The organism is Paenibacillus sp. J22FR83 (assembly GCF_059691955.1).
The window spans coordinates 1-230,686 of the sequence record NZ_JCAUAM010000002.1 but is presented as its reverse complement, the minus strand read 5'-3'; the positions used below and the strand labels follow the sequence as shown (position 1 = coordinate 230,686).

Genomic DNA, 230,686 nt, shown 5'->3' with positions numbered 1-230,686 from the left:
TACCGTGACAGGAGATCGCATTAACGGCTACTCGATTCAGCGATGGTGCGATAGTCGAAACAATTGAAACAGTGTGCTTAACTTTGAGGTTTAACGCTGGCAACTGGAGGAGGACCCTATGGAAATAACCGCATATACCAAACGCATGGGTGAACAAAAAAGTGTTAAACCAACTAGGAAACCCGTCAGGAAGATCATTGTCCGGGACCGATGGCTGTATTTCATGCTTTTGCCAGGCATTATTTATTTCTTATTATTCAAATACCTACCAATGTGGGGCGTGTTGATCGCCTTTCAGAATTACCAGCCCTTTCTTGGTTTTTGGCATAGCGACTGGGTGGGGATGAAGCATTTCATCCGGTTTTTCAATGAACCGACGTTCTGGATGTTGTTTCGTAATACGGTCATACTGGCGCTGTACAACCTGATCTTTTTCTTTCCGTTGCCGATTGTTATCGCTTTGATGCTCAATGAGGTCCGCAAGGATTTTCTGAAACGATTCGTGCAGACGATGATCTATATCCCCCATTTTTTCTCATGGGTCGTGGTAGTCGGTATTTTCTATCTGCTCTTTACGGTGGAAGGCGGTGTGGTGAATGAGGCTATCGTCAGACTGGGCGGAGAGAAAGCGAATTTCCTGATCAGCGCAGATTGGTTTCGAACTCTAATCATGACCGAGGTCATCTGGAAGGAGACGGGCTGGGGTACGATCATCTTCCTTGCCGCCTTGGCGGGCGTGGACCCTGGATTGTATGAAGCGGCCAAAATCGACGGGGCCGGACGCTGGCGTCAGTTATGGCACATTACGCTGCCGGCGATTCGCAGCACGATTGTGATCTTATTGATATTGAGGCTCGGTCATTTCATGGATACGGGATTCGAGCAGATCATCCTGATGCTCAATGCTATGAATCGGGAGGTCGGCGAGGTTTTCGATACGTATGTGTATTCCGTTGGGATCAATCAGGCCCAATTCAGCTATAGTACCGCAGTGGGGCTGTTCAAGTCGTTGGTTGGTTTGATTCTGGTACTGACGACAAACGCGCTGGCCAAGAAGGCCGGAGATGAAGGAATTTATTAACAGGAGGAGGGAGAGCCGATGAAAGACCGCACATGGGGTGGACGGTTGTTCGACATTACCAATATTACGCTATTACTTCTGTTTGCTGCACTGGCAGTGCTTCCGTTTCTATATATGGTGCTGGGTTCCTTCGCGTCACCGGAGGAATTCGCCAAGCGAGGCATGATGCTGATCCCAACCAAGTTTTCACTGGATGCGTACACGTATATTTTTTCAACAAATACGATTGTCCGTAGTTTGTTTAATACAATTTTCATAACCGTGGCTGGGACATTTATCAATCTGCTCTTTACAGTGCTGATGGCGTATCCGCTGGCCCGTAAGGAACTGCTCTGGCGCAAGCCGGTTATGTTGATGGTCATATTCTCCATGCTGTTCAGCGGGGGAATGATTCCGACTTTTCTTGTGGTCAAAATGCTGGGCTTAATGAATTCTTTGTGGTCTCTGCTGATTCCGGGGGCAATTAGCGCCTTCAATCTGATTATCTTGAAGAATTTCTTTCAGCAGATGCCCGAAGGCATCGAGGAATCTGCCAAAATCGACGGTTGCAATGATGTAGGCATTTTGTTCAGAATCGTGCTTCCTTTATCGCTGCCGGCAATTGCCACCTTCTCGCTATTCTATGCGGTGGGGCACTGGAATTCTTTTTTCTCAGCGATTTTATATATCAACGATACGACCAAGTGGCCGATTCAAGTTATCTTGCGTCAGGTCGTCATTATGGCCGAAGGGGGAATTGGCGATTCCAGCCAAGTGAACGAGGCGTTCGTTATCCCTCCGCAATCGATTAAGATGGCGGTCATTACGGTATCGACATTGCCGATTCTCATTGTGTATCCATTTTTGCAAAGGCACTTCGCCAAAGGGGTTTTGTTGGGTTCGGTTAAGGGATGACGCAGGATAGGTTATCTTTTAATATAAAATAAGGGAAGTAAAGGGAGGCTTACAGAAATGACAGGATGGAATGGACGAAAAGGAAAAGGTTGGAGGGTTACTGGAGCTATTATACTGTCGGCAGGGTTGATTGCGGGATGCAGCCAAGGTACAGAGAAAGCAGCAAATTCTTCCGCATCCCCTCAAGGGACACAGGGATCGGAGAAGCCGAAGGAACCGCTTAAATTGTCCATGATGAACATGTATTACTCAGCTGAGCCGCCGAAATCGGATAACGAAGCGGTCAAAATCATTGAGGAGCATACAGGGGCCAAGCTCGATATCACCTGGGTGCCGAATTCGGCTTACAATGACAAAATCAATGCAACTATAGCGGCGGGAGAGCTTCCCCAGATTATGATGATTGCCAGCAACAAGAGCCAAAGTATCGTTAACGCGGTAAGGTCCGGCATGTTCTGGGAGGTGGGTTCTTATCTGAAGGATTATCCGAATCTTAGCAAGTTGAATCCGCTCGTTCTGAACAATATTGCCGTTGACGGCAAGACGTATGGCATCTTCCGCAGCCGTCCGGTCGCACGTGAAGGAATTATTTTGCGTAAGGATTGGTTAGAGGCAGTAGGATTGAGTGAGCCTAAGACAATTGATGAATTCTATAATGTCATTAAAGCATTCAGCACGAAGGACCCGGACAAGAATGGTAAGAATGACACGTTCGGCATGTATGAAGGAAGAGGCATGAATGGTTTCCAGACGATTCTCGGCTGGTATGGCGGTCCTAACCTATACGGGCTACAAAACGACAAGATCGTTCCTGACTTTATGACCAAAGAATACGTCGATGCGCTTAAGTTCTATAAGCGTCTGTATGACGAAAAGCTGATCAACCAGGACTTTGCCGTTGTGCCGGGCACGAAGCGTCAGGAATCGATGAATCAAGGCAATGCTGGACTTATTATCAGTACGTTGGATGATGTGAACGCAGGATTCAATGATCTTGCCAAAGCGAATCCGAAGGCCGTTCTTGATGTAGTCAGCAGAATCAATGGGCCGAAAGGTGAGAGGCTCATGCTGTTTAACGGTGGATATGTGGGTGTGTACATGTTCCCCAAAACAAGCGTGAAAACCGAGAATGATCTCAAAAATATACTAGGCTTTATGAATAAACTTGCCGATGACAAGATGCAAAATCTGTTTGAATGGGGTTTAGAAGGTAAGCATTATAAGGTAGAGAACGGTAAACCGACTCGCACGGATGGCAAAGCGTACGAAACAGACATCAACGCGATTTACCAGCTGCGATTCGATGATGGCGCTCTGGCCAAAGCAGGAGAGGATGCGCCGATCGTCAAGAAGTATAAGCAAATGTTCAAGGATAATGCGGCTATCGCTGTTGCCAATCCGGCTGAGTCGTTCCAATCTGTCACACTCGCCGAGAAAGGTTCCGAGCTGACCAAAATCATTCAGGATGCCAGAATCAAATTCATTATGGGCAACATGGACGAGGCGGGGTGGAATCAGGCTGTGGAGCAATGGCGCAAAGGCGGCGGAGACAAAGTTATTGAAGAATACACAGCGCAATACATGGCGATTAAGAAATAACGAGAGTTCGGCTAGCTGTATGCGGATGGCTGGACTACAATAAGGAAAGGATTTCACCCTGTTTGTGATTTACGGCAGTGAATTCCATCGTATTTCGAAACCATGGAGGTTTGACACATCATGAGGATCCGTCCACCCAAATTTTTGCTTCGTTTGTTTCTGTTCAGCATGCTGCTGGGAACCCTCCCGGTGCTTGTACTCGGGGTGTTGTCCTATCAGAAATCCTCCGAGATCGTCCAGGATAAAGTGGCTAAGGGAAACATGCTAAATCTGGAGCAAACCCAGCAAAGGGTGGAGCAGATTCTGAAGACAGCTGACAAATCAGCGGTGCAATTTATTAGCTCCTCTTTGGTAGGTTCAGCCATGAATATGCAGCTAACCCCGGACCAGTTCGAGACAGTCAATGGCTTGCTGCTTGGGCTGCATCAGCTTCAGAGCTTCGAGTTAGGCATCTATGATGTGCTGCTGGTCAGCTTGAACGCGGGTTGGGCGATTAACAACAGCACCGAAGTGTTCAGACTGGATAGCTTCGGAGAGACAGAGATGGTGAGAAATTACGCCAAGTATGGCAAGACCAGCTTCTGGACGATTGCAGAAGCAGGGAAACAGGTACATCTGGTGAAGAAGCTGCCACTGCATTCGCTTGCCCCTTCGGGTTTGATGATTATGAAATTTCAAAGCAAAGAGATGAACAAGCTGTTGGCTAACAATAGCGATCTTGGGGAAGTGATGATCCTCAATGAGGAGGGGATCGTGCTTGCGCACAGCAATTCGGACCTTATTGGGAAGGACCTCAGCCATGCTGCTGAGCTGCAGCCTCTTTTGCAGGGAACGGATGCGATAGGTACTTATCATTCGAATGAGAATGCTGATGTCGGTGTAACCTTCCGCAAGTCCCCTTACAATGGCTGGACCTATGTGTCTATATCAGCAGTGGATCTTATAACGAAGGATTCCAAAGTAATCGAATGGTATACGTATACGGCGTGCTTGTTGATTTTTGCCGTCACATTGCTGCTTTCTTGGCTGGGGTCAAGGAAAATGTACAGCCCTATCAACCGTTTGTACCGCTCGCTTCAAGCGGAACCGGGGCAGATGCAATCGGTAGATCGCAATCGCGACGAGCTTCAATATATCGGTAGTCAGGTTCATGAGATGCTGCATACCAAACACCGTTTAACTGGCATTATCGAAGGACAGCAGCGGCAGGTGGAGGAGCTGTTCATGATCAAGCTTTATCAAGGGGAGATGAAGTCCCTAGAGATTAAGGAAAGGCTGGGTGCGTTTACCGATAAGGAGGCTTGGAAGCATGTATGCGTCATGGCAGTCCAGATCGATTCACTGAAAGACACCCGATATGAGGAGATGGATAAAGACCTGCTGCTGTTTGCCATCAATAATATAGTTGGTGAAATCGTACCATCGTCCGCAAGGTTGAAGCCGGCGGTCATTCATCATACGCAGGTTACGCTCATTGGCAGTGCGGGGTTGTCCGAGGATTCGTATAAGAAGCGGATTAATGATTGGGCTGCCGAGATCAGGCAGAAGGTGGAGCAATTTCTGGAATTAGGAGTCAGCGTGGGCATCAGCCGATTCTACCCTTCGGTCGTGTCCGCCCAGATGGCCTATCAGGATGCGACGGAAGCGTTGAAGTATACAATTCGTACAGGGCCTGGTTCTGTCATTCATATCGTCGATGTAGAGCCGGAGGGGACGATTCTGTCCTGGTTCCCTGACCGAATTGAGCAGGAGCTGCTGGATGCAGTGAAACTGGCGGATTTCGCGCAAGCGGAGATACTGTTGGATGGATATCTGAAAGAGATCTTTCAAGAAAAGGTGGGGCATCGGGAATATTTCGTACCGCTGACAGCATTTCTGTTGGATTTGACTCGAATGGCGCAGAATTTAGGCGAACCCATAGAGTCATTGTATGACGGGGAGAAGTCGCTGATTGATCAGTTATACCGATTAAAGACGATCAAGGAGATCGGGCAATGGTTCCGGGAGACACTCATTTATCCGATGATGGAGTTATTCGAGAAGAAACGTAAATACCAGTATGCCAAAATCTCTGATCAGATGCTGACGATGATTCATCAGGAGGCGGAGACGGATTTATCGCTCGATCTATGCGCAACCAGGCTGGGCTACCATCCGGATTATATCCGGGGGGTATTCCGCAAAGAGGTAGGGGTCAATTTCAGCGATTATGTATCGAGCTTCCGCTTGCAGCAGGCAAAGTCGATGCTGGTGGATACCGATTTGAAGATTGCTGAGATTGCCGAAAGATTGCATTATAACAATTCACAGAATTTTATACGTTATTTTCGCAAGCAAGAAGGAATTACACCCGGACAATACCGGGAAAAATACCTTTCCAGGGAGTGATCATAGTGATCCTGTTAAAAAAATGGACAGCTGCCGCAATGGCGGCTCTGCTTCTCTTGCCTTATGCAGTCATTGGCAAACCACAGATGGCCGTTGCTAGCGCTAATCATGCGGTGATCCGTGAAGGATCCACCTATTTGCTTGATTTTGAATCCGGAACGATGCAAAACGGCACGTACCATAACGGGAGCAGCAATGCCTTCAAATTTTCTGGGGATACAGCGAATGTATCTTTGAATGGCGGACAAATGGTGCTGGGACCGTTCAATGGTTCAACCGTTGGTGTGTTCGACTACGGATTCACGAGTAATCCTATGAATAAATTCGAAGATTTCGAGCTGTCGTTTGATATGACGATGACACATCGGGAAATGAATAAGCAAGTTGGGATACAGTTTCAGAAGAACGCCTGGAACGACGGTTGGGATGCCCAGTTCAAGACGCATGTCACATATGATGGAAAAATGAATTTTTTTGAAGGAGCAACGTCGATTGCGAATATGGATGGAGGGAAATATCGGGCGATTAAGGACTACGGTGTACCCGGATTGAACAGGGATGTCATGCCTTGGGAAACATTTCGGGTGAAACAGGTTGTTGACGGCAATCACGTTCGTACATATGTGAACGGATCGGCGACTCCGATTGTGGATGTGCTGAGGGCTTCTGAGGTTGGAGCGGGCTTTGTAGGGATATTTGCCAATGCTAATGCTGGCTTCAAGATGGATAATTTCTTGTTAAACAAGCTGAAGCCGGAGAACGAACGCGATGATTTTGGCTTAGCGGGAGATACGGACGGTTTCTACATGTATATTCCACCCTTAAATGAAAGCGTTACCAATTTCCGTATCCGCTATCGCAACATAACGGATAATACCAGCGAGCAGATCATTAACTACTCGGGTCCGAGGGATAAGTATGTACGTATCAATGGTTTAACGGCAAACAAGGATTACATGGTGGAGTTATATCCGGTTTATAAGAGTGACAGAACCCAGATTGATACGGAAATGACCATGTACCGTAGCAAAACGGTTCATGTTGGGCAGCCTTTGCAAACCCAGTTGACGGTAACCAAAGGAGAGACCTTCTATGGCGGCTCCAAGCAAATCGACATCTCCGTCATAGGGGCAGAGCAAGTCAGGTACACACTGGATGGCTCTGAACCTACCTTATCTCATGGGCAGCTGCTTAGCGGGGATTTCATATTCGGTGATTCTCTTCTCGTTGACAAGACTACGAACTTCAAGGCAATTGCGATTTTAAACGGAGAGATCAAAGCCCAGAGGGAGGAAACCTACATAGCAGGGGTCAATCCCGTCTCTCTAACGAACTCAGCAATCTTTAACGTGAGCCAGCCTGTTGTGATGCAATCGGTCTATGCGGACTCGCTCCTGTTTACGACAGATGGGACGAATCCGATCTATAATGCAATTACGGATTCGGCAACGAACGGAACGATTGTGCATGCCAATTCAGTATCCTTGACCGTAACGGAAACGACTTATTTGAAAGCAATGGCGGTACGAGACGGGCTTGTTGGGGCACCTGTTTCGGCTATCTATACCAAGGTTCCGCTTGGCAGTACGTTGGTTACGGATTGGAATTTTACAAGCAGTACGCAAATCTTCGCTCAGGAGCAAGACGAATTGTATGGTAAAACGTCAGCCCCATGGTCGAATTTGTTGGGTTGGGATGTTAATTCGGACAAAGGCGTCTGGGCCAATCATATTGAAACTGATAACGTTTACAGAGACCCAGAAGGCGTTCATATGTTCACGTCTTCCGCACCTATCGAGGCATCCACATCCAATCCGAATTTCTATCTGGACCTGCATGATGCGGGCCTTCCTAACATCCCTGCCGAGTACCGTTATTTGAGCATTTGGATGAAGGTGAATCATACGGCGAATGCGGCCATCTATTTTGGAACTGATGCGGGCACGGATACGAATAAGCTAAGCGAATCAAGAAAGGTGGCATTCCGCAATACGGCGGTTGAAGTGCCAGAATTTCAACGTTACATCATCGATATGGGGGAGCATGTCGGTTGGACAGGGAATATTACGAAGCTGCGAATCGACCCAATGGCGACCTATCCCAGCATGAAGGATGGGATTGAGATTAACGTCAAGGATATCAGCCTGCTTAGGAAGCAAGATCTTCCTGCCGAGATTCGTCTGACCCGATTCGAAACCTCTTCCCAGGAGATCGTATCGCCTGGAGACAGTTTTGTTATCAAAGCCGTTATGGAAAATATAGGAGCCGACACGACAGGGTTGTCTGTTCAACTGGATGCGCCCGATTTCCTTGAGATCACGCCTGTCGGAAGCACATCAGTCACACAATTGGATTCTGGTCAAAGCGTAACCTTAACCTACAATGCCGTTGTGCAGGGAACCGGAGCAGGGGCACTCGTATTCACTGTAAAAGGCATGGGTATCCCGACGACGAGGGGAGTATCGCGTATCTTCAGCGTGAACGCTGTGCTCCCAGCTAGTGGTCAGCCCGATGATGTGGTGATCGGGAATGAGGAGGAGCGGCTGGTATATCCTTCACCTGAGGCTACAGGGCTTGAAGGTTACGGTTTCGCTTGGGTTGAGGCTATGCGAGACGGTACATGGGGCCGAATCGCCGTTATGCCATCCCTAGGAAGCGTACAGGAAATAGTCGGTCAGGACCAATTGATTGTTAAGGAACTGTATGCGCAGGCGCCGTCATCACAGACTCCTGGGAATTTCGTGATTTCTTTCCAGGCGCCGGATGGCGCCAATTGGTCGGGAACCGTCAGTGTCATTGACAGTGTATACGGGAACCTGGAGCTGAAGCATTCGCTGCAGGCCGACAGAATAAGAAATCTTGCCGCCATTGCAGGTCCGACGATGCTATTGGGGGAAGCGGGTATCCCTGCTCTTGATCCACAGTACAAAGTAATCCGTTCCACCACGGATCTGCAGGGGGGATATGTCAATGAAGCGTTGTTCCCCGGGTTGGAATGGCTCGATGCGATGGAGAAAAATAATCGATCCTCGGACACGAATGCGGTAATGGACTCTGTTGATGCCTACCGCTATATCCCTCATCCGCGGAAAATTACCGTGCCCTTGATGGCCTTAAGGAAAGGGGACTTGCTCTTTGGACTGATGTGGGATGCTCGTCAGAAATGGGACGACGAGCATGACCAGCCTTCCGCTTTTTTTGGTCTGCCGAACCGTCTCGAACGTGGGGATAACACCGTATCTACGAAGCTCAGCTTGTTTATTCCTTCGATCATGAATGGGGTAAATGAAAATGCCACTTTCGCGACCGAAATTCCTGCATTTTACGATACGACCTTCGCCAATGCCAATAATGAGAATCCGATTCGTCAGCCGTATAACTTGGCGGCTGAGCAGGTGCTGACGCTCAAGTCACAATTATTCGTGAAGCAAAGCACGGAGATCGCAAATGTAGTCCAGACATGGATGGACAAATATGGGCTTCCAGAGCCGCTTGATTATGCGCACGGAACGATGCAGCAGGAAAGCGAAGCGATTTTGACCAGTTTTGAGAATTTGTGGAACGCTGGAGAAAATAAGTGGATGAACCGCATCGGTCCGGCAGCGACGCCAACGATAACCTCAGCATTTGTCATGCCGTATGCTGTATTGGGTAAGTATGGAGACTTTGACGAGATTGCAAAGCAGCGCATAACGACAGCTATGACGGGGATAGGGACCAATTATTCTACTTATGGGTACCTTCTACCTTACTATTTGGAGGGGATCGCGGCAAGGACGATGGAATCCTTACAAGCCACGAACGTTGACTCTTTGGTTGCTACAGCCAAACTGGTGAATCCGTCCAGTGTAACCGAGGGTGTTTATTGGGACTATCAGACATTCATCGTCCGCAAGGGATTCCAGATTAGTCCCTATATGGGGCAGTTAACTGATGTGACTGCAGGCTCGAATGCCGAATTTCTATTTAAAATGCTGCGACAAGCCCGATTGACGGGAAATACTACCGCAACGACCTATGGTCTTGCCGGTCTGAACTACATGAACGAGAGCTTTAAAATGCCCAGGGGTTCGCAGTCATGGGAGCTCCGAAACATGATTCCCGAGCTGGAGACGGCAGCTGTAGCTGTAAGAGCTAACGTGGAAGCTTATGGCGTGACAGGATCTACGACCTATTTGGAATACGCAAGATTATGGGCTAACAGAGGGTTGCCGTTTATCTACCTGTGGGACGATGGCAGCTATGGAACGAACAAAGCGGATGGGCATGGTGGGTACTTCGGCAGCCATACATTCATGCGTTACGGAGCTTTAGCGGCCTTCGGACAGTCCATTTATCGGACCGATGGCAAACCGCTGCCGGGAACCTGGTTCGGCCGCCCCGTCCAATGGTCAGGTCATGACTACGGTATCGCCCTTATGGAACTCTACGAAGCTATGGACGGAGCAGGGATGTGGGATGACTATCTGCATGGCGGAGGGGTTAATTACCGCACGATCAGCGAGGGACTATCTGTAAGCGGCTCGCGACAAACAACCGCGGCGGATAATCGTTATCCGACGCACCTCTATGATGCGGCAAGCCTGCTCAAGTGGGAGACGTCCGATTACTTGTATCCAAATTATCAGGGGGCTGAGCTGCTCGGCTTGTTGCTCGGTGAACGGGGAAATCCAATTATGCAACGGATCACGATCGGTACGAAGGAGCTCCGTGTTAGCGCACCGGCACCCTTTGAGGTGTTGAATGCGCAGACGAATCAGCTCAATCTGAGATTGAGCTTCTCGGGACCGGGCGAATATACGGTCTTCCTTCAAGGGATCGCGGCGATTGGTCAGGCGCAGCTTGCAGGCATGAATTCAGGATCAGGTGCGGAGCTCACATCGTTCGCTGTCCGCTCAGTCAGCGGTTTCGCTGAGGTACATCTTAAGATCACAGCGGAAGGAGAGTCGCAAGCGGAGATAGCATTAACCGGGGTTGTTCTGAAGTAATGGAGAAGTGCCCTGCCCTACGAGAACCCGCATTGTACAGTTGTATGAGAGGTCTAGCCGTCCTCTCTTTCTCCATTCACTTCGTAGGCGTATCACTCCCGTTGCCATTTCCATTCCCATTCGTCCCATTGGTATTCTTCCCATTAAAGAATGTCGAAGTTAGGTCACGCAGCTTCTCCATGAACTTCCCGTACCCATAGCCCGTCAGGAAGGCGATGCTGATACGCGCTGACATCGAGTCATCCACTTGCAGCAGCATAATGCCACTTTCGAATAGAATAATCGTGATAATGGCAGAGCCGAAGCAAAGCACAGGCCGCATGAGATACCAGTAGATCCACTGCGTGGTCAACTCTTGGTAATGCTCGTGGAACATGCGCAAACCATATAAAGCACCGCCTAGGGACCCTGCGAAGCCAAAGATGGCATATTCATGATAGATGGCGAAGTCAATGCCCATGATCTTGCGTTCAAAAGTTGCGCTGCCAAGCACGGCCATCATCCATAGGCTGCCGACAAACCAGATCACTAAGTAAGCAAAGATCGCCTGCTTGCCGAATCGGTGAATGGGATTCATAGCAAAACACCGCCCTTACAATGGATATTACCATTGTATGAGCGGTGTTTTTGATGATGCCTGAATATAGGAACGCTTATCCGACTGTTCTAGGTATTCAATGATTGCTGTTGCACAGCTTCGTTCTTCCTCATTGTAGCCCTCACGGATGTCTGTTCTCCGCTTAGCTAGCTCGGGATATTGCTCGAGCAGCAGCTTAAACCAATGGTCAATCATGGCGAGCGATGTGATGCGTTGCCCGTATCCATTTTCTTGAAAATAAGTGCAGTTTTTCTCTTCCTGTCCGGGAATCGGACTGTAGAACAGCATGGGAATACCCTTGGCCATCGCCTCTGTGCAGGTCATTCCGCCTGGCTTCGTAACCAGCAAATCAGAGATATCCATCAGCTTGCTGATCTCAGTGGTATAGCCAATGAGATGAATATTGGGCTGACGGAAGATCTCTTCCTCCAGCAACTGGAGGCGTGCTTTTTCATTGGTGCCGAGACAGATCAGCAGCTGTATATCCTTGCTCCAACTTGCTAAATAAGTCAGCATTTCTTCTTTTTCTTCTTTTTTAAAAACACCCCAGCCGCCGCCCATGACCATGACGGTAGGCATAGCTTTGAGACCAAATTCTTGACGGATATGTTCTTTGCTATGCGCTTTGCGGAAATTAGGGTGAACTGGAATGCCCGTCACCTCGATACGCTTGTCCTGAACGCCGCAGTCCATCAGGCGCTCCCTAACAAGGGGAGTGGATACCAAATATTTATCTACGGCAGAGTCTATCCACGTCCCATGAACATCGTAATCGGTGATAACGGTGAAGAGAGGGATATCCAGTCCCGCGCGTTTTAACCTAGAGACAATAATACTTGGGAATGGATGTGTACAGACGATCAAATCAGGTTTCAACTGCTTGATAACGGTTTTTGTTCGTGAATAAAAGAACCGATGCAGCACGAGACTGGCTACGCGACTCGGCCTTTTGTCATAATGATGGCGATAGAGCATACCGTACAGTCTAGGTTGTGATGTTACCGTGCGGCGGTATGCCGAGAAGACCCAAGGAGCTAAGGTAGGATGCAAAAAAGCGCCAAGCTCAATCACGCGCGTAATCATTTCTGGCGAGGATTGGCGCAGCTCCCCAGACAGCGCATGAGCAGCTTGTGTATGACCTTTCCCGAAGCCCTCGGATAATAGCAAAATCCGTTTTTTACGCAAGGAACTCACCTTTCTTTGTACATACCATATCAATCTTTAAGCATGCGTCGCTTTCTTCTTGGAGGCATAGCATTTACGGCATACAGGAACGTAACTTTCATTCCCGCCGATCTGGATCTGCTCACCATGGAAGATAGGAACACCGTCTTTGCAGCGCATGTTCATAATGGCCTTTTTATCACAATACCAACAAATGGTTTTAATTTCCTCAATCGTATCAGCTACAGCCAGAAGCGCATTGCTGCCTTCAAATAATTGTCCCATGAAATCAGCGCGAAGCCCGTAAGCGATAACAGGAATGTCCAATTCATCGACGACTTCAATCAACTGAGAGACTTGGGCTTTGTTCAAGAATTGAGCTTCGTCGACCAGAATGCAATTCGGACGCTCGGTCTGCGCTAAAGCGACCATATCCAAATGTTCGTCAACAACGATGGCTCCTTTTTGCATGCCGATGCGCGAAGCGACCTTGCCGACACCGAAGCGATCATCCATAACGGAAGTGAGGAGAAGCACCTTTTTGCCTTGTTCCTCATAATTATGAGCTACGCGTAATACTTCAATCGATTTACCGCTATTCATCGTGCCATAACGAAAGTACAATTTTGCCAAGCGGGGACAGTCCCTTCTGCGGATGTTTATATGGTGAAGAAATAAGTTGCAGCCATGCTTTCCAACTCAGCCAGCTTAACAGCGGCTTGAAAGCTCACTTCTGAGGCGAGTTTGTCGCCTATTAGCGGTTGTTTCTGGTGAACCTTCCCGATCTTGACTTCGATGCTGCCGGGTACGGGCTCTTGCGTAATTTGAATTCGGTGAGGCTCATACATCAGGACATGAATCGTTTCTCGGGCCGTCACATTGTTGCTCTGCAGCAGCTCTTGAATGAGTTCGTGATCCATCAGTCCCGGAATTCGTTCCTTCATGCCAGGATTTGCTTCGCAATGATGAACCGTTGCTTTCGCAAGCATCGCGTCCATAGCTAGAAACTGCGGGTGCAGGATGAGTCGGTGTTCTTCAACAATCGCATCAATAAGTGCTAGTGCTGAGGTTTCATTCGCTTCTATGTAGGGACCTCGTAAACGCAGTCCTTGTACTAATTCTGAAGGTGGCAGCGTCTGACGACCCGCATAGTAGGTATCCCTCAGGAAGCTATCCAAGTGATCGAGTCCAAGAACCGTTGAGGGGTTCGTTAGCGGTGTTTCTTGTTTCAGAAGATCAATAATAGCTCGCGGCGAAATGCCGTGTCTGATCAAAATATCCGCAATGACACCTTGCCCAATTAATTGTTCGGTTTGACGATGATGATTATACCCAAGTGTCCGTTCAACCGCATGGGAGAAAGGCAGGTGTCCGATATCATGAAGCAGTGCCGCAATGCGCAGATGAGGTTCATCTGGGCAGAAGTGAGCCATGAGTGACCAAACGCCAACCGTATGTTCGAATCGTGAATGTGTAAGTGGTGTGAATAGAGCCGATGCTCCGAAATGATGTAAAAACTTCAGGCGGCGTACCGGCTTTGAGCGAAAGAGCTCAATCTCGACCGGATGAGCTTCTAGCTGCCATTGATAAAGAGGCTCCGTAATCATGCCGTCCTCAAAAGTATGCTGTATACTCAAACAGAGGTCCTCCTAAGATGTGGAATCTCGATGTATGTTCTTGCAGCGGTATTAGTTATCATAGCATGAAACATAGAAAGTTTGCTATCACATGCCATGCCCGTCCTACTTATATAGGAAATGAGACTATTTGACGTGCCTATACAATATGATTTTACTAGCGATTCTATTAAAATGAAAACCTTTTCAAATTAAATATTTTTAAATTGAACTATAGGAAATCAAGTGTTAATATAATATAAAAAATATTGAGAATATTTCATCTACTTATTGCGGACGTAGTTGAAATAGGGAGCAGCAACTCATTTCTTTTTAGCACTTTAAAGCATATGATTCACAAAGTCCAAAGAAATAACGAGGGAAGAAAGGTTGCTCAACATGACAATTAATGGATTACCTCCCAAACAGGGATTGTACGATCCGAGGAATGAGCATGATGCTTGTGGTATAGGCTTTGTAGCCAATATCAAGGGTGTCAAATCTCATGCCATCGTCAAGCAAGCGCTTCGTGTACTTTGCAATTTGGATCATCGCGGTGGGCAAGGTTGTGAACAGAATACGGGAGATGGCGCAGGCATTTTAATGCAAATACCAGATGCTTATTTCCAATATGCTTGTGAAAAAGAGAACATGAAGCTGCCGATTTCTGGTACTTATGGGGTAGGTATGGTTTATTTGCCTCAGGAATTAGAGGCTCGCCAAGCTTGCGAAAGCACAATTGAGAGAATAGTCAGACAAGAAGGTCAACAGTTTATTGGATGGAGAACCGTTCCAACGAATAACAGTTCCTTGGGGGATTCTGCCATATCTGCTGAACCGTATGTTCGTCAGGTGTTTATCGGCCAAAGCGCGGATATTGCGACGAATCTCGATTTTGAACGCAAGCTGTATATCATTCGCAAGTTATCTGAAAACGCTATCAAAATATCCAACCCGGGATCGCAATTTTACTATTCTAGCTTGTCTAGCAGAACGATCGTATATAAAGGGATGCTAACACCTGAGCAAGTTGATGCATATTACGTGGAATTGCAAGATGAGAGGGTCCAATCTGCCTTAGCGCTTGTTCACTCCCGGTTCAGTACAAATACGTTCCCAAGCTGGGAACGTGCGCATCCGTACCGTTATTTGATTCATAATGGTGAAATCAATACGCTTCGCGGTAACGTCAACTGGATGCACGCACGTCAAGCGATGTGTGATTCCGATTTATTTGGTGAAGATTTTGAGCGCATTCTTCCTGTCATTGATACGGATGGATCCGATTCTCAAATGTTTGATAATACACTAGAGTTCCTGATGCTCTCAGGTCGTTCGTTGCCGCATGCGGCTATGATGATGGTACCAGAGCCTTGGTCTAAGCACGAAGGGATGGATGATGAGAAGAAAGCGTTCTACGAGTATCACAGCACCTTGATGGAGCCGTGGGATGGGCCAGCAGCAATTGCGTTCACGGATGGCAGTCAAATCGGAGCGATTCTTGATCGCAATGGCTTGCGCCCTTCGCGTTACTATGTGACAACGGACGATTTGATCGTTCTTGCTTCTGAAGTAGGCGTGCTTGATATTGAGCCTGAGCGTATTTTGTACAAAGACCGTTTGAGACCAGGGCGAATGCTACTTGTAGATACTGTTGAAGGTCGCATCGTGACAGACGAAGAGATTAAGAGCGGCATCGCCAGCGAGCAGCCGTATCGGGATTGGTTGAATGAACATCTCATTTCCTTGGAGGATCTTGAAGATGCGCCAATGGTACTTGGCTCTGACCATGATACGATTCTGCAGCGTCAGCAAGCATTTGGCTATACTTTTGAACAACTGCGCAAGACCCTTGAGCCTATGGGCAAAACAGGTGTGGATCCGATCGGTTCCATGGGTACGGATGCGCCACTAGCGGTGCTTTCAGATCGTCCGCAGCTGATGTATAACTATTTCAAACAATTATTCGCGCAAGTAACGAATCCGCCAATTGATGCGAACTTTGAAGAAATTATTACGGCGCAGGGCACCACGATTGGGCCAGAGCGCAACCTGATTAAGCCGGAGCCAGAGAGCTGCCGCCAAATTCGCTTGAAGTCGCCGTTCCTCTCCAACGATGAGTTGGCGAAACTCCGTTATATTAATCGTGATGGGTTCAAAACGGTGACGTTGCCGACGCTTTTCGAAGCAGCGGCAGGCACAGCTGGGCTCGAGAATGCCATGCAAGCCTTGTATGCAGCTGCCGATCAAGCCATTGTTGATGGCGCAACGTTACTTATTCTATCTGACCGTGGCGTTGATAGCGTCAGCGCACCGATTCCAGCCCTTTTGGCAACATCGGGCCTGCATCATCATCTGATTCGTCAGGGTACACGTACGAAAGTCAGCTTGCTTGTCGAGTCTGGTGAGCCGCGTGAAGTGCACCATTTTGCCTTATTGCTAGGCTATGGCGCAGGTGCGATCAACCCTTATTTAGCGTTAGAAACGTTAGACGACATGATTCAGCGTAAGCAGCTCGTTGGCGTTGATCATGAGAAGGCGATTTATAACTACATCAAAGCTGTCACGAAGGGTGTAGTCAAAGTGTTGGCCAAAATGGGGATTTCCACCATTCAAAGCTATCGCGGGGCGCAAATTTTCGAAGCGATCGGCTTGAGCCAAGAGCTGGTAGACAGCTACTTCACTTGGACGTACACACCAGTGGGTGGTATCGGTATCGACATGGTTGCGAAGGAAGCCTTGATGCGTCACAGCCGTGCGTTCTCTGAGCAAGAGGGACGCGATCGCGTGCTGGATACAGGCGGGGACTTGCAATGGCGCCGAGACGGGGAGGATCACATTTATACCCCGGAAACTGTGCATGCTTTGCAATCGGCAGTACGAAGCAATAACTATGCGATGTACAAAAATTTCTCTAAGCTCGTCAAACGGGAAGACGAGAAATATATGGCTTTGCGCGGACTGCTAAGCTTCAAAGGAGGACGCACACCGATTCCGATCGAAGAGGTGGAGCCGATCGAATCGATCTTTAAGCGCTTCAAGACGGGAGCCATGTCCTACGGCTCCATCTCCAAGGAAGCGCACGAAACGATCGCGATTGCGATGAACCGCATCGGCGGCAAGAGCAACACCGGCGAAGGCGGCGAGCATCCGGAACGCTTCACGCCGGATGCGAACGGCGATCTTCGCCGTAGTGCCATTAAGCAGGTGGCGTCCGGCCGCTTCGGCGTCACGAGCCATTATCTCGTCAATGCTGACGAGATTCAGATCAAGATGGCGCAGGGGGCGAAGCCCGGCGAGGGCGGTCAGCTCCCGGGAACCAAGGTGTACCCTTGGGTAGCCGAGGTTCGCGGTGTTACGCCAGGCGTGGGCTTGATTTCGCCACCGCCGCATCATGATATTTATTCGATCGAGGATCTCGCAGAGCTGATCCACGATCTCAAGAATGCCAACCCGCGGGCACGGATCAGCGTTAAGCTGGTGTCCGAGGTGGGTGTTGGCACGATCGCTGCCGGCGTAGCCAAAGGGAAGGCGGATGTTGTCCTCATCTCCGGCTACGACGGAGGCACAGGCGCGTCACCGCAGACGAGTATTCGTCACGCGGGACTGCCTTGGGAGCTCGGTCTGGCGGAGACGCATCAGACGCTCGTGCTGAACAACCTGCGCAGCCGGATCGTCGTCGAGACGGACGGCAAGCTGATGACAGGGCGCGACGTTGTCGTAGCTGCCCTGCTCGGTGCCGAGGAGTTCGGCTTCGCAACGACACCATTAATTACAATCGGCTGCGTGATGATGCGCGTCTGCCATTTGGATACCTGTCCGGTTGGGGTTGCTACGCAAAATCCGGAGCTTCGCAAGAAATTTGCTGGAGACCCGCAGCATGTTGTGAATTTCATGACCTTCATCGCGAACGATGTGCGCGAGATGATGGCAGAGCTTGGCTTCCGCACCATTGAAGAGATGGTTGGACGTACCGATATCCTGGAGTCCAAGCCAGCGGTCGAACATTGGAAGGCCAAAGGTGTCGATCTTACGCCTCTATTGCACCAACCTGATATGGGCGAAGAAGTTGGTCGCTTCTGCTCTATGCAGCAGGATCACGGCTTAGATCGCTCCTTGGATATGACGAAGCTGCTCGATATTTGTGAGCCAGCGATTGAGCGCAAAGAGTACGTACACGCGGTTCTGCCAATTACGAACGTGAACCGTGTTGTCGGAACAATCGTGGGCAGCGAAGTGACACGCCGTCACGGCGTGGAAGGCTTGCCACACGATACGATTCGTCTACATTTTGAAGGATCAGCAGGTCAAAGCTTTGGTGCCTTCGTACCGAAAGGGATCACACTCTCCCTTGAAGGAGATGCCAATGACTATGTTGGGAAAGGATTGTCTGGCGGTAAGCTGGCGATTTTCCCATCGAGTAAGTCGACTTTTGTACCTGAAGAGAACGTCATTATCGGCAATACGGCATTCTATGGAGCAACAGACGGGGATGCATACATCCGAGGTATCGCGGGCGAGCGCTTCTGTGTGAGAAACAGTGGCGTACGTGCTGTCGTCGAGGGTGTCGGTGATCATGGCTGTGAGTATATGACAGGTGGTCGCGTCGTCGTTCTGGGTCCAACAGGGCGTAACTTCGCAGCGGGTATGTCAGGCGGTATTGCCTACGTTCTGGACGTGAATGGTGAGTTCCAAAGCAAAGTGAATAAAGAGATGGTGTATCTCGAGCAGTTGGAAGAAACGTATGAGATGAATGAATTAAAAACGATGATTCAACATCATGCCACATTTACGGATAGCAGCGTTGCCCACCAAGTTATTCAGCACTGGGATGAGTACGTTTGGAAGTTCGTGAAGGTTATACCGAAGGACTACAAACGGATGTTTGATGCTATCGAGAAAGTGAAACGTTCCGGTCTAAGCCAGCAGGAAGCGGTTATGGTTGCTTTCGAGGCGAATATGCGAGATGTTTCCCGTGTCGGTGGAAATTAACGAAACTCAGGAGGGATAAACGGAAATGGGTAAACCAACCGGTTTTATAGAACATGCTCGTGAAGTGGCATCCGAAGCTGCTCCCCTGGTCCGAATCGGCCATTGGAAAGAGTTTGCGACACCGCTTACGCAAGATAAATTACAAATACAAGGCTCTCGCTGTATGGATTGCGGGATTCCTTTCTGCCACACAGGATCACTAATCAGCGGCATGGCTGCCGGTTGCCCAGTGAACAACCTCATTCCAGAGTGGAATGATCTTGTGTATCGAGGTCAATGGCGCGAAGCCTTGGATCGTCTGCACAAGACGAATAATTTCCCGGAATTCACAGGCCGTGTATGCCCAGCACCATGTGAAGGCTCTTGTACAGTAGGCTTGAAAGATACACCGGTTACGATCAAAAGCATTGAGAAAGCGATCATCGACAAAGGCTTCGATGAAGGCTGGATCAAGCCTGAACCGCCAGAAACCCGCACGGGGAAGAAGGTTGCGGTTGTGGGTTCAGGTCCTTCCGGGCTTGCAGCAGCAGCGCAGCTGAACAAAGCAGGACATTGGGTTACCGTATTCGAACGGGCAGACCGCGTTGGCGGCTTGCTGATGTACGGTATCCCGAACATGAAGCTGGACAAAAAGTACGTCCAGCGCCGTGTAGATCTGCTTGAAGCCGAGGGCGTAGCCTTCATAACGGGTGCTCACGTGGGTGTGAACTATCCGATTGAGAAGCTGCAAGAGGAATTCGATGCGATCGTCCTATGCGGCGGAGCTACGAAAGGCCGCGATCTTCCGATCGAGGGCCGTGAGCTCGGCGGCGTGCATCTGGCGATGGAATTCCTGAGCAAGAACACGAAGAGCTTGCTCGATTCCGAGCATGCGGATCGTGAATTCATTTCCGCCGAAGGCAAAGACGTTATTGTCATCGGTGGTGGTGATACCGGAACGGACTGCGTGGGAACTTCCATTCGTCACAAGTGTAAGAGCGTGACGCAGTTCGAAATTATGCCAAAGTCACCGGAAACACGTCCAGCGAACAACCCTTGGCCGGAGTGGCCAAAAGTACTTAAGGTGGACTACGGTCAACAAGAGGCGGCTGCGCTTCAAGGCGAAGATCCTCGGACGTATTTGATCAACACGAAGAAATTCGTGGGGGATGAGAACGGCAACTTGAAGGAGTTGCACACGGTTCTAATCGAGTGGCAGAAGAACGATAAAGGCGCGTTCGTGCCTGTGGAAGTGCCTGGCAGCGAGAAAGTTTACCCAGCGCAACTGGTGTTAATCGCGATGGGCTTCACAGGTCCTGAGAACACAGTGCTGGATCAGCTTGGCGTTGCCAAAGACGAGCGCTCCAATGCCAAAGCCGATTACGGGAAGTTCGCTACGAACGTAGACGGGGTTTTCGCGGCTGGCGATATGCGTCGTGGGCAAAGCCTGGTTGTGTGGGCGATCAACGAAGGTCGTGCTGTCGCGCGTGAAGTGGATCGATTCTTGATGGGATCATCAAATTTACCATAAGATCATCAGTGAGGGCTGCTTGCAGGTAGAAAGTTACCTGCAAGCAGTTTTGTTGTTGTTCGCCCGAAATAACGTTATGGAAGCATCTTATTTGCTCATCTGGTACAGAAATCGGAAGAATAGCGTTACGGCACAGTGTTATTCAGGCTGAATGACCCAATTTCACTCATTTATATCGAAATAACGTTATTGCGTAACGCTAATTTTCTGACAAACACCTATATGGCGTAAATAACGTTATGGCAGACCCTTATTTGGAAATGGATGTGAGCGCATTTTTGTGGGGGGAGAAATGGTCTCTGAAATCGGTCATCGGAATAGTGAGGCGATGACACCCGCAGCTCTTTTCTCAAGACCATATCCCATATGGGATATGGTCAATTCTTAAAGTAGTATTTTACAATGAAATGAATGTTAATTATTTCAGAGTGAGAGGAAGAGAGCTATCCAATTCAAGTGGAAGTATCAGACGTTTCTCGTTATAGCAAGCCTATCTTTAACCCTGTCAATCGCTCCATCTACGTTGAAAGCGGCAGGAGCGAACGATGACAGTACTTCCGGTATCCCCGCTAAAGTTAGTAAGTCTCAAGCAGCCTATCGTTTCGATGAGGTGTTGAGTTTACTCAGTTCCTTGCATATCAGTGGTACGACACAGGATGAACTATTGGATGCTGCGCTACAAGGTATGATCGATTCACTGGATGATCCTTATACGGAGTATTACAAACCTAACAAAGCAAGTTCATTCCAGAATGCGGTCAATGGCCAAGCAGTAGGATTAGGATTTCGTATTGCAACAAATGACAAGGGCATTTATATAAATCAAGTGTACCCTGGAACACCAGCTGAGCAGTCGGGACTCCAAGCCGGCGACTACTTGGTAGCCCTTGGAGAGAAACAGGAGATTGCGCTGACGATAGGTGAGCTAACGAAAGCTTTTGTAGGCAAAAAAGAGGGTGATACTATTACACTTAAGATTTTACGCGGTGAAGCAAATAAAGTGATTACAATTACTTTTAAACAGATGCAATTTCCAATTAGTGCCCACCATATGCTTGAAGGAAAAGTTGGTTACATCGCTTTGTATACATTTGCATGGAATACCGAAATAGAGTTTGCTAAAGCATTGACTGAGTTGCAAGCAAAAGGAATGACTTCTTTAATTATTGACTTACGCAATAATGGCGGTGGTTACATAGAGATTGCGAAGAAGTTGGCAGGGCATTTTATACAGAATGGGACCTTCATGTATGAAAAGAAGCAAGGGGCAGCGGAACTTCAACCACTGGAAATTAAGGATGGGCAGCGGTTTGATCTACCGACGACTGTTCTAATCAATGAGGATAGTGCAAGCGCTTCTGAGATGTTCGTAGGTTTTATGCAGGATCACAAGCTTGCAACGATTATGGGTACCCGTTCCTACGGTAAGGGAGTAGCACAACAGGTATTCCCGCTGATTAGCGGCGGAACGCTAAAGGTCACCAGTATGGAATGGCTGACACCAGGGAAGCACGAGGTCAATGATGTAGGAATTAAGCCAGACATACAAGTTAGCGGTGAGCTTGAACCTCTGATACGGGCGATGCTTGGGTTGGGAACTCCCCAATTGGATTTAAAGCTTACCGATACGCTGACCCAAGTCAACGGAGTCGATTGGCCTGTGAACATTCCATTCAAAAAAATACAAGAAAGTTACTACGTGCCTGCACGTCTATTAGCAGCTTTAGCCGAGGGGGATATTCACTGGGACGCCGTTAACCGCGATGTATCAATTAAATCTCAAATCTCAACGATTAACTATCCCGTTTCCGTTTCCTCCACAATGACAGGTGATGCCTTCCTAAGCGGTGGGATAAGTTGGATTCGACTCGAGGCATTTCAGAAGCAACTAGCTGGATTGACGTGGGTGGAAGATGAGTACGGTTTGCAGTTACATTTTAGAAAAGAAGAGGAGTAGTGTGAATGAAAAAGTGGATCGTTTCTGGGATGCTTGCTGCATCATTACTTACAGGAGTTGCTGGGGTGAGCGCAGCAGAAGATCAAGGTATCAAGGTTCTTGTGGATGATAAGGCATTAGCTTTTGAAGTTCAACCATTTATTACGGAAGGGAATACGTTGGTACAGTTCCGTACAGCTTTTGAAGCGTTAGGTTTGAAAGTGGAGTGGGACGCGAATAAACAGGAAGTGACAGGCTCTAGCGATAAGCTTAGCGTGAAGTTGGTAATTGGAAGTAAGACTGTTTATATTAACGGAAAGGCACAAGACCTAGAGGTAGCGCCTGTCATTAAGGACAATGTGACCTTCATTCCGCTTCGTTTCGTTGGAGAAGCATCTGGGCGTGAAGTAAGTTGGGATGGATTAAGCAGAACTGTATACATTGCAGATACTGTGCAACAAATTAAGCATGTATTGCAGAGGCAGCTCGATGCTAGTGTGCGTGAAGATGCGAATGCGATAGTAGCAACGGTGGATCCCGCAACGCCTGGTTATGAGAATACTAAAGCCATCTATGAGCAAACCTTTGCCCTATATGACTTGGCCTATGATTTTAAAGTTAGCGATACGGTTGAAGTGGACAAAGATAAAGCCAGTGTTGCTTTTACACAAAAAACGACGAAGGTAAAAGGGCCTGCATTTGAAAATAACCAGATTGAAGCGGTGACTCTGCTTAGACGTGTCGATGGCGAATGGAAAACCAGTCAATCCATCATTAACACAATTGATTACTTGAAAGCAGATCAATACAAAGAAGAAGTGATTACATTATCCGCCGAGGAGCAAGCTAAAATTTTGGCAGTGATTGAGAAAGATCGTGTGCTATCTGAGAAGGAAGATTTCGAAACTCTTCTGGCTCAATACGACAGTTCGTACCCCAATCTCTCTCAAAAAACGGTGCAATGGAAACAACTCGCCGCTGTATTTGACTTCAAATCGACCTTCACCAGTGTGAAGCTTATAAAAGCAAGCGAAAAAGAGGCGTATGTTCGAATTCAAAGCAAGAATGAGAAAGTAAGCGGCCCGGAATTTAGAAACTTCAATGCGGACAGCATTACTGTTCTGAAGAAGCAAGCGGATGGTACGTGGAAAATATCGGACAGTATTCAATTGTCGATGACATTTATTCAATAACGGAAAAGTACAGATTAGAGATCAAATTCCTCTTATGGAGGATTTGATCTTTTTTTTATGCAAATTTAGGAATCCGTTGGGATTGATTCGACATTATTCTACATTATTTTTGTTGGAAATTAGGTATAATTCGGTATTGCACACTAATTGTATATCGTTATTTTACTCTCTATGAACTTTACGTCCAATGTTAAGTTGTATGGATAATACTTCGATGTGTAAACGGATGGCTCATTTGCGTTCGGAACTATATCTTATTTCGGAGGATGTTAAGAGTATACAAACGGTGAGAGGAGTTTGAGCTGTGAGTGTCTTTGCTGAGGAGGTAACAAGGAGTCGAAAAACTTGGATTCACTATAATGACTTATCGGCACGAGAGAAAAATGATTTGCATCGACTTGTGGATGACTATGGCGTGGTAACGAGAACTACATCATTACCTACCCATTTATGGATTGACGGGAAGCGTTGTAATAAACAATGGACTGAGCTTGCCAAGATAGAAATAGAAGAAATTTCATCCATGATACCGTGTACACACTTTTATATACTTACGGATGAGCAAGGGACAGCGGTCCATATTGAAGGTGCAGATTCGCTATTGCATGCATTGAAGCAGTACAATGTTGTACCTGAGTGCTCGTTTTCCTTACAGGCTGCGGGAATCAACGGGATATCTTTAGCTATGCATACAGGGCTTGCAGCGGTTGTAGAAGGCGGGGATCATAGCTTAGAGATGTTTGCCGATTGGACGTGCATCTGTCACCCAATTAGGGTTAGTGGTGAAGTTATTGGGTATCTAGATTTATCTATGAAGGAAGGGCTCGATGTTAGTTTTGCATGCGTTTTAGTTGAGAGAATAGTGAATGATATCGTGAATAAATATAGAAATTCTAATCCTGCGATGAAAAGGGAAATCATATACAAACAGTTCCAAACGTATCAATTGACTTCGAGAGAAACTGAGGTTGCTTATGCCTGGTTGTCGAATCAAAGTGCTTTGCAAATTGCCACTAACATGGGAATTACCGAGGGGACTGTCCGCAATATGTTGAAAAAAGTATATGCGAAGACAAAGGTTGGAGATAAGGGGCAATACTTTAGGAAGTTCATGACTATAGTGAACTCATTAGACTAATAAACGTGAACATTTCCTTATTCTCATGTACAATAAGAGAAAGTGTATGTACGGGATGGAGGAAAGCGCATGAAGAAAGAAGATTTCCTTTCAACTGCTGAATTGCAGGCGTTACTAGCAGGGAATGAGGAATTCGCGGATGAAAGTGAGCTGGACGAGCCACTTAAGGCGAAAGATCTGCATACGTTGCAAAAGACCGTTTTGCTTCTTTCTAAGCAGGTAGAAGAGCTCCAAGCGCAACTTCATGAGCAGTTTGAACTCCAGAATAGACAACAAGAGCAATTTCTGCGACTATGCAGGCACCAACTTGAGAACAAGCTGCATGAGCAACTGGTCAACACGATTGTTGTTCATCAGCATGGGGCGAATCAAGAAGATAAGATGGAGCTTGAACATGCGCCAGTTGCATCGGAGGAAGTAAAGTTCAGCGGGGAGCCAATCCTTGATTCATCAACGGAGGATACGTCCCTACCGTTCTCTAGGGTGAAGAGCTATACGAAGATTCGCAAAAGAAAAAAGGGTTTTTTCGAGAAGCTCTTTGAATAGCATCACGATAAGAAAGACCGCTTCTTCTAAAAAGGAAGAGCGGTCTTTCTTGCATGCCAGAATGAATGCTTTTTAAACAATAACTGGAAAATATACAGCTATTTACGACGGAATTGCTCGAAAATGCGATTTAACTGTAAAACATGTAGGTAAATTAACCTCTATTTCTCAAATCGGGTGAAATGGCCCCAATTACCTGTACTTTTTCCATCTATTCTACGATTGATCAAGAAATTCCACACATTAACTACATAAAATCCATCTATTCAGCAAGAGCAGAGGGTGGGGCGGAACTTCAATCCTACCAACGCATGATCGGACTCTACAATCGTTGCTCTTGAAACTTCCCTCGCTTACAGAATCCCTTCATCGTGCGCTTTTTTGGAAGCTTGAACACGGTCTCGGACGTCCATTTTCGAGTATATATTGGAAATGTAATTTTTCACGGTACCCTCGGACAAGAATAGCTTCTCGGCGATTTCACGATTGTTGAGCCCGTCGGCGATGCTGTGAAGCACCTGCAGCTCTCGATCACTGAGGCCATACGTCTCTGTGCGAACGCTGCTCTCTTCTTTCTCCTCGGAAGAACCACCACTACCGCCATCGCGAGCCTGCTGAACGAGCATTTTGGCGATATCATGCGGAATTAAGGTGCCGCCTTGATGAACCCATTTGATTCCCGTGGCCAGCTCTTTGGGATGAATAGCTTTAAGCAAGTAGCCTTCTGCTCCTGCACTAAGTGCATCGACGACATAGCCAATTTCTTGGAATGTGGTCAAAATGATAACACGAATATGCGGCCAGGTAGACTTAATCCGACGGGTAGCTTCAACGCCATCCATAGTCGGCATGTGAATGTCCATGAGAACGACATCGGGTTGCGTATCTTGGGTCAACTGAACAGCCACTTGCCCGTTTTCGGCTAAGCCGACAACTTCGATCTCGGGGTCCATGCCCAGTACAATGTGCAAGCTTTCACGAATTAGATCTTGATCGTCGACTAGGAGTAGTTTGAGTGGAGCTTGATTAATAGTCATTGAAAATCCTCCTCACAGCTATTTAGGTGGTTAGTGGGGCTTGCAGGGTTTAAATGTTTATTTAAAGTCTAAAACGTCGGAAAACGTTTAACAGGAATGAAACAATGGACAACGGTCCCCTTCTCAGGTGAGGAGCGTACCTGCAATGTGCCTTGCAGCGCTGTTATCCGTTCTTGCATGGCGGTAATCCCGAAGCCCATTTTCAATTGGTCGGCACCAATACCATCATCCTCAATCCGTAGGGAGATTTGGTCATCGGCATAGGTGAGTACGATTTCAATCGAAGCTGCTTTGCCATGGCGCTTAGCATTCGTCAGTGATTCCTGGAGACAGCGAATTAACGAGAGCTTCGTTTGTTTGGGAATTTCGAACTCGTCACTGACCGTTGTGAAGTGAATCTGTGTTCCTGTGTGCAAAGCGAATTCATTGGCAAGTCGCAACAGTTGCTGGGACAACAGCATATCTCCCTCTTGGGGGACCATTTGATGAATGCTGCGGCGTACTTCTTCTAGGCCACCTCGGGTCACATTGCGCAGGACGTCGAGCTTTTGCTTGGCTTTCTCTGGCGAAACCTCGATGAGATACGAGACAGCATCCATACCCATAATGACGGAAGTAAATGTATGTCCAACGGTATCATGCAGCTCACGAGCCATCCGATTGCGCTCTTCAACTAAAGTAAGCTGCTCAATCTGATTCGCGTACTGTTCAAGGACGTTATTTTGCTCATGAATCAAATGGTATTGACGTTGGTTCTCACCTAACAGCTTCTCAGTCTTCTCGTTGGAAGTAACAGCACGTTGCAAGCTGAGCCCGATTGCGAAGAAGAGAACGGCATTCAGAATAAAGCTAAATAGTTGTCCGACGCCCATACCGCTGTGCAGAAGGAAGAAATAGGTCATTGGCATGCCTAACATGAAGGTGGGGGCGGTCCACCACGCATTTTTTCGGTCGGTGAGGAATCCAATGACCATAATTGGGCAATTAATGGTAAGTAAGGCATCCTGCTCCATCCAAGCTAAGTAAATTTGCAGGGGAATGCCGGTTAGTAGAACAGCAATTGGATAGCAGGTCGGATTAATATAGTGGGGTCGCCAGAATATAAAAGGAACCCCGTATGAGAGTAAAATAGCCAATATGGTTAATAGGATGTGTGAAAATGGTTGTTCATAGATGTGCAGGCAGCTATATAGTAAACCAAGCAGTGCAGCGCCGGTCAAGACGATGAACAGTGACCATTCCACACCGTGCCACGGTCTTCGTTGGATCATAGAGGAACTCCTTTACTGACAGATCTTATCTTTCCATTGTACATAAAATTAGGGGAAAGCCATAGTGAGCGCAGTCATATGATTGCGTATGACCATCACGCCGTCGCGATGACTTGTATGCTTTGTGCTAAGGTTGCTTGAACGCATTGGGCATGACATTGGAAGTCAGATAGGGTAGGATTGGATTATATTGGTTAAAAATGAGAGGAGATGTCGAATGTCAACATCACAAGCAGTTGCTGCGCCTATCGTACAGGTGGATCATATATCCAAACGCATTGGTTCTAAGACCATTATTGATAAGTTGAGTTTCGATGTGCCGCGCGGCGAGGTGTTCGGTTTTCTCGGGCCCAATGGTGCGGGTAAAACGACGACCATCCGTATGATCGTTGGATTGATGTCGATTTCCGAGGGAGATATTCGGATTGGTGGTTATTCGGTTCGCACGCATTTTGAAGAGGCTATTCGCCATGTTGGCGCGATTGTAGAGAATCCGGAAATGTATAAATTTTTAAGCGGTTATAACAATTTGGTGCATTATGCCAGGATGATTCCAGGTATTGGCGACGAGCGAATTGAGGAGGTCATCGATCTAGTTGGGATGACGAATCGTATTCATGACAAGGTCAAGACGTACTCATTGGGGATGCGGCAACGATTAGGTATTGCGCAAGCGCTTCTACATAAGCCTTCAGTCCTGATTCTGGATGAGCCTACCAACGGATTGGATCCAGCAGGGATCCGTGAGCTTCGTGATCATTTGCGTAAACTTACCCGAGAAGAAGGTATTTCCGTAATCGTTTCTTCGCATCTATTAGCAGAGATGGAACTGATGTGTGACCGTGTGGCGATTATTCAAAATGGGAAACTAGTCGATGTCAGACTTATCAAGGAATTTGCCAGGGAAGATGGCAAACATCGGGTCGTTTACGAAATCGATGCTGTACAGCAAGCGCTGAAGATAGCCTCTGAGCATGGTATCCAGGCTGAAGTTATTGATAACGAACTTGTTATGCAATTGGATAAAGAAGAAACGGCCCACTGGAATAAGCGATTTGTTGAAGCGGGCATTGCCATTTACGGCATTCGCAAATCGGCGAAGTCGCTGGAAGATCAATTTTTAGAAATGACGGGAAGTGATCCTATTGCTTAATCTCATCAGGAATGAGCATATGAAAATTTATCATCGACTCCGGACATGGATTTTAGCGATTCTGCTAGTTGTTATTGTTGTACTGACAGGTGTGTTATCCCATTCGGATTATCAGAAAGATGATAGCTGGAAGGTACGTGCCGCAGAAACGATTCAACATAATAAGACGGAGCTGGCTAACGCCGATATTCCAGAGAAGTTTAAGAAGCAAATGCGTGAAGATAGTGCGCTTCAGCAATACATGCTGGATCATAATTATCCGCCTATGGAGAATACGCTGTGGGGAGGAATGATGACTGCAGCAGGTTTAATTGTGCTGGTTGTGACCTTATTCGCCGTTATTATTGCCGGTGATATGGTGGCAGGGGAGTTTACTTGGGGGACCATCAAGCTGCTGCTCATACGTCCGGCTAGCAGGGCCAAGATACTGTTATCGAAGTATCTGACAACCTTGATATTTGCTGCTACCTTACTGATTCTCTTATTTATTACAGCCTTGATTGTTAACGGCTTCGTTTATGGCTTTGGGCGATTAAATCTTCCGCATTTAACAGTCAACGATGCTGGACAAGTACTGGAGAAGAACATGCTCCTCTATGTGTTCGCAACATATGGATTCAAACTGATTGAGCTCGTCATGATCGTCACGCTGGCCTTTATGATCTCGACAGTATTTCGCAGCGCCTCTCTAGCGATAGGTCTTAGTATTTTCATCATGTTCGCTGGTCAAATCATCACGATCGTATTGATGCGATACACATGGGGCAAATACTACTTATTTGCGAATACGGATCTCACGCAGTATCTAGAGGGACAGCCGTTGGCTGAGGGAATGACCTTGGGATTCTCCATCACTGTGCTCATTCTCTATTTCTTATTATTCAACGTGCTTTCCTGGGAAATATTTCGCAGACGCGATGTGGCAGCATAAGAGAACTTCTGCTATGTCGCCCATGCTAAACAAAGAACGATCCTTCCGGTTCAGCTTTCACCGGGGGATCGTTCTTTGTTATTTCTTCGTATACGATTGGATAGCCTCTGGTACTTCCAGCAGGGAAGGCAGCTGATAGAACGCGCCCTTCGGCGTGACGTCGATCGTCCCATTGTTAAATACCCAATCATCAACAACGGGAATATGAATCGCGTGGATACCGGCATGGAGAGCGGGCAGGACATCTGTTGTGATCGAGTTGCCGATCATCCATGTGTGCGCTCGGTCGAATTGTTTTTCGTGCATCAATGCATTCATATACTCACGTGTCTTATGGACGGTTACGAAGATGCGATCCTGGAAAAATTCGTCAAGACCGACATCCTTGATCTTCTTCATTTGAATCGAAACATCTCCGCCAGTATATAGAAACAAGTTGTGGCCAGCTTGCCCAAGTTTGTGAAGGGTTTCGTTCATCAGCGGATAAGGCTCCACGGTGTAACTATACACGGTATGCCCGAGCTGCATAAGCCAGTCCACTTCTTTGCTGCTGACAGGACGGTTATAGTGTTGCGCGAACCATTGGTACGTTTCAACAAACGATTGCGGAAACCGTTCCGGCATAAAGCCGTGAATTTGGATACCAGCAAGGTCGATTTGCAACTGTTTTTGCCGAATGTCCTGTTTCGTTAGACCATGTCCTGAATACCAAGTCAGCATGAGATCAACGAACTGATCGATTACAAAGTCAAAATATTTATTGCAATGCACTAACGTGTCATCTAGATCAAATAGGATGGATTGTTCTCTCATAAGCTCCCGTGTCTCCTACATCAGTTAGAAATGAATTTCCAACTAGTATATCATGCGGAAAGCATCAATCCTAGTGCTCGATCGTTACATGGCTACGGTGTTGCCTCTATACATATTGTCAGGAGCAGCGACTGGTCGGTTCCCAGTTTCAGACTCATTGTTTGGCGTAGGTGCAGGTGCTTCAGATTTCGTTTCCATTTTGCTGCTGCCTTGGAAGACGCCGCCTTCCTCAATGATGAAAGAAGCTGCGCTAATATTGCCGTGTAAAGAACCTGTAGACGTAATCGTTAATTTGCCTTTGGTCGTAATATTGCCGTGAACGCTCCCAGCTAGAACCACATCTCGTGCGGAGATATTGGATTTCACGACCCCGTGCTCGCCGATAATGACGTCACCCGCACAATCGATATCTCCAGTTATTCCACCTTCAATACGAATACTCGCCTCTGATTTAATGCGGCCTTCAAAGCTCGTCCCCTCACCGATCAATGTATCGGTTGTATTTGGATTCATGAGGTTTTTTGTTTTTTTGAACATGTTAGTTGTCATCCTTTCGAATCGATTTCAGATAAGGCTTGGGATCGACGCTTTCGCCGTTTTTGAGTACTTCATAGTGGAGATGTGCCCCTGTGCTTCGGCCTGTAGATCCGACTAAGCCGATCGTACCGCCTTTTTCAACAGAATCACCTTTGTTAACTAGGATTTTATTTAAATGCATATACCAGGTGCGCAAGCCCTTGGAATGCTCAATCACAATGTTATTACCGTGGTAAATGTCCTTGCCTGTACTGACCACTTTACCAGCTGCAGTTGCATACACCGGATCATTCTCATGAGCACCGAAATCAATGCCAGAATGATAACTCGGTATTTTGGTAAATGGATCTGAGCGGTAGCCAAAAGGGGAAGTCACTACCTTCGTGCTAGTTGGCCATAGCGTCGGAGTAATACGAAGCTGCTCCTGTTTGTCGGCCACTTTCTGTTTCGTGGCGGTAAGATTCGTTTGCAACGCTTGCACCTCGCCATTCAGTGCCGTGAAAGAAGCGAGCGTATCCTGACCTAGTTTAAGAATAATATCCTGTGAAACGGGATTAGGACTTCCACCTACACCAGTTGAAGGAGGCGATTCGCCGATTATCGGCTGGTTGGCATCTTTCTTAGCCTTGTCTGCGGATGAATTGCTTGCAACGGCTACGTTGCTAGGTTCGTGATCAATTCCAGCGATAGTCTTGAGATCACTCTCAAGCTTCTTCACTTCTTCGACCTGCGTTTTCATCTGTTCAGCTTGCTGGGACAGTTGAATCACTTCATTTTGCAAGAGCTCGATAGCTTCATTCTTAGAAGAAAGGGTTGCGCTCCATTGCTGGTTGACTCCGCTTAGTTTCGATTGCAGGTCGCTTGCCTGTTTGACCGTATGTGCGTGTACAAAGTAAATCGATATGGAAATCAGCATGAGCACGGAAAAGCATGCTGCCGCGATATAGGCTGCTAAATGGGGAATGCGAAACCTGACGACTGATTGATTAGTAGCGTCTGGTATGATAACCAGTGTCAGTTTTTTTGGTTTCCACTTAAGCTTCATAAGGGCTAAATTAACTCCTGTCATGGTTGAATTTGGTAAAGTGAAGTTCTGTACATGATTCGTCATATTTTGCTAAAAACCTGCCTTCTTGCCTACTAGTCCTAGTAAAATGAGTCTAAAGTAGGAAGGAATCCTGTCGTATATGATCGAAATTAACAAGACAATTACAGAAGCTGTAGATTTGGAGTGGAGGCACATATGATTAAGCTTGCAGGTATTGACATAGGGAACGATAGTATTAAGTTGGTGCTAGATGGGTCTAGAGAACCACTAGTCATTCCGAATATTATAGCTCCGGGCTACGAAAGACACATTTTGCAAGAAGAAGATTCACCTTGGAAAGCATTGGATGTTGTTATCTACAGTCCAAGCCTTTCACAAAGGAATCAACGGTATTTCGTAGGGCAGCTCGCCTTAGAGCACGAGGATAACCTAGAGCTAGAAGATACGGACAATAAAGCGCTATCGGATCAATCCCTTATTGTAGCATTGACTGCACTTGCTTATCAGGGTCTCACTAATCAAGGGGTTAACCCTGGCTATGGCAACGTTGACGAAGTTGAATACACATTGGGTACGGGTTTGCCAGTTCGATCTTTCCCGAAATATAATCAGACATTTGAACATCGACTTCTAGGTGAGCACGAAGTGACATTCCTTTCCACACCACAGTTCCATAATCGTAAAATTAAAGTTTCGATCCGCAAAGTAGCTGTCTCTATTGAGGGTGCTGCGGCCATGTTCCATATGGCAACACACGATAGCTTGCAGGTCAAAGACGAAGAAATATACAACGGATGCATCGGCGTCTGCGAAATCGGTGCGTTGACGACGGATTTCCCTGTCATCAAACGCATGGCGATTGATAACCATTTTAGCCATGGCGAGCAGATCGGTATTGCAACGTATTTGGATGCCATTATCCGTGACGTAGAAGATGCCTACGGCCACTTGTTCCCAAGCCGAGCAAAGCTAGCGCAACGTGTGAAGAATCGTCAATTCACGATTCAGCTTCCAGGAGAAGGCCAAGTAGATATTCGGCCCATCGTAGATCTCCACTTTCGCCGAGCTGCTGTACGCATGGTTGAGATGATCAAGAAGCGCTGGCGCAAATGCCCAGACATTCAATGCTTTTACGTGATTGGCGGCGGTGCAAGTGCTCTGAAGCCGTACATTCAAGACGCGGCAGGAGCAATGAAATTGCGGTTCACGAACGATAGTGAATTCTTAAATGTGAACGGCTACTTGAAGGTCGCAAAAAGCCGTTTAAATCAATCAGTTCCTGTTTAAGTTATAAGGCACCTGCTGAGGCGGGTGCTTTTTCATTTCGTTATAAGCATTCCTCCAAATCGAATTTCACGGTAGCAGTTCGGTTCACCCTAGTTGTTGCTCTCGGCTTGTTTCAGCTTGGTGAGTTCCATATAAGTGGTCAAGTTTGCCAGAAGTAAGCAACTGCTGAAGCCTACCGCGCAAGTTATGCCAATCATCGTAGATTTCTCGCCAAGCATAAGACCGATTAGAACAAAAGCTATGCATATAGCCAAAAAGACATTGCCTCCCCAAAGCCATTGCGTGTAGGTCAGGCGTTGGCTCAGTTTACCTGAATTTTGTATCGGATCCTTCTGAACATGAGTCCCTCCCGAAGAATCAGGAAAAGCATTCGGATCCTTCTTTTGCTTCCAATACCCGAGTGCAAAAAGGATGATCATAATGAAGGGCTGATAAGCCAGAACAATAACTGGTGAGCTGAAGTTGGAGAAGGAGAGCAGCTCGGTGGTGCTTTTGAAAGAGAGACATGTGCTTAGTGCAATTAGCAATGCGATAGGTTTGTTAATCATCGGATAATTTCGCTCATTGAAAAGGGAACTGATGCCGATCAGGAGCGCCAAATAAATCGCTATTATTTTAGAAAAAACCGTTGGATACCAGATCATGAGCATGACAAGATCAAGGCGATCTAGGAAATCTGTGACATGAATCGTTTGCACCAGATTATAGCTAGGGTATGAGAAGTTGGCAGGCATCTTGGGACCGAGAACAGCAATAATTACGAAGAGCAGAAGGGTAAGCAGGAAAAAACCAAGCAAGGAGCCATGTCGAATTGCTGAACGAACATGATTGGCGTTGGACAGCATGTGAAGAAAGGCGCCTAGAATGAAAATATCGCCAGCACTCCCGATGGTTAGAATGGAACTTGCCGTCCAGTTCTGAAGAGGCATCGTGAGTAAGGGTGTCGTGAGCCGCAGAAAAAATTCGTTTGATAAGAGCAATGGCATGATGATCATTGTTACGACAAAAAGAGGGTAGAACAGATCATTTACACGTGCTATGACCTCTACACTTGTTTTTCCGAAATAAATAAGCAGCAAACAGTTGAGCAAGATGAGAATTTCTAGCGGTGTTACATGCAGTAAAAGTGTGGAGCTAAATCGAGATACAGAAGAAATATCCCGAACGACAATCTGCCAGAAATGAAACAAAATGAGTAGGTTGACACAGGTGCCGCCCCACCGGCCTAATAGGCATTTGGAAATTTCAAAAATGTTCTTACTCGGGTATAGCTTGGCCATGTAACTAAAGAAGCCGGCAATCAGGAAGACATAAAGAATAGAAATCAAATAGCTAAACCAAGCATCCATTTGATTAATGCGAATTAACTCATTTTGCAAGGTGAGGATACCTCCGCTCGTGACGATCGAGGAAGCTAGCCATGAGAGCTGACGTTCATTGATGACTTGGTTAGTATCGATAATAAACACCACCTTTCTAGTTAACGCCAAGTACGCGGATGAGCCATGGCGAAACTTTTTTCACAAAAAAGTAGGAAGGCATCGGTATACTGATGTGGAAAATTTTCATGGTGAGAAAAAGGAGGATGAATCCTACCGTTATGCCGTAAGTCATTTTGATCCCTTTTTTTTCCTTACGCAGCATTTTGCGATCCATGAATATCGACCCAATTAGTAAAAAGAGAAAACTGATGATGAAAATCCCATCCATCGCTTAGATTCCTCCTTTGGTTACATTGTGGTTGATCACGCCGGTGTCAGGAATGGAGGCGTTCACGACAATATTGAATTCGGCTTCTTTGAAGTAGTGCTCCCAATCCTTACTGAATTGATCGTTCCACTGCTGAGGATGGGTTCGCCAGATCATGAGGCCAAGCTGTGCGGAATCCGTACTTTCCTTCTGCATCTGTTTAATCGTTGCGAGTATGGATAGCTTGATTTGCTCGGCAAACTTGGTTTCAAGCCTATGAAGGCCATCAGAATTGAACAGGTCCTCATCGGACAAGTCCTCTCGCACAGCTCCACGTGCATCCACGATGATATCGAATTTCACTTTGTCTTCCAGAAGTTTAGGCGTGATCGCTGTTTGGCCGCCGACAATTGAAATGGAAATATTTTTACCTTCCTCGATTGGAAAAGTAAGTTGCTGTTCTTTCACCTGATTGCGAAGCCATAGAAGGCCAGAAGCTTCTTTCTTCTTATATATGCCAACCATCTTATCCCCTTTGAACTGCCCATAACCAACGAATTGAATTTCATGGGAAGGTTCTTTGGCGATTTGACTATTCCGAGGTTCCAAGTAACTCATGACGGGATCACTATGAAAGCTTAAAGACATCCCGACGTCCTTCATCGTTGTCGGCATGGCACTGCGAGATTTGCTTAACTCACGGATGACTTCTGCGGGAAAACGTTCGAGCTTAGGATCAGCGTTCAACAGGTCATAACCCTTGCCTTTGGTTACGATTAGATAGCTCGTCATCCGATTCTCTGGTGAACGCGGAAGCACATCGAATAAGGAATTAATGCCGGCTTCCGCTAGCTTTTCCCCAATGACGATTGTTCTGCGGTGAGAGAGGAAGATGCGTCTAGACATCCGCAATTGAAGCTTACTGACGGCATCTCGGAAGGTCGTCCCGACTTCAGAATCGATGTAATAACTTTTGCCGCCAGCCGTGCCGCCGCCTCCCCCGCTAGCTCCACCCATGGAACCAGGAAGAGGGAACATATACGTAACGCGATACCTGCCGTCATCTTCTAAATCTGCGGATGAAGTAAGCACGAATGCGACGTCATTGGTCTCTGTACGATCCCAACAACCGGTGAGCAGCGTGGCGGAAAGCAGTAAGGTTACCATCACCCTAATGCGCTGTTTAGGAAGTATCATTCGATTGTTCCTCCTTACTGGCTTTGTGTACATGGCTGATGTTGCTGCCGTCTAAGCCGCCTGCTTTCTTGATTTGCATCGGCAGTTCGTTGCTCTGGCTAGTGTTATCTTGCACAGCCATAAACTGGGGACGTTTCTGTATTTGCCACCAAGGTGCCCGAATCAGGACATCCTTCAAATCTGGCGTGGACAGGGGACCGACAGGTGATAAATAGGGAACTCCGAAGGAACGGAGATTTGCCATATGCCCAATCAGAATCATCAAGGAGAAAAAGATGCCATAGAATCCGAAAATGGCCGCAGCAATCAGAATAGGGAAGCGTAGCATTCGAATGGCAATCGCACCATTAAATCGCGGAATGGTGAAGGATGCAATACCTGTAATCGATACGACGATGACCATAGGTGCCGATACAATTCCCGCTTGAACGGCTGCTTGTCCCACGACGAGCGCACCTAAGATGGAGACGGCAGAGCCAACCGCCTTAGGAAGTCGGATACCAGCTTCCCGCAAGGCTTCGAAGGTAATTTCCATGATGAAGGCCTCAACAACGGATGGAAAAGGAATTGCCTCCCGAGAGGCAGCTATGCTAAGCATCAAGGCAGTTGGTAGTAGTGCTTGATGGTACGTCGTTATTGCTACATACAGTGCCGGCGTCGTTAAGGACAGGAACATGAACACATATCGAAGCAGTCGCAAGAGTGTGCTAATCTGGAACCGTTCATAGTAGTCTTCGCTCGTTTGCATAATTTGAGTGAAGACGAACGGTACGATGAGCGCAAACGGGGTACCGTCTGTTAGGATAACAACTCGACCTTGAAGGATAGCGGCAGCAACGACGTCAGGGCGCTCCGTATATTGCATTTGCGGAAATGGTGAATAGGCATTGTCTTGAATCAGTTCTTCAATCATGCCTGATTCGAGAATGGCATCAATCTTGATCTGTTCTAGACGCTTGACGACTTCTTCAACTAAGGAAGGCATAGCTAAGTCATCCATATAACAAATGACCAGATTCGTATTGCTTTCTTTGCCAACACACATGGATTTCATCTTGAGTTTAGGCGTTTTTAATTTGCGGCGAATCATCGAGGTATTCGTTCGAATGCTCTCTATGAAACCTTCTCTCGGCCCGCGCACGACAGTTTCTGTCTCGGGTTCACCGACAGAACGCTTCTCTGTGCCTCGGATGCCGAGCAGAATGGCTTTGGCGTTCCCTTCAACGAGCAGAGCAGCGTCACCGCCAAGCACAGAAGTCAGCAAGTCTCCGTAATTATCAGAAATCTGCGTTTGGGACACGGGCAGTATCACATTCGCAATACGTTCAATAGAGGTTTCGCCGCCTCCAATCAGCATGAGCGATTTCATCGTATCGTTTAGAAGCTGTGTATTAGTTAGGCCATCTACGAAAAGAAGCAGAGCAGGGATATGGGGATCAATCTCAAATTCCCTGACAACGACATCGGAGCATTCCTGGAACATGTCTTTAATAAAGGTATGATTCTCGTCTAGCAGCAGCGAAAGTTTCGTCTGCTTAAGATCTTCGATGAACGGAACGTTGAGAGCTTGTTTCAAATTAGGGGGAGGTGGAGTGTCCTCGCCGGATGGTCCAGATTTGCGTCTTTGCAGGATGCTTTTCATCAAATAGTTAGGTGTTTTGGCCAAGCGAGAGGCACCTCCTGCCGTGTTCAAGTTGAAGAAACAAGAATGCGTAGATTATGTTCTGCGAAATGAAAGGATTTTATTACGAAAGTTGGAAAATTTTATTTGTACAGATTTTGTTGGAAAGAAAAGGTATAGCGCCTTGAGCCTTGGCAAAAGCTATCTCCGCATGCAGATTTACGGATAGGGGCTGGAGTTATTGATATGGATTATCCTTATACTTTTGTTATTTATATTTCAGGCAGCTACGATTTTACTTTGTGAATATAAAAGGCCATCAAAGTCGATAGCGTGGCTGAGTATTTTGTTTATTTTTCCAATAATTGGATTCTTTATGTATTACTTCATTGCAAGGGAATACGTGCAGCGTAAGAAAATTCATGGACACAGCGGCGAGATCACGCTGGAACACAAACTTCAAAGCGCTCCGTACCAAGTCATGCTAGACGCGAAGAAAGACGAAGAGAGTTTTTTGTCGGAGGAACAGCGTTTGCGGGATTGGCTGCGTCAAGTGCCTCGTGCTCCCATTACAAGAAGGAACCGAGTTGATGTCCTGACGAATGCAGATGTTACGTACGAAACGATGCTTGAAGAAATCGGTAAAGCGCAAGATCATATTCATTTCGAATTCTATACCATACGCGATGATGCAATCGGCAGGAAATTTCAAGAGGCATTGATTGCAAAAGCGAAGGCAGGAGTGACTGTACGCGTTATTTACGATGGGGTTGGCAGTCATACGCTTTCTAAGGCTTATATTACTTCGCTGAAGCGGGCAGGTATTGTTGTAGAGCCTTTCCTAAAGCCGTTGATCGCTTTCTTTGATAAACGGTTGAATTACAGGAATCATCGTAAAATTGTGGTCGTTGATGGCTTGGTTGGTTTCGTTGGAGGCATTAATATCGGGAATGAATACGTGGGTGGGGATCCGAAGCTTGGTTTCTGGCGAGATACGCACATCATGCTGCATGGGGACGCGGTCTATGATTTACAGCGCACGTTTTTGACAGACTGGTTTTTCGTTAGTGGGGAAAGCTTGGGGGAGAAGCGATATTATCCAGCGCATTCCGAAGGGGAGTCTTCGTTCGTTCAGGTTATTTCTAGTGGTCCTGATGCCAGGTGGGACGCGATTCAGGAAATGTATTTTGCTGGGTTGATTGCCGCGAAGAAACGGATATGGATTACAACGCCTTATTTTATTCCTGACCCCAGCATCACGATGGCCCTCAAATCAGCCGCAATCAGTGGTGTGGATGTGCGCGTTATTCTGCCCTATAAAGCGGATTCTGTCATTGTTCACTATGCCTCAAAATCGTATCTCCAGGAATTATTACAGGTAGGCGTTCGAGTCTATTTGTATCGGAAAGGGTTTATTCATGCCAAAGTAATTATCGTAGATGACATCATGGCGACAGTGGGTACGGCCAACATGGATATGCGCAGCTTCTACAGCAACTTCGAATTGAATGCAGTGATGTTTGATCAGCGTGTCATTTCACGATTGGAGAGCGATTATGAGATGGATTTGGCGGAATGCACGGAAGTTGTGCTATCCGAATTTGAGATGAGGTCGTTAGGTGAAAAAAGAAAAGAGAGGATTGCGCGATTATTGTCGCCTTTATTCTAATGGAAAAAGAGTAGTTCTAATTAGAACTACTCTTTTAATTTGGCTAATATGGCGGTCAAATTTTGCGGTGGAACACGATCGATCAGATCCCCGTAGGTTCGTAGGCGATTCATAATCGTCAGTTGATTGAACTCGCCAATGCTTGGGCGCAGCTCGACCTCTTTCCAGAATAGGGGTGTTGAAATCGTTGCGTCCTTTTTGGCCCGCGGCGTGTAGGGAGCAGATAACGTTTTTCCGTACCAGTGCTGGAGGTAATCGATATAAATCTTATCGCCGCGATTTTTCTTGAAGCGCTCGATCGTGAACAGTTTGGGATTCATTTTAACCGCGTAGGTCGCGATGAAATGTCCAATACGCCGGAGGTCCTCGAACGTGTAACCAGGTTGAATAGGAATGTAGATTTGTATGCCTGTGGCACCCGAGGTTTTGGGAACCGACTGAATCCGCAGCGAATCCAGCACTTCACCAATGATCAGAGCAGCCTCCATGATGCGAGGTTCTTCCTCCAAGGTTGGATCGATATCAATCAGCCACTCTGCAGGATTCGTCTCTCCAATGTAATGAAAGGAAGGATGGAATTCCAAGCAAGTCAGGTTTCCAAGCCACATGAGCGTAGATAAGGAGTCCAAATTGACATAGTTAATGCCATCTAGCGGTGCTAGCTTAACGAAGCTGGGCACGGGTTCTGGGGCGTTTTTCTGATAAAAAGATTTGTCATCATACCCATGCGGGAAGCGAATCGTCGTTAGATGGCGATTGCGGCAGTACCGTAGGAGGTAGGGTGAAAGTGCGCTCAATGTCGTCAAATAATCAGCTTTCGTAATGCCTAGGTCAGGCCATAGCGGCTTATTTGGATTCGTGATTGTTATTTCGTTGCCCTCTACGAGAAGTTTCGCTTTCTCTGCTTTGAACGCCATAGGCTTGGAATCGCTCCTTCTGAGCTTTTATTCACAATTATTTCCTAGGGGAGTGATTCTCAAACAGAGTTGCGCAAAGCTGGGCCGCCGATTAGGATATGACCTGTAACCACAGATACAAGCCGATTAACGTGATAAGCAAGGTGGGGATCGTTAAGATGACACCTGCTTTCATGTAACCGCCCCATGTGATTTTAACCCCTTTCTTGGCAAGCACGTGAAGCCAGATTAGGGTGGCCAGCGAGCCAATTGGCGTCATTTTGGGCCCTAGATCGGTTCCGATGACATTAGCATAAATAAGGGCTTCTCGGAGAATTCCCTCCGTTTGTGTTCCCTGAATCGCCAGGGCGTTAATCAACACAGTCGGCAAATTGTTCATGATCGAGGAAAGGATCGCGGCAAGGAAACCCATGCCAATCGTGGCTACAAACAGACCTTCACCAGAGATGATGTCGATCAGATCCCCAAGCGCATCCGTGAGACCGACATTTTTCAGCCCATAGACCACCACATACATCCCGATGGAGAAAATGACAACAGCCCACGGTGCTTCCTTCACAATTTTCTTGGTATCCATCACGGCACTCGTTCTAGCAATGAGAAGGAAGCTAATTGCGGCAGCGCCAACGAGGAAGGAGACAGGAACATGAATAAATCCGCTGCCAATATAGGCGATTAATAGAATACCGAGAATCCACCAGGATAAACGGAATAGTCGCAGATCTTTAATCGCTTCCGAAGGGGGTCTCAGCTCTGCGATATCATAGGTTTCAGGAATTTGCTTGCGATAATAAAGGTAGAGAACCAGCAAGCTTGCGCCTAATGCGAATAGACTCGTTACGAACATCCGGCTTGCATAGGTGACGAAATCGATCCCGAAGAAATCTGCAGAAAGAATGTTTACTAAATTACTTATGACAAAAGGCAGTGATGTGGTGTCCGCAATAAAGCCACTTGCCATAATGAATGGAAGAATGGCCGCATCCGGCAATTTCATGGCTCTGACCATAGCTAGCACGATTGGCGTAAGGATTAAGGCTGCACCATCGTTGGCGAAAAAGGCCGACACCGCTGCGCCGAGCAGGATCACGTAGACGAACATGAGCTTGCCGTTGCCTTTGGCCAAGCGTGCCATATGGAGAGCAGACCATTCGAAGAATCCGATCCCGTCTAGGATAATCGAGATCACAATAATACCCACGAATGCGAGCGTCGCATTCCACACGATGCCTGTAACTGTGGCGACATCTTGCAGCGAAACAACTTGGCAAGCGAGGGCAAGCAGGGCTCCTGCGGATGCTGTCCAACCAATGCTCAAGCCTTTCGGCTGCCAAATGACGAAGGTAATCGTTAGTAAGAAGATGATAATAGCTAAATAAATCATGAGAGCCTCCAAATCGACGATTAAATAAACGACGATGTAAATATCTCAAATTTATGGAGGTCTGTATATAATTAATTTTTGTTAAACTTCGAATTTAGACAATGTTTCATTTAACGATTTGGACAATTGGTCAAGCTGTTCCGATAACCTGACCAAGCCATTGCTGATGTTAAGTTGCTCTGTGCTTAAGGAAGCGACCTCTTGGGAAGTTGCGAGCGACTCCTCGGCTACTGCGCTGACATTCATCATCGCATCAGATAATACTTCTTGGGACTGTTCCAGCGTACTGATTGAATCGCTAACCGTGCTGAGCCGGACGACAAAGCCACCCATGTGACTCGTCACTTGTTTGAAAATGGTGTCAGCTTCATTCACAGCTTGAATTTGTTGTTTGAAAATCGGTGTCGCCGTGGATAGTACTTTCACCGTTTCATTGATCTCGACTTGAATTTTTTCTGTGATTTGGCCAACGACATGAATGGACTGTTTCGATTGATCCGCTAATTTGCGAATTTCATCAGCTACCACCATGAAACCTTTGCCAGCTGCACCAGCGCGCGCAGCTTCAATGGTTGCGTTCAACGACAAGATGTTCGTCTGCTTCGTCATATTGTTCAACACATCCAGAATTTGGCGGATCGACCTTGTGCTGTCTTTTAAGTTAGCTACCTTATCCACCATCGAGCGGATCATTGTTTCTGTTAGCTTCGTTTTATCAATAAGCTCAGCCATGTACTTCGTGCCTAGTTCACTAGAGCTTTGCACATCAGTTGCTGCTGTGCCCATTTCAAGGTTCGCCTCAATCACGTTCTTCATTTGCATGCCAATATGATGCGTCAGCTCATTGCCGCGTTCAGACTCTGTCGCCAAACCTGCAGCGCCGCCTGAGATTTCTTCAGTAGCTATTGCAATTTCTCGGGCAGCGCTTGCCGTTGTTTTCGAAGAGTTCGACAGCTCCGTCGCTGTTTCATAGACTTGCTGAGCCGAAGTGCTCGTTTGTTGAACTAAGGTTGTGATTTGCTCCATCATGCTATCGAAGCTATTGCCTAACTGACCGATTTCATCCTTCGTCGTGTAGTTCGCGCGAACGGTCAGCTTACCCTTTTCCCCTTGCTGCATCAGATTGCGTAAGTTGACTAAAGGTCTGCCGATCATTCGAACAACGAACAAGCCGATCAAGACCGCCGCAATAGCTGCAAACAGGGCAACGATTAGCGTATAGTTGAAGATCCTCTTAGCGTCCTTAACCATGGAGCTTACAGGAACGTCGCCAATCAAATTCCATCCAGATATCGGAGATCGATAATAGGCAACTAAATGATCATCTTTTGTCGTGAAAGAATCTTGGTTCTTTTCAAATTGTTCTTTCGTTAGTTGGATAGTAGCCGTTTGTTCCAACTCTGTCTTGTCGAACGTCGCGAGGTTCTTGTTGCTGCTATTCGTTATAACGACGGAACTGTTCTCACCAAGCGTAATTCTATCTAACTCGTTGTTCAAGATATCTGTGCTAAATTCCACGATCATTAGGTTCGATGTTGCGTTGCTAATGATGCGGCCAATCCCGAATGTACTACCTGAATCATTCGAATACCCTTTCGATTTGCTATCGAGCCAAGCGGCTTTACCTCCTGCTTCGACAATTTGCTTGAACCAATCTGTATCACTGACGCTGGCTTCGGATTCGTAGCCTGTGCTGCCTGTTGCGACAATGAGCTTACCATCGGGTCTATAAATGCGTAATGTTTTAATTGCTTTGTTGGAAAAAGCGACAAAATTCAATTTCTCCGTCAATTGATGACTAGGATCAGCAGCGTCGTACGATAGAGGATCGATCTTGGAGAGTGTCTCCAATAATTTCTGTACATCATTGTTATACATAACTTGCAGTGTCACATCTTCAAAAGTTTGATATAAGAAATCTAGCTTTTGACCAGCTTGTGTTACCGTCTGCAGGCTGGAATCGGCCATTTTGTTCTTAATCACGTCTTTTGAAACGGAGTAAGAAAGTGCACCCACAATGATTACGAAAGATAAAATACTTGTGAAGAACATCAAGAATAGTTTCATCCCTACTGATTTCGCCGGGTTTTCAAGCAGTTTGAATGAAGGAATAACAATCTTTAGGACATCTTTCAATTTCGCTCACCTACCAATAGTTTCTTATTTGCACGCTCCACTTGTTATTGGAAAAAAAAGACATGCATAATTTATTGGTTAATGATTCGACTTTATTCGACGTATTCCTGCGTTATTATAAATTTTATTTTAAAATAATATTTTTTACTGAAATATTATTTCAGCTAAATGAATCCGATTGAATTGCGTGTAACTAATTTTGATTAAAGTTACAGGCTTTACTATCCATTTGGATGAAAGATTGAATGCTCGGATGCCTTAACGTTTGGTTGCGTGTCCATTCCATATAGCTCACTTTCACAACGAGTCGCGGGGCTATCCAAACTGCTTCTTTCGACCTTTCAGGTTCGTTGACAAAAGGACGTTCCTGCACTGTCATACTTTGAACGATTTCGGTGACATGTTGCCAATCTTTCACGGTAAGTTTGCCGGTGCCAGCGTAGCCGATACACCAGAACTGACCCTGATCATCATATAAGCCTAATAGAAGGGAATTCACAATCTTGTCTCTATAAGTAACGCCACCTACGACGGCATAGAGGTCTTTAAAGATTTTTTTCTTCAGCCATCGCTTATCCTTGCCGCCAATGACATAGGAGCTGGTCAGGTCTTTGATTACAATGCCTTCTAATTCATGCTGCTTCACAATCGTAAATAGGGCTTCCATATCATCATGATTCGTGACGAGTTGAACAAGGTGGTTCGGCTTTACTGTGGATGCTAGAATAGCTTGTCTTTCTTTTAGGCTCAAATGTACTAACCAGTCTCCGTTTAAATAAAGAATATCAAAGACCATATAAGTAATCGGGACTTGCCCCACGACGCGAGTCACTGTGCTAGACTTCCTAGCGCTGTCACGTCTCATAATTTCGTAAAATGAAGGCTTGCCATCGGAGAGGGCGATAATCTCTCCATCCAATATGACCGAATCTGCCGAGCAGAACGCTTGTGGATTCGTTAACTCCGGGTATTGCAAGGTCCGATCATTGGCTCTGCGATTAATTAGTTTGGTCGTGCTTCCATCGAAGTAGAGAAGCATTCGTACCCCATCCCATTTAATTTGACTCGTGAAATGAGTGCCAACTGGCCATTCATCTGTGCTAACTGGTTCAAATGGGAGGACTGGTTTAAAATCCACGATCATAACCTCTTTCCATAGTTGTTCTCCTACCATTCTTCACCAATTTAGGCTCTTTCAAGCAAGATGGCTTGGATCGCATGTTAAAATGCTCCTGCTTTGGTAACAACTGAATAGCCGTATGATTTTGAGAGCATAACAATACGTAAATGAATGTGAGTATTAAAGGGGAGTTGTGCATGTATCAACCTTTTCCTGAGGATCCGAGTATAGACAAGGAAGTATTCCATACCCTGGTGTCGGCTGACCTTTCCTCGAATATCCTTCATTTGCAAACCGCATTGACAGCTTGTGATGATGTCATTTTTGCTTCGATCCATCTGGCAAATGGCATGCAGGCATCCATGCTCTATTTACGGGGAATGGTGAATGTAGAGCTGCTTGATAGTCAAGTCCATGAACCTCTTAAGAATGCTGGAACAGAAACTGTAGCATCCATGGATGAGGTTATAAGCCGCATTTCGGTATCCCAGTATAAAGAACTGCGTACGATTGGTGAAGTAATCGAGGGAGTGCTTGGAGGTAAGGCGGTTCTTCTGTTGGACACGATCGAAGGGGCATTATCCATTGAATTATCACATATTGAAGGCAGGGCAGTGGAAGAGCCGCTAGCAGAGTCTGTTGTTCGGGGGCCACGTGAGGGCTTTGTAGAATCTTTAATAGTAAATACTACGTTAATCCGCAAAAGGTTAAAGACCCCCGCATTGAAATTCGTTTCCTTTACGCTGGGCAATTATTCGAAAACCAATGTCACAATGGCTTATGTACAGGGAATTGCCAAACCAGACATTATAAGTAAGGTTTCGGAGCGACTCTCTCAAATTAAGCTTGATGGGGTGCTGGAGAGCGGCTACATCGAGGAAATGATTGAGAATAATATATATTCGCCCTTCCCTCAAGTACAAACAACGGAACGCCCTGATGTGGCTGTAGCGAGCTTGCTAGAAGGCCGCGTTGTTATTATTACGGATAATACGCCGATTGCTCTCATTGCTCCAACTACTTTTTGGTCCCTCATGCAATCGCCTGAAGATTATTATGAGCGTTTCCTGATTGGGACTCTCATTCGTTGGCTGCGATATGCTTTTTTCCTCATTGCCATGTTAGCTCCGGCGATCTATGTGGCTGTATTAACGTTTCATCATGAAATGGTACCTACAACGCTGTTGCTTCGTGTTGCTAAATCTCGGGAAGAAATTCCATTCCCTGCGTTGGTTGAAGCATTGATTATGGAAGTTACATTCGAAGCTTTGCGGGAAGCAGGCGTTCGTTTGCCTAGGCAAGTGGGTTCTGCCGTCAGTATCGTTGGCGCGCTCGTCATTGGACAAGCGGCTATCCAGGCAGGTTTAGTTTCGGCACCTATGGTTATGGTTGTGGCGATTACGGGTATTTCCTCGTTCATGATGCCACAATATTCCGCAGGGATCTCCTTACGTATGCTGCGATTTCCCATTATGATTTTATCCGGTATTTTAGGCTTATTCGGCCTTATTCTGGGGTTGCTGTTAATCATTAGTCATCTGTGTATTCTTCGCTCTTTCGGCGTCCCTTATCTGGCTCCATATGCACCCATTTATCTCAAAGGAATCAAAGATGTTTTGTTTCGTGCTCCCATTAGCAAAATGAATACACGTCCTGCCTTTTATGCTGATAACCGTAATTTGAAAAGGCAGCGCGAACGTCCAGATAAACGGAATGAGAAATAAGCGTAGGAGGTGCCTGCTATGAGGAGATTCGTGTCCGTTCCTATTCTGTCATTGTGCGTCTTTCTCTTAGCAGGTTGTTGGGATCGTGTCGAGGTGAACGATATGGCGTTTATCATTGCCGCTGGAATCGATAAGATCTCGAAGGAAGAGATTGAAGTGACCGTTCAAGTCTTCATACCGAATCCTGCTGCTTCTGCGGGTGAAGGGGGGACTGGGCAGGGGAATGTGTACACCGTATCGACCAAAGGAACCTCCATGCCAGATGCCCTATCGGAATTGCAAAAGAAGTTTCCGCGCTATTTCTCCTGGGGGCATGCCAAGGCCTACTTCTTTGGCGAAGAACTTGCTCGCAGTGGAATGTTTGATGATTTCGATTTCTTATTCAGGGATATTCAACCGCGGGAACAGGCTAATTTCTTCGTATGTAGAGGAACGGCTAGGGAATTGTTAGAAGCGCAGAATGATCCGAATACCTATGAAACTTTAATTAAACTTTCGCAGAAGCCATTGATTCAGTCCGCTACCATGCATGATATAGAAGAAGTGTTGAGTGGCGAATCTGGTGCTTTTCTCTTACCGGTTGCGAGTAGGAGTAAATTGATCTCGAATCAAACTAAAAAAACGATACTGACTGTCGAAGGTATGTCGGTGATTAAAGAGGGGAAACTGGCTTGTTTTCTATCTGACGATCAACAAATGGGGATTCGGTTGTTTATTCATGAGGATCTGGGCCGTAATATTACGCTGACTGAACATGAGGCTGGTGGGAAAGTTGTGATTAAAATCATTACCACAGATCTTCATCTGCATCCTTTGATTGAGAATGGCATTTGGAAAATGAATGTGCAATTGGATTTAGAAGCGGATGTTGTTCAAAATTCGACTGATCTTATGCTCGCTAATGGTTCTGACAATATGAGAAAGTTAGAAGAACCGTTCGATAAGAAGATTAAGGAGATTTTGCGGGAAACATTGCAACAATTACAACACAATCAGAGGGCGGACGTGCTAGGATTTGCACGAGCTTTCCATAAAAAATATCCAAGGGAATGGAAACAAGCCAAAGCAAATTGGAATGCCATCTTTCCGACGATGGATGTTCAGTTGGATGTGAAAAGCAAAATTCAGAGACCAGGTATATCGAATTTTCCTTTCATGACCGGTCAGTAAAGATAGATAGGTGGGTTCATCAATGAGTGATATGGCCTTATCGAGCCGGCAAATATTTTGGATGATGGTTAGTATGCAAATCATTATGACTATTCTTCTCACCATTGCTCCTGCAGCTCAAATCGCCAAACAGGATGCATGGATTTCCATTCTAATCGCGACAATAGCAGGGATGCTCATTGCCTGTGTATGCGGCAAGCTCAGTACGATGTTCCCGGGATTGACCGTAGTCGAATATAATCGCATTTTGCTGGGCAAATGGTTGGGGGGCGTCATTTCGGCTCTCTTCATCCTTGTATGGCTTGTCATACTTACCGTGATTTTGAGGCAATTCAGCTTATTCATCACGGGAACCATTATGCCCAAAACCCCGCTCTATGTTATTCAGGTACCCATGCTTCTAGTCGTCTTGTACCCTACCTTGCATGGGGTTGGTGTGTTGGCGCGGATTTGTGAAGTTACAGGACCGATTATCTTGCTCTGCGTACTCGGCCCTATGTTTCTAAGCATTAATCAATTGAAATGGGATCGACTACTTCCAATTTACTTAGATAATGACATGATGCTCCTATTAAAAGGTGCACTGCCGACAGCCGCATTCTTAGGTGATTGCATCATGATTATGATGCTGATCGCTTTTGTCGATAAGCAGCAGAAAACTGTACGATATGCCGTAACAGGTGTCATGCTTACCGGATTACTTACCGTATTATCGATAATCGTCAGCATCTTGATGTTCGGACCGCACGTTGCAGCGGGTTATCCATATCCCATGCTCATGATCGTCCGTTCCATCTCCATTGGCGGCATTATTGAGAATTTGGATGCGATCGTCGTTACCATCTGGATTATGAGTATATTCACCAAATTAGCCCTGTACTTATTTGTAGCAAGTTATGGAACGACACAACTGCTCGGTATGCGTAATTGGAAAGTCGTCACATGGATTACCGCTGCTGTTGTGATGCTCCTAACTTTCATACCTGTGAATTATGAGGAGATTACAATTATTTTCCCTCTAAAAGTGGCTGTTCCGTACATTTTCCCCATTTTTATGGTTGTATTTCCTGTGCTTCTGCTCATGCTGGCGCTGTTGCGGAATAGGAGGCTGAAATTGGCATCGCGGGGCAGGCAACACTAGTTCGATCGATTTAACTGGATTTTCTGATGTTAATTTGACCCGAAATGCTGAATATTTGAACATAACTGGATTTTCTACAGCTAATTTGGAGGGTTTGCCTGGAATCTTGCCAAACAGCCAAATTTAACATCAGGAAATCCATCTAACTTGAAAATTCGGCGGATTTGAGGGGGGATTAACTGTAGTTTTTACAGTTAGTTAATCCTACAAAACCCCGCATTTCCTCGAGACCCCACCAATCTGAGCTAAATAGCAGTCACTTGAACAAATTTTCAGCAAAACTACTCACCACAACCCAACTCGACCCACGCGGGCCGATCACACTAGATAAGAAATGCCCTACCTTGGAATCCAAGATAGGGCATTTCTTTAGCAATCAAGTAACTGGCTCTTTCGTTTTCCTTGCGCGGGGTTTCGCCGCGGGCTTCTTCTCCACCGTTTTATCTTCGGTTACGGAAGCATCCGCGCCGAGCGTTATTTTGCTATCGGACGATGGTTTGGTCGCGTTCAAGCTGGCTTGTAAGGCAGCCATGAGGTCGATGACGCTTGTTTTATTTTGCACCTCAGGAGCGGTTTGGATTTCTTCACCTGCCACTTTATGCTCAATTGCATCAAGCAGGCGAGCGCGGTACTCATCTTTATATTTCTCGGGTTCGAAAGGGGTGGAGAGCTGATTGATCAGCATTTTCGCCATCTCCATCTCCCGCTCGTTCACGGTAACCTTCTCCGGAAGATTAGGCACTTGTGAGATCGGACGAATTTCATCCGGATAGAAGATGGTTTCCATGGCAAGACAATTGTCAATGACACGTATCGCGGCTAGCGAACTTTTGGAGCGGATCGACACCTTGGCGATACCGATTTTGCCTGTTTGGCGCATCGAATCAAGGAGCAGCATGTAGGCGCCAGCGCCCGTATCGCCAGGGCCGAGGTAGTACGTTTTTTGAAAATAAACAGGGTCAATATCCGTTAAATTTACGAAGTCCAAAATCTTAATTTCCTTATTCGCCTCGCCAGAGATTTCCTCTAGTTCATCCTTCTCAAAAAGAATAAAACGACCGGGCTCAAACTCGTACCCTTTCGAGATTTCTTCCCACTCTACTTCCTTCTCGCAAGTCTGGCATTTTCGCACATAGGATAGCGGGGTAATACACGTCTTGTGAATATAGCGCATAGAGATATCTTTATCCTCTGTGGCTGAGAACATTTTGACAGGAACATGAACAAGTCCGAAACTAATGGCGCCTTTCCACACGGTATGCATAGATAGCACTCCTCCCCAACATACGTAATTGTACTAGTATTCTCTTGATGCATTCCCTTTATACGGCAGTCATTCAGAAGAATGGTTAGAGGGGAGATTGGAAAGGTTATTAATGCACCATGATAGCCCAAATAGCGAACCTAAGGAGGGATTACGGATGGCATCAGAGTCGAATTTGTCGCAAGATACGAACAATGAAGATAGAGACGATTGTTATATGGACATTGATCGTATGATTAATGAGGGGCTTGGCGGCGGTAACGTTACCATGCAGGGTGGGTTAATTGAACACTCCACCACGGATACGATGGAATATCCGGAATCCGTACTGGATGAACCATGAACGTTCACCGCGCTCAGGAGATTTTAGCTGCTCACGAGAAAATTGAGGTTGATTTGAATGGACTAGCTGTCTGGATTGACAGTGTAGACTCCGGTAAAGGTCTCGTCAAAGTACATGCGGAAGGTAATCCCGCAGATGCTCGTGTCGTCCCAGCTAAGGAGCTTGAAGAGGTACACTAAAGGTCCGCAAGGGCAAAATAAGCCTTCTCCGATTGTTGAATCGGGGAGGGCTTTTCCAGTTTCGTCTAATCGGGATCCGAACCCATCTGGAGAATAGTGGCCGCTTATTTTTGTTTTCTGAGCGACAGGTTGATGTCATGGGCTGGCGAGGACTATAATAGAAGCAGTATGCGCACGCGGAAAGAAAGGGACGAAATCATTGACGCCATCCACATTTAAGTTTCCTTCTCAGCATGAAGGGGATACAGATAGACTGGGAATCCTATTATCTACGTATTTACAGCCAGGAACGGTTTTGACCTTAGACGGAGATTTGGGTGCTGGCAAAACGAGATTCTCACAAGGCTTCGCTAAAGCGATGGGAATTTCGGAGCACGTAAACTCGCCTACATTTACCATTATCAAAGAATATGAGGGAGCAGGACTCCCTTTCTACCATATGGATATGTATCGCATTTCACAAGAGGAAGCAGATGAGTTGGGATTAGAGGATTACTTCTATGGGGCAGGCGTTACGCTGATCGAATGGTCGAGCTTAATAGAGGATCTGCTGCCACCTGACAGATTAAGCATAACGATCACCCAAGAGGCTGATCAAACCCGCGTATTTCACTTGACTCCACACGGTTCGCCGTATAAGAGCTGGTGTTTACAGATGAAGGAGAACGGACATTTACATGACGGAACGGATAACTAATACGGGGCGATGCTTAGCGATCGATACCTCAACATCAGCAATGACAGTTGCTATATTAGAAAATGGACACTTGCTCGGGGAGATTAGCTCCCATGCGGAGCGGAATCATTCTTTGGGATTGCTTCCCCATATTCAAGATTTATTAGCTCGCTTAGGCATGAAGCCGAGAGATCTACGCTCCGTTGCTGCCGGCCAAGGACCGGGTTCGTATACAGGTGTACGGATTGCTGTTTCTGTAGCCAAAACCTTTGCATGGTCACTGGGACTAGACTTAATTGGTGTATCTAGTTTGGAGGCTATGGCAATTGGTGGTTCTGTGAAGAACTACTATGAGGGAAGCGGTGTGACATGGGTGGTTCCGCTTATGGATGGAAGGCGTAAACAGGCTTTTACAGCTGTGTATGCTTATGAAGGGGCAACCGCTATTACGGCTGCACGAGAACCTGATGCCACTTGGCATGAAGTGTTGCCTGATGGCATTCGAGTTATTGGAGCGTGGACGGAGGAGATTCTCTCGCAAGCCAGTCGTTTAGCACCTGATCACATCCTGTTCGTCGGTGAGACAGCAGGCTTTGCAGCTGAGCTGGCGCAGTTTGCGGAAGATTTTGCAGGTCGTGTGAGCGTTGTTCCCTATGGTATTGAAGCGGAATACATTGGTCTGTTGGCTAATCCAAGATTAGCGCAAGGCGAGAAGGCAGATGTTCATTCGTTTGTGCCGAATTATACAAGGCTTCCGGAAGCTGAAGCCAATCTACTGGCAGGTCTGCAGCCGAAGAAAGGGGAACGGTAGTCATGGAACAGAGACAGCCGCATGCCATAGAAAATTCGTTGGTATTCCGCTCAATGACCATGGAAGATATTCCGTTTATTGTTGAGATCGAGCAGGAAGCCTTCACAACACCTTGGACACGAGGTGCATTCGAGAATGAACTAACGAACAACCAGTTTGCGCATTATATGATCATGGACATTGATGGGGAAGTCGCCGGTTATGGGGGCATGTGGCTCATTATGGAGGAAGCTCATGTCACGAACATTGCGGTAAAAGATACCTTTCGTGGACGCAAGCTTGGGGAAAGACTTCTTCGCGAATTGATGAAAACGTCCGCTTTCCTAGGGGCTATTCGCATCACGCTTGAAGTGAGAACTTCGAATTATGTGGCGCAAAATCTATACGAGAAACTAGGCTTCCGCTCCGTTGGTGTGCGCAGAGGCTATTATACAGATAATCGCGAGGACGCTGTCGTCATGTGGGCAGATCTGCCCAATCGTAGAAAGGATAGCCTCAGCGACTGAGGCTTTCAAATAGGTGAATAGTGTGAGTAGTGAACAAATACAACAAGATCAAGTCAACACTTCTGCAACAAAGCCCGTGTATATTCTTGCGATTGAAACGAGTTGCGACGAGACATCTGTGGCGATCGTTGAAAATGGTAAAATCATTCGCTCGAATGTGATTTCGAGCCAAATCGAAACACACCAACGCTATGGCGGCGTTGTGCCTGAGGTAGCTTCCAGGAAGCATGTGGAGTCGATCACATGGATGCTGGAGGAAGCTGTAACAGAAGCGGGGGTCTCGCTCCATGAGCTCTCCGCCATCGCCGTAACCGAAGGCCCCGGACTGATCGGGGCCCTGCTCGTTGGCGTCGTCGCGGGCAAAGCGCTCGCTTGCGCCTTGGATCTCCCGCTGATTGGTGTACACCATATCGCGGGACATATTTACGCCAACCAGCTCGTTCATGAGCTGGTGTATCCTTCGATTTCGCTCGTTGTGTCAGGCGGACACACCGAGCTCATTCTGCTCGAAGGCCCCGGCCAGTTCCGTATCATCGGGCGTACGCGCGATGATGCAGCAGGCGAGGCCTACGATAAAATTGCCCGGGCAATGGGATTGCCTTACCCGGGCGGCCCCCACGTGGATCGGCTTGCGCAGGAAGCCGATTCCGAGATCAAAATGCCTCGCTCCTGGCTCGAGGCAGATTCCTACGACTTCAGCTTTAGCGGATTGAAATCCGCGGTGCTGAACGTCGTCAACCAAAGCAAGATGCGCGGCGAAACCGTTCAGGTCGCGCAGATTGCCAAGGGCTTCCAAGCATCCGTCATCGACGTGCTTGTGGAGAAGGCAAGCCGCGCCGTGAAGGAATACGGCGCGAAACAGCTCTTGCTCGCGGGCGGCGTCGCCGCGAACAAGGGGCTGCGCAGCAGGCTCGCCGAGCGCTGCGAGCAGCTTGGGGTGCCGCTGCTGGTGCCGCCGCACCGGCTCTGCACGGACAATGCGGCGATGATAGGCGCCGCCGCGTTCTTGAAGTGGGACAAGCAGGAATTCGACTCCATGGAGTTGAAAGCGGAGCCGCAGCTCAAGCTGGAAGAGTGGTAGATTTGCCCATGCGAGCGGGGTCTGCCACACATCCCATGCGACTTGAATAAAGCTCTGTCGTAACGCTATTTGCTCCATATGCATGTTCAATAGCCAAATTAAGTTACGAAATAACGCTATATTGTTCAAAAAGGTTAGAAATCGTTGATTTAAGGCGGATAGCGTTATATCATAACGCTATTCGCCCGAATTCCATGCCATAAGGGCAAATAAGATGGTTTCATAACGTTATTTTCCTTATCCTGCCTTTTCTCGTTACTTTTAGCACAGTTCTGGTGGGTAAGACAGAAAATAAATTTTCAAACAGGTGTATTGACTTTGAAAAAAGTGCATATTATAATCACAATCAATACTTTCAAACGCAACGAACGGGAATAGTAAGGCATGATCAGTTTCGCTCAGAGAGCTGTGCATTTGGTGAAAGCACAGACGAAACGTCACCTGAACTCGCCCGGGAGCGGTAGGACTGATAAGGATGCCAAGGATCCAGCACCCAAGTAGGTCTTGACGGTTGACCCCCGTGATCAGGTACATGAGTGGTTTCGAGCCTAGCAGCTCGGATCAATTAGAGTGGTACCGCGGAAGGTTCAAGCCTGTCGTCTCTTTTATAGAGATGGCAGGCTTTTTTGGTTGTTCTGAAACAAACACATATAAATAACGCGATGAACAAGAGTAGTATGGGCTTAAGTCTCTGGTACAGAAAGCTGCGGGTTGATGCGACGCAGACCGAGGACGCCTTGAACTCGCTTGGAAGCGGTCATTCTGATCGGCTGGCAGCCAGCCCTTAGGGATGAACGGATAACCTCCGTGATCGGGTGATGTAGCGAGCAACTTGCTTGCTATATCTGAGGTGGGCTCCTTCACGGAGCCAACAAGAGTGGTACCGCGCTGGGTAAAGACCCGTCGTCTCTTATGTGGAGATGACGGGTCTTTTTGTCGTCTGTGAAAAGTGCGCTGCAGCCACAATTCACAGCTGGATCACCACGTCGCATCCACCACTCGCAGCTCGAGGTAACTCTTCGACTTCGCCGCTTGCATCCGCTGTAACGTTGAAAAACGCGCTTACAGCACCGAAATCACATCCCTTAACACATAAAGCTAGCCCTGCACGGGCATACCTTAGGAGGAAATCAACCATGGAAAACAATACAAATACTAATCGTCGCATTCGCATTTTTGATACAACACTTCGTGATGGTGAGCAAGCACCGGGTGCGTCCCTGTACCCGGAGGAGAAGATACGCATCGCAAGACAGCTTGCGATTATGGGCATCGACACGATAGAGCCGGGGTTCCCGATCTCGAGTCCTGGTGATTTCCAAGCGGTGCAACAGATTTCTCGCGAGCTGCAAGGCATTGAGATCTGCGGCTTCGCCCGCGCGGTCAAAGCCGACATCGATGCAGCGGTCAAAGCTACGCAAGACGCAGCATCCAGACGTATCCACATGTTCCTGTCCTCGTCGGACATCCATCTGGATTTCCAGCTGCGCAAATCGCGCCAGCAGGTGGTGGAGATGGCTCGCGCGATGGTCGGCTATGCGAAGCAGTTCGTCGATCGGATCGAGTTTTCGCCGATGGATGCGACGCGGACAGGTGATGAGTTTCTGTTCGAGGTGCTTGAAGCCGTCATCGCGGAGGGTGCAACAATTCTTAACATCCCCGACACAGTGGGATATGCGCTTCCTGAAGAGTATGGTGCCATGTTCCGCAGAGTGCGCCAAAGTGTCAGAGGCGGCGAAACGGTAGAGTATAGCGCCCACTGCCATAACGATCTGGGTCTTGCTGTTGCGAACAGCCTTGCGGCTATTGCGGCAGGTGTCACGCATGTGGAGGTAACCGTGAACGGTGTCGGCGAGCGTGCCGGCAACTGTTCCCTTGAAGAGCTAGTCATGGCGATTGAGACGCGGAAGCATTCGATGGGCGTTGAAACGGGCATCGTGACGAGTGAGATTTTCAACACATCCAAAATGGTTAGTCGCATTATGGGCTTCCCGATTGCTTACAACAAACCGATTGTCGGTCGCAATGCTTTCCAACACGAGGCGGGCATCCATCAGGATGGACTTCTGAAAAACCGCAACACCTACGAGATTATGGACCCAGAAAAACTAGGTATCCCACGCTCCATGATTATCCTTGGCAAGCACTCGGGCCGCCATGCGCTGAAGCATCGCGCTCAACAATTTGGCATCGAGCTTACTGGCGAGGAGCTAGATACGCTGTATACACGTTTCAAAGAAGTAGCGGATGAGCAGAAAATGGTCACAGACGATCAACTGATGGAGCTTGTAGGCAGCACGGTTGACGGGCAAATGGAGCCATTCACACTTTCGCATATGCAGGTGATTTCGAGCAGTGATCGCAATCGCGTTGCTTCCGTTTCGGTCAGAAATAATCAGACGGGCACAGAGGGTGTCTATTCCGGCACTGGAGAAGGACCGATCGAGGCTATCGTGCATTGCCTACAGCAAGCTATTCCGATGGACGTAGAATTCTCGGATCTTGAACTGCACTCGCTGTCCACAGGCGAGAAAGCGACTGGGGAAGCAGAGGTCACGATCTCCGTCGGCGGTCAGACTTACAAGAACACAGGGATTGATCAAGATGTCCTTGTTGCGGTAGCCAAAGCGTTCATATCGGCCTGTAATCAAGCAATTCGGATGCAAAATACCGCAACGGCAGGTGGAGCAGAGACTGTGACATCAGCTTCGTAATCACCAACTTTCATCACATCTAGCTAAATTGTAAGAAAACTTAGATATATACACACCTTGTGAGCAAGGTTATGCACACCCCCTGTGTGTAATGTGTATAACTCAAAGAAAACCCGATAGATCAACCTTTTTTGAGGGGGAGTAAGAGGGATAACTTTTTCACGAAAAAATGTGGGTAATGTGGATAACCTTGTGGAAAAACACTGAAAAGGGGGATGGATGGCGGAAAATTCCCCCTTTTTTCTGTGGATAACGTTGTGTATAACAAAACGGGCTTCCACAAAGATCGGTTTAAATTATCGGAACAATTCGTCATTATTTTTTGGGGATTTGGAGTCGCTAGGAAGGAAGGATCGCAGGTTTCCGAGATGACTTTGTGGAAAAATCCAGTCAAAGTAGAGGATAAGCAACTGCGACTGTGGGTAACTTTGAACATTGTGTGAACTTGTCCACAGGACAGCAGCTTGCCCCAAATCCTCTTTACGCTATCAACAGCCCAAAAAAAGTCCACGTCATCAGACGTGGACTACTTCTATTTTTAAGCCAATAAAACTTCCCATTCTTCATAACAAGCCGCAAGTGACGTCTTACGCTTATCAACCTCAGCCGTCTTCTCCTGGACAAGCAGGTAATCGTTATACACAGCTGGATCTGCAAGCTCAGCTTCGAGCGCTGTCACTTCATCTTCGAGTCGAGCAATATCCAGCTCAAGCTGTTCGAGCTTCCGCTGACGACTGCGTTCTTCACGCTTCGCTAGCTTGTCCGCCTCATAACTGCCACCACTGGCAGGCTCAGCTTTCACCGCAGCAGAAGAGGAACTTCCGGCAGATTTCTTCTCCGCCTCTTTGGCCAGACGCTGTGCTTCCATTTCTGCAAGCTCCGCTTTTTTCTCCACATAGTCATCATAGTTGCCGAGATAGCTCGTTAAGCCATCCTTTTGCAGATCGAGCATGCTCTCCGCCATTTTATTGAGGAAATACCGGTCATGGGAGATGAATAACAAGGTGCCTTCGTAGTCCATCAACGCTGATTCCAACACTTCTTTACTATATAAATCCAAATGGTTGGTAGGCTCATCGAGAATTAATACGTTAGCTTTCTGAAGCATGAGCTTGGCAAGGGAAACACGGGCTTTTTCGCCACCGCTGAGTGCTGCAACTTTCTTGAATACGTCCTCGCCGCTGAAAAGAAAACTGCCAAGCACCGTACGAATACGGGCTTCTTCCAAATGAGGGTACGTGTTCCACACTTCCTCCAACACGCTGTTGGACGGATTCAAACCTTTCTGCTCTTGATCGTAATAACCGATCGTGACGCCAGCGCCCCATTTGAATGTGCCTGCGTCTTGCTGGTGTTGACCTATTAACGTCTTGAGCAGGGTGGATTTACCGACCCCATTAGGCCCGATAAGTGCAGCGGTTTCGGAACGGCGAAGCTGAAAGGAGACACCGTCGAGTAGACGTTTTCGGCCATCGTATGAAAGTGATAACCGGTCAACCTGTAGGACTTCCTTCCCAGAAGTCTGTTCGATTTCAAAGGAGAACGAGGCGCGTTTCAAATCGCCCATCGGTTTATCCAAACGGTCCATTTTCTCGAGTTGCTTACGGCGGGACTGAGCTCTCTTCGTCGTCGAAGCACGCACAATATTACGCTGCACGAAATCCTCTAATTTCGAGATTTCTTCCTGTTGCTTTTCGAACTGTTTCAATTCAATTTCATAATTCGCTTCTTTAATCTCGATAAAACGGGAATAATTGCCCGTATACCGTTTGGATGCATGGCGTTCAATTTCATAAATAGCCGTCACGAGTGCATCGAGGAAATAACGGTCATGGGAAACGACGAGAATCGCACCAGGGTAGCCGCGCAAATAGCCTTCAAGCCACGTCAAAGTGGCGATGTCCAGATGGTTGGTAGGCTCATCGAGCATGAGCAGATCGGGTTCTTCCAGCAACATTTTAGCTAGCGCCAATCTCGTCTTCTGCCCCCCGCTGAGGGTGTTGACCAAGGTGTCTGGAGCGAACTGACCGAAGCCCATCCCGTGCAAAATACCGCGAATCTTGGCCTCAATTTCATAGCCGCCATGCTCTCGAAACCATTCAGAGCGCAGCGCATACCGATTCATGGTGGATTCATACTTTTTCTCATCGGAGATGAGGTCAGAATCTGCCATTAGGGCTTCAAGCTCACGCAACTCGCGTTCTGTGTCCAATAGTGAACTGAACACGCTTAGAAGCTCGTTCCAGATGGATTTATCCGTGTTGAGACCGCTGTTTTGCTTCAAATAACCAATCTTGGTTTCCTTTGCTTTGAACAGATCACCGCTGTCATACGACATTTCACCCGCGATGATTTGAAGAAGGGTAGACTTGCCGGCACCATTCACACCCACGAGTCCGATACGTTCCCTATTTTCAATTTGAAGCGTTATATTAGAGAGTACGGAGCGTACCCCATAGCTTTTGGAAATGTTAGAAACTTGTAATAGCATGTTGCTGCTACCTCCTGCGTTTTGGATACATATTAATGTAAGAACCTAATTAAGTTGACCTGCGGTCGCTGTTTCAATCCCATCAAATCATTAGTATACACGAAGAATGGGGGCAACGCCTGCTTAATTTAGACGGGAAATATAGGCCATTCGGCGGGGTCTCTGGTACGAGTATAGTTTTTTACTATATTTATGTTAAAATGGGGGAAACCACTCCTCGCTAGGAAGGGCTGTAGCTTATGATGAACATCCGAGAGCGGAAAATAGAATTACGCAAGGAAATGGAAATACGACGTGCGTCGATTGTTGCTGAGATACGCGATGAGAAACAAGAACTTATCAACCAAAGAATGGTGAAGCTATGTGTAGATAAGCTGTTTGAACAGGGGCAAATACCGCCTAATTCACAGCCTACGCTGATGAGCTATATGCCTTTTCGTTCGGAGCCTGACGTTGCGCCATTAATGGAATGGTGTTGGCAGCAGGGAATTCGTGTGCTGATACCGAAAGTAGTGGCAGACACGAAAACAATGAATTTGCACATCATAAGCCGTTATGAGGATCTCGAAAGTGGTGCTTATGGGATTAGAGAGCCGCGCAGTGATGTTCCAATCGAACAGGATTTGGGCACGATATCCATGATTGTTGTACCAGGACTTGCCTTTGATCTGGATTTCGGTCGCTTAGGTTACGGCGGGGGCTTCTACGATCGGTTTATGCAGTTATTCGCTGCGCGCGGTTTGAAGAGACCTTTTGCCGTTGCAGCTGCTTTCGATAATCAATTGATTCCTGCTGTTCCTTCTTCTTGGCATGATTTCCGAGTGGATGGGATTGTAACCGAAAGCAAGATGGTATTCAAAACAGAAACCTAATATAGAGGTGATTGCCGTGCCCGATTCTTCACCATTGACGCATTTTAATGAGCAGGGACGAGCGCGAATGGTCGACATATCGGATAAAGATGAGACGAAGCGCACGGCCACAGCTCGCTCTACCTTATTAATGAAGCCAGACACGCTTGACTTAATCATTCAGGGTAAAATGAAAAAAGGCGACGTCCTCGCCGTGGCTCAAGTGGCTGGTATCATGGCGGCCAAGAAAACGTCAGACTGGATCCCAATGTGTCATCCCATCGCTTTAACTGGGGTTGATATACAGTTTTCCAATAATGGCATCAATGAACTATACATAGAAGCAACTGTACGTACAACAGGTCCTACAGGGGTAGAAATGGAAGCTCTAACGGCAGTTTCTGCCGCGGCATTAACCGTGTATGACATGTGCAAAGCTGTGGAGAAAGATATGATCATCAACTCGACGCTGCTTGTTATGAAAACAGGTGGTAAGAACGGGGATTTTCACAGGCAAGACAATAAAGCGTGATGGGACGAAGATCCAGTGCTAACAGACTGATAATCGGACGAGGTCGTGCTGGATCAAGAACCAGTGCCAACGGACTGATAAGTCTGGTGAGGTACTGCGTGTCACGCAGGTTAGTGGGATGATCTCATTCAGTGAACAAGGGAGAGGTGACGAAGGATGCACTGGAAAGTTGCGATTTTGACAGCCAGTGACCGCGGTTACCGAGGAGAACGAGAAGACACTAGCGCTCAGGTAATCCGCGAGCTGATTGAAGAAGAAATTCAAGGTGAGATCATTGAGTATCGGGTTGTACCGGACGAGATGGATGAAATTATGGCTTCGTTAATTGAAATGACGGATTATTATCAAGCTGATTTAATACTCACAACAGGTGGAACTGGTTTGGCTCCACGGGATGTCACACCGGAAGCAACGCTCAATGTGATTGATCGGGTTGCACCTGGTTTTGCAGAAGCGATGCGCATGATCTCGATGCAAAAGACGAAGAAAGCGATGCTCTCCAGAGCCGTCTCTGGTATTCGCGGACGCACGCTGATCATTAATTTGCCAGGTAGCCCCAAAGGTGTTCAAGAGAACTTGATGGCAATTATTGATCAACTTCCACATGCGCTTGGGATCCTGACAGGCAAAGAAGGCGATCACGGGTGAAATTCAAAGAAACTTCCATGCTGCGCGAAGTGAAAGTGGAAGATGCGATCGGCATGGTTCTGCCGCATGATCTGACGCAGATCTTGCCAGGCGAGTTCAAGGGCAGACTCTTCCGCAAAGGTCACCAAGTGACCGAGGCCGATATCCCTGCCCTGCTGAGCATTGGCAAGGAACATATTTATGTGATGGAGCTGCAGCCCGGTTATCTCCATGAGGATGAGGCTGCTTTGCGCATGGCGCGGGCGCTTATTGGGATAGAAAAGTGCACGGATCTAAGAATGACCGATCCGCATGAGGGCAAAGTGAACGTGAAATCGGAGATTCACGGTTTAGTGAAGATCGATAAGGCGTTCGTCGATAGCGTGAACGCCATCGATGAGGTCGTGTTGTCGACGATTCGCAGCAACACGGTCGTTCAGGCCGGCGCTTCGCTGGTCGGTACGCGGGTGATCCCGTTGATCGTCGACGAAGCGAAGGTTGTTGAGGTCGAGCGGCTAGCCGCGGCTCGACGTGAGGAGGGCTTCACCTTGCTCGACGTGAAGCCATTTCGGGCGCTGCGCGTCGGCGTGATCACGACGGGCAGCGAGGTCTTCAAGGGCCGAATCAAGGATAAATTCGGCCCGGTTGTGAAAGAGAAGGTCGCGCAGCTCGGCTCCCAGGTTGTAGACCAACGCTTCGTGTCGGACGACAGCGAAGCGATTGTGGGTGAGATCCACGCGCTAGCTGCGCTAGGCGTGGATTTGGTGTTGGTCACGGGCGGCATGTCCGTGGACCCGGATGATCGCACGCCGGGTGCGATCAAGGCGGCCGGCGCCCGCGTGGTCAGCTACGGCACGCCGATGCTGCCGGGTTCGATGCTGATGATCGCCTATCTAGGCGATCTGCCGATCATGGGCTTGCCGGGTTGTGTGATGCACGACCCGTACACGTCCTTTGACGTGCTGCTGCCGCGCATATGCGCAGGCGAAGAGATCGTTCGTAGTGACATCACGGAGATGGGCTACGGCGGATTTTATCAATGTTAGAAGAGCTTTAGATTGCTTTCTTTGATTCATAATGCATTACATAATGGAGATGAAGTCCATGTTTCAAAATATCGGATTTACCGAGCTCTTGTTGATTGCGGTCGTTGCGCTTGTTATCTTCGGTCCACAAAAGTTGCCGGAGATCGGCCGAATGCTGGGTAAGACGTTAAGAGATTTCAAGCAAGCGACGAATGAACTGATGAGCGACGAGCCGAAAGCACCGTTAGCTTCCAAAACACCAATTGTACCTGACCCAGTTACGCCTGTGGAGGTAGCTAACGTGGTAACAACCGTTGATGTTCCAGAGACTACGCTTGCATCATCACCGTCAGAACAAGGCACGATGGACACTGTAGCTGAGAATAAAGTGGAGGCCCAATCAACTAGCTCACCTACAGTGAAGCCTGCTGTGACTTTCGTCTCTAACAAGTCTTCAGAAGTTGTCCATGTTACTGGGACGGCCGTCCCTGCGGTAGCTTCACAAGCAGCAAACGATGTGTTGAACTCCACTCCTGCACGAGCATCGGCCCCTACCCCGGCGCCAGCGCAGCAGTCAGGCAATACAGGTAACACCCGGCGGTTGCCCGATTAATTTTTCCTCATGCAGATTAACAGTGGTTCAGTCTTATAGGCTGCACCCTAGATTAGGTAGGTGAAAACGGTTGAAAAATGAAGAAATGTCTCTTGTAGAGCACCTTGGTGAGTTACGCAAGCGAATCATGTGGATATTAGTTGTTCTGGTCATTGGCATGGTCGGTGGGCTCGTTGCTGCTAGACCTATTATTCGCTATCTCAAAAGTATCCCCCCAGCTGATGGTATTGGTTGGAATGTATTCTCCCCTTGGGACGCCTTACGTTTGTATATGAATTTTGGGTTAGCTGTAGGCCTTCTTATCACATTACCCGTGATTCTATACCATATATGGGCTTTCGTTAAGCCAGGCTTGCGGGAGACGGAGCAGAAGGCTTCGCTCCTCTACGTACCGTACGCTTTTTTACTCTTTTTAATGGGGTTATCCTTCGGGTATTGGGTTGTTTTTCCAATGGCATTTTATTTTACTTCATCGATTAGTAAGAGCTTAGAAATAACAGAGATGTATGGGGCTGCGCAGTACTTTACCTTCATGTTTAACATCATTCTTCCGCTGGCCTGTGTTTTTGAGATGCCAATCGTGGTGATGTTCCTTACGAAGATTAAGCTGCTGAATCCGAAGCGTCTGCATAAGTTTAGAAGATATGCTTATATGCTGATGGTCATTCTAGCGACCGTTATTACGCCGCCAGATGCGATCTCAGCGATTTTAGTTGCGGTTCCGCTCATTATTTTATATGAATTCAGTGTCTTCATGTCGGGTTTCATTTACCGTAAACAGCTTGCGAGCGATGCCGCTTGGGAACTCGAGTTTGGTCCTAAATGAGGAAATCGTTGAACATAGTCTGCCTTCGTGGTGGGCTATTTTTTTTCATTCGCAGAGGGAATATTTGGTTATCATTTGGGTAGAATGAGGGGGGTGTCCACAAGAATGAAAAATGTGTAAAAGGACTTGCAAATTACTCCCAGAATGAGTATCATAAGAGGTGTTGTTAGCACTAAACACATTCGAGTGCTAATAACAAAGAAATATAACCAGACAATTTTCTAAAGGAGGCTATTTTTCCATGATCAGACCGTTAGGTGATCGAGTTATCATTGAAGCCGTTGCGAAAGAGGAGACTACAGCAAGTGGCATCGTGCTGCCAGATACAGCTAAAGAAAAACCACAAGAAGGTAAAGTTGTAGCCGTTGGCGCTGGCGCGTTGAAAGATGGCGTACGTGTTCCGCTTGAAGTAAGCGAAGGCGACCGCATCATTTTCTCCAAATACGCTGGAACTGAAGTGAAATACGAAGGCCGCGAACTGTTGATCTTGCGCGAAAGCGACATCCTCGCTGTATTAGCCTAAGTTAGAGCAGCATATAGATCGGCTTACGTTATTAAAGATTTTTATACTTAGCATACATGTTTTTTAATTAGAGGAGGTTACCTATCGTGGCAAAAGATATTAAGTTCAGTGAAGACGCACGCCGCGCGATGCTTCGCGGGGTAGATGCTTTGGCAAATGCCGTTAAAGTAACACTAGGTCCTAAAGGCCGTAACGTTGTCCTAGAGAAAAAATTTGGCAGCCCGTTGATCACTAATGACGGTGTTACTATCGCGAAAGAAATCGAGCTAGAAGATGCTTTCGAAAACATGGGAGCACAACTTGTTAAAGAAGTTGCTACCAAAACAAACGATGTTGCTGGTGACGGTACAACAACTGCAACGGTTCTTGCTCAAGCGATGATCCGTGAAGGTCTGAAAAACGTTACTGCAGGCGCTAACCCAATGGTTATCCGCAAAGGTATCGAGAAAGCTGTTAAAGCGGCTGTAGAAGAGCTTCAAGCGATCGCAAAGCCAATCGAAGGCAAACAATCCATCGCACAAGTTGCGGCAATCTCTGCTGCTGACGAAGAAGTAGGCGAATTGATCGCTGAAGCTATGGAAAAAGTAGGTAAAGACGGTGTTATCACAGTTGAAGAATCCAAAGGCTTCTTGACAGAGCTTGAGGTTGTAGAAGGTATGCAATTCGACCGTGGATACACTTCCCCATACATGATCACTGATACGGATAAAATGGAAGCAGTTCTAGACAACCCGTACATCTTGATCACTGACAAAAAAATCTCGAACATTCAAGAAATCTTGCCTGTTCTTGAAAAAGTGGTTCAATCCGGTAAACAACTTCTGATCATTGCTGAAGATGTTGAAGGTGAAGCACAAGCAACACTTGTTGTGAACAGACTTCGTGGCACATTCACTTGCGTAGCTGTTAAAGCTCCTGGTTTCGGTGACCGTCGTAAAGCGATGTTGGGTGATATCGCTGCTCTAACAGGTGGCCAAGTGATTACTGAAGAGCTTGGATTAGATTTGAAATCCACAACTCCTGATCAATTGGGTAGCGCTCGTCAAATCCGTGTTACCAAAGAAAACACAATCATCGTTGATGGTGCTGGTAACCCGAAAGACATCGCAGCTCGCGTTACACAAATTCGTTCCCAATTGGAAGAAACAACTTCCGAGTTCGATAAAGAAAAACTTCAAGAGCGTTTGGCTAAACTTTCTGGCGGCGTAGCTGTTATCAAAGTTGGCGCAGCGACTGAAACTGAATTGAAAGAGCGCAAACTTCGCATCGAAGATGCTTTGAACGCGACTCGTGCAGCAGTTGAAGAAGGTATCGTTTCTGGTGGTGGTACAGCCCTAGTTAACGTATACAACGCAGTAGCGAAAGTTGTAGCTTCTGGCGATGAGCAAACGGGTGTTAACATCATCCTTCGTTCCCTTGAAGAACCAGTTCGCACAATCGCAGCTAACGCTGGTCAAGAAGGCTCTGTTATCGTTGAGCGCTTGAAAAACGAGCAAGTAGGCATCGGCTACAATGCAGCTTCCGGACAATGGGTAAACATGTTCGAAGCAGGTATCGTTGACCCTGCGAAAGTAACACGTTCCGCACTTCAAAACGCAGCTTCCGTAGCAGCTATGTTCTTGACTACAGAAGCGGTTATCGCTGATAAACCAGAAGCTAACAAACCAGGTATGCCTGATATGGGCGGCATGGGTGGTATGGGTGGCATGATGTAAGAAGCTCTTAGAGCTTCTGCGGATGCAGAGAGAAAGACTCCTTCGGGGGTCTTTTTTTGTTTTTTATAGCACAACTTCTGGCACTTATTTATAAAATGGAACGTATGTTCCATTTTGAGTGAAAATAAAAAGCCCATAGGGGCAGCAAATATTATCTGTTTTTTAACTTGTCGATTTCAATTGCGTGATCAACGAGTTGTTTATCGATGACATTAAAATGATGGGCGAATGTATGATGTTCAGAAATTAAATTTCTTTGAACAACTTCTAGTTGTTTTACATCTTCTCGTGTTTCTAGGACTGCTTGTCTAATTAGAGGTATGTCAGATACGTAAGCTTCTATTGAATTTAAACGCTCATTCATTTGATTTTGTTCAGTTTTTATTTCTTTCTGTTCCATTTTAATTTCTTTTATTTCTTCTAGAATTTGTATTAATAATTGCTCACTCATGCGCTTATCACTCTTTTCTAATGTTTTTGTTTTAGTAAATATAAATCTTCTTCGGTCTTGGATATCTTACGCCTTTGAAAGTCTAAGCGGTCATTGGTTGTGTGAATTGCTTCAAGGAGTCGGTTATTGGATTCAATATTTTCAATATGGTGTGAGTCTAATGTATGCTGAATAAGTTGGATCTTTGATTCCACGATTCCAGCCTTGTGTCTATAACTTCAAGCTGCAGCATTATTTTTTGTAGTAGTTCTTCGATGTACGGCACCTCACTTTTTAAAGTTTTAATGTAATGAGGTGACAAGCAACTAGAGCTAATTATACAGCGTAATTTCTATACTGTGAATTGATAACATAAATTCACTTTTGTTTACTTCTAGGTACTCACCACATAGCCTGGCACTCTGCCGTTTGCTTGGACACCATGCGTGCTTGGCCCATGATCATTAGCCCATTTATCGAAAAGATAGGCATTGGTACACTCCCTGGACTAGGTGAAGACGTATACTATCTCATACTAACAGAGGAGTTGACGCATTCATGGCTTTACAACCTAATCAAGGAAAACAATTTCAGTGTCCACCTGCTGACCCGATAATGACAGATCCGGAAAGAGTAGTTAGAGACTTTTACCACCCACAAAAGGTTCAAGTTATTCATCCGATTCAAATTGTGAATCGCCATCACTGCGTACCGGTATATGAGCACGTTTATACGTGTACGGAAACTGATGAATATTGCGGAACTCACCCGCACCCACATCAAGGTATGCTCAGGAAGTAACGGATAAGCACTTCTCGCTAAGAATCATTCGATGATTCTGGCGGGGGGTGTTTTTTTGTGAGGATAATTGATTATATAATGGTGGAAGGAAATTGTGGGGTAACGGAGGATAGGCACATGAAAGAGTTAGAAATTGACTGGCCGTACTGGATACAACGGATTCGTCCTAAATTTGATAAAGTGATCATTGCGAGAGGTTGGTCCTATTTCAATAAGGGTGTAGTAAGGGATATTCAAGTTGAGGGTACCACGATCATAAAAGCTAGAGTGGACGGAACCAAAAGGTATAAGGTCACCTTGGATCTCAAGAGCTTCACAAGGAGTGGCTGTACGTGTCCGTACGGTTATTACTGTAAGCATATGGCTGCGGTGCTGTTTGAAGTGGCGAAGCAAGCGGGATATGATCCGGAGGAATTTCGGTTTGGTAAAATGAAGATAGTTTTGGCGGAGCCTGAGCTACTGCAGAAACCTAAGCTTAAGACTAGGCTGCCAGAGCCGACGGGTAGCTGCGGTATGTGGTTGGCTTATTTTCATAAACAATATGGCAATGCCAGGATTTATAATGCTTTCAGTCTAGAGGAAGTCTGTATGCGTACGTGGCGTGAGCTCAATAAGTTGGCGGACAGGTGGGAGCCGACTATTCGAGGTGTGTATGATATTCAAGTAGCACTTTATGTCATACAGCTATGCGATACAATGGCGAGATCTAAGGCGACCACCTATGATTATTATCAGAATACGAGCTACTATGTGAAACGTATCTTGAAGCATGCCCAGGAGCAGTTGGAAGCGACGCTTCACGTATTAGATGTGAGTAAGGCATTTAAGCAGTACGGTGAACATATGAAGGATATATCGGCGTATCTGGCAGACATATGCAAGAATGGATCAGACTTGTATCTGTATGATTGGCTAGATTTGTATAAGCTGTTATGGACGCAGTTATTCCAGAATGAGGACTTGCTGGAGGCAGAAAAAGCTAGGCTTAGGCAGGTGCTTGCGGATCCGCGAGCGAGTCAACAAGCACACCAAGTCGCTACTCTCGGTTCTATTCATTTGGACATTAACCGAAATGAGGATGAAAATGCCTGGGATCGAGCAGACAGTGGCATGTTTGATATTGAGCCAGACTATTGGTTCGATTATTTAAATGGGTTTGTTTTTGAAAGTCAGTGGGATCGGTTGTTGACCTGGTTGCGGTGGTTAAAACCAAGGATCTCGCTGAGCAAGCAATTGTATGTGAATGAGTTTTTACATTACTGGGAGTTGGGCGCGGATCAGCGAGAGGTTGCGAAAGAGCAGCGGGACGTCATGATTTCACTTTTACCTGCAAGTTACGATCACTATGCGAAATTCCTATTGTCAAAAGGTGAGTACCAGGAATGGGCAGATCTCTGTCTTCTTTTGGATCTTACTACAGAGCACATCGATGCAACGCAGCTAAAACTCGTCGAGAAGGCGAATGTTCGCTTCCTTCTACCCATTTATCATCATGCGATTGAAGCATATATTCAGGGGAAAAATCGTCCCGATTACATACAAGCTGTCAAGCTGTTGAAGAAATTAGCGGCTGCTTATAAAAAGCTGAAGCTAACTCTTCGTTTCGAAGTGTACTTGGAGCAAATCGTCAAACGATACGCGAAGTATCGCGCCTTCATAGAGGAATTGCAGAAAGGCGGTTTCTTAGTATGATAACCTTGTCATCGATCTATGTGAAAATCCAAATGCAGCCTTCAGGTGACTTTGCTATTTATGGGGAAACAGAGGATGCGAACGCGGTTCCTGGATCTATGCTGCGTAAGCTGCTATTTGCCTGGCATGAACGCTCTTACTATGGGACGCAGTTGGAAGTGATGCGGATTTCACATGGAGACGCCGTTGTGGTTTCGCCTGCGATGGCTATGGAATATTTGTGTTCTCCAGGTGTGCTGCTTCATGGCAGAGTATCTTGGGAAGATGGATTTGTAGAATTGCAAAAAGGTGCTCACTTTCTAAATGAGGCAATTGATGCAGGCTGGTATTTGCCTTCCTACGAGCTTTGGCGAGAAGGGCGGAACGGATGGAAGCTTAGGGTGCCAGCAGAGCATGTTGAGAGGTTTGGGGAGCTTTGCAATGGGGCATTTCCGGAAAGCTTTTGGAAGCGGTGGTTTAGCCAAATCGTTGAAGAGTTGCTTGAGACAGTTGCGGATTTTGAGCTTGTGAGCGTGTGGAAGGGTGTCCTTCAAGCGAATCGATTGCTCCAAGTTAACGATATAGGATTCGAGGCATTGCTTTCGGAATCTTCTTGGATGAAGGAAGAGGACTGGCTCCTAGCGATTGGATGGACTGACGACGATATGCCTTATCGAATCTGTGTGCAGCTCGTGGAACCCTATGCCGAGACATATGTCGACGGGACGACGACGGCTAAGGATAATGCTGCGGATTGGCGATTGCGATTCATTGCACAGGATCGCCGGGATGCGAACCGATTCGTTGAGTTTAGCTCAACGGGCAATGTGTTAATAGGTGAGATCCCCGTTGCTTGGCAGTCAGATATTGCGGATAAGCTTCAAGAGCAAGTGAATCGCATTTTGCGAATGCTGCCAGAGCTCGAGAGTGCGTATCAAACAGGTAAAATTATCGAGCAATTGTCGGATGATGAGGCGTGGACATTCCTAACCGAATCCAGTCTACAGCTTGTGGCGGCGGGGATTTCCGTCTTTTTGCCATCCTGGTGGGAAGAGATTCAGAAGATGAGTCGTCCTCAGTTGAAGGCGAAAATCAAAAGCTCCGTGGGATCTACACGTAAAGCAATGTTTGGCATGGATCAGATCATGCAGTTTGATTGGCGGGTGGCGCTTGGCGGCATAGACTTGTCTGAGGAAGAATTTGGGCAATTGGCTTTGGAAAAGAAGCGCTTGATCTATATTCGAGGTAAATGGGTGCAATTGGATCCAGCCTACTTGGAGCAAATTCGCCATGCTATGAAGCAAATTGAGAGGAAGAAGGGGCTGTCTTTCCGGGATGTATTGGAAATGCATCTGGGGGAAGGATTCGCGGCGGATGGTGATGGTCAGAGCAGAACTATAGATGTCAAGGTAGAGCTAAATAGCCATTTGCGCGCCTTGATGAAACAACTGGGTCAGACCCGGTCTATTCCGCTCGTTGAGCGGATTGATGGCTTACACGCTGAACTTAGGCCTTATCAGGTGCATGGGGTGTCGTGGATCCTATTCCTGCGTAATTTGGGGCTGGGTGGATGTCTAGCTGATGATATGGGGCTGGGGAAGACCATACAGTTTATTGGTTATTTGTTGAAGGTGAAGGAGCTGGGCAAAAAAACAAAACCTTCATTGCTCATATGTCCGACTTCTGTACTTGGCAACTGGCAGAAAGAGCTCGCGCGATTCGCACCGACACTTCAGATTCAACTTCATTATGGTGCACAGCGGGAAAAAGGGGAAGCTTTTGAAGCATCGCTTGGAAATGCTGATCTCGTAATTACTTCTTATAATCTCGCGCAGCTCGATGAAGAAGAGTTGTCTAGCGTTTCGTGGGATATGCTATGCTTGGATGAGGCGCAAAATATTAAGAATGCTTATACGAAGCAGTCGCAGGCGATTCGTAAACTAGAAGCAGGGCAGCGTATTGCTTTGACTGGAACACCGATTGAGAATCGATTGACTGAGCTGTGGTCGATTTTTGACTTTGTAAACCCGGGGTACCTGGGGACTTTGAATCATTTTAACCGACAGTATGTAGGTCCGATTGAGAAAAATGGTGATGGCTCTAAGGAGCTGACGGCTCGTGTTCAGCGTTTGATAAGGCCGTTCCTGCTAAGACGGCTTAAGAAGGATCCGGCGATTCAGCTGGATTTGCCGGATAAGTATGAGGGGAAGGCGTATGTGCGCCTCACCACGGAGCAAGGGGCGCTGTATGAGAATGTCGTACAGAGCTTGATGGAGAAGATTGAGGACTCGAGTGGGATCGAGAAGAAGGGACTCATTCTTACCTCGCTGATGAAGTTGAAGCAGATTTGTGATCATCCGGGTTTGTTTTTGAAGGAAATTGGTGGGGCGGGCGTGAGAGTAGGTACGAAAGCAGGTGCAGGAGTAGGTGCGAGAGCAAAAGAAGGGCGCGGCGTACTCGCCGCCGCGGTTGATGTGAGAGCACGCTCAGCGAAGCTGGAGCGGTTGGTGGAAATGATCGACGAACTCAGGAGCGAAGGAGGCAGCTGCCTCATCTTCACCCAGTTCGTCGAGATGGGCCACCTGCTGCAGGCTACGCTTGCGCAGGCGCTGGGAGAGCCCGTGCAGTTCTTGCACGGGGGTATCAGTGCAGTGAAGCGCGATGCGATGATCGCGCGCTTCCAGGACGCGGCGCTCCCTGCGGAGGAGCGCTGCCATATCTTCATCCTCTCGCTGAAAGCAGGAGGAACGGGATTGAACCTGACAGCGGCGAATCACGTGTTCCACTACGACCGCTGGTGGAATCCGGCCGTGGAGAACCAGGCCACGGATCGGGCTTTCCGCATCGGGCAAACGCGCAACGTGCAAGTGCACAAGTTTGTTACGCTCGGCACGCTCGAAGAGCGAATCGACGAGATGATCGAGCGTAAGCAAGGTCTCAGTGACCAAATCGTCGGCACCGGCGAGAACTGGGTCACTGAGATGTCGACAAGCGAGCTGCGCGAGCTTTTTGCTTTAAGGCGTGAGTGGATTGAGAAGTGAATCAAGTTGAGCAAGAGAGGCTATTCCATGCATGATGGTTTTAGCCTCTTTTGCATTTTAGGGAGAAAAAAAGGCGCCACATCTCTGTGGCACCCTCTCTATTTAGCTGGAAAAACAGCTGCAACAATCGCATCAACACTTTGCTTCTCATTCGGATCCTTAGCAATTAACTTATTCATTAATGCTTGATCTGGCGTACCTTGTTTTTGTAATACAGCCAGGTACCAACGGACCAATAAGCGGTTCACTTGATCATCCAAATTCTCAGTCATGTGCGGTTGAATTAATGCAACTGCCCCTTTATAATCACCGCGCATATAACTGATTTGGCCAATATTGAGTGCCATCGATGGTGTGACTGCGAATTCACGTCCTTGCATTTGTTCTTTCGGTAAGTTTTTCAAAGAATCAATGCGCGCAAGAACCTCTTTATACGTGGTAAGCGCACTATCTAATCTTGTGTTAAACTCCTGTGCATTGCCTTTTGTATTGGCTTCGCCTGCTAGCTCAATATTCAGTGAGATGCTCTTCTCATACATATCCATATACCAAGGGTAGTTTGGAATTTGAGCGTTTGACCACTCCAAAGCCCCTTGTTTATTCCCTTTGATGAGAAGCATGTTTAGCTGCTGCATGGCCACGACGCGGTTATGAGGCTCTTTTTTCAAAAGCTGACTCATTAAGTCTTGGGCTTGATTGAAAAATGGCTCACTCTTCGTAGGATCATTCGGATTTTCCTTCTGCATTTGGCTATAAACTTGAAGCAAAAGCCCAATTCGACTTACTTGACCTGTTAACAAATAATCCGGATGTCCAGGATGCAAAGAAATGGCATTATCAAGAGGTTTCACAATCTGATTGTAATCCTTACTTGTTTTTATAACTTCAATAGTTTGCTTGTAGGAACCATTCGCCGAAAGCAGCTGAGCAGAGATGAAGAACATCACTAGCGACAATACCGCAATACATGCAGGGAATATCTTGTGAATAAGGGCTGATTTAGACTTTAACCGCAGCTCGCCTGAGGAGCTGTTACTCAACATACCGCCTAGAGCGAGGAATAGAATCGCACCTAAGTACACATAGCTTAAATCAAAGTCGATCATACTGTGAACCAATAGGGAAATCATGATAATGAAAAATAGGAAGTGCAGATCTCGTTTTTCTTGAGAACTTCTAATGTAACTTCGGATATAGAACCAACCAACTGCGATGACAAATCCGATAAAAGCTAGGAAACCAAGCGCACCGGCTTCAACCAAATATTGCAAAGCAAAGTTATGAGCCTGACGACTCGTATACGGATTGTTTTGATACTTTTCATAAAGGGAAGCCCAAGCTCCGCCACCTGCACCAATGATGGGATAGTCCGACCAAAGCTTAACAGCATCTTTATAAAATGTTCCGCGCTCCAACACACTGTGTTGCTGGAAATTAATATTCTCAACACGTGTTTTGACGTTCTCGGGAAGAATGTTCTTAAACCCAGTATCACTTAGAATAAGAATAGCTCCAACCACACCAATCAAGACAGCTGCGATGGGAAGAATGAATGTTGCATACTTCTTGGCATCAAATCGAGCTGTTACACGTTCCAACCATGGCTCACCAAAGCGTTGAATAGCCACGGACAGTCCAGCGAAAACTAGGGAGGCTAGTAGTAGAATCCACCATCCATGCCAAGATTCTGAAGTACTAGGTTGATTTTGTAGTCCGATGCCAATATCCGTTACTTTTTCTAAAATGACCAGCGAAGTAATAAAGGCTAGTCCCAGTTGAACCAACGCTAAGATCTGACGACTCATTCGGAAGAAGAACATCATGATGAGGAATACCACTGGGATTACGACAATGGCCCCACGTGATAATGTCAGCCAGAAAGATACAATGGTTGGAATCAGTAAAAACGCATGAATGAGAACTATGTACCATTTACGAGATTTAATAATGAAGAATAAAGAACTAAGCGTTATCGTAATTAAAAAAGCTGCGTACGTGTTTGCATATTGGAAGACTGAGGTTAAACGTAGTCCGTTGGAATCTGTCATGATCGCATCGCGGTACAGATTTTTATCCGTTCCATCCATTAGAGCAAACCATCCGACAAGGTGTCCTGCGAAGGTTTTGTTGCCTAACCAGTACAAAAGTCCGAATAACACGATGAAATATCCTGAGATCATGAAGAGTTGGGAAACAATCGACACACCGAGCTTGTTTTTTGTCAAAAATACACCTAAAATGAAGAAAGTTGCATACAGCATTTGGATGTAAACCATATTTGTTGCCAAATAGTGAGATGCCGAGTTCGACAACGAGATAACATACGTAAGCGGCATGATGAAGACGAGAATGGTAAGGAGATCTTTCTTTTCTTTAAGCTTAAACACAAATAATGCTAGAATCGCAACTAGCAAAAGAATAATGGAGGACCACACTGAAGCGGAGTAAATGCTTCTCTCAAACTCTGATGTACCGCCATTAAACAGCGCCCTTTGAAAAGGTGCCCAGAACATAAATAAGCCCGTAAACACAGCTAATACCCAAAAGATGACAGAGCTTTTATCCGTCGTTATCGTTCCATTCGATTTTGCACGCGAAGCCGCGTAGGCATTCTTACTTGCACTCATTCCAGATAGTCTCCTTCTTCGCTAAAGTTCGACTTTATTTTAGCATACTGGAAGAGGGTTTCCAAACGATTGTTTATAGAGGCTGAATTATGAAAATAAAGGGTAGTGAATGTGGTAAAAGAATTTATCAGTAATTATACATTACTACAGAGGCGCGATTAGAAATTTGTGAAACCACCTCTACGTGTCACTGGAATTAATGGGTTTTCAGTGAGTCAATATCAATTTGAGTATGAGGATAAAATATCAAAAATCGGAGAGGTTTTATGAAAATTAGAAAAGCAATTATTCCAGCGGCAGGACTTGGAACAAGATTTTTACCTGCTACAAAGGCAATGCCCAAAGAAATGCTACCCATTGTAGATAAACCTACCATACAATATATCGTCGAAGAAGCGGTTGCTTCGGGCATAGAAGATATTATTATTGTCACAGGCAAAGGAAAGCGGGCAATTGAAGATCATTTTGATATGAGCTTTGAACTAGAACAAAATTTATTGACTAAAGGTAAACTCGATTTGTTAGATGAAGTCCAAAAATCTACAGATATGGCGAATATTCATTATATAAGACAGAAAGAACCTAAAGGTCTAGGGCACGCTATTTGGTGCGCCAAAAGCTTTATTGGTAACGAGCCTTTTGCAGTACTTTTAGGCGATGACATTGTACAATCACAAACGCCTTGTTTGAGGCAAATGATGGATTTTTACAATCAGTATGATAGCTCTATTGTCGGTATAAAGCCTGTCCTCAGCAATCAAGTGCAACGATATGGAATTATTGATGGAATGGCTATAAATGATAATTTATATGAAATAAACAATCTTGTCGAAAAACCTCTCGCAAAAAATGCTCCTTCTAACTTAGCGATTATGGGTAGATATATTTTAACTCCAGAAATTTTTGAAATCCTGTCAGAACAAGAAATTGGGGCAGGAGCAGAGATTCAACTGACAGATGCAATCGTAAAGTTGTTAGATACTCAAAAAGTATATGGCTATGAATTTGAAGGTATTCGCTATGATGTTGGTGAAAAGCTAGGATTCATTAAAACAAATATTGATTTTGCATTAGAAAGGGAAGAACTTAGTAAGGATCTTTTGGATTACTTACAAGAAGTCGTTGAGAATAGAGTGCGGTAGGGTCTATATTTTCAAGGGCGAATGATAATCACTAAATACTAAGGACAAGGATTTGATTTAATGGAGCAATACATTAAAAATTTTATGAGATACACTCATTTATTAAAGGAGTTAGTAGCTAGGGATTTAAAGATAAAGTACAGGCGCTCAATACTAGGTTATTTTTGGAGTTTGTTAAATCCATTTCTGATGATGCTTGTACTTACTTTAATATTCTCTAACCTTTTTAAATTTGATATTCCGAACTATCCTATGTATTTGCTCAGTGGGCAACTTTTGTTTACTTTTTTTTCAGAAGCAACCAGTTTAGCTATGACATCTATTTATTCAAATGCTTCACTACTGCAAAAAGTTTATATTCCTAAATATATTTTTCCTTTATCTAAAGTTTGTTCAAGCCTGATTAATTTATTATTTTCAATGGGCGCCATTATCATTATGCTATGGATAACCGAAGTTAAAGTAACAGTAACTATACTTTTGTTCCCACTTCCAATATTATATTTGTTTCTTTTTTCTTTAGGAATGGGCATGATTCTTTCAGTGATAGCTGTTTTCTTTAGAGATATGCTGCATATTTACAGTATTCTTTTAACTGCATGGATGTATTTTACTCCGTTATTTTATCCAATAAATATAGTTCCGGATTACTTAAAAGAAGTTATTAATTATAATCCTATGTATTATTACGTAGAATATTTTCGAGAAATTGTTTTATATGGGACGTTGCCATCGGTTCAATTAAATTTAATTTGTGGCTTAACAGGCGTTATTACATTGATAACTGGGATGGTCATTTTCTATAAAAACCAAAATAAATTTATTTTATATATATAGATAAGTGAGGTAAAAATGGAGAATATCGTTGAAGTTAGAGATGTGTCAATGAAATTCAACTTAAATACTGAAAAAGTTGATAGTTTGAAGGAATATTTTGTTAGATTTGTGAAGAGAGATCTTGCTCGTGAAGAATTTTGGGCGTTAAATAATATTTCATTCAATATACAAAAAGGTGAAGTTTTTGGGATTGTAGGATTTAATGGATCTGGAAAAAGTACACTTCTCAAGATAATAGCGGGTGTTCTTAAGCCAACAAAAGGCGTTGTAACAGTTAATGGGAGTATAGCTCCACTTATAGAACTTGGAGCAGGTTTTGATATGGACTTGACAGCAGCTGAAAATATTTTTTTAAATGGTGCAGTATTAGGACATTCAAAATCGTTTATGAAGGAGAAGTTTGAAGAGATTATTGACTTCTCCGAACTGCATGACTTTGTAAATGTACCTCTCAAAAATTATTCTTCCGGTATGGTTGCCCGACTTGGTTTTTCTATCGCTACACTAGTTACTCCAGATATATTGATAGTAGATGAAATACTAGGAGTAGGAGACTACAAGTTCCAAGAAAAATGTGAGTTGAAAATGAAAGCAATGTTGGAGAGAGGAACAACCGTATTGTTAGTTTCCCATACTATTTCTCAAATAAAGAAAATGTGTGATAGAGTTGTTTGGATTAATAAAGGCAATATGATTGAAGTAGGAGAAACGGGTGAAATATGTGATAAGTATTTGGGGGAAATTTGAGACATAGGGTGTTATTTTAAATATATTTTTACATTGTGTGGAGGATAGTGATGAAAAAAATAGTAGTAGTTTTAGGTATGCATAGAAGTGGAACTAGTGCATTAACAAGAGGTATTATCGAATTAGGTGCTTTTCCGGGAAAGGATTTATTACAACATCAAGAGACTAATGAACTTGGACACTTCGAAAATAATGAGATTATTAATATAAATGAAATGATGTTATCCGATTTAGGTTATTCATGGCATTCAATAGATAAATTTTTTATTGATACTATTGGCAATGCTGTAGAAATATTAAACACAAAATATTTTAGAAGAGCAAGAATGATAATAGAGAGTCTATTAAACCAGAGTGACTTTATAGTAATAAAGGAACCTAGGATTATGGTGTTATTGCCTTTTTGGATTCAAGTGCTCAGTGATTTTGAACCTGAAGTAGAAGTGCAATATGTATATATCCATAGAAACTATGGAGATATTTTGCGCTCTCTGATTAAAAGAGATGGATATACGAGTGATTATGCCGAAAATATGATTTTGCTTTATAACTATGCTATGTTTAAATGTTTAAACCAGAACTTTTATGCTGTTTGTTACGCTAATTTGTTGGAGGAGCCATATTGTGTTTTGCAGGGATTATCGAAGTTTCTGAGTGTAGATGAGATAATTGATAAAGTCGCACTGAAAACTTTTTCAGAAACTTTTTTTGATAAGAGACTTGATCATTCTAGCGACGGTAAAAGTACTCTTAAAGAGTTTAAAAATGATAAATTTGTAACGATACTAAACACACTTGTAGCCGATATCAATGCAAATAATAGTGTTATCACTTTGGATAGGATTCATACCACAAACAGAGAAATTACAAAATTGTTAGAAACACATTTGTTTCTAACAGATGATTTTGTATTGTACTATTCGCCTGATTTGAATTTTACCGAAGAAAAAAAGAAATTTAAAATATATCAAACTAAAACAAGAAATACCATTAGGTTTTTCTTAGAAAATGATGGCTTTGTTAAAAATCTTCGCCTTGATTTATCTTCAAACATTAGCTTTATTTCAATTTATAGCATTAAAATTAATAATAATTACATTGATTTAAGGAACTTGACAGGGAATTTTGTAAGTAGAGATAAAAACAGTTTTATTTTTACTACTAAGGATCCCCAATTTTATATTTACGATTATTTTGAAATAATACATGAGATTGAGGTCGATTTCATAACGGAAAATAAAAAAATTGATTTTTTTGCAAAAACACTATCTGATAATTACAATGAATTGAATATTGTTGTAAAAGAGTTGAAAAACAATTTAGAACTGTACGATGAACTAAATAAAAATAATAATAAAGAAATTATCTACTTAAATAATGCACTGGATCATCATGAAACTATCGTGGTTGCATATCGTGAGGAAATAGAAAGCAAGAATAAAGAAATAAAAAGTAAGGATCAAGAGATAGAAAGTAAGGATCAAGAGATAGAAAGTAAGGATCAAGAGATAGAGAGCCAGAATCAAGAGATTAGAAATAAGGATCAAGAGATAGTAAGTATGGGTCAAGAGATAGAAAAAAAGAATCATGAAATAGAAAAAAAAAATCAAGAAATCACATTAAATATTTTTAAGTATGCTGAAGACAAATCAGATTTCGTTAAACAACTAATGAGTAACACAAGAAAGAAAAAAGGGTTATTGGACAAAATCAGAAAGTGGAAAGTATCATACTATATCTTTAAAAGCAAAAAATTTGATGTCAATTATTATTTAAATAACTACGACTCACTCTACAAATTTGATAACCCAAGATTTACACAATGGCGCAATTCAAAGTTTAAATTCTTGAGGGTGCTTTCCAAAAGTATTAATCATCCTATTAGACATTATGTTTGGCATGGAGTATATGATGGTTCGAATCCTAACCCAATGTTTGATACACTATATTATTTGGAATGTAATCCAGATGTATTGGCAAAGGGTATTAATCCTTTTTACCATTACATTAAATATGGTGTTTTTGAAAAAAGAAATGGGGCAATTAGGCCATTAGACGAAAGATCAATAACAGACTATAACAAAATAATGGAATCTAATCTTTTTGACCCAGAATATTATTTATATAGGAATATTGATGTAAGAGCAGCTGGGTTAGACCCACTAACACATTTTTGTAGTATAGGTTGGCGTGAAGGTAGAAATCCATCTGCTAATTTTGATATTAAATTTTATTTGGATAAATATACAGATGTAAGAGATGTCAATATAAATCCAGTAGTTCATTATATTGATTCGGGGAAAAATGAGAATAGGGAAACAATAAAAGTTAATAATCTTAAGGGTGACAAAACGATTGTTTTTGTTGGGCATGAAGCGGAACGAACAGGAGCACCAATAGTATTGTTGGACTTGATAAAATGGTTTAATAATAATACAGAATACAACGTGAAAGTAATCCTTCTAAGAGGAGGAGAAATTCAAAATAAATACTTTGAAATAGCTGAGACACTTGTTCTTGATAACAATTTTGATCAAAGCAACATAAACGATTTTATCCCATACAATTCAGTTGTTTTATTAAATACAATAGTTGCTTTTAGAATATTCGATAGTTTATATAATAATAAAAATTATAAGGTTCTAACGTATATTCATGAACTTGAGAAAACGATTCGAATTTTTCCGAAAGAACTGGATTCATTGAAAAAAAATGCAGATGTTATTTTAGGTGCTTCCGAAGCGGTTACGAATAACTTGCTATTAAATCATGGTGTAAATCCGAGAATTATTGAACCAGTATACGCTTTTATTGAGCCACTCAATATTATTAAAACAGACAATGAAAAAATAAAGTTTAAAAAATTTCATGATATTCCATTGAATTCAAGAATTGTCGTCTCTTGTGGAACTGTATATTATAGAAAAAATCCAAAAGGGTTTATAACTGTTGCAGAAAAGGTTTTGAGCCAGAATCCTGATTTTTGTTTTATATGGATTGGAAATGGTGAAGAAAAAGAAGAATGCATTGAATTAATCAGAAAGGAAAATTTATCTGAAAAAATAAAATTTATTGGCACACTAGAGAATACTAGAGAATATTTTTCTAATTGTGATATTTTCTTGTTGCCAGCAGTTGAAGATCCATTTCCACTAGTTTGTTTAGAGGCAGCTGAGTGCAGTATTCCTATTATTTGCTTTGATGAAGCTGGTGGAATGCCAACATTTGTAGGTAATGATTGTGGAATTGTTGTGCCATTTCTAGATTACGATAAAATGGCTTCTGCTGTTTTGGAAATGTCAAATAATACTTTAGCAATTGAATTAGGAAAGAAAGCTAAAGAGAAAGTTCTTGCAAAACATACTGTTAATAGAGCGTCACAACAAATAAAGAAAATAATAGATAGTGAATCAAAGAAAAATCCACTTATAAGTATAATTGTGCCTAATTATAATTATGAGAAATATTTGAAACAAAGATTAGATAGTGTTTATAATCAATCATTTAAAGACTTTGAAGTAATTTTATTAGATGACAGCAGCACAGATAATAGTATTGAAATATTAGATGAATATAGAAATAAATTCCCGGAAATAACAAAAACAGTCTATAATTCTGTGAATGCTGGTAATGTTTTTGAACAATGGAAAAAAGGATTAGAGCAAGCAAAAGGAAAATACATTTGGATTGCAGAGGCGGATGATTATGCGTCAGAGGACTTCCTGAAAAATGTATTAGCGCCCTGTATGATTGATGAAGATATTGTTTTATCATATTCGAATTCTAATGTAATCGGTTCAAATAATGAGTTTTATAATACTTATGATAATGTTCCATGGTTGACAGACATTGATTTATCGAAGTGGAAAAATGATTATATTACATTAGGCAAAGATGAGATCAATACAGCTCTAGCTATAAGATGTACAATTCCAAATGTTTCAGCAACTTTGATAAAGAGTGATGCAATATATATAAGCTTAGCTAAAAGTCTAGATTTCGTAAAAGCTGGAGATTGGATCTTTTATATCAACATTGCGAGATTAGGAAAAATTTCTTATATTTCACAACCACTCAATTATCATAGAAGACATAATCAAACTGTTACAAGTTCAAAAGGCGATGAACTAGGAATAATAGAAATAAATAAAGTTCATAAGTATGTTAGTGATACTTTTATATTAGAAAATAAAACTAAACAAATTATGGTTGATCTTGTTAAAAAAGAATATGAAATATATTTTCAAAGAGGATCTGTAAATTTGAGTTTTGAAAAACTTTATGATGAATCAAGTGTATTACCTAATAATACAACTAAAGTGAAATCTGTGGCTTTGTATATGCGAGGACTAAATTTTGGTAAGGGCGGAGCCGAAAAAATATTAATTAGAAAGGCAAACTTATTATATGAAAACGGTTTTGATGTAGTAGTAATAAATAGAACTAATGTTAATTCTGATTTGCCCTATGACTTAAATCCCAATATTGATGTGATCCATATAACGGAAACGGAAAAAGTGTCAGCTATTCTAAAAAATAGAAGTATATCACAGTGTATTGTATTTGGCATTGGTCATGATGATCTAAATATAATACAAGATTTGAAAGAAAATAAAATGAAAACCATTTATTCCATGCATAATTGTGTTGAATTTTTCGATTCTTCCCCTGGATATAAAATCCATATGAAGTCGATAGGACTTAGTGACAATGTGTGTGTAATTACAAATAATTTTAAAGATGAATATATTAAGCGTAATGTAGATGAAAATAAGATATTAGTAGTTCCTAACATGGTTACAAAACCTGATTCAAAAGAACCAAAATTGAATTTTTTAAGAGAAAGAAAATATATTATTACAGTAGGAAGATTAACAGAGCAAAAACAGCAAAGATTACTTATAGAAGCTTTTTCTATAATCAAAGATGAAATTGAAGAATATGACCTAATAATAGCTGGTTCTGGTTCATTAGAAAATGAGTTGAAAACATTGGTAGAATCAGTTGGCTTAGAAGATAGAGTTTCATTTTTAGGTTCTGTTGACAATATTGGTTATTACATGAGAAACTGTGAGTTTCAGGTTATCCCCTCGAAATTTGAAGGGTTTTGTTTAGTATTATTTGAAGCTGCATCTTTTGGAAAATTATCTATAGTATTTGAAGAATGTCCTCCATTTAGTGAATTATTTAATGAGGATAGTGGTATCGTTTTGGTAAATAAAATGAATGCAATTTCATTATCCGAATCGATTTTATCTACTATAAAAAATAATTTACTTGAGAAAAATTATGATAAAATGTTGAGACTATTTAATGAATATGAAGAAAATACCGTTATAAAAAAATGGATTGGTATATTGGAGGATAACTAAAATCTTAAAATGGGAAGTTTAATTATATTAGCCTCAAAATAAGGTCGAGAATAATATGGGAATTTTGGTAACGGCAATCATTCGTAATGAAAGACGGTATCGAATTTCCTAAAAATATTTTCCGATTATTGCTACAATCTCGTAGTTTTATGAAAGTATTAAGCAGCTAGAAAGAGATTATCTTGCAATTAGGTTTACATAAGACAGGATCATCAAGTATCCAAGAGACTTTGTTCTTAAAAAAAATTTGAATTGGTCCTTGGCGATTTATAGCACCTTGTGTGATGATCCTACAAAATATCATGGGAATATTCAGCTCGGGTATAGTTCTGCTCAATTAATTAATCTAAATAAAAATAATTTAAAGAATGAAATTGCTGAAAGTAAGTTTTCAAAATTATTGCAGGTGAAGATATTTTATTACTTTCATTAGATAATTTAAATTAAGGTGATTATACATGCAAGACGATGCTTTACTTCAAATGTAAGAAATTATTGGATATCTGAAAAGTTGAGGGATTTAGTTTTAAGAAATATTTGCAGGTAAAATTAAAGAAAAAGAAAAGGGCTGGTTCTTTGAACAGGCTATGGAGGTAAATTAGGAGGGACAATGAAAAAGAGTATTATTTTGATTCCAATTTTATCACTAATCACCGTGGCTTTATTATTCAAAACTTATTATATTACAAAAGAAATAATTGAAGTGCGTTTTTCTTCTATTGATAATGGAATAGAATATCAAGTTTATTATTCTAATAGTAATGAAGATTTTAGCGAAAAAAATTCGGTGAAATTACAATCTCAAAAAAACAATGAGTTAACTGAAAAAAAAATATTGATCGAAAGTCCAAAAAAAATTGATAATTTGCGTTTTGATGTCGGTTCGAATCCAAGTGAGTTTAGAATAAAAAATTTAATGTTTATTGGGAATAAAACAATAGTACCTACTTTCGAAGATTTTAACAATAAAAAAAATGACCAGATTACAAATTTAACTAATTCAAATGGCATTATTAACTTCAAAACAACTGGAAATGATGCTTTTTTTGTTTTTAATAATATTGATTTGAATGAAATAAAAAGTCAAGGATTTAAATTTGAGATATTTATAATGTTAATCATTATTACACTATTCTTTTATACGATCTTGTATAAAATTTTAAAATAACTTTTATAAATATTAATCAGCAAAAGGTCTTAAATTTTATGAATAAGTTAAATTTAGAAAGGAATAAGTATGTTCAATTTATTTAAAAATAACCAAACATTAAAGGATTCTATTAATGGTCGTGAGAATAATTTTGATTTGATTAGGTTTATAGCAGCAATTTTTGTCTTGTTTTCCCATTCATATCCACTCTCATTAGGACCGGATGCCTTCATCCATGATCCATTATATAAATTAACAAATGGTGTAGAATCTTTTGGATCTCTCGGTGTAGGGATTTTCTTTGTTATTAGTGGATATTTCATTACCCAGAGTTTTGAATATAGTTCAAATATTTATTCGTATCTTAGAAATAGGTTCTTGAGAATCTTTCCAGCATTAATATCAGTAATTCTACTTTCAATTCTTGTAGTAGGCCCTATTTTTACAAGTTTGAGTCTTAAAGAATACTTTATCAGCAATGAAACTATCGGATATTTTCAGTCTGTTATGTTAAATACTATGCAGTATACTCTACCAGGTGTTTTTGCTAATAATCCATATCCAAGTGCGATAAATGGTTCTTTATGGACACTTTGGTATGAAGTATGTTTTTACGTTATAGTGGCTGTGCTAGGTAGTTTAAAAGTAATAAAAAAACCAATAGTTCTCTTAATATTTATTTTTGACTTGGGACTATTCTTTCTATTGAATAAATTTTATTCATCATCTATTTTGTTTCAATATATTAACCTTTTCACTTATTTTTCAATGGGAATGGTGATTTATGTTTTTAGAGGGAAGATAAAGATCGTTGGAGTATTGGCGATTCTTTCTCTTATAATATTGGTAGGATTAACATACTATGGACAATATAGAATTGGATTTTTACTATTTGGATCGTATTTAATATTTTACTTAGCAGTAGGTGCAAAAAAAGTATTTAAAAAGTTTCAGGATAATGGTGATTTTTCTTATGGGATGTATATCTTTGCATTCCCAGTTCAACAAATAACTTCTCTTATATTAGGGAGTTCAATTACACCTAAATATAATTTTTGTATCTCTTTTATTTTTACTTTTAATTTAGCATATATCTCTTGGCATTTAATTGAAAAAAAGTTCTTAAAATATAAAAACACTAAAATTAGTGTAGAAAAAATCGAAAGAGCATGATAATTAATTAATATCAGCGATATTTAATAAATTCATATAATAGGCAAGCTGGCTGTAAACTTATCAGGGGGGGTGTAGCTTTAAGAGAGTAACCTTAAGTATTAGAGTTTTCCCCTGAATGAGTAAGATTATTAAAGAATTTAAAGCAAGAACGAATGATTTAAATAGGAGGTTTTCATGTGAAAGGCATCATACTTGCAGGCGGAAGCGGGACAAGACTCTATCCCCTTACAAAAGCCATTTCAAAACAAATTACCCCTATATACGATAAACCAATGATATACTACCCACTATCTGTTCTCATGCTCGCAGGTATTACCGAAATATTAATTATTTCTACACTCAGAGATCTACCAATGTTTAAAGAACTTCTTCAAGATGGTAATATTTACGGACTTGAGTTGTCCTATGCAGTACAAGAACATCCAAATGGCTTGGCAGAAGCATTTATCCTCGGGCAAGATTTTATTGGAGATGATGCCTGCGCGCTTGTATTGGGAGATAATGTTTTCTACGGTCATGGTCTCACTAACATGGTTCGAGAAGCCGTTGGAAGGATTCATGGGGCTACGATATTTGGTTACCAGGTTAATAATCCTATTGCATATGGTGTGGTTGAATTTGATGAGGATGGAAAAGCCATTTCTTTAGAAGAAAAACCTAAATATCCGAAATCGAATTATGCGATACCAGGGCTATATTTTTATGATAATACAGTTGTTGTTAAGGCTCGGCAAATCAAGCCTTCTGCAAGAGGGGAATTAGAAATTACAGATTTAAATCGTATGTATCTTGATGAAGGTACTTTAAATGTTATTAATATGGGTAGGGGAATGGCTTGGTTGGATACAGGTACCCATGACAATTTGCTGGACGCAGCTAATTTTGTGGCGACAGTTCAGAAGCGACAAGGTTTATACATTGCTTGCATTGAAGAAATCGCGTACCGAATGGGCTTTATAAATAGACAACAATTAGTACTTCTGGCTAAACCGTTAGAGAAAACAAACTATGGACAGTACCTTAAGAACCTAGCTGAAGACACTGAAATGATACCCAGTGACTTCAATGGAAAATGAAGGTACTCAAGGGAAGTCGAGGAGTGAAAACTCATGACCAAGTTTAACAAAATTGAAACAGGTATTAAAGAACTTGTTGTAATAGAACCCAAAGTATTTGGAGACCACAGAGGATTCTTTATGGAATCCTACAATCATAAGGAATTTGAAGCGATTGGCTTAAGCATGAATTTTGTTCAGGACAATCACTCAAAGTCAATAAAAGGGGTACTAAGAGGCTTACATTTTCAAACAAAGCATCCTCAGGGAAAGCTGGTTAGAGTAACTAAAGGCAGCGTATGGGACGTTGCTGTGGATCTCCGAGAAAATAGCGAAACCTACACTAAATGGTATGGTATTCTACTTTCTGAAGAAAATAAAAAAATGTTCTATATACCCGAAGGATTCGCACATGGGTTCATCACTCTGGAAGATCAAACGGAGTTTATGTATAAATGTACGGATATTTATTACCCTGAGTATGAGGCTGGAATCCGATATGACGATGATCAAATTTCGATCCAGTGGCCATTTAATGAGTACGGCATAAATATTGAACAGATTTTGCTTTCAGAAAAAGATGGGAAGTTGCCGTCATTAAAAGAATATTGGGAGAAGAAATAATGATTGATTACAGCAAGAAGTTCGATTGCACATGCTTATAACTTCTTCCGTGGGAGACTATTCTTCCGCGGCTCTCGTAAAGAAAGCAGCAGAGGCTTGGCCAGCAGATTATTTCTATTACGGACCATTACACTTTAGACGGGATTACAGAAGCTCAAAGGATTGGTTTTGAGGCTGGAGGAGTAGAGGTAATTGCTAGGGTAGAATCAAGCTCTAAATACAAGGGGAAAACGAATGAGAATGGAATCGGCGCTTGCCGATCACCATGGAGGATGTTTTGGAGTTTAGCAAGGTGGTGTCATTGCACTTCCCCAAAGGGTACATAAACGATTATCTATCTGGATTTGATGAGTGTTTGGCAGATGGGAAGCCGTGTGCAATGTTAAAACCATAATTACACCATAAGAAGCTATAATGGATTGAGTTGTTTCTCATCTAAAACCCTATTAAATGAAGAAAAAACTTAATGATTTCAAAGAGGATATTGCCATAATATGGGATAAATGAAAAATGAAAAGGAGGTGTATGATCATAGAAATTTCATCAAACAACTTAATTTTTCATACATCTACGATCAATAAAAAAAATCGTAATGAACTTAATCAACATAAAAGTTGTGTATTATGGTTTACAGGATTATCTGGTTCTGGGAAAACAACTTTGGCAAATGAAGTTGAGAAGCAACTCTTCTCAAGAGGAATTCGCACTTATATTCTCGACGGAGATAATATTCGTCTTGGTCTTAATAAAAATTTAGGCTTCAGTGCAGAAGATCGACAAGAGAACATCCGTAGGGTTGGAGAGGTTTCCAAGCTATTTGTGGATGCTGGTGTTCTCGTTCTATCAGCATTTATTTCACCTTATCAGGCAGATAGGGAAATGGTTAGAAACATGTTTGACGTGGATGATTTCATTGAAGTTTACGTTAACTGTTCCTTAGATATTTGCGAGCAGAGAGATCCCAAAGGACTATATAAAAAAGCTCGTAAAGGAGAAATCAAAGAATTTACTGGAATTTCTGCACCTTACGAGGTGCCAGTTTCGCCAGAACTGAATGTAGAAACAGGAACTCTTCCACTTGCTGAATCAGTTAAACTTATTATTGAAAGACTGATTGAAAAGCAATTCATTTAATAGAGTACAATTGAGAAGTATCATGTCATATGATATTGGTTGTAGTATAACTCTAATGAACAAGGGGATTTCATAATGAAACTTTTAATTACAGGTGGAGCTGGGTTTATCGGCAGCAACTTCGTTCACTATATGCTGGAACGATATCCGAACTATGAAATTATGAATTTGGATGCCTTAACCTACGCAGGGAATTTAGAGAACTTGACTTCGATCCAAGCAAGAAAGCAATACATGTTTGTTCGCGGCAATATTACAAATCCCGATCTGCTGAACAGTTTGTTCGAAAAAGGAATCGACACGGTTGTTCATTTCGCCGCGGAGTCACACGTGGATCGTAGTATTCTTGAACCGGACGTATTTGTGAAAACGAACGTCCTTGGTACTCAGGTTCTGCTGGAGGCTGCTAGGAAGCATTCTGTTAAGAAATTCGTCCATGTCTCGACCGATGAAGTATACGGATCTCTTGGTGAGACAGGTCTCTTCACAGAAGATACACCACTTTCACCGAATAGTCCCTATTCAGCCAGTAAAGCAGGATCTGATCTATTGGTACGCTCATACCACGAAACGTTTGGACTAGATGTGAATATCACGCGTTGCTCCAACAACTATGGTCCCTACCAATTCCCTGAAAAGTTAATTCCTTTGATGATTGCCAATGCCTTAAGTGACAAGGCTCTGCCTGTTTATGGAGACGGGCTTAATATTAGAGACTGGCTTTATGTTGAGGATCATTGTAGTGCGATCGATTTGGTTCTACATAAGGGAGTTAGCGGTGAGGTTTATAATATCGGTGGAAATAACGAGCGAACGAACATCCAAATTATCCAAACAATCCTTCGTGAGCTAGGGAAGCCTGAGTCTCTGATGCAGTTCGTTAAAGATCGTCCAGGACATGATCGTCGTTACGGTATTGATGCCACAAAAATTACAACAGCGTTGGGTTGGAGGCCGAAGCATAACTTCGAGACGGGTATTCAGGAGACGATTCATTGGTATTTGAACAATCAAGACTGGTGGAAACGAATTCAGACGGGTGAATATCAAAAGTATTTTAATGAGCAATACGGTTTTCGTTTAGGTCAACAAGCATGAGGATCGTCGTAACGGGTGCTAATGGGCAGCTTGGACAAGATATTGTAAAGTTGTTAGAAGCTCAGCATGAGGTTCATGGATTAGGGAGAGAAGAGCTCGATATTACGAATGAGGGTCTTTCATTAGATGTAATTCAGCGTATATATCCAGAAGTTGTTATCCATAGCGCTGCTTTTACGGCAGTTGATCTTGCGGAGACTAATGAAGAGGATGCCTTTCAAGTAAATTCAGATGGGACCAGAAATCTAGCAATTGCTGCTGAGAAAATCGGGGCAAAGTTCGTATACATTAGCACGGATTATGTCTTTGATGGGAGGGCTACGCATTCTTATAGTGAGGATGACACCACAAATCCACAGAGTATATATGGAAAGTCCAAAAGAGCTGGAGAACTCCATGTTCAAGACATCTCGTCAAAATATTATATTGTAAGAACTTCTTGGGTCTATGGCGAGTACGGAAAGAACTTCGTGAAAACAATGTTAGAATTATCTAAAACTCGTGATTCAATAAAGGTTGTAAGTGATCAATTTGGATCACCAACATACACAGTCGATCTTGCCTTATTTCTTCAAAAACTCATTCAAACAGATCGTTATGGCATCTATCATGCCTCCAATTCAGGTGTTTGTTCCTGGTATGACTTTGCTTGTGCCATTTTTGAAGAAAGTGGTATAACGATGAAGGTAGAGCCCTGTACAACGGAAGAATTTCCGCGACCTGCTCCAAGACCTCGGAATTCGGTTATGGAGCATGGGGCAATACGAGCAAATGGATTTGAAGATTTACGTGCATGGCGGGAGGGACTCAAGGCTTTTCTAAAAAGAATAGAGGAAGCTTAGCAGGCGATGAGAGCTATCAGTATGCTTAGGTGCATAGTGGTGGCTTTTTTTGATTCGAATTTCTTGCTGGAATATGTCGTTTTGTTTTAAATACAATGTAGACTTGCTAAACACAGGCATTTCTAATAAAAGTCAATGGATAATAATTCACTCAAAATATATTTTTGTTGCACCAGATATGTGATCACTTGCTTAACGGATGTTCTGATATCTTGTTTGTTCGTATCAATCGTTAGATCAGGATCATCTGGTTCTTCGTAAGGGGCAGATATTCCAGTTAAATCTTGAATTTCCCCTAATCTTGGCTTCTTGTATAGTCCTTTAGGATCTCTTTGTTCACATATGTCTATCGAACATTCGATATAGACTTCAATGAAATCCCCGTGGGGATGCATGGATCTAACTATATCTCGATCTTCTTTGTATGGGGAAATAGCGGATGTAATAACAAATAAACCACTGTCAACCAACAATTTGGAAACTTCACTAATTCGTCGAATATTTTCCTTCCGATCAATTGGATTAAAGCCAAGATCCTTATTCAAATCGTGCCGGAGATTATCCCCATCTAATACGTAAGAGCGTATTTCATAATTGTACAGTTCTCGCTCTACCTCAGTTGCCAATGTAGACTTTCCCGCACCCGAAAGACCCGTAAACCAAAGCACACAGCTTTTATGATTATTTAGTCTTTGACGATCTAGTTTTGTTACTTTAGCATTATGCCATCTGACATTTGGTTCGTCTATCTTCATCATTTTCCTTCCCTCCTTGAATGCATGTTAGTAGTTACTGGTCTGTTAGAAAGTTGTAAATGAAATGCAAAGGCAAATCTTAATCCCAGTCATATTTTTGATCTATTAATTCAAACAATTTTTGATTATGGGGATGAAAATATGCACCTAATAGCTCTCGTGTTTGGGGATCCATAGGTTCATATTCACCTTGATTCAAGGGATCGTGATGAAATTCAAAATTAGATACGCCAAGAAAATTTGTCACTGCATTCATAGAGCTTGGAAGACTGCTGAAAAATTCCTCGTAATTTAAAATTAAAATTTGATCTTTAGGAAAAAATTTGTACCACTCTTGCAGCTGATCTGCATAAATTCCACGGTTTAAATAAGAATAATGTTGATAAGTCACACTATTGTAATTCGATTCACTTTGAAACTTTTCGAAGTCTCCGGCTATTCTTTCTTCCTCAATGTGTAGAGCATCTTCAAAGCTTAATACTTCTCCAAGGTTACGAACAGCGTGGTGATAATGAGAATAAGCCCTATCAATTGGATTTCTTAACAGAACAATAATTTTAGTTCTCGGCATCATTTCATATATACGTTTAGCAACATTAGGATGAAAAATATAATAAGGTGTTGCTTCACCAGTTAGTTGACGATTACCAGTTTTCAAAGAAGGAAATTGATCAATATACCAATCTTTCCCTTTATCAAAATTTACATCAAAATAATGAACTTCCTTGGTTACTGCTGCTTCAATATGGGGATGCTGGGATAAATAATGATAGAGTGCAGTTGTTCCTGCTTTTTGCGCACCTATAATTAAGAAATCTGGGTCAACTTTGGGGTTATACTGATGATTAGTAATGTACACTTGTTTATTGAACCTATTCAAAATCCAGTTGAAGAATTTCATTTTATCATAGTTGTTGCCCTTAAAAAGTTGATGCTTCAGTCTATTTATTATATGCACAAATTTAAATAATTTTGTATGCGCATGTTGAATTGATTGAGTGATCGCTTGATCAATAATATGACTTGACTCTTTACGCAATTGGCTCAACTCTTGTGCGATTTGCTGATGGGATTGGTTTTGTTTATTCAACTCATCAATCAATTGTTTATCTTCTTGGACCTGCTGGTTTAACTTTTCAAATTGTATCAACCGAGTATTATAGTAGCTGTAACATTCATTACTGTGAAAAACATTTTTCTTAGATTTTAACATATATGTGAAATTTTTGTATAAACGAGTAACTCTTTCTCCAGAATAAAGATTTAATTCATCAACTGATGATTTACTATGTCTTAATTCTGTTTTAATGTCCTCACTAATCTTTGTTTGTAATTCTTCATTAAGTTCAATACCCGTAAAAGATGCAAGTTTCCCTACACAGTCCAAATTTTCTTCAATAAGAGAATCGTAAAATAATACTAATTTGTTGTAGCCTTTCGTATATTCAATAACATTTATCATATAGTAATGCCATATAGTAATGCCTTTTTGTAGTTGTATTTCGTTTCGTTTTAATAAGGATTTTGCAACATCAAGTGGGTTTCTTAGTGTAATGATATAGTTTACTTCAATTTCTAACACATCGTAGATTTCATTCCAAAGTGGTAGCAAAATACAAGTACGCGGATCTTTAAAGCCCCAAATTGGAATGCTTTCAAATTCCTTGCTAATTAATTCAATCAAATGATGTTTATATTGTTCTATCTCGGGATTATGTAGCCAATTCTTCGGTAAAGGAGCGAGGCTGTCCCATTTTCGGTCCAAGGCTGCCAATATTTTTTCATGCGTTTCTACGATTCCGCTATGTTCCCAATAACCTTCTGGATTATCTTCCCAAGCAGCAAGCATATCTTTATCTTTTCCAATATATAATCCTAAATTATTTAGTGTTTTCATTAACATAGAAGTACCACTTGTATGCATGCCTAACACACATATTGCTTTTTTCATTAAATCTCTCCTCAAGTTCATCCGATGAATATCTGGTTGGGTTAAAACAATGAACTCATCAACCGCCGGTAACCTTATTATACGGAATTGAAATCAGTAATTAAACGACACTTTCTGACAATTATTTCACATTAAACGGCTTTGTTTGTTGATTCAGTGATATAATGAGGAATTAGATAGTGAATAGATAGAAATTTTAAAGGATGAATAGTCAATGGATAATAATTCAACCCAAAAATTAAGTGTTGTAAATAATGACAAAAAGGTGTTTTGCATTGGACTTAATAAAACAGGGACGACTTCTATGGAGAAATTCTTAAATGACTTAGGGTATGAATTAGGTAATCAAGCTCAAGGTGAATTGCTAATTAATGATTGGGCTAAAAGAGATTTTAAAAATATTGTGAAGTATTGCGAGAGTGCCCAAGCATTTCAAGATATACCTTTTAGTCTGGATTACACGTATCAGATCCTGGATTATGCTTTTCCTAATTCGAAATTTATTCTTACGATCAGAGATTCAGCGGAGATGTGGTATGAATCGTTAACAAGGTTCCATACAGAGATTGTTGGAGCGAAAAGACTTCCTACAGCAGATGATTTAAAAGCGTTCGAGTATAGATATAAAGGCTTCCTATGGTATGTACAAAGTGTAAGATTCGGAATTGATGAACAAACATTATATAACAAGGACATATATATTAAGTTCTACAATGATTACAATAAAAGAGCTATGGATTTTTTTAGGTTTAGGGAAAATGATTTTTTGAAGATTAACTTGTCAAATGAAGATAGCGCTGAAAAAATATGTGGTTTTCTGGATATTTCATTTAATGGTCAACAAATGCCGCAGTTGAATAAATCAACTTAGACAAATATTAATGTGTTAAGAGGGGTTTCAATTTTACAATAACCAGTAAGAATATTAGAAAGGATGCAAGCATATGGGCAATTCAGTAATCGTCTGCGGAGGTAAAGTGTTAGCAGAAATGTTATATTATGATTCTTTAAAGCATCCAGACTTTAAAATAGAAGCTTTTGCGCAAGACGAAGCATACTTGGATGGATCTAGCGACTATTTAGGGCTGCCGGAAGTAGGGTTGCGTGAAGTTGTCGAATATTATCCGCCTGCATCCTACGATATGATTGTATTGACAACTTCCTATCATGATATGCGAAACAGAGAAGGCTTGTACAGAAAAGCAAAAGAATTAGGATACCGTCTCCGGAATTATATTAGTCCATCCAGTATCGTTTCTCCAAATATCGAGATGGGGGAAAACAATATTATTTTTGAGCAAGTTTTCATAGGTGCTAATGGGCGCATAGGTTCATGCAATACAATTCGGCAACAAGTTTATTTAGGACATGATTTTAACTTGGGAAATAATAATGTGATATCGCCAGGCTGTAAAATCGGCGGCAGGTGCCGCATCGAGAATAATTGTTATATTGGGATCGGTGCTACAGTTATAAATAATATTACAATATCTGAGGAGAACCTAGTTGGAGCTGGCAGTGTTGTCATTAAGAACACAGAACCATTTTCAAGGAATGTCGGAAACCCAACCAGAGTACTAGGTTATCATCAGCAAGAAGGATTAAAGGTGATTCTATAATATGGAGAGAATTATTGTAAACTTCACACCAACTGGCATGATACCCCAGAAAAACGATACCCCTCATATTCCGATTTCACCTGAAGAAATAATCAGTGATGTTAGATTGGCTTGGGAACTGGGGGTTACTATGGTTCATCTTCATGCTAGAAATGGTGAGGATCAAACACCAAGTTATCATAAGGAACATTATGGTGAAATCATTGCAGGTATACGTCGTTTTGCACCAGAACTCGTTATATGTGTTTCTACATCAGGCCGCGCTATTAATACTTTCGAAGCTAGATCAGACGTTTTGTCTCTAGAAGGTGTTTTAAAACCGGATATGGCAAGCCTGACACCAGCTTCTTTGAATTTTAACAAAAGCGCCAGTATGAATGAACCCTCAATGATATATTCTCTAGCTGAACAAATGAAAGAAAAAGGAATATTGCCTGAATTGGAGCTATTTGATTTGGGTATGGTTAATTATTCGAATTATTTAATCGCGAAGAAGTTGTTACCCCCTCCCGTTTATGCCAACTTAATATTGGGGAATATTGCAAGTGCTCAAGCAGATTTATTGCATATTGGATGTATGATTAAGGATTTCCCGCCAAACACAATCTTCTCGTTAGGAGGGGTGGGACAAGCTCAATTAAAAGTGAATTCGTTAGCAATTGCAATGGGCTGGGGTGTACGTGTTGGTCTGGAGGATAACTACTGGTACAATGAAGAGCGATCAAAATTAACAACAAATTTAGAACTTCTAAAAAGAGTCCACAATATTATTTCGGCAAATGAGAAAGAGGTAATGTCATCAATTGAATTACGCCAAAAACTAAATCTGGAACCTGGTTTCGGGCGATATGGTGTTGCAGGCTCCCATTCAGTAAAGGATTTAGTATGAAAGAATTAAAAAATATTAATGATTTAGGTATAAGTAATGGGATTCCCTTTTTTGAAAAACCTTTATTTGTTGGTCGTCCGAATATAGGAGATAAAGAACTGTTATTTCAATACATAGATAGCATATACGAAAGTAGGCAACTCACAAATTTTAGCCCTCTCGTTAAAGAATTTGAAAGAGAATTAGCAGGCTATCTTGGTGTAAAACATGTTATTTCTACATGTAACGGCACTGTTGGGCTAGAAATCGCTATACGTGCACTGGAGTTAAAAGGTGAAGTTATTATACCGTCATTTACTTTTATTGCAACTGCGCACGCGTTGAAATGGCTTGATATCGAGCCTATATTTGTTGACGTCGATGTAAATACGCATAATATTAACCCTGAATGTATCAAAGATGCAATTACTCCTAAAACAACAGGGATCTTAGGTGTTCATTTATGGGGAAGGCCGTGTGACGTTGATACCTTAGCACAAATTGCAACTGAAAATAATTTGAAATTGTTCTTTGATGCTGCACATGCTATGGGGTCTAGTTATAATCGTAGAATGATTGGTAATTTTGGTGAGTGTGAAGTGTTTAGCTTTCATGCGACAAAGTTTTTTAATACATTTGAAGGTGGTGCAATTACCACCAATAATGACGAATTAGCAGAGAAAATAAGACGTATGAGTAATTTTGGATTTAAAGGCTATGATAATGTAATTGGTTTGGGGATCAATGGTAAAATGACGGAAATTTGTGCTGCAATGGGTCTGGTTAATTTTAAAAAGACGGATGAATATATAAAAATTAATTATGATAATTATGATACGTACAAGCAAAGGCTCTCTGAAATTCCAGGTTTAAATATTGTTAAATATGATGAAAATGAAATTAATAATTATCAATATATCGTAATTGAAATTGATGAAAGTGTATTTGGAGTAAGTAGAGACAAATTATATGACATTTTGCATAAGGAAAATGTGATCGCTAGAAGATATTTTTATCCTGGCTGTCACGATATGACACCTTACAAAGATCAAGGAATTAATGATGAACTAGATTTGATATGTACAAAAAGGTTAACAAAAAATGTTTTAGTATTACCTAACGGAACTCAAGCATCAGAGGAAATTATAAAAGGCATCTGTAAAATAATTGAATTTATTTATGAGAATCGTAAACAGATTAGCAGTTAAGGAGCTTATATGCCAAAAGTTTCTGTCATACTAACATCTTACAACCATGAAAAATATATAGGTAAGAGTATTGAGAGTGTATTAAACCAAACATATACAGACTATGAGCTAATTATTGTTGATGATTGTTCAATGGATAACTCTTTTGATGTGATTAAAGGATATGACGACGAACGGATTACAGCGATCCGGAATGAGAAGAATATGCGGCAGGAAGGTTTTTATAACGCAATTAAAAATGCGAGAGGCGAATATATTGCCATGCATCATTCTGATGATATATGGGAGAAAGAAAAGTTAGAAAAGCAAGTAGAGTTTTTAGATAAAAATGAAGAATGTGCCGCGGTATTTACTTTGGTAAATGTCATTGGTGAGAATGAAGAACCTTTTATAAAAACCGACCATTTGTATTATAATATTTTTGACCAGCGTAATAAAACAAGGTTTGAGTGGTTAAATTATTTCTTTTATTATGGTAATTGTTTATGCCATCCTAGTATTTTAATTAGGAGAGAATGCTATGAAGAATGCGAACTGTTTGATTATGGGTATGCACAACTTCCTGATTTTTTAAAATGGATTAAAGTGTGTTTAAAATATGATATTCATATTCTACAGGAAAAATTAATTAAATTTAGGATTTTTGATAATGAAATAAATATGAGTGGAGTAAGACCAGAAGTACATATTAGGGTACAGTTTGAATATTATAATATTTTAAAATGCTTTTTGAAAATACAAAATTCTTCCGATTTTATAAAGATATTTCCTCAAACTAGTAAATATGATATTAACAATGAAATGGTTATTGAATATGCATATGCAATGGTTTGCTTAGAGCTTAAGACACTAGATTTCCATAAATTATATGGTTTAAATTTGCTTCTTGAACTAGTGAACAATAAAGAAAAAGTGTTGAAAATTAAGGAACTTTATAATTATACATTTATGAATGTTATAAAAGAATCTTCAAAATATGATGTGTTTAAATGTTTACCAGAGGATTTAAAATTATTTTCACATTTATATATAGATTTTAATGATGGATTTACTGAAAAATATAAAATAACCAATTTAATCATTTCTCAAACAATGTTTTATGATTTTTCGGCGTTGTTTAGTATTAAAAATTTAAAAGAGGAAAAATTTATTGATAAGGAAGTTATTAATCTACGCTTTGACCCTGTAGAAGGACAAGCTTGCCGTTGTAAAATAGTAAATGTTGAAACTGACGGAAAGTATCACGGCATTAGATATAATAATGCGACATATGAGCAAGACGGATATGACATATTTTTAACAATAGATCCCATTTATGAATTACAAGGAGATTTTAAAGAAGCAACATATATAAAAATAGATTTTAAGCTTGAAGTTATTAAACACTATGAGTTATTAGAAATATTCAACTCAAAAATAATACAACAGATCAATAATAATAATAATGAGATAGAGCAAAAGAATAATGAGATAGAGCAAAAGAATAATGAGATAGAGCAAAAGTATAATGAGATAGAGCAAAAGAATAATGAGATAGAGCAAAAGAATAATGAGATAGAGCAAAAGAATAATGAGATAGAGCAAAAGAATAATGAAATAGAGCGAAAGTACAATGAACTAGAGCAAAAGAATAATGAGATAGAGCAAAAGAATAATGAAATACAGAGAAAGAATAATGAGATAGAGCAAAAGAGTAATGAGATAGAGCGAAAAAGTAATGAACTAGAGCAAATATTAAAATCAAGGTCATGGAGAATTACAAAGTTGATAAGAGAATGTAATAATATGTTAAAAAAAATTAAGTAGTTAAATACAGTTAGGTTGATGCATATCTAGCGGCTAGTCTTTAAGGGGATATCATGAAAATAACAAAATCCAAGGTGAGTATTCATATCGTCACCTATAATAGCTCGGAGCATATTGATAACTGCTTGGAGGCTGTACTAAAACAAACACTACCAATTGAGAGGATTATCATTATCGATAATTCCTCGAATGATGATACGCTTCAAAAGCTATTCAAATGGAAAGATCACTGCACGTTGATTGTGAACGCTCGAAATAACGGCTTTGCAGGAGGACACAATCAAGCTATTCGGATGACGGGATCAGACTATTGTTTGATTTTGAATCCAGATGTCGTGCTGGAGGCAGATTATGTTGAAAGAACGCTCCAAACCCTATTGAGTGCTCTGGATGCAGGAAGTGCTACTGGCAAGTTGCTATTCAAAGCTGATCCTACTCGTATTGACAGTACAGGCCTCATCATCAACAAAGCTCGAAGAGCTTTTGACCGAGGCGCCTATCAGATGAGCAGCGATTTTCAACACCGAGAAGAAGTCTTTGGTGTCTCCGGGGCTGCGGCTATGTACTCACGCGAAATGATCAACGACATTAGTCTCAATGGCGAATTCTTTGACGAGGACTTCTTCGCCTACAAAGAAGATGTAGATGTAGCATGGCGAGCGCAATTGTTAGGCTGGAAGGCACTTTATGAGCCAACAGCAATCGCTTATCACGAACGTGGCTGGAAAGAGGGCGGGAGGAGAAGCAAACCGCTTTTTGTAAGAAGATTATCTTATATTAATCGCTATAAAATGATGGTGAAGAACGATGACATCAAGACCGTTATGAAGCATTTCTTCCCGCTATTTCTTTATGAATGCCTTAGTCTTGTATACGCACTCATCCGTGAACCCCAATTATTAGGGGCTTGGTTAGATTTTTATCGCAAGTACCCAGAGCTGAGAAACAAAAGAAGTTTAATTAGTTCGAAACAAAAACAAGCTTCGTCTGAAGTGTATAAATGGTTTATCAAATGATTAAATAAGATTAGCAGACGCTAGTCTTATTTTTTAGGCGAAATTTAATATTCCCCTACTATTCCCGTGCTATACTAAGGGTAATCAATCAAAAAATGAGGTCATCACTTGGATTTGTCCATTATCATCGTGAACTACAAAACGAAGGATCTAACACTAGCCTGCATTGAATCGGTTTTCTCGTCAACTACATCATACAACTATGAAATCATTCTTATTGATAACGCATCTAACGATGGAACGATACAGGCAGTGAATGAACAGTTTCCACAGGTAGTCACTATCGCCAATACAGAAAACGTAGGTTTCTCTAAAGCCAACAACCAAGGCATTTGCATTGCCAAAGGTCGTTATGTCCTACTCCTGAACTCCGATACCATCGTTCAACAAGATACCATCCAAACAATGTTGCATTTCATGGACGAGAACCCTATTGTAGGGGCGAGTGGCTGCAAAATCGTGTTACCGGATGGTTCGCTCGATAAAGCCTGCAAGCGGGGATTCCCAACGCCTTCAGCATCGTTCTACTATGCATTCGGATTTGCCAAGCTATTTCCGAGAATCCACAGATTTAATCAATATCAGCTTGGTTACTTGGATCCTGACCAACAGTATCCGATCGACTCACTAGTTGGAGCGTTCATGCTTGTGCGCCGCGAGACGATCGAGCATGTCGGGATGTTGGACGAGGAATTTTTTATGTATGGTGAAGATATCGACTGGTGTTATAGAATTAAGGAAGCTGGTTGGGTGAATTATTATTATCCAAGAACTCAGATCGTTCATCATAAAGGGGCTAGCAGCCGAAGAAAGCCGTATAAGATCATTTATGAGTTCCATAGAGCGATGATTTTGTTTCATAATAAGCATTATCGTAAAAAGTATTCTTGGCTGACAAATGCCATGGTATACATAGGTGTAGGCGTGAAGTTCGGCCTGTCGCTTGCTCGAAATAAATTACGTTCAACGAGGTGATCCTGTTTGATTCGTCAGAGTCAAGGTTTCTTAACCCAACTATACGCTTTGGCTGATTTCATATGTATCCAGCTCGTGTTTCTCTTGTCTTGGTGGCTTAAGTTTAAAAGTGGTTGGATTCCATACGGCTCGCCGCTGCCTTTTAAACACTATGTGATGTGGAGTTTAATTTACGCGATTATTGCTATTTTTATCAGTTATTTGGTGAATTTCTACACACCGAAGCGAAGAAAACGGTTTTCTTTTGAGGTTTTGAAAATCATTCAAGTACATGCGTTCAGTTTACTGATGCTGCTCAGTGTGCTTTTTATCCTCAAAGAAGTCGATGTATCTAGAGCATATCTCTTGCTATTCCTGGTCAACAACATCCTTGTCATTAGCTTCTACCGTTATATGATTAAGATTCTACTTAAGCGTGCTCGGCAAAAAGGTTATAACAAACAATTTATCCTCATTCTCGGTGCTGGCTCGCTTGGCCGCAAGTTCTATACGAAGCTGAAACAGCATCCAGAGCTGGGTTATGAGGTAGTTGGGTTCCTTGATGATTACCAAGAGAAGCACGAGGTGACGTATCAGGGCTATAGACCGATCATTGGGAAGATTGATGAGTTGGAATCGATTCTGAATGATCGTATCGTGGATGAGGTCATTATTGCGCTCCCCCTGGATGCCCATCAGAAGTTCGGCAGTATTATTAATGTTTGTGAAAAAATTGGTGTCAAAACGCTGATTATTCCTGATTTTTATGACTTCTTGCCTTCGCGGCCGTACTTTGATAATTTTGCGGATATGCCGCTGATTAATGTGCGTGATATTCCTTTAGATGAATTCCGTAATCGATTGTTCAAGCGTGCATTTGATATCATTTTTGCCATTATAGCAATCCTAATCACATCTCCTGTTATGCTAGCAGCAGCTATCTCGATCAAACTCACTTCTGACGGCCCGGTCATCTTCAAGCAAGAGAGAGTAGGCCTGAATCGCAGGCGCTTCATGATGTATAAGTTCCGAAGTATGAAGAACCTGGGAGACAAGGTTTCAAATACGGAGTGGACGGTGGAGAATGATCCGCGGCGAACGAAGGTCGGAACATTTTTACGTAAAACGAGTCTGGATGAGCTGCCGCAGTTTTTCAATGTACTTTTTGGACATATGAGTGTGGTGGGGCCAAGGCCGGAGCGTCCTTATTTCGTGGAACAATTTAAAGAAGAAGTACCCAAGTATATGGTGAAGCATCACATCAGGCCTGGGATTACGGGATGGGCGCAAAGCAACGGTTTGCGTGGTGATACATCGATCGAGGAACGAATTAAGCATGATATTTTCTATATCGAAAATTGGACTTTTTTATTTGATATTAAAATTATTTGGAAAACTGTTGTTAAGGGTTTTATTAATAAGAATGCCTATTAAAATCATATCGCATTAATTGAATGATGACAGTTTGTGACAAGGGAATTCCTTGCTCATCCAACTTCATCACTGATATAATAATTTCACAGGGCATGTGGTTAGGAGGATGCAGGATGGAAGCAGTGCTTAAGCAAATCTTAGAAGAACTTCAAGCTCTAAAAGCTGGGCAGGATGTTATGCAAACCGAAATTCAAGCTTTACAAGTTGGACAGGATGCCCTCCGCGCAGAACTTAAAGAATTCCGAGATTCAAGCGAAGTGACCAATAAGCTTCTCATTGGAGATGCATCTGGAATCAAGAATCAACTTCGCGATCTGAGAGATGATATGAAGGAGTTTCGCCGTGAGGTGCGCGATTGGACCCGAACTACCGATCGCAAGATTGATACCTTAGAAGATAGGTTAGATGGCGTGCGAGACGCACTGAACTAATTGATTCAATTATGTCAAGTCACTCTAAGGAGTGGCTTTTTTGCTTAGACTAAAAAAATATTGAACCACCCGCATGATTCGCCAACATTTTCCCCATACTATTGCATATACTGTGTAGGCGGGGAGGTTGTGGGTATGATTGATCATGAAGACGCTTATCAGGATGAGCATGTGTCGATCGGCAAAGGATTGATTGTCGGTGTGGTCTTCGGTTCCCTGATTTGGGCAGGTATTATTGCAGGTATCGTATATATATGGTAAATGCATCTCATACAAGGAAAAGGCTGCTGGGGCTGTGAAGCTCTTGGCGGCCTTTTTACGCTCGCATAGAGCTCAAACGATATCGGAGCTGGTCACCCGTCTATAAACGGTTGTCGGAGGCTTTCTACGATTCTCTTGCATATGCTAGCAAAGAGGTGAGAGGACGTATGAGAATAACGCCAACAGCTTTAGCTGGGCTTGTGATGATTGAACCTGAGGTCCATGCGGACCATCGGGGATTTTTTATGGAAAGCTATCATGCGGCAAAATTGGGCGTGCAGGGGGTTACGATAGATTTTGTGCAAGATAATCACTCACTATCGGAAGAAATAGGCGTACTGCGTGGGTTGCATTATCAATTAAACCCGCATGCGCAAACGAAGTTAGTACGCGTGGTCGCGGGCTCGATCTTCGATGTGGCTGTCGATATTCGTCCTAGCTCACCGACATTTGGTCAGTGGGTAGGTGTTACCCTCAGTGCTGCCAATAAACGGCAGTTGCTCGTTCCGCAAGGCTTTGCACACGGATTCTGTACGCTGGAGCCGAAGACACAGGTATTATATAAGGTGGATGCGTATTATTCGCCCCAGCATGATCGTGGGATACGGTGGAATGATCCAGCAATCGGGATCACATGGCCGACGACGTCCCCGATTTTATCGGCTAAGGATGAGGTGCACCCTTTATTGAGGGATGCGGAGATTCATTTCTAAATGTAAGTAAGGTAGAAGGCTGGAAGTCGAAAGATGGTGCTTTTTAATATCAATCTGAGTTATAATTAGGTAAGCTTATTGTGACAAGGAGCGGATAACTTGGCTCAGATGACGGATCGGGAGTTTTTAAGCGCAATACTAGGTAGAATGAATGAAATTGGTGCGGATGTAACTGAAATTAAAGATCGAGTTGAAAGTATGGATAGAAGATTAAGCCGTGTTGAAGATCGATTAGATTTAATGGAAAATAAATTAGATTCAATGGAAAATAAATTAGATTCAATGGATGATTCTTTGAAAGAAGTCAAACAAGTCCAAACTCAACAAGGCGAGCAAATTGCCGGCATTGCAGTAACGATGATGGAGCACGCGGCAAGCATTCGAACACTGAAGTTGGTTAAATAAAAGCAGGATTAGAGATGATTCTAATTCTGCTTTTTGCTTTTAATATCACCTTTGCAACAATTTCATGGTCAAGCCATAAGCTTGGCTGCATAATCGAACAAGTCCCCTCATATGCATGTACTATGAGGATGTTAATCATGAGTGAGGGGATGATCGAATGCGCCGGGTCACATGGATGGTAGCAGTGGTAATGTGCGTAGCATTGGTTCTCGCAGGTTGCGGGATAGGTAAAAAGGATGCAGGATCTATCGTAAAGGACTTGGATCATGTGATGGGCAAGTCGAGCAGCTATCAAGCGTCAGGAAGTATGATTCTGAATACGGGACAACAGCCGCAGGAGTATGCAGTTGAGGTGGCGTTCTCGCCGGAGCACTTCTATCGGATTTCTCTGACAAATGCCACAAAGGATGTTACTCAGATCGTTCTGCGTAATGAAGAAGGTGTGTTCGTCTTGACGCCGCACTTGAAGAAGAGCTTCCGATTCCAAAGTGATTGGCCGGAGAATCAGGGTCAAGTGTACCTGTTTCAATCTTTAGCCAAAAGCATCATTGCGGATAAGGATCGTCAATTTACGACGGACAAGGATGCCTATGTCTTCGATGTAGCCGCGAATTATCAGAATGAGCAACTTTCTCGCCAGAAAATTTGGCTGAATAAGAAAACTCTCGCACCTGCTCAAGTGCAAGTGTCAGATGCGAATCAAAATGTGTTGGTGCAGGTGAATTTCACGCATTTTGAATTCGATACATCGTTTGATAAGGATTATTTCCAAATGGAGCGCAACATGACGAGCTGGAATTTGCAACAGCAAACTATGCCTACGTCAGCTGACGTTGCAGTCACTGATGCAGATCACCCGGCAACTGGGGATAAATCAGTAACGGACAAAAATCTGTCCGCAACAGGTGGTCAATCCGATCAATCCAAAGCTGCGAGCACTACGCCGAAACCGGATGCGACGAAAACTGCACCAGCAACGGCCAAAGCACAAAGCGTTGGTATTGTTGAACCGTACTACTTGCCGAAAGATGTTGTGAAGCAGGATATTAGTGATATGAAGTTAGGTGAGGATGCCGCGGTACTCTTACGTTATAAAGGGAAATACAACTTCAATCTGATCGAGGTCAGACCTCAAGCCAAAGCTGTTTCACTGCCGCCTGGAGACATTGTTGATCTCGGATTCACGGTTGGCGTGATGACAGGGAATGGCTCAAAGGATGAGCCTAGAACACTGACTTGGACCAATGATGGTGTTGAGTTCCGGATGTTTACTGGCGATATGCCAGTGAATGAAATGATTCAAGTTGCGATGGCAACGGATGGACAGTCCGGGAAATAATGTTAACGTAAGAAGAGAAGGCTCAACGACATTAATAAAAAACAACAAGCTGACAACGGTACCCAACCGGAGTCAGCTTTTCTGTGTTGAACAATTTTTAACAAAAAGCTTCAGCATTAGGTTAAGATATGTGCTATCGTACATATACATGGATCTGCTATCAAAGGTAGCTAATCGAACAAGTTTTAGAGATAGTAGAGATCAGAAATAAGTTTAATTTATGGAGGAATGTATTCAAATGACTGATTTTAGTGTAGTTGTTAAAGAGAGAAGATCTGCAAATAAATTTATTCCTGATATTGCAATATCTGATCATGAAGTTGAAGAAATTATGAATACGGTAAAGTTTGCCCCTTCGGCATTTAATCTACAACATACCCATTATGTGGTAGTGAAAAACCCTGATATCAAAGAAGACATCTATCAAGCTGCAAATAAACAATACAAGATCCAAACAGCATCGGCAGTCATTGTAGTGGTAGGAAACATGGATGCTTATAAGGATGTAGCCAGAATAAATGAGGGTTTTCTTAATCTAGGGGTAATAAATAAACAAGAATACGACATGACTGTTGAGTCCGTTACAACATTTTATGAAGATAGAGGAGAAACTTTCATGCGGGAAGAGGCTATTCGTAACGCTTCGTTATCAGCACAGTTATTTATGCTGGCCGCAAAGGAAAAAGGTTGGGATACTTGCCCGATGATCGGTTTCGATCCTGAGTTAGTGAGCAAAGCGATTCAGCTTCCAGAACGATATGTTCCTGTTCTATTAGTTGCAATAGGTAAAGAAGATACATCCAGACAGCGGCCTAGAGGTTATCGCAAACCAGTAGGTGAGTTTGTTAGTTATAATAGATTTTAATAATATGACATGGCATTCTAGATAAGAATATTTAACCAACTCCCCTAAAGGGAGTTTTTTTGGTATAATGCAACTTTGGAGCGAATAGATAATTGGAGTGTTTAAGATGAATACAATTGATAATGTAACAATGGAAGAGATGCAGCTGTTCTGGGAGAATGAGACGCAAGCTTTTGCAACGTTTTTGAATAACGAGGGAAAGTTGAAGCCAGAAACAGCCGGCAAACATGTGGATCGCATGCGTTTTGTGATGACCGAGTATTTCGTGCGTTATGGAATCAACTATGAGGATGTACAAGGTGAAACGATTGTCGATTTTGTAGGCCGGTTCTTGATCAGCCATGTGCTGAGTACGAAGGAAACCGATATCGGTGCTTATTTGACTTCTTTCAAAAAGTGGATTCAATTCCTACAGGCAACTTCTAGGATTTCCAAAGAACAGTCCACTTCATTGAATGAAGTATGTAAGCATAAACCTTATTTTGAAGAGCGCTATGAGCAGTACATGGAAGCAGATAGTGACTATGCACTGGAACGTTGGCTGAACTCGAATGACATAGAAATCTATATTGAAAAACAAACACCACCTTCGCAGAGAAAGCTAAAACCTCTCGTTGTTGACCAGAAGCTGTTGCAGCTTTGGATGGATGGGCGGACGCCTGTACCTCAAATCGTCAAGGAATTCAGAGCTTTCCTAGAGGCTATTCAGACCGGGAAGAATATCAAATTGTCAGCTGCACGCAAACATTTGCCGCGAAAGTTCTGGAGCGAGTTCGATGAGGAGCAGAATTTGCAGCTGTTCCGTAAACCGACACTGAATCAAGACCAAGAGCCGGTGTACCAATTCTTTTTCTATGTAGCATTAGTGCTAGGAATAACAGAAGAAGAAACGCAACTTACGGTAAATGCGAAGCAGTTAGCCTTTTATTTGGCGCTTACAGAGCAGGAACAAGCCGTTGTCCTCTTAGATGCACTCTGGAATCGAGTGAACTGGGGAATTCTCGAGGAAGTTAATGAGGGTGGACGTCCAGAAGATATTCAAGCTTGGAGAAGAGCCATTGCAAGTGTGTTAGCAAGTTGGGCTGTCGGTAAAGAGCATAAAGTAGAAACAGAATGGAAGAAGTATCGCCAATCGGGTATCTTGCTCGATACGAGTGCTGATGTGTTCTTACATGCGGTCGCGACCATATTGGTTCGTTTCGGTGTAATAACAGCGCAATTCTTGCCTGACTCAGAGGTGAAGTATGGGTTTCAGAGAAAACCAGTCGAGATGACAGTTCTTGAGTCTGGCAATCGAGTATTCCGTTATTTCGTCAACGAGAATGCCTATGTAGTTAATCATACACCTAACATTGCTGCCGAACCGAAAATCGGACGTAACGAACCATGTCCATGTGGCAGCGGCAAGAAATACAAAAAATGTTGTTTGTAATAGGATAGAAGAGGTGAACGCTGGTGGATGCTTTTTATCGGCCCACGTGGGTAGAAATATCGTTAGATGCACTGCGAAGCAACATTGAACAATTTCAGAAGGTACTGCCTGCAGGTATGAAGCAGATGGCAGTCGTTAAAGCGGACGCTTACGGACACGGGGCTGTAGAAGTATCCAAAGAGGTTCTCGCCGCAGGTGTGGATTATTTGGGTGTGGCGTTCTTTGACGAAGCACTTGAGCTCCGAAATGCGGGAATAACTGCGCCCATTCTTGTTCTGGGCTATACGCCGCCAGAGGGGATTAACCGTGCAAGGGAGCTGGATGTGACGATTGCGGTATACAGCCGTGACGTCTTGGAAGCTTTGCGTGAGCAAGGTCAGAAGCAAGAAAATGCGTTACAGAAGAAGCTGAAAATCCATATCAAATTGGATACCGGCATGGGGCGGCTCGGCTTGCATACGGAAGCAGATGCGATTCCTTTTATAGAAGAAGCTTTACTGCTGCCTAACGTGGATGTAGAAGGATTATTTACACACTATGCGAATGCCGATGAAATCGATAAAAGCTATACGCTAGAGCAATATGGCCGGTTCGAGCGGATTGTGAGCTATTTTACGGATAAAGGGGAGACGTTCCCTTATATTCACGCAGGAAATAGCGCGGCAGCCATTGATTTGCCAGGCTTGACTTATTCGATGGTTCGTCTCGGCATTTCGATGTATGGTCTCTATCCTTCTGAGGATGTGGATCAGACGAAAATTGAATTAAAGCCAGTTCTGAGTCTCAAAACAGGAATTGTACATCTCAAAACACTGCCTGCGGGTTCAGGTGTCAGCTATGGGACGATTTATCACACCAAAGGTGATGAACAAATCGGGACTCTGCCAATTGGCTACGCGGATGGATACTCTCGGATGCTTTCAGGCAAAGCGGAGGTGCTGGTTCGTGGCAAAAGAGTGCCGATCGTCGGCCGAATTTGTATGGATCAATGTATGATCAATGTCTCGGAAGTGCCTGATGTAAGTGCACTAGATGAGGTTGTCCTCATCGGTGAGCAAGGCGAGGAACGAATTACCGCAGAAGATGTGGCTTTTCAGTTAGGGACGATTAATTATGAAATCATCTGTATGATTTCTCACCGTGTAGCACGTGTTTATGTGCGAAATGGGGAACGTGTAGAAGCTTTGAATCCACTGATGCGGCACCGTTATTAAAATGCAGGAAATTACTTCATGAATTTACCATGCAACATTTGCAGGTTTGGAAAAGGGTTTCACGAATAGCGTATCGAATACTATGTATTAACAATCTTATATCTTAAGGTGTAACATAATTGATATACCGGAGGCATATATTCTATTGTATAATTTGGTTTTTGGAATGACATACTGGTAATATTGTCTTTGTATCGTTTCTGGGGGTGCGAGAGTGTGAGCAATGCGCATAATACGAAAAGGATCATGATTAGTTTGCCTGACAATCTGTTGCAGGAAGTGGACGGAATTGTCGAGAAGGAAAACTCCAATCGGAGTGAATTCATTCGTCAGGCAATGAAGCTGTATTTAATTGAACGCAAAAAGCGCAGTCTACGCGAATCCATGCAGCGTGGGTATATGGAAATGGCGAAAATAAATCTCAGCATGGCATCTGAAGCTTTTCAAGCGGAGGAAGAAGCGGACGGAACGCTTGATCGCTTAGTAAGCGGGGTGTAAGACGTGATTGTGAAACGTGGCGATGTATTTTTCGCAGATCTTTCGCCGGTCGTAGGATCGGAGCAGGGAGGAGTCCGTCCTGTTCTAGTGATCCAAAATGATATCGGCAACCGCTTTAGCCCCACTGTGATTGTTGCAGCGATTACAGCTCAAATCCAAAAGGCAAAGCTTCCCACGCATGTGGAAATCGATGCGGAGACGCACGGTTTCGATCGAGATTCGGTCATTCTGCTTGAGCAAATCAGAACAATCGACAAGCAAAGACTGACGGACAAAATTACGCATTTGGATGAAGAAACGATGCGAAAGGTTGACGACGCTTTGCAAATTAGTGTGGGACTGATAGAATTTTGAATAAGGTCTGGAACGGACGAGGGCGATATACCCTCGTTTTTTGGTTTGTACATACATAGGCATTCGATCAATAGAAGAGGGGTATGACTGTGGCAAATGTGGACGAGGCGAAAGTGAAGGCAGGAAAGACTGGGGTGGCTGAGTCAGAGGCCATTGCAACGGAGACCAACGGGTCAAACCCGAAAGCAAGTGAATATGAGGAACCGAAAGGGAAGGTACAGATTCCCGAGGAGAAGAAAGCGGAGATTCAGGAGAGGATCCTGAAACAAATCTCCGCTGAGTTACAGCTGCCTAGCGGCAAAGTGAAGACGACGATGGAGCTGTTGGACGAGGGCAATACGATTCCGTTCATCGCGCGTTATCGGAAAGAAATGACAGGCGAGCTCGACGAGAATCAGTTGCGGGATATCGAGGAGCGACTGCAATATTTGCGGAATCTCGAGGATCGCAAAATCGAAGTTGTCCGTCTGATCGATGAGCAAGGCAAGCTGACGGACGAGCTGCGCAGCTCGATTGAGCGTGCTGTAAAGCTGCAGGAAATCGAGGATCTCTACAGGCCTTACCGCCAGAAGCGGAAAACGAGAGCCAGCGTTGCGAAGGAACGCGGTCTAGAGCCGCTTTCGGCGTGGATCTGGAAGCAGCCTCGTCAAGGCTCGCTGGAGCAAGAGGCTTCGCGTTATATTAACGCGGACAAGGGCGTTGGAAGCGCCGCAGAGGCGATTCAAGGCGCGATGGATATCCTAGCGGAGAATATCGCAGATGACGCGAAAATACGGGCCTGGGTGCGTCGATTCACGCAGGACAACGGCATTATGCGAACAGAGGCGAAGGATGCGAAAGCAGAATCTGTCTACGAGATGTATTATGCGTATCAAGAGCCTGTGAAGCGCCTGCCGCCTCACCGTATTCTCGCGATTAATCGCGGCGAGCGGGAAGAGATTTTAAAAGTTGGACTGGATGTCCAGCCAGATAAAATTCACGAGTACATGCTGCGTCAAATCGTGAGAGGCGATTCAGTCGTAAGAGACGTGCTGCGAACGATTGTCGAAGATGCCTACAAACGACTGCTGGCGCCTTCTGTGGAGCGTGAGGTGCGCGGTGAAATGACTGAAGCGGGCGAAGAGCAAGCGATTAAGATTTTTGCGGAAAATCTGCGCAATCTTTTGCTGCAAGCGCCGATTAAGGGCCATGTCGTGCTCGGTGTCGATCCGGCTTACCGGACAGGCTGTAAGCTGGCCGTCATCGATGACACGGGCAAAATGCTTGAAATCGCCGTCACCTACCCAACCCCACCGAACAATAAGGTGGCGGAGGCGAAGGCGAAGTTCAAGCAGTTGATCAGCACATACAGCGTGGAGCTGATTGTGATCGGGAATGGGACGGCGTCCCGTGAAACGGAGCAGTTCGTTGCGGAGCTGATCGGTGAGATCAAGGAGCGGAAGCTCAAGTACTTGATCGTCAGCGAAGCAGGGGCGAGCGTGTACTCGGCGTCGAAGCTGGCGCAGACGGAGTTCCCTGATCTGGATGTCGCTGAGCGCAGCGCGATTTCGATCGCGCGGAGGCTGCAGGACCCGCTCGCGGAGCTAGTGAAAATCGAGCCGAAAGCGATCGGCGTCGGTCAGTACCAGCATGACGTTTCGCAGAAACGTCTGGACGAGAACTTGAAGGCCGTTGTGGAATCGGCCGTTAACCATGTCGGGGTGGACTTGAACACGGCGTCCCCGTCCTTGCTTTCGTACGTGTCGGGGGTCAATGCGACACTTGCGAAGAACATCGTGAAGTATCGCGAGGAGAACGGCAAGTTCAACTCCCGCCAGGAGCTGTCGAAGGTTCCGCGCCTCGGCGCGAAATCCTTCGAGCAGTGTGTCGGGTTCATGCGGATTCCGGGCAGCCGGAACCCGCTCGACAACACCCCGATCCATCCGGAGTCTTACGACGTGGTGGATCGGTTGTTCAAGGAGCTGCGCATCGAACTCGCGCAGCTTGGTTCGCAGCAGCTGCTAGCGCTGCTGCAGACGCTGGAGCCAGAGGAGCTGGCTCCTAAGCTCGGCGTTGGTGTCCCGACGCTGCGGGACATCCTAGACAGCCTGCAGCGGCCTGGGCGAGATCCGCGGGACGAAGTCCCTGCGCCGATCTTCCGCACAGACGTGCTGCAGCTGGAGGACCTTGTGCCGGGCATGGAATTGACCGGCACGGTGCGTAACGTTATCGACTTCGGCGCCTTCGTCGATATCGGCATTAAGAACGATGGACTGGTGCACATCTCCCAGCTCAAGAATGGCTTCGTGAAACATCCGATGGATGTGGTTTCCGTCGGAGACATCGTCCAAGTGTGGGTACTGAACGTGGACCAGAAAAAAGGCCGCGTAGGCTTAACGATGAAGAAACCGCAATAGTAGGTTGATGATAGCAGTTACGGCAGTTGGGAGTTCGCTCCCAACTGTTTTTTCTGCGTAGCCCTGTCTACCTGGGTACTTATCCGTAGTAAACGATCGTACGTTCTCATTGTGGGGAGTGGCGCTAAGTTTAACTGGATTTCCTCCATCTATTTTCATCACACAACCCCACATTTGCTGAACTAACTGGATTTTATGTAGCTAATTTCTGGGTTTCTCTTTAAAACTGACAGTTCGGCCTTGAATAGATGGAGGTTTTCCATCTAAACGCTGTAAAACGCCGAATTCACGCCAATTAACTGTAGTTTATACATTAAACCGAGGGGAACGAGCTGCTCCCTTGCTCTAAAACTCTACTTCTGCGCACCTCCCGTCTCCTTCACCAAATAAGTCATCCTATTTCGCTGCCCAGCAACAAGGGACAGCATGCCTTCCGTCGAGAGGCGAATCAGCCACTCTGCCGCAATACGTATGTTCACATTGCATTCGGCTGCAACTTCTTGAAGCCGAACCTTGCCATTGCGCCGATTGGCGATTTGGAGAATGAACTGTTTTCGAAGCTCCCACACATCGGCCTCAAGCTCAGCAAGGGTAGGGGGAAGAGGGGAGCCACTAGCAACAGACCTTCTATGTTCCAAGGAGATAACGTTACTTTGCGTGCTGGCTCGTTGCCCTTGCTCTACACGCTCCCCAGCCCGCAGCCCTTGCTCTACACTCTCATGAGTCCGCTGCACCTTCTCTAATCCCTCCCCTTCCTTCAACACGTGATGTACTTCTTTTCCACTCTCCTTTAGCACCTGAAATCGATCCTCCAATTCCTTTCTCCAAAACAACCTACGATGCTTCTCGCGCATTCTGCGCAACCACTGACTACTATTTGTCTGCATGTAATAAAGCCCCCTTTTCAAAATAAATACGCAAAAAAGCACAAACGAACAGCAGATCAATCTGCAAGCTCGAGTGTGCTTCACTCAGGTATTTATATTTACTTTTTGTTACATTTATTTACAGTATAGAGGGCACATTTCAAATATGCAACTGTTTTTTCTTGTTCTTGATTTTGACTTTTCTCGCATGCTCTATTTCTTTCTCGGTCTTATGTACACAATAGCAAAAAAGCCAGCACTTGTGGCACAAGTACTAGCTTTTTTATCAAAATTTACGTTTGCTTGGTCCGTCCGTCGATTGGCTGTCGGGCCACTCCTCTTGAGAGCGGCGAGTGCGGTAAAAGTACCAGCTATCGTTCAATAATCGAATTTGTCTGCGGTTTTTGTTCTGGAAGGCACGCATTAATTGATTACAAAGCCATTGTGGCATATGCCCATCCCCTTCTTCGCCATGTACTTATAGCATATGAAGAATGAGGGTATTGGGTGCAGGTCCTTTTATTTAGAGCTCAAATTCCTCTTCGTACCACTGTTCAAGCTGAGCTTGCAGCGCACGAATTTCAGTCAATAACGAGATTAGCGGGTACGATTTCTCTTGGATACCTGCGAAGGATTGCTCAAGTCGATTAATGTAGTCTAAGCCTTGAATCAAAGGGTATGTCGTACCGATCAATTCCAAGTCGTCACACTCCGCAATTACGCGTGGAAGCTGAGGGACATGGTCAGCCGTTAATTTCTCTAATTCTTTGTGTAAACGTTGGTTCAAAGCTGTTAATTGGTAGGAATAGGAGGAAGGCATTTCGACGAATTCCAGTTGTTGGTCAAGCTTTAATATCGCATAGCGCATTTGTGGCATGAGAGGGTTCAAATCCTTTCTGTAATAGAGCATTCGTTCTTCTTTTCTACTTGACAGTATAGCCGTACATACGGTACAAATTCAAGTAAGAACTTGTCATTCGACGTATTTGAGGTTGGTCATTCAAAGTGCTAATGACTTGTCATTGGGAGTGTTCGTAGATGGAGGATCAAGAGCTGCAGCAATGGATTGAGCAAATTTCGATGGATTCGTTTGGTAGACCCTTTGTTCACCAGGCACGTTTTAACCGGAGATTGCGATCGACGGGGGGACGTTATTTTATGAAATCACATGATATTGAGATCAGTTGGAGCCAGTGGGAGACTTATGGGCGGGATGAAATTGAGAAAATCATCAAGCATGAGCTCTGCCATTATCATTTGCATATATTGAAGCGGGGTTATCAGCATCGGGATCAGGATTTCAAAACCTTGCTAGCCCAAGTGGGAGGTACTCGTTATTGCCAATCCTTACCACGCCCTCGGGCGAAACAAGCCTATAAATATAGATTAGAGTGCGTAAATTGCAAGACGGAGTATTATCGGAAACGTAAAATGGATGTGCGTAAATTTGCTTGTGGAAATTGCAGGGGAAAATTGAAATCGTATACGCTTGACTTAACAGCTCCTTCATAATAAAATAAAACTTGTTCATTCCCTGATAGCTCAGTTGGTAGAGCACTCGACTGTTAATCGAGTTGTCACAGGTTCGAGTCCTGTTCGGGGAGCCATACATGGAGAGATACCCAAGTGGCTATAAGGGGACCCTCTGCTAAGGGGTTAGACTGCGTAAGTGGTGCGAGGGTTCGAATCCCTCTCTCTCCGTCACGAAATAAGTTCAATGGCATTCATGCCGTTGGGCTTATTTTTTTTCGTTCTAAGCTCACCCAATCCTAACAAATTTCTAATATCTGTTAAACGTTTGTCCACTATAGTGTATAAAAAAGTGTTAATAATGGGGGAACTATGAGTGACTAAATTATTCTCGATCCGTATGCGTCTTATCTTTTTGCTATTAATACCTTCTCTGTTTTATTTAGGTACAAGCGTATATCTTCTACAGGTAAACGACTCCAATACGGACACATTGACTTCCTCCTTGTATGAGACGACAGAGAAAAGTGTGTCCCTTATTTTGAATGCGGACCGGGATATGTATCAAGCGATGAACGCTTATCAGTTATTGGTAGCTGGCACCTTGACTGCAGAGGAGAGGGCGAACCAGCAGCAGGTGCTTAAAGACAATATTGAACAAACCAATACAAGGGTCGGACAGGCGGTTGCTATTTTAAAATCAAAGGAATTACTGGGAAGTGCACATGCAGAGAAGCAAGTGACGATTGAGCAAAGTGCATCCAGTTTCCAAACTTCTTTCGATCAATGGGTTAAAGAAGCAAATGCGGTTGTTCAAGCGGGAAGTGCTGGCAAAGGCGTTCTGAATGAAGCTAAACTGATGGCCACCTTTGAGAAGGGGCGTGAAGGGCTGAATGTGATAGGTGAAATTCTAGACACGCATGCGAAGCAGAGTATTGATGATATTAAGCAGGAAAATACGGAAACAGCCAAAGGTGTTTATGTCGGCGTTGCGTTCGTCGTCGTTATTCTACTAGGATCTGGCGGATTCGTGATATGGAGAATTATGTCGGTGATTCGTAGGATTATGACCATTACCAGTGAGGTTGCTACGGGAGATTTGCGTCACGAGCCACAACTGAGGTATGCGAAGGATGAACTGGGACAAATTTCAGAATCGGTCGATCATATGGTTGACAAAATGAGAAGCCTAATCGGCACGATTGCACATAATACCCAATTTGTACACGATGCCTCCGTGGAGCTGTCGGACAGCTCCAAAGAGTCTGCTCACGCTGCAGAGCATGTAGCTTCGAACATTCAAGAAATGACGCAGGAAGTGGAAGTGCAAGCAAGAAGCAGTGAAGAGACGAGCCGAGCGATCGAGGAAATGGCGATTGGGATTCAACGCGTCGCAGAGAACTCAAGTGTTATGGCGGATCACTCCTCATTAACCTCTCAGCACGCAACACTCGGCAATGAACTACTTTCGAAGTTGCAGCATCAAATTGTGAATATATTGAGTTCGGTTGAACAGTTGTCAATGACCGTTCTCTCGTTAACGCGTAAGTCTGATGAGATAGGTCAGATTGCATCGAGCATCACGAGCTTTGCCAACCAGACCAATCTCTTGTCGCTGAATGCGTCTATTGAGGCGGCTAGAGCAGGCGAGCATGGTAAAGGATTTAATGTCGTTGCTCAAGAAATTCGCAAATTGGCTTCACAATCCATCGAATCTGCCGACGGAATTAATCAGTTAATTTACGAGACGCGAGTCGAGATTGATAGCGTATCCCAATCGATGAATGCAACGAAGCAGGAAGCAAGTGCAGGCTCACAAATGATGCAGGAAGTGAACCAAAGCTTTGAAACGATTATGCAATCTGTGACACATATCGTCTCGCAGATTCATGAGACGTCAGCCATCACGGAGCAAATGTCGGCCAGCTCCGAAGAAATATCGGCTACGATGGATCAGTCAGCGTCAAGCTCATCTCACATTCTGATGAGATCTCAGACGGTGGCAGCAGCAACGGAGGAGCAGCTTGCCATGATGCAGAATATTGCTGCTGCGTCGGAACAACTGAAGTCGGTTGTGGATACATTGAACGAATCGGTAACTTATTTTAAACTGAAATAGTAGGGATGGTAACGGGGTTCTCATGGTCCATGTAACGTGGTTATGAGGACTCCTAAGCTATGAAATGGAAGATGAGTTTTTCCAAGAATTAGGCTTGTCAAAGATTCTAGAATCCTTTATAATAACACTTATCGTCCTTAACGGGCTGAGTTGTTCAATGACGATGTTATGGCCCGTTGGTCAAGTGGTTAAGACACCTCCCTTTCACGGAGGTAACAGGGGTTCGAGTCCCCTACGGGTCATTGTTTTATCTCTCATGCGGTCGTGGTGGAACGGCAGACACACCATCTTGAGGGGGTGGCGCTCACAAGGCGTGAGGGTTCAAATCCCTCCGACCGCATCCCAGTTTTATTAAAGGAAACCCTTACTATTAAGGGTTTTTTCTTTTTGTCTTGCGTATAAGTCAAATCACATTGGGTGCTAATTATCCCAACGAATAGGCGCATATGGCAGCGTGTTGACCGTGTTTGCAGGAAAGCTGGCTATGCAATAGCCCCCAAAAAATTGATCATTGAAATGAAATCGCGCTGCGCTTACGTTTGAATCCAGATACAAGACTGGAGGAGGAACAGGAATGTCGCGCAATTTGGCCACGATAGTTGGGCAGGTCTCGCAGGCGACGAGGCGGATGCCAATGGCGGAATGGAACTGGAGCGAAGGAGTCGCGCTATATGGTCTGGTTTCGTTATGGAAGGAAACGAAGGACAATTCATTGCTGCAGTATTTGAAAACGTGGATTGACGATCAATTAAAGCAAGGCCGCGTGTTTGAAACCGTGAATGCGACGGCGCCGTGCTTTTCGCTGATTGAGCTGTATGTTGCTTCGGGTGAAACACATTACGCGGATATCATCAAGTCGAGAACCGATTTCCTGCTGCACCGCGCGGAACGGCTTTCGAACGGAGCGTTCGAGCATACGCTCGTGGAAACGAGCTTCGGCGGACAGATGTGGGTTGACACGCTGTTTATGGCTGGACTCTTTTTGGTCAAGGCAGGGCTGCTGTTCGAGAATCGCCAGGCGGTAGACGAGGGACTCAACCAATATTTCCTACATGTACGTTATTTACAGCAGGAGAACGGCCTGTATTATCACGGTTGGGATGAGCGTAAAAACGGTCCGATCGGCTGCTTATGGGCGCGGGGCAATGCGTGGGCGGCAATCGTGTCAGCGGAGCTGCTTGTTCTGCTTCCGGAAACGGAGCCAGCACGGGGCGCAATTAAGGACATTTTGGCGCAGCAACTGGCAGGCTTATCGCAATATCAGGATATATCTGGTTTGTGGACGACGGTGATCGACGATCCGAACACGTATTTGGAAACGTCCGCTGCAGCTGGTATTGCCTATGCAGTGAAGCAAGGAATTCGCTTCGGAAACGTGGATGAAGCCTATGCTCAGATGGCAGATCGTGCAGCGCGTGCCGCACTTTCACACGTGGACTGGGAAGGTGTATTGCGCGGAGTGTCAGCCGGAACGGGCGTGCAGAAGCACGCTGGCGAATACCACGTCATAGCGCAGCACAGGGTGGAAGGCTACGGTCAAGGCTTGCTGTTAATGCTGCTGTCAGCGATGCTGAAGGAAAGCGGCTGAGCTCCGAAACCTACACAAATCCCATACACAACAAGAGCCTGGGTTTCCTGGGTTCTTTCATGTGTATAGCGCCAGATATCCCTATGTTTACCGCCAAACTGCTAGTTCCGAAAAGATGACGATGCTGATGAAAGCGTTCTTTTGCTATAATAAAGCCGAACAGACCCATCCAATCGGAAACAAGAGTGGTGATAAGCTGATGAACCTTGTACGCAAATTATTTCGACAACGACAAATCGCCTTGCTTTTGCTTCTTTCTATCGTGCCGGTGCTCGGTTTCGGGACGTTCAGCTATTACACAAGTCTTCGCCTGATTGAAGCGGAAGTGAAACGGACGTCTGAAGTAGCGATCGCTCAGATGAAGGAGCAGGTGGATCAATTACTTCGGCAAATCGAAGAAGTGACAGGGCAGTTCTCGCTACAGGCGGGAATGCTTCAATTCGTCAAAACCCAAGAAATCCCATTGCTCGGCACGTTGCAGGCAGTCAATGACATCAGGCGTGACCTGGCTAATTTCTCAGCTTCGATCCATGCGGTCGATTCTGTATATCTCTATCATCACAAGCAGCAGCTCGTGCTGACGTCGAACTTGTTATTTGACCTGGGAAATTTTCTTGATACCTCATGGTTGCCGAACTTGCGGCAAGCTGCGGTGGAACGTAAATCGAAGCTGTGGATTACACCACGCGCAATGGATCGTGATCCGGGCAAAGGCTCGGAAGCGCTCACCTATGTGCTTCCGTTGCCATATTTCTACGAGGAGCCTGATGCAGCACTCATCGTTAACGTCAAAACACGCATCATCGCTGACATGATCCGCTCTTTTCCATTTGATAGCCGGGGCGGTTTACTCGTATTTTCGCCGGAGGGGCAGACGATTGTTCAGGCCGGCCAACTAAGGCTAGAGAAACCAGACGCGATTGGCAACTTGCTTGCCAGTGGCGATGGGGTGGAAGGCAGCCGGCCGGTCAAACTGGAAACAGAGGTCGGAGCGATGTACGTGACGACCGAACGCTCTGCTGCATATGGCTTCCTCTATGCCATGCTGATTCCCGCGGATGCGGCGTCGCGCAACGCGCAGTTACTCAAGATTTGGATTATTGTCGCGACAGTGACGCTATCAATGCTTTCGCTGTTTGTCGCGTATTTCAACGTTCGACGATTCCAAAGTGGCTTGCGAAGCATTTTCCTGACACTGCGGGGTAAGGGGGAAGCGAGCGGAGAAGAAGAGCAGGAACCGTTCGATGCTGACTACGCCGAGGGTTTCACACGCATTGAGAACGGCATTGCCGCGCTCCTCAAGGAAATGGGTGATGTGCGTTCACAATGGAGCAGCCAGCTGCCGGTGTTACGTGACCATTTCCTGCTGTCTGCGCTGCTGGGCAACAATGCCGGCATGGATCCGTGGCTGCGTCAGAAGCCCGCGGAAACGCAGCTCTTCCCGGATCCGGTTTTCAGTGTGCTCGTGGCGGAGATGGATGCGACGAGTGAGAACGCTCGCTTCCAGAGCGGCGAAGATATAAAGCTGTTTCTGTTCGCCGTGGCGAATATTAGTCAGGAATTGATGCGAGACAAGTTCGCGACGGAAACAGTAATATCCCGTCAACACGTGGCCGTCATTCTGAATATGCCGCAGCATGCCGCCGAACGTGAGACAGTACGTGCGGCGGAGTCCATTCGCTACGCGGTTTCGTCATACCTGAAGCAGACGGTGACGATCGCAGTCGGCAGGCCGATCACCGATTTCCGAGAACTATCCATTTCGTATCAGGATGCACTTCATGCGTTGCAGGAAAATTGGCCGAAGGCGGGCAATGAAGTGGTTCGCGGGGGCCAAGAGACGGAGGCGGTTGTCTCTGTGCCGTATCCGGCAGAATGCGAAAGCGCGCTGTTGGCGGCAATTCGCGAAGACGACCGCATGCAGGCAACGCAGGAACTGAACGCCTTCTTCGATGGGCTGAACGGAAGTCGGCTTCCCTTTGCTCTAATCAAAACGTATGCGATGCAACTGCTCGTTTCCATCATCCGGTTGTTGCAGGAGTACGACCCCGACCTTACACAGACATATCCGGGACGTAGCCTGTATGCCGAATTTGCCCAGTTGAACGCTTCCCCTTCGATGTGCGATTGGTTCAGCGAAACGGTCATTGCTCCAGGGATTGACTTTCTGAACGGGCTGAAGCGGCTGCGGATGGAAACGATCATGGATCGGACGAAGAAATTGATTGAGGAACGGTACGCCCAAGACTTGTCGCTCCAACTCGCCGCAGATCAGCTCGGCATCAGTCCATCGTATTTGAGTGAGCTAATCAAGCAGCATTTGGGAGAAACATTCATTGCTTATGTGACCCGTTATCGGATCGAAAAGGCAAAAAGTCTATTGCTCAAAACGGAATTGAACATCGCAGACATCGCCACTGAGATTGGATATGGCAATGCCACACATCTCATTCGAGTATTCAAAAAATCGGAAGGCATGACACCAGGCGAATATCGCCTGCGGAGTCGTTCCTGATTCCGCCAAATGCGCCGCAGCCCCCATGGCTGCGGCGCATTTGACGTTGTAAAGGCCACGAAAATGTGACGATTGCGTTGAGATTGCTAGCAGCCGTAAGCTGATGACATCGGTAAAACGACAGCTCGATGCGGCAACAACCGCTATTGGCGAACTGTCCAATGAACCAAAGATTGTGTACAAAGGAGGATCGAACGTCTTGCATAAAGGAGGATCGAACAAGATGGAAATGCGACGCACGATTCCGAGGACCAGCGATTCGGGAACAACAGGCAGATGGCAAGGGCAATTGCGTATCTACAAGCAACACCGTGCGCTTATTCTGATGCTGCTGCCTGGACTGGCGCTATTTCTTTTATTCAGCTACGTGCCGTTGTATGGCATTGTCATCGCATTCAAGCATTTTCAAATTACGGAGGGCATTTTTGGCAGCCCTTGGGCTGGATTGGAGAATTTTGAGCGGTTATTCAAAGGAAATGGCTTTATGAATGCGCTGCGACATTCGGTGCTGATTGCTTTCTTGAAAATGGTGTTTGTGTTTCCCGCACCGATTGTACTAGCGTTGCTGCTGAACGAGATCCGTCTGACCTGGTTTCGGCGAACTATTCAAACGGTGACCTATTTACCGCATTTTTTCTCATGGGTTGTGCTTGCGGGCATCCTGTTTCCGTTTCTAGGCAGTGAAGGCGGCTTCAATAAGCTGCTCGGCCTGTTCGGCATATCGGAGCAATTATGGTTGCTAGAGCCTGACTATTTTTATGGGGCAATCGTATTGACTGACATTTGGCAGTCGGCGGGATGGGGATCGATCGTCTATTTTGCAGTGCTGGCTTCTATCGATCCAAGTCTCTACGAGGCAGCGATCGCAGACGGAGCAAGCCGTTGGAGACGTATCTGGCATATTAGTCTGCCGTCGCTCGCGCCGACTGTCATTATCATGTATTTGCTATCGATTGGTCATTTCTTGTCGGTCGGCTTCGACCAAATTTATAACTTAATGACGCCGCCTACATCAGGAGTAGGGGAAATTCTCGATACCTATGTGCTCCGCCGGTTGTTGACGATGGATTACGAGCTTGGAACCGCTGCGGGGCTGTTCAACTCAACTATTGGGTTGACACTTGTACTTGTCGCCAATGCGCTGGTCAAGCTGTTCGACAAGGAGCGAGGACTATGGTAGAGAAAAGGGGGTGGCGAATGTGAAAACAACTTGGGGTGAACGGGCGTTCGACGCCGTGAATGCTTTTTGCTTAATAATCTTCGGGCTTGCGACACTATATCCGCTGTTGTACATCATCACGCTTTCGTTGAGCACACCGGCTGATGCACTGGCGATGAAGTTCTACTGGTTCCCGCTTCATCCAACGCTCATGTCGTACGAGAAAGTATTTGCGCATCCCGACTTACTGTCAGCTTACAGCAATACGTTGATCCGAACCGGTGTTGGTATCGCAATTTCACTAACTTTGACGGCGATGATTGCGTATCCGTTGTCTCGGCGCACATTTCCGCATCGGAAGTTGATTATGAAGCTGTTCGTTTTCAGCATGCTGTTCAGCGGCGGCACGATTCCGATGTTTTTGCTGGTAAAAAATCTCGGTTTGCTCAACACCTTGTGGGCGCTCGTGCTGCCTGGCGCGGTATCGGCGTTTAATATGATTGTCATGCGCAACTTCTTTGAGGGGATTCCAGCCGAGATTATCGAGTCGGCAAGAATCGACGGCGCATCTGAAATGCGAGTACTCTTGCGCATTGTGCTGCCACTGTCCGTGCCAGTGATGGCTGTCATGGCGCTCTGGGTGGGCGTTGCACACTGGAACCACTGGTTCGATGCCCTGATATACACGCAGGATAACCGTTGGCAGGTGCTGCAATTGTTCTTGCGCAGAACTGTTGTCGATGCGACCGTATCGCTGACACCCGGAGAGGATATTAATCGGATACGCGAGGAATATACCCCTGAGTCGCTTAAGGCGGCTACAATCGTGGCCGTGACGCTGCCGATTCTGTTTCTGTATCCTTTCATTCAGAGGTATTTTGTCAAAGGCATCATGCTAGGTTCAGTCAAAGGTTAGGCAGGAGACCTGCCGTTGGAGAACTGACATGCCGATATATAACTATATCCACACAGGAGGTTATGAGATGTTTGCAAAAAGAGGGGTAAAAGGATGGATAGTGCTGGCTGCAGCTTGCACACTGACGCTTACGGCTTGTTCGAATGGAGGGGGGACCGGTGCATCTACCGCTTCACCAAGTACGGCTGCTGACGTTCAAACCAAGCCGATGGAAATCAAATGGATGGTACCTACGGCGGATTTGACGCCAAATTCCCGAACCATCCAGGTGTTACAGGAGAAATTCAATGTCAAAATCAACTATTATTCGATTCCGCAGGCCGACTATGTACAGAAGCAGCAGATTTTGCTCACTTCTGGTGACGTGCCCGACGTTATGTTCATCTACGATCCCAATCAACTGTTCAAATATGCGAGCCAGGGGCTGATCGCAGAACTGCCGCTCACCACGATCGCGCAGTCTGCGCCAAAAACGAAAGGCGTGCTGGACAGCTTCGCCAAGCAGGGGTGGTTCTATACGAACCTGAATGGCAAAAATTATGGTTTGCCGACCACTTACTTCACAGGTCAATTTAACGCGAAACAAGGATGGCGAATGGACCTGTTGAAAAAGGCAGGTGTCGACAAGATTCCGGAGACGATTGACGAGATGACCGATGCGTTCGCCAAATTGAAGAAAAACGGTGTCTACGGTATGTCGACCAATGGCAACTCCTATTACTATCAGTTCTGGTCCATTTTCGGCGCTTACGGCGTCATGCCGACCCAGTGGATGTTGAAGGACGGCAAGGTGGTCAACGGCGCGGTTGTATCGGAAGCGAAGGAAGCACTAACGCTGCTCGCTGATTGGTATGCGAAGGGCTACATTGATCCCGAATTCGTTACGGGCAAAGATCTAGATAAGAAGATGGTTGAAGGGAAGATCGCTTACACACACGGTACTTCTGTGGCTTCGTTCGATGCGAGCAATCCGCAATCGGCGATTTCCTCTATGAAAAAAATTAACGCCGACGCCGATTTCCAAGTGGCACCGCTTCCAAAAGGGCCGCGCGGCCAGCAGGGGGGCTGGGCATGGGGGACGGCGGGCAGCATCTTCGCATTCGGCAAGCAGATGGAGCAGCAACCGGAGAAGATCAAGAAAGTGCTTGAGATCATGGAAGCTATGCGCAATGACGAACAAGTGTTCTTGGACTCAAGTGTCGGTATTAAGGGAACTCAGTGGGAGTATAACACGCCTTCAGATGCGAAGAGCGGCATCAAGTTCCTGCCTCCTTATGACGATAGCGCCAAGCTTGCGACCGAAGGATTGAAGAACAACTTCGACACGTTATTTGCCGGCGGTCCGGCTCCTGCCATTTTTGAGAAGGCCCTCGGTGAAAAGAACGTTGAGCAGTTATCCCGTTACAACAAACCAGTATGGGACATCTTTGGGAAGTCCGACGTGCTGCCTTCATCGGGCAAATATTGGGCCGACCTGACGAAGCTGAAGTTGGATGTTTATGCTCAAATTATACGCGGTGACAAACCTGTCTCGTACTTTGATGATTTCGTTAAACAATGGAACGATATGGGTGGCGCACAGTTAGAGAAGGAAGCGAATGAGCTTTATAAATCGGTGCAAGGCAGTAAATAATGAACGGCAATAAAGGCGGCGCGCGGCGGTGCGCCGCTGTTTTTGTTCCGGAAATAGGACTTGGCGTGCTGCCTAGTGCAATCGGGAGGATGAATAGGATGGAAAGCAAGCAAATTATCATCGAAGATCGACTGCAGATGAATGGATACGCATGGCCGCGTACGTTGCTCGGCTTCGTCCGGCCGGAAGAAGAAGTGGTCGCACAAGAGGCTTGGCTCGCCGATGCGGAAGGGGAAGCTGTGCCGTTCCAATGGCGGCGGACGGATACCTCAACGCGGTTATGTGTGGTTGCCGATCTGCCGACGGGAGCCAAGCGGCGATTCGAATGGCGCAGTGGAACGGTGCCTGCGCCTGGAAGGAAGTACGACCGGGTGACGGTCGTGCAAGAGGAAGGGCGCGTGCAAGCAGATAACGGACGCCTAATCGTAAAATTCGCAGAAAGTCCATTCGCGGATGGCGAGCTGTTTACATTAAGCTTGGCCGGCTTCGCGTCCGAGGGTGTCGCCCGTATTGACGGAGGCGGCCGCAAGCTGCTTGCCGTGGAAGGGACGTTGACAGAGACGGGAACCGTGTTTATGGAATACGAGTTTGTCGGTCGTTTCGAAGGTGAAGCCGTATACCGCGCAACCATAACGGTTGCAGCCGGTATGGCGTATATAGAGCTGCGCGAGCGTATGTCTGGTTTTGCAGCGGGAGAAAGCGCAATGCTTGCAATCGAGTGGCATTCGTTTGCGCCGAAGCGGAGGTATACGAAGCCGCGCAGCGCGGAGCCTATCGACCGCTACTTGGATGGAGACGGTGAGCTGCCGTTTCGGGTAAAGCCTTACGACAACGCGACATGCTGGCAGCAGGCCAAAGCGGCGGCTTTTGCCGACGAAGCGGTTGCTGCAGCTGTTTTTGTCAAAGATAGCGGCTTCTGGGATGACGGTGAATACGCGCTCTGGGGTTCGCCACAGTCGCTAGCGCTCCGCTTCCGTTGGTCGCGGCGCCGTCAGACACTTCAATGGGAATACCCACTGGCTTCGGGAACTCGCTGTACTGCGATTGCCTTGTATCCGGCGCAACAGGAAGTTGCCTCGCCGAGTGGATCTTACGTCGAGGAGCTATGGCTGTGGCACGAGTTTCTATCGCTCGACAAAGTGAAGGACTGGACGCTGGCTTGGGAGGAACCGCAGTCGGAGTTTCCGCGTCTATTTCGCGAGGAGTGGCTGCCGCGGCGGATGCATGACTGGTTTGGCAACAGCACGACCAAGCCGACGCCGAGCGATATGCAAGTGATTGTCGATCGATTGTCCTTTTGCCTGCATAATCCGGGCAATCTGAGTCCTGTAGCGGCGCGTGAATTTTATGCATGGGCTTCCACGTTCGATTTGGCTGCACCGGCGATGTCGCCCGACCAGTTCGATCGGCTGAAGGCAGCTTGGGCGTTCATGGCTTACGCACACAACGAGGAGTGCTTCATGCCGATCGTGAATATGCTCGCCGGACACCCTAATTTCCTCGTTGACGTGAGAAGTGTTCCTGCGCTTATGGCTGCACTGTTTCCTGCTCACCCCGATGCACGTCGGTGGAAGGAGGATTTCGAGCGCTCCATGGCGCTGAACGTGAAATATCACGTCCGGCCAGACGTGTCTGCTTGGGGAACCCGAGGAGGAAGACATACCGAAAATTTAGCCTGCTACACGCTCTATAACCTGAAAGCGATGTTGTATCCGGTTATGGCGATCCAACGCGTATGGGGAGAGCATCCTGTCGCTTATCCGAATTATGCCAAATGGTTATCCTGGCTGCTGAATACGTTGACTGCGCCGGTCGAAGGTGCGCGTCACATCCCATCGCAAGGCGCTCACGCTGGCGGACACGTCGATGATTATGCCGCCCCGTTGACGCTGCGCACAGCCGCGTTCGGCTTGCGAAACATCGAACCATTGCTGGCCGAGTATCTGTTCCGTGTAAGTCCCGCGGGTGCTAGAGGCTACGCGGAGCGAGAGCCGAATACGGACATTTGGCGCGCTGCGGATGTTGCGCCGCATGACGGCAACACAGGCACGCGCCCGCCGCTTCGCTCGGAGGCCTATACCGGTTATGGCTTCGTCCTGCGATCTGCGGTCGGCGAGTCAATGGAAGCTTCGGTGCACTTACAGCAGATTGATGAAGGGCCGAATTACCGCTGGGGTCGCGCGGGGCAAGGCGGTTGCGGCGTTATCACTTACTTTGCAGATGGCAAGAGGCTTAGCTTCAACCGCAAGGAGGATGTCGGGGATGACAATATGGGCGACGTTCAGGCTTGCAGCAACTTTGGCGTCTTGTATGGCCACGAGTTTCGCAGTATCGGGCGCGGCGAGCTGACTGAACCGCTACTCGATCTCGGCTTCGCCCAATTCGCACGTGTGCTGGCGGGGCCGTACTCAAGTCCAGCCTATCATTCACGCAGTGTATTGATGTCTGGCAGCGATTATATTGTGATCTACGATCAGGTTGGCGACATGCAGGTCAGGGGCCGCTTCTCCTGGTTCGTGCATGAGAGCGATCCGTTCCCGACGATGTTCCAATTGAAACCTGGCGCATCTGGTTATGATGTTAATCCGGGCATACCGGTTGAGATTGGCGCTGGGGCTTACCGCAACGTGAACGACGAGTCTAAGGGGAAATATTTTGACGGAAAAGGCCACTTCCTGACGCTCGTTTCTCCTTACGGCAAAGGCGACTACGGCTATTTGTTGGGTGTTCAGGCGACAGCCTATGGCGTGGTTGTGACGCTGAACGACCGGCGCGACTTCGTGTTCCGCGATGAAGCCTTCGTTGCGTTCAACGAAGGCGGCGTTATATTTGCGGGTCATGCCGGCATTGTCCGACAGTACAGTGCGGAGAAGGCGGAAGCGGCGCTGTTCATTGGCTCGCGCATCGGCGCAGCGGGCGTTGTCGCGGAGGTGGCTGGAGCTGCCGAAGCGACCAGCGGAGGGAACGGTGAGCTGCCGCCAACGGGATTCGCATTCGATCGCAACGGCGACAAGCTCAGCGGCAGTTATGCTGGTCGCGGCGACACCGTCGTGACGTTGACGCTGCCGGAAGCGTTGCGCGGCGATGCGTACGGGCTATACGTCGACAATGCGCTGCTGGAACTGCTTTCGGCTGACGAAAGCGGTATCTCGTTCCGTCTGCCGGCGGGGTGCGGCCAGTGGGAATGGACGGACCGGCTGCCAATTCCGGCAACGGTGCAGGTAGCTGGATACCAGGCTTCGTCTGGCCTGGCCGAGTTGTTCTGGGAGCCAGCCGCTGGAGCGGGAAGCTACGAAATCGCTGTCAGCGAGGATGGCGGGGCAACCTGGACGGTCTCAGCGTGCGGTATCACCGGCGAGCCGATGGAAGCGGCACAGCATTTGCGCACGCGGCTTACCGGAACGAACGGCACGAAGCGCCATGTGCGGATACGGGGCGCCAACCGCGATCGGAAGGGGCTATGGAGCGATGATTACCCCGTCTACATAACTGGGGAACCTCCGGAACGGGCTGATGGGCTGCGAGTTGCGCGGACGGGGCTTGGCTTCCAGTTAACATGGGGCTGGCAGCTAGGGGCGACGGCCTACCGGTTGTACCGGCGAGAGCGCGGCGATAGTGAATTTGCTCTTGTTTATGAAGGCAATCGGCATGTGTACGAAGACGAGTCTGCTGACCCGGCGCATGTTTATGAATATTGCGTCGCTGCCTGCAATGGCAATGGCGAGGGGCAAGCTTCGCCGCTTCGGGACACCGCGTCTGGCGGTCTAGCCGACTGGGATCCTCGGCCGGATGAATTATTCCGCCGCTACACGCGCAGCCACGAATACGGCTACAACGGGTTCGATCACTGGTCTAACGATAGAAAGTCAGTGCTTTCGTACCCGGGTGAATGATTATGGACATCATGCAGGAGGCGCTGAAACTGAAAGGGCAAATGGATCGCTGCTGTGAATGGGGCTCCCCATATGAAACGATTGTTTATAAAGAAGCGGCCGGGCATCAGCTTCGGCTGTTGGTATGCCGGCCGGATGATTGGAGCGCGGCTGACGCAAGGCCAGCCGTCGTCTGGATTCATGGCGGCGGCTGGCGGGGGGGACGGCCGGAAATGCTGCTGCGCCATTGCCATATGTTTGCGGCGCGCGGCGCGGTGACCTTCAGCGTTGAATACCGACTCATGCCGAGTGAAGGCCAAGCGGTAGAACAAGGCAAGGCGCACGGCGTCGAAACGTGTATAGAAGATTGTCGCTCGGCCATACGCTATATACGCCTCCATGCAGCCGAACTTGGTATTGATCCGCAGCGTATCGCGGTTGTCGGGGACTCTGCTGGCGGGCATCTGGCGGTGAGCCTTGCCACGATGGATTGCTGCGATGCCCCCGGTGAAGACACGACCGTATCAGCTATGGCAAATGCCGTCGTGAACAGCAATGGCATCGTCGACTTTACAGGCCGTTGGAAATCGGCGGTACCCATTGTCGATATTGAGAAGGCTGGCGGCGACCCTGTGCGCGCCTGGCTGATGCGCCACGACCATGCGAAGGCGCTGTCGCCACTGTATCACGTGCGCCCGGGCCAGCCGCCGATGCTTATTATGCACGGCTTGCAAGACGCCACCGTCGTGCCGGAAGAAGCGGTGCGTTTCAATGAGGCATATTCAGAAGCGGGTAACGAGACGGAACTCGTCCTATATCCTCATTTAGCTCATGCGTTCGTCTTGTTCGATTACAAGACAGCAGAGGAGGAAGTATTGAAAGTCCTCGCTCGCATCGACGAATTTTTAACCCGATATGACTATTTGTTATAATTGTCATCTGATGAGGTATGCCCTACATGTCAACGAACGGCTAGTAAGAACTAGCCGTTCTATTTATATGCGTGAATGTTTTTGTGCTTCGCAATGGTATGCAAAAATTGATCTACTATGCGCCAGCCATTACAATAGAATGAAGTTAGTAGGCAAATATTTCGGAGGTGCAGGAATGGGAGATCAAGCAGGAATTCAACCGTTTATCTTGGATATGGATGTGAATGGAAATTCATTCGCCGTACATGCGGCACTACTGTGGGACGAGCAGGATGTTATCCTTGTTGATACAGGTATCCCTGGCCAGTTAGAATTGATTCGCAACGAACTTGCGGCAACATCCTTACCTTTTGACAAGCTGACGAAAATCATTATTACGCACCATGACATGGATCACATCGGGAGCCTGCCAGATCTGGTTAACGCTTCAGAAGGACGGATCGAAGTGCTGGCACACGAACTAGGCAAGCCTTACATTCAAGGGGAAGTGCCTACGGAGAAACGCAAGATATTGGTTACTCCGACTAAGGTCGATGTATCGCTTCAGGATGGGGACGTTCTCCCTTATTGCGGCGGCATTCAAGTTATTTATACACCTGGGCATACACAGGATCATATCAGTCTGTATCATCCCAAAAGTAAAACATTAATTTCCGGGGACGCGCTTACGTCGCAAGACGGTGTGCTTATGCCGCCGAATCCTCAGTTCACGCCGGATATGCCATTAGCTCTGGAATCTGTAGCCAAACTGCTGGACTATGATATTGAAACCGTCATTACTTACCACGGCGGCGTGTGTACGGATAATATTAAAGAGCGTCTTGCTCTAATAGCGCAAGGTCAGGCATAGGAGTACGCCATGGATCCCAAAGTCAAACAAGCTTTTGAGACGACACTTCATCACTGGGGGGTCATGACTTCTTACCAAAGTGATGAGAAGGAAGCTGTAGCCGATCAGTTTCAATCTTCGTTCTACGTATTTATTGATGCGGTCCGCGAGTGGCTGCTCCGTCAAGAGCCGCTGCCGTTAACACTGGATAATCTGCTAGAGAATCAAATGATGCAAGATATTTTCGATGAGCTGCCTGCGCCATTGCATTTGAATTTGGAGACCGAATTAGAGCTCATGCTCGATGGTATAGAACGCGTGGATGAAGATAAATACGACTGATGACTGACCCGACCCATGAAATAGATGGTGTTGGGTCTTTTTGTATTAGCGACGAAATCCATTGTTTTCTCACTCATCCTGATGGTAAAGTGATTGCAAGACAATCATGATCTCACAAGGCATATCACATGTAGGGGATTGAGAAACCATGAAGCTAATCATTATTGAGGATGAGCAGGAAATCCTGCAAGGTATGGCAGAAGCAGTGGCTGCGATTGCTGCGCAGGGGTTACAGATTATCACCGTAACGAATTCGGAAGAAGCAACTGAACTTATTCGATCTCATAAACCGGAAATCATTATTTCCGACATTGTCCTGCCGCAGCAATCAGGAATTGATATGCTCCAGGCGATTCAAATGTCGGACTACCATCCCAAGATTATTATGGTAAGCGGTTACAGTGACTTCCAGTATGCACAGCGCAGCATGCAGCTTGGCGCAATGGATTATTTATTAAAGCCATTCTCGCGAGAGGATTTTAGCACGAAAATTAAGCAGGTAATCGAGATGATTGAAGGTGAACGAAGGAATGATCAGTACATTTCTGGGCAAATGAAGCAGGCGGAGCTAGGAAAGAAGCTGCTCCAGAATAAATTTCTGCTCAGTTTATGCATGACGCCAACTGTGTTGCAAGAGCATATCTACCACCGCTTGCAGATGTGGGAACTCACTTGGCTCGCGGATGCTAATTTCTCCGTGATTGCCTTAGGTATCGTACGGCAGGATCGGCCAAATCCCGTGGATAAGCAAGCGGAGTTAGAAAATTTTGCTGTTGGGAACATTACCGAGGAACTAATAGAGGGGTTTCAGCCTGCTGTCGTGTTCCCGAATATTCATCACAATTGGATTCTAATTTCGCCTAGTGAAGTTATTGAACAGTTGGTAGTCGAGATTCAAACCCACGTGTGGCAGTATCAAAAGTTAACGCTAGGCTTCGGGATCAGCGAGCAGCAGTTCTCGTTCCAGAGCATTGCGACAGCGTATCAACAAGCGTTGAAAGCATTGAAAATGGTCTATATGAACCCTGGCCATAACGTTCATACGTATGCGGAGGAGCTCCAATCCGATCAGGAGCCGAGTCGATTGTCTTTCGAATTGGCGGCACAGGGAATGCTGCAGGGGGATCTGGACCAAATCAGCCTGACCGTCGATCACCTTGTTGGGTATTACGTCTCCGCGCAGGAAGTCAAGGATTACCAAGATGTTTCCAAGAAATGCTTGGAATGGATATTGAATTTGCACAGTGTACTGCGCGATAAATATGCGGTTCCCGTGAATCAAATCCCGATGTCCCTGTGGGAAGATCTCGAACAGTGCGAACAATTGGAACAATTAAAGGCGCTCATGCTGAATTATTTAACAGGTGTGGCTAAGCGAGTAGCCAGCTCTCATTCCAATGCCATTATCGAGAAGGCGAAGGCTCTCTTGGACACGCAGTATGCGCAGCATATTTCGTTACAGAGTGTTGCGGATCAGCTAGCGATCCATCCTGTTTGGCTCAGTCGGTTATTTAAAAAGGAGACGGGCACGAACTTTTTGGATTATATGACGGAGCTGCGTATTGAGCAATCGAAGAAGCTGCTGCGCGACAGCCAGTTGAAAATATATGAGATTGCCGAGCAAGTGGGCTATCAGGATTTGCAGTATTTCGGCAAGCTGTTTAAGAAGCGGACAGGGCAGACCCCGAAGGAGTTTCGATACGGCAAATGAACTTATTTCAAAAGCTGCTGCTGCCCTTGATGGTCGCCATTTTTATCCCTGTCGTGCTGCTTGGTTACTTGTCGTACGAACGGTCGAAAATGCAAGTTGAGGATGTCACATCCGCCTTCTTGCAAGACAATCTCCAGCATAATACGGAGAAAGTGAATGAATTTCTGAGAGAGCTGGATACCGCAGGTTTCCGTGTCATTGCTTCCTCCAAGCTGCAGCGCATGCTGCAGAATCCGCCGCCGCAGGACTTTTTTCAAGAAGCGGAATTCATCACGGAGATGAAAGGAATGACGGAGGAGCTCCGAGGCGCCTATGAGTTGTTCATTTTGCCGAATCATTATGAGAACTATCCGAACTATATGAATAGCCATTCTTCGTTCGGGTTGGAGCTGACGAGAGAACGTATCGAGAAATCCTTCGACTTAGGCGGGAAAGCCTATTGGGCTTTCGAGAACGTACAAGGGGGAGCGTCCAAAGATCTCTATTACATCCGATCGATTCGCACGTTGACTGATTTTCAAAATGCCGGTGTCATGGTGTTCAAAATATCGCATACGTGGATGGCCAAGCAGTTGATAACCCCTTCGCAGTACCCTCATTTCCAGTTGCTGCTAGCGGATGGTCAGGCGAATATCCTTGCTTCTAATTTGCCGATAGGGCCGGAACAGTCGGTTTCGCTGCCAACATCTACCCTTCAAGGTCAGACGAGTACGTTTGAAACCGAGGAGATGCAAGGGAGATCCTACTATGTGGCTTCTCAAGCGATAGCGGATAGCGGGAAGGATCTCTGGAGTCTGATTGCCACCATTCCCGTATCTGACTTAACCGTTCGGATTGATGGGATTAAAGCTTTTACGTTCTGGATGTTCGTTGGCAGCTTATTTATTATTTTCGTCATGCTATTCTTCATTGTTCGCCAGTTCACCACGCCGATTCAAGAGGTTGTCCGTCATATGCGGCAGGTTCAGCTTGGGCGACTGCTCTATTTCACGAAATTTGCTACGAAGAAGGATGAGATCGGGCAAATGGTACGTGGCTTTAATTCGATGATTCAAGGGATGGAGGGTCTCCTGCAGACGACGAAAGAGATTGAATACGAGAAGCAGCAGCTGCAGCAGCGTATGTTGATTAACCAAATCAACCCTCATTTTCTTTATAACACGCTCGATTCGATTAAGTGGAAAGCAGAGTCGGCGCATGAGCAAACCATTGGCGAGATGGTGACGACGCTGGCTAATATGCTGCGGTTCAGCATGAATGAAGAGAACGAATGGACAACGATTGAGCGAGAGCTGGAGCATGTGAGGAACTATATTAAAATTGAGCTGCTCCGCAACAATCAGGCCTTTCAGGTGCTATTCGATGTTCAACCGTCCTTGCTTCATCTGAAAATATTAAAGCTGCTCGTTCAGCCGTTATTAGAGAATGCTGTGAGGCATGGCATGAACAAATTAACCGAACGCAAGGGGAAGATTCTGGTTACGGTGTATCAAGAAGCTGAGGATCTCGTAATCCTCGTGGAGGATAATGGGAATGGCTGCGAAGCCCATCAGTTAGAGGCTTACAAATGGTCGGCTCCTGCCCAAGGGGCTACTGAAGGCGGCATTGGGCTATATAATGTGCATAGAAGGCTGCAATTGCACTACGGACGCCACTATGGTGTAGAGGTAGAAAACAAGGTGCCACACGGTTTTAAAGCGACTCTGCGTCACCCAATTCTAGAATCAACGGACTAATTAAAGGAAAGCGAGGGAAGGTGTCCTTGCTTTTTTTTGCCTTAAAAATGTCATGTGTTTCTTTAATTCTGACCTGTTACCCCGTTATTGGAAAAAGCTTATCATAAATCTATCAGGAGGCAAGGTCAACCAGATAGAAAGCGGGGACACAGCGATGCAGAGAACATCGACACTTACAAGAAAACTTAGCGTCATATGGTCATTTCGCGTTTTATACGCGATGCTGCTGCCAGGCTTGATTTATTACGCGGTGTACCGATACAGCCCAATGTTCGGCGCTATCATCGCGTTTAAGAATTTCAATGTCATGCTTGGCGTATTCGACAGTCCATGGGCAAGCCCGTGGTACGCACATTTCAAAACGTTTTATGATTCACCGTACTTCTTCACTTTGCTAAGGAACACGTTCCTGATCAGCATTTATAAGCTGTTGTTCGGTATGGTGCCGGGAATCGCTTTAGCTATTCTATTAAGTGAAGTCAGAGCGCGCTTCTTCAAAAGATTCGTGCAAACTGTCACCTATTTACCGCATTTCCTGTCTTGGATTATTATTTACGGGATTGCGGCAGCGTTCCTCTCCGAAACGGATGGCCTGGTCAATCTGTGGGTGAAGAACATCGGTGGGGACGCGATTTCGTTCCTAACGTCGACCACATGGTTTCGTACCATTCTTGTCGCATCGGATGTGTGGAAGGATATCGGCTGGACGGCGATCATTTACTTGGCTGCCATTACGAGCATTGATCCAACCCTGTATGAAGCGGCACGCATCGATGGTTCAGGCAGATTGCGCATGATTTGGCATGTGACCCTGCCAGGCATACGCCATGTGATCATCCTGCTCCTCATACTGAAGCTTGGACAGATTCTTGATGCAGGTTTCGACCAAATTTACATTATGTACAATGTGCAGGTTTACGAGGTGGCGGACATTATCGATACGTGGGTATTCCGCACAGGGCTCGAAGAGTTGAATTTTAGCTTAGCTGCAGCAGTTGGATTGTTTAAATCAGTTGTCGGTTTCGTGCTGGTCATCACAGCGAATCGTATAGCTAGACGGTGGGGGGAAGGCGTATGGTAAAAAGCAAACAAGAGGTCTGGTTCGATGTCCTTGTCTATCTAATCCTTGCCCTTCTCGTCGTATCGGTCATATTCCCGCTCATGTATGTGTTGTCCGTGTCGTTGACACCGCTTAGTGAAGTACTCAAGAATGGCGGTTTCGTCGCCTTTCCGAGGGAATTAACGTTAGAAGCCTACTCGGCTTTCATCCATGATCCTACGATACCTAGATCGTACGGGGTTACAATTTTCATTACGGTAGTGGGAACATTGCTGAACCTGCTAATCACAACGATGATGGCTTATCCGCTTAGTAAGAGCAGGCTGCCTGGACGAAACATTCTCCTGTTCTTGGTTGCCTTTACGCTGTTATTCAATGGCGGTGTCGTACCGACGTATCTCGTAGTCAAAGCGACGGGGTTAATTAATTCGGTCTGGTCGTTAATTATTCCAAGCTTGGTCTGGTCCTTTAATTTATTGATTATGAAAACTTTTTTTGAGAATCTCCCGGAAAGTCTCGATGAGGCTGCCCGAATCGACGGTGCTGGTGAACTGCGGATCCTATGGACCATTGTGCTTCCGCTCTCGTTGCCCATTATTGCGACAATCGGTCTCTTCTATGCAGTGGGTCATTGGAATGAATTCTTTCAGGCCATCATGTATGTCAATGATACGAGCAAGTTCCCGCTCCAGGTCGTCTTGAAGACGATTCTGATTAACTCCATGCTGCCGCCCATGGATATAGAGAGTGTATTACCTACGCAATCCTTGCAAATGGCTGCTGTTGTGCTATCGGCGGTACCGATCATCATCGTGTATCCGTTCATCCAGAAGTATTTTACACAAGGCGTTCTGCTTGGCGGTATTAAAGGGTAATGGATTCACGCTTCTACCTATATGAGAGGGGATTGTACAGATGAAGAAAATGTTCGCAGTAGCTGTATCGACAATGTTAATTGGCTGTGTGGTGGTCACGGGGTGCTCATCGAAGTCCGAAAGTGGCCAAGAGAAGGGCACGAAGGCACCAAGCGCGACAACGGCCGCAGGTCCGGTGAAAATTAATTTGTTCATAGGCGGATCCAACTATCCGGGAATGGCTGACGATTTTATTTTGAGCAAGCTGAATAAGGACTTGAATATGGATTTGCAATTTAACGTCGGGGCGACGGACTATGATCAACAGTTGAATGTAAAAATCGCCGGCGGCTCAACGCCTGATATTTTCTCGGTGTCCAAGGTGCAGCTTGCGAACTATGTGAAGCAGGGTATACTGCTGGATTTGACTCCCTACATGGATAAGATGCCGAATATCAAAGCGAAGCTGAAGGATGTTGACCTGAATAAAGGTAAAGTAGATGGCAAGCAATATGCGATCGCAAAACGTGCCTATCTGCCGATGTCGAGCTATTGGGTTCGCCAAGACTGGCTGGATAAGCTGGGCTTGCAGTCTCCGAAGACGTTGGACGAATTGAAGGCTGTAGCGAAAGCTTTTACAGAGCGTGACCCCGATGGCAATGGCAAAAAAGATACGTACGGTATTACTGGAATTGGTATAGGAACACCAGATGCTGTGAACACGCCAAGTACGTTTGACCCTGTATTCTCTGCATTCGGCGTGGCTTCCCCAGGGCAGTTCATGATTAAGGACAATAAAGTGGTGTATTCCACTACACAGCCAGAGACGAAGCAAGCTTTGTCTTACATCAAGGATATGATTAGCGAAGGCTTGGTCGATCCGGAGTTTATGACGAACAAGGGTTTGAAGCATCAGGAGAAAGCTTTTAAAGGGCAAGCCGGCATTCTGTATATCAACTGGGGCGAAATGACCAAGGATGATTATATTGCGCAGTACAGAGCGGTGAATCCAGCAGCGAATTGGGTGCAAATGGATGCGTTATCGGGTCCAGGCGGCAAGTACCAAGGTTATTTTGACATTAGTGCAACGGGTGGACGGTTTGCTGTGTCCAAAGAAGTTGCGAAGGACCCTGCGAAGCTGAATAAAATTCTGGAATATTTCAACTATATCGCAGATGGCCCAGGCTATTTAACGACGATGTATGGGATTGAAGGCACGCATTATAAAATGGAAAACAACATCCCTGTCGTGACGGACAGCTCCAAAACAGGCTTTGCCTTCAATCATCAATTAACAGGCCGGGATGAGAAAAATTATTTGAAAGCGAAATTCATGAAGCAGCTGCCGTTCATTGATTTTGCCGAGAAACAACCGCGCATAGAGACCTATACAGAGCTTATTCCGAATCCGGAAGGCGTGTCCATCAGTGATAAAAATCGCTTCGAAAGCGAAGAGATTACGAAGTTTATTTTTGGTAAGAGTCCACTAGACAGCTTCGATGCATTCACCAAAACATTAGAGACGAATTATCAGTTATCCAAATATGTAGAGCAAGGCAACTTGGTTCTGAAGCCGCTGGGCTATATCAAGTAGAGAGTAGGAATTGCGGGCTGGAGCAAGGCCGTCAGATAGCTTTCGTTTCAGCCCTTTCACATTTATAGGATGAGTGAGGAGTCGATAGAGATGCATACGAGCGAAATGATTTGGGAAGAAGCAAAGTCGGTTCCCGTGATTGAAGATGTGGATATTTGTGTGCTAGGGGGAAGTTGCACGGGGGTATTTGCCGCTGTACGAGCAGCGAGGCTTGGGGCGCGCGTGGTTATCGTGGAGAAGCAAAACAATTTCGGCGGCGTGGCGACGTCGGGCTTAGTCAATATCTGGCATAGCTTCTATGATACGGAGTTCAAGCAGCAGATTATTGGTGGGTTAACGCAAGAAACCGTGGAACGATTGGATCGGCGAGGGGCCGTAGCGGAAGAGAAGAAGAGTCATTCGGTCGGCTATGTGCTGAATACGGAAGAGTTGAAAATCGAATTGGATGAGCTGATTACGGAGTCGGGGGTGAGGCCTTATTTGCATACGATGTTCGTGGCACCTGTCCTTACCGATGGTAAATTAACGGCTATTCTCGTGGAGAACAAGTCGGGTAGAGGTGCAATTAAAGCGAAGATGTTCATCGATGCAACGGGAGATGGCGATTTGTGTGCGCGTCTTACGCTGCCATTGACTACAGCAGATCATCGTCAGCCGCCTACCACATGTGCCAAAATCGGTGGATGGGGCTCTGGCCCAGGATTTAACGATGTCACAGGGTTCAATTCGTTGAAGGGCTTGGACTTAAATGATGCACTCATTGCGCATCAAGCTGAATTCGACTTGCCAGAGGGCTTTGGTTGGGGACGCTTCGTGCCAGGCTCGACGGATGTCTATATGTACGCAGGAACAAGGGTGTACGATGCGGATTGCAAGGATGGGCTTTCTTTGACGCGCAGCGAAATGGAAGGAAGAAGGCAAGTGAGAGCGATCATGGATATGGTGCGCAAATATGGGCCAGACAATAAGCTCACGCTGCTCTCACTCCCTTCTTACATAGGCATTCGGGAAACAAGGCATATCCATTGCCAGTATCGACTTACGGGCGATGATGTGCTGTACGGTGTCCGTTTTGATGATGCCATTGCAAACGGCAGCTACCGTGTTGATATTCACCATGATGATAAGCCGGGAATTACATTTCAATATTTGGATGGCGAGCAGGCCTATGTGCGTCCGGGTTATCCGGTCGAGAAGGGCAGATGGCGGGAGAAAACGGAGCAAGATCCTACATTTTATCAGATACCGTACCGCTGCTTAGTTCCTGGAGGATACGACAACCTGCTGACCTGCGGTCGCATGATTGATGTGGATCGAGTCGCCTACGGGGCAGTTCGTGTCATGGTGAACATGAATCAGACGGGTGAAGCAGCTGGCGTTGCGGCTTATCTAGCGCTGCGAGCAGATATCGCCGTTGGCGACGTGAGTACGGAGGAGCTTCGTTCGACGCTGCGAGAGGGGGGATCTATTATTTTGTAAGCGAGGTCGGTTAATCGTACTACCATTATGAGAGGGGATGTTCCATGGTTACGGGGAAAGGACTGCGAGCTTGGTATGTTTGTCTGATGATGTTGTTGGTGTTTAGCGTAATGAGCAGTTATGTGCCACAGAAAGCGTATGCAACAGATGAATTTGATACCCTGCGTGCAAAATGGAAAACGATGCTGACTGGCGGAACGGGGTACTCCGTGACGGATGGGGATATTAAACCGAAAATAGACGCTATTACGGCAACGGCTCAAGATTATTGGGACCGTATGAACAAAGCGCCGGCGGCACCTACGAATTATTTGTGGGTTGATTTGCCAGCCGGAGATCGTACGTCCAGTCAAATAACCTCAGGCTTCCGCCGCATTAGGGATATGGCGTTAGCGACACAAACATACGGATCTCCGCTGTATGGGAACCCTCAACTTATCGCAGATGTCATCATGGCACTTGATTGGATGAATACTTGGCGATACAACGCTACCAAAGCCTCTTATGACAATTGGTGGGATTGGCAGATCGGCGCACCAACGGCGTTGAATGATGCTGTTGTTCTTATGTATGATTCACTTAGCGGGACGCAAATAACGAACTACATGAATGCTGTGATTAAGTATTTGCCTTCGGCAGGTAAAGCCGGTGCGAATTTGTCATGGCAGGCAGCAGTTCTCATCTTACGAGGTGTGATTATCAAGGACAGCGGGAGCCTTATTGCCGCTCGGGATGCATTAACGACCTTATTTTCAAATGTGACGACTGGTGATGGTTTCTACGCAGATGGTTCTTTCATCCAGCATAATATCTATGCATATACAGGTGGATATGGCGCTAACATTTTGATAGATACGGCGAATATGATGTATTTGTTAAAAGGTTCAACTTACGAGATTACGAATACGAGCCAGTCCAATGTGTATCAATGGATTTACAAATCCTATCAGCCGCTTATCTACAAAGGGGCGATGATGGATATGTCTCGAGGCAGGGAGATCGCTCGCTATACGTCGCAGGATCGGGATGCCGGACATTTCATTATGCAAGGAATTATCCGTCTCGCTCAAATTGCTCCCGCTGCGGATGCCAATGCCTTCAAAAGCATGATTAAATATTGGATTGGGTCGGAAAATCAAGGCAGTACCCTGAACAAGTTCTACACGGATGCGTCGATCAACATGATCTTGTTAGCCCAAGGCATCATGAGCGACTCCGCTGTAGTGCCAACAAGCGAACTGGTGAAATATCAGCAATTTAGTTCTATGGCTAGAGCGGTCCAGCTGCGTCCTGGCTATGGATTCGGCCTTGCGCTATTCTCGACCAAAATAGGAAGCTACGAAAGTGCAACTAGTGAAAATATGAAGGGCTGGTATACAGGAGTAGGTACGACTTATCTCTATAATAATGATTTGAACCAATTTAGCGAGGATTTCTGGCCAACGGTTGATAAACTTCGTTTGCCCGGAACGACGGTCGTTTCTGCGACGTATGCATTAAGCCAGCATAATACGAGCAATTGGGCCGGAGGCACAGATATCCTTGGTTTATATGGCGTTACTGGCATGGAGATGGGGATTACCTCGAATACGCCAAGTACGTTAGCCGCCAAAAAATCGTGGTTTATGTTCGACGATGAGATTGTGGCATTGGGTGCGGGAATTACGAGTGCTGATACGAAGTCGATTGAAACGATTGTTGAGAACCGAAAATTGAACAGTACAGGTTCCAATGCCTTGACGGTGAACGGCGTGGCGCAATCCACTAGTTTGGGATGGTCGCAGTCACTGCCTAGCGTTAGTACGATGCATCTGGCTGGCAATGTGCCTGGCTCGGATATCGGCTACTATTACCCAACAGCGGTGGCGGTCCAGGCGAAACGTGAAGAGAGAAAAGGGAATTGGAAACAAATCAAATCAACAGGGATAACATCAGGCACCGATATCTATAAGAATTATTTGACGATGTGGTTAGACCATGGCGGCAGCGCAACGAATCAGGCGTATCAGTATGTGATTTTGCCGAACAAAACGAGTGCGGAAGTATCCGGCTATGCCAGCAATCCGAATATTACGGTGTTGGAGAATTCGGCTAGTGCACAGGCGGTGAAAGAAAATACGCTGAATATCGTAGGTGTGAATTTCTGGAATGATGCTGTGAAGACCGTGGATGGGATAACTTCGAATAAGAAAGCATCTGTCATGACGAAGGAAACATCCGGTGATTTCGAAATATCTGTATCCGATCCGACGCAGGCGAATACGGGCTCTATTCAAGTTGAGATTAACAGAGCGGGGGCTGGGACACTCACGGCAGATGCAGGCATTACCGTTACCCAGTTAAGCCCTACGATTAAATTCAGCGTGAATGTGAATGGAGCGAAGGGGAAAGCATTCAAGGCTAAGTTCAGTCAGGCGCCGGTTGCAGCGACGATTATTGTGGATGATGCGGATACTACCGGCGTTACGCTGGTTGGAAGTTGGTCAATTGGCACGAATCTGACTAACAAATATGGCGCAAGTTATCTGCATGACGGTAACACCTACCATGGATTTAAGAGTGCTACCTTTACTCCTACACTAACGGCTGCGGGGACATACAACGTGTATATGTGGTGGCCTTCCCACACCAATAGGGCGACGAACGCCCAGGTCGACATCCTTCATGCTGGCGTTACTTCAACAGTTACCGTCGATGAACAGCAGAATGGCGGCCAGTGGAATTTGCTGGGTACGTATACGTTTGCTGCAGGTACGTCAGGTAATGTGAAAGTGCGCAACGATGGCGCAAACGGATTTGTAGCCGTGGATGCGGTTAAATTCGAGCCGGCGCCTTAGTGGGGGGGAGAAGGGGAAAAGAAGCCGATTAGGCTTCTTTTCTCTTGGTAGGATGGCTGCGAGCTGGGAATGCGCGAGTTGGGAGCGGCAAAGCACAAAAGGCCGAGAATCGCACCTGTAAGTCAAAAAAATCGACTAACGGAGCTCCGAAGGGCAAGAATCGCACCCGTAAGTCGAAAAAATCGACTAACAGCCCGCCAAGTCCGATCATCGACTTACAGAGCCCCTGCCCTGGCCACAATATTAAACCCGACTAAAACACTCAGTCCAAGGGGTTATATGGGTATTTAGTAAATAAACAAATATAACACAATCGTTTGACCGTTAGCAATACTATTTTCAAAAAAAGCTTGATTAAATGAGCCAAATGGGTTAATCTTCTAATTGTCGGAAAACAAATAAAGTAGAGAGAAAGGAGTGGAACGGATGGAAATGATGAGCATGAAGATGATGATGTCGATGTGTATGGAAGAAATGATGTGTAAAATGAACAACATGAAGATGATGATGGATTGCATGCAAGGTATGGAAATGAAGGACATGATGGATATGGATATGATGATGTCCAAAATGCAGTCTTGCGACGAAATGATGACGATGATGATGGGCATGATGCGTGAAATGAAACAAACCGCTGTGTAAGATTCATCCTTCAGTAAGGAGTTATCACACAAACGGTTATCATTGAATTCATACGATGAAATTTTGAAAGTTCGTACATATCAATCTGCAAATTGATGCGTACTAATGGATGCAATTCTGCAGAGCAGATGTCTGCATGCGAGGAACTAACGAATAGGCAGGAACCGATATCCAGTAGAGCGGATGACCGCATACGGGATTTTTTGCATTTCTAGCTATGGTAAGTTGCGTTCAACTGTTTACCAATTTCAACCCGCTGAAGTTTCAATCCCCAGACTTCCTCGATCAACCGAGAAGAGGCATAGGCGTTATCTGTTTCTCTCAGCTGTCTGTATAACTCCAACATCTTCTTATTGACGGCATCGAACTGCTGCCATAATTGACTGATTTGATATTCAAGTGTTGTTTGTTGCATATATAAGGCTGATTTACTCAGCGTTTGTATAATGTCATTCTGCCATTGGACATCCCCGATTTGCTTCGCATAATTCAACAAATCCAGATAATCATCTTTCCAACGTTGCTCAAGTTTCTCGGTTTTAAGCATGGCGTTTACCTCATTTCGGTGTTATACCTAGTATTATACTCGGAATAAACGGAATTGCAAGTAGGAATTAAATTTTTATTGCTAAGAGTTTAGGTTGTGGGTTGTGCGCTACCAGTTATTCAAGGTGTTTGTGCAGGCCACAGGTATTAAAGCTTATCACAGGGTTCCCTGAAGCTAAAGCCTGGGGAAGTGAATAACTGGATTTTCTGCAGCTAATTCAAGCGAAATCATGGATTTTTACCAAATAACTGGATTTCCTCCCGTTATTTCATGCCGTTTTAGCCAAATGGGGAGTTTTGGGCAAAATTAGATGTATAAAATCCAGTTAAACGCTCCAAAGGCTAATTTTACTCGGAAATAGATGTAGGAAATCCAGCTATTCCCCAGCCTTTGACCCAACCAAGGGTAAGAATCCATAGGTTTCATAGAATGAGTTGGTCATATTCTTGATCAAAGAATGGACATGGGGAGAGGGAAAATGTAAGATTGAGAGCTTATTTGGGAGGGTGTCTATTGGTTGTTATTTTTAAAAAAGTGGTTGTAAAACTTTAATTAATAATGGGCTATCACATGTATTATAAATATAGCGCTTTCATTAAGCAGAAAGCGAAATTTAAGTGAAGGGGCATACTTGATGAGCAACTTATCCATCTCAACACCTGTTCAACTGAAGAACGTGATCATCCAGGATGACTTCTGGTCCCCTTATATTTCTTTAATTCGCGATGTGGTAGTCCCTTACCAGTGGGACGCGTTGAATGACCGAATCGAAGGCAACGAGCCAAGTCACGCCATCCAGAATTTCAGAATCGCTGCCGGATTGGAGCAAGGCGATTTCTATGGCATGGTGTTTCAAGATAGCGACGTGGCGAAGTGGCTTGAAGCTGTTGGTTATCTGCTCGAGCAAATGCCTGACCCTGAGCTGGAGAAGGTAGCGGACGAAGTCGTTGATCTGATCGCGAAGTCGCAGCATGCAGACGGATACGTAAATACGTATTTTACACTGAAAGAAAAATCAGGCAGATGGACGAATCTTGCGGAGTGCCATGAACTATATTGCGCGGGTCATCTCATCGAAGCGGCAGTCGCCTACGAGAAGGCCACGGGGAAAGGCAAGATTCTGGAAGTGGCTTGCAAGCTAGCTGACTGCATCGATGCGACGTTCGGGCCAGAGGATGGAAAAATGAAAGGCTATGATGGTCACCAAGAGGTCGAGCTGGCACTGATGAAGCTCTACAGAGCTACCTCCAACGAGCGATATATGAAGCTGGCGAAGTTTTTCTTAGACGAGAGAGGGCAAAGTCCCCACTTCTATGACGAAGAGTTCGAACGCCGGAATGGCGAGATTCATTTCCAAGAGCTGAAGATAGCCACGGACAAATCGTATAGCCAAGCGCATCTCCCAATCCGTATGCAACAGACGGCCGAAGGTCACGCGGTGCGGGTCGTATACATGTGCACAGGGATGGCCGATGTCGCAGCGGCGACAGGGGACGAAGCGTTGCTGAAGGCATGCCGAACACTCTGGCATAACATCGTGAACAAGCGGATGTACATTACCGGTTCGATCGGCTCAATGTCTTACGGGGAGTCATTCACGCTCGATTACGATTTGCCGAACGACACGGCGTATGCCGAGACATGCGCTTCGATCGGTCTTATCTTCTTCGCCCAGCGCATGCTTCAGATCGAACCGAGAAGCGAATACGCGGACGTCATGGAGAGAGCGCTCTACAACACCGTTATTGGCGGAATGTCTCGCGACGGACAACACTTCTTCTACGTGAATCCGTTGGAAGCCTGGCCAGAAGCTAGTGGTAAGAATCGTAATTTCGATCACGTGAAGATGGAGAGACAGCGATGGTTCGGCTGCGCTTGCTGCCCGCCGAATATTGCTAGGCTGCTTGCCTCTCTTGGCAACTATATCTACTCGTTCCATGGGCGTGCCTTATATGCTCACTTATATATTGGGAGTGAAGTCACGGTGGATGTGGATGGCAGCGCCGTAGGGCTCACCCAGCATTCCGAGCTGCCTTGGGACGGTAACATCACATTTAAACTAACGATGGATGCACCCAAAACCTTCTCCTTGGCACTGCGGATACCAAGCTGGTGTGAGTCTTGGGAGGTCAAGGTGAACGGGCAACCGGTAGCGGAATCCCATATGCGCCTAATTAACGGATATCTGCATCTAGAACGGACATGGAACGCAGACGATGTCGTCGAGCTAGTTCTACCGATGAAGGTTAGTCCGATGAAAGGCAATCCGGAAATCCGCGAGACTGTCGGCATGGTCGCCATTCAGCGAGGGCCGATGGTGTACTGCTTGGAAGAAGCCGACAATGGCAAAGGGCTGCATAAGCTGATCATCCATCCAGGCTTCGAGGATCAAGTTCATTTTGATAGCAGCTTATTAGGTGGACTACTGACCATTGACTTAACGGCTTACCGAATCCAAGACGAGGGTTGGAAGGATCGATTGTACCGCGTGAAAGACGAAGATCATGTGGTCGCTACGACGGCTCGATTCATTCCCTACTTTGCTTGGGCGAATCGTGGACGTGGTGAAATGCGAGTGTGGATCAGAGAAAATACGGTTTTACCCTCATGAGGTGCAAGGATAGATGACAATGGTGGACTCTGGTCAAGGAGGGAAGGGAGCAGACGACTCGATAGCAGTCCTTATAGACAGACGAAATATTCCCTGCCAAGGCGGGAGGAATTAAGGATTGACGTTGAATTATATATGATGGAGGGGTTAATGTGAAAACAATGAAAAAAGAATTCATGTTTAGCGTGTCTATGGTATTAATCTTAAGTTTGGTCGCTGGATGCTCCACGAATACGAGTACGGATAAACCAAGCGCATCGCCTGCGGGAGAAACAGCAACAAAAGCACCAGAGAAAACGGCAGCTCCTTCTACGGAGAAGGTTAAGATTACTTATTCGATGTGGGGAAGCGAGGCTGAAGGAAGCGAAACCCAAAAAGCAGCGGATAAGTTCAACGCTTCTCAAAACAGAATCGAAGTCAAAGTGCAAGCGATTCCTTGGGAAAGCTACATGACGAAACTAAACACGCAGGCAACGGCGGGTCAATTACCGGATACAGGAATATTAAAAGAGGATGCCGTCATCCAGTGGTCCTCCGATGGTATGCTCAAAGATGTCAGTGACATGTACGCGGGAAGTGACAGCAAGCCTCTAGATAGCTTGGCTTATAAATATCAAGGCAAAACTGTAGCCTATGCCGCTGCCAATGAAATTCTACTCCTTTATTACAACAAAGATATGTTCGACAAAGCGAAAGTACCCTATCCGCCAAACGTTCTAGATAAAGCATGGACATGGGACCAATTCGTTGCAGCAGCCAAAAAGCTGACCGTCGACAAGAATGGCAAACATGCTGACGAGGCTGGCTTTAATCCGCAGAGTATCGTTCAGTACGGCGCATCCGTCGAAAATCTGGCATGGCAATTGGAAACCTGGGCGCTCAGCAATGGCGGCGGCTTCTATAACAATGACGGTACAGCGGTGAGAATCGGGGAAGACGCTAGTATCGAAGCGATTCAGAAAGTCGCGGATCTGTACTTGAAAGACAAAGTTGCTCCATTGTCGGTTGGACAGACGGATGATGGCATTCAGCGTACGATTATCGCGGGAACGGTCGCCATGGCCACGAACGGCCAATGGAACATCGGAACTAGCTTGAATGCAGCCAAGGATGCAGGATTGAAATATGGCGTTGCCGTATTGCCTTACATGAAGGAAAAAGTTACCCTCAACACGGGCGGTGCCAATGTCGTATTCTCCCAAACCAAGCATCCGAAAGAAGCGATGGAATGGTTGAAATGGTACACAGCTGAAGAAAACAACTGGGGACTGATCTCATCCGGTATTTGGATGCCAACACTGAAGAAATGGTATACAGATGAAACACTTACGCATAAGTGGGTTGACAATAAGAACTTCCCTCCATATGCCGAATATAAGTCAGCTGTCGTTGATTATGCACAATCCACAGCGGCGAGACCAGCTTCTTGGTTCTTTACGAATCATACGACGGATTTTAACACCTTGCTAGGATCGGCTTTAGGGGATGTATGGACGGGTAAAGCTACCGCGAAGGATGCCATTACCAAGAATCTCGAAGCTTTGAAAGCAGCCAATAAAGGCAAAAAATAACGTATAGGGAGGATGGCCGCCAAGGATAGGGGAGCGGTGGCCATCCTCCACATATGAGGTGGGGGGCAAGATATGGAAACCTTTAACAAACCTCAGCAGCGCCGTTCCCGCTTTCATTCAAGCGAGACAAGAGTTGCTTATATATGCTTGATTCCTGCAATACTCGGACTGATCTTCTTGACGTATCTGCCTCTTCTTGGCGTGTTGGGAATTAGTATGACGAATTGGACGGGGCTGAAGAACCCTGAATTCGTCGGATTCAGCAATTATATCGAGCTATTTACCACCGATCCTTACATTAAAGATTCCATTATAGCGACGCTGTACTTTGCCTTTTTATCCGTGGCTGGAAGTATGATTTATTCGCTATTTATCGCGATGCTGTTGAACCGTAAAATTCCTGCAAGAGGTTTTTTCAGAGCGGTATTCTATGTGCCTTTTGTTCTGCCTGCTGCCGCTATATACGTTGGATGGTCCTGGCTGTACGAGGCGAACTTCGGTTTCTTCAACTATCTCCTCTCCGAAATTGGGTTGAACAAAGTTCTCTTTATTGCAGATTCCAATTTCGTAATCCCATCGCTTTCACTGATTGCGGTATGGTTGTCGGGGAATTTGATCGTGATCTTCTTGGCGGGGCTTCAAAGCGTTCCAAGCGTCTATCATGAAGCGGCTGAAATGGATGGTGCAAACGGATGGAATCGCTTCCGCCACGTTACTTTGCCTTGTATGACGCCAATCATCTTTTACAACCTATTGCTGAGTCTGATCGCCAATCTCCAAGTCGTTACGCCGGCTCTTGCTCTGACCAATGGGGGTCCGGGGAACTCCTCCCGATTCATGACGTATCTGATGTATGATCAGGCTTTCGTTAATTACAAGCTGGGTTATGCTTGCGCGACGACATTTATTATTTTCGCCATTCTTGCCGCTTTTACTGCCGTGTTGTTCAAGACGTCCAAACGGTGGATCTTTTCCGAAGGAGACGACGATAAATGAGCGAAGTCGCATACGCCAGTTATAAGAGTAAGAAACGCAATGAACGAACAATGAACGTGCTTACACTGATCGTCGTTATTGGATTTGCCCTCATCGTGCTCTTCCCGATTTGGTGGATTTTCCGTACGTCACTGATGACGAATCCCGAGATTTATAAGTATCCGCCGTCTCTCATACCGCAGAATTGGTTGTTCTCCAATTATGAAAAAACATTGAATGTATTTAAATTCTGGAAGTATTTGTGGAATACGATGATCATTATCGTGCCTTCCTGCTTGGGGGGGACGTTCACGGCTACCTTGTGCGGATATGCCTTTGCGAGGTTGCGGTTTAGAGGCAAACAGTTGATCTGGATTCTTTGCGTCGGTTCGATGCTCTTGCCTGCCATGGTTACGCTCATTCCCCTCTATATCGGATGGACACGGGGTTTGGGGCTCCACGACAGCTATCTGCCATTGATTTTGCCGTACTTCTGTGGCGGCGGCGCTTTTAATATCTTTTTGATCAGGCAGTTTATTCTCTCCATTCCGAGAGAACTTGACCAAGCGGCAACGATTGACGGTGCCGGGTATTTCCGAATTTTGTTCAGCATTATTATGCCAGCGATTAAGCCCGCTATGATCGTCGTCGCTTTGTTTATTTTCATCGGGTTATGGAATGATTTGCTCCAACAGATGATTTACATTAATTCGAGCGAGAAATTTACGATAGCGTTGGGGCTTACCAATTTTAAAGGTCAATTAAAGCAAGATTGGGCGATGACGATGGCAGCCACGTGCTTGTCGTTTGCGCCAGGCGTCATTTTCTACCTGATTGGTCAAAAGTATTTTGTTGAGGGAATCACACTGACCGGTATGAAAAGTTAATATGCAGCCATAAAAAGTGAATTTAAAACCCCCTTGAAGGAGAATCCTTTAGGGGGTTTTTAGGTTGATATTTTTAAAGAAAGTTCAGGGTGACTTTAGTTCATATACTGTAAAAATAGGTTGTAAAAATGAAATTAAATCACACGAATTTTAGATATGATAATAAATGTAAGCGCTACAAATTTTATGAATGAAAGGATGTGCGCCGCAGAGGATGACAGCACGATACAGCCAGGATGAGCCAGGATGGAAGCCCAATGGTAAGAAGAATCCCTGCTAGATGTCGAGTTAATCTAAGATGAGAAAGAGAGGCTATCTAATGAAGCAAATGCTTAGTCAGTATTGGAACAAGATGTCGAAGTCACAACGCCTGCAACTGTTTGCGGCTTCTACGATTACTGCAGCAGCCATCTTGTTGGTGCCGCAGCTCGCTTCAGCCAATACCCTTACGAATAGTAATTTTACGGTACAGACGGGTACGAATGGCGAAATTACTTCTCTGCAAATTGGCGGAGATACGTATCCGACTAACTATGTCATGAATGCAACGAATGCACCCAATCAGAATACGGCGGATCATCAATGGGTCGGGGAGTTGATGTTTACGTACAAGCTTGGAACGGGTGCTTGGACGCAGGCGTTATCGAGCAAATCGGCAGATGGTAGAACCATTTCCCAGACTGGCAATACCGTTAACATTACATATCAGAATTCAACCAACAGTGCAGGTATTAAAAACTTCAAAGTGGATGAATCCTATTCCCTCGTGAGTGACTATTTGAAATGGGGAATCACCGTTACGAATACGAGCACGCAAACATTGGAAATCGGAGATTTCGGCCTCCCGCTCCCTTTCAATGAATTCTTCACTGCCGGCAATAATGATCCCATTTATGAGACACGCGTCATTACACATGCTTTTATCGGTAACAATAGCTCGTACATCGTGGCGCAGCGCCCTAGCGGTATCGGTCCTTCCTTGCTCATGGTACCTGACACGACGACAGGAGCGGGACTCGAGTATCAAGATAATTGGCGCGTTGAGGAGCATCCAGGCAGCATGTGGGCAGCCGATCAAGGCGGTTATGCGAAGGGGCTGAATGTCTACTATATTCACTCCAATGTGATTAAAAGCAACGGTCGTGGCTATTTGCCGAACACCAGTTTGACACTTGCGCCAGGCGCTAGCAAAACGTATGCCTTTAAATTTTTTAAGGCTGCGGATGAGTATGCCGTTCAAGATAGGTTGTATAGCGAAGGAATGGTCGATTTCAATGTGGTCCCTGGCATGATCGTGCCAACGAATCAGACGGTTAAATTTGATTTGCACACCTCCAAAACAATCACGGCTGTTACGCCACAATATCCATCTGAGACGACGATTACTTCTTTAGGTACGACGGGAACAGATCACAAACTGTATCAGATGACGATGACTCATTTGGGACAGAACAATGTTACGGTTACGTATGGCAGTGGAGAGAAAACAGTTCTCCAATTCTATGCCATTGAACCTATCGATGCGGCCTTACAGCGGCATTCGACGTTCATGGTGAATAATCAACAATGGAATGTGCCAGGAGATATTCGTGATAAAGTGTTTGACGACTGGATGATGCAGACTAAAGCGAAGCGAAACAATTTTGCAGGATACTGGGGCTGGGGAGACGATTGGGGGCTTACGCATGGTCAATTCCTTGCTGAGAAGAATGCCTTGAATCCAGTTGCTTCAGAAGTGACAGCGGTGGATAATTATTTGGAAACGGCGGTATGGACGAATCTGATGAATGGCCATCATACCGATTATCTGGTTCCTGATTTCTTAATGGCACAGCCGAACACAACGCCAACCTATCGGGGCTATGCGTACCCGCATATTTATAACACGTACTTCAGTATGTATAAAATTGCAAAGCTTTACCCAAATCTTGTGACTTACAAGAATCCTAAAAACACGTATTTGCTTCGCGCATACAATGTGTTCAAGGCTCTGTATGATGGGCCTGTTGCGTACAACTGGGAAACTGGGTTAATGGGCGAGTTAACGACACCAGACATCATTAAAGCACTGCAAGACGAAGGCTATACAACACAAGCGAACGATATTATTAGCAAAATGGCAACGAAATACAACAATTTCTCGGCAAACGCGTATCCGTATGGCTCTGAATACAGCTACGATAATACAGGCGAAGAATCTGTCTATATGCTGGCTAAGATGAATAATAACAATACCATTAAGGGTAAAATCAATGCCAAAACGAGAGCGGCACGCGGACACATGCCAGTATGGTATTACTACACAGATCCTGTAACCATTACGGGGGACAACTGGTGGAATTTCCAATACAGTACATCACTTGCAGGTTATGCGATGGATGACTGGATTCGTTCAAATTCTACGACACCTGAGAGAGAACAGCGGTTATCCTATGCGGCTAAGATAGCAAATATCAGTGCGATTAATTCTGGTCAAATCAGTAGTGATCCAGCGAATATCGGTGCTGTGTCATGGACGTATCAAGCAAGTAAAGGAAATAACGGCGCACTAGGTCTAGATGGCGGTCCGCTATTTAATGGCTGGCGCGGGATGAGCGGAGAGGCTGATCTTGGGTTGTTCGGTGCTCTGAAAATCCTAAGTGCGGATGTGGCCGTAGACCCGATCTTTGGCTTGTATGGCTATGGTGCGGACGTTACTTCAAGCAATGGGAAATATACGATCACGCCGAAGGATGGTTTGTTCAAACGATTGCATCTCATTACGGAGAGGTTCTCCATGGAGCTTGAGCGTGATCAATATACATCAGCTATTGTAGCCATAGCTAAGAATGACGTTAATTTTACGTTGAAAAATTCCATGACAACAGCTGCCCACACGACGAAAGTTACCTTCACGGGGCTTGCTGCAGGCACGTATAATGTGCTTGTGAACAATGTGCAAGCAGGCACGGTAACGGCTACGTCAGGCGCTAAAACAATCGTAAATCTCAGCATTGGAACGAATGCTACGTACGATGTGAAATTGCAAGTAGGCACACCGTCAGGTCCTCAGGATGTTGCACCGCAAGGGACAGCGACGACTTCGTTCGTATCTTCGTGGGAAAGCCTGGCTGGTCTGAACGATGGGTATGCACCAACGAGTTCAAATGACAGGAGCCATTCCGTGTATGGAAACTGGGATAATCCAGGTACGACGCAATGGGTTCAATACGATTTTGCATCAGCGAAAACGTTGTCCAGTACAGCGATTTATTGGTTTGACGATGATCAAGGTATCGATCTACCAGCCTCCTATACGATCCAGTATTGGAATGGAACAGCTTGGGTCAATGTAGCAAGCCCATCAGGTCTAGGCGTTGCAGCTAATCAATACAACACGACGACATTTACACCTGTTTCTACGACCAAAATCCGTGTCAACATCACAGCCAAATCGACCACATCTACAGGCATTGAATCCTGGCGCGTATTCGGAACCTAATCTAGTTATGAGAAGCTGCCCTTCAGATCTTCATTGGTCTGCGGGGCAGCTTCTTGCGTATGTACAGGTTAAGAGTAGTGTCTAGATTAGGTTGATATTTTGAAAAAACAGGTTGAGATCACGTATCGATAATCCCATATTCGTGGGCTATACTTAGTTTGTAGCGCTTACAGTAGGGGGAAGAGATGTAGGAGGTAGAGAGAGATGACGAATGTGTTAAGGGCAAGCATGAAGTTGGATAAAGACTTTCGAGTTGCTGAAGTTGATGAGCGTATGTACGGATCTTTCATTGAACACTTGGGACGCGCAGTGTATGGCGGCATTTATGAACCTGGACATCCGACGGCCGATGAGCAAGGATTTCGGCAGGATGTTAGGGAGATGATCGAAGAAATCGGTGTCCCTATTGTTCGTTATCCTGGTGGGAATTTTGTCTCGGGGTATAACTGGGAGGATGGTGTCGGACCAATTAGTGGAAGGCCCGCCAAACTGGAGCTGGCATGGCGTGTTCTAGAGCCTAACTTATTTGGAACCAATGAATTTCTGGCGTGGACCAAACAAATCAAAGCACAAGCGATGATGGCCGTTAACTTAGGTACTAGAGGGATAGATGATGCCAGAAACTTAGTGGAGTATTGCAATCATGCCGGAGGTTCATATTGGAGTAATTTAAGAATGGCACATGGTTATCAAGAGGCTTATGGCATTAAGACATGGTGTTTAGGAAATGAGATGGATGGTCCCTGGCAAATTGGTGCCAAAACGGCAGACGACTATGGTCGATTAGCGAATGAAACAGCGAAAGCGATGAAATTCGTTGATCCGACAATCGAGTTGGTGGTATGTGGGAGTTCTTTCCGAAGTATGCCCACCTACGTGGATTGGGAAGCCACCGTGCTGGATCATACGTATGAGAATGTCGACTATTTATCCTTGCATACCTACTATGGCAACGCCGATAATGACACTGCTAATTACCTGGCCAAATCGCTGGATATGACAGCTTTTATACAAGAGATTATTGCGGTGTGTGATTATATAAAAGCCAAAAAAAGAAGCAAGAAGACCATGATGCTTTCCTTCGATGAGTGGAATGTATGGTTTCATACGTTGGAATCTGACAAAAAGATGGAACCATGGCAGTTTGCACCTCCGCAGCTTGAAGATGTGTACACATTGGAAGACGCACTGATGGTAGGTACGATGCTGATTGCGCTATTAAAACATGCGGATCGTGTGAAAATTGCCTGCTTAGCGCAACTAGTGAATGTCATCGCTCCAATAATGACACAAACGGGTGGGCCTGCTTGGCGTCAAACCATCTTTTATCCATACATGCACACCTCTGTTTATGGAAGAGGCACCGTGCTGCATTCGTTTGTAGAGGCTCCTAAATATGATTCGAAGGACTATACGGACGTCCCCTTCTTAGATACGGTTGCCGTTCATCAGGAAGAGAAGGAAGAACTTACGATATTTGCAGTTAATAAAAGTCTAGATTCTTCCTTAGTATTGACGTGTGACTTGCGTAGTTTTGAGGGATACCGTGTGGTGGAGCACATTGTATTGGAGAATACGGATGTGAAAGCCGTGAATGCGATGAATCATCCTAATCGCGTTACACCGCATAGTGGTGGCGATGCTGCCATTTGTGACGATAGGCTGATAGGGACATTGCCAAGCTTGTCTTGGAATGTCATACGACTGCGGAAATGACAGGACGAGAGAAAGCCAGTAACCTTGAGATATCGAGGTTGCTGGCTGTTTGTGTATGTAAGCGAAGTTGCCCTTCTGTGCGTTAGATGAATAGATGGAAAATATACAGTTAAAAATTGAAATTCTGCGATCAAATGATGAGTAGTTATGTTCTACCGAAACGCTTGCCGGGCTTGTCCATCAGGAATGCCCTGTGTAGTTTTTGCGGAAATTTAAAGGGGAGATCCCTTCCTTGGTTGCGAAGCAGTGCGAGAAGTAGGAGGCGTGCTGAAAGCCACTCTCTTCCGCGACCCTAGCCATGGTCCAATTGGTCTGTATCAGCAGCTTCTTGGACTGTTCGATGCGAAATTGAAGCAGATAATCATTGGGTGTCATCCCGAACACCTTCAACATGCATTTGGCAATGTAGTTAGGGTGATAGTTAAGATGCTCTTGCAGGAGGGCATTGGATATTTTCTTCGTGTAATTCTGACGAATGAATACCTCAACTTTCTCCGCTAAATGAAACGCAGTCATGTCGGTCGTTGAGATTAACTCACGGTTAATATGCTGCATAAACAGTTGAAAGGTGTTCTGTTTCCGCCAATTACGTTGGGAGCGCGATTCTTGTTCTAGATCGAAGAAGTATTCTAATATTTCTAAGGCTTTGTGATTGAGTTTCATATACTTGGGGATAAAAATGGAATTTACCTCCGCATGGTTGAGGAAAGCTTTTTGTTTGTGATCCTCAATGAGCGAATTCTGATTCTGTAAACACGTATCCATATCCATGTACTCGTCCCAAGCGCCATACGTGTGGAAATGGATCCACAGGATTTCGGATTCTTGCTCACAAGGAGCTGTCCCAAAATGCGAGAGATCGGGTCTCAGGATAATGGCATCGTTCTGCTGGAGAGTCCATTCATTCGTACCTTCTCCGATGAAGATGGTCCCCTTTTTGACAACAATGAGATCAAAAGCACCAATGTTAGTCCTGCTTATATGATTCTCTCCGATTTCGTAGTAAGCGCTTCCGCAGTCGAGAAAATAAGGAATTGGTGGCGCAATGAAGTGAAGAACGGTTGGTTTCATGGCTTACCTCGATAGGATTGTATTTGAAATCCAATATTTGTAATTGATTCGCTTATTTATATTTTACGTGATGTGCCCTGTGAAAGGAAGTGATTTCGGTGGCGAAATATACGGAAAATACAAGCCATTTTACAGAGATTAAAGTTAAATGGGAGAATGCCTACTTGACATCCCTTTTAAACATGTCATAATGATAATATCAAAACGACATTAGTACTGTGAAAGCAGGTGCCACCATGGACACGAACGAGAACGAGTCGAACTACGCATCCCATAAGTACCGGACACCAGACGGCGCGCCGAGTGATATTGTTATTTTCACCATTACCTCTAAGGAAAAGAACACAGCCAAGAAGGCGCTGCCCATTCGGGAACTTAAAGTTCTACTCATCCAGAGAAAACAATGGCCATTCGAGGGATATTGGGCTTTACCTGGCGGGTTCTGCCACGAGTCGGAGAGTATGTATACCTGCGCTCGAAGGGAGCTGGAAGAGGAGACGGGTGTCGCGGATGTTCATATGGAATACTTGAACGTCTACAGTGAACCGGGGCGTGATCCAAGAGGATGGATTATTTCGCACGCTTTCTATGCGCTAGTTCATGAGAGATGGTTGGCTGAGCGGCGTGCGGATTCGGACGCTTCGGATGTGCAACTATTTACAGTAGAGGAAGCATTTAAGTTAGAGTTAGCTTTTGATCATAGGGTAATATTGACCGATGCTTTGCATCAGATTCAGCAGAAGATGCTGACAACGACGATTGCCAAGGAGTTTCTGCCTGAGGAGTTCACGATCGGAGAGTTGTACCAAGTTATTCAAACGGTTGTGCCGCACTTTGAGGAAAGCAACTTCATCCGTAAGATCACTTCTACACAAAGCCGCAAAGGCATTATTGAAGAAGCGGTGGATCGCCACGGAGAGCCGAAGCTGTCCAATCGCTACTCGCAGAGAGCTGCACAGCTCTATCGGTTTACAGATCTGACGCCACAGCTGTCCATATACAGCTAGGCGCTTCTCTTTTATCTTTTGATAATGTCATATTGAAAGTATTATATAGCGGAAGTTACATTTAAGGAGGCGTTATGTATGAGAAAAGCATGGTCATTTCTGGCATTATTCATCAGTATGGTTGTCATTGCCATCTACACCTCATCAACGGCGATTGAAATCGTCGCGACTACGACAGGCCTGTTGTGCGTATGGTTAACAGCGAAGGAAAATATCTGGTCATGGCCAATTGGACTGGTGAATGTGGGTTGTTTCTTCGTCATGTTCTGGGAAGCGAAGCTATATGCGGACACGATGCTGCAGGTGTTCTTTTTCATATTAAGCGTGTATGGTTGGATCATATGGTTGACGAAAAGAGAAGGAACGAAGGTGCGTCCCACTAGAAAAATAACATCACGACTCGCGCTTCTATTAAGTGTATGTTTGGTCGTGATGACCCTGATCTGGGGCTATGTGCTGCAAACGTACACGGACGCCTCGATTCCCTATGCCGATGCTTTCATTGCTACGTTAAGCCTTCTTGCGCAGTATCTGCTTTCGTCCAAAGTGTTAGAAAACTGGCTTCTCTGGATCGCTGTCGATGTCATGTCGGTAGGGATGTATGCCTACAAAGATTTGTATGCTGTAGCTTTTCTTTACCTTATTTTCTTGTTCATTGCAACGGCTGGCTATATCTCATGGAAACGAGAACTACACAACGTAGAACGGAGGGATCTCGTATGTCACAACACCGAACAGGCTTAACACTTGGGAAATTTGCTCCGCTGCACGCAGGTCATCAATTCATGATCGAGACTGCGATTAAGGAGATGGATGAGGTGATCGTTGTCATCTACGATTGTCCGGAAACGACAGATATTCCATTGCGTGTGCGATCCAATTGGATTCGTACCCTCTATCCGCAGGTGCACGTTATTGAAGCGTGGGACGGTCCGAATGAAATCGGCGATACGCCAGCGATCAAAAGGATGCATGAAGCCTACATCCTGCAGAAGCTTGCGGGGCGGAAGATCACGCATTTTTACTCCAGTGAATTTTATGGTGAGCATATGAGCGCGGCTTTGGGGGCGGAGAATCGCCAGGTTGATCCCGATCGGACTACGTTTCCGATTTCGGGCACGCAAGTGCGGGGGAACCCTTTTGACAATCGAAAGTTTCTGAGTCCAGTTGTTTATCGGGATCTAATTACGAAAGTCGTTTTTCTTGGCGCTCCGTCGACAGGGAAATCCACACTTACCGCTTACATGGCGGAACAGATGCATACCCATTGGATGGTGGAGTACGGACGGGAATATTGGGAGAAGCACCAGGTGGATCGCAGATTATCGTTAGCGCAGTTGGAGGCGATTGCGGAGGGGCATGTGGAAAGGGAAGAGCTTCTGCTGAAGGACGCGCGGGATATTCTCTTCGTGGATACCAATGCGATTACAACGTATATGTTTTCTCATTATTATCATGGTGCGGCTACGCCTCGTTTGACTCAATTAGCCGTAGATGCGGCGTCGCGGTATGATTTGGTTTTTGTTTGTGATACGGATATCCCGTATGACGATACCTGGGATCGTTCTGGAGAGGTTCAAAGATTTGTGTTTCAAAAGCAGATTATCGCAGATCTCATTATGAGGCAGATTCCATATTTCCTATTACAAGGAACGCTCGAGGAGCGGGCGGATCAAGTAAATCATATTTTGAAAACTTATCATAAATATCATAGCTTATGTGAATGTATCATGAAGCAAACAAGCAGCCGTGGGAGGGAGTAATACGTATGAATGAACATGGCTTGTTGGATAAAATCAAAGGCGGAATCTACGGCGTTGCCATCGGTGATGCGTTGGGAGGTACGACGGAGTTCATGAGTGTCCGGGAGGTCAAGGCGAGATATGGCTATTTGACGGAGATCATTGGCGGGGGAGCTTGGCGCTTGGAGCCTGGTGAAGTGACGGACGACACGATGATGACGTTGTGTGTGGCGGAGGGAATATTGGCGAAGCCAGATGACCCCTTGGCTGCGATCGGTGAGCAGTTTATGAACTGGTATCAGACGAGGCCCAAAGATATCGGTAACATCATCAGACATACTTTTGAAAATGTGACGGACAGTTGGTTCGAAGCAGCCTACGTAACCCATATTGAAATGGGCCAAAGTGCAGGGAATGGCTCCCTGATGCGCTGTCTGCCAGTAGCGTTGGCGTACAAAGAGTGGAAGGATATCGAGCGTGTTTCCCATATGCAATCAAAAATGACCCATTATGACGAAAGATGCAATGAAGCTTGCATCCTCTATAATCGTATTGCTTTCCGGCTGCTCCAGGGGGAAGAGTTGAAAGAGGTGATCCAGCAGGAGCTGGTCGGGACTGATTATGAAAGTATGCTTACAGCTGAACCTAATTGCGAAGCTAGCGGCTTCGTTGTGTATACGGTTCGTTGGGTGCTCCATATTTTGCTGCAAGCTTCCGACTTTAGTGAAGTTGTTCAAAAGGCGGCTAACTTAGGCGATGACTCAGATACGATAGGTGCCATTGCTGGTGGGTTGGCCGGCATTTATTATGGCTATGAGCATATTCCTGCTAAGTATGCTGAGGCGATTCTGATTAAGGAGCGGTTGGATGAGATTGCGTTGAGGTTGTTTGGTGTGAGGGATGGGTTGTAGCGATTGGAAAATAACTTACGGACAAGTGAAAGCACCTGAGACGGGTGGCGCTCACTGTGTCCGTTTTTTTATGAGGCGCTGCCGCCAAGCAAATAACTGGATTTTCTCCAGCTAATTCAAGCGAAATCACGGCATTTTGCAATTTAACTGGAATTCCTCCCGTTATTTCAGAGCAATACCGCCATACGGCACATTTTGAGCAGAATTAGATGTAGGAAATCCAGTTAAACTCGCCCAAGGCGACTTTTACCCAGAAATAGATGTAGAAAATCCAGTTAATTCCCATCAGATCCCCAGCCTGGGAAAGATAAGTTGGCTATAGGGTATCCCATTTACCCTAGTCCCCACGTACTTAATATCTTGTAAGAAATTCTAGAAATCACAGAAATTTATCAGAAAGCAGGGTGCTATTATACAAATATAAACAAAGACGAGGTGATGATATGCAAGCAAAACTGGCAACGGACGCCCTTCCCACCCCGAAGAAACGGGATTCATGGATAAGAACCATACAGAGATATAAAGTCATGTATGCGCTCTTATTTCCGGCCTTAGTATACTTTGCGGTATTCAAATATATTCCTATGGCAGGGATCATTATTGCTTTTAAAAACTATAACTTAGCCTTAGGACTATGGGACAGCCCATGGGTGGGATTGAAGAATTTCGAAGATTTTATTAACGGCGTGTATTTCTGGGACATCATGAGAAATACGATCCTCATTTCGCTGTATAAGCTATTGTTCGGTTTCTCAGCTCCGATCGTATTGGCTTTGCTTCTCAATGAAGTGTACACCCAATGGTTTAAGAAAATTGTACAAACAATCACGTATCTTCCCCATTTTCTGTCATGGGTCATTGTATATGGACTAATGGTGGCGTTATTAGCACCAGGGGATGGCCTTTTTAACATGATTTTCAAGGAAAATGGAATTGAGCCCATTTCCTTTCTAACGGAACCTGCCTGGGGCAGACTGCTGATCATCCTATCTGAAATATGGAAGGATATCGGCTGGGGAGCGATCTTGTATCTTGCCGCATTGGCCGGCATTGATCCTAGCTTATATGAAGCGGCGCGGATTGATGGTGCTTCCAAGTCGAGACAACTATGGCATGTCACATTGCCCGGCATTCGAGGCGTTATCATTCTGATGTTGATCCTGAAATTAAGTCATATTCTAGACGCTGGTTTTGACCAGATATTCATGTTTGCGAACAGTTTTAACCAAGAGAAAATCGACATTATCGACACATGGGTATACCGTGAAGGGTTGGAGCGTCTGAAGATTGGCTTGGCTACGGCTGTGGGATTGTTTAAAGCGATCATCGGATTTGCTTTAGTTTTGGCTGCGAATAAGATTGCCAAGAAATTCGATGGGCAAATTTGGTGAGGTGGTTTTCTACATGATTAATTTGACAGTCGGGGAAAAAATATGGCAAGTAGTCGTCTATTCTATTCTTGTAATACTAGCCCTGCTTTGCTTACTTCCCTTTTTATATGTGGTTGCTGTTTCAGTGACGCCGGAATCGGAAGTCGTAAGAAAAGGGATTGTAATTATACCAGAAACCTTTACTTTCTTAGCTTACAAAGAAGTATTCATTTCGCATGGTATCGGGCAAGCGTATAAAATTACGTTGTTTCGAACAATCGTAGGTACTGCGCTTAATGTGATATTTACGGTAGCAGCTGCGTATCCCCTATCCAAAAAATATTTGCCAGGACGCAGCACATTCTTGATATTTATTGTGTTTACGATGATGTTCAGTGGAGGCTTAATTCCAAGCTATTTGTTAATCCGCTCTCTCGGATTGCTGAACAGTCCGTGGGTATTGATTATCCCGCATCTCATTAGTGCATTTAATCTGGTTATTATTAAAGGCTTCTTCGAACAATTGCCTCCTGAAATCGAGGAATCGGCTAGGGTTGACGGTGCAAGTGAGCTTCAGTCGCTTTGGAGAATTATTTTACCTCTCTCAATGCCCGTACTTGCCACAATATCCTTATTTTATGCCGTAGGACATTGGAACAGTTATTTCGATGCGATTGTGTACTTGAATGATGCGAACTTAATGCCGCTTCAAGTTGTCTTGCGCAACATTCTACTTAACATTTCATCACAAAATGCCGATTCGATGGCCAATACCGGGACGGTTAGCAAATTCGCTGTGCAAATGGCGGCTGTCGTCGTGACGACGGTTCCGATCTTGATTGTGTATCCATTTATGCAAAAGCATTTTACCAAAGGCGTGCTTATGGGATCGATTAAAGGTTAATAGGCAATTCTTACCTAGGTTGTTACGGGACACCGTGATAATATATATACAAGCAAAAGGAGAGGTCAATATGGAACGTAGAAAGATTACATTAACTGTTCTGGCTGCTGTCGTAGGGCTGGGAACACTTTTGTCAGCATGTGGGAACCAAGATGAAGTGAAGCCTGCAGCTTCGAGCAGCCCTCAATCCGAGTCGAGCAAGTTTGCGAACAAAATAAAGATTTCGATGTTTAACCAAGGTACTTTCAATGCTGCTGCTCCAATACCTCCACGTGAGGAAGATATTCAACGCCAAATGTTGGAAAAGGCGATGAACATCGATCTGGATATGACGATTCCTCAAGCTGGGCAAGCAACAACGAAATTGAATACGCTCATTGCAGGTGGAGATATTCCTGATTTGCTCTTCTTGAAGAGTCGATCCGATCTTGCACAATATTATGATCAAGGCGTTCTTGCAGATCTGACGCCGTACTTGGATCAATTTCCCGAATTGAAGAAGCGTTTTGCTCAAGATTCCTGGGAAGCGACGTCCTATCAAGGAAAAACCATTGGCGTTCCAGGGTATGATAATGTAAATGGTATCAGTCGAAGTTTCTTCATCCGCAACGATTGGTTAAAAAAGCTAGGCATGAAAGTACCGACAACGCCTGACGAGCTATTCGAAGTCATGAAAGCATTTACGGAGAAAGACCCAGATGGAAACGGTAAGAACGATACGTACGGATTCATCGGCGGTATGAACAAAGAAGGTAATCTGCAAACCTACGGCTTCGATAGCTTGATGTGGATGTTCGGCGTCAATCCGCCATCAGCCATTGATATCAAAGACAATAAACCGGTATTCTTATTTATCGATCCTAAAATGAAGGAAGCACTCGGCTACATCAATAAAATGATGACAGCCAAAGTTGTGGACCCCGACTGGGTGACGATGAATACACCAGATTTGTTAGACCAGAAGTTATTTAAAGGTAAAGTTGGCTTTATGATTCGAGATGCTCGCAGACTTGAACCGGATTATCAGCAAAAAATGAAAGAAATCGGCGGAGAGGTACCAGAATGGATCGTCATTCCTCCAATGAAAGGGCCTTACGGCGATCAAATCGTGGAGAGAAAATCGTTCCAAGGCAACTCATGGGCCATTTCCAAGAAAGCGGATAAGGACAAAATTATTCGGATCCTGTCTATGCTGGAATATATGTTTACGGACAAAGAAGCCTATCCGAATTTCGCATACGGAATTAAAGGGATTCATTGGGATGTCGTAGACGGCAAAATCAAAAATAAAACCTCAGAATTATCCAAAGATATGAAAGAAAAGTACCTATGGGTGGATCATTATAGAATGCCGCGTCGTGGCGATGATGCCGAGTATTTCTCCTTCCAGAATCCGAAGACGGCAGAAGCTTTCACGAACAATCAGCAATATGTAGGTCTTACTTTGGCTGGAAATCTGTTGACAGCAGACCCGAGCGATACGTTGGCAGCAGACCGTACACGTTTCATAAATGAAAGCTTAGTTAAGTTCATGTCGGGCAAAGACCCGCTGACGAACTGGGATACTTTCATCAAAACATTAGACACCAAGTTCGACATGCAGAAATATAAAGATACGGCTGTTAAACAATTTAAAGAAGCAGGCTTGATCAAGTAATAGACGAAGAGAGTGGCGATAAACCGCCCCTCTCTTTGTTGTCCTATGCTATGCTTAGTTGACTACAGACTCCAAAGGAAGATGACCGATGCGAAGAAGAATCAGCTTGCCTATCAAACTATTCACGATTGTGTTTGCATTTGTATTAAGCTGCATTATCTTGATAAGCCAATTGTCTTATCGCTATGTTCAGAAAGAAATTAGAACCAACGACATTTATTACACAAACCAAATATTAGACAAAGTTGATCAGTATTTAACAGTTAATTTCTCCTCCTTCCAAACCATCTTGTTCTCGGTAGAAACTTCAGTGAAAGCCAACATTGCCAATACGGAAGTAATTAAAAAGCAATTAAGAGAGCTCTATGAACTCAACAGTAATTACGTGAGCAACATTTACTTGATCAATAGTGATCTATCCATTTTGGGCGGAAGTACGACTACGCGAATTTTCGATGAACCTTTATCGGACAGAAAGCCTTTGTTTGATGCGGCTGACAAGAATAGACGGACTACTTTTGTCAGTGATCCGTATAAATCGAAGTATTCCGGCTGGACGGTTACGATGGTGCGGTATCTGAACGGGGCTCCGTATCCGCTGGCGATCGCGGTAGATTTGGATCTGAATGCCATTGAAGAAACCTTGTTTAAGATTAATAAAAAAGAACAAATGAATCTGGCGTTGATGACCACATCGGGTAAAATCATTGCTGGATTTTCAGAAAATAGAGGTCCCCTAAGTATTCAAGATCATACTTTCTCCATTGGGGATACGTCGGCAGAACAAATTTTGGACACGACAGGAACAAGTCTTCAATTGCATACCAAAGAGGGGATTCCAGTCTCTATTCTGAAAAAACCGACAGAGAAGTTTAATTGGTTCCTCATCTCGATCAACGATGAATCTCGTATGGAAGCGGCTCTGTCCAGATTGGAAAACTTCTATCTCGGGCTGCTAGTTGCAGGCCTGCTCTTAAGTTTGTTTATTTCCTTTTTTATCGCCAAATATATAAGGAACCCACTGTATGCGCTCAAAACCAAAATGAAGCGGGTCGAGCAAGGTGATCTGACGACAACAGTTACGATTAAGCGAAACGATGAATTCGGTGATCTCTCCCTAGCATTCGATCGTATGCTGCAACAGATTGTGGAGCTGATTCGGCGAGCAGAGCTTCATAATGAACTGGAGCGGAAGCTGGAAATCCAAGTGCTGCAATCGCAAATAAATCCGCATTTTTTATATAATACACTTGGATCTATCAGCAATGTCATACGTCTGGGACAAATAGAAAAAGTAGATGTCGTCATCGGATCTCTCATTGCCATATTGGAATACGGGATCGCGGATGCGTCGGAGAAGGTTTCGCTACGTCAGGAGTTGCGCAATGTATCGGACTATATCGCGATCCAGAACATTCGTTATAACAGGCACTTCCAGTTAATTGAGCATATTGAAGAGGGGTTAATGGATTTCCCGGTATTTCGCATGTTGCTGCAACCTATTGTGGAGAATAGTATCTTCCATGGCTACAGCGGAGGTGGCATCGAAGGCTCGATTACAATTCATGCGTACAGAAGTGGCGGCAATGTTATGATCGAAGTTATTGATCAAGGTGAAGGCATTCCAGCGAATCGTATTCCGCATATTTTAATCGCAGACCCAAGCGATCTGGAAGTAAAGAGGAAAAGAATCGGGTTAAACAATATTCATGGTCGAATCAGACTTCACTATGGGGACCAGTTCGGGCTCCGAATCATAAGTACACCTCAGGAAATGACCTGTGTTCGCGCCGTATTCCCAGTAGGTTCGTTTAAAGGAGATGCATAAAAGTGAGAGAATACACCTGCTTCATAGTTGACGATGAAGACCTGATCATTCAACGATTGGAACTTTTTTTCAGCGAGCTCTCCCAGAAGGAAAGGAAATTTCATTTAGTGGGAAAGGCGAACAATGGGCAGAAGGGGATAGAGGAGATTATGCAGCTTAAGCCTGACATCGTTATCTCCGATATCGTGATGCCGCGAATGGATGGGATCGCCATGATTGAGCAGTTAAAGCAGGAGCTGCCCCATACCCAATTCATTCTCTTGACGGCCTATTCGACATTTGAATATGCTCAGCGAGCTATTCATGCCAACGTTTTGGAATACATTGTTAAAGTTCCGTTGAATGAAGCCGATTTGAATCGAGCTTTGGTTCGGGCAGCCGGAATTCTGGATGAGGTGAAGAAAAAAGAAGAAGAGTTTCAATTATTAAACATATCCGTGCTTGAAAATAAATATAGAGTTCGCAAGCAATTTTTCAACGAGCTGATCAGAGGCGAAATCCCTCCTCATCGCGTATCGAATTTCACCAATCGCATGGAGTCTCAGTTTTTTCAAGCTAACTACTGCTGCTTTATTGTAGAGATGAATCTGTATGAGAATTTTCGAAATGAATATTCAGCGGTTGACCAAAACATTTTGAAATATGCGATTACGAATGTCATCGAAGAAACGGTAATGAATTGTGGCAGTGGTGTAGCTACGGATCTATCTGATAACCGTTTTATTGGCTTCCTCTCCTGGGAAAATAATCGCAGCGATATGGATACCGAGTATGCCTGCCAGACATTGGGGAGTCAGATTGTTACCCATTTGCAGCAGTATCTGAATCAAAGCGTATCTGTCGCTTTCGGCGGTCCGCATCGGGGTTGGGAATCGATCAAACAAGCTTACACGGAAGCTCACAATGTGAGTGAGGATTTCTATTATCATGGGGAAAAAGTAGTCAAAACGCCCGCGCATCGGTTCCATTACCGGAATGATAGGAGGGAGGAATTTCAACAGAAATTAGCTAGTTTTCTAGTATGGGTCCAAAGACAAGTATCCAAAGAAGAATTGGAGAAAGAATTTGCGGAATTAAACCAATTTGTTACGGATCATAAGATTCATAGGTCGATCATGGCGCCTATGCTTCGTGATTTATATAGGGACATTACGGCGAAATTTAAATCGGGGAACACGTCAACCACGGATATCGCAGAGTTTCCCATCGAATTTATGACATTTCGGGAGCAGCTTACCTATATTAGCGACTTCACATTCGGATATGTACACGCTGGTCAACTCCTGCATCGGGCAGAAATTATGGGAGCCATGCGGTTTATCGAGAAGAATCTGAGGCAGCGTTTAACTTTGGAGGCCATTGCTGAGGATGTGAACTTAGCGCCATCGTATTTCAGCAGCCTGTTTAAGAAAACCATGAATGAAGGCGTGATTAGCTACATCAATCGCAAAAAAATTCAATTGGCGCTCGAGCTGCTTAATGCTCAAGACTATTCGATATTGGAACTGTGCGAGGAAGTAGGCATTGTAAACGAGGGGTATTTTTGCAAATTGTTCAAAGAATATACGGGGGATACACCAAAGCAATACCGGATAAAAATGACGAGGTATGAATCTAAATAAAATATGATTTTTTCTTGAAATCATGTAAATAAACGGCGTACAAAAGGACTACCATGATAGATGTATCTTATCATGGAGGTTATCACAATGGAGCTTATTAAAGCGGATGTAACCGTCGTAGGCGGAGGAATTGCTGGGCTATGTGCGGCTATTGCTGCTGCTCGTCAAGGGCTGCAAGTGTCACTTATTAATGATCGACCGGTGCTTGGAGGCAATGCCAGCAGCGAGGTTAGGGTTCATATCAACGGGTCGGCTTATCTCGGCAAAAGTCCATCCTATTATGCGCGTGAGGGCGGGTTGGTGGAAGAGCTTAAGTTGAAGATTTTCCACTATAATCCCTTATATAACAAGAAGCTTATGCTTTCGCTTTCGGACACGGTCTTGTTGGATATGGTTTATGCGGAGCCTAACATTGCTCTCTATTTAAATACATGTGTGCATGAAACGGGCATGGAGAACGGCAGAATTGCATGGGTGGAGGGCATTCAATTGGCTTCCGAAAGGAAATTCCGGTTTGAAAGCCGAACGTACATCGATTGCTCCGGAGATGGGGTTGTCGGATTTCAGGCAGGGGCGCACTTTCGATGGGGAAGGGAAGCGAAGCATGAGTACAACGAAACTCTGGCTCCTGAAGTGGCGGACCATTATACCATGGGAGACACGATCCTTTTCCAAGCTCGCAATGTAGACTATTCCGTTCCGTACAAGCGGCCTGGCTTTGCGTATGATATTACGAAGCTGCCCTTTTTCGATAGTATCAGGAAGGGCTTGAACCATCGGGCTTTCCCTAGGAAAATCAATGGACTTGGCGGATTGTGGTGGTTGGAATACGGCGGACATATGGATATTATTACCAATAATGAAGACATCGCATTGGAGCTTCGCAAATTGGTTTACGGAATTTGGGATTATATCAAGAATAGCGGCGAATTTGACGATGTCGACAATCTTATCTTGGATTATGTATGCCCCATTCCGGGCAAGCGAGAGTCGAGGCGGTTTATTGGGAATCACATGTTGTCCCAGAATGATCTGACAGATAAGCCGCACTTTGAAGATGCTGTAGCCGTCGGGGGATGGTATATGGATCTACATGCTGCGAAGGGTATTTACGATGAGGGTCCAGCTACAGCTTGGAATTTCGTGCCGGGTCTATACAATATTCCGTTCCGTAGTTTATTCTCGCAAAATATACCTAACCTCATGTTCGCTGGCCGCAATATCAGTGCTACGCATGTTGCTTTCGGATCGACAAGAGTCATGGCAACCTGCGGTTGTATGGGTCAGGCGGTTGGAACGGCTGCTTCGCTATGCCTGAAATATGACGTAGATCCTGCAGACATCGTCCAGGCTCATATGGGGGAACTGCAGTCGTTGTTGCTTCGAGACGGGCAGACGATTGTAGGGCTCAAAGAAGAATTGGATTCTTACTTTGCTGATGGGTTAAGCGTAAGTGCCTCCTCTCAGCGCAGCTATGAGAATCTCAACCCAACTGAAGCGATTCCGCTGGATCAAGGGGTATGTTTGGTCCTGCCGATTCAGACGTCCGTTGCGGAAAGTGTACAGATTTCAATTAATAATAGTTCCGAGCATTCGGAAACGCTGCAGGTGAAATTGTTTGGCGGGGATCGGAAGGAAAACTACATTCCTACCAGCCTGTTGAAAGAGTATAGCGTAGCTATTGCTGCTGGTCATGACGATTGGATCACGCTGGACTTGGGTTGCTTGAAGCCAGAGGACGATAAAATATACATCGTACTGGAAGGTACGGAGAGGCTTGCTGTACACGGGAATGTAGAGAAAATAACAGGAGCGGTCAGCTTCCATTATAGGCCCGAAGAGCCGTCCAAGTTGAAGAAGTTCAATAAGAGCATTTGCTTCAAAGACGTGCTGCCAGCGCAGGATATGTATAACCCCGAGAACGTCGTCAACGGCTACTCCAGACCCTATGGTCTGCCGAACGGCTGGATTTCCGAACGTACGGAAGGAAAGGAATGGTTGGAACTTAGTTTTGCCAGTCCTAAAAATCTAGACGAAATTCATCTCGTATTCAATTCACAGCTGGATTTGGAGCATTTCGACGATCCGATCGAGCCCCTCATGCAAGATTATGATGTGACCTTGACCTTCGAAGATGGAACAGAGAAGGAAATTAGTATCCGTGGAAACTATCACACGTTGAATAAACATAAGGTGGATGCGCAACAGGTAACCCGAATCCGGATTGATTTCGGCGCAACGTATGGATCGCCTTATCATGAAGTGTTTGCTGTAAAATTGTTCGCTCCTATTCCTGATAAGAGAGAGCAGGTGAAGTCATGATGCAGGAATTATTTCCTCGTAGAGGGTTACCTAATGTCATTCAGAAGTTGGAAAATGGGGAAGATGTGACCATTGCCTATTTTGGCGGAAGTAATACGCGTTCTCAGGGATACAGGGTGATGACGGCGGAATGGCTGCAGGGGCAATATCCCAAGGCCAATATCCGCACTGTGAATGCTGGGATTGACGGTACAGGATCGGATCTGGGCTGCGCCCGGTTGGAGTCAGATGTGCTGCGCCATCAGCCCCATCTTGTATTTGTCGAGTTTGTGGGTAACGATGGCGGAGTACCCGAGTCCAAGGCGCGGATCGAAGGAATTGTGCGTCAAATCCGCAAGCAGAGCCGGTTTACCGACATTCTGTTCGTTTATACGGTGAAGGAGCGGGATGTGGCAGGATTTCAGGCTGGGGAATACCAGAAGGGAGCGCTTATGCAAGAGGAAGTCGCCGACTATTATGGTATTCCTTCCATTCATCTGGGCGTAGCGGTCAGTCAATTGGTGACGGAGGGCAAGCTTATATTTACCTCAGGGAGTACAGAAGCAGACAAGTCGATTCCCGGGGCTATTGTATTTACGCATGATTCGATCCATCCGATCATTCCGGAAGGGCATCAGATATATACGGATACGATTACTCGGTCATGGGAGCAGATTCGTGAACTTAGTTCGGAGAGTCTCGAACATAACCTGCCTGAGGACACGCTGGTTCCGGCCAATCCGTGGGAGTACGCCACTATGCGGCCGCTGGATGGCTATGCCCAGTTATCTGCAGGATGGTCTTACGTGACTCCTGATGATTTTGCGCTGGCGCGTGATTATAACTGGTTGTTCCCCGGGTTATGGCGTGCAGTCGATCCTGGTGAATCTTTCACGGTGCAATTCGAAGGGACGCACATCGGGCTGTTTGATATCGGGGGACCTGATTCCGGCAGATTGAAAGTGACAGTAGATGGCGGGGAACCGTTCCTTGTCGACCGATTCACACTCTATAATGATCATAATCGTAATCAGTTTGTGTTCTTGCCGGAGCTTCCGAATGGGAGCCATACGGTTCGTTTCGAAATCGACAGCGAGAAGACAGATAAAGCGGCTGCGTTTGAGGCTGCTGGCAATGAGCGAAGCAGGGGCCATGTTCAGGAGCACCCGGATTGGTACGATCAAACGGTGATCCAGCTTGGGAAGTTGTTGCTGGTGCAGCCGCCTGTGTAAGGCCTACAGAGTATCTGACTGCGGTAGAGCAGTCAGATACTCTGTAGGTTTTTTTACTAACACGCCAGAAAGTATAAGTTTCCGGGCACCGTAAGCTTTTTTCATATTGGCGATAAGACCTAGGGTGGTTTCCCCCGTCGTCCGACGGGCGCTAGCGCCCGCTCCGTTCGAAGCAAGAGCACTAGAGCTTTTGTTCAAGTACATTGCGTGTAATGTTGGTTACGATACGTCTCGGAAAGAGTCGAGGAGCTTGAGCCAGCAACCAGTTCTGGAAGCCTGGAACAACGAAAGTTTTCCTTTTATTAAGAGCTTGGAATCCAATCTCGGCCACCTTTTTTGCATCCATGACCGCATTGTCTTTTGCGACTTTTTGTTTCTCCATTTTCGCGTTGCGGAAAAATTCGGTGCCCGTGGCCCCAGGACATAATGCAGTAACGCTGACGCCAGTCCCTTTGAGTTCGTTGGCAACAGCTTCCGTTAAATAGAGAACAAAAGCTTTGGACGCAGAATAGTTAGCGCTCAAAGGACATGCATAAAAAGACGTTGTAGAACCCACATTAAGGATTCGGCCGGTGTTCCTCTTTACCATATCTTGAAGAAACAACATCATGAGATGAGAGAGCGAATGAACGTTTAATTGAATCATTTCCAGCTCGGTTTGGATATTCTGCTCATGAAGGAAACCATAGGAGCCAATACCCGCATTATTGATAAGAACATCAATTTCGATAGCTTCCTTTTTTAATGCATCATACAACAGTTGAGGTCCGTTACTCTGGGCTAAATCAACGGGAATGACAATAGTTGTTGTAGGGTAACGTTGCCTTAGACTTTGAGCGATCTCCTTCAGTTTCTCCTCGTTTCGTGATGCAAGTATAACTTGATACCCCTCCTTAGCGAATATCTCTGCGAACTCCCTGCCTATTCCACTTGATGCACCCGTAATTAGAACTGTTTTCATACTGAATGAACCTCCTGTTATATGTTATTAAATAACTAATTATCTAAATGACTAGTTATTTGGTTATTTAGGACAATAAAAGAAGGCTTAATCAGCCTCAGATATGCTCTTCAATTCGATAATTCGTTCCGTCGTTTCAATAAAAGCCTTTAGTAGTGAGACTGGGTTTTCTATATCTAGGCTATAGAATATTTCAGTTGCTACTTTATTGGATGAAATTAAATCCGCTTGTCGCAAAATTTTTAAATGATGAGAAATGGCGGATCTGGACATAGGCGAGCGTTCGACAATTTGAGCAACGTTCAGTGTGTCATGTTTGGTCAACATCATAATAATATCTTGACGGATTGGATCGGCTAAAGCTAGAAATATTTGGCTGCAATCTCTCAGTTGTTGATGAACTTGAGTCTCAAGTCCTGAGGTGGGGGAAGTTTCCATTATATCGTCTCCACAGTTTGTTGTAATCATATAACTAAGTATTTAGTTGTTTGAATATACAATATGACGTATTCATTGAAAAGTCAAGATATTTTTGTGGAGAAAGTTGGATCGAAGTACGCTGATTGTAGTTTATTCACTTAAAATCTTATAAGAAATTCTAGAAATCAAAGAAATTCTGAGATCATGTGAGATGCTATGATACATAAGACGGGGGAGATGTAGCCAGACGATTAGGGCTATTGCTTCTTTGCGATCATGCCAACAAAGGAGGAAATGATGTTTTGAAAGCGCAAACAATGCATGGGGAGGATGCGAGTGATATGAGAATAAAGAAGCTGCTCTTAATCGTTGTGATGATGACGATGATAATGCCACTAAGCTTTTTGGGGAAAGGAACTGCTAGTGCGGATACCTTACCGTATAAAACGATTGTTATCGATGACGGGAGCATCACGATTGACGGTGTTGTGACATCGGATACGGATAACGTAAACAACGGCTACTCGGCTCCGAATTGGACCACAAGTACAGGGGTGAAGGGCTATGATAATTCCAGCTCCAAATATACAAGTACAGCAGGTAGAACCATAACGTGGAATCCACGATTAGACGCAGGTACGGCGAGAATTTCTTTTTACAAGCTAGATTGGGCAGATAAAGCAGATAGTAATGTGAAAATCGAAATCGTTCATAACGGCACGACAGATGTTCAATTTATCGATCTGAGACCTTCATTCGGAGCGGCTGTGGGATGGGTTGATTTGGGCGAATACTATTTTTCCGGGGTAGGTGAAGAATACGTCAAATTGACTCGGTCCACCAGCTCTACGAGCACGATTCTCACGCGTGCAGACGCGGTTAAGTTCGAAGGGAATATTAGGCAAAAAGAGCCTCACAAAACAATCATTATTGATAATGGCAGTATCACAACGGATGGTGTGGTCACTGTCGATGTGGATAACAAGAATAACGGCTACTCCGCGCCATATTGGAGCACAAGCACGGGCGTGAAAGGGTACAATAATTCGAGTTCCAACTATACAGATGCTGTGGGAAGAACGATCACATGGAATCCGCGATTGGAAGCGGGTACGGCGAAAATATCATTTTACAAGTTGGATTGGGCGGATAAAGCAGATAGCAATGTGAAAATTGAAATTGTGCATAATGGGATTACGGATGTTATGTTTATGGATCTAAGACCCTCATCAGGTCCCGCTGTCGGTTGGGTGGATTTGGGAAGCTATTATTTCAGTGGTAATGACACCGAGTTTGTTCGGCTAACACGAACGCAACCTACGACCGGAACGATTATTACGCGGGCAGATGCTGTCAAATTTGAAGGGAATATCCGGCAGCAGGCGCCACCGTTACCACCTCTGAGAAGCCGCACCTTGGCGAATCTCAGTTATACGGAAAAAGGCAGTATCGCAAATGCCAACTATAAAGCGACTTTCTATGAAGCAGCTTGGGATGGGGGCAAATCCATCGTCCGTGATTTGTTCTATAAGGACACGGGGACGGGAAACTGGGTTCCGATCAATAATGTAGCAGAAAGACTGGAAGAACAATGGGTCTTATTGGATGGAAATGCGGGAAGTCGAACGAATTACTACGATACGATGAATAAACGTTGGCTTACATTCGACGGAGTTACTTTTCCGGATAGCCAGACTGCCGTATTAACGGATTCCTTGCATAGCAGCGATTACGATTTGCAAGTGAATTGGTCGATGTCGGGGGAGAGACCCGATGTTTCCTTTGATTTTACACCTCGTCGGAATGGGAATTATGTCATCGGCTATCAATCTTTCACAACAGAGACCGTCTCTGGGGTCAATGAAGTGTTAAATGGCTTTAGGGCGCATGCCAAAATGGTAGGTTCGGTTGAATCCACTAGTTTGAGGGAGCTAAGCGCTCCAATGAGTTTGATTGAAAAGAACGACGGATCGGGGAATCCTTTGACGTATGGCGTATTTGCGCCAGCCGAGGAGCTTCCGGTTGAGTTTGAACCGACGGGCGGCGTCTCCCAGCAGCGGCTAGGCATGAGTCTTGTCAACAATGAAGGTGACGTACAGCCGATTCTTTATGCACCGCAACTGGGGACGTATTCACAGATGACCGCGGAAAGCACGTATCAGTTTCATATGGGGCTAATCGCTCAGCGCAGCCCTCTCTATGATGCTTATGAGGATATTCTCCGCAGTGAATACGATTATTCCGCATATCGGGAAAATGTTGCCGACCAATCACTGACAGATGCGATGTTTAATATGATTGATCTGATGAAGATTGAACCGCAGGGGGACGATTCTGTCAATTTTGTTCCTTCGCCAAGCGGCTGGTGGAATCGAGCCAAAGGCTTTATTGATATCGAGAACGAGGATAGCGTTCGAACAACATCAAGTGCGGCTCTTCTAGGCGCCTATTATTTGACTGGGGACGACCAACTGTACGATACGAGGGCGTTGCCGTCCATTCAGTACGGGGTCTCACGCAATGGTATCGGTTGGTCACCGACACAGAAGCCGGTATACAGCGTACCGTCCCTATGGAAAATGGCTGCGTTACCATTCGATGTTTCCAGCGTTGCGGCTGTCAATCAGATGCTGGGTACTTCGGCAGGAGTCGAGGCGCTGGGGCAGGAAGAGTACCTTATGCGCGATCCTGATCAGAAAGATCGGGGACCTGTCATTCAACCCCTGATGATGTATCGCATGACGGGTGATGCGCAGTATCTACAAGATGCGAAGGATGCAGCCGACAGCTATATCGCACAAAATATCGATACACCCGCTACTGCGAATGTGAGTAAAAATGAGTTCATTTACTACTATAGCAAACTGTGGATGGAGATCTTGGAGCTTTACGAGGAAACGAAAGATCCCAAGTACTTGAATGCGGCATATAAGGAAGCCAAACAATATGCCACGATGTTCGTTGCTCGTCCAGTCCATGAAGGTACCGTTACGATTCCGCAACCGGAGACGTATAACTACGCTGAGTCGTTCCACTGGCCGGAAAGCGGTAAATACGCTTATCCTAGGAACAAGCTACCTGAAGATGTAGCCGGAGGCGTGCAAGCGGACAGTTGGCTTGTTTCTCCTAATGGGCTGACCTTCGAAGCGGGAAGTACGACGGGTTATTATCGGATGAATGCGCAGGAAGCTCCATTCATGCTGCGATTGTCGCTATATACTGGCGACACGCTCTTGCAGGATATCGCGCATAATGCAGTCATCGGACGATATTCCAGCTATCCGGGATATTACTATAAAGGTTTCGCGGTTAGTCAATTAGAGCCGGATTTTCCGATTGAAGGTCCTAGCGGAGCTACATCCATCTATTATCACCACATGCCAGCGCAGCTCGGGCAAACGATGGATTATTTGATCAGCGAACAATCGCTGAAATCGAATGGGAATATTACGTTCCCTTCCGTCTTCGAAACGAATTTCTTATGGTTCAAGTATCACCTCTATGGGAATAAACCAGGTCAATTTTATGGGAATTCCAATGTATGGCTTTGGATGCCCAAAGGAATTATTGAGACGAACCATCCGCAATTGAACTGGATAACGGGCGAAAGCGGCAATAAGTTCTACATCAGCTTAAGTAACGAATCGACGTCTGAGGTACAGACTCCGATCGAACTGAATGCGCAAATGATCGGGTTCAACCCAGCGCAAGATTATAACGTCACCATCATCCGCGATAACGGGACACCACAGCAAGCGGTTATGAGTGGCGGAATCATCCAGGCTACGGTTTCAAGCAAGGGAATAACCGCCATCATTGTAGAAGGACTCGACATTGATGTACCGCTGCATCAGATTAGAACGGCCGATACATCGGATGCCAGCTATTTCTTCGATGTTCACAGTCCAATCGATGCTGTGAAGGGCATGCTCATCGTCAAGCCTGACGAAACGTCCTACGACGCTTATGTGCAGGCCAAAACGACGAAGCCAGCGACGATTCATTACTCCTTGGATGGCGGGGCCACGTACACGACCGTTCCAGATACGATCTATCCGATGGAATGGTCGATACGGGTAAACGATTTATCCCAAACGTTCACGTATTATGTGGAATCCGACGGCAAGCAGACCCGCAAGCGAACGCTATACCTGCCTGATCACGTTGCAGTAACGCCAGTGCAACCGGAGTGGCACGATGATTCAACTATCATTGTGGATAATACCGAAGCTGAAACAGAAGGCGTCTGGATACGGGATACCACGGCTAATGACTACTATTATGATAACTATGTGTATGCCAAATCGACGACGGGCACAGCAACAAGCACCATTGCCTGGCGGCCGGAGTTGCCGGAAACGGTTACGTATAGCGTGTATTACAAGCTTCCGCAAATAACCGCAACAAGCGAAAATTGGGCAACCAATGCTACATTTACTATTCATTATAGCGGAGGCTCCGAGACGGTTACCGTTGATCAGTCCACTGCCAATGGAACGTGGGTGTTCTTAGGAGCTTATCCTTTTGCAGCAGGAGATAGTGGCTACGTCGAATTGACCAATAAGGCCAACAAGTCACGCGTAGTTGCCGATGCCATGATGTGGGTGGACCCTAATCGCGCGCTGCAATTGGAATCGGTGGTCATCAAGTCAGATCGGGACGAATTGCAGATGACGCAAGAGGCTCAACTGAGCGTAACGGGCCATATGGACAACGGATTGATCGCAGATCTGAGTCAGGCTAATGTGCAGTATTTCGTAGATAGAACCGATCTGGCCGAAGTAGACAGCAGCGGAGTGTTGACCCTCCTAAACCTTGATGGCGTAACGGATCATATCGAAGTGTGGGCTTCGGTCACGCTGGATGGAGTGACATTAACAACACCGCATATGACCATAGCGATCAGGGATCTGACGGTTATCGTCGACAGTACGAATACGGCAGGATTATACACGACAGAAGGATCTTGGAGCCAAAGTAATTTAGCTGGTTACAAAATTGGTGTGAAGTCCCGCTACTCTACTGTTCAAGGATCATCTGCGACATGGAAGGCTCAGTTCCCAACGGGGAGATATACGGTCTCTATCTATAAGCTCGTCCATACAACGGCAAATGATAATCATGTCAAAGTGGAAGTGAAACATCAGTCGGTTACCGAGGTCACGTATCTCGATGCAACAGTCGGCTCGTCCGGGTGGGTGACTCTTGGCACTTTCGACTTTACAGGGGACGGCAGCGAGTATGTTCGTTTAACGAGGGACACTCCGACTACGGTAGATCCGCCTACCCTTCCTGCGGATATGATTTATACGAGGGCTGATGCTGTTAAGTTCGAGCGACAGTCTTTTAGCCCAACATTTGCGAATAGCGCACTAGCACCGGCTAAACCGGTATTATCGGATAACAATGTTGTTGCGACTGGCTTGCAGGATGGTAATTACGACATTACGATGAATATGTGGTGGGGGAATAATGGATCACTGTATAAATTGTACGAGAATGGTCAGATGATCCAAGCGAACCCACTACCCGATGCATCACCATCTGCCCAGACTTCCATTATTCCGATTCAAGGTAAGCCAAACGGAACTTATGTGTACACCTGCGAGTTATCGAATTCGTATGGAACGACGGCATGCGATCCGCACACGGTCACCGTATCTGAAGCGAATCCCGGCAAACCTGTGTTGTCCAGCGACAACTGGGATCAAGATGGTAACTATACCATTACCGCGAATATGTGGTGGGGGACGAACGCAGTAGCGTATCGCTTATACGAAAATGGTGAACTTATTAATACGCAAGCTTTATCTTCCCACACACCCAGTGCGCAATCAGCAACTACACAAATTTCGGGGAAAGCCCCTGGTACTTATCAGTATCGTGGCGAGTTTATAAATGAAAGTGGAACAACGGTAAGTGACGTTATACAAATTATTGTGAAATAACGGGAAGAGCTGAGTGGATGAAAACGATCCATTCAGCTCTTTTATATCTTTTTGTAAAGTAAATATTGACATTAGAGAAGTGAATGGTAGTATATACCATCTGAAGCGATTAAATGACTCTAGGAGGGATGTATTTGCAAAAACAACTATCAACTGCGAACAAACTGGCATGGGAAACGAAAGCGTATCAGGCATGGGTTCATAATTATGGAACACCGGAAGAACTTGCAGAGGAACTGAAACTAGAACACAAACATCATTTGCGTTACTGGTTAAAGTATATGGGTGATCTAGCAGGAAAGCGTGTTCTTAACCTTCTGGGCTCACATGGTAGAAAGGCAATTTCTCTGGCATTGTTAGGTGCGGAAGTGACCGTGGTGGACATATCGGAAGAAAATCGGTTGTATGCGATGCAGGTTGCTGCAGCTATTGGTGTCCAAATTGACTATATCTGTTCGGATGCTTTGGATATCCCCAACGAAGCAACACTTGGCCAATTTGACATCGTGTTGATGGAGTTTGGTGTTTTGCACTATTTTACAGATCTCCATGCTATTTTCAGCGTGGTTCATCGTCGACTAGGGAACAAGGGAAGGTTTATTTTGACCGACTTTCATCCTTTCGCCCGAGCATGGCTGAACACATATAATTTACCAGAGCCAACGGGTAACTACTTCGATGATCGCATTAAAGAAGGACAAGTGGCGTTTGCTAAGTTGCTTCCTGAGGGAGAACGTGCTGAGTTAAGTAAGGTGTTAGTACGAGGTTGGACAGTCGGAGAGATTATAACTGCGGTCAGTGCAACAGGCCTATGTATTCGTACTTTTGAAGAGATAGCAAGTAAGTCAGATCCAAGATTTCCCGAATTCTACACGCTTGTTGCTGATAGATTGGATTTGGAATTACATCCGCTATATCCTTGATTAAAAGTGTGCCCATACTTAGAGTTATAGAGGCTGTCTCAAAAGTCATTGTAGACTTATTGAAACAGCCTCTCTTCTAATTATTAACCGATGAAATAAACCTGCTCTCAGCAAACTAACTGGATTTTCTCCATCTATTTGAAGCGGATTTCTTGAATTCGAAAGGTTAACTGTATTTCCTGTAGCTAAATTCCTGTGATAAGCACTAATATTCATTTTCCATTCAAAATACATGTACTTTTTCCATCTAATAACGAGAATACGTCAATCTAGAGCATATTAACTGTAGTTTATACATCTAAACACGGACCTGCAGTAGGACAAGCCGTTTCTTTATTTTCACCACTAAACTAGGTTACTATTCGCAAAATATGCACGTGTTTCTTTGCGGGACTGGGGCGTTAACACGCGATCCAGTTCTTCGTTTAACCAAGTAAGTGACTTGTTGCGCAGAACATTGCGCATACTATCTTCAGCTTCGAGCATGACTAAATTAATTGTACAGGGAGAAGCTTGCGCGCACGCGGCATAATCTTCATCTCGGCATAGATAGCTATTATTTTTGATGTTTTTACATTGAAAAATAGGGGTAGCACCTTCAACGGCTTCTACAACATCCCAAAAAGAAATATCCGCAGGCGACTTGGCTAGTTTATAGCCTCCTTTGACACCAGGGACAGAAATTACGATACCAGCTTTGGTTAATTTGCTAAAAATCTTCGACAGATACGTTTCTGATACGCCTTGAAATGCGGACAGCTCTTTAATCCCAATGGTTGAATCAGGAGGAATATCAATTAGATAGACCAAGCAATGCAGTCCATATTCTACGCCAATACTATACTGCATCCCAACACCTGCTTTCAGATCTAAATAAAGGTTGCTATTAAACATCTTAGGTTGATTTAAACCCCTTGTCAAATAGGGGTATTTGGCGTTTATAGCTAACAAATCCATGATTTATCGTTGACAGTCATAAAGGAAATAGGTATATTGTAGATAACATTAATCGACGATTAATACTATCGACGATATGATGGAGACGTATTCTACAATAACTACAAATAAAGGAGTGTACTCACACATGGAAATCAGATTCGATTATACGAAAGCACAACCGGAAGCTTTTCAAACGCTTTTAAAATTAGAAGGATACGTAAGGAAGAGTGGTATTGATCACACTTTGTTGGAACTAATTAAAATCCGCGCTTCGCAAATTAATGGATGTGCCTATTGCTTGGATATGCATACCAAAGATGCTCGTGCGATGGGTGAGAGCGAGCAGCGCTTGTATATGCTCAACGCATGGCGTGAGGCTCCATTCTATACAGAAGCAGAGCGGGCCGCGATCGCCTTAACAGAGGCTGTGACCAAAATTTCGGAAGCTGGCGTTCCACAGGAATTATATGCCCAAGTCCGCAACCATTTCGATGAAGGCCAATTTGCTAATTTGATTATGGCAATTAATGCGATCAACTGTTGGAATCGAATTGCAATTTCAACGGGAATGATTCCAGGAGATTATCGACCAGCGGCTCATAAATAAGGGCTATGATACACAGCTTGGGGAGAAGGGCGTAAGGTTATTTGGCGGGCAACGTCAGCGTATCGTCATAGCACGGGCGCTGATCGGCAATCCGCGTATTCTGATCTTCGACGAACCGACGAGTGCGCTCGACACGAATCCGAGAAGACGATTCAGCGGAATATGAGCACGATACTCAAAGATCGAACGACACTCATCATTGCTCACCGACTGAGCACGGTTCGGCATGCGGACCGCATTCTCGTACTTGATCAAGGTGTTATTGCAGAGTCAGGTACTCATGAGCAACTGATGGTGAATAAAGGTCTTTATCACATGTTGGTCAGTCAGCCGTTAGAGTAGGTAGAAGTCTCTCGGGATTCGCCACTAATAGGAATGACACAAGAAGGAAGATGCAGGGATGCACTGTTAATAATAGATGGTTGGGGTGACTTACTCTTAGAGGTTTTGAGGCAAATATAAAAGCAGCAGGTAAGGACGCCGTGTCCCTGCCTGCTGCTTTTATGTTGCTCGTTAAACGAATAAACGAGACTAGTTCAGTGAATTCAAAAGGGTTTTTAATTGCGGGTTGAGTTTTAGCGCATTAAGAATGATTTGCAAAGCTTCTGCACGTGTGGCATTGTTCTTCGCATCAAACGTTCCATCCGCTTTTCCGCTGATGATACCTGCTTGTGCCGCAGCCTTGATCTCTTCTGCCGCATAAGAACCTTCCAGATCATTGAATGTTCCTATCGTTACGTCCTTCGAAACGTTGTCAAGGTTTAAGAGACGGGATAAAAGGACTACCATTTCCTCTCGTGTTACCATGTTATTCGGCTTGAATGTGCCGTCCTCGTAACCACCAATGATTCCCGCATTTGCCAAGTTTTTAATTGCATCTTTGGCCCAGTGATTAGCAACGTCTTTCATTCCAGCGCTAGTATTACCTTCAGCTTTAATATCAAAAACACGACTTAAAACTACTGCAAATTCAGCACGAGTGATATTACCATCCGGATTGAAGCTACCGTCACCGTAACCTTCAATCACTTGTAGCTTAACAAAAGTATCGATCGTCTTTGCAGCCCAGTGTCCTTTAGTATCTGAAAGTGTTACCGTAATTGAATTTTTCATCGCTTCCTGAATGCGAGACTCAATATTTATAACAACATTGCCGTCACTCTTTACAACATCCGATTTGAATACATCTTTTGGAGGCGCGTTTACAGGAGCAGGAGTAGGAGCTGGAATTGGAACTGGATCCGGATCCGGTGTCGAATTATCGTCAGAAGATCGAGTATAGATAGTGACGGCTTTGGATCCCATCACTCGGGCTTCATCCTTCGCAGTTGCCTGAACGGTAATCGTACCAGCATACGTTGCTGTGAGCAGACCATCCGCAGTGATCGTTGCTGTCCCTGTCCCGGGAATTACTGACCAGCTAAATGTCTTATCAGTTGCATTGTTAGGAGTTACATCCGAACTAAATTGAAGCGTATCTCCAACGTACATGGAACTACTAGAACTGGAAACTGTAATAGAAGTAACAAATAGAGCAGCTCGTTCGACATTGACTGTATAGTTCATCGTTGAGCTATCTTGTGCAGTTACGACAAAGCGAATGATATTTGACCCCACAATCAAATTAATCTGATTGTTAACTGGAATCCCATTAAGTTGTATTGCAACCGTCGCGTTACTATCCGATGTTGTATATGTAGCTGTAGTAACAGAAACATCGTTTGGGACGGTTGCGGTGTAGGCGTACACATTTTCACTAATCGTTGGATTCAGTGTGATTCCGCTTAAATTTAGTGAGGTTAAGGCAGCATTGTTTGAACCTGCTCGTGTTACAGTTACCGTATAGGGTTGTATCGTTCCATCTTGAGCCGTTACAACAATGCTAATGACATTAGCGCCCACACTTAATGGGATTGGATTATTAGTTGGAGCTCCATGGAGCTGTAACTCCGCAGTCGCGTTGTTATCCAATGTACTATAAGTAGCTTCGGTGGCTGACACTTCGTAAGGCACAGTTGCCGTATAGACGTACACATTACCACTTACCGATGAATTCAGCGTAATACCACTTAAATTTAGTGAGGTTAGCGAAGCATCCGAAGAATCATTTTTCTCATATATGAGTTTCGTTCCTGAATACAATGAAAGTGGCGTTAACGATATAGAGCTAATATCAGACTGAATGACAAATGTAACATACCCATCTACTGTATAAGAGGATATACCTTCCATTGCATTATCATGGTTGCCAAGTGGGTCAGTATCGTAAAATGATAAATTTTTATTCGTAGAATGGGCGAATATTTCCGTTTGCCCATTCACAAGTTCACCATCAGTCCCATAAACAGCAAACTTCACATCTACATAGTTCGTGCCATTGATAATATTCGCTACTGGTTGTCCTACTTGAACGACGTGATCTGCAGAATATGTCGGCTTTTGTGATGAAGCTCCCGCGAAATCTATTGTCGTAGAACCAGGATAGCTATATTCGGGGACCCAACTGATACTACCGTTACTCACATAAAAGCCGACGATTTTTTTAGTGTTGTCTGTCGGTATTATTACTTGTGCTTGATCGATTTGACTACTTTGGGCCGTTGTTTCAAGACTTCCATCTGAGTATCTCACATATATTTGCTCAGTAGCATTTAACTTATCCAGGTTAAAGTTAAAAGTTAGGGAAGATGCTTGTATCACACATCCGCTCAACATAAACAATATCAGTATCGAAGCTAATACCACACCGAACTTCGAAACACATATCTTAGTTCTACTTCTCATAAAATTCCTCCAATTAATAATTTAAATTATTTATAGGACAATTATATATCGAAAATAGGACTAATTACTTATTTGACAAGCGTGAATATGTCGAATTTCAAAACTATTTATTTGATATATAATATAATAACTATTTCACAAGCAATTTCATTCGATGTGTATTTCGAAAGTCCTAATTCAATCGATTGTCCAAGGAGAAATATTTTCAGGTATTTGTGGAGTATACGTGCAGTAGAGTGAACTTTAGCGGAACAGAAATTGGGATGCGCAAGTCCGCAACCATTTCGATGAAGGCCAATACGCTAATTTGATTATGGCGATTAATGCGAGCAACTGTTGGAATCGAATTGCAATTCAACGGGAATGATTCAAGGAGATATCAACTAGCGGCTCATAAATAAGGAATTCAAAAGATTTATGAAAGAAGTTGTGTAACCACTCCGCTATTTGGGGTGGTTTTTCTCAAAATATCAGAATTTATAAGTTTTACTTAATAATTATGCTGAATTTCTAGATAAACGCTCCTGTCCTTCAAAGGACGGCGTAGCCAGTTATTATGTATACGAATTTGTTAACCGGAATAGCAAATATTCTGTGAAAATTTGTTATATATGGAAGGGTAATGAGTTATGAGAAATAAAGTGGAGTGGAAAGATTGAACCAAATCTAGCATAAGGAGGATTGTTTGGTGCGCTTACAATCTATAAAATGAGTTTTAGAAAAGAATAAAGCGCTTCCAAATGTTGTTTGAATTTGGAAATGTATCTTCTCTTTTCTAGTAACGCCATAACGGAAGGAGGCATTGAGTTCTGAACAACATGAGAAGACATCCAAACCACATCAACCTAGCGGAGGTATAAGGAATGCGGATTGTTATAGTTAAAAGACTAGTGATGGTTAGTTTAGCCCTGCTGATTGCTTTCGGATCACTAGTGGTTCCAGTAGATACGAAGAAAGCACATGCATCCGACGAGTTCGATGTATTACGGGAAAAGTACGTGAAAATGTTGACGAGTCCGACGACATATTCACTAACCGACGTTGATAATGCGGCACGAATCACCCAGATCACGGATGCGGCACAAGCGAATTGGGATACGATGCTTACGGATCCGAGTCGCTCAAAGCTTTGGAACCAGTACCCGATAAGTGCAGCAAATTACCCATCAAGCACCATGTATTCCTATCGTATGCTAGTTGAAATGGCTCTAGCTTATCGCACGTACGGCTCATCACTTATGGGGAGTACGGGCTTAAAAGCTGCGATTATCGACGGTTTGGATTGGATGCATGGGCGCATCTATTATGAAGGTGCACCAAGAGGTGGATCGAATTGGTGGTACTGGGAAATCGGCAATGCGCAAGCGTTGAATGACCTCGTAGCTCTGATGTACGATGATTTAACGCAGACACAAATTGATGAGAGTGTAGCAGCGGTGAATTCTTTCCAGAATGATATTGATATGACGGGTGCCAATCGGATGTGGGAGGTTCAGGTTTGCGCGATAGCAGCTATCCTAGGGAAAAATAATGTAATAGCCGGGACTACGCTTGCTGATGCCCGTGATGGGTTGAGTGCATTCCTTCCTTATGTCACGAGTGGTGACGGATTCTATAGGGATGGTTCTTTTGTTCAGCATAATTATTTGGCTTATACAGGCGGGTATGGTACTTCTTTGTTAGCAAGTCTTTCCCAAATCATGTATTTGCTTGACGGTTCGACTTGGGAAGTGACGGACCCTAATGTGGCCAATGTGTTCCAGTGGGTCTATGATTCCTTTGAGCCGTTTGTTTACAAAGGAAATCTAATGGATACTGTTCGAGGGCGGGAGATATCCAGATATAAGGAAGAGGATAACCTTTCCAGCAGTGGAGTAGTCACTGCACTTATCCAGCTTTCTTATGTAGCTTCGACTACGGATGCTGCTGCTTACAGAAGCATGGTCAAGGGCTGGCTGCAGGCTGATCCTAACAAGAATTATTTTAACGGCATTTCGATGTGGCTGCTCACAGAAGCAAAAAGCATTCTGAGCAACACGGGTATTTCACCACGGAGCGAGCAGCTTGGCTACAAGCAATTCGCAGGCATGGATCGCGTTGTACAGGTGAGACCAGGGTATGCGCTAAATGTTGGCATGTCTTCGGATCGCATTATGAACTATGAGTCCATTAATAGCGAGAATAATAATATATGGCATGTTGGGGATGGCATGGTTACGCTCTATAATAACGATATCACCCAATTCAACGATAATTTCTGGCCGACTGTCGACAACTTCCGATTGCCGGGAACGACCGTGCTTAACGGAGTTTATCAAGAACCCGAAAGAATTAAGAGCTCCTGGACAGGTGGGACAGACATACTAGGGCTATACGGTGTAACGGGCATGCAGTATAAAGCGCTTGGTGTGGATCGGGAACCTACAACGCCAGATAAAACATTACAGGCCAAAAAATCGTGGTTCATGTTCGATGATGAAATCGTGGCACTTGGTTCGGATATTAACAGTACAGATGGCGTCACTACGGAGACGATTGTCGAGAATCGGAAAATTAATTCCGCAGGGAACAATGCCCTTACTGTAAATGGCACGGCCAAATCAACTTCGCTTGGTTGGTCAGAGACGATGAGTGGTACTAATTATATTCATCTAGCAGGTAATGTGTCAGGTTCAGACCTCGGCTACTACTTCCCAGGAAGCGCAACGATTAAGGGACTTCGTAAAGCGGAAACAGGCAATTGGAAAAAAATCAATGGGAATAAGGGTTCCTATACCGAGACACCTTATACACGCAATTACATGACGCTTTGGTTCGATCATGGCGTGAACCCAACGAATGGAACGTATTCGTACGTCATGCTTCCGAATAAAACGAGCACGCAAGTTGCGAGCTATGCGACATCGCCGAATATAACCATTCTGGAGAACTCCAGCGATGCGCAAGCGGTCAAGGAAACAGGACTCAAAATTGCCGGTTATAACTTCTGGAAGGACGCGCGGAAGACGGTTGGCGAAGTAACGTCTGATTCCAAATCGTCGGTCATGACGCGGGAAACGTCGAGCGATTACGAGGTTTCGGTATCAGACCCGACACAAGATAATGTAGGCAATATCTATATCGAAGTAGCGAAATCTGCAAAAAATATTATTTCGAAAGACGCTGAGGTAACGATCTTGCAATATACCCCAACGATCAAATTCAAGGTGAATGTGAAGGACTCGGGCGGGAAATCATACAAGGTGAAATTTGGTTTGACAGGTACGCAGACGGCCAATCCGTCTTCAATTCCGTTACCGATTCCATATGAGGCAGAGACACTGCCAATTAGTTTTATGACGGATTCGATCGTCGTCTATAACGATACGAATGCAAGCGGTGGCAAGAAGCTTGGTTTAAACCATTCGGCTGGAGCTGATTATACGGAATTCAGCTTGGATGTGACACAAGCCGGTACGTATAACGTAATCGGCCGTGTAATGAAGGCGAGTAACAATAGTATCATCCAGCTTTCAATCGATGGTGTGAATATCGGTACGCCGATTGATACGTTCTGGTCTACAACCGAGAAATATAAGGATTTCCAATTCGGTTCATACAACTTTAGCTATCCAGGCAGCTACTTGTTCCGTGTTACGACAACGGGCAAGAACGCCAGCGCAACAGGATACCGACTGCAGTTGGATTACTTTACGCTGACAGCGGCACCAACGACGGTAATTGTAGATAACGCAGGAGCCGGTGTGAGTAAGGTAGGCATTTGGGATAGTAACAGCTCAGCAACGGATAAATATTTAACCAATTATAATTTTGTGACTAACACCAACACAGATGGAGGTACGAAAACCTTTACCTTTACACCAACTCTAACAGGATCAGGCATGTATAACGTCTATATCTGGTGGCCGGCCCATTTCAATCGTGCAACGAATATTCCGGTAGATATCGTGCATGCGAGTGGAACAGCCTCAGCCTCCATCGATCAGACATCGCTTGGTGGTCAATGGAACCTTGTTGGTTCCTACTCGTTCTCGGCAGGTTCAACGGGTTATGTTAAAATTCGGACAGATAGTGTGGATGGTGTCGTCGTCGCTGATGCTGTGAAGTTTGAGCCAGTACCATAAGAGGAGCTATGTAAAAGGAAGCCTTAGGGCTTCTTTTTGCTTCCTGTTCAAATATTTAGCGTATAGGCATCAATAAAGATCTTGCGATTTTGAACCAATTATGGAATTCATGTCGTTACGGCGGGGAAGTTGAAGCTTTATAATATGACTTGTAAGCGCTTAATACAAATCGGATAAGGAAATGCAATAAGGGACAGTGAGAAAGGAGACATCACATTTGAAACCACGGCCGAATATTCTGCTAATAACAACAGACCAGCAACGCGCAGATTGTCTAGGTATTGCCCAATCCGCTCATCCGGTTATGACCCCTCATCTGGATCAGTTGGCCAATGAGGGGATCCATTTCAGCAGGACTTATGTGGATTGTCCACTATGTGTACCGTCGAGAACGACGATTATGACAGGCAAATCAGCATACAATCATGGCGTCGTATCCAATGGCCACTATCGTATTCCTGAGCTAGCTGAGGATACGCTGCCCGGGAGATTACTGTCCGCAGGGTATCAGACTCATGCAGCAGGTAAAATGCAATTTACTCCTCCGCGCAACCGTAATGGCTTTGAACGGATGCGGTTAGTGCCTGAGGATTATGTTAATTTCCTGGAGACTACGGAATATCGCGGTACGTACCGAGGGCATGGCATAGGAGGAAATGAGGTATACCCCGTATTTAGTGCGGCACCCATACGTTACACTTCCACGCATTGGACCGTTGAAGAATCTATTGATTTCCTTCGGCAGCGTGACCAAGATACTCCCTTCTTTATGTGGACCAGCTTCGAAGCACCGCACCCACCCTTAGACCCTCCGGAGTCCTTCGTTCGTCTTTATGACGGTATTCCCATTTCGGAACCTGTACAATCCGACTGGAGTGAAGGGGAATCATCGCCAGAATGGGTTCGGGCTAGAAAAAGAGGCCATAAGCTGGACATGCTTCCGCCACACATCATTAGCATGGCCAGAAAGCATTACTATGCCCAGATTACGCATATTGACTATGAATTGGGCCGCCTGTTTGGTGAATTGCAGGGCCAGAAACTATGGGATAATACGCTTGTCATTTTCACCTCGGATCATGGAGAGATGCTTGGCGATCATGGGTTGTTTCACAAAACCTGCTTCTATGAGCCATCAACCCGGGTGCCGTTCTTACTCAAGCCACCCAAAGGCTATGGAGGCCAGTTAAGCCCATCGGAGGTAGTGGATACGCCGATAACGCTTGCTGATTTATATCCGACGGTTCTTGCATATGCCGGCTGCCTGAAGGATGAAGACCAGAATCGTGATGGCAGGTCCTTGTTGGATATAGAAAGCATTCGTAAGGAACGTGAATGGGTTTTCGGTTACATGAATGATAGGGACGGACTGTACATGGTAGCTAATAAAGACTGGAAATATTTATATTATGTATGTGGCGGACAGGAGCAGTTGTTCTATTTAAAAGAAGATCCCTTCGAGGGGCAAGAGCTTTCCAGCAGCAGCGCGGAGCACTGCAGGGCTCAGCTTCTGGAGATGAGGGAAGCTCTGGCTGTACGTTTTCCTGATTTAAGGGAAGAAGGTATGGCGGGTACAAGCCAGCTAAAACAGACAGAACCACGCTATAAAGAGTCGGAACTCACTGCTTCCAATCCATTCGCCTGGAGAGGTCCTATCCGATATGGAGGAGGATGGTGAGCTTTAGCATGTCGTTTGCTACAGTAAGCGTATGGGAAATTACGCACTTGGAATTGGCCGTTCGAATGGTTCTGGCAGTTGTACTTGGAGGCATCATCGGAATTGAACGGGAATGGAGCAACCATGCGGCCGGCTTCCGTACCCATATCCTGGTTTGTCTAGGTTCAGCTATGATCATGTTGCTGTCCATTTATGGCTTCTCGCAATTTGTTAATGAAGCCAATGTCCGCATGGATCCTGCACGTTTAGCAGCTCAGGTCATCAGCGGTATTGGCTTTCTAGGAGCGGGTGCCATCCTGCGCAATGGCAATATGATTAAAGGTTTAACAACGGCGGCTTCCGTCTGGGTTGTCGCTGCCATTGGCTTGAGCGTAGGCGCTGGCTTCTATATGGGTGCCTTGCTATGCACTTTTCTTGTATTAATCAGTTTATTCGTACTGAATAAATGGGAGAAGCATTTACTTAGAAATCGCCGTTTTGATGAAGTGGTAATTGAAATTGTCGATCATCCCGGAGCTTTGGGCCGGGTAGCTACGATATTAGGGAATTATGAGCTGCAAATTGTTCATTTCCAAATGGTACCTCATACGGATGAGAGAGCGGGGGGGACGACCAATGAGAATGGTTTGGAGGTATCCGTGCAAATCCTGTTCAAACTGAAAATTCAAAAACAGGAAAAGCTAATTGCGGCTCTCATGCAAATCTCTCAAATGGATGAGGTTCTTTCACTGGATTCTTTACACCTACCCACAATTAAAAGATCAATATCAGAAAAAAAGTTAAGTTTCTAAGGATGTACAAAGAGCTATCCAAACTTAGCATCTAAAGTTGGATAGCTTTTTGTTTCACCTGTAGGATTGGTACTTGTAAATTTAACAGGGACAATTTATACTTTCCTTCAATACGAGCGCGCATTTTGAAATGGGGGAAGCTTGTGAAGATAAATAAATCGCCGTTCGTGTCCTTACGGACGAAATTTCTGGTCTTATTTTGTTTTATGATAACGCTTCCATTCTTATTCAGCGGTTATTTAACTTATCAGAAGTATTCGGCCAATGTTGAGCGAGAGGCCAAAACATACTCAGATCAAATTGTGGAGCAGTTATCAATAAATTTAGAGCGCTATGTGAAGGATATCGAACGAATTACAATTGCGATGTATTATGACACGAATTTATTAGAAATTTTGGAAAAACATAAAATCGCTACAGTTAATGGCAGCTATAAAAGCATCGAAGAGGAAGTTAAAATGAGTAAACTTATTGCCTCCATTATTATTGATCGAACGGAGTTAGAAGGTGTATTCATTTTTGCCTTGGACGGGACGTTGTTCAGCAATCTGACGGAGACGATCAATGGAAACTGGGAACCGAATGCCTCGAATTGGATGGACCAGGTCAAGCAGAAGGACGGTGGACTCGTCATTCTTCCTCCCGTGGAGTGGAATTACTATCGGAATAAACCGAAGGAAGCATTGTCTTTTGCACGATTGATTAAGAATCCGCTTACGAATCGCGAGCTAGGCTATGTGAAAGTCGATTTGACGAGTAAGGGCTTTGAGAAAATTTTGTCCACGGTTAAAGTATCAACACACAGTAAATTGTATGTATTCAATGAAAGCTTGCAGCCGATCTACCCATTTACACAAGAAAGTACGCTTCCATCATTCGATGATATTATGGGTTCGAATTCTTCCGATATCATCACATCCTTGCGTACCACGGGGTACGGTGGCCTGCAGATCATCGGTACGATTCCTAAGGAGGACCTCCTGACGGATGCGCGTAAGCTGACGAGCTTCACCTTATGGATTTCAGTCGCCTCGCTCATATTTGCTTTTGGGGCTGCACTGTTTACATCCAATAGATTGGTTAAGCCCGTCCATCATTTACAACGCAAAATGCGGCGTGTTCAAGGTGGTAATTTTCAAGAAAGAGCTACTGTTTATTCAAATGATGAGATTGGTTCTTTAACAGAGGGCTTTAACAACATGGTTTCTCAGCTAGATATCATGATTAAAGAGATGTATGAGCTCAGGTTACGGGAGAAGGATTCGGAATTGAATGCACTACAAAGTCAGATCAATCCCCATTTTCTCTACAATACATTGGAATCCATTAATATGGTCGCGGTAAAAGAGCAAAATAACGAGCTATCCCAAGTTATCACAAGCTTAGGAAAGCTCCTGCGATATACGGTAGATAAACAGGAAAGATTCGTATACTTGAAGGATGAGTTGGCGTTTGTCCAAAATTATTTGAACATTCAAAGCTTCCGACTAGAAGACCGGTTGAGTGCAGAAATTCTTGTGGATTTCTCACACGAATATGCCATGGTTCCAAAGCTAATTCTTCAGCCTTTAGTTGAAAACGCGATTGAACACGGTCTTGGCAAAGATCCCATTACCATACAGATTACCTCCAAAGCGGAGGGGCAGGATCTCTATATTTATGTCACAGATGATGGCAAAGGTATTAATCCTGAGCGTCGGAAGCTAGTCGAACAACGCTTAGTTGAACCTGAACGTCAACAATCTGGCTTGCTTTCAAATAAGCGATCGAAAGGATTCGCCCTTCGCAACATTCATCAGCGTTTAGTGATTCTATATGGTGAGCCGTATGGATTATCAATCGCACACTCAGGTCCGGAAGGGACATCTTTCTGCATTCATATACCGTTTCAATGGGAGGAATAATGGGATGAATATTTTGTTAGTTGAAGATGAACAGAAAATTAGACAAGGTCTTAAGAAGATCATTGAAGATGTCATTACCTCGAAACTGCGAATTACTGAAGCCAGTAATGGCCGTGAGGCGTTAGATTGGTTGAGAACGCAAGATCAAGTAGATCTCATTATTACCGATATTCGTATGAGTGAAATGAACGGAATTGAATTGATTAAGCGAGCGAAAGAGTCTCATCCGAGTCTCTTTTTTGTCGTGATTAGCGGGTACGATGAGTTCGTTTATGCGAGAGAGGCTTTGCGATATGGCGTAACTGATTATTTATTGAAGCCCATCGAACGTGTTGAGTTGGCCCAAGTTCTTCAAAAAATTAGTTTGCAGCTTGATATGACCACGCAGCCTACTTCCCCAACAACAGTGACTGCATTGACCGATGATACGGATCGATTATTAATACGAAGAGTAAGAGAACTCGTGAATGAATATCTCAATCAGGATATTTCTCTACAGTTTCTTGCTGAGCGCGTCTATCTGAACCCGAAATATTTATCCTATACGTTCAAGAGGGAAACGGGACAGAATTTGTCTGACTTCGTAACAGAACTCCGTATGGAGAAAGCGAGAAAGTTATTGAAAGAAACGACACTCAAAGTCTCTGAAATCGCAATGATGTGTGGTATTGCCAATCATAAATACTTTGCCTCGTTATTTAAACAGAACACGGGTTGTACGCCATCCGAGTTCCGAGATCAGTAATCGGTTAGTTTTGGGAAGTGAAGACCTTGCTATTTTGAACATTTTATAGATTTTTTGGCGTTATCCTGAGATTGGGCAAAGTTTATAATAAGGTTATGAAAGCGCTTTACACCATATGATGAAAAGGGGACTAAACACAATGAAGAAAGCTTTACTCTTAACGACTTCCGTGCTGTTGGTTAGTAGTTTCATTGCAGGATGCAGCTCTACGAAAGAAACGACATCAACGGCTTCTACAGCTCCTGCTAGCTCTAAGTCAGCAGATGCGACGAAGGCACCGGCGAAAGATGTTAAGCTTACATTTAGCATTTGGGGAACGGAAGAGCATAAGAAAATGTATGAAGAAATGATCGCGAATTACAGGAAGACAAAGCCAAACGTAAGTGTCGAAATCATGATTATTCCATCCGCAGATTACTTACAGAAAATGTCAGTTATGTTTGCTTCCAAAACAGCGCCAGATGTTATATGGATGCTTGAAAGAGGGATTCCACAATTTCTTGAAGCAGGGCAGATGGAAGATATTTCTGCCATTAAGAAAGATACGTCGTATGATGCAAGCGATCTCATCCCATCCACTTTAGATTTAGTGACCAAAAATGACAAATTGTATGGTGTGCCTTTCTCAACACCACCAAACATGATCTATTACAATAAGAAATTATTTAAAGAGAAGAACTTGAAAACACCTACTGAACTCTATAAAGAGGGCAACTGGACTTATGATGAAATGAACAAAGCTGCGATCGCCATTACTCAACCGGATAAAGGGATCTACGGGATGAACCTGGTTCGTCCGGGTGGCTGGGGAAGAAGCTGGCTGGAGTCGCTTCAAACGTTGGTTTGGGCATACGGTTCTGACTTCTTCACCAAAGATGGCAAGAAAGTTGCTTTGAATACACCGCAAGGCCAGCAAGCTCTGCAATTCTTCAGTGATTCTATGTTCAAAACGAAGGTTCATCCGAAGCCGGGAGATCAAACAGGATTCGAATCTGGCAAAATTGGTATGCAACAAGATTTGCTAAGCTATATGGGGAAAGCGAAAGCAATCAAAGATTTCGAATGGGATATTGCACCGATGCCGAAGGCAGCAGGTGGACAAGGAACAACGCTAGGTTATGCCGCTTATATGGTTCCCAAAGGAAACAACAACACAGCTGAAGCGATAGAGTTTGTTAAGTTTTTAAGTAATAAAGAAAACACGGCGATCACGTCCCAATTCTTCGTGCCAAGCCGTAAATCCGTTCTGAATTCAGACGGTTTCTTGAAACAAGGCCCTTCTGCTGAGAGCATGAAAATGGCGGTTATCGATCAAATGGCTGCTGGCCGTGTACGTCAAGGCTTCGTTAATTTCCAAAAAATTGATGACAAAATGAAGCTGCACTTCGATGCGATCTATTCGCAAACAGGAACAATTCCAGAAATCTTTAAAAAGCTGGAAACGGATGTTAATGCTATTCTAGCGGAATAATCGGATCGGATTAGAGATTGTGGCTAAGCTCAAACAGCTTGGCCACTGTTTCACAAAGGAGTGGAGCGAACACCATGGATACGTATAGAACAGCACCCGTTGAGGTGCCAGCAGCAACCGTAGTTACGAAAAAAAGAAACACTTTCAGTCGAATAAAACGCAGAAATGCGATCTATGGCTATCTATTTATTGCACCGATGATGCTGGGGTTCTTGATTTTCATGGCTGGACCGATCATTAGTGCGTTTGGACTTAGCTTCACGAATTATTCGCTTCTGCATGCGACGAAATTTGTTGGTGCAGACAACTATGTGAAAATTATAGCGAAGGATGAACTGTTCTGGTCGTCTGTGAAGCATACCTTGTTTTTCTCGGCAGGGCTGATTCCGCTTAATCTCATGCTTGCTCTAGGACTTGCTTTATTGTTATCGACGAAACTCCCTGGTGTTGGCATCTTCCGAACGGCTATTTTCACGCCTGTCGTCACATCTATTATTGTTTGGGCTATCGTGTGGAAATACGTATTTGCTACAGATGCTGGATTAGTCAATCAGATCCTTCATTTCTTCGGCATTACGGGTCCTGCTTGGATGTACAATACGACGCTTGTGATGCCAGTTGTTATTCTCGTCAGTGTTTTGAAAAAAGTAGGAATGAACATGGTGATCTTCCTCGCGGCCTTGCAGGATGTACCCAAAATGTATTATGAAGCTGCTACGATTGATGGTGCATCGAAATGGAAGCAGTTCACGAGAATTACATTACCCATGATTTCGCCTTCGTTATTCCTAACATTAATCATTACCTTAATCGGTTCACTGAAAGTGTTCTCACAGATTAGCGTTATGACTGATGGCGGGCCTGGGAATAGTACAAGTGTGCTTGTTTATTACATCTATAAGCTAGCCTTCAAAACCTATGATCTTGGTTACGCATCTGCTGTTGCGTTTATTCTCTTCTTCTTAATACTCGTACTTACCATGGTTCAATGGAACTTCAGAAAAAGGTGGGTGCATCATGAGCAATAAATCTCTCAGATATCTTGGTAATGGCTTGACGTATGTGTTACTAACGATTGTCTCCGCCGTCATTTTGATGCCGTTTGTCTGGATGCTGACCACATCACTTAAGGATCAAACGAAAATATTTTCGTTTCCTCCCCAATGGATCCCAAGTCCGATTGTATGGTCCAATTATTCGCAAGTGTTTACCGTACAGCCCTTATTTGTAACGCATTATGCGAATAGTCTGTACATCGCAATTGTAGTAACCGTTGGAACGTGCATTTTTGGAGCGCTAGCAGGATTTGCTTTTGCGAAGATTAATTTTCCATTCAAAAATGTGTTCTTCCTTATTCTTCTAAGCGGGATGATGATTCCGAATGAGGTTACGATTATTCCGAACTTTATCTGGTTCTCTAAGCTAGGGCTAGTCAATAATCACTTCCCGTTAATTATCCCACCTATGCTAGGAGCAGGCGGTATCTTCGGAGTGTTCTTGCTTCGTCAATTTTATATTACAATTCCAATGGAGCTGGATGAAGCGGCCGAAATGGATGGCAGTACGCCGTGGCAGACCTTTTGGCGCATTATGGTGCCAATGGCAACACCAGCATTCGCGACATTATCGATTTTCACCTTCTTACACAGTTGGGAAGATTTCCTTGATCCGTTAATCTACATCAGCTCCTCCAAGTTGTTTACACTACCAATTGCTATGAAATTATTCACGGATACAGCAGGAACGGACTGGCACTTATTAATGGCAGCATCTGTCATGGCTACCGTTCCACTCCTACTCGTATTTTTCTTCGCTCAGAAGAAATTTATTGATGGGATTGCAACGACAGGCTTGAAATAGAAAATGTGATGAGGCGCCCGTATAGCGTCCGTAATAAAAAAAGCCAATGTACCCGATAACTTGCACAGCAAGCCTCATCGGTGGTAGATTGGCTTTTTTTTGCTGTAGATTCTCCCTTTTCATTTTTTGAAAAAGGTAAAAATATGAGACAATTTGGTTAATTTATTTTCTTATCTGCCATTCTTAATACTTATATAATGACGAAAGCACAACAACATGGCGTATACAGACTAACAAATTATCGAAAGTAGAAGGGAGTTAATTTAAAGCGCTTACAGTATTTTGTAGGTCCAAGGTGATCATGAAGATTTCATACTCGTTTTAATAAAAGGAGTGAACCTGTGTGATACAACGTAAAAATTTACAAAAGAGTATGGCGGTTTTCCTCGCATTATTCATGGTAATTTCGTTATTTCCAATGGAGCCTGCTTTGGCGGCTGACTCGCCACTGAAGGTTGTGACGATCGATGGTGATGCTGCCGATACGAATCCAGCCAATACATTTAAAGGTTATGGTGTCGTATCCGGTAATAATACTTCCCGTTTACTTTTAGATTATAAGGAAGAACATCCCGCGCAATATTGGGAAATTATGAATGGATTATTCAATCAAGATACAGGTGCTGGCATCAATGACATCAAGATCGAGATGGGCAACGATTCCAACACGTCATCTGGAACGGAGCCAGCGACGAAGCGTTCTGACGAAGAGCTTGCTAATGTTCGGCGTGGTGCAGGATTCGTATTTGCAGCTGATGCCAAGACCATCAACCCAAATATGAAAGTAAGTATACTCCGCTGGACTCAGCCAAGTTGGGTTCAACCATGGAGCGATGGCAATACGGATCCAACACTGCCTGCTACACTAGCTTCCTATGAGCGAATGTACAAATGGTACAAGGATACCGCAATTGCGATTCAAGATACATATGGCTATTTGCTCGATTACATTAACCCAGATCGTAATGAAACCAGCACACCCAATGTGAATTTCATTAAATGGTTTGCAAAACGTATGCGGGCCGATACGACGTTCCCTAACTACGATAAGATTAAAATTATCGCTTCTGATGAGAACACAACACTTAACATACCAACCAGAATGCTAGCTGATGCCGAACTCATGAGTGCAGTTGACGTAATGGCGTACCACTATAACTTGGCAACTAGCGCTGACTATCTCAAGGTCAATGATCAGAACCAAAAAGAAGTTTGGTACAGTGAAGGCGTGGCACCACAAACGGCAGCCAAATATCGTGCCAATTCGGATAGTGTATTCGGCGGTGTCGGTAGTGCGCTAGACATTGCTGGGCGTTTCATTGCGATGTATACACAAGGAAAACGTACGCATTATATGTTTCAACCTGCTGTAAGCGCATTCTATAGCGGCGCTCCCTACAGCAGCAAGGAAATCATTTCAGCCAAAGATCCGTGGTCGGGTCACTATACACCTGATGTGGGCATTAACACGACGATGCAATTTACCCAATTTGCCGCAAATAACTGGATGTATATTCCGAATGCGAGCTTCGGTGTTGTTGGAAACAGAGGAAATAGCGAAATGGACGGCAACTTTACAGATGCTGAATATAATCGTCTATCCCTAGTAAGCCCGGATAAGAAAGATTTCTCTGTGGTCATGGTCAATGACAGTGATCGCGTTGCAAATTACCAATTTGATGTGAAAAATAATATTAATCATGCGGGCAACCCACTGCAAGTGTGGGAGACACGTGGACCTGACGCTGGACAAGCGTACGATGCCAATTGGTATCAACGGCTTAGTGATGTCACCGCTACGAGCAATGGAGATGTATATTCGTACACACTAACGGTGAAACCGCACACGATGGTTAGCTTGACGAGCACGGTCACTAATCCAAACACAGGGCATGCTCGCACACCTTATGTGCGAAACAATCAAATTCCAGCACAGAGCGTATTGGATGTTGCTGGCAGCAACCCGGCTATCCTGTATGAAGATGATTTTGAGTACAGCAACTATCCTGCCCAAAATGGTTTAAGCTACCTTGAACGCCGTGGAGGAACTCCTCGTTATACGGCAGATCAAGGAGGAGCTTTCGAGGTCTATGGAGGCATTGGCAAGGATGGATCTAATGGCTTGAAGCAGATAATCTATTCGGGTAATAAACCAGGCACTTGGGCTACAACGCCTTTCTCCTATACGGTGCTCGGTGATGAGCGATGGGCGAATTATGAAACGTCGATTGATTTCAAAATGGATTTGGATGGAACGCATACGGGTGAAAATTATGTTGCTTTAGGTTTGCGACATACGTTGAATGGGACGACATCTGATTCAGAGTCAGGGTATAAAATCCGAGTATATGCCGACGGCACTTGGCGCCTGATTCGCTTCACGGCAACGGTGGCATCGGGCAGTATGGATAACTTTGATGCTAGTGCGTGGCACCATATTTCTATTAAAGCAGCAGAGAAATTCATCACAGCTACGATAGATGGTAAGATCCTCACTAGTTACACGGATACGGCTAGCGGCGCACCACTTTCTGGGCAAGTCATGATTCAGAGCAGTGTTCGCCAGTCGATTTTCGACAATTTGAAGGTAGAAGCTGTTAATGGTTATGTACCTTATGCAACAGATCGTGTGGACGATCTTGATTCCCGTATATCCTATCATGAAGGCAGCATGCCATGGGGGCATAGTCTATCAGGTGGTGCAGGTCGAATTAACCGCACGATTACAACAAGCGGAACGACGATCTTGCCTAGTAGTTCTACGTTAATTGAGGGGACACCGAATCGGTGGTACTTAGTAAGAAATAGTGGAAATACTTCAGCATGGAGCTCGAATACTTCTAATGCTTGGGCAGGAGAGAATGGCAGTTATGCTTCATTCACCTTTAACGGAACGAGCATTGCGGTCTACGGCAATCAGCAAGGGACAAATTCAGTAGCCAGAATGGATGTTTATCTGGATGATGCACCTGGCTATACGAACGATGTTTCTAAGCGCGTTTTGCAAGACTTTAAGTTCAATAACGGTTCTGCTGAGCAGCAAATCTACGCAGTAACGGGTCTTACACCTGGGACGCATACGATAAAAATTGTCAAAACGGCTGCAGCCTCCGGCGCAGGCAACTACATTTCGATTTCGAAAGCCGTAGTGAAAGCCGACAATACAGCTCCTACGTATTTGGAACTGCCTTTTACAGGGACAGGATTTAATCTCGTAGGTGATACAGGCAGCGGAACACTCGATATGTATGTGGATAACACACTCGTTGATTCGAATGTTGTCATTCCAGCAGCTACTATCAATCGTACGAACACCTACGCCTATCGTGGACTGTCTAATGGACCTCACACCTTGAAGGTTGTGATGAAGGATGGTAGCATTTCCATCGACGCCATCGATATCATGGGTGCGATCTATGGCACAGTTTCCAAAGCGGCGCTTACTTCCTTAATCTCACAGGTAAGTGGCTATGCTGAGGCGGACTACATGCCTACGGAGTGGACAGCGTTCACAACCGCGTTGATTGAGGCGCAAGCTGTGCTGGCAGATGCTGCGGCAAGCCAATATGCCATTGATTCTGCAATGACGAAACTTCAGGCTGCTTTAGATGCACTAAGATTGAAAAAGCAACCTGTAACTGTGACTGGAGCTTATGCCACAGTCGTTGCTACCAAAGTAGGCGAGGCTGTTGCGGGTCTGCCAACAAGTATTTCAGTTACACTTGCTGATGGTACGACTAACGTGGATGCTAATATTAACTGGGTCAACAATACAGCAAGTAGATTTATGACGCCATATTCCACTACGTCAATCAAAGGGGAGATTGTTGGCGGCAAGAACCTCTTTGTGAATGTACAAGTGGAGGTAATCCCTAGTGATTTAGTATACTTTATCGACGCTGGCGTCGTTGGCGATGTAACGCCACCTTTTACAGCCATTAAGAATTTGGTGGGCGCAGGCTTGCTCAACGATAAGGCAGATCAACCATCGACAAGCGATACGGTTTGGGGGCATACGCCAACCGATGCGAATTACAAGTACAAAACGATCACAGGTGCGGTTGTCGCAACGGACAAGAGTCAAACAGGTGTCTATGGTTCAGATACGAGGAATAACCCACTCGTGTATGTGCTTCCTTTGACAGCAGGCAAGTACACAGTGACATCCTTCCATCGGGATTGGTGGAATAATACGTCCCGTACAATGGACATTACCTTGAGCTACCCAGATGCCGGAGGGCAACTCGTAACAAAGACTGTACGAAGTGGCTTAGTCGCAGGACCTGATGGTACGGCGGTTTCTTATGATTTTAGCCTTCCTACAGACGGAACCGTTAAATACACAGTTAATAATACTTATTCAGGAAATCAAGCTGCATTGATTAGCTATCTAGGTGTAGCGAAGAAAGTCGTAAATCCAGCTGACCAACAAGCTGTTGATACTGCCAAAAGCATTATCGACACCGCAACTTATCACGTTGACAAAATGATTGCCAACACGGAGAGTTCCGTTAAGTTATGGTTAGGTCAGACCATTCCTGCATTAACTGGCTTGAATGAGACTGGTGTTACGGTTGGAGAAATTACCTACGCTTCTCTCCAATCCGCAAGTGGAGATACGGACGGCAACTTTACATTCAATGTTGTGTTATCTAAAGGCAATGCGGATGCAACGAGTGTAATTAACGGCACAATTACAGCTTTAGATACAACTAAACCTGTCATTTCACTAGTTGGTGAAGCTGTGGTGAATCTTGCCGTAGGCTCAACTTATGTGGATGCGGGAGCTACAGCTACAGATGATCGCGATGGCAATCTCACAGGAAGTATCGTGACGACAGTTACCAGCAATGTATATAGTGGCGTGTATAGCGGAACGACGATTAACACATCGGTAGCGGGAACGTACACGTATCATTACAATGTGAATGATGCTGCGGGTAATGCAGCTGTGGAAGTAACGCGCACAGTGAAGATATCGGAGAATCCTGACGTAACGAAGCCAAGCATAACGCTAAATGGAGATGCGATTATACAGGTAGCTAATGGGGCAAGTTACAGTGATGCGGGAGCTACAGCTGCAGATGATCGCGATGGCAATCTCACAGGAAGTATCGTGACGACAGTTACCAGCAATGTATATAACGGCGTGTATAGCGGAACGACGATCAACACAACAGTAGCGGGAACGTACACGTACCACTACAACGTGAGTGATGCTGCGGGTAATGCAGCTGTGGAAGTAACGCGTACAGTCATTGTGGCCGCTCAAGAGCAACCACAAACGCCGGATCCGGAAACGCCTAATACACAGGAGACGCCAAATGCAACTGAGACTCCAACAACACAAGAGCCGACGACTACTCAAGTAATAAAAGAGACGGATTTACCTGCGGCAGTTGCGGGTACGATTACAGCTCAAATCGAAGATGGTAAAGATACTGTACTCCTGCCAAGTCGTATTATTGACCTAGTTGGGGATCATAGCCTTCAACTCGTGCAGAAAGATTTTACAATCGAATTCTCTAAAGAAGCGCTCAAAAATATCCATGGAACTGTTACTGGCACGCAAGCTGAAGGTGCTCAAATTAGCTTCTCAGCAACGGTTGCTTCTAAAGACCGTGTGACGAATCTTATCAATCATCAGGCGATTAACGGTTCTGCTCGTTTAGCCACGGCAAGTGAAGTCTATGATTTCAACTTAAATATGGTTACAACGGACGGAACTCATGTACCTGTAACAACGTTTATGGAGCCTTTGGTAGTTTCGTTTAAAGTCAATCCGAATGCGGATCCTAATCTGTTAGGCGTGTACTACATCGCAGCAGACGGCACCATTCAATATGTGGGTGGGACTTTGGTTAATGGCGTGATGACCGTTAAGATAACACATTTCAGTCAATACGCTGTCCTGGAGTTTAACAAAACATTTACTGATGTAAGCTCGTCTTCATGGGCTAGCAGTGTAATTAAGAACATGGCGGCAAAGCATATCATTGATGGTGTTACGGAAACGGAATTTAATCCTGAAGGAAACGTGACACGGGCGCAATTTGCAGCTATGCTTGCACGTACGCTAGGTTTGAAAGCTGTAAACAACGCTCCATTTAAGGATGTACAGCGTGGGGCATGGTATGCAGAGGCAATTGCTCAAGTGAATGAAGCGGGTATCGTATTCGGCCGCAGTGAAGATACATTTGCACCTGACGACGCGATTACACGTGAAGAAATGGCCGTTATGACCGTTCGTGCCTACGAATTCATGAAAGGCAAGAAAGTATCCTTGACAAACACTAACTCGTTTAGTGATCATGCTCAAATTCAAGAGTGGGCACAAAACGCAGTAAGTGCTGCGCAAGCAGTCGGTTTGATTCAAGGACGCAGTGCGAATCAATTTGCTCCACAGGAGCTGATGACGCGCGCTGAAAGCGCGCAAGTCATTTCTAATCTTTTAAACTAAAAGGGTACTAGAAGAAGAATGAGCCATAAGGAAGGACATGTACAGCGGGGATTTCCCGTGAGTGCATGTCCTTTTTTATATTTTGGGGGATGGGAATATGCTGGTTGACAGTGGAGTAGAGTGAGTGCTTGTATCGCATGCGGTGCACCAGCGGCAAATAGATGGAAAATATACAGTTGAATTTCAGTGTTTTTCGTAAAAATGCACAATAGATGGAAAATATACAGTTAATTGTATATAACTAGCCGATATGAACGAAAATAGGTGAAATTAACGTCATATTTTCCAGTTAAATCGACTTTTGATAGAAAAAGCTCGTAAATAGCTGTACATTTTCCATTTAATACGAATCGTCTGAATCCTCTGCTAACAATGCGTGATCTCACAAATCTGTATCAAAAAATGTTTAATGGAAAGCCACATCAAGAATAGCCCTCCTGAAATAATAAACACGGCTCCAGCAATGGCAATCCAAATGTGCGATTTTGATCTTCCGGTTTTGCTTTTATGACGATCATCCCATTCATCCGCAGGTTTTATATAGCTCCCTCCTGTTCCTCACTAACCGAACTTACCCCGTAACGCGCCAAAGCCTTCGTCGCCGACTCCAGCATGCGTCTTTTCAGAAAATCCCCCTCGACCACACGAACTCGCTTCCCGAGAAAGCGGATTTTGGAGAGGAGATACTCCGTTTCGTCACCAAGAATCACGACTCTAACTCGATACATATCATGCTCGGTGTCGTAAGCAACGTCTTTCTCAAAACTAGAGAGGGCGTATAGAATACGAGACAATTCTCGATTGTAATCCCGAACGACCTCGAGAACAGCTTCGCCTTTCCGCGCGTCCAAAGCTCTCTTAATTTTCGCCTGAACGCTATCTGCCTCCATAGTTTTCAATGCTTCTGGTGTGAGCGAAGTAATCTTATCTAATTTCGTACGCATGAACATGTGATGTCGAAAATCAAACCATAGCAGGTACCATTCCCTTTTGACCATGGAGTACTCTAATTTATAAGGCAGCCCGGTTTGGTCGGACTGAATACGTCCGTTCTTAATCTCGTAGTTTAAGCGTATGCCGCTCCTCTCCGTGATAAGCCTGCGTAACAACCGCAGAAGTGGGTGATAGACCTGTTTCTCCCTGCTGCGGGCCTTCTCAATGAGATAGTCCGAGACGTCCATGACCTGATCTTGTGCTAGGATCAAGCGTAGTTTATCCAATGTTTCGGGAGTGAAAGCCTCATCAGCCGCAGGATGCCCAAGCATTGTTTTGAGCCACGACCGCTCGTGCGAAGTAACCATGAACGTACCCGAATCCTCTAACCGGGAAATAATTTGGTAGTTAAAAATCTTCTCAAACAGATTCATAATAAGCTTGAATCTCCTTCCATTCGGCAATCATTTCCCTGCGGAACTGAGTCGGCTCGAGAATTTCACAGCTAGACCCGAAGCTGCGCAGCCATGGCTTAATTTCAGTCGTCCCGTTCACGAGAATCTCATAGATAAAAGAATGCTCCTCTTCCTGCACAATTTGCCCCCATTGCCCCTGCAGCATAACACGCTCCTTAACAAAGTTAGGTGCAGAGCCCTCTGGATTGTAAAATCGGGCACGAACCGTGACAGGCTGCCCCGTGTCAATCAGCCAGCTATAGCGAATTTTCTCCTGAAGCTCGGCGGATCGATTTTCAAAAACATCTTCGTCAACGAATTCATCCTCTTCGATCTGCGTGATTCCTTCCAAGCGATATTTCCGAATCCCCTCTCTGCCATTGGCGAGAAGATACCAGCGTCCATATTGGTGATCGTAGACCACTTTCAAGGGGAGCGTTTTCTCCACTTTGCCGTTCGTATCCCGCTCGAATAGCGGGTTGGTGTTCTTGGAAGCATAGCTTTTCTCGGACTTAGGTGAAAAATATAAGAATCGAACCTTACGACGACTGCGGATCGCACTTAGGATCGTGAACAGATGAGCCTCATCCAAGATGCGGGAATAGTAGTGATATTTATATAAAAAAGGCTCCATAGCATGCTTCTCCACCTGTTGGCGAACCAGATGCTTCTTCAAACCATCGCGCAGCAAGTAGCCTTGAACAGACGGAACCTGCGTGTTCGCCATGACATCTACGAAATCATAGAGATCGTAGAGCTCATCGTCCGATAGTCCGTAGATCAAGTCGTTTTGGATGCGGTAGCGATAGGGACGAGCACCTGCTTGCTTTGAAATGACGCCAACTTCTTCCAAATACTTGAGGTCGGAGCGAATCGTTTTCTCATCAGGCAAAGAAAGCTCGGAAGATTGACTGGTACAACAGATGTCCAACAGCTCCATGGCTGTCCAAGCTTGTTCGTTCATCGCGGCTAGAAGCAGCGAAATCCGCTGAGATTCTGATTCCTTCAGGGATTTGGCCCGAAATAAGAACAGCAGCATCGGATCGGTGGATTCGTAATAGCTGAAGCGAATCGTTTCAGCGAACTCCTTGCGCTCCTCTTGCGGTAAGTGTTGATAAGTGGAGCTTACGATTTCTTTTAACCGTCGAATCGTCTTGTCAAAGGTATGGATCGAAATGCCAAGTCGCTCTGAAAACTGCTGTCTATTATAGGCACCACTCGTCAGTACGAGCATGCGCAGAAACTGGATTTCTTTATCAAAGCTTTCCTTAGCCACCGTCGCAATCCTCCGTCTCATCTACATGATATTTCCATTGTAACAGGGGATGGATTTGGGCGAAATGGTAAACTTTCTCTGTTGTCGTAATACTTTCGCCATGTTCGATGGGGGAGAAATGAGCGAAGATATGTAATACATACAAGTACCAAAGGGGGAGAAGCACATGTCAGTTAGTCAGCAACACATCCTAGCAGAATTGAAACGGATCGAGAGAGAAGAAGGCGTTCGCATCCTGTATGCCTGTGAATCGGGCAGTCGAGCATGGGGCTTCCCGTCCAAAGACAGCGACTATGACGTAAGATTTATATATATGAGGCCAGTGGACTGGTATCTATCCATTTATGAGAAACGCGATGTCATCGAGCAGCCGATTAGCGACATGTTGGATATCAATGGCTGGGATTTGAAGAAAGCTCTGAATCTGTTCCGTAAGTCGAATCCGCCATTACTTGAGTGGTTACAGTCACCCATCCCGTATATGGAGAATTTCTCGATAGCTGATCAGATACGCCGCATTTCGCCTTTAACCTTCTCGCCGAAGTCTTGTATGCATCACTACTTGCACATGGCCAAGGGGAATTATCGGGAATACTTGCAGGGGGATCATGTCAAAATCAAAAAGTATTTCTATGTCCTGCGACCGATCTTAGCCTGTGAATGGATTGAGCGCAATAACGCAATGCCGCCGATTGAATTTCAAGTACTTGTCGATAACCTAGTGCCAACGGGTAGTCCGCTGAAGATTGCTATTCAAGAACTGCTTATTCGTAAAATAGCCGGTGACGAAATGGATTATGAGCCAAGAATCAATCCGATCAATGAGTTCTTAGAAGAGAGAATCGCCTACTATGATCAAATGGCGCCTACCATGAAGATTGGTGAGGGCGGTCAAGAGGGGCAGCTCGACGAGTTGTTTCGTGAGGCATTGAAGGAAGTATGGGGATAGGGTTTACAATTTTTATTACAGGAGCTGAACAGCATGGCCTATCAAAATATTAATGGGGTACGCGTCTGGGGGCAACCCGATGAAGGCGCTTTGTCACAAGCAAGAACATGTTCAGAAACAGGAAGAGTCATTCAGACGCTTCTTATGGCTGATCATCATAAAGGGTACAGCCAGCCAATAGGCGGGGTTGTAGTATACGATGGTCAATTATCGCCATCAGGGGTAGGTTATGATATTGCTTGTGGGAATAAAGCCGTCAGAACGAATCTAATGGCTTCCGATTTGAAGCCTCGCATGGCGGGGATGATGGATCAAATTGCTCGCAAAATTTCATTCGGTATCGGACGTGTCAACAATGAGAAGGTTGATCATGATTTGTTCGATGACCCCGATTGGGATGTGTATAAAGCAATCGGCAAACAAGAGCACGACAAGTTAAAGGCACTCGCTCGTGATCAGCTTGGAACGGTAGGCAGTGGGAATCATTTCGTGGATGTGTTTGAGGAAGTGAGCACGGGTCGAGTGTGGGTGGCCAATCACTTTGGCAGCCGCGGGTTCGGTCATAAAACAGCGAGCGGCTTCATTAATCTGACGGCTGGCCGTGACTTTCTGGGCAACGCACCAGGTGAAAAGATGGATCAACCGCCGATTCTCTTAGATTTGTCGAGCGAAATGGGGGACATGTACTACAGGGCCATGAAGCTAGCAGGGCTGTATGCCTATGCGGGGCGAGATTATGTAATGGAGCAAGTATTGGCTATTTTGGGTGCAGAAGCGGATTACACGGTGCATAATCATCATAATTTTGCATGGAAAGAGATTCATAATGGTCAGGAGGCGATAGTAGTTCGGAAAGGGGCTACGCCTTCTGCGCCAGGACAACTGGGCTTTATCGGGGGCAGCATGTGCGATATCTCCGTGATTGTCAGAGGGAAAGATACCGATGAGAATCGGGATTCTTACTACAGCACGGTGCATGGCGCTGGCAGAGTAATGAGTCGTACGCAGGCTGCCGGCAAAATGAACTGGAAAACCCGCTCCCGCAGCGGCGGGCAAATATCGGAAGATCGCATGAGGAATGCGGTCAACGATTACGGCGTGGAGCTTCGCGGCGCGGGCACGGACGAGAGCCCGTTTGTGTATCGGAAGCTGGAAGATGTGCTGGCCGCGCATGCGGAGACGATTGAGGTTCTGCACGTGTTGAAGCCAATCGGTGTTTGTATGGCTGGAGCGGATGAGTTTGATCCGTATAAGGACTGAGGGCTAAGTCCGAAGTCCTTGCGCAATAGTGATGAAAAACATCACTAAATGGCCCCGCGCGCCCACTGAGCGTCGCAACTAGCCGCAATAGTGATGAAAAACATCACTAAATCGCCCCGCGCGCCCACCGAGCGTCGCAACTAGCCGCAATAGTGATGAAAAACATCACTAAATCGCCCTGCGCGCCCACCGAGCGTCGCAACTAGCCGCATTAGTGATGAAAATCATCACTAAATCGCCCCACGCGCCCACTGAGCGTCTCAACTGCCCGCATTAGTGATGAAAAACATCACTAAATCGTCCCGCGCGCCCACCGAGCGTCTCAACTAGCCGCATTAGTGATGAAAATCATCACTAAATCGTCCCGCGCGCCGGTTGAGCGTCGAAACTGCCCGCATTAGTGATGAAAAACATCACTAAATCGTCCCGCGCGCCCACCGAGCGTCGCAACTAGCTGCATTAGTGATGAAAATCATCACTAAATCGTCCCGCGCGCCCACCGAGCGTCCAAAAACAAAGGCAGTCCCCAAGTAGCCTCGGGGACTGCCTTTTACTCGTTCAACGCATCCTCTAATTCCCACGTATCGCCGATACCACTCACCTTGTAGCAAGAACCTTCTAACGAAATGCAAGCTTCCAACCCAAGCTGCGGAAAGGTCAGCAACCAGCTTTCCTCATTATTCTCATACTTAATAGGAAGCACGTCATGCAGGTGGCGGATGAAGTCGAAGACGTTCGTGTCATCACCCGTCCCCCGTGTGAAGTCAATCCAATGACCTGTGACCTTTCGAGCGTTCACTGCGGCGAGAAGATCGATAAGCCAAGAAGGAGCAGCTTCTGCTCCTTCAAGCTCGTTCTCAGCAATGTGCTCCGCCAAGGCTTGCTTATTAATCGTCGGCGACCCATCGCCGGCAGTCAATGCTATAGCCAGCTCGTCCAAGAGCTGACTCAATCGCGTTGAAGACTCCATGCCCTCATCCTCCTAGCTTACTGGAAACATCGTATTGATTTTCAATTTGCCATTGTCCGGCTGAATATCTAATTGAACCTGATCGCAAGTGACCTCTGTGCCATCGCGGAGATAACCGACCCCTGCACCTGGCACGCTAATAATTGTACCCATGCCGACGAGTTTCTGCTTCGGTGCATTCTTGGACACCAAAGTGCTGTAAGCACTGGTGAAGGCTGCCTTATGCTTATCATCCGAAACGAATTTCGAAGCGGCTTTGCCCGTTGGCACTTTACTCACCCGACCCGAAGGTGCGGTACCGCTTTTCAAGCGTTCGCGTTGTTGTTCTTCCGTTGTATGTGCCCCATGATCGGCATAAGAATGCCCGCCACCAACATCATACGTACTTGGATCATTCGCATCCAATCCGTCGTACAGGGTGGCAGCCACCTTTTGGATCGTATCCGAAGAGGGGGAAGTCTCTCCGCTTACTAAACTATCGTTGTCGGATCTTTTCATTTGCATACGTTCTTCGCCTAGATCAGATGCTTTCGCACCCATTCGATCGGCTTCGGACTCTAATCCATGATCATCATTAATGGCGACGCCGCCAGCTTGCTGCGTAGGTGCTACTCTGCCTTGACGCTGCTGGACAACATGCCAAGCTTCATGCGGCAAATGCTGCTCTTGACCAGGCCCTACATGGATGTCATTCCCTTGTGCATAAGCTAAAGCCTGCAACTGAGCAGGTTTATCGGAATTGTAGTGCACCTTAACGGAGTCCATGGACAGACCAGAAAGATTCTCCACGCCTGATTTCAAATGATCGGGCATGCCTGTGTTATTCTTTTTGGTCTGGATAGGCTTCTCAGATGATGTTGGTGTTGGAGACTGGGATCTAAATAATTGCGCGACAGCGCGATTTCCGATGGTTCTCTGTAGTTGAGCGATATGTGAAGTGGATAAAGAGGACATGCGATCCGCTGTTCCATTCTGTTTGGCTGGACTGTTAGAGCGAGTCTGCTTATTGTGTTGTTCTGACGATTGGTTATTTCTCACATGGGATTGATAACTCATGAATACATTCACCGCCTTAAGGAAATGACCAACTTTCAACAAATTTCTCTTTTTATTTTAAGGTAAAAGTTACCATTGGACAACAGTTCTAAAGTTGTGTTTCTTCCATGCGGATATTGATAGTTAACACGCTATCAGTAAGGAAAGTAAGGCACCTGAACATGCTTAATGATCACACCTACGGGTTTAATAATGATCTTTGTCTGTGGTAATTGAATGGTCCGCTTCCATCGTAATACATAGGCTTTGCTTGAACAGGGTTCATGTTTCGCCTTCTGTAATATTAGGGTTATTGCAAACAAGACCCCATCACTCTGTTCGGAAAGACTGCAATCCCTCATGCAGTTCGCGTGCTTCCTCTGTTAGACGCTTCGAGGATACGGTAACTTCATCAAAGGAGGATAGCTGCTCCTGCCCCATTGCCGAAACCTGCTCCACTTCAAAGCTAATTTGCTCGGAACGAGCCCGAACCCCAGCCATTTCCTCACCTAGTTGCTTAATATTGGCGTTAGCGTCGTAGATTTGGCTAGAGATGGCACCAAGCTCAGTATGAATGTCCATATTCACATGATGAATCGAAGTGAATGCCAACTTGGCCTGCTGTGCACTTCTATTACCATGTTCCAGATCTTCCAGTCCCTGTTTCATCTGCAAGCGAATAAACTCAATGCGGTCCTGTACCTTGCCTGTCTGCTGCTCCGAGTCCTGTGCAAGCTCCTTCGATCTTTGCGCTAGTTCTTTCACCTTCTGGGCGACAACTGCAAACCCCCGACCTGCCTCACCAGACCGAGCTGCTTCAATACTGGCGTTGATGGACAAAATATTCGTTTGGGCAGCAATCTCTCGCAGTTGCTTCATTGTGCTCTTCAATTGCTTGAATAAGGTATGCAAGCTGTCCGTATCCTGGTCTACCTGTTTCATACCTCCAGCGATTCGATCATATTGATCCAAGAACACAGCAATATGTTCGTCTCCTTTACGAGTGAGTTCTAAAGAATGCTCAGCATGAGCATAGATAATCTCCTGCTTACCGCGAATATCGTGAAACGCATGCATGACATTTTCGACTTCAGTCGCTGCCGTTGCAATCGATTTGGTTTGATATTGAGCTGCTTCTGTAATGGATAAGGCACCCACTGCAATCTCTGAACTGGCATCTCGATTCTCTTCCATCGCACGATTAATATTGTTGGATGAAGTCTGCACTTTCGCATTCATATAGCGGACGGTGCCAATTAACGCTAGCAAATTCTCAGTCATTCGGTTAAAAGAATGGCACAAGTCTCCAATCTCATCTCGACTGGAGACCAGAAGGCGAGAAGCATTCAAATTGCCGAGTGCAATAGCGGAAGCGCGCCTACTGAGTTGTTCAATTGGACGTACGACAATTCGATTAAGTGCCATAATCAGTCCAATGGATACAATTAAAACGAGAACATACATAGCTAGCGTCCAAAGTATATCGCGCGAGAATTGGTGCATGATCTTCGTCTGCAATTGTCCGCTGGCAATCAGCTTCAAGCGAATCAGCTCACTGACCTCGTCTTGTACGATCTGCGTCGTATCCATGATGATATCAAAGACCATCTGTTTATCCTCGACTAGATCAGCTCTGTCGAGACTCTGAACCTTATCCCGGAGTGAACTCATTGTATTGGCAACAACATGAATCTGTTTGGCGACATTAGGATCCTGTTCTCTGCCTGTTAATGTGAGAATCCCCTTATCCATCGTATCTAACAACTCAAATTGCTTGCCCTGTTTAAATGTTTTTTTGGCATACAGGATATCTCTCATTTCGGAATCCAGCTCATTTTTCAATTGTCCGTTAATAGCATTCGCTGCGGTAACATCCATCAGCAAATTGTTATATTGACGGATATACCCTGAGAATTGCTGGTACTGAAAGAAACTTGCAACCGCTGTCAATAAAATAATGATGATAAACGAAACGATTAGCTTCGTCCGGATCGAAAGATGCTTCCAATTAGTCATTAGCTACACTCCTCAAGCGTAGATGATTATTAGTAGTAGATTAGCATCTATCGATTCGAGCGTCTTTACGATAATCGGCAATTAGTTGTGTTTTTTCGGTTTCTTTTGACTCATCCAATCCCGCAAATAGCCCCCAAAATCGTCCCTCAAACTACCTCATATAAATATATTTAAATATAGTTCAAAAGAAGCAGGAATTTATCAAGGAATGTCGAAAATTCTAAGATGTTTTCACACTTAAATCACACTTTTTTTACAATTCGTTCATAATTAATTTACAGATATGGAGTTGTTTGCAGAGTGTATCTTATCGACCGATTGAATCAAATTTATCAGCGATATAAGGATTGCGAATGGCTATATATTCTCGTTCTTCTCGCGATTTCACTAAAGAAGAAATTAGAGTACTTCTTCTTTATCCTGAACTCGGAGAAAGGACTTCCGAAATCGGAAGATTCGCAGTGGTATCTGAATTACGCCCACGCCTTGTTAACAGATTTCAAACTTGGCTTACACATGAATGACCTTCTTTATATGGGCTATAATCTCATTCTCGCTGTATTAATAGGTTTGTTTAAGGAAGAACATATTGTCGTTTTTATTCAGGCTGTCACAACGGCATCGTGTGTAATTCTGGTGTACCTTATCACGCTTCGCTTATTTAACCGAATTACCGCCATTGTGGCTTCGTATTTCTACGCTACTTCCTGGCATATCACGGTTTGGTCGATGTACATTCTTTCAGATAGTTTGTTTATGAATCTAGTCCTGCTGAATGTGTTCCTTCTTCTAAAAACGCTTGAGAATAACAATAAAGTTATGGGTTCGTTATTCCTCGCTTCTTCACTTCTCATGCTAGTATTCCGCCCAACGGGTGTTCTAACGCTTGTATTTATTTTCATCTACATCGTACTGAACGTTAAACGGGAACAACCGATCAATTTCCTCAAGAGGCATAGATATAAGTTTGTATGCGCTTTACTACTTGTTTTTACAACAGTTGGCTTTCTTGTATGGGCCGATAAATTCAATCCACTTCTGACATCTCTACAATATAATGCGAAGTTAGTCCTATACAATATTTATGCCAAAGGGTGGATTTATGACAACCCATCAGATCATGACTACTTTTATCGTCCTGATTATCGCATTGATATGCTAGGCAGCCTAATCTTGAGTTTTCTTATTCATAATTGGGATCATGTGCTGGTGTTATACGGAAGAAGGGCGCTCGCGTTTATCGGCTGGTGGGTATGGAAGACGGATGTTCAGAGTGTGGCTGGAGTTATTAAATTGTTCAGGGATATCCTCCCGTCACTTCTTTTTCTATTGGGAACTTACGCTGCCATTAGAAACAATATTTTCAGAAAAACATCGATTATTTGGTTGGTGATCGTATCGATATTCCTATTCTGTATGGTGTTGTTCATGGATAGTATGTATCGCTATAAGCTGCCTGCCCTCCCTTTTATTTGTATCATCTGTGGCTATGGTGTCGAAAGATGGATTCATATCATCTTATACTTCTTTAACAAATTAGAAGGGAAGTTGCTTCAATGGAACAGAAACAAGCACTCATAGTCATCCCGGCCTATAATGAGCAGAACAATATTTTAAAAGTAATCAGGGATGTACGTGAGAATCTTCCTAGCTACGATATTCTCGTGATTAACGATTGCTCGAAGGACAACACATCGGCCATAGCCAAGCAAGCAGGAGAGGGGGTCAAAGTAGTAGATCTCTCCTACAATCTAGGAATTGGTGGCGCGGTGCAAACGGGCTTCAAATATGCCCAGAAGAACGGTTATTCCTATATGGTGCAAATAGATGGGGACGGTCAGCACCTTCCTGGCGAGGTGAATAAATTATTTGCATGCATGACCCAAACAGGGGCTGATATGGTCATCGGCTCGAGATTTCTAGATATTAAATCATTCCAAACAACGCGGACCAGGCGAATGGGGATTAAAGTGTTCTATTATTTATTTCGTTTATTAATTCAGACGAAGATCACGGATGGGACATCAGGGTTTCGCATGTATAACCGCAAGAGCATCGAGTTATTAAGCCAATTTTATCCGGACGATTATCCAGAGCCTGATGCCATTATTCTGATCAGCAAACATGGACTTCACATCGGTGAAGTTGGCGTTGAGATGAGAGAACGTGAACACGGTGTCTCGTCGATCACTCCGATGCAAAGTCCTTATTATATGACGAAGGTAATTATGTCGATCTTATTCTCTTTTACAAGGACAAGGACGAGGTGGTAGGGATGCTAACGAGTGAACATCATTTGTATAGTGTGCAAGTCATGGGTGTCGTCTTCTCTTTAATTCTGATGAGTACGGTATTTATGATGGTGAGGGCTAGAAGACTTCGAGAGAAATACGCACTTGTCTGGTTCGTGATTGGCATCTTTACATTGATTATGTCCATGTTCACGGATTTAATGGAGTGGTTCTCCAAGCTACTGGGGATCGATTATGCGCCATCTGCATTTTTCGCCATCCTAATCGCATCTGCCTATCTCCTGCTGCTGAATACGAGCATAAGTATCTCAGGGTTAAAACTACATAACAAAGCGCTCACGCAGGAACTGGGACTCACGAAGCTAAGGCTGGAAGAGCTTGAGAAGAAGAGCAATGAGGAGGAAAAATCATCAAATATTTCATGCTAGTTGCCAGTGTACTTATGACGGTTGTGGCCAGTACCTTGCTGAAAATAGGGGGGCGAGCTGTCAATTTCGAAGGTGGCATCATGACGATTGCCATAGGGTACATGACGACACCATTGATTGTGACCGGGTTTGCCTTTTACGCACTGGCGGCCTTTATCTGGATTTATTGCCTGTCCCAATTTGACTTGAGTTATGTGACTTTCGTGTCGAGTATTCAATATATTTTTATGATTCTCGTTTCGATTATGATTTTCCATGAACAAATTAGCGCCATGAAATGGGCGGGATGTGTGTTTATTATGATCGGTGTCATTCTATGGTTGAAAGGATAGTCTCCATGTACCGTTGTTTGCCCTATACCGAAGACATGAAGGAAGACTGGGACAGGCTGGCTTGGTCTCAGGGGACCACGTTTCATACATTGGCATTCCGACAAATTCTGCTCGAGACGTTCCGTTATCAATGCTTGTATCATGCTGTCGTTGATTCTAATGATGGGATTTGCGCGCTAATTCCATTAATAAGTGGCCGCAACTTAGGACTCCAACGGGTAGGCGTTTCGCTTCCCTTTGTCAATTATACCGATGTGTGTGCGCTCGATGAGGAAGCTGCGCAATTTGCTAGGGATGCCATCGTGCAATTGAAGAAGCAATACAGGCTTCGTTACATCGAGTTGAGATTGAAGAGTGGGACGATGCTCAGTGAAGGCAGGAATCTGTCTCCGATGCGTAAGCAATTGGATCCTCTTCATGGTCAGATAAACGACATCAATCACACGTTCGTATTGCCATTAACCAATGAAGATGAGGTACTATCCCTCTCCACTGGCAATAATCGAAACCATATCCGGAAGGTGTATAAGAACAACTGGTTTCAGGTTTCTTATGACCAAGGGAATCTGGCACGATTTCATAAAGTCTATGTCCGGCGTATGAAGCAGTTGGGTTCACCGGCGCAGGAGATCGGATTTTTCCAAAAATTCTTCGACTATTTACCCCATCACGCGGTGCTGCTAACGGTTATTGATGTAGAGACGGGTGAAGTAGCTGGCGGCATGCTGCTAGTCATTAGCCCTGGGGATTCCACACTTTATTATCCCTATGGAGCAAATTTGACGTCGTACAACCACAAGTATCTCAATAACTTTATGTACTGGGAAGCTGTGAAATTAGGGATTCGAAGCGGGCTGAAAAAGCTGGATCTCGGTCGTTCGCAAACCGGTTCAGGAACGTATAAGTACAAGGAACAATGGGGGGCTGCTCCTGAGCAGCTCACCTATGTCGTCATGGGCAGCGCTAATGAAGAGGCGGGTCCTCCAGATAAAGAGAAGCTTCGCCTTTTCATCGAACTCTGGAAGAAAATGCCTAACATAGTCACAGAGCCCCTAGGTAAGCAGCTTATTAAGTATCTTATGCCGTAACGAACAAACTATAGGTTCATCCAAAATCGGGGGAAATAGAGAATGGCTAATCTTAGCTGGAAGCAGTATTTTGACAAGAGGGCAGAGGTTCATGGAGCTTCCGTACAATCCTCCGACTATTATAATGAGGAAAGTTTCTTTTTGCAGCGAAATCATACATTAGGTTGGCTCGGGGAGCTTCACGACAAAGAGATTCTGGATGCCGGCTGTGGTGTTGGCGCATTTAGTGAGCCTCTCGTAGGGGCCAACACGGTGTATGGGGTGGATTTCTCGGAGAGAAGCCTTGCCTTTGCCGCGGAAAGAGGTCTTCGAACTTCATCGGATGATCTAACGGCGCTTCATTTTGAAGAGGGCAAGTTCGACGTCGTGCTGTGTATCGGTGTGATTCAACTCATTGAGGAGTATCGAGCGGTTATTGCCGAGTTGGCTAGGGTGACGAAGCCTGGGGGAACGCTGCTCATAGAAACCTTGCATCGCCGGTCCTGGCAGAGGAAAGTGCTCCGATTGTTCGAGAAAACCAAAAAATTCGATCGCATGTACGCGATGGATGAATTGAAGAAAGTGTTCATAGCGCACGGATTTGAGCATATAGAGTTCTTAAAGATCTATCATCCGTTCCCTTACGTCTCCAAAGGAAGTACAGGGTGGAAAGCGCACGATCGGTTATGCACGTCATTCGCTATCAAAGGGACCAAGAGGCATGCCTAATTCTTCCAAACCGATAACGAATTTACTTACCTTTGATATTGAAGAATGGTTTCATGCCAATTATGATGGGCTGACGCCAGACCGGACGAAGGGTTCTAGTTTCCGTGCACATATGGATACCCTGCTTCAGATGTGCAGCGATGCGGGGTGTAAAGCGACCTTTTTTACACTGGGCTGTATTGGAGAAGATTATCCGGATATCGTGAAGGCTATTGCGCGGGAGGGGCATGATGTTGCTTCGCATGGGTATGCCCACGAACTAGCCTATAAGCAAACGAGAGAAGAGTTTCGGGCAGATGTTCAGAAGTCAGTCGATATACTTGAGGATCTGACGGGGACGAAGGTGCTCGGCTATCGGGCGCCGTCATGGTCCATCGTTGAAAGCAATATGGATTACCTTGAAGTACTGGAAGAGATGGGCTTCCTGTATGACGCGAGTATTTTTCCTGTCAAAACGTTCCTTTATGGCATTCCTACAGCGAAAAGGGAGATTCATAAGCCAATCGTGAACGGCAGAGAACTTCATCTCTTCGAGGTTCCCATGTCTGTCATGCGTGTTGCCGGGAGAAATGTGGGTTATTCCGGTGGGTTTTATTTCAGATTTTTCCCGGAATTCGTGATTCGCAAAGCGATGCAATCAGCCAATCGCCGAGGGGAGAGCTCCATTGTCTATCTGCATCCAAGGGAAATTGACGTCAGTGAGCATAAGCTTGATCTCCCTAGCAAAGAGCATTTTATTCATTATTATAATATCAAAGGTACGCAAGCGAAGCTGGAAAACATCTTGAAGGCATTCGCGTTTACGTCGATTTCGGAGCATTTGAAGGGGCAGTATATACGATAAATAGGAGGAGTATCCGTTATAAGAAATAGTTACAAGTTGCTCAGACAAACATTAAAGAGTACATTTATGTATTGATATATATGGATGCTCATGTAGGAGTAAAGGAGAACGAAATCTATGACGTATACCCCAAATCGAAATACATTAACGAATGTTAGCCGCATACTGGCTAAAGTTGCTATCGGAGAAGCAGCCGCCGACCTGGTTATTCAAAATGGTACCTTAGTCAACGTGCATTCTGGCGAACTTATTGCCCATATGGATATCGCGATTGCAGCGGGACGAATTGCTTATATAGGAAAGGCAGACCATACCATCGGGGCGCACACGAAACGAATCGATGCCACTGGCAAATACATGGTACCGGGCTTGCTGGACGGCCACATGCATGTGGAGAGCACGATGCTTTCCGTGACGGAATTCGCCAAAGCGGCGATCGTCAAAGGGACGACAGGGATTTTCATGGACCCGCATGAGATCGCGAATGTGTTCGGCGCCGAAGGGGTTAGACTCATGCATGAAGAGGGGCAGTCGCTGCCGCTCAAAGTGTTCACGACCTTCCCATCCTGTGTGCCAGCAACGAACGATTTGGAAGATGGCGGCGCTACTTTAGAGGTAGCGGATATTGGGGCGGGGCTGCAGTGGGACAATGTAGTTGGATTGGGTGAAGTGATGAATTTCCCCGGTGTTGTGTACGGAGATCCCAAAATGTGCGGAGAAATCGAAGCTACGCTGCACAGCGGGAAGACCGTAACGGGACATTTCCCGAGCGATGATGATCGTATGCTGCAAGCGTATCTCGCATCCGGAGTTACATCGGATCACGAGACAGTAACTCGCGAGCAGGGGCTGCATAAGGTTCGCATGGGGATGCATCTCATGATTCGGGAAGGCTCAGCGTGGCATGATGTCAAAGAAGTCATCAAGATTGTCACCGAGGATGGCGTCAATACGTCCAATATCTCGCTGGTTACCGATGACGTGAATCCGCAAACACTCGTGGAGAAAGGGCATCTCAATCATGTGGCACGACGCGCGATGGAAGAAGGCGTTCCGTCGGTTACTGCGATTCAAATGGTCACGATTAATGTGGCGCGATATTTTAAGCTGGAGCATGATGTGGGATCAATCACACCGGGGAAATGTGCCGACATCCTGTTGATGGATGACCTGCAGAAGATGGAGCCTTCCATGGTCATTACGGATGGGCAAATCATTGCAGAACAAGGCGAGCTAACAGTGGAATTCCCTGTGTTTACGTACCCGCTTCATATTCGTAATTCGATGAACGTGAAGCGTGAGTTGACGGCAGAGGACTTTAAGCTTGGGGCGGCTGCCCAGCAGACGCACACGAAAGTGAATGTCATCCGCGTGGTCGAGAATAGCGCCAGAACCGAGAAGATGTCAGCGGAGCTTGCCATTCAGGAAGGGATCATCCTGCCGGATGCTGAGCAAGATATTGTTCGTTTAGCTTGCATCGAGCGGCATCGAGGTACAGGTCAAATTTCACTTGCTTTTGCCCATGGATTTGGCGTGAAGTCTGGGGCAGTGGCCTCTACGGTAGCCCATGACAGTCACAATCTGCTCGTGATGGGCGTGAATGAAGCGGACATGGCGTTCGCTGCAAATGAGCTTGTGAAGCTCGGCGGCGGTATGATCGTAGTGGAAAATGGCAAAGTGCTGGCCCAGGTTCAGATGGCCATTGCTGGCCTTATGTCCGAGAAGGCACTGCCTGAAGTCGTCAAGGAAGTCGCCGAGATGGACAAAGCATGGCAACACATTGGCTGTACCATGAACGCCCCTTTCATGACGTTTTCCCTCATCGCGCTGCCCGTGATTCCGGAAATTCGTATATCGAATCGCGGCTTGGTTGATGTGACTCAGTTTAAGCTGATCGATGTGGAGATTGTATAACCAATCCATACAATTCAAACCTTCTCTGAACATTAGTGCATGATGCTAATGTTCTTTTTTCTATGTGGGTTACCAATATTTATAATGAATTTCATATAAATAGGGCAAACTGAAACGAACTTATCACATCAAGGTGGTGTCCTCCATTGTTGACTGATTTGAAGCGTTTATTAATAGGCCAGCCCTTGAAGTCCCATGAATTAGGCGAGCAGAAATTAAATAAGAAGAAAGCCTTGGCTATTCTTTCTTCTGATGCCCTCTCCTCGGTAGCATACGGTCCTGAGCAGATTCTACTTGTTCTAATTACGATTAGCGCAGCAGCGTTCTGGTATACGATTCCAATCGCTTGCGGAGTTCTGTTTCTCTTGGTTGCTCTTATTTTGTCCTATCGACAAATCATCTTTGCTTACCCCCAAGGGGGCGGTGCTTATGTCGTCTCGAAAGAGAACCTGGGCATGAACGCCGGGTTGTTTGCAGGCGGATCGTTATTGGTCGATTACATCTTGACCGTAGCGGTAAGTATATCCGCAGGAACCGATGCGATCACCTCAGCTTTTCCAAGCTTACATAGCTACACGGTACCGATTGCTCTGGCACTCGTCTTGTTTATTACAATTCTCAATCTACGTGGAATCACCGAATCGGCCTCCGTTTTGGCGTATCCTGTGTATTTGTTTGTGGTGGCGTTGTTTATCCTGATTGGGATTGGTTTGTTCAAAATTCTGACAGGTCAAATTTCTCCAGATTTGCATGCACCTTTAGGGACACCTGTTGCGGGTATTTCCTTATTCATCCTGCTAAGAGCCTTCTCCTCAGGGAGCTCAGCGTTAACGGGGGTAGAGGCGATATCCAATGCGATACCGAACTTCAAAGCGCCTGCCCCGCAAAATGCTTCCAAAACATTAATGGCCATGGGGATGCTACTCGCGATTTTGTTCGCAGGTATCATCTACTTGGCTTACTACTATGGTATTGCACCGCTTGAGAAGGAAACGGTCGTTTCTCAGATTGCGACGGTGACATTCGGCCGAGGAGTGATGTATTATATCGTCCAAGGTACTACCGCGATGATTCTTGTTCTCGCCGCGAATACGGGATATTCCGCATTTCCTTTGCTCGCAGTTAATCTGGCCAAAGATAAATTTATCGCTAGAATGTTTACGATGCGCGGCGACAGATTAGGCTATTCGAATGGGATTATTTTTTTGGCGGTTACTTCCATGCTGTTAATCATCGTGTTCAAGGGGCAAACGGAGCAGTTAATTCCACTCTATGCTGTCGGGGTGTTTATCCCTTTTACACTGGCTCAGACAGGTATGCTGGTAAAATGGTTTCGGGAGAGACCCAGAGGTTGGCTGCTTAAATTGGCGGTCAATTTGGTAGGCGCATGTATGAGCTTCATCGTCATGATGATCTTCTTTATCACCAAGTTTGGCCAAGTGTGGAGTGTGCTCATTTTCCTCCCGCTGATCGTTTTTATTTTTCATCAAATCAAAAAGCATTACGATGCGATCGCGGAACAATTGCGACTCACTTCTTGTGAACCTGCCTTCCCGATTGAGGGCAATGTGATGATAGTGCCTGTAGCGGGCTTCACACATGTCGTGGAGAACTCGTTGAATTATGCCAAATCGCTGTCACCTGATCAAATTATCGCGGTGTATGTGGCCTTTGAACGGGACGATGAGAAGAAGTTCGAGGAGAAATGGCAGAAGTGGCAGCCTGATGTGCGCTTAGTTACGCTGCATTCCCACTATCGAAGTATTGTCCATCCCTTGACCAAATTCATCGATACGGTGGAACACAAAGCTACGGAATCTAATTTCCGTGTAACGGTGATTATTCCGCAGTTTATCCCGAAGAAGAACTGGCATAATATCCTCCACAATCAATCCAGTTTGTTGATAAGGGCGTTCCTGTTGTATAAACGGAATTTGGTTGTGACGACCGTGCCGTATCATTTGAAAAAGTAGCGCGCTTCCCGCTCCCACCTCAGCAGCCAATAGTCCGAATTTACCGAACTATTTGTTATGCTTATCTCCTGAAATCTCCATTAGTCCGAAAAGGCCGAACTAAATCACCTCAAACCCTCCACACAAAGGGAAAACGGGGAATTAGTTCGGCAAAATCGGACTATTTATCGTTTTTAAGAAGGAATCGTCGATTTAATTCGGATAAATCGGACTATCGCAACTTTGCCGCGTTTCTCCCCATCTCACTCTCTCATTGTAGAACCGAATCGTATAAAAACGGGGTAAAAACCCGCCAGCAATCTATAAAAATCTAATAAAAAAGAGAGAGAAGTGAAGCAAACTGGAGCATTTACATCGATAATACATGTTAGGCTCGTTTGAATCCGCTTTCACTCACCAGAAACCCATGAAAATTGCGAAATTACGCCCGTCACAGCTTTTTACAATTTCGGGTGAGGAGGCGTAACATACGTTTCAATAACTTTACATGGCGTTCTGGTAACGCTGAGGTCCCGTCTTTCTACCAACTTAGTAGGAGAGTGAAATGTCGTTATGTATCCCAAACCCCTGACACTTGTAAGAGAAGCAGATGCAGGTATTGAACTTAACAAGGCATGTACAATTACCCGAATTGAATGTTTTCAGTTGGATGGTGAATTAGCGGATCTCCTGGTACCTGGGCATGACATGGATTGTCACTGTGGTTTAGTGGCGATAACAACGAATAAGGGTGCGTGTGGTTTAGGGAAATTTGTACTGCCATGGGGCAGCTGGAAAGGGGATTTCGTACAATGGGCTGTTGTGTTTCAGAGGCTCAAGGGGCTTAATTTGTCGGAAGGTTTGCAATATGTTCATCACAAAGAGGAGGCGTGGGGGGCGGATCGAACACATCTGTTGGAATCAGCCTTAACGGACGCAGCGGATAAGCTTGCGAGCGCATCCCATGGCCAACCATCAGCTAGCCTTCAATGGGACCGCACGTATTTGTTCGAGCATTCTGGGGCGTATATTTCATTCTAGGGTCCCGACTTTTCTTAAAACCAAAAGCATCTTCAACCACTTTTTTGCGTGGAGGAGGTGCTTTTTTTCAGTTTCCGTATAGGCCATTTTTATGTTTTTTTTATACAAAACACAGGGATTCTTTACCCCTAATTTATAGGATTCGGCGTTACAATGATTCAGGAAAGAGGGCGGTGATTACCATGTACAGCGACGTCACAATGATTTTGTTATTCGCAGTTACCTTTCTAGGGTTCTGGGGATTTGTAACATATTGCGAAAAAGCTTGAGCATCAGGCTTACGAGTCGTTTCAAGCCAAACTTTAGGAGGCAGCCAGATGATCGTTATTGGACTCATTGGATGTGCGATTATGGCATATCTCGGCTTTGTTTTAGTCAAACCAGAGAAATTCTAAGTGTAGATTATGAGCTTATGTAAGCAGAGGGAGAACCTACTATGGGTATGGGATTGTTACAGGTAGTCGTCACACTAGGGATTATCATACTGTTGGTAAAACCTATGGGCATCTACTTGGTCAAAGTGTTTGGCTCTGAAAAGAGTGGTCTTGATCGTGTTTTTGGCCCCTTAGAGCGTGTATCTTATCGCATCATGGGTGTTAAAGAAGACGAAGCCATGGGATGGAAAAAGTATGTAGGAGCCGTCCTGTTAGTTAACTTTGTCATGATGCTGCTTATGTACGCTGTGTTTCGGCTTCAGAAATACTTACCGCTTAACCCTGATGGCATAGGTAATATGCCTCCGGCACTCGCTTTCAATACAGCCGTTTCATTCATTACGAATACGAACTGGCAAGCTTACAGCGGTGAAAATGCCCTATCCTATTTATCACAAATGGTGGGTCTTACGTTCCCGATGTTTACTTCGGCAGCCACTGGATTTGCGATTGCAGTTGCTTTCACACGCGGTTTAGTTGGTCGTCAAGACAATCTTGGGAATTTTTATGTAGACATAACTAGGGCAATTACACGCGTATTCTTGCCACTAAGTTTCCTTGTTGCTTTGTTCCTTGTTTTTCAAGGTGTTCCACAAACCCTGCTGGGTGCCGTACAAGCAACAACGATTGAAGGTGCAGGGCAGACCATTACCCGTGGTTTAGTCGCTTCGTTTGAATCGATTAAACACATAGGCACCAACGGTGGTGGTTGGTTCGGCACGAATGCCGCGCATCCTTTTGAAAATCCAACGCCTGTTGCGAACTTGATTCATATCATTTGCATGATGCTCCTGCCTACCTCGCTGGTGTATGCATTCGGACTCATGATCAAGAACAAAAAGCAGGGCTGGACGATCTTTGCTGCGATGGGGATTATTTTCGTAGTGATGGTCGCTACGGTTTTCTATGCGGAATACCGGGGTGTGCCTGCGGTAGATGCATTAGGCATACATGGGAACATGGAGGGCAAAGAAGTGCGATTCGGGCTGTCCGAGTCCGCCGTATTCACAGCCGTAACCACGGCTGCAACAACAGGCAGTGTCAACAATATGCATGAGTCGCTTACGCCTCTCGGAAGCCTTGTTCCTTTGGCTCAAATGATGTTGAACAATGTGTTCGGAGGTAAAGGAGTAGGTTTGTTAAACGGTTTGCTTTATTTGATCCTAACCGTATTTATCTGCGGATTGATGGTAGGGCGTACGCCAGAGTTCCTAGGTAAGAAGATTGAAGGAAAAGAGATGAAGCTAGCGGCTATCGCGCTTCTTACTCACCCGCTTATTATTCTTGCACCGACAGCCTGGGCACTCATTCGGCCTGAATCGATTGCGTCCATAGCCAATCAGGGCACGCATGGTCTCTCTGAGGTGCTGTATGCTTTCACATCGGGTGCAGCTAATAATGGATCGGCCTTTGGTGGCCTGACGGCAAATACGAACTTTTACAACTTGGGCATTGGGTTGGTCATGCTGTTCGGACGTTACATTTCGATTATCGCGATGCTAGCCATTGCGGGATCACTTGCTACGAAGCGAATCGTTCCTGTTACGACAGGCACACTTCGGACGAATACGCCTTTATTTATGGGCATTATGATCATGATTATGCTAGTTATTGGTGCTCTAACGTTCTTCCCGGCGCTGGCATTGGGGCCGATTGCGGAACATTTGGCTGCGCGTTAAACGGATAGACGTCATAGAGATGGAGGATTGATTGGACTGTGGAACGTAAAAAAACAATAACGAAAGACATTATGAATCAAGCCATACTGGATTCGTTTAAAAAATGTAATCCTTGGGTCATGATGAAAAATCCCGTCATGTTTGTGGTGGAGATTGGTACGGTCATTACCCTTCTACTATCCTTTGCACCTGAGTTGTTTGGTAGCTCGGAGGTAGGGAGAGGTTATAACATCGCCGTTTTCTTGATTTTGTTGTTTACCTTGCTCTTCGCTAACTTCGCCGAAGCCTTGGCGGAAGGTCGTGGGAAAGCTCAAGCTGATTCCCTGCGGAAGACCAAATCCGATACGATGGCTCGTTTGGTGCAAAGGGATGGCACTTATAAGCAAGTATCATCGACTTCACTTCGTAAAGGCGATGTGGTACGCATTGAAATTGGCGAGATCATCCCGTCCGACGGTGAAATTATTGAAGGTTTAGCTTCCATTGACGAGTCAGCCATTACAGGTGAATCTGCCCCGGTTATTAAGGAAGCAGGCGGCGATTTCTCATCGGTGACAGGCGGTACTCGGGTAGCTTCAGACTATATCGTTGTCAAAGTGTTGACGGATCCTGGCGAGTCCTTCTTGGATCGGATGATTGCACTCGTCGAGGGCGCCAAACGGCAGAAAACGCCGAACGAAATTGCGTTAACAACGCTCCTTGCTGTACTGACACTGATCTTCATAATTGTCATTATGACGATGGTTCCGATGGCATCCTATTTGAACGTAAAATTAGAAATTTCCACGCTGATTGCCTTGCTCGTATGTCTCATTCCAACGACAATCGGTGGACTCTTATCCGCGATTGGTATAGCTGGGATGGATCGTGTGACACAGTTTAACGTGCTGGCAATGTCAGGTAAAGCGGTTGAAGCAGCTGGCGATATCGATACGATGATTCTGGACAAAACAGGGACGATTACCTTCGGGAATCGGATGGCTTCTGAGTTTCTACCTGTTGGTGGCAGATCGGTGAAAGACATTACCTTTGCAGCGCTGCAAGCGTCTGTGAAGGATGAAACGCCAGAAGGACGTTCGATTGTGGAGCTGGCGCATAAACTCGGCGAATCTTGGCAAGCGGATCACTACTCGGATGCAGAAGTGGTGGAGTTCACCGCTGAAACACGGATGTCAGGACTTGATCTAGCCGATGGTGTGAAATTCCGCAAAGGTGCGGTTGATGCGATTAAGAAGTATGTCACTGCGCATGGTGGCACAATTCCCGCTGACTTAGAAGCGATAACGAACCGAATCGCAAAAGCAGGAGGCACGCCCCTCGCGGTTGCGATTAACGAGCGAATCTATGGTGTTATTTACCTGAAGGACACGGTAAAACCAGGGTTGAAGGAACGATTCGCAGAGCTTCGCGCAATGGGGATCAAAACCGTCATGTGCACCGGAGACAACCCGCTTACCGCTGCAACAATCGCACTTGAGGCCGGTGTGGATGAGTTTATTGCTGAAGCGAAGCCGGAAGATAAAATCGCGGCGATCAAGAAAGAGCAGCAAGAAGGCAAGCTTGTCGCCATGACAGGCGACGGCACGAATGACGCTCCTGCGCTCGCTCAAGCGGACGTAGGACTGGCGATGAATTCAGGGACGATGGCAGCTAAAGAAGCGGCTAACATGATCGATCTGGATTCCGATCCGACCAAGCTGCTATCGGTGATCTCCATTGGTAAGCAACTGCTAATTACCCGCGGGGCTTTGACGACGTTCTCGATTGCCAACGACATTGCGAAATACTTCGCGATCATTCCTGCGATGTTCATTCTAGCTCTGCCGCAGATGCAGGCGTTGAATATTATGCACCTGGCGTCGCCGGAATCGGCCATTCTATCCGCTTTAATTTTCAATGCCATCATCATCCCGCTGTTGATCCCTATTGCTATGAAGGGTGTTAAGTACCGGGCGATGTCAGCTAACCGATTATTGTCACGTAATATTGTGCTCTACGGTATCGGTGGTGTGGTTGTGCCATTCATCGGGATTAAAATCATTGATATGGTGCTTCACGGTTTGAATATTGTGTAGAGAGAAAGAGAAATGAGGAGATTGCATATGAAATCGGTTATGATCGCCCTTCGTGTGTCGTTGTTGTTCATGATCGTCTGTGGACTGATCTACCCACTTGCTACGACAGGGGTGGCTCAAGTTTTATTTCCCAAACAAGCAAATGGCAGTCTCATAGAATCAGGTGGTACGGTTATTGGATCGGAATTGCTGGCTCAAAACTTCGAGTCTCCAAAGTTGTTCCATCCAAGAGCCTCAGCAGCCAAGTATGATCCTACAGCATCATCTGGCTCCAATACAGTGGTAGCTTCCAGCGATTATGCCGCAGCTCTGGCCGAGAAAATTGCTGCAATTAAGGCTGAGAATCCTACACTTGAGGAGATCCCAGTAGACTTAGTTACGGTTTCTGGTTCAGGCTTCGATCCGGACTTGTCACCCGAGGGAGCGAAAGCCCAAGTGTCAAGAATTAGCAAGGAAACGGGGATCACCGTGAATGAGCTCAATGATTTAATTGACCACATGTCAAAACAACGACAGTTGGGGATATTCGGTGAACCCAGGGTCAATGTGACTGAATTGAATAGGGAATTGCTCAAACAAGTGAAATTGTGACCGCAGCCAACCACTCTCAATAGGTGAGAGTGGTTTCTGTACATTTTAGAGACAGGGGAGGAGGTGCGCGTTATGGATGGTTTCAAAAGAAAAACACCCGAAGAGATCCTATTATCCATCTCCAAACTGCACCGCGGCAGCTTCAAAATCTATATTGGGGCAGTTAGCGGATCAGGTAAAACCTATCATATGCTGCGTGAAGGGCATAACCTCAAGGGGCAAGGGATCGATGTCGTGATATGTGCGGTCTCAACGCGCCAACGACCGGAAACCGTGGAACAATTGGGGGACTTGGAGCGTGTCCCTAGCATTCATTGGATAAAAGACGGCGTGGAACAAAAGGATCTGAACTTGGAAGCCTTACTCGAAAGAAATCCTGAAGTTGTACTCGTTGATGGACTTGCTCATCAGAACCGTGAGGGAGCCCCATTCCCAACTAGGCTCGAAGATATTACCTATTTGCTCTCGCACGATATTAGCGTGATCTCCACGGTGAATGTCTATGAGTTAGAGGGTGCGATGGAGGTTGCTCATAAACTGACGGGTATTGAAGTCGGACACTGCGTTCCCTCTGATACCTTGGAGCTGGCTGATGAGGTGAGACTCATTGATGCAACGCCAGAAACGATCCTAGCTCGGTTAGGCGAGGGGCATTTGAAGGGAAACAGGGATGCTGCCCTATTTAAACGCGGTAATTTAGGTGTGTTGCGAGAACTGGCGCTTCGTCTTGTTGCTGAGGATGTGAATGATTCTTTGGAGGCTCATCGTGAACAAATGGGGTTCGAAGGGCCATCTGGCGCGACGGAACGTATACTGGTTACAACCCAATATCACTGGAATGGTTCCATTTATGTACGCCGAGGTCAACAAATCGCGAAGCGCTTGAATGGTGATCTGCATGTCGTTACGCTGCGTAAACAAGGTAAAACGCTTAGCAAAGAAGCTGCTGCTTTTCGAAGGTCAATCATGAAGCTTGTAGAGAAAGTTGGCGGTAAGTTTGAAGAACTGCCGCTTACGTATCGTCGCTGTATTCCTCGGATTCTTGTAGACTATGCCTACGCAAATCATGTTACACGTATCGTCTTAGGGCATTCCAAACAAACGAGGTGGCAAACTTGGATTCAAGGATCCGTGATTAATGGCGTGCTAAAAAGAACCAAAAATATCGACGTTTTTCTGGTAGCGGATCGTGCTTCTCAAGAGGGAGAGCGAATTCTCCCTGCTCATATTCACACACCGAAGGAGCCTTACAAGTATAGACGTCTAAGTAAACAAGAAGTGGAAGCGAAAATTGAAAAAATCAAACGTGGCCGATTCAAGGTTTATATTGGCGCTGCGCCTGGTGTCGGTAAAACGTACACGATGCTGCGGGAAGGCAATGATTTGCTTAAGAAGGGGATCGATGTGAAGATTGGTTTGCTTGAAACACATGGAAGGAAAGAGACGATAGGGCAAGTAGGCGATCTTGACATTGTGCCGCGGGCTCTGAACGACTATCAAGGTATAAGGCTGGAAGAGATGGATACAGCAGCTATTATTCGTCTGCGACCAGAAGTGGTGTTAGTTGATGAACTTGCTCACACTAACGTACCAGGGAGTAAGAATAAGAAACGCTATGAAGATGTGCTGGAGATTCTGGAAGCTGGCATTTCAGTTATCTCGACTGTCAACGTGCAGCACGTGGAGAGTCTGAATGATGCTGTGGAGCATATAACGGGGATTCGCGTACGTGAAACCGTACCAGATAGTCTGCTGCGCACGGCAGATGAAGTTCAGTTAATTGACGTTGCCCCAGAAGCGTTGCAGCTTCGTATGAGAACCGGTAAGATCTATGCAATGGTCAAAGTAGATGAAGCGTTAAATAACTTTTTTAAAACAGGGAATCTGATCGCTTTACGGGAATTAGCATTGCGTGAAATTGCGGATGATGTGGATGAACGTCTAGAATCGATGGAGCGTAAGAGCTCTTTGCGGGGGCCTTGGCGAAGGAAAGAAGCCATTTACGTGTGTGTGACAGACATTTTGCAGGCGGATCGTTTAATTCGGCGAGGGTTTCGTATTGCGCATCGGCTTAAGGCAGTTTGGCATGTATGTTTTATTGCGGCTCGGGATTTGGACGATGAGTGTTGGGAGGCAAAGCTAGGGGGATTACAGAAGCTTACCCTTCGCTTGGGAGGCGAATTTTCGTATCAAAACGTAGCGAAGCGCAGCCACATTCCACGTGTATTTGCAGCGAAAGCAAGTAACGCTAGAGCTACACAAATCATCGTATGGAAAGACGATTTTGTCAGAAAGCTCTTGCCGCATACAAGCACAATGGATGTGCTCATTGTTGCCCACTATGATTCGTGGCAAACTTCTCGAAATAGGGTAAAATAAGCCTTATGGACACTCAAAAAAATGAACATGCTTATTGGCAATCTTATGGTGTGACGGCACTTTTTATCGTTGTGATGACGATAGGTATTAAAGGGTTTGAATCCTTCTTCGATCTAGTCAATATATCGTTACTTTATTTATTTCCTGTGCTGTTTAGCGCAGTTCGTTGGGGGAGGGGGCCCTCTTTCTTCGCTGCTGGACTAGGCGTATTGGTGGTAGATTTCTTATTTGTCCCACCTACGCTTAGTCTGTCGGTTTCTGATTTACGTTATCTGCTTACGTTTATTGTGTACGTATGTGTGGCTGGTTTGACGTCAAGTCTTGCTTCCAAGCTTAGAAATCAATTCCATCAAGCACAGCAGAAAGAAGCGAGTACAGCTGCCCTGTATGCGTTAAGTAGTAAGATCACAGCGATATCAGATCTAGAGATGTTGCTGAGGCTGATTGTTCAACATGTTTCGGATACTTTGGATACGAGGGTTGCTATTTTTATGCTCAACCAAGAGGGTGTACAGCAGGTAGAAGCTTATTCAAAGGAAGATTGGGCAAGTGATGACGCGCACCTAACTATCGCCGGATGGGTGAGTGATCACAATACGATTGCGGGACGAGGGACGCGAACATTGAGTGAATCCTCGGATTTGTATGTTCCGTTGGCGACAGACCAGCAGGTGCATGGTGTGCTCGCTGTACACGTCAGTGATCGACCGATCTCCGATATGCCAGAGCTGATCCGTGAGATTGAAGCATTATCAGACCTTGCAGCCGTGGCGATTTCTCGGGTCAAGCTCGCAGATGCGGCCAAAGTGGCCCAATTAACTGCCGAGTCGGAGAAGCTCCGCACAGCACTGCTAGATTCGCTCTCTCATGAATTACGTACACCGCTGGCTACAATCATTGGCTCTGTCACAGGGTTACTCGAAGGGGAGGACGTCTTTAGTCCTGAGGATCGGCGAGAGTTATTGCTGACAACCCGTGAGGGAGCTACCCGTATGAATAGACTCGTTGGGAATTTGCTCGGCATGGTTCGGATTGAGAGCGGGATGATGCGTTTGAACAAAATGTGGTGCGGGATCGAAGATGTTGTTGGCGTCGCTTTGTCACAATTGAAGGATTCTCTGCAGAATAGAGTCGTTAGTGTTGTTCTGGATCCGGATCTGCCATCCGTTCCGCTGGATGAAGTGCTCATGGAGCAAGTGCTGTTGAATGTCATCAGCAATGCGGTCAAGTATTCATCTGAGGGCAGCGAAATTCGTCTTGAAGCAGTGAAAGATGGCGAAAGGCTCTGTCTGACAATTACCGATGAAGGAGCAGGCATTCTTCCAGGAGATCGGGAACGAGTATTTGAGAAGTTCTATCGGGGCGATCGGACCAAACATATTCCTGGGACAGGATTGGGACTCGCAATCTGTAAGAGTATTGTAGAAGCGCATGGCGGTTCCATTACAGCTAATGCGAGGAAAGATGGCGGGCAGGGCACGGTGATCGAACTGAGCTTGCCTTTATCACAGTAGAAATTCGCTAAGCGGGAAGGAGAGAACGATGACAACCACAGGGGCGAAAATTCTAGTGATTGATGACGAGGCACAAATCCGTAAATTATTGCGGGTCACGTTAACTGCGCACGGTTTTGAAACGGCCGAAGCGGCAACGGGGCAGGATGGCTTACTGCAGGCAGCGATGTTCCGGCCGGATCTCATCGTGTTAGATTTGGGGCTGCCGGATATAACCGGCATGGCGGTGTTGGACGGCATTCGTGAATGGTCGAATGTGCCCATCATTATTCTCACAGCGCAAGATCAAGAGCCTGATAAGGTCGCTGCTTTGGATCGCGGCGCAGACGATTATGTGACGAAGCCATTCGGCATGGGCGAATTCATGGCCCGCATGCGTGTGGCGCTTCGGCATATCGCCAAGGCGCCGGATGAGCCTGTGCTGAAGCTCGGCCAGCTGGTCATTGACTTGGCCAAGCGCAGCGTCGAGCTGCGTGGCGAGAAGCTGAGGCTCACGCCAACTGAGTATGATTTACTCAAGGTGCTTGCCGTTAATGCTGGGCGTGTCATGACGCATAAGCAGCTGCTCAAGCAAGTATGGGGCGGTCAGCAGTATGAATCTGACAGCCAATACCTTCGCGTATATGTAGGACACCTACGGAAGAAGATTGAAACAGACCCGGCCAGACCACAGTACATATTGACGGAGCCGGGGATTGGGTATCGATTTGCTTGGCAGGAGAGATAGCGAAGTAGCAAGCGTCTAACCCCGCGATGGCGTGGGGCTGGACGCTTTTTACTATAGGTAGAAGTAAAAGTAGAAGTAGAAGTAGAAGTAAAAGTAGAAGTAGAAGTAGAAGTAGAAGTAGAAGTAAAAGTAAAAGTAAAAGTAAAAGTAGTAGAGTTGGCGCTCAGTTGAGTAGCTAGCTTTCAAATAAATGTAAAATATACAGTTAAATTCGCCGTATTTCCTGAAATTCCACGATTAGATGGAAAATGTACATCTATTTTGGTGAGGGTTGGTTGTTTAGTGCGAATTGGCCGGAATTAACTGTAGGAAATCCATCTATTGCTGCCAAACGGGGAAAATCAGCAGGAATAGCTACATAAAATCCATTTAATTTGTTTGCAGCGGCGGAGCTAGGTTAGACGGTAGCGGAGGGGGTAGAATGTAGAAGTATTAATAGAAGTGGAAGTGGAAGTGGAAGTAGAAGTAAAAGTAGTAGTAGAAGTAGAAGTAGAAGTAGAAGTAGTAGTAGAAGTAGTAGAATTGGCGCTCAGTTGAGTAGCTAGCATTCAATTAAATGTAAAAAGTACAGTTAAATTCGCCCTATTTCCTGAAATTCCACGATTAGATGGAAAATGTACATCTATTTTGGGTGATGGTTTGTTGTTTAGTCTATATTGGCAGGAATTAACTGTAGGAAATCCATCTATTGCTCCCAAATGAGGAAAATCAGCAAGAATAGCTACATAAAATCCATTTAATTTGTTTTGGGGCGGCGGAGCAAGGTTAGACGGTAGCGGAGGGGGGAGAAAGTAGAGGTATGAGTAGAAGTAGAAGTAAGTAAAAGTAAGTAAAAGTAGAATTGGCACTCAGTTGAGTAGCTAGCATTCAATTAAATGTAAAAGGTACAGTTAAAATCGCCGTATTTGCTGAGATTTCACGATTAGATGGAAAATGTACATCTATTTTGGTGAGGGTCGGCGGTTTAGTCCATATTGGCCGGAATTAACTGTAGTCTCCCCGCCGCTACGCGACGATATGATGAATGAAAATGTGTAGTTTGTGCGGTTCGTTCTGCTTCATTGCGTGTTTTGCTGTCAATACTTGTTAGTATGGCTGGCG

At 45.1% G+C, this 230,686-nt stretch carries 173 protein-coding genes, 4 tRNA genes and 2 other annotated features (1 of these 179 cut by a window edge); of the genes, 139 read left to right on the top strand and 38 right to left on the bottom strand.

Annotated features, from left to right (window positions below; genetic code table 11):
• The 6 genes from AC58PV_RS04555 to AC58PV_RS04530 form a co-directional block, all read left to right on the top strand.
• Positions 1 to 67, top strand: partial view of an alpha/beta hydrolase family protein gene (locus AC58PV_RS04555; protein WP_497431088.1) — the end only. The gene continues 977 nt to the left of window position 1, outside the view; 67 of the gene's 1,044 nt are visible here — the last part of the coding sequence; its start codon lies off the left edge, out of view; the stop codon is at positions 65 to 67.
• Positions 68 to 145: 78 nt separating this feature from the next.
• Positions 146 to 1,081, top strand: coding sequence for an ABC transporter permease (locus AC58PV_RS04550; RefSeq protein ID WP_497431379.1), 936 nt, complete (start codon positions 146 to 148; stop codon positions 1,079 to 1,081).
• A gap of 18 nt (positions 1,082 to 1,099) precedes the next feature.
• Entirely contained in the window at positions 1,100 to 1,975 is an 876-nt protein-coding gene (locus AC58PV_RS04545) for a carbohydrate ABC transporter permease (RefSeq protein ID WP_497431087.1), read from the top strand.
• A gap of 57 nt (positions 1,976 to 2,032) precedes the next feature.
• Positions 2,033 to 3,574, top strand: coding sequence for an extracellular solute-binding protein (locus AC58PV_RS04540; RefSeq protein ID WP_497431086.1), 1,542 nt, complete (start codon positions 2,033 to 2,035; stop codon positions 3,572 to 3,574).
• A 120-nt stretch (positions 3,575 to 3,694) separates the two neighbouring features.
• A complete protein-coding gene (locus AC58PV_RS04535; protein ID WP_497431085.1) occupies positions 3,695 to 5,962 on the top strand; it encodes a helix-turn-helix domain-containing protein in 2,268 nt (755 codons plus the stop codon).
• A 5-nt stretch (positions 5,963 to 5,967) separates the two neighbouring features.
• On the top strand, positions 5,968 to 10,950 hold the full coding sequence (locus tag AC58PV_RS04530) for a hypothetical protein (RefSeq protein WP_497431084.1): 4,983 nt from the start codon (positions 5,968 to 5,970) through the stop codon (positions 10,948 to 10,950).
• Between the two features lie 76 nt (positions 10,951 to 11,026).
• Here the strand turns inward: AC58PV_RS04530 and AC58PV_RS04525 are convergent, their stop codons facing one another.
• Genes AC58PV_RS04525 through AC58PV_RS04510 form a run of 4 tightly spaced genes read right to left on the bottom strand, consistent with a single transcriptional unit; the run spans position 11,027 to position 14,349 of the window.
• Positions 11,027 to 11,527 carry a hypothetical protein gene (locus AC58PV_RS04525; RefSeq protein WP_497431083.1) on the bottom strand — a complete coding sequence of 167 codons (501 nt, stop codon included), beginning with the start codon at positions 11,525 to 11,527 and terminating at the stop codon, positions 11,027 to 11,029.
• A gap of 27 nt (positions 11,528 to 11,554) precedes the next feature.
• Positions 11,555 to 12,733, bottom strand: a complete 1,179-nt coding sequence (locus tag AC58PV_RS04520; protein ID WP_497431082.1) for an MGDG synthase family glycosyltransferase — start codon at positions 12,731 to 12,733, stop codon at positions 11,555 to 11,557.
• A 36-nt stretch (positions 12,734 to 12,769) separates the two neighbouring features.
• Complete coding sequence (locus AC58PV_RS04515; RefSeq protein WP_497431081.1) at positions 12,770 to 13,345, bottom strand: thymidine kinase; 576 nt, start codon at positions 13,343 to 13,345, stop codon at positions 12,770 to 12,772.
• 26 nt (positions 13,346 to 13,371) lie between these two features.
• Complete coding sequence (locus AC58PV_RS04510) at positions 13,372 to 14,349, bottom strand: HD domain-containing protein (RefSeq protein ID WP_497431080.1); 978 nt, start codon at positions 14,347 to 14,349, stop codon at positions 13,372 to 13,374.
• Between the two features lie 378 nt (positions 14,350 to 14,727).
• On the opposite strand from AC58PV_RS04510, the gene gltB reads away from it, so the two are divergent.
• The 6 genes from gltB to AC58PV_RS04480 all read left to right on the top strand — a co-directional run bounded on the left by gltB (position 14,728) and on the right by AC58PV_RS04480 (position 25,643).
• Positions 14,728 to 19,320, top strand: a complete 4,593-nt coding sequence (gltB, locus tag AC58PV_RS04505) for a glutamate synthase large subunit (RefSeq protein ID WP_497431079.1) — start codon at positions 14,728 to 14,730, stop codon at positions 19,318 to 19,320.
• Between the two features lie 25 nt (positions 19,321 to 19,345).
• Entirely contained in the window at positions 19,346 to 20,830 is a 1,485-nt protein-coding gene (locus AC58PV_RS04500; protein WP_497431078.1) for a glutamate synthase subunit beta, read from the top strand.
• A gap of 523 nt (positions 20,831 to 21,353) precedes the next feature.
• Entirely contained in the window at positions 21,354 to 22,787 is a 1,434-nt protein-coding gene (locus AC58PV_RS04495) for a S41 family peptidase (protein WP_497431077.1), read from the top strand.
• Positions 22,788 to 22,792: 5 nt separating this feature from the next.
• Positions 22,793 to 23,959, top strand: coding sequence for a copper amine oxidase N-terminal domain-containing protein (locus tag AC58PV_RS04490; RefSeq protein ID WP_497431076.1), 1,167 nt, complete (start codon positions 22,793 to 22,795; stop codon positions 23,957 to 23,959).
• Between the two features lie 304 nt (positions 23,960 to 24,263).
• Positions 24,264 to 25,097 carry a helix-turn-helix transcriptional regulator gene (locus tag AC58PV_RS04485; protein WP_497431075.1) on the top strand — a complete coding sequence of 278 codons (834 nt, stop codon included), beginning with the start codon at positions 24,264 to 24,266 and terminating at the stop codon, positions 25,095 to 25,097.
• Between the two features lie 69 nt (positions 25,098 to 25,166).
• Entirely contained in the window at positions 25,167 to 25,643 is a 477-nt protein-coding gene (locus tag AC58PV_RS04480) for a hypothetical protein (protein ID WP_497431074.1), read from the top strand.
• Positions 25,644 to 25,996: 353 nt separating this feature from the next.
• On the opposite strand, the gene AC58PV_RS04475 is transcribed toward AC58PV_RS04480, so the two are convergent.
• Positions 25,997 to 26,680, bottom strand: coding sequence for a response regulator transcription factor (locus tag AC58PV_RS04475; protein ID WP_497431073.1), 684 nt, complete (start codon positions 26,678 to 26,680; stop codon positions 25,997 to 25,999).
• 68 nt (positions 26,681 to 26,748) lie between these two features.
• A complete protein-coding gene (locus tag AC58PV_RS04470) occupies positions 26,749 to 27,951 on the bottom strand; it encodes a sensor histidine kinase (RefSeq protein ID WP_497431072.1) in 1,203 nt (400 codons plus the stop codon).
• Positions 27,952 to 28,168: 217 nt separating this feature from the next.
• Between AC58PV_RS04470 and AC58PV_RS04465 the strand changes: the two genes are divergently transcribed.
• A complete protein-coding gene (locus tag AC58PV_RS04465) occupies positions 28,169 to 29,104 on the top strand; it encodes an ABC transporter ATP-binding protein (protein ID WP_497431071.1) in 936 nt (311 codons plus the stop codon).
• Between the two features lie 19 nt (positions 29,105 to 29,123).
• Positions 29,124 to 30,035 (top strand): ABC transporter permease, encoded by a 912-nt coding sequence (locus tag AC58PV_RS04460; RefSeq protein ID WP_497431070.1) that lies wholly within the window; start codon positions 29,124 to 29,126, stop codon positions 30,033 to 30,035.
• 78 nt (positions 30,036 to 30,113) lie between these two features.
• Here AC58PV_RS04460 and AC58PV_RS04455 read toward each other — a convergent pair whose 3' ends face one another.
• The 3 genes from AC58PV_RS04455 to AC58PV_RS04445 all read right to left on the bottom strand — a co-directional run bounded on the left by AC58PV_RS04455 (position 30,114) and on the right by AC58PV_RS04445 (position 32,430).
• Positions 30,114 to 30,848: an HAD family hydrolase gene (locus AC58PV_RS04455; RefSeq protein ID WP_497431069.1), complete on the bottom strand. Its 735-nt coding sequence runs from the start codon at positions 30,846 to 30,848 to the stop codon at positions 30,114 to 30,116.
• A gap of 84 nt (positions 30,849 to 30,932) precedes the next feature.
• On the bottom strand, positions 30,933 to 31,385 hold the full coding sequence (locus tag AC58PV_RS04450) for a bactofilin family protein (protein ID WP_497431068.1): 453 nt from the start codon (positions 31,383 to 31,385) through the stop codon (positions 30,933 to 30,935).
• A gap of 1 nt (position 31,386) precedes the next feature.
• Positions 31,387 to 32,430 carry a peptidoglycan DD-metalloendopeptidase family protein gene (locus AC58PV_RS04445; RefSeq protein WP_497431067.1) on the bottom strand — a complete coding sequence of 348 codons (1,044 nt, stop codon included), beginning with the start codon at positions 32,428 to 32,430 and terminating at the stop codon, positions 31,387 to 31,389.
• A 198-nt stretch (positions 32,431 to 32,628) separates the two neighbouring features.
• Between AC58PV_RS04445 and AC58PV_RS04440 the strand changes: the two genes are divergently transcribed.
• Positions 32,629 to 33,720 carry a ParM/StbA family protein gene (locus tag AC58PV_RS04440; RefSeq protein WP_497431066.1) on the top strand — a complete coding sequence of 364 codons (1,092 nt, stop codon included), beginning with the start codon at positions 32,629 to 32,631 and terminating at the stop codon, positions 33,718 to 33,720.
• An 89-nt stretch (positions 33,721 to 33,809) separates the two neighbouring features.
• On the opposite strand, the gene AC58PV_RS04435 is transcribed toward AC58PV_RS04440, so the two are convergent.
• From AC58PV_RS04435 to AC58PV_RS04420, 4 genes are read right to left on the bottom strand one after another with little or no spacing between them, the layout of a single operon-like run.
• Positions 33,810 to 35,192, bottom strand: coding sequence for a GerAB/ArcD/ProY family transporter (locus AC58PV_RS04435; protein WP_497431065.1), 1,383 nt, complete (start codon positions 35,190 to 35,192; stop codon positions 33,810 to 33,812).
• A gap of 4 nt (positions 35,193 to 35,196) precedes the next feature.
• A complete protein-coding gene (locus AC58PV_RS04430; protein ID WP_497431064.1) occupies positions 35,197 to 35,430 on the bottom strand; it encodes a hypothetical protein in 234 nt (77 codons plus the stop codon).
• A 3-nt stretch (positions 35,431 to 35,433) separates the two neighbouring features.
• Positions 35,434 to 36,606 (bottom strand): Ger(x)C family spore germination protein, encoded by a 1,173-nt coding sequence (locus AC58PV_RS04425; RefSeq protein WP_497431063.1) that lies wholly within the window; start codon positions 36,604 to 36,606, stop codon positions 35,434 to 35,436.
• Complete coding sequence (locus AC58PV_RS04420; RefSeq protein ID WP_497431062.1) at positions 36,593 to 38,272, bottom strand: spore germination protein; 1,680 nt, start codon at positions 38,270 to 38,272, stop codon at positions 36,593 to 36,595. The genes AC58PV_RS04425 and AC58PV_RS04420 overlap by 14 nt, the downstream gene beginning before the upstream one ends.
• A 196-nt stretch (positions 38,273 to 38,468) precedes the next feature.
• Between AC58PV_RS04420 and cls the strand changes: the two genes are divergently transcribed.
• Entirely contained in the window at positions 38,469 to 39,896 is a 1,428-nt protein-coding gene (gene cls / locus AC58PV_RS04415; protein WP_497431061.1) for a cardiolipin synthase, read from the top strand.
• Between the two features lie 26 nt (positions 39,897 to 39,922).
• Here cls and ligD read toward each other — a convergent pair whose 3' ends face one another.
• The 4 genes from ligD to AC58PV_RS04395 all read right to left on the bottom strand — a co-directional run bounded on the left by ligD (position 39,923) and on the right by AC58PV_RS04395 (position 45,477).
• Complete coding sequence (gene ligD / locus AC58PV_RS04410; RefSeq protein WP_497431060.1) at positions 39,923 to 40,813, bottom strand: non-homologous end-joining DNA ligase; 891 nt, start codon at positions 40,811 to 40,813, stop codon at positions 39,923 to 39,925.
• A gap of 91 nt (positions 40,814 to 40,904) precedes the next feature.
• The gene (locus tag AC58PV_RS04405; RefSeq protein ID WP_497431059.1) at positions 40,905 to 42,197 is read right to left on the bottom strand and encodes an arsenic transporter; all 1,293 of its coding nucleotides are present in this window, start codon (positions 42,195 to 42,197) and stop codon (positions 40,905 to 40,907) included.
• A gap of 81 nt (positions 42,198 to 42,278) precedes the next feature.
• A complete protein-coding gene (locus AC58PV_RS04400) occupies positions 42,279 to 44,333 on the bottom strand; it encodes a methyl-accepting chemotaxis protein (protein ID WP_497431058.1) in 2,055 nt (684 codons plus the stop codon).
• Between the two features lie 193 nt (positions 44,334 to 44,526).
• The gene (locus tag AC58PV_RS04395; protein ID WP_497431378.1) at positions 44,527 to 45,477 is read right to left on the bottom strand and encodes an ATP-dependent DNA ligase; all 951 of its coding nucleotides are present in this window, start codon (positions 45,475 to 45,477) and stop codon (positions 44,527 to 44,529) included.
• Between the two features lie 173 nt (positions 45,478 to 45,650).
• Here AC58PV_RS04395 and AC58PV_RS04390 point away from each other — a divergent pair, with 173 nt between their 5' ends.
• The 3 genes from AC58PV_RS04390 to AC58PV_RS04380 are packed head-to-tail and all read left to right on the top strand — an operon-like array spanning position 45,651 to position 49,488.
• Positions 45,651 to 47,177: a spore germination protein gene (locus tag AC58PV_RS04390; RefSeq protein WP_497431057.1), complete on the top strand. Its 1,527-nt coding sequence runs from the start codon at positions 45,651 to 45,653 to the stop codon at positions 47,175 to 47,177.
• Positions 47,178 to 47,195: 18 nt separating this feature from the next.
• Entirely contained in the window at positions 47,196 to 48,347 is a 1,152-nt protein-coding gene (locus tag AC58PV_RS04385) for a Ger(x)C family spore germination protein (protein WP_497431056.1), read from the top strand.
• A 22-nt stretch (positions 48,348 to 48,369) separates the two neighbouring features.
• A complete protein-coding gene (locus tag AC58PV_RS04380) occupies positions 48,370 to 49,488 on the top strand; it encodes a GerAB/ArcD/ProY family transporter (protein WP_497431055.1) in 1,119 nt (372 codons plus the stop codon).
• 376 nt (positions 49,489 to 49,864) lie between these two features.
• On the opposite strand, the gene ku is transcribed toward AC58PV_RS04380, so the two are convergent.
• On the bottom strand, positions 49,865 to 50,752 hold the full coding sequence (gene ku, locus AC58PV_RS04375) for a non-homologous end joining protein Ku (RefSeq protein WP_497431054.1): 888 nt from the start codon (positions 50,750 to 50,752) through the stop codon (positions 49,865 to 49,867).
• A gap of 157 nt (positions 50,753 to 50,909) precedes the next feature.
• Here ku and AC58PV_RS04370 point away from each other — a divergent pair, with 157 nt between their 5' ends.
• From AC58PV_RS04370 to AC58PV_RS04335, 8 genes are all read left to right on the top strand, one after another.
• Positions 50,910 to 51,095, top strand: a complete 186-nt coding sequence (locus AC58PV_RS04370; protein WP_057315037.1) for a hypothetical protein — start codon at positions 50,910 to 50,912, stop codon at positions 51,093 to 51,095.
• The gene (locus AC58PV_RS04365) at positions 51,092 to 51,274 is read left to right on the top strand and encodes an H-type small acid-soluble spore protein (protein ID WP_068663174.1); all 183 of its coding nucleotides are present in this window, start codon (positions 51,092 to 51,094) and stop codon (positions 51,272 to 51,274) included. Before AC58PV_RS04370 ends, AC58PV_RS04365 begins: the two co-directional genes overlap by 4 nt.
• Before the next feature lie 199 nt (positions 51,275 to 51,473).
• Positions 51,474 to 51,971, top strand: a complete 498-nt coding sequence (tsaE, locus tag AC58PV_RS04360) for a tRNA (adenosine(37)-N6)-threonylcarbamoyltransferase complex ATPase subunit type 1 TsaE (RefSeq protein ID WP_497431053.1) — start codon at positions 51,474 to 51,476, stop codon at positions 51,969 to 51,971.
• Positions 51,952 to 52,761 carry a tRNA (adenosine(37)-N6)-threonylcarbamoyltransferase complex dimerization subunit type 1 TsaB gene (tsaB, locus tag AC58PV_RS04355; protein WP_497431052.1) on the top strand — a complete coding sequence of 270 codons (810 nt, stop codon included), beginning with the start codon at positions 51,952 to 51,954 and terminating at the stop codon, positions 52,759 to 52,761. Before tsaE ends, tsaB begins: the two co-directional genes overlap by 20 nt.
• A 2-nt stretch (positions 52,762 to 52,763) precedes the next feature.
• Entirely contained in the window at positions 52,764 to 53,267 is a 504-nt protein-coding gene (rimI, locus tag AC58PV_RS04350; protein ID WP_497431051.1) for a ribosomal protein S18-alanine N-acetyltransferase, read from the top strand.
• 13 nt (positions 53,268 to 53,280) lie between these two features.
• Complete coding sequence (tsaD, locus tag AC58PV_RS04345; RefSeq protein WP_497431050.1) at positions 53,281 to 54,348, top strand: tRNA (adenosine(37)-N6)-threonylcarbamoyltransferase complex transferase subunit TsaD; 1,068 nt, start codon at positions 53,281 to 53,283, stop codon at positions 54,346 to 54,348.
• Positions 54,349 to 54,703: 355 nt separating this feature from the next.
• Positions 54,704 to 54,955, top strand: a binding site (T-box leader).
• Between the two features lie 46 nt (positions 54,956 to 55,001).
• Positions 55,002 to 55,262, top strand: a binding site (T-box leader).
• 222 nt (positions 55,263 to 55,484) lie between these two features.
• The gene (locus AC58PV_RS04340; protein ID WP_497431049.1) at positions 55,485 to 57,062 is read left to right on the top strand and encodes a 2-isopropylmalate synthase; all 1,578 of its coding nucleotides are present in this window, start codon (positions 55,485 to 55,487) and stop codon (positions 57,060 to 57,062) included.
• Positions 57,063 to 57,277: 215 nt separating this feature from the next.
• Positions 57,278 to 57,505, top strand: coding sequence for a hypothetical protein (locus AC58PV_RS04335; protein WP_497431048.1), 228 nt, complete (start codon positions 57,278 to 57,280; stop codon positions 57,503 to 57,505).
• 95 nt (positions 57,506 to 57,600) lie between these two features.
• Here AC58PV_RS04335 and AC58PV_RS04330 read toward each other — a convergent pair whose 3' ends face one another.
• On the bottom strand, positions 57,601 to 59,553 hold the full coding sequence (locus AC58PV_RS04330; RefSeq protein WP_497431047.1) for an ABC-F family ATP-binding cassette domain-containing protein: 1,953 nt from the start codon (positions 59,551 to 59,553) through the stop codon (positions 57,601 to 57,603).
• 239 nt (positions 59,554 to 59,792) lie between these two features.
• Here AC58PV_RS04330 and AC58PV_RS04325 point away from each other — a divergent pair, with 239 nt between their 5' ends.
• The 8 genes from AC58PV_RS04325 (at position 59,793) to groL (ending at position 66,265) form a co-directional block, all read left to right on the top strand.
• Positions 59,793 to 60,425, top strand: a complete 633-nt coding sequence (locus tag AC58PV_RS04325; protein ID WP_497431046.1) for a 5-formyltetrahydrofolate cyclo-ligase — start codon at positions 59,793 to 59,795, stop codon at positions 60,423 to 60,425.
• 16 nt (positions 60,426 to 60,441) lie between these two features.
• On the top strand, positions 60,442 to 60,936 hold the full coding sequence (gene moaC, locus AC58PV_RS04320; RefSeq protein WP_497431045.1) for a cyclic pyranopterin monophosphate synthase MoaC: 495 nt from the start codon (positions 60,442 to 60,444) through the stop codon (positions 60,934 to 60,936).
• A 156-nt stretch (positions 60,937 to 61,092) separates the two neighbouring features.
• The gene (locus AC58PV_RS04315; RefSeq protein WP_056608535.1) at positions 61,093 to 61,584 is read left to right on the top strand and encodes a MogA/MoaB family molybdenum cofactor biosynthesis protein; all 492 of its coding nucleotides are present in this window, start codon (positions 61,093 to 61,095) and stop codon (positions 61,582 to 61,584) included.
• A gap of 17 nt (positions 61,585 to 61,601) precedes the next feature.
• The gene (locus tag AC58PV_RS04310) at positions 61,602 to 62,609 is read left to right on the top strand and encodes a molybdopterin-binding protein (RefSeq protein WP_497431377.1); all 1,008 of its coding nucleotides are present in this window, start codon (positions 61,602 to 61,604) and stop codon (positions 62,607 to 62,609) included.
• 58 nt (positions 62,610 to 62,667) lie between these two features.
• A complete protein-coding gene (locus tag AC58PV_RS04305; protein ID WP_497431044.1) occupies positions 62,668 to 63,201 on the top strand; it encodes a twin-arginine translocase TatA/TatE family subunit in 534 nt (177 codons plus the stop codon).
• Between the two features lie 85 nt (positions 63,202 to 63,286).
• Complete coding sequence (tatC, locus tag AC58PV_RS04300) at positions 63,287 to 64,027, top strand: twin-arginine translocase subunit TatC (RefSeq protein ID WP_497431376.1); 741 nt, start codon at positions 63,287 to 63,289, stop codon at positions 64,025 to 64,027.
• 241 nt (positions 64,028 to 64,268) lie between these two features.
• Positions 64,269 to 64,550 carry a co-chaperone GroES gene (gene groES / locus AC58PV_RS04295; protein ID WP_028553854.1) on the top strand — a complete coding sequence of 94 codons (282 nt, stop codon included), beginning with the start codon at positions 64,269 to 64,271 and terminating at the stop codon, positions 64,548 to 64,550.
• 86 nt (positions 64,551 to 64,636) lie between these two features.
• On the top strand, positions 64,637 to 66,265 hold the full coding sequence (gene groL, locus AC58PV_RS04290; RefSeq protein WP_497431043.1) for a chaperonin GroEL: 1,629 nt from the start codon (positions 64,637 to 64,639) through the stop codon (positions 66,263 to 66,265).
• 151 nt (positions 66,266 to 66,416) lie between these two features.
• Here the strand turns inward: groL and AC58PV_RS04285 are convergent, their stop codons facing one another.
• Positions 66,417 to 66,716 (bottom strand): hypothetical protein, encoded by a 300-nt coding sequence (locus tag AC58PV_RS04285; protein WP_497431042.1) that lies wholly within the window; start codon positions 66,714 to 66,716, stop codon positions 66,417 to 66,419.
• A gap of 897 nt (positions 66,717 to 67,613) precedes the next feature.
• Between AC58PV_RS04285 and AC58PV_RS04280 the strand changes: the two genes are divergently transcribed.
• Positions 67,614 to 69,188, top strand: a complete 1,575-nt coding sequence (locus AC58PV_RS04280) for an SWIM zinc finger family protein (protein WP_497431041.1) — start codon at positions 67,614 to 67,616, stop codon at positions 69,186 to 69,188.
• The gene (locus AC58PV_RS04275; RefSeq protein WP_497431040.1) at positions 69,185 to 72,208 is read left to right on the top strand and encodes a DEAD/DEAH box helicase; all 3,024 of its coding nucleotides are present in this window, start codon (positions 69,185 to 69,187) and stop codon (positions 72,206 to 72,208) included. The genes AC58PV_RS04280 and AC58PV_RS04275 overlap by 4 nt, the downstream gene beginning before the upstream one ends.
• Positions 72,209 to 72,306: 98 nt before the next feature.
• On the opposite strand, the gene AC58PV_RS04270 is transcribed toward AC58PV_RS04275, so the two are convergent.
• Positions 72,307 to 74,835, bottom strand: coding sequence for an O-antigen ligase family protein (locus tag AC58PV_RS04270; protein ID WP_497431039.1), 2,529 nt, complete (start codon positions 74,833 to 74,835; stop codon positions 72,307 to 72,309).
• Between the two features lie 266 nt (positions 74,836 to 75,101).
• On the opposite strand from AC58PV_RS04270, the gene galU reads away from it, so the two are divergent.
• The 11 genes from galU to rfbD all read left to right on the top strand — a co-directional run bounded on the left by galU (position 75,102) and on the right by rfbD (position 90,012).
• On the top strand, positions 75,102 to 75,977 hold the full coding sequence (gene galU / locus AC58PV_RS04265) for a UTP--glucose-1-phosphate uridylyltransferase GalU (protein ID WP_497431038.1): 876 nt from the start codon (positions 75,102 to 75,104) through the stop codon (positions 75,975 to 75,977).
• 60 nt (positions 75,978 to 76,037) lie between these two features.
• Positions 76,038 to 76,814: an ABC transporter permease gene (locus AC58PV_RS04260; RefSeq protein WP_497431037.1), complete on the top strand. Its 777-nt coding sequence runs from the start codon at positions 76,038 to 76,040 to the stop codon at positions 76,812 to 76,814.
• 15 nt (positions 76,815 to 76,829) lie between these two features.
• Positions 76,830 to 77,561 carry an ABC transporter ATP-binding protein gene (locus AC58PV_RS04255; RefSeq protein WP_497431036.1) on the top strand — a complete coding sequence of 244 codons (732 nt, stop codon included), beginning with the start codon at positions 76,830 to 76,832 and terminating at the stop codon, positions 77,559 to 77,561.
• A gap of 50 nt (positions 77,562 to 77,611) precedes the next feature.
• Positions 77,612 to 82,933: a glycosyltransferase gene (locus AC58PV_RS04250; RefSeq protein ID WP_497431035.1), complete on the top strand. Its 5,322-nt coding sequence runs from the start codon at positions 77,612 to 77,614 to the stop codon at positions 82,931 to 82,933.
• Between the two features lie 610 nt (positions 82,934 to 83,543).
• Entirely contained in the window at positions 83,544 to 84,101 is a 558-nt protein-coding gene (locus AC58PV_RS04245) for a hypothetical protein (protein WP_497431034.1), read from the top strand.
• A gap of 69 nt (positions 84,102 to 84,170) precedes the next feature.
• Positions 84,171 to 85,256 (top strand): acyltransferase family protein, encoded by a 1,086-nt coding sequence (locus tag AC58PV_RS04240; protein ID WP_497431033.1) that lies wholly within the window; start codon positions 84,171 to 84,173, stop codon positions 85,254 to 85,256.
• A 179-nt stretch (positions 85,257 to 85,435) separates the two neighbouring features.
• Positions 85,436 to 86,335: a glucose-1-phosphate thymidylyltransferase RfbA gene (gene rfbA, locus AC58PV_RS04235; protein ID WP_497431032.1), complete on the top strand. Its 900-nt coding sequence runs from the start codon at positions 85,436 to 85,438 to the stop codon at positions 86,333 to 86,335.
• A gap of 33 nt (positions 86,336 to 86,368) precedes the next feature.
• Complete coding sequence (rfbC, locus tag AC58PV_RS04230) at positions 86,369 to 86,938, top strand: dTDP-4-dehydrorhamnose 3,5-epimerase (protein WP_497431031.1); 570 nt, start codon at positions 86,369 to 86,371, stop codon at positions 86,936 to 86,938.
• A 525-nt stretch (positions 86,939 to 87,463) separates the two neighbouring features.
• Positions 87,464 to 88,072, top strand: a complete 609-nt coding sequence (gene cysC / locus AC58PV_RS04225; protein ID WP_497431030.1) for an adenylyl-sulfate kinase — start codon at positions 87,464 to 87,466, stop codon at positions 88,070 to 88,072.
• A gap of 75 nt (positions 88,073 to 88,147) precedes the next feature.
• Positions 88,148 to 89,170: a dTDP-glucose 4,6-dehydratase gene (rfbB, locus tag AC58PV_RS04220; RefSeq protein ID WP_497431029.1), complete on the top strand. Its 1,023-nt coding sequence runs from the start codon at positions 88,148 to 88,150 to the stop codon at positions 89,168 to 89,170.
• Positions 89,167 to 90,012 carry a dTDP-4-dehydrorhamnose reductase gene (gene rfbD, locus AC58PV_RS04215; RefSeq protein WP_497431028.1) on the top strand — a complete coding sequence of 282 codons (846 nt, stop codon included), beginning with the start codon at positions 89,167 to 89,169 and terminating at the stop codon, positions 90,010 to 90,012. Before rfbB ends, rfbD begins: the two co-directional genes overlap by 4 nt.
• 122 nt (positions 90,013 to 90,134) lie before the next feature.
• Here the strand turns inward: rfbD and cysC (AC58PV_RS04210) are convergent, their stop codons facing one another.
• On the bottom strand, positions 90,135 to 90,770 hold the full coding sequence (cysC, locus tag AC58PV_RS04210; RefSeq protein WP_497431027.1) for an adenylyl-sulfate kinase: 636 nt from the start codon (positions 90,768 to 90,770) through the stop codon (positions 90,135 to 90,137).
• 76 nt (positions 90,771 to 90,846) lie between these two features.
• Positions 90,847 to 92,718, bottom strand: a complete 1,872-nt coding sequence (locus AC58PV_RS04205) for a sulfotransferase domain-containing protein (protein WP_497431026.1) — start codon at positions 92,716 to 92,718, stop codon at positions 90,847 to 90,849.
• 214 nt (positions 92,719 to 92,932) lie between these two features.
• On the opposite strand from AC58PV_RS04205, the gene AC58PV_RS04200 reads away from it, so the two are divergent.
• The 19 genes from AC58PV_RS04200 to AC58PV_RS04110 all read left to right on the top strand — a co-directional run bounded on the left by AC58PV_RS04200 (position 92,933) and on the right by AC58PV_RS04110 (position 111,531).
• Positions 92,933 to 93,589, top strand: a complete 657-nt coding sequence (locus AC58PV_RS04200) for a sulfotransferase (protein ID WP_497431025.1) — start codon at positions 92,933 to 92,935, stop codon at positions 93,587 to 93,589.
• Between the two features lie 73 nt (positions 93,590 to 93,662).
• A complete protein-coding gene (locus tag AC58PV_RS04195; protein ID WP_497431024.1) occupies positions 93,663 to 94,337 on the top strand; it encodes an acetyltransferase in 675 nt (224 codons plus the stop codon).
• A 1-nt stretch (position 94,338) separates the two neighbouring features.
• Entirely contained in the window at positions 94,339 to 95,226 is an 888-nt protein-coding gene (locus AC58PV_RS04190; protein ID WP_497431023.1) for a beta-keto acid cleavage family enzyme, read from the top strand.
• The gene (locus tag AC58PV_RS04185; RefSeq protein ID WP_497431022.1) at positions 95,223 to 96,413 is read left to right on the top strand and encodes a DegT/DnrJ/EryC1/StrS family aminotransferase; all 1,191 of its coding nucleotides are present in this window, start codon (positions 95,223 to 95,225) and stop codon (positions 96,411 to 96,413) included. Before AC58PV_RS04190 ends, AC58PV_RS04185 begins: the two co-directional genes overlap by 4 nt.
• A 9-nt stretch (positions 96,414 to 96,422) precedes the next feature.
• The gene (locus tag AC58PV_RS04180; RefSeq protein ID WP_497431021.1) at positions 96,423 to 98,219 is read left to right on the top strand and encodes a glycosyltransferase family 2 protein; all 1,797 of its coding nucleotides are present in this window, start codon (positions 96,423 to 96,425) and stop codon (positions 98,217 to 98,219) included.
• A 53-nt stretch (positions 98,220 to 98,272) separates the two neighbouring features.
• Positions 98,273 to 99,235: a glycosyltransferase family 2 protein gene (locus tag AC58PV_RS04175; RefSeq protein ID WP_497431020.1), complete on the top strand. Its 963-nt coding sequence runs from the start codon at positions 98,273 to 98,275 to the stop codon at positions 99,233 to 99,235.
• A 108-nt stretch (positions 99,236 to 99,343) separates the two neighbouring features.
• Positions 99,344 to 100,210 carry a glycosyltransferase family 2 protein gene (locus AC58PV_RS04170; RefSeq protein ID WP_497431019.1) on the top strand — a complete coding sequence of 289 codons (867 nt, stop codon included), beginning with the start codon at positions 99,344 to 99,346 and terminating at the stop codon, positions 100,208 to 100,210.
• A gap of 6 nt (positions 100,211 to 100,216) precedes the next feature.
• Complete coding sequence (locus AC58PV_RS04165) at positions 100,217 to 101,623, top strand: undecaprenyl-phosphate glucose phosphotransferase (protein ID WP_497431018.1); 1,407 nt, start codon at positions 100,217 to 100,219, stop codon at positions 101,621 to 101,623.
• Positions 101,624 to 101,736: 113 nt separating this feature from the next.
• Positions 101,737 to 102,054, top strand: coding sequence for a hypothetical protein (locus AC58PV_RS04160; protein ID WP_497431017.1), 318 nt, complete (start codon positions 101,737 to 101,739; stop codon positions 102,052 to 102,054).
• 135 nt (positions 102,055 to 102,189) lie between these two features.
• Positions 102,190 to 102,315 carry a hypothetical protein gene (locus tag AC58PV_RS04155; RefSeq protein ID WP_268796177.1) on the top strand — a complete coding sequence of 42 codons (126 nt, stop codon included), beginning with the start codon at positions 102,190 to 102,192 and terminating at the stop codon, positions 102,313 to 102,315.
• 167 nt (positions 102,316 to 102,482) lie between these two features.
• On the top strand, positions 102,483 to 103,028 hold the full coding sequence (rfbC, locus tag AC58PV_RS04150; RefSeq protein WP_497431016.1) for a dTDP-4-dehydrorhamnose 3,5-epimerase: 546 nt from the start codon (positions 102,483 to 102,485) through the stop codon (positions 103,026 to 103,028).
• A gap of 99 nt (positions 103,029 to 103,127) precedes the next feature.
• A complete protein-coding gene (locus AC58PV_RS04145; protein ID WP_497431015.1) occupies positions 103,128 to 103,433 on the top strand; it encodes a hypothetical protein in 306 nt (101 codons plus the stop codon).
• A gap of 157 nt (positions 103,434 to 103,590) precedes the next feature.
• Entirely contained in the window at positions 103,591 to 104,772 is a 1,182-nt protein-coding gene (locus AC58PV_RS04140; RefSeq protein ID WP_497431014.1) for a LolA family protein, read from the top strand.
• Positions 104,773 to 105,010: 238 nt separating this feature from the next.
• Positions 105,011 to 105,637, top strand: a complete 627-nt coding sequence (locus AC58PV_RS04135; protein WP_497431013.1) for a nitroreductase family protein — start codon at positions 105,011 to 105,013, stop codon at positions 105,635 to 105,637.
• A 106-nt stretch (positions 105,638 to 105,743) separates the two neighbouring features.
• The gene (locus AC58PV_RS04130; RefSeq protein WP_497431012.1) at positions 105,744 to 107,069 is read left to right on the top strand and encodes a YecA family protein; all 1,326 of its coding nucleotides are present in this window, start codon (positions 105,744 to 105,746) and stop codon (positions 107,067 to 107,069) included.
• 23 nt (positions 107,070 to 107,092) lie between these two features.
• On the top strand, positions 107,093 to 108,283 hold the full coding sequence (alr, locus tag AC58PV_RS04125) for an alanine racemase (protein ID WP_497431011.1): 1,191 nt from the start codon (positions 107,093 to 107,095) through the stop codon (positions 108,281 to 108,283).
• Between the two features lie 216 nt (positions 108,284 to 108,499).
• Positions 108,500 to 108,781, top strand: a complete 282-nt coding sequence (locus AC58PV_RS04120) for a CopG family ribbon-helix-helix protein (RefSeq protein ID WP_028553892.1) — start codon at positions 108,500 to 108,502, stop codon at positions 108,779 to 108,781.
• A 3-nt stretch (positions 108,782 to 108,784) separates the two neighbouring features.
• Positions 108,785 to 109,135, top strand: a complete 351-nt coding sequence (locus AC58PV_RS04115; RefSeq protein WP_028553893.1) for a type II toxin-antitoxin system PemK/MazF family toxin — start codon at positions 108,785 to 108,787, stop codon at positions 109,133 to 109,135.
• A 221-nt stretch (positions 109,136 to 109,356) separates the two neighbouring features.
• Positions 109,357 to 111,531, top strand: a complete 2,175-nt coding sequence (locus tag AC58PV_RS04110; RefSeq protein WP_497431375.1) for a Tex family protein — start codon at positions 109,357 to 109,359, stop codon at positions 111,529 to 111,531.
• A 353-nt stretch (positions 111,532 to 111,884) separates the two neighbouring features.
• Here AC58PV_RS04110 and AC58PV_RS04105 read toward each other — a convergent pair whose 3' ends face one another.
• From AC58PV_RS04105 to AC58PV_RS04095, 3 genes are all read right to left on the bottom strand, one after another.
• Positions 111,885 to 112,418: a hypothetical protein gene (locus tag AC58PV_RS04105; RefSeq protein ID WP_497431010.1), complete on the bottom strand. Its 534-nt coding sequence runs from the start codon at positions 112,416 to 112,418 to the stop codon at positions 111,885 to 111,887.
• A 265-nt stretch (positions 112,419 to 112,683) separates the two neighbouring features.
• The gene (gene cmpA / locus AC58PV_RS04100; RefSeq protein WP_141692697.1) at positions 112,684 to 112,848 is read right to left on the bottom strand and encodes a cortex morphogenetic protein CmpA; all 165 of its coding nucleotides are present in this window, start codon (positions 112,846 to 112,848) and stop codon (positions 112,684 to 112,686) included.
• Between the two features lie 72 nt (positions 112,849 to 112,920).
• Complete coding sequence (locus AC58PV_RS04095; RefSeq protein WP_068663130.1) at positions 112,921 to 113,274, bottom strand: hydrolase/acyltransferase; 354 nt, start codon at positions 113,272 to 113,274, stop codon at positions 112,921 to 112,923.
• A gap of 161 nt (positions 113,275 to 113,435) precedes the next feature.
• Here AC58PV_RS04095 and AC58PV_RS04090 point away from each other — a divergent pair, with 161 nt between their 5' ends.
• The 23 genes from AC58PV_RS04090 to AC58PV_RS03980 all read left to right on the top strand — a co-directional run bounded on the left by AC58PV_RS04090 (position 113,436) and on the right by AC58PV_RS03980 (position 141,685).
• Positions 113,436 to 113,909, top strand: coding sequence for a SprT family protein (locus AC58PV_RS04090; protein ID WP_497431009.1), 474 nt, complete (start codon positions 113,436 to 113,438; stop codon positions 113,907 to 113,909).
• A 19-nt stretch (positions 113,910 to 113,928) separates the two neighbouring features.
• Positions 113,929 to 114,004 (top strand) — tRNA-Asn (locus AC58PV_RS04085).
• A 5-nt stretch (positions 114,005 to 114,009) separates the two neighbouring features.
• Positions 114,010 to 114,098 (top strand) — tRNA-Ser (locus AC58PV_RS04080).
• A gap of 145 nt (positions 114,099 to 114,243) precedes the next feature.
• Positions 114,244 to 115,986: a methyl-accepting chemotaxis protein gene (locus tag AC58PV_RS04075; RefSeq protein ID WP_497431008.1), complete on the top strand. Its 1,743-nt coding sequence runs from the start codon at positions 114,244 to 114,246 to the stop codon at positions 115,984 to 115,986.
• A 170-nt stretch (positions 115,987 to 116,156) separates the two neighbouring features.
• Positions 116,157 to 116,228: transfer RNA gene (locus AC58PV_RS04070), tRNA-Glu, on the top strand.
• A 16-nt stretch (positions 116,229 to 116,244) separates the two neighbouring features.
• Positions 116,245 to 116,326, top strand: a tRNA-Leu gene (locus AC58PV_RS04065).
• 234 nt (positions 116,327 to 116,560) lie between these two features.
• Positions 116,561 to 117,574 carry a glycoside hydrolase family 88/105 protein gene (locus tag AC58PV_RS04060; RefSeq protein ID WP_497431007.1) on the top strand — a complete coding sequence of 338 codons (1,014 nt, stop codon included), beginning with the start codon at positions 116,561 to 116,563 and terminating at the stop codon, positions 117,572 to 117,574.
• 127 nt (positions 117,575 to 117,701) lie between these two features.
• Complete coding sequence (locus AC58PV_RS04055; RefSeq protein WP_497431006.1) at positions 117,702 to 120,089, top strand: helix-turn-helix transcriptional regulator; 2,388 nt, start codon at positions 117,702 to 117,704, stop codon at positions 120,087 to 120,089.
• Between the two features lie 103 nt (positions 120,090 to 120,192).
• Positions 120,193 to 121,269 (top strand): ABC transporter permease, encoded by a 1,077-nt coding sequence (locus AC58PV_RS04050; RefSeq protein WP_497431005.1) that lies wholly within the window; start codon positions 120,193 to 120,195, stop codon positions 121,267 to 121,269.
• Positions 121,270 to 121,288: 19 nt separating this feature from the next.
• Positions 121,289 to 122,164, top strand: a complete 876-nt coding sequence (locus AC58PV_RS04045) for a carbohydrate ABC transporter permease (protein ID WP_497431004.1) — start codon at positions 121,289 to 121,291, stop codon at positions 122,162 to 122,164.
• 67 nt (positions 122,165 to 122,231) lie between these two features.
• A complete protein-coding gene (locus AC58PV_RS04040; RefSeq protein ID WP_497431003.1) occupies positions 122,232 to 123,797 on the top strand; it encodes an extracellular solute-binding protein in 1,566 nt (521 codons plus the stop codon).
• A gap of 98 nt (positions 123,798 to 123,895) precedes the next feature.
• On the top strand, positions 123,896 to 127,690 hold the full coding sequence (locus AC58PV_RS04035; RefSeq protein WP_497431002.1) for a fibronectin type III domain-containing protein: 3,795 nt from the start codon (positions 123,896 to 123,898) through the stop codon (positions 127,688 to 127,690).
• 2 nt (positions 127,691 to 127,692) lie between these two features.
• On the top strand, positions 127,693 to 128,601 hold the full coding sequence (locus AC58PV_RS04030) for an alpha/beta hydrolase (protein WP_497431001.1): 909 nt from the start codon (positions 127,693 to 127,695) through the stop codon (positions 128,599 to 128,601).
• Positions 128,602 to 128,776: 175 nt separating this feature from the next.
• Entirely contained in the window at positions 128,777 to 129,451 is a 675-nt protein-coding gene (locus AC58PV_RS04025) for an MBL fold metallo-hydrolase (protein WP_497431000.1), read from the top strand.
• A 9-nt stretch (positions 129,452 to 129,460) separates the two neighbouring features.
• Positions 129,461 to 129,772, top strand: a complete 312-nt coding sequence (locus AC58PV_RS04020; RefSeq protein ID WP_497430999.1) for a hypothetical protein — start codon at positions 129,461 to 129,463, stop codon at positions 129,770 to 129,772.
• Between the two features lie 148 nt (positions 129,773 to 129,920).
• Entirely contained in the window at positions 129,921 to 131,483 is a 1,563-nt protein-coding gene (locus AC58PV_RS04015) for a response regulator transcription factor (RefSeq protein ID WP_497430998.1), read from the top strand.
• Positions 131,480 to 133,219, top strand: coding sequence for a sensor histidine kinase (locus tag AC58PV_RS04010; protein WP_497430997.1), 1,740 nt, complete (start codon positions 131,480 to 131,482; stop codon positions 133,217 to 133,219). The genes AC58PV_RS04015 and AC58PV_RS04010 overlap by 4 nt, the downstream gene beginning before the upstream one ends.
• 154 nt (positions 133,220 to 133,373) lie before the next feature.
• Positions 133,374 to 134,300: an ABC transporter permease gene (locus tag AC58PV_RS04005; protein WP_497430996.1), complete on the top strand. Its 927-nt coding sequence runs from the start codon at positions 133,374 to 133,376 to the stop codon at positions 134,298 to 134,300.
• Positions 134,294 to 135,154: a carbohydrate ABC transporter permease gene (locus AC58PV_RS04000; RefSeq protein WP_497430995.1), complete on the top strand. Its 861-nt coding sequence runs from the start codon at positions 134,294 to 134,296 to the stop codon at positions 135,152 to 135,154. The genes AC58PV_RS04005 and AC58PV_RS04000 overlap by 7 nt, the downstream gene beginning before the upstream one ends.
• Before the next feature lie 40 nt (positions 135,155 to 135,194).
• Complete coding sequence (locus AC58PV_RS03995; protein ID WP_497430994.1) at positions 135,195 to 136,727, top strand: extracellular solute-binding protein; 1,533 nt, start codon at positions 135,195 to 135,197, stop codon at positions 136,725 to 136,727.
• 90 nt (positions 136,728 to 136,817) lie between these two features.
• On the top strand, positions 136,818 to 138,206 hold the full coding sequence (locus AC58PV_RS03990) for an FAD-dependent oxidoreductase (protein WP_497430993.1): 1,389 nt from the start codon (positions 136,818 to 136,820) through the stop codon (positions 138,204 to 138,206).
• A 44-nt stretch (positions 138,207 to 138,250) separates the two neighbouring features.
• Positions 138,251 to 141,043 carry a polysaccharide lyase family 8 super-sandwich domain-containing protein gene (locus AC58PV_RS03985; protein WP_497430992.1) on the top strand — a complete coding sequence of 931 codons (2,793 nt, stop codon included), beginning with the start codon at positions 138,251 to 138,253 and terminating at the stop codon, positions 141,041 to 141,043.
• A 426-nt stretch (positions 141,044 to 141,469) separates the two neighbouring features.
• Positions 141,470 to 141,685, top strand: a complete 216-nt coding sequence (locus AC58PV_RS03980; RefSeq protein WP_057314976.1) for a hypothetical protein — start codon at positions 141,470 to 141,472, stop codon at positions 141,683 to 141,685.
• A 211-nt stretch (positions 141,686 to 141,896) separates the two neighbouring features.
• Here the strand turns inward: AC58PV_RS03980 and AC58PV_RS03975 are convergent, their stop codons facing one another.
• On the bottom strand, positions 141,897 to 142,232 hold the full coding sequence (locus AC58PV_RS03975; RefSeq protein WP_497430991.1) for a hypothetical protein: 336 nt from the start codon (positions 142,230 to 142,232) through the stop codon (positions 141,897 to 141,899).
• 634 nt (positions 142,233 to 142,866) lie between these two features.
• On the opposite strand from AC58PV_RS03975, the gene AC58PV_RS03970 reads away from it, so the two are divergent.
• The 6 genes from AC58PV_RS03970 (at position 142,867) to arfA (ending at position 153,473) form a co-directional block, all read left to right on the top strand.
• On the top strand, positions 142,867 to 144,843 hold the full coding sequence (locus tag AC58PV_RS03970) for a glycoside hydrolase family 127 protein (protein ID WP_497430990.1): 1,977 nt from the start codon (positions 142,867 to 142,869) through the stop codon (positions 144,841 to 144,843).
• 161 nt (positions 144,844 to 145,004) lie between these two features.
• On the top strand, positions 145,005 to 146,414 hold the full coding sequence (locus tag AC58PV_RS03965) for an ABC transporter substrate-binding protein (protein ID WP_497431374.1): 1,410 nt from the start codon (positions 145,005 to 145,007) through the stop codon (positions 146,412 to 146,414).
• 72 nt (positions 146,415 to 146,486) lie between these two features.
• Positions 146,487 to 147,410 (top strand): carbohydrate ABC transporter permease, encoded by a 924-nt coding sequence (locus tag AC58PV_RS03960; protein ID WP_497430989.1) that lies wholly within the window; start codon positions 146,487 to 146,489, stop codon positions 147,408 to 147,410.
• The gene (locus tag AC58PV_RS03955) at positions 147,407 to 148,276 is read left to right on the top strand and encodes a carbohydrate ABC transporter permease (RefSeq protein ID WP_497430988.1); all 870 of its coding nucleotides are present in this window, start codon (positions 147,407 to 147,409) and stop codon (positions 148,274 to 148,276) included. Before AC58PV_RS03960 ends, AC58PV_RS03955 begins: the two co-directional genes overlap by 4 nt.
• Positions 148,277 to 148,628: 352 nt before the next feature.
• Positions 148,629 to 151,757, top strand: coding sequence for a DUF5695 domain-containing protein (locus tag AC58PV_RS03950; RefSeq protein ID WP_497431373.1), 3,129 nt, complete (start codon positions 148,629 to 148,631; stop codon positions 151,755 to 151,757).
• A 204-nt stretch (positions 151,758 to 151,961) separates the two neighbouring features.
• Complete coding sequence (gene arfA / locus AC58PV_RS03945; RefSeq protein WP_497430987.1) at positions 151,962 to 153,473, top strand: arabinosylfuranosidase ArfA; 1,512 nt, start codon at positions 151,962 to 151,964, stop codon at positions 153,471 to 153,473.
• Between the two features lie 180 nt (positions 153,474 to 153,653).
• On the opposite strand, the gene AC58PV_RS03940 is transcribed toward arfA, so the two are convergent.
• A complete protein-coding gene (locus AC58PV_RS03940; RefSeq protein WP_497430986.1) occupies positions 153,654 to 154,544 on the bottom strand; it encodes an AraC family transcriptional regulator in 891 nt (296 codons plus the stop codon).
• A 236-nt stretch (positions 154,545 to 154,780) separates the two neighbouring features.
• Between AC58PV_RS03940 and AC58PV_RS03935 the strand changes: the two genes are divergently transcribed.
• The 11 genes from AC58PV_RS03935 (at position 154,781) to AC58PV_RS03885 (ending at position 169,118) form a co-directional block, all read left to right on the top strand.
• Entirely contained in the window at positions 154,781 to 155,551 is a 771-nt protein-coding gene (locus AC58PV_RS03935) for an NUDIX domain-containing protein (protein ID WP_497430985.1), read from the top strand.
• A 78-nt stretch (positions 155,552 to 155,629) separates the two neighbouring features.
• A complete protein-coding gene (gene pnuC, locus AC58PV_RS03930) occupies positions 155,630 to 156,295 on the top strand; it encodes a nicotinamide riboside transporter PnuC (RefSeq protein ID WP_497430984.1) in 666 nt (221 codons plus the stop codon).
• On the top strand, positions 156,271 to 157,314 hold the full coding sequence (locus AC58PV_RS03925; RefSeq protein ID WP_497430983.1) for an AAA family ATPase: 1,044 nt from the start codon (positions 156,271 to 156,273) through the stop codon (positions 157,312 to 157,314). Before pnuC ends, AC58PV_RS03925 begins: the two co-directional genes overlap by 25 nt.
• Positions 157,315 to 157,319: 5 nt before the next feature.
• Positions 157,320 to 158,204, top strand: a complete 885-nt coding sequence (locus AC58PV_RS03920) for an ADP-ribosylglycohydrolase family protein (protein ID WP_497430982.1) — start codon at positions 157,320 to 157,322, stop codon at positions 158,202 to 158,204.
• 443 nt (positions 158,205 to 158,647) lie between these two features.
• Positions 158,648 to 159,595: an ABC transporter permease gene (locus AC58PV_RS03915; protein WP_497430981.1), complete on the top strand. Its 948-nt coding sequence runs from the start codon at positions 158,648 to 158,650 to the stop codon at positions 159,593 to 159,595.
• A gap of 13 nt (positions 159,596 to 159,608) precedes the next feature.
• Positions 159,609 to 160,478 (top strand): carbohydrate ABC transporter permease, encoded by an 870-nt coding sequence (locus tag AC58PV_RS03910; protein ID WP_068663087.1) that lies wholly within the window; start codon positions 159,609 to 159,611, stop codon positions 160,476 to 160,478.
• Positions 160,479 to 160,548: 70 nt separating this feature from the next.
• Positions 160,549 to 162,135, top strand: coding sequence for an extracellular solute-binding protein (locus AC58PV_RS03905; protein ID WP_497430980.1), 1,587 nt, complete (start codon positions 160,549 to 160,551; stop codon positions 162,133 to 162,135).
• 88 nt (positions 162,136 to 162,223) lie between these two features.
• Positions 162,224 to 163,963: a sensor histidine kinase gene (locus AC58PV_RS03900; protein WP_497430979.1), complete on the top strand. Its 1,740-nt coding sequence runs from the start codon at positions 162,224 to 162,226 to the stop codon at positions 163,961 to 163,963.
• A 2-nt stretch (positions 163,964 to 163,965) separates the two neighbouring features.
• The gene (locus tag AC58PV_RS03895; RefSeq protein WP_497430978.1) at positions 163,966 to 165,585 is read left to right on the top strand and encodes a response regulator transcription factor; all 1,620 of its coding nucleotides are present in this window, start codon (positions 163,966 to 163,968) and stop codon (positions 165,583 to 165,585) included.
• A gap of 87 nt (positions 165,586 to 165,672) precedes the next feature.
• Complete coding sequence (locus AC58PV_RS03890) at positions 165,673 to 167,907, top strand: FAD-dependent oxidoreductase (RefSeq protein ID WP_497430977.1); 2,235 nt, start codon at positions 165,673 to 165,675, stop codon at positions 167,905 to 167,907.
• Complete coding sequence (locus tag AC58PV_RS03885) at positions 167,904 to 169,118, top strand: SGNH/GDSL hydrolase family protein (protein WP_497430976.1); 1,215 nt, start codon at positions 167,904 to 167,906, stop codon at positions 169,116 to 169,118. The genes AC58PV_RS03890 and AC58PV_RS03885 overlap by 4 nt, the downstream gene beginning before the upstream one ends.
• Before the next feature lie 181 nt (positions 169,119 to 169,299).
• On the opposite strand, the gene AC58PV_RS03880 is transcribed toward AC58PV_RS03885, so the two are convergent.
• Both AC58PV_RS03880 and AC58PV_RS03875 read right to left on the bottom strand, forming a co-directional pair.
• The gene (locus tag AC58PV_RS03880; RefSeq protein WP_497430975.1) at positions 169,300 to 170,079 is read right to left on the bottom strand and encodes an SDR family NAD(P)-dependent oxidoreductase; all 780 of its coding nucleotides are present in this window, start codon (positions 170,077 to 170,079) and stop codon (positions 169,300 to 169,302) included.
• A gap of 87 nt (positions 170,080 to 170,166) precedes the next feature.
• Entirely contained in the window at positions 170,167 to 170,517 is a 351-nt protein-coding gene (locus AC58PV_RS03875; RefSeq protein WP_497430974.1) for an ArsR/SmtB family transcription factor, read from the bottom strand.
• A gap of 284 nt (positions 170,518 to 170,801) precedes the next feature.
• Between AC58PV_RS03875 and AC58PV_RS03870 the strand changes: the two genes are divergently transcribed.
• A complete protein-coding gene (locus AC58PV_RS03870; RefSeq protein WP_497430973.1) occupies positions 170,802 to 176,447 on the top strand; it encodes a golvesin C-terminal-like domain-containing protein in 5,646 nt (1,881 codons plus the stop codon).
• Positions 176,448 to 176,581: 134 nt separating this feature from the next.
• The gene (locus AC58PV_RS03865) at positions 176,582 to 177,370 is read left to right on the top strand and encodes a class I SAM-dependent methyltransferase (protein WP_497430972.1); all 789 of its coding nucleotides are present in this window, start codon (positions 176,582 to 176,584) and stop codon (positions 177,368 to 177,370) included.
• 345 nt (positions 177,371 to 177,715) lie between these two features.
• Here AC58PV_RS03865 and AC58PV_RS03860 read toward each other — a convergent pair whose 3' ends face one another.
• Entirely contained in the window at positions 177,716 to 178,219 is a 504-nt protein-coding gene (locus AC58PV_RS03860; protein ID WP_497430971.1) for an Rrf2 family transcriptional regulator, read from the bottom strand.
• Between the two features lie 235 nt (positions 178,220 to 178,454).
• Here AC58PV_RS03860 and AC58PV_RS03855 point away from each other — a divergent pair, with 235 nt between their 5' ends.
• The 3 genes from AC58PV_RS03855 to AC58PV_RS03845 are packed head-to-tail and all read left to right on the top strand — an operon-like array spanning position 178,455 to position 179,258.
• Positions 178,455 to 178,916: a carboxymuconolactone decarboxylase family protein gene (locus tag AC58PV_RS03855; RefSeq protein ID WP_497430970.1), complete on the top strand. Its 462-nt coding sequence runs from the start codon at positions 178,455 to 178,457 to the stop codon at positions 178,914 to 178,916.
• Positions 178,891 to 179,082 carry an ATP-binding cassette domain-containing protein gene (locus tag AC58PV_RS03850; RefSeq protein WP_497431372.1) on the top strand — a complete coding sequence of 64 codons (192 nt, stop codon included), beginning with the start codon at positions 178,891 to 178,893 and terminating at the stop codon, positions 179,080 to 179,082. Before AC58PV_RS03855 ends, AC58PV_RS03850 begins: the two co-directional genes overlap by 26 nt.
• Entirely contained in the window at positions 179,079 to 179,258 is a 180-nt protein-coding gene (locus AC58PV_RS03845; RefSeq protein ID WP_497430969.1) for a hypothetical protein, read from the top strand. The genes AC58PV_RS03850 and AC58PV_RS03845 overlap by 4 nt, the downstream gene beginning before the upstream one ends.
• Positions 179,259 to 179,447: 189 nt before the next feature.
• Here the strand turns inward: AC58PV_RS03845 and AC58PV_RS03840 are convergent, their stop codons facing one another.
• A complete protein-coding gene (locus AC58PV_RS03840) occupies positions 179,448 to 181,700 on the bottom strand; it encodes an S-layer homology domain-containing protein (protein ID WP_497430968.1) in 2,253 nt (750 codons plus the stop codon).
• Between the two features lie 863 nt (positions 181,701 to 182,563).
• Here AC58PV_RS03840 and AC58PV_RS03835 point away from each other — a divergent pair.
• The 9 genes from AC58PV_RS03835 (at position 182,564) to AC58PV_RS03795 (ending at position 200,733) form a co-directional block, all read left to right on the top strand.
• Positions 182,564 to 185,824 carry a polysaccharide lyase family 8 super-sandwich domain-containing protein gene (locus tag AC58PV_RS03835; protein ID WP_497430967.1) on the top strand — a complete coding sequence of 1,087 codons (3,261 nt, stop codon included), beginning with the start codon at positions 182,564 to 182,566 and terminating at the stop codon, positions 185,822 to 185,824.
• A gap of 217 nt (positions 185,825 to 186,041) precedes the next feature.
• A complete protein-coding gene (locus AC58PV_RS03830) occupies positions 186,042 to 187,502 on the top strand; it encodes a sulfatase-like hydrolase/transferase (RefSeq protein WP_497430966.1) in 1,461 nt (486 codons plus the stop codon).
• An 8-nt stretch (positions 187,503 to 187,510) separates the two neighbouring features.
• On the top strand, positions 187,511 to 188,293 hold the full coding sequence (locus AC58PV_RS03825; protein WP_497430965.1) for an MgtC/SapB family protein: 783 nt from the start codon (positions 187,511 to 187,513) through the stop codon (positions 188,291 to 188,293).
• A gap of 143 nt (positions 188,294 to 188,436) precedes the next feature.
• Positions 188,437 to 190,197, top strand: a complete 1,761-nt coding sequence (locus AC58PV_RS03820) for a sensor histidine kinase (protein WP_497430964.1) — start codon at positions 188,437 to 188,439, stop codon at positions 190,195 to 190,197.
• 4 nt (positions 190,198 to 190,201) lie between these two features.
• Positions 190,202 to 190,942 carry a response regulator transcription factor gene (locus AC58PV_RS03815; RefSeq protein ID WP_497430963.1) on the top strand — a complete coding sequence of 247 codons (741 nt, stop codon included), beginning with the start codon at positions 190,202 to 190,204 and terminating at the stop codon, positions 190,940 to 190,942.
• 139 nt (positions 190,943 to 191,081) lie between these two features.
• The gene (locus AC58PV_RS03810) at positions 191,082 to 192,413 is read left to right on the top strand and encodes an ABC transporter substrate-binding protein (protein ID WP_497430962.1); all 1,332 of its coding nucleotides are present in this window, start codon (positions 191,082 to 191,084) and stop codon (positions 192,411 to 192,413) included.
• Between the two features lie 74 nt (positions 192,414 to 192,487).
• Entirely contained in the window at positions 192,488 to 193,441 is a 954-nt protein-coding gene (locus AC58PV_RS03805; RefSeq protein WP_497430961.1) for a carbohydrate ABC transporter permease, read from the top strand.
• The gene (locus tag AC58PV_RS03800) at positions 193,431 to 194,273 is read left to right on the top strand and encodes a carbohydrate ABC transporter permease (protein WP_497430960.1); all 843 of its coding nucleotides are present in this window, start codon (positions 193,431 to 193,433) and stop codon (positions 194,271 to 194,273) included. The genes AC58PV_RS03805 and AC58PV_RS03800 overlap by 11 nt, the downstream gene beginning before the upstream one ends.
• Before the next feature lie 343 nt (positions 194,274 to 194,616).
• Complete coding sequence (locus AC58PV_RS03795; protein WP_497430959.1) at positions 194,617 to 200,733, top strand: S-layer homology domain-containing protein; 6,117 nt, start codon at positions 194,617 to 194,619, stop codon at positions 200,731 to 200,733.
• A 366-nt stretch (positions 200,734 to 201,099) separates the two neighbouring features.
• Here AC58PV_RS03795 and AC58PV_RS03790 read toward each other — a convergent pair whose 3' ends face one another.
• Genes AC58PV_RS03790 through AC58PV_RS03780 form a run of 3 tightly spaced genes read right to left on the bottom strand, consistent with a single transcriptional unit; the run spans position 201,100 to position 203,397 of the window.
• Complete coding sequence (locus AC58PV_RS03790; protein WP_497431371.1) at positions 201,100 to 201,273, bottom strand: LPXTG cell wall anchor domain-containing protein; 174 nt, start codon at positions 201,271 to 201,273, stop codon at positions 201,100 to 201,102.
• The gene (locus AC58PV_RS03785; protein ID WP_497430958.1) at positions 201,270 to 202,100 is read right to left on the bottom strand and encodes a WYL domain-containing protein; all 831 of its coding nucleotides are present in this window, start codon (positions 202,098 to 202,100) and stop codon (positions 201,270 to 201,272) included. The genes AC58PV_RS03790 and AC58PV_RS03785 overlap by 4 nt, the downstream gene beginning before the upstream one ends.
• On the bottom strand, positions 202,087 to 203,397 hold the full coding sequence (locus AC58PV_RS03780; protein WP_497430957.1) for a helix-turn-helix transcriptional regulator: 1,311 nt from the start codon (positions 203,395 to 203,397) through the stop codon (positions 202,087 to 202,089). Before AC58PV_RS03780 ends, AC58PV_RS03785 begins: the two co-directional genes overlap by 14 nt.
• Positions 203,398 to 203,563: 166 nt before the next feature.
• Here AC58PV_RS03780 and AC58PV_RS03775 point away from each other — a divergent pair, with 166 nt between their 5' ends.
• Entirely contained in the window at positions 203,564 to 204,346 is a 783-nt protein-coding gene (locus AC58PV_RS03775) for a nucleotidyltransferase domain-containing protein (protein ID WP_497430956.1), read from the top strand.
• A 33-nt stretch (positions 204,347 to 204,379) separates the two neighbouring features.
• Positions 204,380 to 205,606, top strand: coding sequence for an RtcB family protein (locus AC58PV_RS03770; RefSeq protein ID WP_497430955.1), 1,227 nt, complete (start codon positions 204,380 to 204,382; stop codon positions 205,604 to 205,606).
• Between the two features lie 550 nt (positions 205,607 to 206,156).
• Here AC58PV_RS03770 and AC58PV_RS03765 read toward each other — a convergent pair.
• The 3 genes from AC58PV_RS03765 to AC58PV_RS03755 form a co-directional block, all read right to left on the bottom strand.
• Positions 206,157 to 206,576, bottom strand: coding sequence for a hypothetical protein (locus AC58PV_RS03765; protein WP_497430954.1), 420 nt, complete (start codon positions 206,574 to 206,576; stop codon positions 206,157 to 206,159).
• 12 nt (positions 206,577 to 206,588) lie between these two features.
• A complete protein-coding gene (locus tag AC58PV_RS03760) occupies positions 206,589 to 207,632 on the bottom strand; it encodes an eCIS core domain-containing protein (RefSeq protein WP_497430953.1) in 1,044 nt (347 codons plus the stop codon).
• Between the two features lie 309 nt (positions 207,633 to 207,941).
• Positions 207,942 to 209,627, bottom strand: a complete 1,686-nt coding sequence (locus AC58PV_RS03755) for a methyl-accepting chemotaxis protein (RefSeq protein ID WP_497430952.1) — start codon at positions 209,625 to 209,627, stop codon at positions 207,942 to 207,944.
• 300 nt (positions 209,628 to 209,927) lie between these two features.
• On the opposite strand from AC58PV_RS03755, the gene AC58PV_RS03750 reads away from it, so the two are divergent.
• The 16 genes from AC58PV_RS03750 (at position 209,928) to AC58PV_RS03675 (ending at position 229,585) form a co-directional block, all read left to right on the top strand.
• Positions 209,928 to 211,208: a glycosyltransferase family 39 protein gene (locus AC58PV_RS03750; RefSeq protein ID WP_497430951.1), complete on the top strand. Its 1,281-nt coding sequence runs from the start codon at positions 209,928 to 209,930 to the stop codon at positions 211,206 to 211,208.
• Positions 211,184 to 211,900 (top strand): glycosyltransferase family 2 protein, encoded by a 717-nt coding sequence (locus AC58PV_RS03745; RefSeq protein ID WP_497430950.1) that lies wholly within the window; start codon positions 211,184 to 211,186, stop codon positions 211,898 to 211,900. The genes AC58PV_RS03750 and AC58PV_RS03745 overlap by 25 nt, the downstream gene beginning before the upstream one ends.
• Positions 211,901 to 211,902: 2 nt before the next feature.
• Positions 211,903 to 212,307 (top strand): DUF2304 domain-containing protein, encoded by a 405-nt coding sequence (locus AC58PV_RS03740; RefSeq protein WP_497430949.1) that lies wholly within the window; start codon positions 211,903 to 211,905, stop codon positions 212,305 to 212,307.
• An 80-nt stretch (positions 212,308 to 212,387) separates the two neighbouring features.
• Positions 212,388 to 212,639, top strand: a complete 252-nt coding sequence (locus tag AC58PV_RS03735) for an EamA family transporter (protein ID WP_157264614.1) — start codon at positions 212,388 to 212,390, stop codon at positions 212,637 to 212,639.
• Positions 212,624 to 213,727, top strand: a complete 1,104-nt coding sequence (locus AC58PV_RS03730; RefSeq protein WP_497430948.1) for a GNAT family N-acetyltransferase — start codon at positions 212,624 to 212,626, stop codon at positions 213,725 to 213,727. Before AC58PV_RS03735 ends, AC58PV_RS03730 begins: the two co-directional genes overlap by 16 nt.
• Positions 213,728 to 213,769: 42 nt before the next feature.
• The gene (locus AC58PV_RS03725; protein WP_497430947.1) at positions 213,770 to 214,435 is read left to right on the top strand and encodes a class I SAM-dependent methyltransferase; all 666 of its coding nucleotides are present in this window, start codon (positions 213,770 to 213,772) and stop codon (positions 214,433 to 214,435) included.
• On the top strand, positions 214,428 to 215,279 hold the full coding sequence (locus tag AC58PV_RS03720; RefSeq protein WP_497430946.1) for a DUF3473 domain-containing protein: 852 nt from the start codon (positions 214,428 to 214,430) through the stop codon (positions 215,277 to 215,279). The genes AC58PV_RS03725 and AC58PV_RS03720 overlap by 8 nt, the downstream gene beginning before the upstream one ends.
• Positions 215,280 to 215,396: 117 nt before the next feature.
• Positions 215,397 to 217,193 (top strand): adenine deaminase, encoded by a 1,797-nt coding sequence (gene ade, locus AC58PV_RS03715; RefSeq protein WP_497430945.1) that lies wholly within the window; start codon positions 215,397 to 215,399, stop codon positions 217,191 to 217,193.
• Positions 217,194 to 217,339: 146 nt separating this feature from the next.
• Positions 217,340 to 219,166 (top strand): APC family permease, encoded by a 1,827-nt coding sequence (locus AC58PV_RS03710; protein WP_497430944.1) that lies wholly within the window; start codon positions 217,340 to 217,342, stop codon positions 219,164 to 219,166.
• A gap of 552 nt (positions 219,167 to 219,718) precedes the next feature.
• A complete protein-coding gene (locus AC58PV_RS03705; RefSeq protein ID WP_497430943.1) occupies positions 219,719 to 220,186 on the top strand; it encodes a hypothetical protein in 468 nt (155 codons plus the stop codon).
• A gap of 442 nt (positions 220,187 to 220,628) precedes the next feature.
• Positions 220,629 to 222,299, top strand: a complete 1,671-nt coding sequence (gene kdpA, locus AC58PV_RS03700; RefSeq protein WP_497431370.1) for a potassium-transporting ATPase subunit KdpA — start codon at positions 220,629 to 220,631, stop codon at positions 222,297 to 222,299.
• 38 nt (positions 222,300 to 222,337) lie between these two features.
• Positions 222,338 to 224,374 carry a potassium-transporting ATPase subunit KdpB gene (gene kdpB, locus AC58PV_RS03695; RefSeq protein WP_497430942.1) on the top strand — a complete coding sequence of 679 codons (2,037 nt, stop codon included), beginning with the start codon at positions 222,338 to 222,340 and terminating at the stop codon, positions 224,372 to 224,374.
• A gap of 27 nt (positions 224,375 to 224,401) precedes the next feature.
• Complete coding sequence (gene kdpC / locus AC58PV_RS03690) at positions 224,402 to 224,965, top strand: potassium-transporting ATPase subunit KdpC (protein ID WP_497430941.1); 564 nt, start codon at positions 224,402 to 224,404, stop codon at positions 224,963 to 224,965.
• Between the two features lie 72 nt (positions 224,966 to 225,037).
• Entirely contained in the window at positions 225,038 to 227,344 is a 2,307-nt protein-coding gene (locus AC58PV_RS03685; protein ID WP_497430940.1) for a histidine kinase, read from the top strand.
• A 5-nt stretch (positions 227,345 to 227,349) separates the two neighbouring features.
• The gene (locus AC58PV_RS03680; RefSeq protein WP_497430939.1) at positions 227,350 to 228,858 is read left to right on the top strand and encodes an ATP-binding protein; all 1,509 of its coding nucleotides are present in this window, start codon (positions 227,350 to 227,352) and stop codon (positions 228,856 to 228,858) included.
• Positions 228,859 to 228,886: 28 nt separating this feature from the next.
• Positions 228,887 to 229,585, top strand: coding sequence for a response regulator (locus AC58PV_RS03675; RefSeq protein WP_497430938.1), 699 nt, complete (start codon positions 228,887 to 228,889; stop codon positions 229,583 to 229,585).
• The last annotated feature ends 1,101 nt before the right edge of the window (positions 229,586 to 230,686 follow it).

Bases quoted from the DNA above. Each gene is read 5' to 3' on its own strand.
- AC58PV_RS04550 (WP_497431379.1), top strand. From the start codon at position 146: ATGGGTGAACAAAAAAGTGTTAAACCAACTAGGAAACCCGTCAGGAAG.
- AC58PV_RS04545 (WP_497431087.1), top strand. From the start codon at position 1,100: ATGAAAGACCGCACATGGGGTGGACGGTTGTTCGACATTACCAATATT.
- AC58PV_RS04540 (WP_497431086.1), top strand. From the start codon at position 2,033: ATGACAGGATGGAATGGACGAAAAGGAAAAGGTTGGAGGGTTACTGGA.
- AC58PV_RS04535 (WP_497431085.1), top strand. From the start codon at position 3,695: ATGAGGATCCGTCCACCCAAATTTTTGCTTCGTTTGTTTCTGTTCAGC.
- AC58PV_RS04525 (WP_497431083.1), bottom strand. From the start codon at position 11,527: ATGAATCCCATTCACCGATTCGGCAAGCAGGCGATCTTTGCTTACTTA.
- gltB (WP_497431079.1), top strand. From the start codon at position 14,728: ATGACAATTAATGGATTACCTCCCAAACAGGGATTGTACGATCCGAGG.
- AC58PV_RS04500 (WP_497431078.1), top strand. From the start codon at position 19,346: ATGGGTAAACCAACCGGTTTTATAGAACATGCTCGTGAAGTGGCATCC.
- AC58PV_RS04490 (WP_497431076.1), top strand. From the start codon at position 22,793: ATGAAAAAGTGGATCGTTTCTGGGATGCTTGCTGCATCATTACTTACA.
- AC58PV_RS04480 (WP_497431074.1), top strand. From the start codon at position 25,167: ATGAAGAAAGAAGATTTCCTTTCAACTGCTGAATTGCAGGCGTTACTA.
- AC58PV_RS04475 (WP_497431073.1), bottom strand. From the start codon at position 26,680: ATGACTATTAATCAAGCTCCACTCAAACTACTCCTAGTCGACGATCAA.
- AC58PV_RS04470 (WP_497431072.1), bottom strand. From the start codon at position 27,951: ATGATCCAACGAAGACCGTGGCACGGTGTGGAATGGTCACTGTTCATC.
- AC58PV_RS04465 (WP_497431071.1), top strand. From the start codon at position 28,169: ATGTCAACATCACAAGCAGTTGCTGCGCCTATCGTACAGGTGGATCAT.
- AC58PV_RS04460 (WP_497431070.1), top strand. From the start codon at position 29,124: ATGAAAATTTATCATCGACTCCGGACATGGATTTTAGCGATTCTGCTA.
- AC58PV_RS04455 (WP_497431069.1), bottom strand. From the start codon at position 30,848: ATGAGAGAACAATCCATCCTATTTGATCTAGATGACACGTTAGTGCAT.
- AC58PV_RS04450 (WP_497431068.1), bottom strand. From the start codon at position 31,385: ATGTTCAAAAAAACAAAAAACCTCATGAATCCAAATACAACCGATACA.
- AC58PV_RS04445 (WP_497431067.1), bottom strand. From the start codon at position 32,430: ATGAAGCTTAAGTGGAAACCAAAAAAACTGACACTGGTTATCATACCA.
- AC58PV_RS04440 (WP_497431066.1), top strand. From the start codon at position 32,629: ATGATTAAGCTTGCAGGTATTGACATAGGGAACGATAGTATTAAGTTG.
- AC58PV_RS04430 (WP_497431064.1), bottom strand. From the start codon at position 35,430: ATGGATGGGATTTTCATCATCAGTTTTCTCTTTTTACTAATTGGGTCG.
- AC58PV_RS04425 (WP_497431063.1), bottom strand. From the start codon at position 36,606: ATGATACTTCCTAAACAGCGCATTAGGGTGATGGTAACCTTACTGCTT.
- ligD (WP_497431060.1), bottom strand. From the start codon at position 40,813: ATGGCGTTCAAAGCAGAGAAAGCGAAACTTCTCGTAGAGGGCAACGAA.
- AC58PV_RS04405 (WP_497431059.1), bottom strand. From the start codon at position 42,197: ATGATTTATTTAGCTATTATCATCTTCTTACTAACGATTACCTTCGTC.
- AC58PV_RS04395 (WP_497431378.1), bottom strand. From the start codon at position 45,477: ATGATCGTGGATTTTAAACCAGTCCTCCCATTTGAACCAGTTAGCACA.
- AC58PV_RS04390 (WP_497431057.1), top strand. From the start codon at position 45,651: ATGTATCAACCTTTTCCTGAGGATCCGAGTATAGACAAGGAAGTATTC.
- AC58PV_RS04385 (WP_497431056.1), top strand. From the start codon at position 47,196: ATGAGGAGATTCGTGTCCGTTCCTATTCTGTCATTGTGCGTCTTTCTC.
- AC58PV_RS04380 (WP_497431055.1), top strand. From the start codon at position 48,370: ATGAGTGATATGGCCTTATCGAGCCGGCAAATATTTTGGATGATGGTT.
- ku (WP_497431054.1), bottom strand. From the start codon at position 50,752: ATGCATACCGTGTGGAAAGGCGCCATTAGTTTCGGACTTGTTCATGTT.
- AC58PV_RS04370 (WP_057315037.1), top strand. From the start codon at position 50,910: ATGGCATCAGAGTCGAATTTGTCGCAAGATACGAACAATGAAGATAGA.
- AC58PV_RS04365 (WP_068663174.1), top strand. From the start codon at position 51,092: ATGAACGTTCACCGCGCTCAGGAGATTTTAGCTGCTCACGAGAAAATT.
- tsaB (WP_497431052.1), top strand. From the start codon at position 51,952: ATGACGGAACGGATAACTAATACGGGGCGATGCTTAGCGATCGATACC.
- rimI (WP_497431051.1), top strand. From the start codon at position 52,764: ATGGAACAGAGACAGCCGCATGCCATAGAAAATTCGTTGGTATTCCGC.
- AC58PV_RS04340 (WP_497431049.1), top strand. From the start codon at position 55,485: ATGGAAAACAATACAAATACTAATCGTCGCATTCGCATTTTTGATACA.
- AC58PV_RS04335 (WP_497431048.1), top strand. From the start codon at position 57,278: ATGGATGGCGGAAAATTCCCCCTTTTTTCTGTGGATAACGTTGTGTAT.
- AC58PV_RS04330 (WP_497431047.1), bottom strand. From the start codon at position 59,553: ATGCTATTACAAGTTTCTAACATTTCCAAAAGCTATGGGGTACGCTCC.
- AC58PV_RS04325 (WP_497431046.1), top strand. From the start codon at position 59,793: ATGATGAACATCCGAGAGCGGAAAATAGAATTACGCAAGGAAATGGAA.
- AC58PV_RS04315 (WP_056608535.1), top strand. From the start codon at position 61,093: ATGCACTGGAAAGTTGCGATTTTGACAGCCAGTGACCGCGGTTACCGA.
- AC58PV_RS04310 (WP_497431377.1), top strand. From the start codon at position 61,602: ATGCTGCGCGAAGTGAAAGTGGAAGATGCGATCGGCATGGTTCTGCCG.
- AC58PV_RS04305 (WP_497431044.1), top strand. From the start codon at position 62,668: ATGTTTCAAAATATCGGATTTACCGAGCTCTTGTTGATTGCGGTCGTT.
- tatC (WP_497431376.1), top strand. From the start codon at position 63,287: ATGTCTCTTGTAGAGCACCTTGGTGAGTTACGCAAGCGAATCATGTGG.
- groES (WP_028553854.1), top strand. From the start codon at position 64,269: ATGATCAGACCGTTAGGTGATCGAGTTATCATTGAAGCCGTTGCGAAA.
- AC58PV_RS04285 (WP_497431042.1), bottom strand. From the start codon at position 66,716: ATGAGTGAGCAATTATTAATACAAATTCTAGAAGAAATAAAAGAAATT.
- AC58PV_RS04280 (WP_497431041.1), top strand. From the start codon at position 67,614: ATGAAAGAGTTAGAAATTGACTGGCCGTACTGGATACAACGGATTCGT.
- AC58PV_RS04275 (WP_497431040.1), top strand. From the start codon at position 69,185: ATGATAACCTTGTCATCGATCTATGTGAAAATCCAAATGCAGCCTTCA.
- AC58PV_RS04270 (WP_497431039.1), bottom strand. From the start codon at position 74,835: ATGAGTGCAAGTAAGAATGCCTACGCGGCTTCGCGTGCAAAATCGAAT.
- galU (WP_497431038.1), top strand. From the start codon at position 75,102: ATGAAAATTAGAAAAGCAATTATTCCAGCGGCAGGACTTGGAACAAGA.
- AC58PV_RS04260 (WP_497431037.1), top strand. From the start codon at position 76,038: ATGGAGCAATACATTAAAAATTTTATGAGATACACTCATTTATTAAAG.
- AC58PV_RS04255 (WP_497431036.1), top strand. From the start codon at position 76,830: ATGGAGAATATCGTTGAAGTTAGAGATGTGTCAATGAAATTCAACTTA.
- AC58PV_RS04250 (WP_497431035.1), top strand. From the start codon at position 77,612: ATGAAAAAAATAGTAGTAGTTTTAGGTATGCATAGAAGTGGAACTAGT.
- AC58PV_RS04245 (WP_497431034.1), top strand. From the start codon at position 83,544: ATGAAAAAGAGTATTATTTTGATTCCAATTTTATCACTAATCACCGTG.
- AC58PV_RS04240 (WP_497431033.1), top strand. From the start codon at position 84,171: ATGTTCAATTTATTTAAAAATAACCAAACATTAAAGGATTCTATTAAT.
- rfbC (WP_497431031.1), top strand. From the start codon at position 86,369: ATGACCAAGTTTAACAAAATTGAAACAGGTATTAAAGAACTTGTTGTA.
- cysC (WP_497431030.1), top strand. From the start codon at position 87,464: ATGATCATAGAAATTTCATCAAACAACTTAATTTTTCATACATCTACG.
- rfbB (WP_497431029.1), top strand. From the start codon at position 88,148: ATGAAACTTTTAATTACAGGTGGAGCTGGGTTTATCGGCAGCAACTTC.
- rfbD (WP_497431028.1), top strand. From the start codon at position 89,167: ATGAGGATCGTCGTAACGGGTGCTAATGGGCAGCTTGGACAAGATATT.
- cysC (WP_497431027.1), bottom strand. From the start codon at position 90,770: ATGATGAAGATAGACGAACCAAATGTCAGATGGCATAATGCTAAAGTA.
- AC58PV_RS04205 (WP_497431026.1), bottom strand. From the start codon at position 92,718: ATGAAAAAAGCAATATGTGTGTTAGGCATGCATACAAGTGGTACTTCT.
- AC58PV_RS04200 (WP_497431025.1), top strand. From the start codon at position 92,933: ATGGATAATAATTCAACCCAAAAATTAAGTGTTGTAAATAATGACAAA.
- AC58PV_RS04195 (WP_497431024.1), top strand. From the start codon at position 93,663: ATGGGCAATTCAGTAATCGTCTGCGGAGGTAAAGTGTTAGCAGAAATG.
- AC58PV_RS04190 (WP_497431023.1), top strand. From the start codon at position 94,339: ATGGAGAGAATTATTGTAAACTTCACACCAACTGGCATGATACCCCAG.
- AC58PV_RS04185 (WP_497431022.1), top strand. From the start codon at position 95,223: ATGAAAGAATTAAAAAATATTAATGATTTAGGTATAAGTAATGGGATT.
- AC58PV_RS04180 (WP_497431021.1), top strand. From the start codon at position 96,423: ATGCCAAAAGTTTCTGTCATACTAACATCTTACAACCATGAAAAATAT.
- AC58PV_RS04175 (WP_497431020.1), top strand. From the start codon at position 98,273: ATGAAAATAACAAAATCCAAGGTGAGTATTCATATCGTCACCTATAAT.
- AC58PV_RS04160 (WP_497431017.1), top strand. From the start codon at position 101,737: ATGGAAGCAGTGCTTAAGCAAATCTTAGAAGAACTTCAAGCTCTAAAA.
- AC58PV_RS04155 (WP_268796177.1), top strand. From the start codon at position 102,190: ATGATTGATCATGAAGACGCTTATCAGGATGAGCATGTGTCGATCGGC.
- rfbC (WP_497431016.1), top strand. From the start codon at position 102,483: ATGAGAATAACGCCAACAGCTTTAGCTGGGCTTGTGATGATTGAACCT.
- AC58PV_RS04140 (WP_497431014.1), top strand. From the start codon at position 103,591: ATGCGCCGGGTCACATGGATGGTAGCAGTGGTAATGTGCGTAGCATTG.
- AC58PV_RS04135 (WP_497431013.1), top strand. From the start codon at position 105,011: ATGACTGATTTTAGTGTAGTTGTTAAAGAGAGAAGATCTGCAAATAAA.
- AC58PV_RS04130 (WP_497431012.1), top strand. From the start codon at position 105,744: ATGAATACAATTGATAATGTAACAATGGAAGAGATGCAGCTGTTCTGG.
- AC58PV_RS04105 (WP_497431010.1), bottom strand. From the start codon at position 112,418: ATGCAGACAAATAGTAGTCAGTGGTTGCGCAGAATGCGCGAGAAGCAT.
- cmpA (WP_141692697.1), bottom strand. From the start codon at position 112,848: ATGCCACAATGGCTTTGTAATCAATTAATGCGTGCCTTCCAGAACAAA.
- AC58PV_RS04095 (WP_068663130.1), bottom strand. From the start codon at position 113,274: ATGCCACAAATGCGCTATGCGATATTAAAGCTTGACCAACAACTGGAA.
- AC58PV_RS04090 (WP_497431009.1), top strand. From the start codon at position 113,436: ATGGAGGATCAAGAGCTGCAGCAATGGATTGAGCAAATTTCGATGGAT.
- AC58PV_RS04060 (WP_497431007.1), top strand. From the start codon at position 116,561: ATGTCGCGCAATTTGGCCACGATAGTTGGGCAGGTCTCGCAGGCGACG.
- AC58PV_RS04055 (WP_497431006.1), top strand. From the start codon at position 117,702: ATGAAAGCGTTCTTTTGCTATAATAAAGCCGAACAGACCCATCCAATC.
- AC58PV_RS04050 (WP_497431005.1), top strand. From the start codon at position 120,193: ATGACATCGGTAAAACGACAGCTCGATGCGGCAACAACCGCTATTGGC.
- AC58PV_RS04040 (WP_497431003.1), top strand. From the start codon at position 122,232: ATGTTTGCAAAAAGAGGGGTAAAAGGATGGATAGTGCTGGCTGCAGCT.
- AC58PV_RS04035 (WP_497431002.1), top strand. From the start codon at position 123,896: ATGGAAAGCAAGCAAATTATCATCGAAGATCGACTGCAGATGAATGGA.
- AC58PV_RS04030 (WP_497431001.1), top strand. From the start codon at position 127,693: ATGGACATCATGCAGGAGGCGCTGAAACTGAAAGGGCAAATGGATCGC.
- AC58PV_RS04025 (WP_497431000.1), top strand. From the start codon at position 128,777: ATGGGAGATCAAGCAGGAATTCAACCGTTTATCTTGGATATGGATGTG.
- AC58PV_RS04020 (WP_497430999.1), top strand. From the start codon at position 129,461: ATGGATCCCAAAGTCAAACAAGCTTTTGAGACGACACTTCATCACTGG.
- AC58PV_RS04015 (WP_497430998.1), top strand. From the start codon at position 129,921: ATGAAGCTAATCATTATTGAGGATGAGCAGGAAATCCTGCAAGGTATG.
- AC58PV_RS04010 (WP_497430997.1), top strand. From the start codon at position 131,480: ATGAACTTATTTCAAAAGCTGCTGCTGCCCTTGATGGTCGCCATTTTT.
- AC58PV_RS04005 (WP_497430996.1), top strand. From the start codon at position 133,374: ATGCAGAGAACATCGACACTTACAAGAAAACTTAGCGTCATATGGTCA.
- AC58PV_RS04000 (WP_497430995.1), top strand. From the start codon at position 134,294: ATGGTAAAAAGCAAACAAGAGGTCTGGTTCGATGTCCTTGTCTATCTA.
- AC58PV_RS03995 (WP_497430994.1), top strand. From the start codon at position 135,195: ATGAAGAAAATGTTCGCAGTAGCTGTATCGACAATGTTAATTGGCTGT.
- AC58PV_RS03990 (WP_497430993.1), top strand. From the start codon at position 136,818: ATGCATACGAGCGAAATGATTTGGGAAGAAGCAAAGTCGGTTCCCGTG.
- AC58PV_RS03985 (WP_497430992.1), top strand. From the start codon at position 138,251: ATGGTTACGGGGAAAGGACTGCGAGCTTGGTATGTTTGTCTGATGATG.
- AC58PV_RS03980 (WP_057314976.1), top strand. From the start codon at position 141,470: ATGGAAATGATGAGCATGAAGATGATGATGTCGATGTGTATGGAAGAA.
- AC58PV_RS03975 (WP_497430991.1), bottom strand. From the start codon at position 142,232: ATGCTTAAAACCGAGAAACTTGAGCAACGTTGGAAAGATGATTATCTG.
- AC58PV_RS03970 (WP_497430990.1), top strand. From the start codon at position 142,867: ATGAGCAACTTATCCATCTCAACACCTGTTCAACTGAAGAACGTGATC.
- AC58PV_RS03965 (WP_497431374.1), top strand. From the start codon at position 145,005: ATGAAAAAAGAATTCATGTTTAGCGTGTCTATGGTATTAATCTTAAGT.
- AC58PV_RS03960 (WP_497430989.1), top strand. From the start codon at position 146,487: ATGGAAACCTTTAACAAACCTCAGCAGCGCCGTTCCCGCTTTCATTCA.
- AC58PV_RS03955 (WP_497430988.1), top strand. From the start codon at position 147,407: ATGAGCGAAGTCGCATACGCCAGTTATAAGAGTAAGAAACGCAATGAA.
- AC58PV_RS03950 (WP_497431373.1), top strand. From the start codon at position 148,629: ATGTCGAAGTCACAACGCCTGCAACTGTTTGCGGCTTCTACGATTACT.
- arfA (WP_497430987.1), top strand. From the start codon at position 151,962: ATGACGAATGTGTTAAGGGCAAGCATGAAGTTGGATAAAGACTTTCGA.
- AC58PV_RS03940 (WP_497430986.1), bottom strand. From the start codon at position 154,544: ATGAAACCAACCGTTCTTCACTTCATTGCGCCACCAATTCCTTATTTT.
- AC58PV_RS03935 (WP_497430985.1), top strand. From the start codon at position 154,781: ATGGACACGAACGAGAACGAGTCGAACTACGCATCCCATAAGTACCGG.
- pnuC (WP_497430984.1), top strand. From the start codon at position 155,630: ATGAGAAAAGCATGGTCATTTCTGGCATTATTCATCAGTATGGTTGTC.
- AC58PV_RS03925 (WP_497430983.1), top strand. From the start codon at position 156,271: ATGTCACAACACCGAACAGGCTTAACACTTGGGAAATTTGCTCCGCTG.
- AC58PV_RS03920 (WP_497430982.1), top strand. From the start codon at position 157,320: ATGAATGAACATGGCTTGTTGGATAAAATCAAAGGCGGAATCTACGGC.
- AC58PV_RS03915 (WP_497430981.1), top strand. From the start codon at position 158,648: ATGCAAGCAAAACTGGCAACGGACGCCCTTCCCACCCCGAAGAAACGG.
- AC58PV_RS03910 (WP_068663087.1), top strand. From the start codon at position 159,609: ATGATTAATTTGACAGTCGGGGAAAAAATATGGCAAGTAGTCGTCTAT.
- AC58PV_RS03905 (WP_497430980.1), top strand. From the start codon at position 160,549: ATGGAACGTAGAAAGATTACATTAACTGTTCTGGCTGCTGTCGTAGGG.
- AC58PV_RS03900 (WP_497430979.1), top strand. From the start codon at position 162,224: ATGCGAAGAAGAATCAGCTTGCCTATCAAACTATTCACGATTGTGTTT.
- AC58PV_RS03890 (WP_497430977.1), top strand. From the start codon at position 165,673: ATGGAGCTTATTAAAGCGGATGTAACCGTCGTAGGCGGAGGAATTGCT.
- AC58PV_RS03885 (WP_497430976.1), top strand. From the start codon at position 167,904: ATGATGCAGGAATTATTTCCTCGTAGAGGGTTACCTAATGTCATTCAG.
- AC58PV_RS03880 (WP_497430975.1), bottom strand. From the start codon at position 170,079: ATGAAAACAGTTCTAATTACGGGTGCATCAAGTGGAATAGGCAGGGAG.
- AC58PV_RS03875 (WP_497430974.1), bottom strand. From the start codon at position 170,517: ATGGAAACTTCCCCCACCTCAGGACTTGAGACTCAAGTTCATCAACAA.
- AC58PV_RS03860 (WP_497430971.1), bottom strand. From the start codon at position 178,219: ATGCAGTATAGTATTGGCGTAGAATATGGACTGCATTGCTTGGTCTAT.
- AC58PV_RS03855 (WP_497430970.1), top strand. From the start codon at position 178,455: ATGGAAATCAGATTCGATTATACGAAAGCACAACCGGAAGCTTTTCAA.
- AC58PV_RS03845 (WP_497430969.1), top strand. From the start codon at position 179,079: ATGAGCACGATACTCAAAGATCGAACGACACTCATCATTGCTCACCGA.
- AC58PV_RS03840 (WP_497430968.1), bottom strand. From the start codon at position 181,700: ATGAGAAGTAGAACTAAGATATGTGTTTCGAAGTTCGGTGTGGTATTA.
- AC58PV_RS03835 (WP_497430967.1), top strand. From the start codon at position 182,564: ATGCGGATTGTTATAGTTAAAAGACTAGTGATGGTTAGTTTAGCCCTG.
- AC58PV_RS03825 (WP_497430965.1), top strand. From the start codon at position 187,511: ATGTCGTTTGCTACAGTAAGCGTATGGGAAATTACGCACTTGGAATTG.
- AC58PV_RS03815 (WP_497430963.1), top strand. From the start codon at position 190,202: ATGAATATTTTGTTAGTTGAAGATGAACAGAAAATTAGACAAGGTCTT.
- AC58PV_RS03810 (WP_497430962.1), top strand. From the start codon at position 191,082: ATGAAGAAAGCTTTACTCTTAACGACTTCCGTGCTGTTGGTTAGTAGT.
- AC58PV_RS03805 (WP_497430961.1), top strand. From the start codon at position 192,488: ATGGATACGTATAGAACAGCACCCGTTGAGGTGCCAGCAGCAACCGTA.
- AC58PV_RS03800 (WP_497430960.1), top strand. From the start codon at position 193,431: ATGAGCAATAAATCTCTCAGATATCTTGGTAATGGCTTGACGTATGTG.
- AC58PV_RS03785 (WP_497430958.1), bottom strand. From the start codon at position 202,100: ATGAATCTGTTTGAGAAGATTTTTAACTACCAAATTATTTCCCGGTTA.
- AC58PV_RS03775 (WP_497430956.1), top strand. From the start codon at position 203,564: ATGTCAGTTAGTCAGCAACACATCCTAGCAGAATTGAAACGGATCGAG.
- AC58PV_RS03770 (WP_497430955.1), top strand. From the start codon at position 204,380: ATGGCCTATCAAAATATTAATGGGGTACGCGTCTGGGGGCAACCCGAT.
- AC58PV_RS03765 (WP_497430954.1), bottom strand. From the start codon at position 206,576: ATGGAGTCTTCAACGCGATTGAGTCAGCTCTTGGACGAGCTGGCTATA.
- AC58PV_RS03760 (WP_497430953.1), bottom strand. From the start codon at position 207,632: ATGAGTTATCAATCCCATGTGAGAAATAACCAATCGTCAGAACAACAC.
- AC58PV_RS03755 (WP_497430952.1), bottom strand. From the start codon at position 209,627: ATGACTAATTGGAAGCATCTTTCGATCCGGACGAAGCTAATCGTTTCG.
- AC58PV_RS03745 (WP_497430950.1), top strand. From the start codon at position 211,184: ATGGAACAGAAACAAGCACTCATAGTCATCCCGGCCTATAATGAGCAG.
- AC58PV_RS03740 (WP_497430949.1), top strand. From the start codon at position 211,903: ATGCTAACGAGTGAACATCATTTGTATAGTGTGCAAGTCATGGGTGTC.
- AC58PV_RS03735 (WP_157264614.1), top strand. From the start codon at position 212,388: ATGACGATTGCCATAGGGTACATGACGACACCATTGATTGTGACCGGG.
- AC58PV_RS03730 (WP_497430948.1), top strand. From the start codon at position 212,624: ATGGTTGAAAGGATAGTCTCCATGTACCGTTGTTTGCCCTATACCGAA.
- AC58PV_RS03725 (WP_497430947.1), top strand. From the start codon at position 213,770: ATGGCTAATCTTAGCTGGAAGCAGTATTTTGACAAGAGGGCAGAGGTT.
- AC58PV_RS03720 (WP_497430946.1), top strand. From the start codon at position 214,428: ATGCCTAATTCTTCCAAACCGATAACGAATTTACTTACCTTTGATATT.
- ade (WP_497430945.1), top strand. From the start codon at position 215,397: ATGACGTATACCCCAAATCGAAATACATTAACGAATGTTAGCCGCATA.
- AC58PV_RS03705 (WP_497430943.1), top strand. From the start codon at position 219,719: ATGTATCCCAAACCCCTGACACTTGTAAGAGAAGCAGATGCAGGTATT.
- kdpA (WP_497431370.1), top strand. From the start codon at position 220,629: ATGGGATTGTTACAGGTAGTCGTCACACTAGGGATTATCATACTGTTG.
- kdpC (WP_497430941.1), top strand. From the start codon at position 224,402: ATGAAATCGGTTATGATCGCCCTTCGTGTGTCGTTGTTGTTCATGATC.
- AC58PV_RS03685 (WP_497430940.1), top strand. From the start codon at position 225,038: ATGGATGGTTTCAAAAGAAAAACACCCGAAGAGATCCTATTATCCATC.
- AC58PV_RS03680 (WP_497430939.1), top strand. From the start codon at position 227,350: ATGGACACTCAAAAAAATGAACATGCTTATTGGCAATCTTATGGTGTG.
- AC58PV_RS03675 (WP_497430938.1), top strand. From the start codon at position 228,887: ATGACAACCACAGGGGCGAAAATTCTAGTGATTGATGACGAGGCACAA.